199 protein-coding genes (1 of these 199 cut by a window edge) are annotated in these 228,322 nt (G+C 66.5%); 66 read left to right on the top strand and 133 right to left on the bottom strand.

Annotation, left to right across the window (positions count from 1 at the left end):
- Window positions 1-172: 172 nt before the first annotated feature.
- Window positions 173-421, bottom strand: coding sequence for a hypothetical protein (locus tag G5C50_RS09005; RefSeq protein ID WP_165068020.1), 249 nt, complete (start codon window positions 419-421; stop codon window positions 173-175).
- 232 nt (window positions 422-653) lie between these two features.
- Between G5C50_RS09005 and G5C50_RS09010 the strand changes: the two genes are divergently transcribed.
- The 3 genes from G5C50_RS09010 (at window position 654) to G5C50_RS09020 (ending at window position 4,986) form a co-directional block, all read left to right on the top strand.
- Window positions 654-1,058 (top strand): BlaI/MecI/CopY family transcriptional regulator, encoded by a 405-nt coding sequence (locus G5C50_RS09010; RefSeq protein ID WP_165068022.1) that lies wholly within the window; start codon window positions 654-656, stop codon window positions 1,056-1,058.
- A gap of 1 nt (window position 1,059) precedes the next feature.
- Complete coding sequence (locus tag G5C50_RS09015) at window positions 1,060-3,744, top strand: M56 family metallopeptidase (RefSeq protein ID WP_165068024.1); 2,685 nt, start codon at window positions 1,060-1,062, stop codon at window positions 3,742-3,744.
- Window positions 3,745-4,002: 258 nt separating this feature from the next.
- Entirely contained in the window at window positions 4,003-4,986 is a 984-nt protein-coding gene (locus G5C50_RS09020) for a Gfo/Idh/MocA family protein (RefSeq protein ID WP_165068025.1), read from the top strand.
- A gap of 8 nt (window positions 4,987-4,994) precedes the next feature.
- Here G5C50_RS09020 and G5C50_RS09025 read toward each other — a convergent pair whose 3' ends face one another.
- The 5 genes from G5C50_RS09025 to G5C50_RS09045 form a co-directional block, all read right to left on the bottom strand.
- Window positions 4,995-8,216, bottom strand: coding sequence for an efflux RND transporter permease subunit (locus tag G5C50_RS09025; RefSeq protein WP_165068028.1), 3,222 nt, complete (start codon window positions 8,214-8,216; stop codon window positions 4,995-4,997).
- The gene (locus tag G5C50_RS09030; protein WP_165068030.1) at window positions 8,213-9,655 is read right to left on the bottom strand and encodes an efflux RND transporter periplasmic adaptor subunit; all 1,443 of its coding nucleotides are present in this window, start codon (window positions 9,653-9,655) and stop codon (window positions 8,213-8,215) included. Before G5C50_RS09030 ends, G5C50_RS09025 begins: the two co-directional genes overlap by 4 nt.
- 108 nt (window positions 9,656-9,763) lie before the next feature.
- Entirely contained in the window at window positions 9,764-10,207 is a 444-nt protein-coding gene (locus tag G5C50_RS09035; RefSeq protein WP_206107625.1) for a MarR family winged helix-turn-helix transcriptional regulator, read from the bottom strand.
- 68 nt (window positions 10,208-10,275) lie between these two features.
- Window positions 10,276-10,674: a YraN family protein gene (locus G5C50_RS09040; RefSeq protein WP_165068033.1), complete on the bottom strand. Its 399-nt coding sequence runs from the start codon at window positions 10,672-10,674 to the stop codon at window positions 10,276-10,278.
- Between the two features lie 9 nt (window positions 10,675-10,683).
- Window positions 10,684-10,953 (bottom strand): hypothetical protein, encoded by a 270-nt coding sequence (locus tag G5C50_RS09045; protein WP_165068035.1) that lies wholly within the window; start codon window positions 10,951-10,953, stop codon window positions 10,684-10,686.
- A gap of 389 nt (window positions 10,954-11,342) precedes the next feature.
- Between G5C50_RS09045 and G5C50_RS09050 the strand changes: the two genes are divergently transcribed.
- From G5C50_RS09050 to G5C50_RS09070, 5 genes are all read left to right on the top strand, one after another.
- Window positions 11,343-12,302 (top strand): DUF1559 family PulG-like putative transporter, encoded by a 960-nt coding sequence (locus tag G5C50_RS09050; protein ID WP_165068037.1) that lies wholly within the window; start codon window positions 11,343-11,345, stop codon window positions 12,300-12,302.
- A gap of 5 nt (window positions 12,303-12,307) precedes the next feature.
- Window positions 12,308-12,796, top strand: a complete 489-nt coding sequence (locus G5C50_RS09055; RefSeq protein ID WP_165068039.1) for a hypothetical protein — start codon at window positions 12,308-12,310, stop codon at window positions 12,794-12,796.
- Window positions 12,797-12,842: 46 nt separating this feature from the next.
- A complete protein-coding gene (locus G5C50_RS09060) occupies window positions 12,843-14,951 on the top strand; it encodes a G8 domain-containing protein (protein ID WP_165068041.1) in 2,109 nt (702 codons plus the stop codon).
- Between the two features lie 101 nt (window positions 14,952-15,052).
- Complete coding sequence (locus G5C50_RS09065) at window positions 15,053-16,372, top strand: nucleotide sugar dehydrogenase (RefSeq protein WP_165068652.1); 1,320 nt, start codon at window positions 15,053-15,055, stop codon at window positions 16,370-16,372.
- Between the two features lie 28 nt (window positions 16,373-16,400).
- Complete coding sequence (locus G5C50_RS09070) at window positions 16,401-17,354, top strand: SDR family oxidoreductase (protein ID WP_165068043.1); 954 nt, start codon at window positions 16,401-16,403, stop codon at window positions 17,352-17,354.
- Window positions 17,355-17,555: 201 nt separating this feature from the next.
- Here G5C50_RS09070 and G5C50_RS09075 read toward each other — a convergent pair whose 3' ends face one another.
- Window positions 17,556-17,699, bottom strand: coding sequence for a hypothetical protein (locus G5C50_RS09075; RefSeq protein WP_165068045.1), 144 nt, complete (start codon window positions 17,697-17,699; stop codon window positions 17,556-17,558).
- A gap of 103 nt (window positions 17,700-17,802) precedes the next feature.
- Window positions 17,803-18,642, bottom strand: coding sequence for an Ig-like domain-containing protein (locus G5C50_RS09080; RefSeq protein WP_165068047.1), 840 nt, complete (start codon window positions 18,640-18,642; stop codon window positions 17,803-17,805).
- A 392-nt stretch (window positions 18,643-19,034) separates the two neighbouring features.
- Here G5C50_RS09080 and G5C50_RS09085 point away from each other — a divergent pair, with 392 nt between their 5' ends.
- Window positions 19,035-20,906: a M20/M25/M40 family metallo-hydrolase gene (locus tag G5C50_RS09085; protein ID WP_240907029.1), complete on the top strand. Its 1,872-nt coding sequence runs from the start codon at window positions 19,035-19,037 to the stop codon at window positions 20,904-20,906.
- Window positions 20,907-21,011: 105 nt separating this feature from the next.
- Here G5C50_RS09085 and G5C50_RS09090 read toward each other — a convergent pair whose 3' ends face one another.
- Both G5C50_RS09090 and G5C50_RS09095 read right to left on the bottom strand, forming a co-directional pair.
- On the bottom strand, window positions 21,012-21,524 hold the full coding sequence (locus G5C50_RS09090; protein WP_165068049.1) for a hypothetical protein: 513 nt from the start codon (window positions 21,522-21,524) through the stop codon (window positions 21,012-21,014).
- A gap of 165 nt (window positions 21,525-21,689) precedes the next feature.
- The gene (locus G5C50_RS09095; protein WP_165068051.1) at window positions 21,690-23,297 is read right to left on the bottom strand and encodes a 2-isopropylmalate synthase; all 1,608 of its coding nucleotides are present in this window, start codon (window positions 23,295-23,297) and stop codon (window positions 21,690-21,692) included.
- Between the two features lie 573 nt (window positions 23,298-23,870).
- On the opposite strand from G5C50_RS09095, the gene rpsR reads away from it, so the two are divergent.
- Window positions 23,871-24,113: a 30S ribosomal protein S18 gene (gene rpsR, locus G5C50_RS09100; RefSeq protein ID WP_165068053.1), complete on the top strand. Its 243-nt coding sequence runs from the start codon at window positions 23,871-23,873 to the stop codon at window positions 24,111-24,113.
- A 52-nt stretch (window positions 24,114-24,165) separates the two neighbouring features.
- Here rpsR and G5C50_RS09105 read toward each other — a convergent pair whose 3' ends face one another.
- Window positions 24,166-25,683: a DUF1570 domain-containing protein gene (locus G5C50_RS09105; protein WP_165068056.1), complete on the bottom strand. Its 1,518-nt coding sequence runs from the start codon at window positions 25,681-25,683 to the stop codon at window positions 24,166-24,168.
- Window positions 25,684-25,820: 137 nt separating this feature from the next.
- Between G5C50_RS09105 and G5C50_RS09110 the strand changes: the two genes are divergently transcribed.
- Complete coding sequence (locus G5C50_RS09110) at window positions 25,821-26,393, top strand: hypothetical protein (RefSeq protein WP_165068058.1); 573 nt, start codon at window positions 25,821-25,823, stop codon at window positions 26,391-26,393.
- Between the two features lie 20 nt (window positions 26,394-26,413).
- Here G5C50_RS09110 and G5C50_RS09115 read toward each other — a convergent pair whose 3' ends face one another.
- The 4 genes from G5C50_RS09115 to hisF all read right to left on the bottom strand — a co-directional run bounded on the left by G5C50_RS09115 (window position 26,414) and on the right by hisF (window position 31,243).
- Window positions 26,414-27,199: a CvpA family protein gene (locus tag G5C50_RS09115; protein WP_165068061.1), complete on the bottom strand. Its 786-nt coding sequence runs from the start codon at window positions 27,197-27,199 to the stop codon at window positions 26,414-26,416.
- 59 nt (window positions 27,200-27,258) lie between these two features.
- On the bottom strand, window positions 27,259-29,025 hold the full coding sequence (locus tag G5C50_RS09120) for a GspE/PulE family protein (RefSeq protein ID WP_165068063.1): 1,767 nt from the start codon (window positions 29,023-29,025) through the stop codon (window positions 27,259-27,261).
- Window positions 29,026-29,216: 191 nt separating this feature from the next.
- Window positions 29,217-30,368: a type IV pilus twitching motility protein PilT gene (locus G5C50_RS09125; RefSeq protein WP_165068066.1), complete on the bottom strand. Its 1,152-nt coding sequence runs from the start codon at window positions 30,366-30,368 to the stop codon at window positions 29,217-29,219.
- 83 nt (window positions 30,369-30,451) lie between these two features.
- On the bottom strand, window positions 30,452-31,243 hold the full coding sequence (gene hisF, locus G5C50_RS09130) for an imidazole glycerol phosphate synthase subunit HisF (RefSeq protein WP_165068068.1): 792 nt from the start codon (window positions 31,241-31,243) through the stop codon (window positions 30,452-30,454).
- A gap of 982 nt (window positions 31,244-32,225) precedes the next feature.
- Between hisF and G5C50_RS09135 the strand changes: the two genes are divergently transcribed.
- Complete coding sequence (locus G5C50_RS09135) at window positions 32,226-32,876, top strand: CAP domain-containing protein (protein WP_165068071.1); 651 nt, start codon at window positions 32,226-32,228, stop codon at window positions 32,874-32,876.
- A 138-nt stretch (window positions 32,877-33,014) separates the two neighbouring features.
- Here the strand turns inward: G5C50_RS09135 and G5C50_RS09140 are convergent, their stop codons facing one another.
- Window positions 33,015-33,641, bottom strand: coding sequence for a hypothetical protein (locus tag G5C50_RS09140; RefSeq protein WP_165068073.1), 627 nt, complete (start codon window positions 33,639-33,641; stop codon window positions 33,015-33,017).
- A 369-nt stretch (window positions 33,642-34,010) separates the two neighbouring features.
- On the opposite strand from G5C50_RS09140, the gene G5C50_RS09145 reads away from it, so the two are divergent.
- Window positions 34,011-34,979 carry a GGDEF domain-containing protein gene (locus tag G5C50_RS09145; RefSeq protein ID WP_165068076.1) on the top strand — a complete coding sequence of 323 codons (969 nt, stop codon included), beginning with the start codon at window positions 34,011-34,013 and terminating at the stop codon, window positions 34,977-34,979.
- Here G5C50_RS09145 and G5C50_RS32910 read toward each other — a convergent pair.
- Together G5C50_RS32910 and G5C50_RS09155 are read right to left on the bottom strand one after the other, a co-directional pair.
- Window positions 34,969-36,720: a tetratricopeptide repeat protein gene (locus G5C50_RS32910; protein WP_165068079.1), complete on the bottom strand. Its 1,752-nt coding sequence runs from the start codon at window positions 36,718-36,720 to the stop codon at window positions 34,969-34,971. The genes G5C50_RS09145 and G5C50_RS32910 overlap by 11 nt on opposite strands.
- Window positions 36,717-37,721, bottom strand: a complete 1,005-nt coding sequence (locus tag G5C50_RS09155; RefSeq protein WP_165068082.1) for a YybH family protein — start codon at window positions 37,719-37,721, stop codon at window positions 36,717-36,719. The genes G5C50_RS32910 and G5C50_RS09155 overlap by 4 nt, the downstream gene beginning before the upstream one ends.
- A 291-nt stretch (window positions 37,722-38,012) precedes the next feature.
- Between G5C50_RS09155 and G5C50_RS09160 the strand changes: the two genes are divergently transcribed.
- A complete protein-coding gene (locus G5C50_RS09160) occupies window positions 38,013-38,774 on the top strand; it encodes a YjbE family putative metal transport protein (protein ID WP_165068085.1) in 762 nt (253 codons plus the stop codon).
- Between the two features lie 77 nt (window positions 38,775-38,851).
- Here the strand turns inward: G5C50_RS09160 and G5C50_RS09165 are convergent, their stop codons facing one another.
- Window positions 38,852-40,105, bottom strand: coding sequence for a hypothetical protein (locus G5C50_RS09165; RefSeq protein WP_165068088.1), 1,254 nt, complete (start codon window positions 40,103-40,105; stop codon window positions 38,852-38,854).
- Between the two features lie 393 nt (window positions 40,106-40,498).
- On the opposite strand from G5C50_RS09165, the gene G5C50_RS09170 reads away from it, so the two are divergent.
- The 3 genes from G5C50_RS09170 (at window position 40,499) to recA (ending at window position 42,874) form a co-directional block, all read left to right on the top strand.
- A complete protein-coding gene (locus G5C50_RS09170) occupies window positions 40,499-41,065 on the top strand; it encodes a hypothetical protein (protein WP_165068090.1) in 567 nt (188 codons plus the stop codon).
- Window positions 41,066-41,095: 30 nt separating this feature from the next.
- Window positions 41,096-41,713 (top strand): RNA 2',3'-cyclic phosphodiesterase, encoded by a 618-nt coding sequence (gene thpR / locus G5C50_RS09175; protein ID WP_165068093.1) that lies wholly within the window; start codon window positions 41,096-41,098, stop codon window positions 41,711-41,713.
- 72 nt (window positions 41,714-41,785) lie between these two features.
- A complete protein-coding gene (recA, locus tag G5C50_RS09180; protein WP_165068096.1) occupies window positions 41,786-42,874 on the top strand; it encodes a recombinase RecA in 1,089 nt (362 codons plus the stop codon).
- 7 nt (window positions 42,875-42,881) lie between these two features.
- On the opposite strand, the gene G5C50_RS09185 is transcribed toward recA, so the two are convergent.
- From G5C50_RS09185 to egtB, 8 genes are all read right to left on the bottom strand, one after another.
- Window positions 42,882-44,210, bottom strand: a complete 1,329-nt coding sequence (locus G5C50_RS09185; protein ID WP_165068099.1) for a hypothetical protein — start codon at window positions 44,208-44,210, stop codon at window positions 42,882-42,884.
- A 154-nt stretch (window positions 44,211-44,364) separates the two neighbouring features.
- Window positions 44,365-45,519 (bottom strand): chorismate synthase, encoded by a 1,155-nt coding sequence (gene aroC, locus G5C50_RS09190; RefSeq protein WP_165068102.1) that lies wholly within the window; start codon window positions 45,517-45,519, stop codon window positions 44,365-44,367.
- Between the two features lie 363 nt (window positions 45,520-45,882).
- Window positions 45,883-46,770 (bottom strand): phosphoribosylaminoimidazolesuccinocarboxamide synthase, encoded by an 888-nt coding sequence (locus G5C50_RS09195; protein ID WP_165068104.1) that lies wholly within the window; start codon window positions 46,768-46,770, stop codon window positions 45,883-45,885.
- A gap of 1,060 nt (window positions 46,771-47,830) precedes the next feature.
- Complete coding sequence (locus G5C50_RS09200) at window positions 47,831-49,249, bottom strand: glycoside hydrolase family 88 protein (RefSeq protein ID WP_165068106.1); 1,419 nt, start codon at window positions 49,247-49,249, stop codon at window positions 47,831-47,833.
- A 573-nt stretch (window positions 49,250-49,822) separates the two neighbouring features.
- Window positions 49,823-51,328 (bottom strand): ABC transporter permease/substrate-binding protein, encoded by a 1,506-nt coding sequence (locus tag G5C50_RS09205; RefSeq protein WP_165068108.1) that lies wholly within the window; start codon window positions 51,326-51,328, stop codon window positions 49,823-49,825.
- Window positions 51,325-52,062 (bottom strand): ATP-binding cassette domain-containing protein, encoded by a 738-nt coding sequence (locus G5C50_RS09210; protein WP_165068110.1) that lies wholly within the window; start codon window positions 52,060-52,062, stop codon window positions 51,325-51,327. The genes G5C50_RS09205 and G5C50_RS09210 overlap by 4 nt, the downstream gene beginning before the upstream one ends.
- Window positions 52,063-52,102: 40 nt before the next feature.
- Window positions 52,103-53,059, bottom strand: coding sequence for an L-histidine N(alpha)-methyltransferase (gene egtD, locus G5C50_RS09215; RefSeq protein WP_165068112.1), 957 nt, complete (start codon window positions 53,057-53,059; stop codon window positions 52,103-52,105).
- Window positions 53,056-54,318, bottom strand: a complete 1,263-nt coding sequence (egtB, locus tag G5C50_RS09220; RefSeq protein WP_165068113.1) for an ergothioneine biosynthesis protein EgtB — start codon at window positions 54,316-54,318, stop codon at window positions 53,056-53,058. Before egtB ends, egtD begins: the two co-directional genes overlap by 4 nt.
- Before the next feature lie 514 nt (window positions 54,319-54,832).
- Between egtB and G5C50_RS32240 the strand changes: the two genes are divergently transcribed.
- On the top strand, window positions 54,833-56,017 hold the full coding sequence (locus G5C50_RS32240) for an SLOG cluster 4 domain-containing protein (RefSeq protein ID WP_206107626.1): 1,185 nt from the start codon (window positions 54,833-54,835) through the stop codon (window positions 56,015-56,017).
- Window positions 56,018-56,144: 127 nt separating this feature from the next.
- On the opposite strand, the gene G5C50_RS09230 is transcribed toward G5C50_RS32240, so the two are convergent.
- Entirely contained in the window at window positions 56,145-57,098 is a 954-nt protein-coding gene (locus G5C50_RS09230; RefSeq protein ID WP_165068115.1) for a carbon-nitrogen hydrolase family protein, read from the bottom strand.
- Between the two features lie 293 nt (window positions 57,099-57,391).
- Between G5C50_RS09230 and G5C50_RS09235 the strand changes: the two genes are divergently transcribed.
- Window positions 57,392-58,303 (top strand): phosphorothioated DNA-binding restriction endonuclease, encoded by a 912-nt coding sequence (locus tag G5C50_RS09235; RefSeq protein ID WP_165068117.1) that lies wholly within the window; start codon window positions 57,392-57,394, stop codon window positions 58,301-58,303.
- A 14-nt stretch (window positions 58,304-58,317) separates the two neighbouring features.
- Here G5C50_RS09235 and G5C50_RS09240 read toward each other — a convergent pair whose 3' ends face one another.
- Entirely contained in the window at window positions 58,318-58,608 is a 291-nt protein-coding gene (locus G5C50_RS09240) for a hypothetical protein (protein ID WP_165068119.1), read from the bottom strand.
- A gap of 159 nt (window positions 58,609-58,767) precedes the next feature.
- Here G5C50_RS09240 and G5C50_RS09245 point away from each other — a divergent pair, with 159 nt between their 5' ends.
- On the top strand, window positions 58,768-59,394 hold the full coding sequence (locus G5C50_RS09245) for a hypothetical protein (protein ID WP_165068121.1): 627 nt from the start codon (window positions 58,768-58,770) through the stop codon (window positions 59,392-59,394).
- Window positions 59,395-59,441: 47 nt separating this feature from the next.
- Here G5C50_RS09245 and G5C50_RS09250 read toward each other — a convergent pair whose 3' ends face one another.
- Window positions 59,442-59,744 (bottom strand): hypothetical protein, encoded by a 303-nt coding sequence (locus tag G5C50_RS09250; RefSeq protein WP_165068123.1) that lies wholly within the window; start codon window positions 59,742-59,744, stop codon window positions 59,442-59,444.
- Window positions 59,745-59,980: 236 nt separating this feature from the next.
- On the opposite strand from G5C50_RS09250, the gene G5C50_RS09255 reads away from it, so the two are divergent.
- Window positions 59,981-60,502 carry a hypothetical protein gene (locus G5C50_RS09255; RefSeq protein WP_165068126.1) on the top strand — a complete coding sequence of 174 codons (522 nt, stop codon included), beginning with the start codon at window positions 59,981-59,983 and terminating at the stop codon, window positions 60,500-60,502.
- 60 nt (window positions 60,503-60,562) lie between these two features.
- On the opposite strand, the gene G5C50_RS09260 is transcribed toward G5C50_RS09255, so the two are convergent.
- Window positions 60,563-61,966 carry a DUF1501 domain-containing protein gene (locus tag G5C50_RS09260; RefSeq protein ID WP_165068128.1) on the bottom strand — a complete coding sequence of 468 codons (1,404 nt, stop codon included), beginning with the start codon at window positions 61,964-61,966 and terminating at the stop codon, window positions 60,563-60,565.
- A 265-nt stretch (window positions 61,967-62,231) separates the two neighbouring features.
- On the opposite strand from G5C50_RS09260, the gene G5C50_RS09265 reads away from it, so the two are divergent.
- Window positions 62,232-63,656, top strand: coding sequence for a hypothetical protein (locus G5C50_RS09265; protein ID WP_165068130.1), 1,425 nt, complete (start codon window positions 62,232-62,234; stop codon window positions 63,654-63,656).
- A 263-nt stretch (window positions 63,657-63,919) separates the two neighbouring features.
- Here the strand turns inward: G5C50_RS09265 and G5C50_RS09270 are convergent, their stop codons facing one another.
- The gene (locus G5C50_RS09270) at window positions 63,920-66,364 is read right to left on the bottom strand and encodes a S1C family serine protease (RefSeq protein WP_165068133.1); all 2,445 of its coding nucleotides are present in this window, start codon (window positions 66,362-66,364) and stop codon (window positions 63,920-63,922) included.
- Window positions 66,365-66,571: 207 nt separating this feature from the next.
- A complete protein-coding gene (locus G5C50_RS09275; protein ID WP_165068135.1) occupies window positions 66,572-67,057 on the bottom strand; it encodes a VOC family protein in 486 nt (161 codons plus the stop codon).
- 279 nt (window positions 67,058-67,336) lie between these two features.
- Between G5C50_RS09275 and G5C50_RS09280 the strand changes: the two genes are divergently transcribed.
- The 3 genes from G5C50_RS09280 to G5C50_RS09290 all read left to right on the top strand — a co-directional run bounded on the left by G5C50_RS09280 (window position 67,337) and on the right by G5C50_RS09290 (window position 72,845).
- Window positions 67,337-68,680 (top strand): Gfo/Idh/MocA family protein, encoded by a 1,344-nt coding sequence (locus G5C50_RS09280; RefSeq protein WP_165068138.1) that lies wholly within the window; start codon window positions 67,337-67,339, stop codon window positions 68,678-68,680.
- 271 nt (window positions 68,681-68,951) lie between these two features.
- Complete coding sequence (locus G5C50_RS09285) at window positions 68,952-70,712, top strand: FAD-dependent oxidoreductase (protein ID WP_165068658.1); 1,761 nt, start codon at window positions 68,952-68,954, stop codon at window positions 70,710-70,712.
- A gap of 357 nt (window positions 70,713-71,069) precedes the next feature.
- The gene (locus G5C50_RS09290) at window positions 71,070-72,845 is read left to right on the top strand and encodes a WD40 repeat domain-containing protein (protein ID WP_165068140.1); all 1,776 of its coding nucleotides are present in this window, start codon (window positions 71,070-71,072) and stop codon (window positions 72,843-72,845) included.
- Between the two features lie 66 nt (window positions 72,846-72,911).
- On the opposite strand, the gene G5C50_RS09295 is transcribed toward G5C50_RS09290, so the two are convergent.
- Both G5C50_RS09295 and G5C50_RS09300 read right to left on the bottom strand, forming a co-directional pair.
- Window positions 72,912-74,162, bottom strand: a complete 1,251-nt coding sequence (locus G5C50_RS09295) for a metallophosphoesterase family protein (protein ID WP_165068143.1) — start codon at window positions 74,160-74,162, stop codon at window positions 72,912-72,914.
- Between the two features lie 34 nt (window positions 74,163-74,196).
- Window positions 74,197-75,402, bottom strand: a complete 1,206-nt coding sequence (locus G5C50_RS09300; RefSeq protein WP_165068145.1) for an AraC family transcriptional regulator — start codon at window positions 75,400-75,402, stop codon at window positions 74,197-74,199.
- Window positions 75,403-75,699: 297 nt separating this feature from the next.
- Here G5C50_RS09300 and G5C50_RS09305 point away from each other — a divergent pair, with 297 nt between their 5' ends.
- From G5C50_RS09305 to G5C50_RS09340, 8 genes are all read left to right on the top strand, one after another.
- Window positions 75,700-76,722 (top strand): DUF1559 family PulG-like putative transporter, encoded by a 1,023-nt coding sequence (locus tag G5C50_RS09305; protein WP_165068147.1) that lies wholly within the window; start codon window positions 75,700-75,702, stop codon window positions 76,720-76,722.
- Window positions 76,723-76,811: 89 nt separating this feature from the next.
- Window positions 76,812-77,336 (top strand): carboxypeptidase-like regulatory domain-containing protein, encoded by a 525-nt coding sequence (locus G5C50_RS09310; RefSeq protein WP_165068149.1) that lies wholly within the window; start codon window positions 76,812-76,814, stop codon window positions 77,334-77,336.
- 293 nt (window positions 77,337-77,629) lie between these two features.
- Entirely contained in the window at window positions 77,630-78,691 is a 1,062-nt protein-coding gene (locus tag G5C50_RS09315) for a DUF1559 family PulG-like putative transporter (RefSeq protein ID WP_165068151.1), read from the top strand.
- A gap of 88 nt (window positions 78,692-78,779) precedes the next feature.
- The gene (locus G5C50_RS09320) at window positions 78,780-79,295 is read left to right on the top strand and encodes a carboxypeptidase-like regulatory domain-containing protein (RefSeq protein WP_165068153.1); all 516 of its coding nucleotides are present in this window, start codon (window positions 78,780-78,782) and stop codon (window positions 79,293-79,295) included.
- Between the two features lie 26 nt (window positions 79,296-79,321).
- Window positions 79,322-79,876 carry a carboxypeptidase regulatory-like domain-containing protein gene (locus G5C50_RS09325; protein WP_165068155.1) on the top strand — a complete coding sequence of 185 codons (555 nt, stop codon included), beginning with the start codon at window positions 79,322-79,324 and terminating at the stop codon, window positions 79,874-79,876.
- Between the two features lie 97 nt (window positions 79,877-79,973).
- Complete coding sequence (gene fabF / locus G5C50_RS09330; protein ID WP_165068157.1) at window positions 79,974-81,257, top strand: beta-ketoacyl-ACP synthase II; 1,284 nt, start codon at window positions 79,974-79,976, stop codon at window positions 81,255-81,257.
- A 745-nt stretch (window positions 81,258-82,002) separates the two neighbouring features.
- A complete protein-coding gene (locus G5C50_RS09335; protein WP_165068159.1) occupies window positions 82,003-82,692 on the top strand; it encodes a PEP-CTERM sorting domain-containing protein in 690 nt (229 codons plus the stop codon).
- A 564-nt stretch (window positions 82,693-83,256) separates the two neighbouring features.
- The gene (locus tag G5C50_RS09340; protein ID WP_165068162.1) at window positions 83,257-83,646 is read left to right on the top strand and encodes a DoxX family protein; all 390 of its coding nucleotides are present in this window, start codon (window positions 83,257-83,259) and stop codon (window positions 83,644-83,646) included.
- Window positions 83,647-83,666: 20 nt separating this feature from the next.
- Here the strand turns inward: G5C50_RS09340 and G5C50_RS09345 are convergent, their stop codons facing one another.
- Window positions 83,667-85,013 carry a hypothetical protein gene (locus tag G5C50_RS09345; protein ID WP_165068165.1) on the bottom strand — a complete coding sequence of 449 codons (1,347 nt, stop codon included), beginning with the start codon at window positions 85,011-85,013 and terminating at the stop codon, window positions 83,667-83,669.
- Between the two features lie 231 nt (window positions 85,014-85,244).
- On the opposite strand from G5C50_RS09345, the gene G5C50_RS09350 reads away from it, so the two are divergent.
- Both G5C50_RS09350 and G5C50_RS09355 read left to right on the top strand, forming a co-directional pair.
- Window positions 85,245-86,066 carry a hypothetical protein gene (locus G5C50_RS09350; RefSeq protein ID WP_165068168.1) on the top strand — a complete coding sequence of 274 codons (822 nt, stop codon included), beginning with the start codon at window positions 85,245-85,247 and terminating at the stop codon, window positions 86,064-86,066.
- 180 nt (window positions 86,067-86,246) lie between these two features.
- Window positions 86,247-86,402, top strand: a complete 156-nt coding sequence (locus G5C50_RS09355; protein WP_165068171.1) for a hypothetical protein — start codon at window positions 86,247-86,249, stop codon at window positions 86,400-86,402.
- A 649-nt stretch (window positions 86,403-87,051) separates the two neighbouring features.
- Here G5C50_RS09355 and G5C50_RS09360 read toward each other — a convergent pair.
- The 4 genes from G5C50_RS09360 to G5C50_RS09375 all read right to left on the bottom strand — a co-directional run bounded on the left by G5C50_RS09360 (window position 87,052) and on the right by G5C50_RS09375 (window position 93,154).
- Complete coding sequence (locus G5C50_RS09360) at window positions 87,052-88,038, bottom strand: DUF1559 domain-containing protein (protein WP_165068174.1); 987 nt, start codon at window positions 88,036-88,038, stop codon at window positions 87,052-87,054.
- A gap of 213 nt (window positions 88,039-88,251) precedes the next feature.
- Window positions 88,252-88,788, bottom strand: coding sequence for a hypothetical protein (locus G5C50_RS09365; protein ID WP_165068177.1), 537 nt, complete (start codon window positions 88,786-88,788; stop codon window positions 88,252-88,254).
- A 192-nt stretch (window positions 88,789-88,980) separates the two neighbouring features.
- A complete protein-coding gene (locus tag G5C50_RS09370) occupies window positions 88,981-90,552 on the bottom strand; it encodes a galactose oxidase-like domain-containing protein (RefSeq protein ID WP_165068180.1) in 1,572 nt (523 codons plus the stop codon).
- Window positions 90,553-90,622: 70 nt separating this feature from the next.
- A complete protein-coding gene (locus tag G5C50_RS09375) occupies window positions 90,623-93,154 on the bottom strand; it encodes a glycoside hydrolase family 31 protein (RefSeq protein WP_165068183.1) in 2,532 nt (843 codons plus the stop codon).
- Between the two features lie 1,265 nt (window positions 93,155-94,419).
- On the opposite strand from G5C50_RS09375, the gene G5C50_RS32245 reads away from it, so the two are divergent.
- From G5C50_RS32245 to G5C50_RS09385, 3 genes are all read left to right on the top strand, one after another.
- Complete coding sequence (locus G5C50_RS32245) at window positions 94,420-94,653, top strand: hypothetical protein (RefSeq protein ID WP_206107627.1); 234 nt, start codon at window positions 94,420-94,422, stop codon at window positions 94,651-94,653.
- A gap of 210 nt (window positions 94,654-94,863) precedes the next feature.
- Window positions 94,864-96,636 carry a vanadium-dependent haloperoxidase gene (locus G5C50_RS09380; RefSeq protein WP_165068185.1) on the top strand — a complete coding sequence of 591 codons (1,773 nt, stop codon included), beginning with the start codon at window positions 94,864-94,866 and terminating at the stop codon, window positions 96,634-96,636.
- Window positions 96,637-98,296: 1,660 nt separating this feature from the next.
- Window positions 98,297-98,893, top strand: a complete 597-nt coding sequence (locus G5C50_RS09385; RefSeq protein WP_165068187.1) for a sulfotransferase family protein — start codon at window positions 98,297-98,299, stop codon at window positions 98,891-98,893.
- An 83-nt stretch (window positions 98,894-98,976) separates the two neighbouring features.
- Here G5C50_RS09385 and G5C50_RS09390 read toward each other — a convergent pair whose 3' ends face one another.
- Window positions 98,977-99,837 carry a hypothetical protein gene (locus G5C50_RS09390; protein WP_165068190.1) on the bottom strand — a complete coding sequence of 287 codons (861 nt, stop codon included), beginning with the start codon at window positions 99,835-99,837 and terminating at the stop codon, window positions 98,977-98,979.
- Between the two features lie 201 nt (window positions 99,838-100,038).
- Window positions 100,039-101,253: an acyltransferase family protein gene (locus tag G5C50_RS09395; protein ID WP_240907030.1), complete on the bottom strand. Its 1,215-nt coding sequence runs from the start codon at window positions 101,251-101,253 to the stop codon at window positions 100,039-100,041.
- 467 nt (window positions 101,254-101,720) lie between these two features.
- On the opposite strand from G5C50_RS09395, the gene G5C50_RS09400 reads away from it, so the two are divergent.
- Window positions 101,721-102,416, top strand: a complete 696-nt coding sequence (locus tag G5C50_RS09400; protein WP_165068193.1) for a PEP-CTERM sorting domain-containing protein — start codon at window positions 101,721-101,723, stop codon at window positions 102,414-102,416.
- 100 nt (window positions 102,417-102,516) lie between these two features.
- On the top strand, window positions 102,517-104,502 hold the full coding sequence (locus tag G5C50_RS09405; protein WP_165068196.1) for an alkaline phosphatase family protein: 1,986 nt from the start codon (window positions 102,517-102,519) through the stop codon (window positions 104,500-104,502).
- Window positions 104,503-104,644: 142 nt separating this feature from the next.
- Here the strand turns inward: G5C50_RS09405 and G5C50_RS09410 are convergent, their stop codons facing one another.
- Complete coding sequence (locus G5C50_RS09410) at window positions 104,645-105,454, bottom strand: carbon-nitrogen hydrolase family protein (protein ID WP_165068198.1); 810 nt, start codon at window positions 105,452-105,454, stop codon at window positions 104,645-104,647.
- A gap of 26 nt (window positions 105,455-105,480) precedes the next feature.
- Window positions 105,481-106,224, bottom strand: coding sequence for a lipoate--protein ligase family protein (locus G5C50_RS09415; protein ID WP_165068201.1), 744 nt, complete (start codon window positions 106,222-106,224; stop codon window positions 105,481-105,483).
- Window positions 106,225-106,321: 97 nt separating this feature from the next.
- Between G5C50_RS09415 and G5C50_RS09420 the strand changes: the two genes are divergently transcribed.
- The 3 genes from G5C50_RS09420 to G5C50_RS09430 all read left to right on the top strand — a co-directional run bounded on the left by G5C50_RS09420 (window position 106,322) and on the right by G5C50_RS09430 (window position 109,323).
- The gene (locus G5C50_RS09420) at window positions 106,322-107,314 is read left to right on the top strand and encodes an aldo/keto reductase (protein ID WP_206107628.1); all 993 of its coding nucleotides are present in this window, start codon (window positions 106,322-106,324) and stop codon (window positions 107,312-107,314) included.
- A gap of 76 nt (window positions 107,315-107,390) precedes the next feature.
- Window positions 107,391-108,713 carry an MFS transporter gene (locus G5C50_RS09425; protein ID WP_165068204.1) on the top strand — a complete coding sequence of 441 codons (1,323 nt, stop codon included), beginning with the start codon at window positions 107,391-107,393 and terminating at the stop codon, window positions 108,711-108,713.
- Complete coding sequence (locus G5C50_RS09430; protein WP_165068206.1) at window positions 108,706-109,323, top strand: hypothetical protein; 618 nt, start codon at window positions 108,706-108,708, stop codon at window positions 109,321-109,323. Before G5C50_RS09425 ends, G5C50_RS09430 begins: the two co-directional genes overlap by 8 nt.
- A gap of 80 nt (window positions 109,324-109,403) precedes the next feature.
- Here G5C50_RS09430 and G5C50_RS09435 read toward each other — a convergent pair whose 3' ends face one another.
- Both G5C50_RS09435 and G5C50_RS09440 read right to left on the bottom strand, forming a co-directional pair.
- Entirely contained in the window at window positions 109,404-110,402 is a 999-nt protein-coding gene (locus G5C50_RS09435; RefSeq protein WP_165068208.1) for an acyl-CoA desaturase, read from the bottom strand.
- Between the two features lie 279 nt (window positions 110,403-110,681).
- Window positions 110,682-112,247 carry a B12-binding domain-containing radical SAM protein gene (locus tag G5C50_RS09440; RefSeq protein WP_165068211.1) on the bottom strand — a complete coding sequence of 522 codons (1,566 nt, stop codon included), beginning with the start codon at window positions 112,245-112,247 and terminating at the stop codon, window positions 110,682-110,684.
- A gap of 153 nt (window positions 112,248-112,400) precedes the next feature.
- Here G5C50_RS09440 and G5C50_RS09445 point away from each other — a divergent pair, with 153 nt between their 5' ends.
- Both G5C50_RS09445 and G5C50_RS09450 read left to right on the top strand, forming a co-directional pair.
- Window positions 112,401-113,510 carry a YheT family hydrolase gene (locus tag G5C50_RS09445; RefSeq protein WP_240907031.1) on the top strand — a complete coding sequence of 370 codons (1,110 nt, stop codon included), beginning with the start codon at window positions 112,401-112,403 and terminating at the stop codon, window positions 113,508-113,510.
- A gap of 448 nt (window positions 113,511-113,958) precedes the next feature.
- Complete coding sequence (locus G5C50_RS09450) at window positions 113,959-114,456, top strand: nuclear transport factor 2 family protein (protein WP_206107629.1); 498 nt, start codon at window positions 113,959-113,961, stop codon at window positions 114,454-114,456.
- A gap of 10 nt (window positions 114,457-114,466) precedes the next feature.
- Here the strand turns inward: G5C50_RS09450 and G5C50_RS09455 are convergent, their stop codons facing one another.
- Together G5C50_RS09455 and G5C50_RS09460 are read right to left on the bottom strand one after the other, a co-directional pair.
- Window positions 114,467-121,582, bottom strand: a complete 7,116-nt coding sequence (locus G5C50_RS09455; protein ID WP_165068217.1) for a carboxypeptidase regulatory-like domain-containing protein — start codon at window positions 121,580-121,582, stop codon at window positions 114,467-114,469.
- Entirely contained in the window at window positions 121,579-122,007 is a 429-nt protein-coding gene (locus G5C50_RS09460) for a BlaI/MecI/CopY family transcriptional regulator (protein WP_165068220.1), read from the bottom strand. Before G5C50_RS09460 ends, G5C50_RS09455 begins: the two co-directional genes overlap by 4 nt.
- 242 nt (window positions 122,008-122,249) lie before the next feature.
- Between G5C50_RS09460 and G5C50_RS33180 the strand changes: the two genes are divergently transcribed.
- The 4 genes from G5C50_RS33180 to G5C50_RS09480 all read left to right on the top strand — a co-directional run bounded on the left by G5C50_RS33180 (window position 122,250) and on the right by G5C50_RS09480 (window position 127,707).
- Window positions 122,250-122,651, top strand: coding sequence for an endonuclease domain-containing protein (locus tag G5C50_RS33180; protein ID WP_165068222.1), 402 nt, complete (start codon window positions 122,250-122,252; stop codon window positions 122,649-122,651).
- Window positions 122,652-122,786: 135 nt separating this feature from the next.
- Window positions 122,787-124,793, top strand: coding sequence for a hypothetical protein (locus G5C50_RS09470; protein ID WP_165068225.1), 2,007 nt, complete (start codon window positions 122,787-122,789; stop codon window positions 124,791-124,793).
- Between the two features lie 35 nt (window positions 124,794-124,828).
- A complete protein-coding gene (locus G5C50_RS09475) occupies window positions 124,829-126,253 on the top strand; it encodes a glycosyltransferase family 87 protein (RefSeq protein ID WP_165068228.1) in 1,425 nt (474 codons plus the stop codon).
- Between the two features lie 452 nt (window positions 126,254-126,705).
- Window positions 126,706-127,707: an Ig-like domain-containing protein gene (locus G5C50_RS09480; RefSeq protein ID WP_165068231.1), complete on the top strand. Its 1,002-nt coding sequence runs from the start codon at window positions 126,706-126,708 to the stop codon at window positions 127,705-127,707.
- A gap of 27 nt (window positions 127,708-127,734) precedes the next feature.
- Here G5C50_RS09480 and queG read toward each other — a convergent pair whose 3' ends face one another.
- From queG to G5C50_RS09500, 4 genes are all read right to left on the bottom strand, one after another.
- On the bottom strand, window positions 127,735-128,820 hold the full coding sequence (gene queG / locus G5C50_RS09485) for a tRNA epoxyqueuosine(34) reductase QueG (protein ID WP_165068234.1): 1,086 nt from the start codon (window positions 128,818-128,820) through the stop codon (window positions 127,735-127,737).
- A gap of 59 nt (window positions 128,821-128,879) precedes the next feature.
- Window positions 128,880-129,239, bottom strand: a complete 360-nt coding sequence (locus G5C50_RS09490; protein WP_165068237.1) for a hypothetical protein — start codon at window positions 129,237-129,239, stop codon at window positions 128,880-128,882.
- A gap of 58 nt (window positions 129,240-129,297) precedes the next feature.
- Window positions 129,298-130,212, bottom strand: coding sequence for a methylenetetrahydrofolate reductase [NAD(P)H] (gene metF, locus G5C50_RS09495; protein WP_165068239.1), 915 nt, complete (start codon window positions 130,210-130,212; stop codon window positions 129,298-129,300).
- 101 nt (window positions 130,213-130,313) lie between these two features.
- On the bottom strand, window positions 130,314-131,651 hold the full coding sequence (locus tag G5C50_RS09500; protein ID WP_165068242.1) for a TAXI family TRAP transporter solute-binding subunit: 1,338 nt from the start codon (window positions 131,649-131,651) through the stop codon (window positions 130,314-130,316).
- 221 nt (window positions 131,652-131,872) lie between these two features.
- Between G5C50_RS09500 and G5C50_RS09505 the strand changes: the two genes are divergently transcribed.
- From G5C50_RS09505 to G5C50_RS09515, 3 genes are all read left to right on the top strand, one after another.
- A complete protein-coding gene (locus G5C50_RS09505) occupies window positions 131,873-132,724 on the top strand; it encodes a transglutaminase family protein (RefSeq protein ID WP_165068245.1) in 852 nt (283 codons plus the stop codon).
- A gap of 379 nt (window positions 132,725-133,103) precedes the next feature.
- Window positions 133,104-134,078 (top strand): hypothetical protein, encoded by a 975-nt coding sequence (locus tag G5C50_RS09510; RefSeq protein ID WP_165068248.1) that lies wholly within the window; start codon window positions 133,104-133,106, stop codon window positions 134,076-134,078.
- Window positions 134,079-134,217: 139 nt separating this feature from the next.
- The gene (locus G5C50_RS09515) at window positions 134,218-134,844 is read left to right on the top strand and encodes a restriction endonuclease (protein WP_165068250.1); all 627 of its coding nucleotides are present in this window, start codon (window positions 134,218-134,220) and stop codon (window positions 134,842-134,844) included.
- On the opposite strand, the gene G5C50_RS09520 is transcribed toward G5C50_RS09515, so the two are convergent.
- The 27 genes from G5C50_RS09520 to G5C50_RS09645 all read right to left on the bottom strand — a co-directional run bounded on the left by G5C50_RS09520 (window position 134,841) and on the right by G5C50_RS09645 (window position 153,053).
- Window positions 134,841-135,188, bottom strand: a complete 348-nt coding sequence (locus tag G5C50_RS09520) for a hypothetical protein (protein WP_165068252.1) — start codon at window positions 135,186-135,188, stop codon at window positions 134,841-134,843. The two genes, G5C50_RS09515 and G5C50_RS09520, sit on opposite strands and share 4 nt — an antisense overlap.
- Before the next feature lie 7 nt (window positions 135,189-135,195).
- Window positions 135,196-136,134: a carboxypeptidase-like regulatory domain-containing protein gene (locus G5C50_RS09525; protein ID WP_165068254.1), complete on the bottom strand. Its 939-nt coding sequence runs from the start codon at window positions 136,132-136,134 to the stop codon at window positions 135,196-135,198.
- A 10-nt stretch (window positions 136,135-136,144) separates the two neighbouring features.
- Window positions 136,145-136,516, bottom strand: coding sequence for a hypothetical protein (locus G5C50_RS09530; RefSeq protein ID WP_165068257.1), 372 nt, complete (start codon window positions 136,514-136,516; stop codon window positions 136,145-136,147).
- Window positions 136,516-137,472 carry a hypothetical protein gene (locus G5C50_RS09535; protein ID WP_165068259.1) on the bottom strand — a complete coding sequence of 319 codons (957 nt, stop codon included), beginning with the start codon at window positions 137,470-137,472 and terminating at the stop codon, window positions 136,516-136,518. The genes G5C50_RS09530 and G5C50_RS09535 overlap by 1 nt, the downstream gene beginning before the upstream one ends.
- Before the next feature lie 12 nt (window positions 137,473-137,484).
- The gene (locus G5C50_RS09540; RefSeq protein WP_165068261.1) at window positions 137,485-139,275 is read right to left on the bottom strand and encodes a hypothetical protein; all 1,791 of its coding nucleotides are present in this window, start codon (window positions 139,273-139,275) and stop codon (window positions 137,485-137,487) included.
- Between the two features lie 4 nt (window positions 139,276-139,279).
- Window positions 139,280-139,711: an HK97-gp10 family putative phage morphogenesis protein gene (locus tag G5C50_RS09545; RefSeq protein ID WP_165068264.1), complete on the bottom strand. Its 432-nt coding sequence runs from the start codon at window positions 139,709-139,711 to the stop codon at window positions 139,280-139,282.
- Window positions 139,712-139,714: 3 nt separating this feature from the next.
- Window positions 139,715-139,975 (bottom strand): hypothetical protein, encoded by a 261-nt coding sequence (locus G5C50_RS09550; protein WP_165068266.1) that lies wholly within the window; start codon window positions 139,973-139,975, stop codon window positions 139,715-139,717.
- Between the two features lie 68 nt (window positions 139,976-140,043).
- Entirely contained in the window at window positions 140,044-140,379 is a 336-nt protein-coding gene (locus tag G5C50_RS09555; protein ID WP_165068269.1) for a hypothetical protein, read from the bottom strand.
- Between the two features lie 2 nt (window positions 140,380-140,381).
- On the bottom strand, window positions 140,382-140,807 hold the full coding sequence (locus G5C50_RS09560) for a phage tail tube protein (protein ID WP_165068272.1): 426 nt from the start codon (window positions 140,805-140,807) through the stop codon (window positions 140,382-140,384).
- A gap of 1 nt (window position 140,808) precedes the next feature.
- On the bottom strand, window positions 140,809-142,104 hold the full coding sequence (locus G5C50_RS09565; RefSeq protein WP_165068274.1) for a hypothetical protein: 1,296 nt from the start codon (window positions 142,102-142,104) through the stop codon (window positions 140,809-140,811).
- A gap of 22 nt (window positions 142,105-142,126) precedes the next feature.
- The gene (locus G5C50_RS09570; RefSeq protein ID WP_165068276.1) at window positions 142,127-142,567 is read right to left on the bottom strand and encodes a hypothetical protein; all 441 of its coding nucleotides are present in this window, start codon (window positions 142,565-142,567) and stop codon (window positions 142,127-142,129) included.
- Window positions 142,568-142,629: 62 nt separating this feature from the next.
- The gene (locus tag G5C50_RS09575; RefSeq protein WP_165068279.1) at window positions 142,630-142,968 is read right to left on the bottom strand and encodes a phage head closure protein; all 339 of its coding nucleotides are present in this window, start codon (window positions 142,966-142,968) and stop codon (window positions 142,630-142,632) included.
- Entirely contained in the window at window positions 142,965-143,600 is a 636-nt protein-coding gene (locus G5C50_RS09580) for a phage head-tail connector protein (RefSeq protein WP_165068281.1), read from the bottom strand. The genes G5C50_RS09575 and G5C50_RS09580 overlap by 4 nt, the downstream gene beginning before the upstream one ends.
- Before the next feature lie 2 nt (window positions 143,601-143,602).
- Window positions 143,603-143,725 (bottom strand): hypothetical protein, encoded by a 123-nt coding sequence (locus tag G5C50_RS32915; protein ID WP_255487486.1) that lies wholly within the window; start codon window positions 143,723-143,725, stop codon window positions 143,603-143,605.
- Window positions 143,726-143,890: 165 nt separating this feature from the next.
- Window positions 143,891-145,144 (bottom strand): phage major capsid protein, encoded by a 1,254-nt coding sequence (locus tag G5C50_RS09585; protein WP_165068284.1) that lies wholly within the window; start codon window positions 145,142-145,144, stop codon window positions 143,891-143,893.
- A gap of 42 nt (window positions 145,145-145,186) precedes the next feature.
- Window positions 145,187-145,822 carry an HK97 family phage prohead protease gene (locus G5C50_RS09590; protein ID WP_165068285.1) on the bottom strand — a complete coding sequence of 212 codons (636 nt, stop codon included), beginning with the start codon at window positions 145,820-145,822 and terminating at the stop codon, window positions 145,187-145,189.
- Window positions 145,819-147,075 carry a phage portal protein gene (locus tag G5C50_RS09595; RefSeq protein WP_165068287.1) on the bottom strand — a complete coding sequence of 419 codons (1,257 nt, stop codon included), beginning with the start codon at window positions 147,073-147,075 and terminating at the stop codon, window positions 145,819-145,821. The genes G5C50_RS09590 and G5C50_RS09595 overlap by 4 nt, the downstream gene beginning before the upstream one ends.
- A gap of 91 nt (window positions 147,076-147,166) precedes the next feature.
- Entirely contained in the window at window positions 147,167-148,801 is a 1,635-nt protein-coding gene (locus G5C50_RS09600) for a terminase large subunit (protein ID WP_165068289.1), read from the bottom strand.
- 4 nt (window positions 148,802-148,805) lie between these two features.
- Window positions 148,806-149,255: a P27 family phage terminase small subunit gene (locus tag G5C50_RS09605; RefSeq protein WP_165068291.1), complete on the bottom strand. Its 450-nt coding sequence runs from the start codon at window positions 149,253-149,255 to the stop codon at window positions 148,806-148,808.
- 574 nt (window positions 149,256-149,829) lie between these two features.
- Window positions 149,830-150,162 carry an HNH endonuclease gene (locus G5C50_RS09610; RefSeq protein WP_165068293.1) on the bottom strand — a complete coding sequence of 111 codons (333 nt, stop codon included), beginning with the start codon at window positions 150,160-150,162 and terminating at the stop codon, window positions 149,830-149,832.
- Between the two features lie 5 nt (window positions 150,163-150,167).
- Window positions 150,168-150,482 (bottom strand): hypothetical protein, encoded by a 315-nt coding sequence (locus tag G5C50_RS09615; RefSeq protein ID WP_165068295.1) that lies wholly within the window; start codon window positions 150,480-150,482, stop codon window positions 150,168-150,170.
- 164 nt (window positions 150,483-150,646) lie between these two features.
- Window positions 150,647-150,943 carry a hypothetical protein gene (locus G5C50_RS09620; protein WP_165068297.1) on the bottom strand — a complete coding sequence of 99 codons (297 nt, stop codon included), beginning with the start codon at window positions 150,941-150,943 and terminating at the stop codon, window positions 150,647-150,649.
- A 2-nt stretch (window positions 150,944-150,945) separates the two neighbouring features.
- Window positions 150,946-151,254, bottom strand: a complete 309-nt coding sequence (locus G5C50_RS09625; RefSeq protein WP_165068299.1) for a hypothetical protein — start codon at window positions 151,252-151,254, stop codon at window positions 150,946-150,948.
- Between the two features lie 26 nt (window positions 151,255-151,280).
- Window positions 151,281-151,499, bottom strand: a complete 219-nt coding sequence (locus G5C50_RS09630; RefSeq protein WP_165068302.1) for a hypothetical protein — start codon at window positions 151,497-151,499, stop codon at window positions 151,281-151,283.
- 39 nt (window positions 151,500-151,538) lie between these two features.
- Window positions 151,539-151,751 carry a hypothetical protein gene (locus G5C50_RS09635; RefSeq protein ID WP_165068304.1) on the bottom strand — a complete coding sequence of 71 codons (213 nt, stop codon included), beginning with the start codon at window positions 151,749-151,751 and terminating at the stop codon, window positions 151,539-151,541.
- Window positions 151,752-151,880: 129 nt separating this feature from the next.
- Window positions 151,881-152,561 (bottom strand): hypothetical protein, encoded by a 681-nt coding sequence (locus G5C50_RS09640; protein ID WP_165068307.1) that lies wholly within the window; start codon window positions 152,559-152,561, stop codon window positions 151,881-151,883.
- A 120-nt stretch (window positions 152,562-152,681) separates the two neighbouring features.
- Window positions 152,682-153,053 (bottom strand): hypothetical protein, encoded by a 372-nt coding sequence (locus G5C50_RS09645; RefSeq protein ID WP_165068310.1) that lies wholly within the window; start codon window positions 153,051-153,053, stop codon window positions 152,682-152,684.
- A 967-nt stretch (window positions 153,054-154,020) separates the two neighbouring features.
- Here G5C50_RS09645 and G5C50_RS09650 point away from each other — a divergent pair.
- The 6 genes from G5C50_RS09650 to G5C50_RS09675 all read left to right on the top strand — a co-directional run bounded on the left by G5C50_RS09650 (window position 154,021) and on the right by G5C50_RS09675 (window position 158,709).
- On the top strand, window positions 154,021-154,200 hold the full coding sequence (locus G5C50_RS09650) for a hypothetical protein (protein ID WP_165068312.1): 180 nt from the start codon (window positions 154,021-154,023) through the stop codon (window positions 154,198-154,200).
- Window positions 154,190-155,395, top strand: a complete 1,206-nt coding sequence (locus G5C50_RS09655) for a bifunctional DNA primase/polymerase (RefSeq protein WP_165068315.1) — start codon at window positions 154,190-154,192, stop codon at window positions 155,393-155,395. The genes G5C50_RS09650 and G5C50_RS09655 overlap by 11 nt, the downstream gene beginning before the upstream one ends.
- Window positions 155,396-155,489: 94 nt before the next feature.
- Window positions 155,490-157,739: an AAA family ATPase gene (locus tag G5C50_RS09660; protein ID WP_165068318.1), complete on the top strand. Its 2,250-nt coding sequence runs from the start codon at window positions 155,490-155,492 to the stop codon at window positions 157,737-157,739.
- 31 nt (window positions 157,740-157,770) lie between these two features.
- The gene (locus G5C50_RS09665; protein ID WP_165068321.1) at window positions 157,771-158,052 is read left to right on the top strand and encodes a hypothetical protein; all 282 of its coding nucleotides are present in this window, start codon (window positions 157,771-157,773) and stop codon (window positions 158,050-158,052) included.
- Between the two features lie 63 nt (window positions 158,053-158,115).
- Window positions 158,116-158,403 carry a hypothetical protein gene (locus G5C50_RS09670; protein ID WP_165068324.1) on the top strand — a complete coding sequence of 96 codons (288 nt, stop codon included), beginning with the start codon at window positions 158,116-158,118 and terminating at the stop codon, window positions 158,401-158,403.
- An 18-nt stretch (window positions 158,404-158,421) separates the two neighbouring features.
- A complete protein-coding gene (locus G5C50_RS09675; protein ID WP_165068327.1) occupies window positions 158,422-158,709 on the top strand; it encodes a hypothetical protein in 288 nt (95 codons plus the stop codon).
- A gap of 616 nt (window positions 158,710-159,325) precedes the next feature.
- Here G5C50_RS09675 and G5C50_RS09680 read toward each other — a convergent pair.
- The 6 genes from G5C50_RS09680 to G5C50_RS09705 form a co-directional block, all read right to left on the bottom strand.
- Window positions 159,326-160,534 (bottom strand): tyrosine-type recombinase/integrase, encoded by a 1,209-nt coding sequence (locus G5C50_RS09680; RefSeq protein WP_165068330.1) that lies wholly within the window; start codon window positions 160,532-160,534, stop codon window positions 159,326-159,328.
- Between the two features lie 82 nt (window positions 160,535-160,616).
- On the bottom strand, window positions 160,617-163,646 hold the full coding sequence (locus G5C50_RS09685; protein WP_165068332.1) for a BamA/OMP85 family outer membrane protein: 3,030 nt from the start codon (window positions 163,644-163,646) through the stop codon (window positions 160,617-160,619).
- 345 nt (window positions 163,647-163,991) lie between these two features.
- Window positions 163,992-167,009: an FAD-binding and (Fe-S)-binding domain-containing protein gene (locus G5C50_RS09690; protein ID WP_165068335.1), complete on the bottom strand. Its 3,018-nt coding sequence runs from the start codon at window positions 167,007-167,009 to the stop codon at window positions 163,992-163,994.
- Between the two features lie 40 nt (window positions 167,010-167,049).
- On the bottom strand, window positions 167,050-167,586 hold the full coding sequence (locus tag G5C50_RS09695; RefSeq protein ID WP_165068338.1) for a hypothetical protein: 537 nt from the start codon (window positions 167,584-167,586) through the stop codon (window positions 167,050-167,052).
- A 120-nt stretch (window positions 167,587-167,706) separates the two neighbouring features.
- Entirely contained in the window at window positions 167,707-168,303 is a 597-nt protein-coding gene (gene folE / locus G5C50_RS09700; protein WP_165068340.1) for a GTP cyclohydrolase I FolE, read from the bottom strand.
- Between the two features lie 317 nt (window positions 168,304-168,620).
- Complete coding sequence (locus tag G5C50_RS09705; RefSeq protein WP_165068343.1) at window positions 168,621-169,256, bottom strand: LON peptidase substrate-binding domain-containing protein; 636 nt, start codon at window positions 169,254-169,256, stop codon at window positions 168,621-168,623.
- Window positions 169,257-169,343: 87 nt separating this feature from the next.
- Here G5C50_RS09705 and nth point away from each other — a divergent pair, with 87 nt between their 5' ends.
- Window positions 169,344-170,015, top strand: a complete 672-nt coding sequence (nth, locus tag G5C50_RS09710) for an endonuclease III (protein ID WP_165068346.1) — start codon at window positions 169,344-169,346, stop codon at window positions 170,013-170,015.
- Window positions 170,016-170,048: 33 nt separating this feature from the next.
- Here the strand turns inward: nth and G5C50_RS09715 are convergent, their stop codons facing one another.
- Both G5C50_RS09715 and G5C50_RS09720 read right to left on the bottom strand, forming a co-directional pair.
- A complete protein-coding gene (locus G5C50_RS09715) occupies window positions 170,049-172,502 on the bottom strand; it encodes a M48 family metalloprotease (RefSeq protein ID WP_165068668.1) in 2,454 nt (817 codons plus the stop codon).
- Window positions 172,503-172,672: 170 nt separating this feature from the next.
- Complete coding sequence (locus G5C50_RS09720; protein ID WP_165068348.1) at window positions 172,673-173,758, bottom strand: DNA topoisomerase IB; 1,086 nt, start codon at window positions 173,756-173,758, stop codon at window positions 172,673-172,675.
- 121 nt (window positions 173,759-173,879) lie between these two features.
- On the opposite strand from G5C50_RS09720, the gene G5C50_RS09725 reads away from it, so the two are divergent.
- Both G5C50_RS09725 and G5C50_RS09730 read left to right on the top strand, forming a co-directional pair.
- Entirely contained in the window at window positions 173,880-174,296 is a 417-nt protein-coding gene (locus tag G5C50_RS09725; protein ID WP_165068351.1) for an MFS transporter, read from the top strand.
- Window positions 174,293-175,567 carry an MFS transporter gene (locus tag G5C50_RS09730; RefSeq protein ID WP_165068354.1) on the top strand — a complete coding sequence of 425 codons (1,275 nt, stop codon included), beginning with the start codon at window positions 174,293-174,295 and terminating at the stop codon, window positions 175,565-175,567. The genes G5C50_RS09725 and G5C50_RS09730 overlap by 4 nt, the downstream gene beginning before the upstream one ends.
- Before the next feature lie 68 nt (window positions 175,568-175,635).
- On the opposite strand, the gene G5C50_RS09735 is transcribed toward G5C50_RS09730, so the two are convergent.
- The 40 genes from G5C50_RS09735 to G5C50_RS09930 all read right to left on the bottom strand — a co-directional run bounded on the left by G5C50_RS09735 (window position 175,636) and on the right by G5C50_RS09930 (window position 219,636).
- Window positions 175,636-177,195 (bottom strand): serine hydrolase, encoded by a 1,560-nt coding sequence (locus G5C50_RS09735; RefSeq protein WP_165068356.1) that lies wholly within the window; start codon window positions 177,193-177,195, stop codon window positions 175,636-175,638.
- Window positions 177,196-177,299: 104 nt separating this feature from the next.
- Entirely contained in the window at window positions 177,300-178,868 is a 1,569-nt protein-coding gene (locus tag G5C50_RS09740; protein WP_165068358.1) for a carboxypeptidase M32, read from the bottom strand.
- 110 nt (window positions 178,869-178,978) lie between these two features.
- Window positions 178,979-179,287: a PEP-CTERM sorting domain-containing protein gene (locus G5C50_RS09745; protein WP_165068360.1), complete on the bottom strand. Its 309-nt coding sequence runs from the start codon at window positions 179,285-179,287 to the stop codon at window positions 178,979-178,981.
- Between the two features lie 493 nt (window positions 179,288-179,780).
- On the bottom strand, window positions 179,781-181,838 hold the full coding sequence (locus G5C50_RS09750; protein WP_165068363.1) for a phage/plasmid primase, P4 family: 2,058 nt from the start codon (window positions 181,836-181,838) through the stop codon (window positions 179,781-179,783).
- A 69-nt stretch (window positions 181,839-181,907) separates the two neighbouring features.
- On the bottom strand, window positions 181,908-182,690 hold the full coding sequence (locus G5C50_RS09755) for a hypothetical protein (RefSeq protein ID WP_165068365.1): 783 nt from the start codon (window positions 182,688-182,690) through the stop codon (window positions 181,908-181,910).
- Between the two features lie 33 nt (window positions 182,691-182,723).
- Window positions 182,724-183,770 carry a sigma-70 family RNA polymerase sigma factor gene (locus G5C50_RS09760; RefSeq protein WP_165068367.1) on the bottom strand — a complete coding sequence of 349 codons (1,047 nt, stop codon included), beginning with the start codon at window positions 183,768-183,770 and terminating at the stop codon, window positions 182,724-182,726.
- A 51-nt stretch (window positions 183,771-183,821) separates the two neighbouring features.
- Window positions 183,822-184,250 carry a hypothetical protein gene (locus G5C50_RS09765; RefSeq protein WP_165068369.1) on the bottom strand — a complete coding sequence of 143 codons (429 nt, stop codon included), beginning with the start codon at window positions 184,248-184,250 and terminating at the stop codon, window positions 183,822-183,824.
- Between the two features lie 54 nt (window positions 184,251-184,304).
- Entirely contained in the window at window positions 184,305-184,961 is a 657-nt protein-coding gene (locus G5C50_RS09770) for a pentapeptide repeat-containing protein (protein ID WP_165068371.1), read from the bottom strand.
- A gap of 110 nt (window positions 184,962-185,071) precedes the next feature.
- Window positions 185,072-185,341, bottom strand: coding sequence for a hypothetical protein (locus tag G5C50_RS09775; protein WP_165068372.1), 270 nt, complete (start codon window positions 185,339-185,341; stop codon window positions 185,072-185,074).
- 278 nt (window positions 185,342-185,619) lie between these two features.
- Window positions 185,620-185,883 (bottom strand): hypothetical protein, encoded by a 264-nt coding sequence (locus G5C50_RS09780; protein ID WP_165068374.1) that lies wholly within the window; start codon window positions 185,881-185,883, stop codon window positions 185,620-185,622.
- A gap of 25 nt (window positions 185,884-185,908) precedes the next feature.
- The gene (locus G5C50_RS09785) at window positions 185,909-186,265 is read right to left on the bottom strand and encodes a hypothetical protein (RefSeq protein ID WP_165068376.1); all 357 of its coding nucleotides are present in this window, start codon (window positions 186,263-186,265) and stop codon (window positions 185,909-185,911) included.
- Between the two features lie 244 nt (window positions 186,266-186,509).
- On the bottom strand, window positions 186,510-187,520 hold the full coding sequence (locus G5C50_RS09790) for a glycosyltransferase family 2 protein (protein ID WP_165068378.1): 1,011 nt from the start codon (window positions 187,518-187,520) through the stop codon (window positions 186,510-186,512).
- Between the two features lie 52 nt (window positions 187,521-187,572).
- A complete protein-coding gene (locus G5C50_RS09795) occupies window positions 187,573-188,292 on the bottom strand; it encodes a hypothetical protein (protein ID WP_165068380.1) in 720 nt (239 codons plus the stop codon).
- 19 nt (window positions 188,293-188,311) lie between these two features.
- The gene (locus G5C50_RS09800; RefSeq protein WP_165068382.1) at window positions 188,312-188,638 is read right to left on the bottom strand and encodes a hypothetical protein; all 327 of its coding nucleotides are present in this window, start codon (window positions 188,636-188,638) and stop codon (window positions 188,312-188,314) included.
- Between the two features lie 114 nt (window positions 188,639-188,752).
- Entirely contained in the window at window positions 188,753-190,876 is a 2,124-nt protein-coding gene (locus tag G5C50_RS09805; RefSeq protein ID WP_165068385.1) for a hypothetical protein, read from the bottom strand.
- Between the two features lie 29 nt (window positions 190,877-190,905).
- On the bottom strand, window positions 190,906-191,697 hold the full coding sequence (locus G5C50_RS09810) for a hypothetical protein (protein WP_165068017.1): 792 nt from the start codon (window positions 191,695-191,697) through the stop codon (window positions 190,906-190,908).
- A 21-nt stretch (window positions 191,698-191,718) separates the two neighbouring features.
- Complete coding sequence (locus G5C50_RS09815) at window positions 191,719-192,417, bottom strand: hypothetical protein (RefSeq protein ID WP_165068387.1); 699 nt, start codon at window positions 192,415-192,417, stop codon at window positions 191,719-191,721.
- A 31-nt stretch (window positions 192,418-192,448) separates the two neighbouring features.
- Window positions 192,449-192,820: a hypothetical protein gene (locus tag G5C50_RS09820; RefSeq protein ID WP_165068389.1), complete on the bottom strand. Its 372-nt coding sequence runs from the start codon at window positions 192,818-192,820 to the stop codon at window positions 192,449-192,451.
- A 17-nt stretch (window positions 192,821-192,837) separates the two neighbouring features.
- The gene (locus G5C50_RS09825; protein WP_165068390.1) at window positions 192,838-193,581 is read right to left on the bottom strand and encodes a hypothetical protein; all 744 of its coding nucleotides are present in this window, start codon (window positions 193,579-193,581) and stop codon (window positions 192,838-192,840) included.
- A gap of 182 nt (window positions 193,582-193,763) precedes the next feature.
- Window positions 193,764-194,177 (bottom strand): hypothetical protein, encoded by a 414-nt coding sequence (locus tag G5C50_RS09830; protein WP_165068392.1) that lies wholly within the window; start codon window positions 194,175-194,177, stop codon window positions 193,764-193,766.
- Entirely contained in the window at window positions 194,170-194,472 is a 303-nt protein-coding gene (locus G5C50_RS09835; RefSeq protein WP_165068394.1) for a hypothetical protein, read from the bottom strand. The genes G5C50_RS09830 and G5C50_RS09835 overlap by 8 nt, the downstream gene beginning before the upstream one ends.
- Before the next feature lie 58 nt (window positions 194,473-194,530).
- Window positions 194,531-194,947 carry a hypothetical protein gene (locus G5C50_RS09840; RefSeq protein WP_165068396.1) on the bottom strand — a complete coding sequence of 139 codons (417 nt, stop codon included), beginning with the start codon at window positions 194,945-194,947 and terminating at the stop codon, window positions 194,531-194,533.
- A gap of 55 nt (window positions 194,948-195,002) precedes the next feature.
- Complete coding sequence (locus G5C50_RS09845) at window positions 195,003-195,458, bottom strand: hypothetical protein (RefSeq protein ID WP_165068398.1); 456 nt, start codon at window positions 195,456-195,458, stop codon at window positions 195,003-195,005.
- Between the two features lie 90 nt (window positions 195,459-195,548).
- Window positions 195,549-199,997 (bottom strand): hypothetical protein, encoded by a 4,449-nt coding sequence (locus G5C50_RS09850; RefSeq protein ID WP_165068400.1) that lies wholly within the window; start codon window positions 199,995-199,997, stop codon window positions 195,549-195,551.
- An 89-nt stretch (window positions 199,998-200,086) separates the two neighbouring features.
- Entirely contained in the window at window positions 200,087-200,725 is a 639-nt protein-coding gene (locus tag G5C50_RS09855) for a hypothetical protein (RefSeq protein ID WP_165068402.1), read from the bottom strand.
- Window positions 200,726-200,731: 6 nt separating this feature from the next.
- Window positions 200,732-201,412, bottom strand: a complete 681-nt coding sequence (locus G5C50_RS09860) for a hypothetical protein (protein WP_165068404.1) — start codon at window positions 201,410-201,412, stop codon at window positions 200,732-200,734.
- A 251-nt stretch (window positions 201,413-201,663) separates the two neighbouring features.
- Entirely contained in the window at window positions 201,664-201,990 is a 327-nt protein-coding gene (locus tag G5C50_RS09865) for a hypothetical protein (protein ID WP_165068407.1), read from the bottom strand.
- Window positions 201,991-202,099: 109 nt separating this feature from the next.
- A complete protein-coding gene (locus tag G5C50_RS09870; RefSeq protein ID WP_165068409.1) occupies window positions 202,100-203,242 on the bottom strand; it encodes an SU10 major capsid protein in 1,143 nt (380 codons plus the stop codon).
- A gap of 147 nt (window positions 203,243-203,389) precedes the next feature.
- Window positions 203,390-204,052 carry a hypothetical protein gene (locus G5C50_RS09875; protein WP_165068411.1) on the bottom strand — a complete coding sequence of 221 codons (663 nt, stop codon included), beginning with the start codon at window positions 204,050-204,052 and terminating at the stop codon, window positions 203,390-203,392.
- Between the two features lie 61 nt (window positions 204,053-204,113).
- The gene (locus G5C50_RS09880) at window positions 204,114-205,721 is read right to left on the bottom strand and encodes a hypothetical protein (RefSeq protein WP_165068413.1); all 1,608 of its coding nucleotides are present in this window, start codon (window positions 205,719-205,721) and stop codon (window positions 204,114-204,116) included.
- A 214-nt stretch (window positions 205,722-205,935) separates the two neighbouring features.
- The gene (locus G5C50_RS09885) at window positions 205,936-207,510 is read right to left on the bottom strand and encodes a hypothetical protein (RefSeq protein ID WP_165068415.1); all 1,575 of its coding nucleotides are present in this window, start codon (window positions 207,508-207,510) and stop codon (window positions 205,936-205,938) included.
- Window positions 207,479-207,799 carry a hypothetical protein gene (locus G5C50_RS09890; RefSeq protein ID WP_165068417.1) on the bottom strand — a complete coding sequence of 107 codons (321 nt, stop codon included), beginning with the start codon at window positions 207,797-207,799 and terminating at the stop codon, window positions 207,479-207,481. The genes G5C50_RS09885 and G5C50_RS09890 overlap by 32 nt, the downstream gene beginning before the upstream one ends.
- 33 nt (window positions 207,800-207,832) lie before the next feature.
- The gene (locus tag G5C50_RS09895) at window positions 207,833-208,114 is read right to left on the bottom strand and encodes a hypothetical protein (protein WP_165068419.1); all 282 of its coding nucleotides are present in this window, start codon (window positions 208,112-208,114) and stop codon (window positions 207,833-207,835) included.
- Window positions 208,104-208,463, bottom strand: a complete 360-nt coding sequence (locus G5C50_RS33020) for a hypothetical protein (RefSeq protein ID WP_165068421.1) — start codon at window positions 208,461-208,463, stop codon at window positions 208,104-208,106. Before G5C50_RS33020 ends, G5C50_RS09895 begins: the two co-directional genes overlap by 11 nt.
- Window positions 208,464-208,521: 58 nt before the next feature.
- Complete coding sequence (locus tag G5C50_RS09905; protein WP_165068423.1) at window positions 208,522-208,743, bottom strand: hypothetical protein; 222 nt, start codon at window positions 208,741-208,743, stop codon at window positions 208,522-208,524.
- Between the two features lie 481 nt (window positions 208,744-209,224).
- Complete coding sequence (locus G5C50_RS09910) at window positions 209,225-210,118, bottom strand: cysteine peptidase family C39 domain-containing protein (protein WP_165068425.1); 894 nt, start codon at window positions 210,116-210,118, stop codon at window positions 209,225-209,227.
- Window positions 210,119-210,167: 49 nt separating this feature from the next.
- A complete protein-coding gene (locus G5C50_RS09915) occupies window positions 210,168-210,614 on the bottom strand; it encodes a hypothetical protein (protein WP_165068428.1) in 447 nt (148 codons plus the stop codon).
- Between the two features lie 151 nt (window positions 210,615-210,765).
- On the bottom strand, window positions 210,766-211,368 hold the full coding sequence (locus G5C50_RS09920; protein ID WP_165068431.1) for a sigma-70 family RNA polymerase sigma factor: 603 nt from the start codon (window positions 211,366-211,368) through the stop codon (window positions 210,766-210,768).
- A 345-nt stretch (window positions 211,369-211,713) separates the two neighbouring features.
- On the bottom strand, window positions 211,714-218,250 hold the full coding sequence (uvrA, locus tag G5C50_RS09925) for an excinuclease ABC subunit UvrA (protein ID WP_165068434.1): 6,537 nt from the start codon (window positions 218,248-218,250) through the stop codon (window positions 211,714-211,716).
- Window positions 218,251-218,874: 624 nt separating this feature from the next.
- Window positions 218,875-219,636 carry a hypothetical protein gene (locus tag G5C50_RS09930; RefSeq protein WP_165068437.1) on the bottom strand — a complete coding sequence of 254 codons (762 nt, stop codon included), beginning with the start codon at window positions 219,634-219,636 and terminating at the stop codon, window positions 218,875-218,877.
- Window positions 219,637-220,165: 529 nt separating this feature from the next.
- Between G5C50_RS09930 and G5C50_RS09935 the strand changes: the two genes are divergently transcribed.
- Window positions 220,166-220,498: a PadR family transcriptional regulator gene (locus G5C50_RS09935; protein ID WP_165068439.1), complete on the top strand. Its 333-nt coding sequence runs from the start codon at window positions 220,166-220,168 to the stop codon at window positions 220,496-220,498.
- Window positions 220,495-221,124: a hypothetical protein gene (locus tag G5C50_RS09940; RefSeq protein WP_165068441.1), complete on the top strand. Its 630-nt coding sequence runs from the start codon at window positions 220,495-220,497 to the stop codon at window positions 221,122-221,124. Before G5C50_RS09935 ends, G5C50_RS09940 begins: the two co-directional genes overlap by 4 nt.
- Before the next feature lie 86 nt (window positions 221,125-221,210).
- Here the strand turns inward: G5C50_RS09940 and G5C50_RS09945 are convergent, their stop codons facing one another.
- The 3 genes from G5C50_RS09945 to G5C50_RS32920 form a co-directional block, all read right to left on the bottom strand.
- Window positions 221,211-221,855 (bottom strand): Uma2 family endonuclease, encoded by a 645-nt coding sequence (locus tag G5C50_RS09945; protein ID WP_165068444.1) that lies wholly within the window; start codon window positions 221,853-221,855, stop codon window positions 221,211-221,213.
- 182 nt (window positions 221,856-222,037) lie between these two features.
- Window positions 222,038-222,340, bottom strand: a complete 303-nt coding sequence (locus G5C50_RS09950) for a hypothetical protein (protein ID WP_165068447.1) — start codon at window positions 222,338-222,340, stop codon at window positions 222,038-222,040.
- A gap of 57 nt (window positions 222,341-222,397) precedes the next feature.
- Entirely contained in the window at window positions 222,398-222,529 is a 132-nt protein-coding gene (locus tag G5C50_RS32920; protein WP_255487487.1) for a hypothetical protein, read from the bottom strand.
- A 219-nt stretch (window positions 222,530-222,748) separates the two neighbouring features.
- Between G5C50_RS32920 and G5C50_RS09955 the strand changes: the two genes are divergently transcribed.
- On the top strand, window positions 222,749-224,287 hold the full coding sequence (locus G5C50_RS09955) for an FAD-dependent oxidoreductase (RefSeq protein ID WP_165068450.1): 1,539 nt from the start codon (window positions 222,749-222,751) through the stop codon (window positions 224,285-224,287).
- A 118-nt stretch (window positions 224,288-224,405) separates the two neighbouring features.
- Complete coding sequence (trhA, locus tag G5C50_RS09960) at window positions 224,406-225,173, top strand: PAQR family membrane homeostasis protein TrhA (protein WP_165068453.1); 768 nt, start codon at window positions 224,406-224,408, stop codon at window positions 225,171-225,173.
- Between the two features lie 60 nt (window positions 225,174-225,233).
- Here the strand turns inward: trhA and G5C50_RS09965 are convergent, their stop codons facing one another.
- A complete protein-coding gene (locus G5C50_RS09965; protein WP_165068457.1) occupies window positions 225,234-225,623 on the bottom strand; it encodes a response regulator transcription factor in 390 nt (129 codons plus the stop codon).
- A 306-nt stretch (window positions 225,624-225,929) separates the two neighbouring features.
- Between G5C50_RS09965 and G5C50_RS09970 the strand changes: the two genes are divergently transcribed.
- The gene (locus G5C50_RS09970) at window positions 225,930-226,751 is read left to right on the top strand and encodes a hypothetical protein (protein ID WP_165068460.1); all 822 of its coding nucleotides are present in this window, start codon (window positions 225,930-225,932) and stop codon (window positions 226,749-226,751) included.
- A 28-nt stretch (window positions 226,752-226,779) separates the two neighbouring features.
- Here the strand turns inward: G5C50_RS09970 and G5C50_RS09975 are convergent, their stop codons facing one another.
- Together G5C50_RS09975 and G5C50_RS09980 are read right to left on the bottom strand one after the other, a co-directional pair.
- Window positions 226,780-227,619, bottom strand: coding sequence for a Uma2 family endonuclease (locus G5C50_RS09975; RefSeq protein ID WP_165068463.1), 840 nt, complete (start codon window positions 227,617-227,619; stop codon window positions 226,780-226,782).
- Window positions 227,620-227,775: 156 nt separating this feature from the next.
- A protein-coding gene (locus G5C50_RS09980; RefSeq protein WP_165068465.1) for a DUF1559 family PulG-like putative transporter crosses the window boundary here: on the bottom strand, window positions 227,776-228,322 show its 3' portion. The gene runs 521 nt beyond the window's last position; only the last 547 of its 1,068 coding nucleotides appear in the window; the start codon falls outside the window, past its right edge; it ends in the stop codon at window positions 227,776-227,778.

The following is a 228,322-nucleotide window of genomic DNA, read 5'->3' on the forward strand; positions in this document are numbered from 1 at the left end:
CCCCCCTCGCGGGGGAAGGTGCCCGCGCAGCGGGCGGATGAGGGGGGATCGGTACGGCATTCGGAACGATCGATCGGACGCGCGTGCGGCGGCGGTCGTCCCCCTCATCTGATCGCTCCGCGATCTGTCTTCCCCCTCCAGGGGGGAAGACCGTCCGGCGGCAAGCGGTGCTTCAACTGCCCGCGTGGCCGACGGCCCCCGTGCTCCCGAACCCGCCTCGTGCCGAACCCCCGACCGTGGCGGTTCCGCCTCCACCGCCGCCTGTCCGGCCGCCGTGGCCGATGATTGGGTGGGTGACGTGCGCGCCGTGCGAACCGCCGCCGCCTCGCTCCTCGTCGTCTTCGTCGCGCGACGAGCACCCGTAAATCCCCACAACCGAGCCGATGAACACCAGCGAGATCGCCGCCGTGGACTTCTTCATCGAAATCGTCCAATCCGCCTCCCAGGCCCTTCGAGAGCAGCCCGCCCACGCGGACCCTTCGCGACTCTCGAGAATGATGTTCGACGGCCTCCGCCCGGCATTCGGCGAAATCGACCGAATCCACCCCGGATTTTTCACCTGGGTTTTTAGGTGAATTCTCTTGCCTCGGACAAATCTCCGAGTACGATTCACCTAACTTAATAAGTAAGGTTATTCCCGAAGGAGGTGGGGCGTGTCCGAGTCGGAATCGGATCCGAGTCCGAGGGAGTTGGACGTTCTCAAGGCGCTCTGGGAGCTGGGTTCCGGGAGCGTGCGCGAGGTGCACCGGCGGATGTGTCCCGGCGGGGAGCTGGCGTTCAACACGGTGCAGACGCTTTTGCGGATCATGGAAACGAAGGGCCTGGTGCGGCATCGTGCCGAGGGGCGGACGTTCGTCTACGAGCCGACCTACGAGCGGGATCGCGTCACGTCGCGGCTGCTGGATCGGGTGTTCGACGGGGCTCTCGATCAGGTCGTCCTCAGCCTCTTGCAGGTGAAGGACGCCAGCGAGGCCGAGCTGCGCGAGCTGGAAAAGCTCATCGCCGAGGCGAGGAAGCGGAAGGCGTCGGGAGGTGGTGCGAAGAAGGAGGGCCGTTGAGATGGACTGGTACAGCCTGGTCTCGGGAAGGCTCGTGGACGCGGCCGTCGGGGGGCTGATCGTCCTTGTGGTCGGGAGTCTGGCGGCGAGGCTCTCGCATCAGCCGGTCCGGCGCGTCCGGATCGTGCTGCTGACGCTGCTGGGAGCGGCCGTCGTGCCGTTCCTGGATCGGTTGCCGGTCGCGCCGCGATGGTCGGTCGGCGTCCTGCCCGCGCCGGCGATCGCGGAACCGAGAGCGACGCCCCCTGCCCCGCCGGCCCTGCCCTTGGTGGCGACCCGCGTGCCGATGGCGACGGCGGAGATTGGGAATCGCGTGGTCGCGACTCATCGGAACGAGGCGAAGCCCGAACCCGAGCGCCCGGCGGTCGAGGCTCGAGGCTGGGCAATGCCGTCGATCGGTTCGCTGATGGTCGCCGGGTATGCCGCGGCGGCGGCCGGATTGGCCGCGTGGTGGTTGTTGGGACAGGCCGCCTTCTGGCGAGTCGTCCGCGCGGCGAGGCCGGCGTCGGAGAAGGTTCGCGACGTCTTCCTGGAGATTGCGGGACCGGCGGGGCGTCGGGTTCGGCTGCTGGAGAGCGACCAGGTCGACCTGCCGTTCACGAACACCTGGATCCATCCGGTGATCCTGCTGCCGGCCGGCCTGTGCGACGGCCGCGAAGTCGAGACGCTCCGCTACGCCCTGGCGCACGAGTGGTCGCACGTGGAACGCAGGGATTCGTGGGCGTGGACGCTCGCGATGCTCTCGGGGATGGTTCTGTTCTACCAGCCCCTGTTCTGGTGGCTGCGGCGACAGCTTCGCCTCGGCCAGGATTTTCTCGCGGACGCCCGCGCCGCCGAGGTGGGCTCGGCGGAGGACTACGCGGCGTTCCTCGTCCGACTCGCGCGGTCGAAGCAGGCCGGGCCGACGTGGCCCGCGCTGGGGATCGGCGACCGCCGATCGAACCTCCACAGGAGGGTTCTCATGCTGGTGCAATCGCAACCGCTGGAGAAGCGCTGCCGGCCCGCCTGGAACGCGGCCGTCGCGCTGCCATCGATCGTCGTCGTCCTCATCGCGTCGGGCCTGCGCCTCGACGCCGCCCCACCCGCGAAGGAGGAGGCCGCCGTGCAAGACGCCGCCAAGCCGGCTGGCGAGACCCTGCACTACAAGGGAACCGTCAGAGACAAGGACACCGGCAAGCCGATCGCCGGGGCCGCGGTGACCGTCCGCCGATCGGACAGTTTGTACCTCGAGAACCGGGTGATTGAGGAATCTCGTCACACGACGGCGGCGGACGGGACTTATGAATTCACGATCCCTCCCGAGCAGACGGCCGTGCCCCGGCTCCGAATCGAGTTGGACGTCTCACACCCGGACTACGCAACCCGCGAGGGATTCGGTTACGCCCTGGGCGTGATCCGCAAGAACGAGAAACTCGGCGAGCAGCCCTTCTTTGAGTCATTCGAGCTGCGCCCGGCGAAGCCGATCATGGGGAAGGTCGAGACTCCCGAGGGAAAGCCCGCATCCGGTGTCGAGGTTCAGGCCTTCTCCAAGGTTGAGAACCTGCCGGGAGACGAGTATGAGTACGGTTCTTTCTCAAAGACGAAGACGGATGCGGACGGGTTGTTCCGCCTGCCGATCACAACGCCGGGCTCAGGGGTTTTCTGGATTTTGCCGACGACGTCCGCCCCGGAGACGCACGTCCTTGCGGATGGTCGGCGCGGCGATCTGGGAACGTTCCGCCTCAAGCCGGGCGTTCGATTGAGCGGGAAGTCGCTGGACGTCGAAGGCAAGCCAAAGCCCGGCGTGCTGGTGGAGATCCGCCGCATTTACAGCGACGAGCCCGGCGTTGACGTCCTCGGGCGACTCGGGGTCGGCGAATACATCCGCAAGATCGTGGAGACGGACGCCGAGGGGCGGTTTGTATCCGAGCCCTTGCCTCTCGGGGTGTACAGGGTGAGGCTCACGGACATGGACGATCGTGGGGGGCGTTCGGCGGGATCGAAGCGGAGGGAATCCCCGGGGCCGTATCCTCACTTGGTCGTGTACGTCAAGAAGGGAGAGACGCCGACGCCGGTCGAGCTCCGGGAGACGCCGTCCGTGATTCTCGAAGGGGGATGGTTCGACAGCAAGGGCCGGCCCAGAGCCGGATGGCCGAGCATGGTCGGCGGTTCGCTCGACGGCCTTCCCTGGTACGACGAGACGCAACCAGACGCCCAGGGCCGATTCTCGATGAGGCTTCCTCGCGGTCTGTTGGGAAGCACACTTTTTCTCACTCTGACGGAAGACGCCGCCGCGCGGCACCGGGCCGGCAAGGACGCTCCGCTGCTCGAAGGCGATGAGATCAGGATGGGGAGGCTCGATCGTGATGTGAAGGGTATTGAGATCATTCGCTACAAAGCGCCGGTGATCGTCATCCACGCCGTCACGAAGGATGGCAAGCAGATCAGCGGCTTTCAGGCCGACGTGGTGTATACAGGCGAGGCTGGGCTCGGAAGCCACATGGTCGGTCTCGCAGGACACGGCAAGACGTTCGAGAAGGGGATCGAGGACAAACGGAACGACGGTCGTTATCGCACCTTCCAACTGCTGCCCGATCGCGAGGTGAAAATCCGCGTGACAGCCGAGGGCTTCGCGCCGGCGGAGCGGACGATGAAGCTGGCCGAGGGTGTGACGGAGGAGGCGAACTTCGTGCTGGAGCCGAGGTGAGGCGACGGCCGCGCCGATCGGGTATCTTCGAACGGAACTTGTCTTCCCCCCTGGAGGGGGAAGACAGACCCCGCAGGGGTCAGATGAGGGGGACGACCGCGTCGGACGTGCATCCGACGTTCGCTGCGAGACGCATCGCCGATCTCCCCCTCATCCGGCCCTTCGGGCCACCTTCCCCCTCCAGGGGGGAAGGCCGTGGCGAGGACCTCTTCAGGACCTCTGACGGTCAGCGGCTTTCGAAATGGCGAGGCGACGAGCATGGGCCTGCGATGGGGTTTGTTGAGCTGCGCGAGGATCTGTCGGCGGGGGCTGATCCCGGGGATCCGAGCGTCGGAGACCGGCACGCTGGCGGCGCTGGCGAGTCGCGACGGCAGCCAGGCGAAGGCCTGGGCGGATGAGTTCGAGATTCCGAGGGCGTACGGCTCATACGATGCGCTGCTCGCCGACCCGGAGGTCGACGCCGTCTACGTCCCGCTCCCCAACGAGCTGCACAAACCCTGGGTCGAACGCGCGGCCGACGCCGGCAAGCACGTCCTCTGCGAGAAGCCCCTGGCGCTGAACGCCGACGAGGCGGCGGCGATGGTCGAGTACTGCCGATCGCGCAAGGTCCTGCTGATGGAAGCCTTCATGTGGCGGCATCATCCCCGGACGCTGGCCGTCAAGAAGCTCGTCGATGAGGGGAAGATCGGCGAGTTGCGCCTGATCCGCTCGTCGTTCTCGTTCCCGATCGACCCGGGGGACTGGCGGCTCGACTCCAATCGCGGCGGGGGCGCTTTGTGGGACGTCGGCTGCTACGGCGTGAACGCGGCGCGGCTGTTCGCGGGGGACGAACCGGAGCAGATCCAGGCGGCGGCTCATATGAAGGGGGGCGTCGACATGAGCCTCGCCGCCGTGATGGAATTCCCCAACGGCGTGTTGGCCTCGGTCGATTGCAGCTTCGAGCAGCCCTTCCGCTGCTGGTGCGAGATCGTCGGCACGCGCGGCGTGATCGAGATCCCCGACGCCTACCTGCCGCCCGCCTCCGGCCCGATCGCAACGCTTCGGACGATGGCCGAGCCCTCGGACGTCGGCGCGGGTGACGATCGCATCGAGACCCTCACCTTTACCGACGTCAACCAGTACGCCGCGATGGTCGACGCCTTCGGCAGGTCGGTCGCCGCCGGCCGGCTGGAAGCCCCCGCCGAGGATGGTCTCCTGCAGATGAAGACCCTCGACGCGATCCTCCGCTCGGCCGGCGGCTGACGAGGTCATCAGACTCCGACGGCTTCCAGGGCCGGGGGCGAGACGTGCTCGCCTTCGGCCTTTTCAACTTCATGATGCGGCCGGGACTTCCGCAGCCGGTTCGAGATCCCTCGGAGGATCACGTAGAAGGCCGGCGTAAGGAAGAGGCCGAAGAACGTCACGCCCAGCATGCCGCTGAAGACGGCCGTTCCCAGGACCTGTCGCATTTCGAAGCCCGGCCCGACCGCCCTGGCGAGCGGCACCACGCCCAGGATGAACGCGAACGAGGTCATGATGATCGGCCGCAAGCGCAGGCGGCAGGCCTCCACGGCGGCGGCGATCGGGCTCAGGTGCTCTTCTTCCTCCTGTTGCTTGGCGAACTCGACGATCAAGACGGCGTTCTTGGCCGCCAGGCCGATGAGGACGACGAAGCTGATCTGGGTGATGAGGTTGTCGTCCATGCCGCGGGCCCACACGCCGCCGAGGGCGAACGGCAGGCAGACCGGGGCGATGAGGATGATCGCCAGCGGGAGCGCCCAACTCTCGAACTCGGCCGCGTGGACGAGGAACACGAACAGCACGCAGAGCGGGAAGATGTAGAGCGCGGAATTCCCCGCGAGCTTCTCCTGGTAGGCGATGTCGGTCCACTCGATCCCCATGCCCTGCGGCAGCACCTCCTTCGCCAGCCGTTCGATCGTCTCGATCGCCTGGCCCGAGCTGTAGCCGGGGGCCGTGTCGCCCTGGACCTCGGACGAGGGGAACATGTTGTACCGGACCACGCGCTCCGGGCCGGTCTCCCACCGGACGTCCACGACCGAGCCCAGCGGGACCATCTCGCCGGCCGCGTTCCGCGTTTTGAGCTGGCCGATGTCCTCGTCGGCGTCTCGGAACGATTCCTCGGCCTGGGTCCGCACCTGGAACGTCCGGCCGAATCGGTTGAAGTCGTTGACGTACGACGAGCCGAGGTTCGACTGGAGCGCGTCGAAGATGTTCTGGATCGGCACGTCGAGCATCTGGGCCTTCACCCGGTCGACGTCGGCGAAGAGCTGCGGCGTGTTCGCGCCGTAGATCGAGAAGACGCCGGCCAGCGCGGGCTCCTTGCGAGCGGCCGCCAGGAATTCCTGGGTCGCGTCGTGGAGCGCCCTGGCGCCGTAGCCTTTGCGGTCCTGGATCAGGAACTTGTAGCCGCCGGACGTCCCCAGACCCTGCACCGGCGGCGCGGGGATGACGAAGACGTTGGCGTCCGGGATCTGCATCAGTTCGCGCTGGATGTTCGGCAGCTCGGCCAGGATGTTCGGCTGGTCGTGGGCGTGCTCGCGCTCGTGCGGCAGGCGAGGGCCGAAAAAGACGACCGCCGCGGCCGGGTTGTTCGACCGTGCCGCTCCCGAATAGCCGACGAACTCGACGGTGTGCCCCACGACCGGGTTCTTGCGGACGATCTCGCTCACGCGACGGACGACGGCGTCGGTCCGGGACAGCGACGCGCCGTCGGGCAACTGGACCACCGTGATCAGGTAACCCTTGTCCTGCCGGGGGATGAAGCCCGTCGGCACCGCCTTGAAGCCGTAGAACGTCATGGCGATCAGCGCCCCGTAGACGAGCACCGGGATCGCCAGCCGTCGCAGCAGCCAGCCGACCGTCGCGGCGTAGCGGCCGGCCACGCGCTCGAACGTCCGGTTGAACGCCCGGAAGAACCAGCCGAAGGCCAGATCCCAGAGGCGGCCGAGTCGTCCCTGCTTGGCCCCGTGCGGCGGCAAGAGGATCGCGCACAGGGCCGGGCTGAGCGTCAGCGAGACGAACGCCGAGATCAGGGTCGAGGTCGCGATCGTGAGCGCGAACTGGCGATAGAACTGGCCGCTGATCCCCGCGATGAACGCCGTGGGGACGAACACGGCCGAGAGCCCGAAGGCGATGGCGATGACCGCGGCGGTCGCCTCGTCCATCGCCTTGTGGGCGGCCTCGCGGGGCGAGAGCCCGGCGGCGATGTGCCGTTCGACGTTCTCCACCACCACGATGGCGTCGTCGACCACGATGCCGATGGCCAGCACCAGGCCGAACAGCGACAGCATGTTGAGCGAGAACCCGAACGCCGACATCGCCGCGAACGTCCCCACCAGCGAGACCGGGATCGCCAGCAGCGGAATCAAGGTCGCCCGCCAGTTCTGGAGGAAGACCAGCACCACGATCACGACCAGCACCGCCGCCTCGTAGAGCGTGTGGATCACGGAGTCGATCGACTCGCGGACGAACACGGTCGGGTTGTAGGCGATCTTGTAGCTCATCCCTTCGGGGAAGTCCCTGGAGAGCCGCTCGATGGTTTCTTGAAGCGTCTGGGCGGTCGCCAGCGCGTTCGAGCCGGGGAGCTGCGTGATTGCCATGCCGACGCCGACCTCGCCGTCGACGTAGCCGTTGATCGAGTAGTCGCGGGCCCCCAGCTCGATCCGGGCGACGTCTCCGACGCGGACGATCCGGCCTTCTTCGCCCGTCTTGACCACGATGTCGTTGAACTGCTCGGGCTCAAGCAGCCGCCCCAGCGTCTTCACCGTGAGCTGATATTCCCCCGTGGTCGATTGCGGCGCCTGACCGATCACGCCCGAAGCCGCCTGGATGTTCTGGTTCTGGATCGCGCGGATGACGTCGGACGGGATCAGCGAGAGGTGCGAGAGCCGCTCCGGGTCGAGCCAGATCCGCATGCTGTATTCACGCAGGCCCGGCATGTTGATCGAGCCCACGCCCTCGACCCGCGCCAGGGCGTCGCGCACCTGGATGACGGCGTAGTTGCTCAGGTAGAGCTGATCGAACCGGTTGTCGGGCGAGACCAGGTGGATGACCATCAGGATGTCCGGAGACGACTTGATCGTCGTGACGCCCTGGCGGCGGACCTCTTCAGGCAGGCGCGGCTCGGCGGTCGACACTCGGTTCTGGACGAGCACCTGGGCGTTGTCGAGGTCGGTCCCCAGCTTGAAGGTGACGGTCAGCTCCATCTGGCCGTCGACCGTGCACTGCGAGGACATGTAGAGCATGTCCTCCACGCCGTTGACCTCCTGCTCGATGGGCGTGGCGACGGTCTCGGCGATGACCTCCGGAGAGGCCCCCGGATAGCTCGCCCGGACGATGACCGTCGGCGGGACGACGTCCGGATACTGGGCCGCCGGCAGCGTCAGGTAGGAGATCGCCCCGAAGATCGTGATGACCAACGAGACGACCGCAGCGAATATCGGCCGGTCGATGAAGAAGTGGGCGATCCTCACGGCATTCCTCCCGCCGACGGCGCGGCCGGTTCGCGAAGTCCCAGATCAGCGACGCGCCCCGAGGCGGCGTCGGCTCGTCCCGTTTGCAGATGTGTGTAGGAAGGAGGTCGGCGGTCCTGCGAGAGAGGCCGGACCTCGTCGGGGAGGCCGTCGTCCAGGGCGACCGTCTCCTCACGCGTCGCCTCCACGACGACGCCCGGCCGGACCCGCTGCAGCCCCCGCAGGACGATCGACTCATCGCCCTGGAGCCCCTCGCGGACGATCCGGAGCCCCCGAGCCTTCCGGCCGACCTCGACCTTCCGGCGCTCGATCTTCGACCCCTCGCCGACGACCATGACGTACTTCTCGGACTGGTCGGAGCCGACCGCGGAGTCGGGGACGAGCACCGCGTCGTATCGGCCGCTCCCCGGGATCCTGACCCGGGCGAACAGCCCCGGCGTCAGCGTGAGGTCCGGGTTGGGCAGGATGGCCCGACCGCGCATGGTGGCCGTGCCGCGGTCCATCCGGTTGTCCAGGAAGTCGAGGCTCCCCTGGTGCGGGTAGCCGTTGGTCTCGTCGGCCAGGCGGACGAACACCGGCAGCTTCGTGTCGCGGATGTTGGAGAGCTTCCCGGCTTCGACGAGCCTCGTGTACTTCAGGAACGACCGCTCGTCGGCGTCGAAGTAGCAGTAGATCGGGTCCAGGGAGACGATGGTCGTCAGCAGCGTGGCCTGGTCGGTCCCGCCGCTGATGAGGTTGCCGACTGTCGCCAGCCGACGGCTGATCCGTCCCCCCACCGGCGCCCGGACTTCCGTGTAGCCCAGGTTCAACCGGGCCGTCTCCAGCTTGGCCTCGGCGGCCTGGACGTCGGCGGCCGCCGTGACGACGGCCGATTTCGCCAACTCCACGCGGGCCTTCTTGACGTCGCGATCGGCGACCGCCTGCTTGGAGTCGGTGTCGCGGATGTCCAGCTCCTCCTGCGAGGCCGCGTTCTGGACCACAAGCCGACGGGCCCTATTTAGAAGCAATGCGGCCAGCTCGCGGCGGGATTCGGCCGAGACGACCTCGGCCTCCGCCTGCATGAGCTGCGCGGCGGCTTCCTGAGCGCTGGCCTTCGCCCGGGCGAGGTCCGCCTCGGCCTGTGCCACGGCCAGCCGGAACGGCCGCTGGTCGAGGATGCCGAGCAAGTCCCCCTGGCGGACGATCTGGCCCTCGATGAAATGCGTCGATTCCAGGTGTCCTCCCACCCGCGCCCGGACTCCGACCTCCTCGATCGGCGCGAGACGCCCGACGTACTCGTCCCATTCCACGATGGGCGCCCGGACGGGAGTCGTCGCGACGACCTTGGGAGTGGGAGGCGCGGGCGGCGCCGGCTGGCGGCAGCCGACCATCGGCAGCGTGAGGAGCCACGCCGCCGCGGCCCCGACGAAGAACCGACGCTTGACGATGGACGCATTCATAGGGTCGCCTCGACTTGCCTGACGAGCCGGGATCGCCGGCACCCAATGGGTTTGTGTATATACAACTTGCGTCGTCCGCGGCATCGCTCGACGCGAACCGCGGACCGGTCAGGACTTCTCGACTCCGCGAAGGCGGAGTTGCTCGACCGTTTTGTAGACCTCACGGGCCAATGACTCGCCGAGGACCTGTTGCACTTCCGTCTGGGCTTCGTCCCAGGCGGGCTTGGCCTTGGAGAGCAAGGCGAGGCCGGCGTCGGTGATGCTCAGCCGTCGGCCACGACCGGGGCCCGGCGTCGACTCGATCCACCCCTGGGCGACCAGCCGTTCGAGATCCCGGCTGAGAGTCGACTTGTCCAGGTGCATGATGCGACAGACGTCGGTCGGCGCCAGCGGTCCGCGAGCGGCCACGACCGTGAGGATGCCGAACTGGCTGGAGCGAACCCCGATCGGCCGCAGGCGGGCGTCGAGGATCCCGCTGACGACGCGGTTCAGGATCCGGATACGCCCGGCAAGGCATTCTTCCGAGATCTGACGTTCGACGTTCGCCGCCATCGCTTGATCCTCCCTCTGCTAGTGTATTGTATATGCAACTCGGCGGGAGTCAAGCAACAGCCGAGGCCTCAGCGGAACATCTGTCCGCGGCCCGGGGGCTCGAAGGCGTTGCGGTAGTGCTCGATGACGGGCTCGCCCCGGTCGTCGGGCCAGAGGATAGTGACCACGTCGAACCGGCAGGGGTGTTCGAGCAGGCCGTGGCGCTTGAGGAAGTGGAGCGCGGCGAGGGTCAGCCGGCGTTGCTTTTCCGGCGTGACGGCCTCGGCAGGGTCGCCGCGACGGCGGGATTTGACCTCGACGAAGACGAGGACGTCCCCTTCGCGGGCGATGAGGTCGATCTCGCCGCAGAAGACCCGGTAGTTCCGGCGCAGGATGCGTAGGCCCCGTCGACGCAGGAAGGCGGCCGCGGCGCGTTCGCCGCGATCGCCGAAGACCCGGTTGAGCAGGGCTCGCAGGATCGGGGTCATCTCATCCCGTCACTTGACGCCCAGGCTGGCCTCGATGTCGCGGGCTTGATCGCTGAGCCCGCTGTGGAGGCGGTTGTTCTTGAAGAAGGGAGACGTTGAGGGGCGACCGTCGGAGGTGACGGCTGTGGCTTTGCCTTGCGCCTCGTCGGCTTCGCTGATGATTTCTTCCTTCAGCGGTTCGGTCTGCTTACGGGTCGAGGAGTGGAGGGGTTCGCAGCCCACGTGCAGGGCCGCGCAGATCGCGAGGAGACACGCCGGGCCGAGGATGCGTCGCCGCATGGCCGTTCCTTCCTTGGGTTCAAGCGTCGCGGGCGACTCGGGCGACCCGGTTGATCCCCAGGGGATCGTCGGGTGCGAGGGGCCGTGACGAAACGTTTCCACAGAAATGGCGGCGTACTCTGCCAGAAGCCTTTAAGGTCGTCCAGCCCAGAATCTCGGCCGATGAGCCGGCGGAAAAACCGCCGCTCGCGACGCGTTGTTGTTCAACTCCTGCCGTCGATCGCCTGAAATTCCCGGGAAACAAGCCATTTCCTTGGATCTCACCGATCGGGACGGGAATTGCACTAATGCTCGCCTCACAGGAATCAGTCTTCCCTCGCGACGCCGCTCAGCCTACGATCGGAGTTGTGAGATTGAGTCTCTGTGTCAGTTTTCTTGTGAGGATCTTCATGAGAAGGACGTCGAGCCGGGCCTTCACCCTGATCGAACTGCTGGTTGTGATCGCGATTATCGCCGTCTTGATCGCCCTGCTGCTGCCGGCGGTCCAGTCGGCGCGTGAGGCCGCTCGCCGCGCCCAGTGCAGCAACAATCTGAAGCAGATCGGGATCGCCTTTCACAACTACGCCGACGTCCACAACGGCTTTCCGCCGACGGCGTTCAGCATGGGAGGCGCGAATCTGGCGATGGGCGGGGGATGGTGCGTTCAGATCCTCGGCTTCATCGAACAGCCGGCGATTTATGCGGCTTACAACTCGAACCTCGCCTTCCACTGGGACCAGAACCAATCGGCCGTGCGGACGGTCATTCAGACGTACATCTGCCCGTCCTCGCCGCGAAGCATGAACCCGGTCAACAACGTGCCCCGGTTCTCGGGGTCGACCGGCACGCCGGATCCGAATCTCTACGCCGCGGCGGGCGACTACTTCACGGCGCGGTCGTATGTGGACCCGTTCAACGTGCCGTCGGCCTCGATGGTCGAATACACCGGGGCGCTCGACCAGGCGAAATACACGCCGTTGGCGGCCATCTCGGACGGCCTCTCGAACACGATGCTCACCTACGAGTGCGCTGGCAAGCCCGACTACTACGAGCGCGGCAAGTTCGTCCACGGCTTCCCGACGCCCAGTTCCTCCTACGCCATCGACAAGTGGTGGGCTCACGGAGCCTGGGCGGGTTATATGAACATGCGAATCGTCAGTTTCACGGGCGGCCAATACCTGTACGACGGCCCTTGCGTGATCAACTGCCACAACGGTTGGAACGGCGTCTACTCGTTCCACCCCGGCGGGATCGACGCGCTTTCGTGCGACGGGTCGGTCCGGTTCCTCAAGGAGTCGGTCGCGAAGTCGGTGATCAAGTCCTACGTGAGCCGCGCCGAGGGCGAGATCCTGGACGCATCGCAATGGTGAGCGGTATGGCGAGACGAATGTTCGCAGTCCTGACCTCGGCGGTTGCTTTGATCGGATGCGGGGAGTCCGGTACGCCCCGCGTGGCGTTGCAGCCGACCTCGGGCAAGGTGACGGTCGACGGCCAGCCGACGGCGGGTGTGGAGGTGCGTTTCCGTCCGGCCGACGCCCCCGGTTCCCTCGACGCCCTGGTCCCGTTCGCCACGACGGGCGACGACGGCGGCTTCAAGTTAGGGACATACGAGAAGGGCGACGGCGCGCCGGAGGGCCGCTACAAGGTCACCCTCTTCTGGCCCGATCGTCCCCCCGGGCCGCAGCCTGCCGAGGATCAACTCGGCGGGACCTACGCCCTGGCCGAGAAGACGCCTCTCGAAGCCACGGTCGCCAAGGGCGAGAACACGATTCCGACGATCGAGGTCCCGAAATCCGCCGTCAGGACGACCAAGCCCGGCAAGCCCAGGCGAGGGACGCGGGGCGACAGCGACGGGCTTGAGTGACGGACCACCGTCGCCATTCATCGAAGATTCGACAGGAAAAGCTCCCATGATTTCAACGTCCGCCTGCGTTCTGGTCCTGGCCCTTTCCGCGACGTCCGCCGCGCCCGAACCTCCACTTGTCCGATCGGCCGCGAGCGGCGCATGGTCGGACGCCAAGATCTGGGAGGGAGGCGCCGTCCCGGCGGCCGGCTCGCGGGTCCAGATTCGCGAGGGGCACGCCGTCGTCTACGACGTCTCGGACGACCGGGTGATCCGCTCGATCCACGTCGCGGGGACGCTCGATTTCGCGCGGGATCGCGATACGAAGCTGACGGTCGGCCTCATCAAGATCCAGGCGGGCGACGATCCTTCGGAGAACGGCTTCGACTGCGAGGCCCACCCCCCGGCCGCCGTCGAGCCCGGCGCTCCGCGGCCGACGCTCCGCGTGGGGACGGCCGAGGAACCCATCCCCGCCGGCAAGACGGCCCTGATCCGGCTGGCCTACGTCGAAGGGATGGACAAGGAGACCTGCCCGGCGATCGTCGATTGCGGCGGGCGGATGGAATTCCACGGCGCGGCGATCGCCAAGACCTGGACGAAGCTTGCCCGCGAGGCCTACCGCAACGAGCCGATCATCCTCGTGCCATACGCGGCCGTTGAGGGCTGGAAGCCCGGCGATCAGTTGGTGGTCACCGGGACGACCCACCAGTTCGGCTACAAGGACACGCGCACCCACAGCGTCGCCGAGCGTCCCGCCACCGAGACGCGGCGGATCGTGAAGATCAACAAGTACAACGAGCTGGAAACGCCGCTGGCTCGGATCATCCTCGACAAGCCCCTGGAAGGCGACCACCGCGCCCAGGACCAGTATCGGGCCGAGGTCGCGAACCTGTCGCGGAACGTCGTGATCGAGTCGGCCGACCCGGACGGCGTCCGCGGCCACACGATGTACCACCGGAATTCGACCGGGTCGGTCTCGTACACCGAGTTCCGCCATCTGGGGAAGGAAGGGGTGCTCGGCAAGTACAGCCTCCACTTCCACCTGGCCGGCGAGACGATGCGTGGGGCGTCCGTGGTGGGGGCGTCGTTCTGGGACAGCAAGAACCGCTGGATCACGATCCACGGCACGAGCTACCTGGTCGTCCGCGACTGCGTCGGCTACAAGTCGGTCGGCCACGGCTTCTTCCTGGAGGACGGGACCGAGACCCGCAACATCCTGGACGGCAACCTGGCGATCATGGCCCTCCGCGGCAAGCCCCTGCCCGACCAGATGCTCCCCTACGACCAGAACCTGGGATCGGGCTTCTGGTGGGCGAACAGCCTGAACGCCTTCACGAACAACGTGGCCGCCGAGTGCGATCAGGACGGCTATCGCTTCGAGGTCTTCGCCGGCGACGGCTTCGACCCGGTCCGGGCCGTTCTCCAGCCCGACGGCGGCCGCAAGCCGGTCGACATCCGCACGCTGCCGTTCATCCGGTTCGACGACAACGAGGCCCACTGCATGCGGTTCTTCGGTATGAACCTGGGCGGCTTCAACGACGGCGGCGTCCCCGCGTATCCGGGCGAGAAACAGGTCTCCAACGCCACCGGCAACTCGACGGCCAACTACGCCGGCACCGAGAAGAAGAAGAACGTGGACGTGGAAGGGATCGGTCCAGACTCGAAGCACCCGTTCCTGATCCGCCGCTTCCGGGCCTGGGACACCCACTGGGCCTTCCACGGCGGATCCCCTTCAGTCCGCGTCGACGGCATGGACCTTTACGACTCGCAGTACGGGATCTGGCGGACGGTGATCGACGGCCATGAGTACTCCGACCTGAAGATGGATCGGATCATCTCGCGGCAGATCTTCTTCCCCCGTCCGGGCAACGCCAAGACGGAGGGGATCGCCTTCCTCAACCCGGTCGACGACCTGCCGCCGTCCACGGTGATCACCGACGTTCGCCTGAAGGACAAGCTGGACCCCTCCGGCCCACTGATCGTCCGCGGCTCGACCTGCGACGACTACGGCGTACTTAAGGTCGTCGTCAACAACCGCCAGGCGAACGCCCTGCGGCCGAACTTCGCCGAGTGGGAGGTCGAACTCGTCGCGCCGGCGAACGGATGGATCGAGGCGTCGGCCCAGGACTCGACGGGGAACTTCGAGCGGACTCCGCACCGGGTCCACGTCCCTTGACGCTTTCGGGAGCCTTGCCGCGTTCGGTATGATCGTCGTCGAGGGGCCGCGCTCGCGACCCCTCGCGAGGAATCCCCGGCGCGGTGGAGAGGCTTAAGGCAATGGGCGAGGCGGCGGGGCTAGCGGCGAGAATCCGGCGCGGCGACGTGAAAGTCGGGGTGATCGGGCTGGGCTACGTTGGGCTCCCCCTGGCGCGGGCGTTCGTCGAGAAGGGCGTCCCCGTCCTGGGCTTCGACGTCGACCCGGCGAAGATCGCCAGGCTTCGCGAGGGCCAGAGCTACATCGGCCACATCGACGGCGAGGTTGTCCGCTCGATGCGCGCGAAGGGCTTCGACGCCACGGCCGATTTCGGCCGGCTGGACGAGCCCGACGCCATCCTGATCTGCGTCCCGACGCCGCTGACCGACAGCCGCGACCCGGACCTGAGCTACGTCGTCCAGTCCACCCGCGCCATCGCGGCGAAGCTCCGGCCCGGGCAGCTTGTGGTGCTGGAGAGCACGACCTACCCCGGCACCACCCGCGACGTCGTCCTGCCGATCCTGGCGGAGACCGGCCTGAAGCTGGGCGAGGACTTCCTGCTCGCCTTCAGCCCCGAGCGCGAGGACCCCGGCAATCCGGACTTCTCCGCCCCGACGATCCCCAAGGTCGTCGGCGGGGTCGACGCCGCCAGCGGCGAGGCCGCCGAGGCGCTCTATTCGCGGATCGTCGTCCGCGTCGTCCCGGTCTCCACGGCCGAGGTCGCCGAGGCCTGCAAGATCCTGGAGAACACGTATCGAGCCGTGAACATCGCCCTGGTCAATGAGCTGAAAGTGCTCTACGACCGGATGGGGATCGACGTCTGGGAGGTGATCGAGGCCGCCAAGTCGAAACCGTTCGGCTTCCAGGCGTTCTATCCGGGACCGGGGCTCGGGGGGCACTGCATCCCCATCGATCCGTTCTACCTGACGTGGGTCGCCCGCAAGCACGGCATGGCGACGCGGTTCATCGAGCTGGCCGGCGAGATCAATACGTCGATGCCGGGCTACGTCGTCGACCGGGTGGCCGACGTGCTCAACGACCTGGGGAAGCCGGTCCGCGGCAGCAAGATCCTGATCCTGGGGATGGCCTACAAGAAGGACGTGGACGATCCCCGCGAGTCCCCCGGCTTCGAGCTGATGGAGCTGCTCATCAAGAAAGGGGCGGAGGTCGAGTACAACGATCCTCACATCCCCAAACTTCCGCTGATGCGTAAGTATCCCGACCTGGGCATGTCCAGCCGCGAGCTGACGCCGGAATTCCTGCGCTCGCGCGACTGCGTCCTGATCGCCACCAACCATTCCGCCTACGACTGGCCGAGCATCGTCGCCGAGGCCCCGCTGATCGTCGACACCCGCAACGCTCTCAGGGGGATCGACGGCCCGGCGAAGATCGTCCGGGCCTGAACCGACTGACCGTCCGTCCGAGGAACGCATGAGCCGCAACGATCGCGAAAGGGTACTCGTCACCGGAGGCGCAGGGTTCATCGGCTCGCACCTCGTCGAGGCGCTCTTGGCTGATGGGCATCCCGTCCGCGTGCTCGACGACCTGTCGACCGGCCGAGCAGCGAACCTGGACGCCGTCCGCGACCGGATCGAGTTCATCGAGGCGAGCGCCTCGGATTTCTCGGCCTGCCAGCGCGCGACGAAGGACGTCGCCTACGTCTTCCACGAAGCGGCGATCCCGAGCGTCCCCCGGTCGGTGGCCGAGCCTCTCCCCTCGCACGAGAGCGGGCCGACGGCGACGCTCAACGTTCTGGAGGCGTCCCGTCTCGCCGGCGTTCGACGGGTGATGTTCGCCGCGTCCAGCAGCGCGTATGGGGAATCGCCGACGCTTCCCAAGGTCGAAACGATGCTGCCGGATCCGCTCAGCCCGTATGCGGCCGGGAAGCTCGCCGGCGAGCATTACGTGCGGGTCTACGCCCGGACGATGGGGCTCGACGGTGTGAGCCTGCGGTATTTCAACGTCTTCGGCCCGCGACAGGATCCGTCGAGCCCGTACTCAGGGGTGATCTCGCTGTTCATCAAGGCGATGGCGCGCGGCGATCGGCCGAAGATCTACGGCGACGGCCTCCAGACTCGCGACTTCACCTACGTCGCCGACGTCGTCCAGGCGAACCTGGCCGCGATGCGTCGGGAGGAACCCCTCGAAGGCCGGGCGCTGAACGTCGGCGGCGGCCGACGCGTCAGCCTGCTCGACCTCGTCGCGGCTCTGAACGCGATCCTGGGGACGGCCCTCCAGCCTGAACTCCTCCCGGCGCGCGCGGGGGACGTCCGCGATTCGCTCGCGGGGCTGGATCGGATCGCGGAGGAACTGGGCTACAAGCCCTCGGTCGATTTCGCCGAGGGCCTGCGGCGCACGGTCGCCTCGGTCGTCGAGGCGGGCTGAGACCGGCCGTGACCGATCTCAGAGGCCCTTGCCTCCGATGTCCCAGGGGTGCCACGGCCACGCTGACGTGGCCATGAACCGGTGCGGGACGGCGCTGAACGACCATCGCCGATCACATGGCCAGCCTTAAGCGTGGCCATGGCTGGCACCCGCCTTCGCGTCTCGCCGTTGAGGTTGAGCGAGGACGGGGCGAATTGGATCTCAGAGGCCCTTGCCGCCGAGGTGCTTGCGCTTGCGGGGGCTGCGGACGCCGTGGAACTTCGTGCGACGGCCCTTGGCTACCGGCGACGAGTTGGCCTTCTTGCGCCACTTGCTGCTCTTGCGGTTCTTCGTCTTGACCTTCATGACGGCCTGCTCGTTTCTGTCTGACTGTCCGGAACGTCGACGGGTCGACCCGTTCGAAAGAACGGCGATTATGCCATGACTCGCCCCCGCCGTGCAACCCGAGTCATGTTGTGTGGGGAGCGACGACCTTGACGATGAAGACGCCGCTGGATTTGCCGACGTGCCCAAGCTCGTCGACGGCCCGGATCCGCAGGCGGTGCGTGCCGAGATCCAGCGGCGTGCTGAGCGTGAGCGTGTAGTGGCCGTACTGGCCGGCGGGGGCCTGGCCGTACACCTCGTTGGTGTCGGCGTCGATGATCTGCATCGTGGCCTGGGCCTGGTAGGTGCCGAGGAACTCCGGCTGCGACTGGGTCGTGACGCTGTGCTGGGCGTCGACCTGATGGCCCGAGGCCCTTGCGATCGACGGCACGCTCGGCGCGGGCATCGGCCGACCGACGATCAGCGTCATCTGAAGGACCGTGGCGTAGTCGTTGGTTGTGAGGAAGACCGGCTCGGACTGGGTCGTGTTGACGGTCGTCGCCAGCGTCTTCAGGTTAGTCGAGAGCAGATCGATCTCGGAGGTCGTCGCCCCCGCGGAGACCAGAACCTGGGTCAATGCGTTGTTCAGCGCCTGTGCGTCCTGGGCCCGGAGCGAAGGGCGGCTGACGACGTCGCGGAGGACGTTGTTGAACATCTTGACCGCGGTCGGCGAGGCCGAGCCCAGGCTGCTGAGGGCCTGCGTCATCCCTTCCTGGATCCCGGTGATGAGCTCCTTGGGGAGCGGCCGGTTGGGATTCAGGGCCCGCAGGTTGGTGGGGAGGCGGTCGATCCGCTCCAGCTTCTGCTGGATCGTGTACGGCAGGTTGGTGGTGGTCGCGGTCGTCGTGAGGGCGGCGGTCGCCGTGGAGAGCATCATTCGGCCCTCCATGTTTTCCGGCCCGGGAATGAAACGGCGGCGATCCATCGCACCTGTCTCCTTGGCGGACGCGTCTCGCCTCTCCACGCGGCGGTTCGCGGGGAAGACGGCGGACGGGGCGCGAGGGCGACCGGAAGGACATGACGTCCGGCTCCTCTCCGCCCGGCTCTGATTCGATCGAAAGGCTGTCGTCGAGGTGTCGTCCGCGCCCCGCTCTGGGGGGCGGACCGGCCGGATCTCTACCAGAACCGCGCAATCCCGCCTAGAGCGTCTTGAGCGGAACTCGATGAAAGGAATCCCGGCGAACTCTGGGAATCCCCCGTGAAGGGCTGCTAAGATGAGCCGTCGCGGACCGTCCACCTCCCCCGTCGGCTCGCCTCGTCCCTCGGCGGCCCCCTCGGCCCTGCGTCACCGACCGAACCCACATCTGGAGGACGCTCATGCATCGCATTCGCGGAACGGTCCCGGCGCTCGCCGTCGCGGGCCTGCTCGGATTCAGCACCGGCGCGCGGGCTCAGGCCCCCGTTGCGCCGCAGACGGAAGCACCGAAGACGGAGGCCGCCGCTGCATCGTCGGCCGATCCGATCGATCGGATCAAGGAGGAGGGCGAGAAGCGGTCGCAGGTGATGGCGACCCTCAGCACGCTCACCGACGTCATCGGTCCCCGGCTCACCGGCTCTCCCGGACTGAAGCGGGCTAACGAGTGGACCCGCGACCAGATGGTGCGCTGGGGGATGGAGAACGGCCACCTGGAGGCCTGGGGCCCGTTCGGTCGGGGTTGGACGCTCAAGCGGTTCTCGGCGCAGGTGGTCTCGCCCCAGTGCATCCCGCTGATCGCCGTCCCCAAGGCGTGGTCCCCCTCGCTGGAGAACTTCACCGCCGAGGTGATCCACCTCGATGTGAAGACCGACGCCGATTTCGAGAAGTACAAAGGGAAGCTCAAGGGAGCCGTCGTCCTGACCGCCCCGGCCGTCGACGTCGCCGCCCGTTTCGAGCCCCTCGCGCGGCGCCAGACCGACAGCGAACTCCTCAACCTGGCCGATGCCGGCGAACCCGGAGCGGGCGGCCGCCGTCCTCGGACCGCGATGGCCGGCGCTCCCGGCGCTCCGGGTGCTCCTGGCGCTCCGGCTGCTCCCGGTACTCCCCCCGCACCCGGCGCTCCGCCGGCCCCGGGGCAACCCGGCTTCCCTGGTCGTCTGGCGATGGGCGACATGAGGGCCCAGATGGAATTGGCGGCGAAGAGGACGCGATTCCTGGCTGAGGAAGGCGTCGCGCTGCTGATCGATCCCAGCCGCAGCGGCGACGGCGGCACGCTGTTCGTGCAGTCGGCGTCGGTGGCCTCGCCGGCTCTCCCGCCGGGTTCGGGGCCGGGCCAGGGCGGCGGACCGGGCGCTCGTCGGGTCTCGGCCTGGGACAAGGAGGCCAAGGTCATCCCCCAGGTCACGATGGCCAAGGAACACTACAACCGCCTGGTCCGGATGCTCGCCGCCGGTGAGAAGATCAAGATGAACGTCGACCTCGCCGTCGAGTTCCAGGACGAGGACATGAACTCGTACAACACGGTCGCCGAGATCCCCGGCACCGACCTGAAGGACGAGATCGTGATGCTGGGCGGCCACCTCGACTCGTGGCACGGCGGCACCGGCACCACCGACAACGCCGCGGGCTGCTCCGTGGCGATGGAAGCGGCCCGGATCATCAAGGCGCTCGACCTCAAGCCCCGCCGGACGATCCGCGTCGCCCTCTGGACGGGTGAGGAACAGGGGATCTTCGGGTCCAAGGCGTACGTCGACGAGCACTTCCGCAAGGCCCCGGCCCGTGGCGGCTTCGGCGGGCCGGGCGGATCTCCTCCGCCGGCCTCCGAGGAGAAGGAAGAGACCAAGCCCGAGTACGAGAAGCTTTCCGGCTACTTCAACCTGGACAACGGCACCGGCAAGATCCGGGGCGTTTACCTCCAGGGGAATGAGGCTGTCCGGCCGATCTTCCGCAAGTGGCTCCAGCCCTTCCGCGAGATGGGCGCGAACACGCTCTCGCTGTCGAACACCGGCGGCACCGACCACCTGTCGTTCGACGCCGTCGGCCTCCCCGGCTTCCAGTTCATCCAGGATGAGATCGAGTACGACACTCGCACTCACCACTCGAACATGGACGTCTACGACCGCGCCCAGGCCGACGACCTGAAGCAGGCCTCCATCATCATGGCCGCCTTCGTCTACAACACCGCCATGATGGACGAGAAGCTCCCCCGCAAGCCGCAGGCCCGCCCGGCCCAGCGGCCGGAGACCCGCGCGGCGGGGGCTGCTGGAAATTAACACTGGGACAGCCGAACGTCTGCTGTTGATCGGCGACGTTCGGCTGGAGTTCCTCGCGGACGTGAATGATACAGGCCGAAGGCTGGCTCTACAGCAACCGTCTGGTCAGAGCCAGTCGTTGGTCACGGACATGACGCTGATCAATTGGCATCCGATCGAAAACCACGCTGCCGCGGTCGAGATCCCAAGGATGATGATCCACTCGGATGCCGAGCGGAAGCGATCCAGCAAGGTAAATCCGAGCGGAAGCAAGAGCCAGGGGATCAATCCGATCACCAAAGCTGGCCATTCTCGCGCGACGCCCGAATTGCGGAAGACGATCCCGAACGCGAGCAGGAGGATCGGTACCGCGAGAGGGGAAAGCATCCAGAGCGATCGTAAACGCCAGACCCGTCGATCGGCGACTGCCGCAATCAGGGCGACGATCGAGGCCGCGCCAGCCGCGCGGGCCAACCTCGGAAAGAAGTAGCAGCTCGCTTCGACCGCCTGCGAGGCCCACCACCAGATGCCGGCCCGTCCGGCCCATGTGAGGACGGCGAAGACAACGGCCATGCCCGCAACCCAAGCCATGAGTCGCTGTACGCTGGAAATCGGTCGTCTCGTCGTCGGGGTGGTCATCGGGAGAGCTCCCTCACTCGCGTGGAAGTCGCTGCGGACTTCTCCCGAGGTTTCGTCGGTAGGCGAGCCGTGAGGTGAGGTCTCGAAGATCGGTTGCAGCAGAACTCGTCGTGATGAGGCCGACGCCTCGGCCTTGTTGGCTCGGCCGAGGCGTCGCGAATCTCGTTACAGCCCCGCCCCCGGGCGGCCGGCGACCTCGCGGGTCTGGCCGCGTTCCTTGCGGGCGGCGATGGCGTTGACGGCGTTGACGTAGGCCAGGGCCGACGCCTCAATAATGTCGGTGGAGGCCGCGCGGCCGCGGAAGCTGGTCTCGTCGCTCTCGACTTCCAACTCCAGAGTCACCTCGCCCTGGGCGTCCTTCCCCTGGCTGACGCTTCGGACGACGAACTCGTGCAGGTTGGCGTGGACGCCGGTGACGCGCTCGACGGCCTTGAAGATGGCGTCGACCGGGCCGTCGCCGATGGCCGCGTCCTGGACGACCTCGCCGTCGGGACGGCGGATCGAGACGGTCGCCGTGGGCAGGACGCTGGTGCCGGCCGTGGTGTGCAGGCTCAGCAACTGCCAGGACGCCGGGACGTCGCCCTCGCCCAGGTGCCGCTCGACCAGGACGGCCAGGTCCTCGTCGTAGACTTCCTTCTTCTTGTCAGCCAGCGCCTTGAAGTCTTTGAAGACGGCCTCGACCTGCTCGTCGTTGAGCGTGTAGCCCATCTCGACGATCCGGTCGCGCAGGGCGTGGCGGCCGGAGTGCTTGCCCAGGACCAGGTCGGTCTGGGGGACGCCGACGTCCTCGGGCCGCATGATCTCGTAGGTCGACCGGTTCTTCAGCATCCCGTCCTGGTGGATGCCCGACTCGTGCGCGAACGCGTTGCGGCCGACGATCGCCTTGTTGCGCTGGACCGTCAGGCCGGTGATCGAGGAGAGCATCCGGCTGACCGGGTACAACCGCTCGGTCTTGATGCCCGTGTCGACGCCGAAGTACTCGCGATGGGTCTTGATCGCCATCACCAGTTCTTCCAGCGCCGCGTTGCCGGCTCGTTCGCCGATGCCGTTGATGGTGCATTCCATCTGCCGGGCGCCGGCCGCGACCCCCGCCAGGGTGTTGGCGACGGCCAGGCCCAGGTCGTCGTGGCAGTGGGTGCTGATGACGGCCTTGCCGATGTTGGGGACGTTCTTGACCAGGTCGGCGATCATCGCCCCGTACTGGGCGGGCATCAGGTAGCCGACGGTGTCCGGGATGTTCACGGTCGTCGCGCCGGCCTCGATGACGGCCTGGATCACCTCGCGCAGGAATTCGGGCTCGGTGCGGCCGGCGTCCTCGGGGCTGAACTCGACGTCCTTGCAGAGCCCGACGGCGCGGCGGACCCCGGCGACGGCCCGCTCAACGACCTGCTCGCGGCTCATCCGCAGCTTGTGCTCGCGGTGGATCGGCGAGGTCGCCAGGAAGACGTGGATCCGAGGGCTCTGGGCGTACTGGACGGCTTCCCAGGCGCGGTCGATGTCGCGGTCGTTGCAGCGGGCCAGGCCGCAGACGGTCGAGCCGGTGATCTCCGCGGCGATGGCGCGGACGGACTCGAAGTCGCCGACGGAGGCGATTGGGAACCCGGCCTCGATCACGTCCACCCCCAGGCCGGCGAGAGCCCGCGCGAACTCCAGCTTCTCGCCCAGGTTCATGCTCGCGCCCGGCGACTGCTCGCCGTCGCGGAGGGTCGTGTCGAAGATCCGAACGCGGTCGGCCGAGGTCTTCGAGGCGGTCGGGGACGAATCGGCGCTCATGGCTGGGCTCGTTCCTGAGGTTCGGGCTCGGGCGCTCCCGATTGGGGAGTCGCCGTCGCGCGGATTGGGGCGCTTTCGAGTGTACGACGCCGGGTGGCTGGGCCGCAAAGGCGAACGCGGAGGCGAGACGCCGGGCCGGGGGATCGTCGGGGCCGTCGACGAAAAAAAGCGAAGCCCCGAGACCCACCGTCTCGGGTGGGTCTCGGGGCTTCGCTTTTCGTCTCTTATCGAGAAGCTCGCAGCCCTAAGACGATCCACCCTGACGGCCGATAAGGCCCAGGAGAAGGATGTCAAGGCTGGCAAGCGACAGGATCATTTGCAGGCGGCTCCGGCGATCCATCGACCTGATGGATCTACCGCATCGTAGGCGAATCGACGGACGATGGTCAAGTCTGGGGATGGAAATCCTTGACCATTCCGCGAGACTCCGTCTTTCAATCGACTTGACGGGGCCTTCACAGGGCCTTAAGCTGTCAGCTTGCCAGACGTCGGCGCTCCATGCGCGGCGGGGCCGTCGCGGTGTCGCCGGCGCCTCCTCTTTGTTTTACGTAAGCGGCTGAGGACAGAAGGTTTATGCCCCGTAAGAAGTTCGGACGCAACCGCAAGAATCGCTGCCGGTTCTGCACGAAAGAGGGCTGCCCCCGCCCGGCCTATGTCGACTACAAGGACATCGGCCTGCTGAAGAAGCTCTGCACCAACCAGAGCAAGATGTTCTCCCGCAAGCGGAGCGGCAACTGCGCCGCCTTCCAGCGGGCTTCGAGCGCCGCCGTCAAGCGGGCTCGCTTCATGGCTCTGCTGCCGTACGTCGGCGAGTGAGTCGGTCCGGCCGGGGCGGCGCCGAGGGATCCGGGCCCCCCGCATGGACCTCTCAACGCCTGGGCTCGGGGGCGTAAGACGCCTTGAGCCGGCGTTCGATCTCGCTCACAGGGATGCCGAGGCGGTCCTCCAGTGATCGCCCCGAGCCTCTCTTGATGCGCCCGCCGTAAGCGTCGTGGACGTAGTCCAGGAACGGCTCACGGTACGCGCCTCGGTCGGCCTGCATCAGGAAGACCGCCAGGGCCATCGCCTGCTGATAGTTGACGTAAATCCGCTCCGTGCGGTTGAAAGCGGCCTGATCCTGGCGAAGGAAGTCGCCCAGGGACAGGAACTTGCGCGCGTCGAGCGAGTTCACGGCTTCCTGGAGCCGAGGGCCGACCAGGCCGCCGACCTCGATCGCGCCGTCCTCGGTCGGTGTCGTGGTCTCGAAGTAGGTGCCGAGCCCTTCGAACACCCAGTAGTCGCCGGTGTTCGCCAGGTAGGCGTTGCGCCCGGCCGACTCGAACAGGAGCTGGTGCGAGACCTCGTGATAGAGCGTGGCCTCGACGGGAAGCTCGCCGCCGGCGTCTCGGAAGAAGTAGGCTGGGCGACGGTTCCCCTTGCCGCCGGGGCCTTTGGGGTCGTAATAGCCAAGGCTTTCTGCCCCGACCCGGTCGCCCGCCACGGGCCGCAGGCGCTCGTGGTATTCATTCCGGTCGGTGTAGAAGATCACCGTGTGGGGACGGTAGCTGTCGTCAGGTACAAGTTCCGGCGACTTGAAGCGCCTGGCCAATGGCAGTTCGTCGCCGATCACGTCGGCCATCAGGGTGAAGAAAAGGTCGTGGAAGGCCTCCAGCCGGCGGCCGAATTTGATTGCCTCGGCGAGGGGGACGTCGGCGCGGATTTCGAAGTGCTCGGTGTTGATCTGCCAGGGGTTGCGCCAGTTCGACCGCAGCCCGTCCGCCTGGGCGGCGGGGAGCCATGTCGTTGGGCGGCCTCGAACGGCCGGCGCGGGGAGTTCGCCCAGTTCCAGGTGGCGGATCCAGTCCTCGGGGACCCAGCCATAGGTCGGGTGCAACAGGTTCCCCGCCTTGAGCCTCTCGACGGCGAACGGTCGGGCCCAGCCGCCTTCATGCGGGACGTAGCCCAGCAGCCGACGGACTTCGGCGTCGTCCGGAATTCGGGCGACCGCTTCGCGAAGCGCGAAGGCCGCACGAGCCATGTGGGGCGGATCCGCGGCGGCCGCTTTCCGGGCCAGGTCGAGGAACGCCTCGCCAGCCGGCTTGCGGATCGCTTCGACGTCTTTTCCCCAGTCAGCGGGAGTGGTGGATCGGGGGGGCGTGACCTCCGGCAGGACGACCAGCCGGACGGGGCCGCCGTCGTCCGGAGCGGGGATCAGCTTGCGGATTTCGGCTGCTCCACGGGCTTCGCCCTGCTTGGAGAGGCGATCGGCCAGGGAGCGGAGGGCCTCGGATTCGCGGTCGACGATCGCGCGAGCCTCGGCTTCGAGCGCCCGGGCGGAGTCCGTCCCCGACATGGGGGCGGGGACCTGAAACGCCAGGGCGGCCAGGGCGAGGAGCGTCGTGGTCATGGCGGCGGCTGGCTCCCGGGTCGGCGGTTGGTCTGGACGGCTTCGGCGACGGCCCGCACAATGCGGGCCCGGGAAGATCGACCCAGGCGACCGGACGTCGCGGCTGGGCCCGGCGACGAGACACGGAGGAGACGATGATGAACGCGACGCGCCCTCGGCTGGGTTCCGTGGTCTGGTTGGCCGTCGGTCTGATCCTGGGCGTGGGGCTTGCCGGCGGACGGCCGCAGGAGCTTCGCGCCGGAGGAGGCGACCGCTCGGGCGAGTCGATCGTGGCCACCGGGCCGATCGCCGTCCGCTTCGACGAGGGGAACAAGGTGCAGATCCCCGAAGACGCTCTCTATTATCTCGACTACCGGGCCGGGAAGCTGAAGGCGACGGTCCCCACCTATCGCATGATCGGGGGCACCACCAAGCACCTTGAGGCGTTCGCCGAGCGCGATCTCGTGGCCGATTTCGGGATCGACGTCGACAACGGGCTCAAGCCGCACTTCCTGATGACGACCGGGCAACTGGGAACTCTCGGGGCCGGCTGGGCGCCCCTCTTCGTGATCGAGACGAGTACCGGCAAGGCGGCCGTCTACCGGATTCAGCAGGCGTTCGGAATCAGGAACCAGCTCCGCATCGACCTGCTGGAAATCCGTTCGACCAACCCCGAGGATGCGACCGCCGCCGCATCCGCCGACCCGATCGCCTCCCCTGTCGTCCCCTGAATCGAACGCGCTATGCTCGCTTAATTCGGCGTTCCGAAGGGGGCGGCCGGAGCCACCGAGCCCCCGATCGGCCGCGAGTTGGTCGTCCCCGGGGCCGCGTCCACCGCCGGGGCCCCTTCTCCGCCGCCAGCGGGCAGACCGCCGCCGCCGCTACCGCCTTCTTCGAGGATCGCCCCTTCGCCGTAGGGGCGAAGCTCCTGCTTGTCGATCAGCCAGCGGCCCTTGGGGTCGAACAGGTGGACCTGCATGAACTGATTGCCGGTCTTGCCGTAGGTGCTGTACGGGTCGCGGACGCCGGAGCCGTAGCGAGCGAAGATGTCGCCGGTGGTGTACTGGAAGAATCCCAGCCAGCCGTGGTCGATCCCCATGCCGAACGGCGGCTTGGTGTTGTAGTTGATGTAGCCAAAGACGTTCTTGTGCACCGGCGCGGCGTGGAAGGCCAGCAGGATGATCGCGAAGGTCACGACCGTCGTGCCGAACGAGAAGACCAGCCGGGTGAGGTGATACACCGGGTTCGGGAACCGCACCATCGCCGGCGCCAGCGACTCCGTCGCCAGGCGGAGCAAGAGCACCGAGGCGCAGAAGATCAGCATCATCGCCAGGGTGTCGGAGAAGCTCCAGCCGATCCCGGTGGAGTCGATCAGTTCGGCCAACGGCTCATAGAAGTTGAACGCGATCAGGCCGCCGAACAGGACGTTGAAGAACATCAGGGCCGCGCCCCAGGCCCCCTCGCTCGTCAGGACGTACGTCATGAAGAGCATGAGGGCGACGAGGAGCGTGTCGAGCAGGGCTGGGGGCACGGACATGGGTGGTTTTCCCGTTCTGCTGGGCTGAGGTCGGCGGTCGGTTCCTGTTCCGGTTCGGGTTACTTGACGACGCGGAGCAATTCCTCGATCGAGGTCCGCCCCTGGATGACCTGGCGGAGACCGTCTTCCTGGAGGTAGATCATGCCGCCGCGGCGAGCCTCGGCCTTGATCTTGGTGAGCGACGGGTTTTCACGGAGCATCTCGCGGATCGGCTCGGTGAGGACCAGCAGCTCGAAGATGCCGGCGCGGCCGAAGTAGCCGGTGCCGCCGCACTGTGGGCAGACCTGCTCGGGGTTCTCGGGCCGTCGATAGAAGACGTCGACCTTGTCGACGGGGAGGTTGGCCTTCTTGAGGAACTCGGGCTTGGGCTTGTAGGGTTCCTTGCAGGATTCGCAGAGGAGCCGCACGAGCCGCTGGCCGAGCACCGCCGTGAGGGCCGAGGCGATCATGAACGGCTCGACGCCCAGGTCGAGGAGCCGGAAGAGCGCGGTCACGGCGTCGTTGGAGTGGACCGTGGAGAAGACCATGTGGCCCGTGTTGGCCGCCTGGCAGGCAATGTTCGCCGTCTCCTGGTCGCGGACCTCGCCGATCATGATGACGTCGGGGTCTTGCCGCAGGATCGACCGCAGGCTGGTGGCGAAGGTCTGGCCGGCCTTGGTGTTGACCTCCATCTGGGTCACGTTGTCGAGGTGGTACTCGATCGGGTCCTCGACCGTGATGATGTTCCGCTGATAGCGGTCGATCTCGCGGAGGGCCGCGTACAACGTGGTCGACTTACCCGAGCCGGTCGGACCGCAGGACAGGATCATGCCGTGCGGCTGGGTAACCAGGCTGCGGAGCTGTTCGACGAGCTTGGGCCGCATCCCCAGGTCTTCCAGCTTGGTGATCCCGGCCGAGTTGTCCAGGATTCGCATGACCAGCTTCTCGCCGGCCTTCGAGCCCGAGGTGGCGACGCGGAAGTCGAGGTCTCGGCCCTGGAGTTTAGCCGCGAACGAACCGTCCTGGGGCTTGCGCTTCTCGGAGATGTCCATCGCCGAGAGAACCTTGAAGACGTTGATGACGGCGTCGCCGGTGGCGCGGTCGAACGGCTCGGCGGAGTGCAGGATGCCGTCGATTCGGTAGCGGACCGAGAGCTGGTCGGAAGTCGGCTCCAGGTGGATGTCGGTCGCGCGGCGGAGAACGGCGTCGTAGACCAGTTCCTTGGCCGCCATGAACGACCGCGACTCCTCAGCCTGGCGGACCCGGCTGGGATCCTCCTTGGAGTTCACGCCCGTGGACTTGCCGATGAAGACGATCGGCGGCCCGGCGCGGTCGACCGACCCCCCGTCTCGATTGAACCAGGGCCGCATCCCCATCCGGGCCAGGATGTCGTTGGCGACTTCGCCCAGGTGGTAGGGGGTCAGCACCTTGCGGTCGTCGGAGACCGTCTGATTTCGAACGAAGATGTAAGTGAGGATCGGTACGAAGTACGACAACAGCAGAAGCGTCATCCCGACGGGGTAGATGGGGATCGAGAAGACCATCGCCAGGCCGAGAACCCCCGCGAAGAAGACCACGCTGTTCCAGGTCTCGGACTTGGGGTTGTTCAGCTCCTTGCCGTCGTGCTCGACCCAGTCGGTCGTCCAGGTCCAGAGGAGATAGATCAGGACGACCGGGACGAATTTGTAGAGGTTCAGATAGAACCCCGGGCCGCGCGGGATCACCGGCGCCGCGGTCTGGGCGAGCAGCGGTATGAAGCCCCCGACCGCTTCAGCCGCCTCGGACCCGGCGGCGACGCCGAGCGTCCCGAGCAGAAACGTCGCGAGCACCAGAGACGGACGACTCATTGCTGACCTTTCTTGGCTGCGTGATCGCGGGGAAGGCGGCGGTCGGCGCGCGACGATCGGGAACGTCGGCGCGAAGCCCAACCGAGGCGGCGGGCCCGGCCCTCGCCGGTCGGGCCCCTTTTGGCTTTCGTTGAGGCCGTCGGACGGACCCGACGCCCCCGGGCGAGGGCCGTCGGGACGTCGAGAAACCGTTATAGGATACCAGGCTGGTTGATGGTAATCCCCTTGAGGGCCATTTTCAAAGACTCGGGGCTGGGGGCGACTTCGAAGGCCACGGCCCGCTCGATCTTCTCGGCGACGACGAGCTGGCGGAGGCTCTCCGTGAAGTCCTGCATCCCTTCCGACATGCCGATCCGGATCGCGTCGCCGAGCTTCGTGTCTTCCTCGTTGAGGATCAGCTTCTTGACCGTCGGATTCATCCGCATGATTTCGTTGGTCGGGACGCGGGTCACCCCCTTCTCGGCCCACTCCTTCGTGGTCGGCAGGAGCTTCTGAGCGACGACCGCCTTGAGGTTGAACGCCAGCGACTGCCGCAGCGACGAGTGCATGTCGCGTGGGAAGAGGTCCAGAAGACGGCTGATCGTCGAGGGCGCCGTGCCGGCGTGGATCGTGCCGAACACGAGGTGGCCGGTCTCGGCCGCGTGCATGGCGGCGTTGAACGTGTCGCGGTCGCGAAGCTCGCCCACCAGGATGATGTCCGGATCTTGCCGCACCGCGTGCTTCAGCGCGATGTCCCAGTCGATGACGTCGATCCCGACCTCACGCTGGTTGATGACCGACTTGTCGTCCTTGTAGGTGTATTCGATCGGGTCCTCGATCGTCACGATGTGCATCCGCTCGCGCTCGTTGACGTACTGGAGCATCGAGGCGATCGAGGTCGACTTCCCGGAGCCGGTCACGCCGGCGAAGATGATGATCCCCTGGTCGTACTGGGTGATCTCGGCCAGGCTCGGCGGCAGGTGGAGCTGTTCGAAGGTCGGGATCTTGTTGCTCACGCGCCGGGCGACCAGGCTGAGCCGTCCCCGCGCCTTGAAGAGATTGACGCGGAATCGGGTCTCGACGTCGCCGTCGAGGATGATGTGGGCGAAGTCGACGCCCCCCTCCTCGTCCAGAATCCCTCGCTGACGAGGGTTGAGGAGCGGGTACATCAACCGCTCCATGTCGTGAGTCGTCAGAGGCGGCAGTTGCATCTGCCGGAGGACGCCGGCCAGGCGCATCGAGGGGGCCAGGCCGACCTTCAGGTGGAGGTCCGAGCCCTGATACTTGATGCACATGCGGAACAGTTTGTTCGCCTCGGGCTCGTTGGCCGGAGCGTCGGTCTTGGATTCGACGGCTGTGGACATGGGCTCTCCTCGGGTCGGTCGAGATCGAGTCGAATCGAGATGCGATCAGATCGGATCGGAGGGGACGGGCCGGGACGGACGTCTCAGGAGGCTCGGGCGGCGGCCTCGGGCCGGCGGACCGGCACGCCGTGCTCCGCCAGGTAGTCCTTGGTCTCCCGGATCGAATGCTCCTTGTAATGGAAGATGCTCGCGGCCAGAGCGGCGCTGGCGCCCGCCTCGGCCAAGACAGCCCGCAGATGTTCGGGAGAGCCGGCCCCGCCGGAGGCGACGACCGGGATCGACACGGCGTCGACCACCGCGTGGGTCATCGGCAGATCGTAACCGTTCTTGGTGCCGTCGGCGTCCATGCTGGTCAGGACGATCTCGCCGGCGCCCAGCCGCTCGACTTCCTGCGCCCAGGCGACGGCTTCCAGACCGGTCGAGACCCGGCCGCCGTTGATGTGGACTTCCCACACCTCCCGGCCGTCTCGTGAGACGCGTTTGGGGTCGATGTTGACCACGATGCACTGGCTGCCGAATTTTCGGGCCGCCTTGCGGATCAGCTCGGGATCGCGGACGGCGGCCGAGTTGATCGAGACCTTGTCGGCCCCCGCCTTCAATAGGGCGCGGACGTCTTCGAGGGTTCGGATCCCGCCGCCGACGGTCAACGGCATGAAGCAGACTTCAGACGTCCGCCGGACGACGTCCCAGAGGATCTCTCTCTGCTCATGGCTGGCCGTGATGTCGAGGAAGACCAGTTCGTCGGCCCCTTCCTCGTCGTAACGCCGCGCGACCTCGACCGGATCGCCGGCATCGCGAAGGTTGAGGAAGTTGGTCCCCTTGACCACGCGGCCTTGATTGACGTCCAGGCAGGGGATGATCCGCTTGGCCAGCATGGGCGACCCCGTCTCCAGCGAAGGGCCGGGCCTCGGCCGCCTCCCGGGCGTCCGAACCGATTTCGACGCGTACCGTTGCGCCCGAATCCCCGCAAAGTGCGACGGAGTATTCTATAACAGTCCCGGCACGGAAGCCTAGGGGGGCAACGAAAGTTCCCGGACTCCCGCCGGCGCCTTCGATCCGACTCGGCGCCTCCCCTCCTCCCTCCACGTCCCTCCATCGCGGAAACGAGCGAGCCCCACGAAGAAACCGCGAGGCGTCGATCGCTTGCGCGGCCTGGACCCGGGCGGCGTTGCCGACAGCCTCGATGGAGGCAAGATCGGGCCCGAGAATGAAGCGATGGATCCGACTGAAATGGGATGAGTCGGGGTTCATCGTCCCTGGTACGTCGGGCAGACGCGGCGAGTCTCCACCGTTTCGAGGCGGGCGGTGAAAGCTTTGTGTTGAATTTGCGGGTTGCAGAGGTTTGGTGGGCCGTGCGCAGGTTTTGTCGGGGCTGATCGAGCTCATCGCTCCGTCGTCAGGCTCCCGGTTATGCGGCGTTCGTGCTTCGAGTTGGAGATTTGAGCATGCGTATTCATGATGCTTTCAGGTCGAAAGTCAGGCGCAGTGAAGGGAACCAGTCGGGCTCGGAATTGGGCTCGGCCGCTACGGCGATTCATCGGTCGGAATGTTGCTTTTCTAGGCTGCAAAGGGACTTGCGCGTTGGAGTCCCTCGACGTCGAAAGAGCGGAATTGATGGGGCAGGACGTGATTTTGAAGTCAATGTATGTGGATGCAATAGATTTTGCGGTGGGTGCAGATTTTTTTCTCTGAGGGGAGAGGGTGGTTGCGTTTTGAGGATGAGAATCCCATTTTAGCATCCTGTGCGAGGCAAGCACGGGATGCCGAATGGGGTTGCTCCCGGATTCGGGTTTGGTTCCGGCGGTTACGGGCGCGGCGCGGTGCCGTGTCGCTCGCACGACACAAGGAGTTCAACCGTTGTCCATCTCCACCTTTGAGTTTCGCAGCGCTTTGCGGCTGATCCTATCCCTTGTTGCGGTGTTCTCGGCCGTCCTCAGCGCGGATGCTCAACAGTATCAGTATCAGACCGTCGCTCCGACGGTTCCCACCTACACCTACCAGACCACGCAGCCTACCGCGACTCAGCCGACCTACCAGGTCGCTCAGCCCACCCAATACGTTCAGCAGCCCGCGGCTCCCGTATATTACTACCAGAGCGCTTACGCCGGCATGGATGCGACGACGCAGCCCGCGCCGGTCGCTGCGGCACCTGAAGCCGCCGCTGCCGCTCCGGCCGCCGCGGAGGCTCCCGCCGCTGCCTACGGCGATCCCTACGGCTTCACCGCCTGGCTGAACGGCGTTCGCGCTTCGTACGGCCTGGGCCCTGTCGGCCATGATCCGAACCTGTCGAGCTGGGCGGCGATGAACAACGCCCAGCAGGCGGCCCGCGGTCTGGGCCACCACGTGATGGGCCCCGCGCGTCGCCAGAACTCGGCGATGGGCGGATTCCCGGGGATCGAGGCGATGTGGATGGCCTCCCCCGCTCACCGGGCGGCTCTGCTCGATCCGACGATCACCTGGATCGGGATCGCCGGCGCCGGCGCCTGGTGGACCTTCAACGCCAACTGACGTCCACGACGTCGATCGGACCCGGGAATGCATTCCCGGGTCGATCCGACCTTGGACGGAGCCTTTTCCGAAGCGTTGAAGGACCGCGACGGAAAAGACCGTTCGTGGTTGGATCGCCTGCTCTTCGCTCCTCTGATCTCAGAGGAAGAAGGCGCTGCGGATTCCGGAGAGGATCGCCTGTTCTAGGTTGGCGTCACGTCCTCTGGGGATCCATCCCACGGGAACCGGCACGGGGCCGACGGTCTCGCGCGTGCGGTTCACGGGGAAGTCGTTGTTGAACACGGCCCGGCCGGCCATCTGGCGGTCGGGTTTGACCAGATCTTCGAGTTCCTTGTGGACTTCTACTTTCACAAGGAATCCGCCGTTGGGGGCCGGTTCGATCTTGATGATCGCGCGTCGTCGGGTCGTCTGCAAGGTGGCCTCGAGCCGGTCTCCCAGCGTTCGGGTGTCTCCCAGCCAGGGCTCCAGCAGCGTGGCGCTGATTTTGGGCTCCGTGATGATCGTCCGCGAGAGCCGATTCTCCTCCGCCACGTCGAAGTAGGCTCCCACCTCGGCGACCGTCTTGTTCCAGACGGCCTCGAAGTCGTTGACGGGGACCCGCAGGGGATTCTCGGCGACGGGCTCGGGGGCGAAGATCCGCGTGACCCGCGAGGTCGGGATCCATCCCGAGGCGCACCCTGTCGGTGCGATCGCCAAGGCCGTCATTCCGACGAGCCCCGCCATCCTGGCGATGATCCGCGACTTGCGCATGGTTCTGGGCCTCATCCTGCCTGGCCTTCCCGGCTCGCCGGGATCCGCACGCCCGAAGGTCGTTCGATCCTTCCGGGTCGTCTCTCTTTCTATCGGCGTCCGGGCCCGGTCGAGGACATGAAAGCGGGCTGGACGAGACCGACCTGAGGCGTCGAGGCCACAGTCGGGGCGATAGGCCGCGGCATTCTGCCGGAACATTCCGAACTCGGCAAGGCCAATCCACGGCACATGGCGCAGTCGTAACCTAGGGTATTCATGGAGGATGCCGGACCCCCCTGGTCGGGAAGTGATCGAGCGAGGTGCGCCATAATGAAGTCGGAACGTGAATGGAGATGGGACGCGCCGAATCCGCCGAAGAGCTCCTGGGAGACTGGGACGCAGGACGTGGCAGGCCAGACATTGGCGGCGGCGACTGTGGCGGAGGCTTCGATCCATGACTTCACCGCCGTGGCCGCCGCCGCGGCCGACGTCGAAGTGCTGCGCGGGGCGCTGGTCGCAGCGGTGAAGTGGGTGTCGGACGGGGCCCCGGCGAGCCTGATCCTGGACTCGGTCGTCGAAGAGTGCGAGCCGCCGCGGTTCGGGTCTGGCCCGGGATCGTCGGCTGTTCTCCCCATCCGCACCCACGGCGGCAAGACCTGGGGAGCGATCCTGCTGGGGAAACAACCGGATGAGCCCGCCTGCGCGACCGGTCTGACGAGGCGCCGCCTGGAGACCCTGGCGGCGATCGCGGCCCTGGCCTTTGATCGCCTGGCGATGACTCCCCGACGGTCCGAGCCCGTCGAGGTCGCGGACACGCCGGCCGATACGGTTGAGGCCGTCCACGACGCCACGTTGCTGAGCGCAGTGCTCCCCTTCGCCCTGGGACAGGCGCGTCGGAACAAGGAGCCGCTGTCGATCCTTTGCGTCGCGATCAACCAGTTGCGGGGGATCCGGGAACTGTTCGGCAAGGATGAGGCCGACCGGATCGTCGCTGGCGTGGGGGCGCGGATCGCCGGCCTGCTCCGATCCAGCGATCTTGTCTGCCGCCTCGACGATGATCGAGTGATGGTCGTTCTGCCCCGCGTCGAACTGCGAGACGCGGTTCGGGTGGGAGAGAAGCTGGCCCGGAAGATCGCCGATTCCGGCGAGATCCTGGGTGTGCCCATCGCGATCACGCTGGCGGTGGGGGCCGCCTCGCTGCCGACGAGCGCGACGACGCTCGGGGGGCTGCTGGACGCCGTCGACCTCGCCCTCTGCGAGGCTCGGCGACGCCGTCCTGGAAGCGTCGCCGCCGCGCCGCTGGTTGTGTCGGCCCGCGGCGACGAGGAGCCGACGCGGCTCCTCGTCGCCGACCGGGACGAACTTACTTGCTGAAGCTCAGACCGGGATCGTTCGCCCCTCCTCCAAGGGCCTGGAAGACGAAGTGAGAGTCGTCTTTCCAGGTCACTCGGCCGACCATGGCGTCGTTATCACCGCCGTTCCGGGCCAGAGTTAGGACGCCCGAGCCGTAGGTGTAGGTGCCGGTGATCGGCTGAGTGCGGCCCTGCTGGGTGACGTTCCAGGTGAAGCCGCCGTCGCCGTTCAGCGTCAGCCCGATGGTCGTATTTCCGTCGGGCGCAGCCTTCCAGGCTCCCACCAGGCTGAACTCCTGGCCCGGAGGCTGAGCGGGAGCCCCGGGTTGTGCGGCGGCGTCGGGTTGAGGTTGCGCGGCCGCGGGCTGCTGCTGGTCGCCGGCGCTGGTCAGAGCGGCGACGATCTGCTTGGCCAGGGCGTCGTTGGGTTCCAGCTTCACGACCTCGTTGAATTCGCGGACGGCCGCGTCGGTGTGGCCCTGGGTCAGATAGTGATAGGCCAGGACGAAGCGAGCCTGGGGCGAATCCAGGTGGGCGGAGCGATAATCCTCCAGGGCCCGGAGTTGGGCCGTGTACGTGTCGACGTCGGGATACAGGCTGATCAGGGTCGTCCAGTCCCAGCCGGGGCCGACCGAGAGAACGGCGTAGAGTACTCCGGCGGACTGATCGTACTGCTTCAGGGCGAAGAGGCAGAGCGCGCGGAACTCATGGACGGCGGCGTCGTTGGGCATCGCCTTGAGCGCCTCGTCGGTCTGCTTGAGGGCCCCGGCATAGTCGCCGGCCTTGAACGAGGCGCGGGCGGCGTCGAAGGTCTGGAGAGCCGGGTCGTTCGCCGGGGCTTCGGCGTCTCCCCCGGCGGACTTCAGCGGCTGCGAGTAATCGTAGGCCGACTGATCCTCGATCACCTGCTGCTGGACCGGCTGGCCGACGACCACCGGCTGCTGGATCACCACCGGCTGAGTGGCCACCATGGCGTAGGGGTTGGAGTACGGCAGGTATCCCCAGTTGTAATAGGACGAGGTCAGCCCCCAGCCAGCGAGGCCGCCGAGAGCCATCCCGCCCCAGAAGGCGCCGCCGTTGTTCCAGAAGTTGTTGTTTTGGCCGTGCCAGTAGCCGTTGACCCAGGCCTGGTGGTTGTTCCACCCGGGCCGGCCGCCCCAGGCCGGCGGTGGGTTCCAGCCGGGCGGGCGTCCAGCGATGTTTCCGGGCGGGCGACCACCGGGATATCCAGGATAACCCGGGCCCCCGGGACCGCCGGGAGGACGAATGCCAGGGTTGCCAGGGCCTGCGATGGGAGGCCGTCCGCCGCCAGGCACTCCTCCGGGCTGATTGAGGCCCGGACCGAGATTGGGGCGATTTCCCGGCGTCTGCGGCCGCGCGACTCCCGGCTGATTCGCAGCGGGGAAGTTCGGCCGCTGGGCTGGCGTCGAGGGCCGCATCTGACCCTGCCACCCTCCGCCGCCCGCTCCGGGGTTGTATCCGCCGCCGTAGTTCGGGCGCTGGATGTTTCCCGGAGTGGTGAACGACGGGGTCCGGTTGAACGACGGCTGGCCCATGCCGCCCCCGTATCCGCCGCCCCCGTATCCGCCGCCGCCGCGCATGCCCCCCCCGCCGTAACCGCCGCCGCCGCCGCGCATGCCGCCGCCGCCGCCGCGCATGCTGCCTCCCCCACGTCCGCCGCGTTGGGCTGATGCGGGGACGGTCTGAAGACAGAGGCAACCGGCGACGAGGCCCGCGAGGGCCGTGCGAGTCCATTTGCTCATGGCTTGCTCCCGGGAAGCTTGGAAGTCGGAGAGGCGGGCGAGGTCGCGACGGCCCTTGGCGCGGGGGGCTGACGCACGAGCGTGATCGTCTCAGAGTCCGGCAGAGCGGCGCCGCCGAGCGTTCGGTCGACCGACGCCCAGCGAACGACGTCGCGACCGGAGCGGGTCAGGATGTTGGTCGCCGAAACGGTCCGACCGTCCTTGAGGACGCCCGTCGACTTGGCGATCCAGCGATCGCTCCCCGGATCTCGCGACCAGACGGCCTCGGAGAAGCCCCCTTCGGAGTCGAAGGTCCAGGAGCGGAACTGCTTCAGCCGGGGATCCCAGCCAATCCGCTGGACCCCCTTCATCACGACGTCGCTCCCGACTTTGACCTGAAACTTGCGGGTCAGGAACGCGCCGTCTTCGGCCCAGTCGCAGGAGGTCTCGACCCGGGCGGAGTCGTCCTCGTCGAGCCACTCGCCGATCAGCCAGGCCAGATCGGCGAGATGGTCGCGCGGCGATTTGTCGGCGTCGGGGCTGGAGGCGGGATAGTCGTGGATGCAGTCCTGAAGCCACTTGCCGTCCTTGCGGACGTAGGACGCTGAATACTGGTAGCGAACCGCGTCCTCGGGATTGTCGCCCGCGCCGGAGGTCGCCACGACCGCGGAGCCCTCCTCAAGTGCGGCGTCGGCCCCCAGAAGTCTGAGGTGCTCCGTCTTCACGACGATCGTCCGGCCGGGGTCGGCGGCGAAACGTTCGGCGAAGAGCTTCTGGATGGCGGCGCGACCTTCGATGGCTGGGGAGCCCTCGGTTTCGATCCGGGCCCCCTCGGTGAACAGGGCGGCGACCGCCGCAGCGTCCCCCGCGTTGAAGGCCCGGACGAATTCCGCGACCACGGCCTCGATCGCCCTGCGATCGGTTTCACCCTGAGCGGCGGGAGCTTCCTCCGCCGCGAGCGACCGAGCGATTCCCAGCGGGAAAACCCCCGCAAGCATCAGCGCCGTCGCGATCCTGAACATGGACGACCCCCTGACTCCGCCCCGGGGGGCGGTTCTCACATAGCCTTTCGCCGTCACTCCTGAACTCCATCAGGAAGCATAAGCGGCGCCGTCGTTCGGTGCGAGCGTCGGCGTCAGGGATCGGTTCGGATTCCTTCACGTCGGCCGATGAGGTTTCCAGGCCGCTCTGGCGGGGATATGATGGACCCCTCGAGATGCTCGACCGCAGCGCGCCGAGCGTCCGCAACCCCAACCCCGGACGACGATCCTCGCCGAACCGGCGCCGCCACCGCTTTAACCTCCGGACTTCGAATGGCTTTCGACTTCGCGGCCGTGATCGCGATCCTCAAGATCATCCTCTATGATCTGGCTCTCTCCGGGGACAACGCCGCCGTCATCGGTCTGGCCGCCCACCGGCTCCCGGCGAAGCAGCGCAGGCAGGCGATGATCTGGGGCTGCGGCCTCGCCATCATCATGCGGATCGCGTTCACGCTGGTGGTTTACAAGCTGCTGGACGTTCCCGGGCTCCGTTTCGTCGGAGCGATCCTCCTGGTCGTCATCGCTTGCAAGCTGATGCAGGAGGAGGTCCACGCCGCCTCCAACCCCGACGCCGCGCCGGCCTCGCTCTTCAAGGCCGTCCAGCGCATCGCCGCCGCCGACTTTATTATGAGCCTGGACAACGTCCTGGCCATCGCCAGCGCGGCGCGGACCTGGTCGGAGATTATCATCGGGCTGATCCTGTCGATCATCATGCTGCTGTTCCTCAGCGCGTTGATCACGGAGGTCATGCGCCGGTGGCGGTTCATCGCCTATCTGGCAGTGGCCCTGCTGGCCGCGGCGGCCGGGGAAATGATGGCTCACGACGTGCACGACTTCTTCCACTATCTCCAGAGCCATTACTCGCCGGGATGGCCGGAGTTCCCCAGGTGGGCGAAGTGGGCCCTTGAAGCGGGGCTCGTCGTTCTTTGCCTCACCGTCAACTGGTGGTGGCCCGCGGCTCCGCACGTCCCCGAAGGGACGGCGGCCGAGCCTGGGCTCGAAGCCGATCCCGTCGAGCACCCCGCCGAAGCCTGATCACAGCGCATGCGAACGCCCCCGGGGGACCAAGGTCGACCCGGGGGCGTTTTCGCGCGCGGCGAAGGACGTTGCCGTCAGGCTCGTCGCGGCGGCGATCGCGGATGGGGTCGACGGCCGGTCGGGTCCGAGCGGCGACGGCCGCGGTCGGAGGCCCGGGGACGAACGCTGACCGTCCGACTCGATCGAATCGGGCCGGACGAGGTCCTGCGCGTCCGTAGGCAGCGGAGGCGACCAGGTCGCTCCCGACGAAGGGACGGCCTTCGGCTCGCGTCGCGGTCGACTGGTCTTGCGGCCGCCCGCAGCGAGACGGTCGAGACCCCCAGGGGCGTGGAACGCCCCAGAGGCTTCGGCGCGATCGCGGTGGACGGACCCGCATGGGCGGCCGACGCCCCCGACCTTTCCTCGAAACCGACTTGCTCCTGAACGTCGTCCCGGCGATCGTCCTCGACGGCGGGCGCGGGCTCGTCGTCGGCGAAGGCTTCGGGAAGGGCCTCGGGCTCCCACGTCTCGGCGAGTGCAGAGGGCGCGTTGCCATACTCCTCGTCGAAGGGACCGGCGAGTGCAGAGGGCGCGTTGCCATACTCCTCGTCGGATTCCGTGGGGGCCGCTTCGAAGGCGTCGGTCGATTCGTCCGGCGATGACTCGTCGGACTCCTCGAGACACGGCTCCGCGGGCGTCGCTTCCGTGAGCGTCGGCGATTCGACGGTCTCACGCTCCGGCGTCGATTCGAGATCGGCCGGGGGGGCGTCTTCGGATTGGGTCGGGTTCTCGGTTTCGGCGGGGGGCTCGGCCTGAACGTCGGCCCGGACGAACTTGCCGGGACCGACGCGGATCCAGGTCGGTTGCGACGACGACGCCTCGGCCAGGGCCGCCGCCTTCGCCGCTCGCTTCCCCTTGCCCCGTTTTTTACGGGGCTTGGATGGCGACGGTTCGGCGGTGGGCTCAACCGGCGCTGAGGACTCGACGTTCTCGACGACCCCCGCCTCGTCCACGTCGACTCCTTCAGCGGTCCCGTGAGAGACCGTTGCAAGGGCGTCGTCGGAGGATGGAAGCGAGGGAGTCGGATCGACGGCCTTTCGCGGCCGGGGCGTGGCGAAGATCAGGACCATCGCGGCCATGTAGACGGGGACCAGCCAGACCGAGATCGTCGCCACCACCAGGCTCGTCGCACCCGTCAGGACCAACAGGCCGACCAGTCCCCAGACCCTTCCCGAACGCAGCCCTGTGTCGGCCGCTTCGGCAAGTTTCGGGGGAGATTGGAGGGCGTCTGCGGTCCGATCGTGTCGCGATCGGCGTCCGGCGCGGCGCTGGGTCGAAGTCTCGTTCAAGGCGGAACCATCCTGAATGGCACGAGGCCGCGCCGAGGCTTTGCGGTCGCCCAGGTTTCCCCAGGCGTCGCGAGCCTGCGAGCCGGCAAGGTTTGCTCGTCCCGATCCGTCGTCGGGGGTGGGTTCGGTTCGACGAGCGAGCCGTTCCTCCCCCCTACCGTTGATCGGCCCGGGCGCGGAGTCGATTGACGTTTTCGAAGCGCCCCGCCGCCCCCTCCCCTCACCGCGTCGCGCAGAACGCTTACCGCCGGATTACCCGTTCCCGACGGCCGTCGAATTGACGAAATCCCGTGGGTTTCGGCGCGGGCCGTGTGAGATTGCCCTTGCGGTCTCAACCTTCGCGCGCGATCCTCTGACACTCGTCGATCTTTCGTTTTTCCGCGAGTTCCCTTCATGAGCCCACGTCGCAAGCGATTGTTGGCGATCCTCCTGATCGTGCCGGCCTTGATCGGGCTGGAAGTGGGTGTGCGGCTGCTGCGACGACCGCGGGTGGCGATCGTGCTGGTCAATGAGACCGGATCGACGGCGCGGAACGTTCGGGCTGTCTACGGCCTGGTGAAGTCTCCTCTCGGCGATGTGAGTCCGGGCGGGTCGTCGCTCGTCCGGCTCGAGAACGGCCCTGAAGAAGACGTGACCCTGAGTTTCGAGCAGACGGCCAATCCGGTGCCCGGCATCGTGGTCGGCGGACCCGAGTTGGAACAGGCGCGTCGCGACGGCCTGCGGATGGTGTTGACCCTCAAGCCCAATGAGGTCATCCGCTATCTGGAGGAAGACCCCGACGCCGACGTCTCATTCCTCATGCGACTCTTCCGTCAGATCCGAGACGCCGTTATGCCCGAGGAACCGACGCCGGGCGTCAGTCCTCCCTCGCGATTGCCTCGCATCCTTCGCCAACTTCTCGGACAGACCTTGCCCGATGACGCCCGGCGTGGGATTCTGGCGAGTGGTGCGAGTGCATGAATAATCGTTAACTTTACGCGACGGCGCGAAATGGCTCAGACGACCCGGACCTTCCTGGCGATCGATGTTCCACCGACGATCGCCGATCGGCTGACCAAGCTTCAGCACAAACTCGCGCCGCTAGTTCCGGCGTTTCGGTGGGTCGATGCGACGCCGTTCCATCTGACGCTCGCCTTCCTGGGGGACGTACCGTTCGCCGACCTGAACGAGGTCTGCGCGGCGGCGACTCGCGCGGCGAGGGCCTCGAAGCGGTTCGAGATCCAGGTCGCCGGCCTGGGGTCGTTCCCGAAACCGGAGCGGCCCCGCGTCGCCTGGACGGGATTCGCCGGCCCCGGGCTGGAACCGCTCGCCGCGCTGCACCGGACGCTGATCTCCGAACTCCGGAAGATCGGCCAGCCGCCGGAGGATCCCCGGTTCACCCCCCACATCACCCTCGGCCGCCTGAAGGCCGGCGCGGGTCGAGGCAAGACGCCCGTCCCGCCGCCCGACCTCTCTGCTCTCGTCGAGGAATACCGCGAGTGGAGTCCGGGCTCCTTCGTCATCGGGGAGATCGTGGCCTACTCCTCCACTCTCACTCCGGAGGGTCCGACATACGCCGCTCTCGCCCGCGCCCCTCTGGCCTCCGCTCGCGCTCGAACGGATACTTGACCAATACGCCGCGGCGTGCTACAGTAGTGATCGGGCGTACAGAACTCAGGCGGTCATGAAGGAGCCGAGGTCGTGGCGAAGCGACAGGGTGCAACCGAGGCGAAGGCGGCGCCGATCTCCGCCGAAGCAAAGGCGCTGAACACCACGATCAGCCAGATCGAGAAGGCGTTCGGCGCGGGCTCGATCATGAAACTCGGCGAGGGGAGCCACCTGGAGGTCGAAGGGATCTCCACGGGGGCTCTGTCGCTCGACCTGGCGTTGGGGGGCAAGGGGCTGCCTCGGGGCCGGATCGTGGAGCTGTTCGGACCTGAGTCCAGCGGCAAGACGACGATCGCCCTGCAGACGATCGCCAACGCCCAACGCAACGGCGGCGTGGCGGCGTTCATCGACGCCGAGCACGCGCTTGATCCCTCGTGGTGCAAGCGGCTTGGGGTGGACATCGAGTCGCTGCTGGTCAGCCAGCCGGGGAGTGCCGAAGAGGCCCTGCAGATCGCCGAGATGCTGGTGATGTCCAATGCCGTGGACATCGTGGTCATCGACTCGGTGGCCGCCCTGGTGCCGAAGGCTGAGATGGAGGGCGAGATCGGCGACAGCCACGTCGGCCTCCAGGCCCGCTTGATGAGCCAGGCCTTGCGCAAGCTGACCGGCGGCGTGTCGCGGTCGAAGTGCGTGATGGTCTTCATCAACCAGATCCGCGAGAAGATCGGTGTGATGTTCGGCAGCCCGGAGACGACTCCCGGCGGCCGCGCCCTGAAGTTCTACAGCTCGTGCCGGGTGGACGTCCGCCGGATCGGCCCCGTGAAGGACGGCGAGGAAGTCGTCGGTTCGCGGGTGAAGGTCAAGATCGTCAAGAACAAGGTCGCGCCGCCGTTCCGGACGTGCGAGTTCGACATGATGTACACCAACGGCATCTCGCGCGAGGGCGACGTCCTCGACATGGCCCTGGCCGACAAGCTCGTCGAGAAGTCGGGCTCGTGGTTCAACTACGGCGACCTGCGACTTGGCCAGGGGCGCGAAAAGGCCAAGGACTACCTCCGCGAGAACCCCGCCGTCGCCGAGGAGATCGCCGCCAAGGTCATGGCCAACCGGGCCGGGCACCTCGCCGCCGTCACTCATGGGCCGGGCGTCGACGAGGACGATGACGAGTTCGAGGAGGAGTGACCCTCAGTCAGTTCGCCCCCATCGCCCGGGAAGGCCGCGGAGCGGCGTCCTGGGGGGTGGGGAGGCAGAGCAAGACCCGCGACTCGGAGGTCAGCGGCACGAGGACGCCGGGGCGGGCGTCGGACGCGACCAGGGCCTTGATCAGCCCGTGGACGCTCGAAGCGCCCTCGGGGGCGTGGATCAGGGCGTTCACCCCGGCGGCCAGGACGGCGTCGGGCGGGTGTTCGTGGCCGAGCGCTCCGGACAGGTGGATCTCGCCGTCGGGACGGACATCAAAGGCCAGGCCCAGCGAGCCGAACTCGACCTCCGTCTTTCGGGGGTCGATTCGGCCGTGACGGCTCGACGGACGGAACTTCATCTCCCGCGTCAGGGCTGAGATCAGGTCCACCCCCGCGCTCCCCGGCCCGGCGACGAGCCTGCCGCGGGCTTCAATCCAGCCGGCCCCCTGCCCCGGCCGGTCGCCCCATCGGGCGGCCTCGATCGCGACCCTCGCCTTGCCGGTGAGTCGACGGCCGGGGAATCGGCTGGCGACCATCGCCGCGAGGTCCACGTCGTGGAGATCCCCGACGAACTCTCCCTCCCAGGGGCTCACCCCAGATCGCCGCAGCGTTAATCGGCCGTCGACGCGAGCCGCCTCGCCGATCCAGTCGGTCGCGTCGAAGAAGACGTTGAGCACGCGGCCGGGGAGCGGCGAGCCTTCGAGCGTCTTGAGGGCGAGCGTCGTCTGCACTGGGTCGGTGCGGCGGTCGCGAGCCAGCGTCAACTCGCACCGCGTCTTCGAGCCCGGCTCGGCAAGCTTGTACGAGGCCCGCAGCGTCGGCCCGCCGGCCTCGGTCGTGAGCGTCGTGGCGAGGTCCTGCACCTGGAAGGCCAGGTTTGGGCCGAGTTCGACTCGGGCGGTCGGGGCGGTCAGCGCAACGCGGTCGTAGAGGACTTCGCCCGAGCGCTGGAGGAAGCCGCCGAGCTGGTTCACGCCCTGATCGGGGCTCTCTCCACGGAGGGCGAGTTCCTCGGCGTGGACGACCAACTCGCGGCCTGAGGGGACCAGGTGAAGGGACTTCGCGCGGGCGATCTCCGCCAACCCCTTGCCGCGCGGTTCCTCCTGGCGGAGGACGATCCCCCGGTAGAGGATCTCGCCGGGCTGAGGATACGTGACCGAGTCGAGCGTGACCTGGAGCCCCAGCCGCCGGCCCAGGGTGATCTCCACGTCGCGAACGTGGCCCGGGCGGTTGATCCGCCAGGCGTGGAACGCGGTGAAGCCGGTGGGCAGGACCGTGAGAACCGTCAGCGCGGCCGTCGCCAGCCCCTGACGGGCCGGGCGCGATAGGGGGAACATCCCTGCCTCCCTCGGGTCGATCGCGCCGGGGAGATCCATCGGGCCCCGACTCCTCCGGGCGGCCGACGGCGGGCGCGATACTCCCTTTGTATCGTTTCGGCCGATCCGGGGAATTCAGCGGTGTTCGGCTCCTCGAGGTGGACCAGTTCCGGTTTTACGGGCGGTCGGCCCAGTGGTCGAGCTTCTCGCGGTTCAGGGTGTGGACGGCGGCCATCGTCGCCTTGAGCGAATCGAGGCTGGAGCCGTCGTAACGCTCGAGCAAGGCGGCGGCGATCTCGAAGCCCACCACGTTCTCCACGATGACGCTCGCGGCGGGGACGGCGCAGACGTCCGAGCGTTCATAAGCGGCCGGTGATTCGTCCTTGGTCGCCATGTTGATGGACGGCCCGCGCTTGGCCAGGGTGCTGATCGGCTTCTTGGAGGCCCGCACGAGAATGGGCTCGCCGTTGGAGGTGCCCCCCTCGATGCCGCCGGCGTTGTTGCTGGGTCGTCGGAAGCCGTAGCGGCGGTCGTCGGCGTCGTGGTTCGCGTCGTATCGGATCGGGTCCATGACCTTGGAGCCCGGCCGGCGGGCGGCCTCGACGCCCAGGCCGATCTCGACGGCCTTGATCGCCTGGATCCCCATCACGGCGCAGGCGAGGCGGGCGTCCAGCCGGCGGTCGGGCTGGACGTGGCTCCCCAGGCCGATCGGGCAGTTGGTCACGATCGTCTCCACGACCCCTCCCAGCGTGTCGCCGGCCTCGCGAGCGGCGTCGATGGCCGCGACGATCGCCGCGTCGGCCTCGGGGTTGAGCGTGTAGACCGGGCTGGCGTCGCGGACGGCGATGTCATTCGAGGTCGGCGGCGCGGCGATCCCCCCCAGCTCGGCGACGTAGCCGAAGACGTGGATCCCCACCTCCCGCAGCACCAGCCGGGCGAGCGCACCGGCCGCCACCCGCACGGCCGTCTCGCGGGCGCTGGCGCGTTCGAGGACCTGCCGGATGCCGGTCTGATAGCTGATCGAGCCGGCCAGGTCGATGTGCCCCCCGCGCGGGGCTGCGGGCTCGGCCAGGCGCTCGAGCTTGTAGTCGTTGTTGATGAGCCGGAGCGTGATCGGGGCCCCGGTGCTGATCCCCTTGAACGTGCCGGACTCGATGAAGACGCGGTCGGTCTCCAGCTTCTGGCGCTTGCCTCGGCCGTAGCCCCCCTGCCGCCTCTCCAACTCGCGGTCGATGAACGTCTTGTCGAGCGTCACCCCGGCGGGGAAACCTTCGACGATCGCGGTCAGGGCGGCGCCGTGCGATTCACCGGCGGTCAGCATGCGGAGCATGGGCGGGGTCTTTCAGATCAGAGTCGGTTCCAAAAGGGCCGGGGACTGTCCCAATTTTGCGGAGTCCGCGGAGCAAAATGGGACTGTCCCGAATGCCACGAAGTTAAGCCGTAAGTCTTGCTGAATAAAAGCTTTGTGCATGGCGACTCGGAAGGCAAACTTTCTGTTTCCGAAAGGTGCTCTCTGAAAAACCCGGGGAATACACGACTTGCCAACCCCTGGCCACAGTCAGTTGCTCTGCCGCAACATATTGAATTTCAGCGATTTGCGTCTTAGCTTCGTGGCATTCGGGACTGTCCCCTTCTCCCGGAGCTCTTTTGGAACCGACTCGCAGCCTTCTCATGGGGGCGGGTGATGCGTCTGTCAGCGCCAGGGGAACGGGCGGCCGGTCAGCCGCTCGTAGGCCTCGATGTACTTGGAACGGGTGCCGGCGACGACCGATTCAGGAAGCTCCGGCGGCGGGCTGGCCTTGTCCCAGCCGGTCGTCTCCAGCCAGTCGCGGACGAACTGCTTGTCGAACGACGGCTGCGGCCCGCCGGGATGGTAGGCGTCGATCGCCCAGTATCGCGAGCTGTCCGGCGTCAGGGCTTCGTCGATCAGCAGCAGCTCGCCGTTCTGCTCGTCGAAGCCCCATTCGAACTTCGTGTCGGCCAGGATCAGGCCCCTGCTCCGAGCGTACTCGGCGGCCTGGGTGTAGACGTCCAGGCTCTTGTCGCGGAGCGTCGCGGCGACGTCATACCCCAGGGCGTTCGCCATCACGTCGAACGAGACGTTCTCGTCGTGGCCGGTCTCGGCCTTGGTGGCGGGGGTGAAGATCGGGTCGATGCGGTCGCTCTCAACGAGGCCCGACGGCAGCGAGACCCCGCAGACTGAGCCCGACTTGCGATACTCCTTCCAGCCCGAGCCGGAGAGGTATCCGCGAACGACGCACTCGAACGGGGCGACCTGCGCCTTGCGGACGAGCATCGCCCGGCCGCGGAGGTTCTTGCGGGTCGCGTCGTCGAGCGCCAGGGGGAAGTCGTCGACGTTCGAGGAGATCAGGTGGTTCGTCACGCCCAGGCGGTCGAACCAGAATTCGCTGAGGCTCGACAGCACGCGGCCCTTGTCGGGAATGGGCGTCGGCAGGACCCAGTCGAACGCGCTGATGCGGTCCGAGGCGACCAGCAAAAGCCGGTCGCCCAGGTCATAAACGTCGCGCACCTTGCCCTGTTTCCTGGGGAGCCCTTCAAGCCCCGTCTGCGAGATCGCCACGGCCGCCTCCGCCCAACATCCGTTCATCAACGCACCCCGATGAGTCTAGTCAATGCCGGCTGCCCCGGCAATGGCTGAACGTCATCCCTCGCCTCCCCACCTCCTCGCCCGGCTCCGATTGGGTCTGATCGCTCGTCGTGGATCGTCTGGGCTACACGTGAAAGTGTATTCCTCAAAGGCACTTGCGACGGTCCTGGCGATGCACAGAATTGGCTCCGGTCGCCCACTTTCCGGAGCATGCAGCTCTTCGTTCCCCCAGATGCGACTGTCGGCCCATGAATCCCGATACACCGATGCTCTGTCTGCTCACATACCCAGCCCACCCCACCATCGCCGCCCCGGCTTCGATTGGGTCCGATTGTGCTCCCGCCTGTTGTCGAGATCAGAGAGGAAAGGTTGTTCAGGTAAGGATTTAGGTGCGATGTGTGCCTTCGTGATTTGGGTTCGATCGGCCATTTTCGTCTACCTCTTTCCATCCTCGATCGCCCCCGAAGATCCATACCCGCCCGGCCGCCACATGCCGCTTGGCCGGGCCCTCCGTAAAGTATAGTGGGCTCCAATCGCCTTTGATTTCAAAGGAAAGACGGCAGTACGCCCCCTGCATAACCTGCCCGACACGCAAATCAGGCCCTTAAGGCACGAACTTGCCCCCGGTTCCGTGGAACCCAGCAGTACGCACCTCAGAACGATTCTGTTTCTCCCAGAATCTCCAGAATGGCCATATCGGGTGCATGGCCACTGACCAGCCTTTAACCCGCCCGACACAGATATCAGGTCCTTTAGGGACGACCTTCGCCCCGCCGGGGCCGGGAATCATGACGAATACGCGATTCAGGAGAGTCCTGCTTCGCCAAGGTTTCCTAAATAGACATGTTAGGCGTATGGCCGCTGGCCCGGACGAATCGAATCAGGCGGGAAATTGAACTGACGCCGAATTTCTCTGCGTCGAAGATCGACGGCACGGGACCGTCCGGCGAATTGTCGGTTCGTCTCAGCACCTCGCCCGGCTGTTGCTGTGGTTGTCGCCCTGACCGGCGGCGAACGAACCATCGCGCACGATTCAGCCACCGTGCAGATTGTCGGTTGTCAGGAGTTCGACAGAAAAGATCAGCCCCATCGCGCCGCCCCGGTCGTCACGGCCGTTGATGGCAGGGCGGGTAAGGTAGTCCTGGAGCGACTTTTGCTTACCGGTGCCTGTGCAGACGTTGACCAGTTTCCCATCGGGACCTGTCCGTTCCAGGATGGCCCGCCAGGCGCGGACGACGCACGGCCCGTACTCCTCCTTCGCCAGCCAACCGCGACGGATCCCACGCTGCATGGCGCAGCCGATCATGCAGGTGCAGGTGTATTCGTCGTAGCTCTCGGGATGGTCGACCACCTGGTGCCAGCACCCGGTCCTGGCGTCCTGGTGAGTCTTGAGCGCGGCCATGTGCTTCCGGAAATCGGCGAGGACGCCATTCCGAGCAGGGTGATCTTCGGGCCAGTCGCTCAGCGCGAACGCGAGGCCGAGCGCCGGGAAGCCGTTGCCGCGACCCCAGGCGGCTTCACAGAGCGGCGAGTGACGGTAGAGGCCGTCGGGACGGAGGCAGAACTCGCGCATCGAGGCGAAGTGCGCCGCGGCGGCGTTGAAGTACTTCCGCTCGCCCGTCAGCTTGCCGGTTGCGGCCAGGATCGGCCCGGCCATGAAGACCGCGTCACTCATCTCATTGTGGAAGGGCATAACCTGCAACGGCATGTCGTCCTTGCCGAAGATTTGATCCGCCGCGGACCGGCAAAGCCGGATCCAGTGCCTCCGATCCTCGCCCTGTGCTCGCGACGCCAGCTCCGCAAAGACCAGATGACCCGCCTGTTCGGATCCGGATTTCGGTACGGGAGACGCCTCTTCGCGACGAAATGGGGCGACGAGATCATCAACCCATTCAGAATACTTCATGTCGCCGGTCAACTCGCTCAATCGTAGCTTGGCAATGAGTGGCAGAGCGGGAATGTAGGCAACCTGCTCGAAACGCATTCCGTAGACGGCAGCGAGTTGCTCGGCAAGCTGGCGTGGCGTGCGCGTGAGTCGATCGCCCCGCGGCTTCACCGATTCCTTGATCGATGGGTCCTGGACGGTGGCACGAGCCTGCAGGGCAGAGTTCAGGCCGACGCCGAACACTCCCGAGCACCCAACAAAAATGGCCTCGCGACGAGTGATGCCGCTACCATCTTGGAGGCCGTGCCGGCCAGGAGAGTCGATCGCCGATGGAGTCGCCATGGTGGTTTCTCCCAGGTACACGTTCCGACACATCTTCATCGCGTGTTTTGGCGACGTTTTTCCGATCATTGAACTGCGAACTCCGGGGCGTGCCAACGTGGGCCGGACCAGGTGTTGCGTCCAGATCAGCACGTTCGGGACGAGTTGCTCGGCCGGAAGTTCGATGGCGCTCGGAAAGCCTACCCATGGAACAATACTGTTCGGCACGACTTGCATATAAGCCATCGGAGGCGATTGCCTCCCTTCTCCCCTGGTGGGAGAAGGTGCCCCGTAGGGGCGGATGAGGGGGGGCATAACCGTCGGCGGACGTTGGGATCCCCCTCATCCGGCCTTCGGCCACCTTCTCCCACCAGGGGAGAAGGGAGGTTACCATCGCTTCTTCTGAAGCTCAATTCCCGTGCCGAACAGTATTGACCCATGGAATTTCTCGTCTTCAAGGTCGCGGTGCTTTCCGAGCTGTCCTTCGTACCAGTTGCCTGCCTCCCAACTTTTCCTCGTGCGGGCCGTCGGGCCGGGTCGCCCGGGAGGATTGCTCCCGCCCAGCGGGCCGTCGGTGTCAAGCGGGCCGTCGGTGTCCGGGCCGTCGGTGTCGGCGTCCGGGCCGTCGGTGTCCGGGCCGTCGGTGTCAGTTCATTTTCCGCCTCGACACGGGCCGTCGGTGTCAGTTCATTTTCCGCCTCGACAGGCCGTCGACGTCGGGGGCGTCTATGCGGGATGGTCGGAAGGCAGTAGCCTCGCTTCCTAACCTTCGAAGATGAAGTCGATGTTCGCCCTGGACGGGAACCGGAGGAGCCCCGGCTAGCGTCTGAGGAAAGCCCGCTTCTCGATCATCCCGAACATGGCTTCGATGGCCAGGGCCAGCACGGCGGCTGGGATGGCGCCTTCGAGCATGAGGGGGACGTCGAACTTGTCGATCCCGCGCAGGATGGGACGGCCGTAGCCGCCGGCGCCGATGAAGCCGCCGAGCGTGGCCGTGCCCACGTTGATCACGGCGGCCGTCCGCACGCCGGCCAGGATGGTCGCGGCTGAGAGGGGGAGCTCGACGCGCCAGAGCACGGCCCTCGGCGGCAGCCCGAGCGCCTCGGCCGATTCGCGGAGTGATCGGGGGACGCTCGTCAGGCCGGCGTATGTGTTCCGCACGACGGGGAGCAGGCTGTAGAGGAACAGGGCGGCGATCGCCGGCGGTGCGCCGGTCCCCCGCCCCACCAGCCACATCATCACCGGGATCATGAAGAGCAAAAGCGCGAGCGAAGGGATCGTCTGGATCACCCCGGCCGAGGCCAGGACGAACCGCCCCAACGTCGGTCGGCGGGCGGCGATCACTCCCAGCGGGATTCCCACCAGCACCGCGGCCAGCAGTGACGGGACGACGAGGACCAGGTGCTCAAGGGTCGTGGCCGTCACGCGCCCGGCCAGCGTGTCCTCGCCCGATGAAGACCCGAGCCCCAACTCGGACCGGATGAACTCGGCCGCGACTTCGCGCTCGTCGCGCTTGTCCACCTGGACGGCGGCGTTCATCCGTTGCATCGCCTCCTCGGAGATGCGGCCTTCCAGCCGACGGAGCTGGTCCGCGACCGCGGGCCGCCGGACTTCGAGGTCCTCGCGATACAACCAGACCGCCTCGTAAGCCGGGAAGAAGTTCAGGTCGTCCGGCAGCACCAGGAGGTCGTACTGCGCGATCTCGCCGTCGGTGGTGTAAACCTCGGTCACGTCGAGCGCCTTCTCCACCACGGCGCGATACGCCAGGGTATGGTTCATCCCCTGGACGTTGGCCTGCGGCAGGCCGTAGCGACGCTTCAAACCCGGCCAGCCGTCGGGCCGATCGAGGAACTCGTGGATGAAGCCGCACCGCAGTTCTGGATGGTCGCGGAGGTCGGACGTCTTCGTGATGCCCAGGGAGGCGGCGACGTCCTTGCGCATGCCGAGCGCGTAGTTGTTGCGGAAGCCGAGCGGTCGGCCGAGGCGGACCCCGTGCTTCGCCAGCGCGGCGGCGAGGTCCGGCGGATCGTCCCTGAGGATCTGCCGAGTGATGGTGCCGGTGTACTCGGCATAGGCGTCGATGTCGCCCTGGGTCAGCGCCAGCCAGAGCGCGGGAGTCCCGCCGAGGTCGTCACGCCGCGCCGGCACCCCCGCGAGGCGGGCCATGAGGACGCCGATCTCGGAGAGGATCACCGACTCGGTGAACTTCTTCGCACCGATCACGGTCGGCTTCGGAGCCCGAGTGCAGCCGGACGCGACGAGACCCGCGACCAGGATGCAAGCGGAGAGCCTGGCGATGAGGAAGGGAAGCCGCCGGGGCCTCATGCGGGGATCTCCGGGGCCCTGTGGGCCTGGACGAAGCGGGTGACGAAGGCGTCCGCGGGGCGACGCCACAGGTCGGCCGGGCTCCCATCCTGCACGATCCGCCCGTCGCGGAGGAGGACGACCCGGTCGGCGAAGAACGTCGCCTCGCCCAGGTCGTGCGTCACGAGGACCACGGTCTTGCCCAGCTCGCGGAAGATGTCGCGGAGTTCGTCCTGGAGATCGGCGCGGACGAGCGGATCGAGCGCGCCGAGCGGCTCGTCGAGCAGCAGCGCGTCCGGTTCCAGCATCAGGGCTCGCATCAGCCCGACTCGCTGCCGTTGCCCGCCCGAGAGCTGATCCGGATACCGGTCGAGCCCCTCGGCGGGAAAGCGGGCCAGCGTCGCCAACTCGTCCACGCGATCCGCGATCCAACGGCGATCCCTCCCGAGATAACGCGCCATCAGCGTCACGTTTTCGCGCGCCGTCAGGTGGGGGAAGAGGCCTCCCTCCTGGATCACGTAGCCGACCCGGAGCCGCACCGAGCCGATCGTCTCGGGCGTGACGGGTTCGCCGTCGAAGCGGACTTCCCCGGCGTCCGGGACGACCAGGCCGATGAGGAGCCGCAGGAGAGTTGATTTCCCACAGCCGCTGGGCCCGATCAGCACGGTCGTCCGCCCGGCTGGCAGGTCCAGCGAGAGCGGGCCGAGGGCCGTCCGGTCCGCATAAGATTTCTCGACGCCTCGCAGCGTGAACATCGAATTATCACCGTGTTTTGACGTGATCGCCTCCGCGATCTCAGGCCGTGGGCGTCGCCGTGAAGTGGAGGACGGCGAAGTAGCCGCGAGCGTCGGTCCAGGTATCATCGAGGCGAAGCCCGCACGCTCCGGCCCGGACGGCGAGTTCGGCGACGTCGTACTTGTATGAGTTCTCGGTGTGGATCGACTCGCCGGCGCGGAAGTCGAACGTCGTGGAGCCGACGGTCGCCTGCTGCTCCGAATCGCTCACGAGGTGCATCTCGATCCTCGATTCCTCGCGGTTGTAGTAGGCGACGTGGCGGAAGGCCTGCACGTCGAAGTCGGCCCCCAACTCGCGGTTGATTCGGACGAGAAGGTTACGGTTGAATGCGGCGGTCACGCCGGCCGCATCGTTGTAGGCTCGCTCCAGGACTTCCGGGTCCTTTCGCAGGTCGACGCCCAGCAGCAGCCCTCCCCCTTCGCCGACGAGGTGGGCGATGCGTCGGAGGAGGGCGTCGGCCTCGGGCGGGTCGAAATTGCCGATCGTCGAGCCGGGGAAATAGACCACGCGCCTCCGCGAGGGCCGCTCGGGGACTGCGAACCGGGTCGTGAAGTCAGCGACGACGGGGACGATGTCCAGGTACGGATAGTCGGCGGCCAGGGTCGCGGCGGCCGCGCGGAGGTGTTCCCCCGAGACGTCCACCGGCACGTATCCGGCCGCCCGGTCGAGCCGATCCAGCAGGATCCGGACTTTCGTCGCGCTGCCGGCGCCGAGTTCGATCAGCAGGCAACGCGAGCCGCAACGCTCGGAGATCGCCCCGGCGTTTGCGTGCATGATGCCGATCTCGGTGCGCGTTGGGTAGTACTCGGGGAGGTCGGTGATGCGGTCGAACAAGCGAGACCCGACGGCGTCGTAGAAATACTTTGACGGCAGCCGCTTCCGCCGCAGGGAGAGCCCGGCGAGGACGTCGGATCGGAGGCATTTGTTGGCGCGCGTTGCGATCAGGGCGTTCATCATGCTGGGGCGTCCTTGGCGAGCCGAAGGCCGGTGAATTGCCAGCGGGCGTCCGGCGGGAAGAAGTTACGGTACGTCAGGCGGACGTGCGCCGCGGGCGTGGCGCACGAGCCGCCGCGGAGGACCATCTGGTTGCACATGAACTTGCCGTTGTATTCGCCCAGCGCGCCGGCGGCCGGCCGGTAGCCGGGATAGGCGACGTAAGGGCTGGCGGTCCAGACCCAGACGTCCCCGTAGCACGACCCTCCGGCCGCGCCCGGGTGGAAGCGTTCCGAATCGAGGAAGTTGCCGCGCACCTCGCGCGGCCCGACCGCGGCCTCCCATTCGAACTCGGTCGGCAAGCGAGCGCCCGCCCAGCGGGCGTAGGCGTCGGCCTCATAGTAGCTGATATGGCAGACCGGCTCGGCCGGGTCGAGCGGCCGCGTCCCGCGGAGCGTAAAGGAGACGCGTTCGGAGCCTTCGAGATGCCAGTACAACGGCGCGGACCAGCCGACGGCCTGCTTCGCCGCCCAACCGTCAGATAGCCAGAGATCCGGGCGGCTGTAGCCGTCGTCGGCGATGAAATCGAGATACTCGCCGTTGGTGACAGGCCGCGAGGCGAAGTCGAACGCCTCCAGGAACACGCGATGCCGCGGCCCCTCGTTGTCGAATGCGAACCCATCCCCGTCATGACCGATCCAGCGCACGTCCGCCGGGTGCGACTCCCACTCGAGGCGGGCGGCCTGCGCCGGCGGGGCCTCGCTCGGCGGGGCGTACCGCGGGCGGAGCGGATTCAGCCCGAAGGCGTGCTTCAGGTCGGTGAGCAGCAGCTCCTGGTGCTGCTCCTCGTGGTACATGCCGAGTTCGAGGATCGGGGAGATCTCGGCCAACTCGCGATCGTCGATCGACTCCAGCAGCGACAACATCCGTTCGTCGACCGACCGTCGATAGGCGTAAATCTCGGCGACGGTGGGACGCGACAGCAACCCCCGCGCGGGACGCGGCCAACGGTCGCCGACGGCGTTGTAGTAGGAGTTGAACAGGTAGCAAAACTGGGGATGAAACGGACGGAAGCCCGGTTCGCGCCGCTCCAGGATGAACGTCTCGAAGAACCAGGCGGTGTGGGCCAGGTGCCACTTGGGAGGACTGCAATCGGGCATCGACTGAAGCTGATAATCCTCCAACTCCAACGGCTTGCATAGCTTTTCGGTCCGGGCGCGGGTGTCGCGGAAACGCCGAGCCAGGACAGGTCGTGCGACGGTTTCGAGCAACTGTCCGGGCATGTCGTCTCCTGGGCGATCGAGATCGAATTGGGGAGCCAGCTCCAAAGGCGACCATGCCGAGGTGCATCGGGATGAGACCCCATCCCGCAACACGACGACTCCCCCGGGAGCTTCGGCCCGGGAGAGCGACACGTGATTCTGCGGGTGAGGACAAGTGCCACGCATGAGTGATGTTGGGCCTCGCACGGCTCTCGGTTGGCGGAAACCATTCAATCGGCGCGCCGTTGAGAGCTTACTCAGGTGGCTCTCGAGTGGTTCGGGTGGGGGCAGACAAGCCGTTCGGCAACGTTTGGCGAGATGCACGCGTTGACTGGCATCGCTGTCGGGATTGGCGATCTCGCTGGGATTCTCGCGGCTTTCTCATGTCGACTGGCCGACGCACCGCCCACGGAGCGAGTTTGGATGTTTCGCGACGTCGATCGGGGTTGAGAGAAAACAAAACTGTTAGGATCGAAGGCCGCTCGGGCGGGTGGGGCCGCCGAGTTTTCGTGGTCGGCGGCGGAGGCTTGGCGTCGTGCAGTCTCTGGGCATCGTGTTGATGTGCGTGGCCGCGGCGGTCTGCTACGGGATCGTTCACGATCAGGTGACGGCCCGGGTGTGCGTCGAGTATTTCACCGTTGGCCATCCGCCGGTGTTCGGCACCGACGACCCGACCCTGCTCGGCCTCGGCTGGGGCGTGATTGCGACGTGGTGGGCCGGCCTGCTGGTTGGGATCCCGTTGGCCCTGGTCGCCCGCGCCGGGTCGCGACCCAGGCGGACGGTCGGGTCGCTGGTTCGGCCGGTCGCCGGGCTGCTCGCCGTCATGGCGGTGTGCGCCTTCGCGGCCGGCGTGGTCGGTTGGCTGCTGGCGTCCGCCGGGCTGGTGGTTCTGGTCGGTCCGATCGCCCAGGAACTGCCGGCCGAAAGGCACGTGCCGTTCCTCGCGGACCTCTGGGCGCACTCGGCCAGCTATTTCTTCGGCTTCGCCGGCGGCGTCGTGGTCATGGTGATGGTGTGGCGCTCGCGGGGCCGAGCGGCCAGGGTTCAGAGCACCGGACTGGACGCGGCCGCCGACCATCGGAGCACGACGGGGAACGCGAGTCTTTCATCGGCGGCGACCGGCGGGGGCTTCGATCAGGAGGCGAGGCGCATTGAAGCGACGCTGCCGCCCGGACCGCGGGTCGCGATTCTGGGGAGCACCGATTTCTGGCATGCCGACAGCGAGCGGACCTGCGCCCGGATCGGCCAGTTGCTCGCAGGCATCCGCGGACTGGTACTGCTGACTGGCGGGGTCGAGGGGATCGGCGAAGCGGTCGGTCGCAGCTTCTTCCGGGCCCGTTGCGAATCCGGACAGGAGCCGCGCGTCTATCACGTACTCCCCGAGGGCGAGGAAGCGTGGGACTACGGTGAGACGCTCTTCGCCGGGGCCGACATGACCGAGCGGCGCGAAGTTCTGGGGCGGCTCTCGAAGGTCTTCTTGATGGTCGAAGGCGGGCCGCGAGCAGGACACGAGGCCGACGTCGCCGCCGCCCACGGCGCGGTCGTCATCCCGGTCGGCCGATCCGGCGGCCATGCCGCTGCCCTGTTCGGCAAAATGAGCCGGCCGCCCGCCATCGACTCCGACGCGTGGGCAACCCTGGGGTCGAATCAATCCACGCCCGAGGAGGCGGCGACGGCGGCGATCCGTGCCGTTCAGGCGTGCGTCGACTCAACAAGCTAACCCCACAACGCCGCAGCCTTGACGCACGGACCGCGTATTACGCCATTGGAGAGGCGCCGGCCCGTGGCCAACCACCGGCCCCCGTTGGGTGCGTGGCCACCGGCCGGGCCGGTGCGTGACAACGCCCTTACCTGGGACGCGAGTCGGCATGTAGGAGAGGGCGGAAGGTGGTCGCGTAGTAGGTTCGCCCGAGATCGTTGAAGGCGTCCCACCTCTCCAGCGTCTTCGAGGGGATCTCGACCGTCCAAAAGTCGTCGGGGATCGGCGCGAGATCGCCCTGGACGCGGCCGGGGGCGATCTCCGCGGTGACGATGCCCTCGCCATCCTCATCCGCCAGGCGGGCGAGGACGTTGCCGTGACCGTCGACGATCTGCGCCTCGCCGAGGAATCGGGAGTCGTAGGTGCGACCTTCGACGCCCGGAATCAGTCCGATGAACTCGCCCGCCTGGGCGGCGTGCACGACGGGGACGCCGAGCCTCCTCGCCAACTCGCCTGGAGCCTGCCGGAGCATGCCTCGGAGTCGCGCCTGGTCGTCCACCTGCTCAGGGGCTACGGGAAGAGGCACGTCCCACCAGCACGAGCCGCCGACGACGAGGTCCACTTTCCCCAGGAGCCTGCGCGCAGTTCGGGAACGGATCAGCTCCCAGCACAGGGCCGCGCCCACAGGCCCGGCCGGGGTCCTGAGGACGCCGTCGTCCGAGCCGCCGATGTAATAGCTGTTCTCCCACATCGTCGGCAGGTCTTTGTCGTGGCGATAGTACCGGCCGTCGGGGAAGACGAGCAGGAAGCTGTTGAAGCAGTCGTCACCTGACTTCGCCAGGAACGACCCGCCAATGACGCTGTCGTGCTTCCGCGAGAGCTTGCGCAGCATCTCCAGGGCGGGGCCTTCGAGCGGCAGCCACGCCGACAGCATCGCCGGGCTGAACGCTGCGGGAGAGGTGAAGAACTCGGGCAAGATCACCCATTGAGCCCCGTCGCGAAACGCCTGGCGCGCCAGCGACTCTGCGTGCGAAAGGTTGTCGGCCACGTCGCCAACCTTCGCCCGCAGCTGGATTGCTGCGATCCGGATTGCTTCCGCCATTGCCCTCCTCCCGCCCATCGCCGAAGAATCGAAGCCTCGGTCGTCAATTCGGCCAAGCCGACCGACCAATGAGTCGACTGCCCGGTCTGGGAAAGGCTGTGCTTCGCGTGCGTCAAATGACGGGGGAGCCCAGCGCTGATTTAACCACGGCGGAATCCGGCCGCAAGCAGAATCCAGGTGATCGACCCCAGGCCCCGCCTTTGGACACGCACCGAAAGGGCCGTATTGCGTGCCAGCCGGCACGGTGGCGATGGGCCGACGAGTGGGTTACGCTCTCCTCTACGGGGAGAGCCATGTCCGACGAAGCGGTGCTGAAACGGTTCGACGAGCTGGGCATCTGGAGGCAAGGCGGCCAGCGTGCGCCACACAAGCCGCTGCTCGTTCTCTACGCCCTGGGCCGGTGGCAGGCAGGTCAGAAGGATGTCGGCTTTCGGCAGGTTGAGACGGATCTGACCGCCCTGCTCCGCGAGTTCGGGCCGTCGAGGAAGCGAGATCTCCCCGAGCAGCCGTTCTGGCGACTCCAGCGCGACGGCGTCTGGGCGGTTCACGCTCCGTCTGGCATCGCCATGAAGACCGGCGACGATATTCCGCGGGCGACCGCCTTACGGTCGAACGACGTCCGCGCCGAGTTCACGGCAGACGTCCAGGCCGCATTATCGGCCGATTCCGGGCTCGCAGCCTCCATCGCGGTTCGGGTGCTTGAACAGCACTTTCCCGAATCGCTCCACCCCGACATTCTCAACGCGGTCGGCCTGTCGCTGGAAACCGCCGTCACGAAACGCAAACGCGATCCGGCTTTCCGGCAGAAGGTGCTGAAAGCCTACGAATACCGCTGCGCGGTCTGCGGCTTCGATCTGCGCATCGGCGCCACGTCCATCGCCCTGGACGCCGCCCACATCCGTTGGCATCAGGCGGGCGGCCCAGAGACGGAAGACAACGGCCTCGCCCTCTGCGTCCTGCATCACAAGACGTTCGACCTGGGAGCGTTCACGGTTCAGGACGGCCTGCTGCTGGTGTCGGACCAGGCCAACGGCTCGACGGGCTTTCAGGAGGCCTTGATGGCCTACCACGGCAAGCCGATCCGGACAGCCCAGCGCCCCGACTGGACGCCGCATCCGGAGCACCTTGGTTGGCACGGGCGCGAGGTCTTCAAGGGCGAGGCGAGGCACGTGCTCCGCGAGAAGAGAATGAATCGAATCTATTAAATTGATATCATATTTTATTCCTTAAATAGAACGGCCATCGCCTTTCGTCCCGAAAAGACGTTGTCCGGGTTGGCGGAGCTGAAGCAGTATCCGAATGGGTTGCCCGGGATGACAGCAATCTGTTCACCCTTGGACGATTCGAAATAGACGCCCTCGACGCGATCCCCCACCGCCATGAGCAAATCGACGACGAAGGAGGTCCAGGTCTGATAGACGCGGGGCTCGACGTACCAGTCGGGGGGCGAGTAGGGATAAGGACTTAAGGGTTCGCCGTCCAATCCCACGACGAGCTTCCAGGTGGACATGGTCGGGTCCTCCTGCCAATGTAAACCCGGTTGGCTCCCCTGCATTGTTCGTGCCAACGTCTGTATTTCTGTGGGCATTTTCATGTGGTCAGTCGCGAATTTCCTGAAACTTCGCAAACGCTCGCCGTACAGAACGACCCAGCGGAACGGGGACCGCTCATGACGACGCGACGGATCACCATTTTCGATGTGATGACGCTGGTCGCCGCGACCGCCTTCGGTCTCTGGCTGGCGCGGTTCAGCTTCGTGGACAGGCCCGCGGCCCCAGCGGGTTGGACGTTCACCTGGCCGCTTACCCCGAGTGCGGGCGGCTACGCCTCAAAGCGGTGGTTGATTCCGATCGCGGAGAAGCTGGTTCCAGTCCTGCCGTGTCTTTCGACGTGGAGCGGCGCGATCCTCGTGATCCGGCTGATTCCGCCGAGACCGAGGCGTAGGAGACTGGTCGGCCAACCGGGCTTCGTCGCGGCGGTCGTCGTGGTCGTCGTCGTTCTCGTCGAGTCGGCGCTGCTGGTGGGATCGGCGAAGCTGGATGGGAGATTCGGCTGGTCGAGCCCGTCCGACGCGGCCCGGTTCGCAGCCAACGGGTTCGTCATGCTCGCGCATCACGCGGGCTGGGCCGTCGCAGCGTCATGGCTGACGCTCGCCCTTGTCGGCCGCTGGCGTTCGGAGGCGGGATGGATCGACCGCCTGGGGCGAGTCCTCGGCGTCGTCTGGATCATGATCGGACCGCCGGCGAGCCTGCTGCTCGACCATGCGGCGTGGTGGGGGAACTTCCTGACGCCTTGAAACCCTGCGTGGTGAGCGCCGTCCAAGGTGGGGTGGCGAGCGAAGGCTCACCTGCGCCAGAGGGGGAACTTCTGGAAAGCCTTGTCGAGCGAGGCGAAAAGCGTCTGGGTCTCGTCGATCTTGGTATTGGTCCGGGCCAGGCTCAGGTTGGTCTGTTCCAGCTTGCGACTGGTCTCCGCCAACTTCTCCTGCATCTCGGCGATCTGGCGATTGGCGGCAAGGAGCTGGGTGTTCGCCTGCGAGATCCCGGCGTTCGTCTTCTCCACGCAGTCGATCACACGGTCGATGCGAGTCACGGTGAAATAGCCGGCGCCGAGCAGGGCGAAGGCGAGGATGATCTGGCGTCCCATATTCGGCTCCGTCGAGGGTGCGACTCCTAAAGACGTGAAAATTCTCGAATGCAACTGCGGTGCCAATCGAATGCGGAGAGGGCCCAGCCTCCGATCGAGAGAGGTTCATGGTGCGCCACGCATCACGCGATCCGTGACCGTCGGCATGCTCTCTTCTCGAACCATCTGGGTTCTGAAAGAATCTACATGGTGTTGTCGCTGGCCTCGTTGAGCCTCGGTGAAAGGGCAACCATCCCATGGGCCACTCTCGTCTCATCCCCCAGTTCACCGTGCTCCGGTTGATGGTCTCCATTGCGGTCGTCGCGGGGGGCCTGGCTTATCTCGTGAACACCAAGGGGGCCTACTGGGCTGCTCTCTCCAACGTCCCGCTTCGATTCACGATCCTTGACGACGCGAGCGGCCGGCCGATCCCGCACGCTTCCGTGAGGCTCCCTGGGACCCCCGTCTACGAGTCCCCTCCCACCGGCGACGACGGCCAGACGACGGTCGTCGTCAGCGTGATGTGCAGCGGCGAGACGGGCCTCCTGCGCAAGACCCGCCACGCGAACTTCGGCCCCTGGCGCATCCGGGTTGTGGCTCCCGGCTACAAGACGTTCGTGGAGAGCCTGGAGGATCACACGCAAGACGCCCGGTTCCACGAGGAGAACCCCAACCCGCCTCCCATCGTCATCCGAATGCAACGCGAGCCCGAGCGCCCGGCTTCGGGTGGCGACGGAGGAGCGACCGGGGCTGTGGGGACGCCCGGAACTCCTGGTTGATCAGGTTCAGGTTCGCGGCCGAGGCCGCTTCCGTCGGGCCTGGGCCCCGCGTGGCTCGGTTCAGGCAAACAGGCCGGGGATCGGTTCCCAGCCGATCATGGTCTGGGAGAATTCGCGCGGGAGGCTGGGGACGAGTCGAAGCTGGGAGACGTCGAACAGCGTGTGCATGATCGTGGCGATCAGGTGGCGGGGGGTGACGGCCTGAGACTGAGGCGCGGAGCCGTCGCGGTTGGAGAGGCCGATGACCTGGCCGGCGGGGAGGCCGCCGCCGGTCAGGAGCAAGGGGCCGAGGTTCCCCCAGTGGTCGCGTCCTCCCTGGCCGTTGATCCGGGGGGATCGACCCATCTCACCGCAGGCGACGAGCAGGATCTTTTCATCCAGGCCTCGCGCGTGCAGGTCGTCGATGAAGGCGGACAAGGCGTGGTCCAGCGGGGGGCCCATGTAGCGCATCCCCTCTTCCATCGTGGCGTTGTTCTGGTCGGCGTGCATGTCCCAGACGAAGTTGGTCGTCACCGTGACGAACCCGCAGCCGCGCTCGCAAAGGCGACGAGCCAGGAGCAGCAGCTTGCCCAGCGACTTGGCGTTGTCCGCGTAGTTCTTGTGGTTGTTCCACTTCTTGTCGATGGCGTCCGGTCGGACGAGGGGGGCGGTGTCGTAGCGGGCCACGAGCCGAGGGTCTTCCCGTTCCAGGTCGAACGCCTCGGCCAACCCGCCGCTGAGCAGCCGGCAGGCCTGGTCCCACATCCCGTCCACCCCTTCGAGCGTCCGATCGTGATCGAGCCGACGCGCGAGCCCGTCCAGCGAGGCGAGCAGGGCGCGGCGGTCGTCGAGCCGTTCGCGAGGAAAGGCCAGGCTCATCGAACCGGCCCCGTCCCCCTGACTGGGGTCGAACGGCGCGTGCGCCGCGGAGAGCGGGCCGGTCGCGTTGAAGCGGCCGAAGCTCGTCGTCACGGGCCGCGTGGAGGAGTCCACGGCGCGAGGGAATAGGACGACGTTCGTCGGCATTCCGGTCCGAGGGTCGTTGGCCCCAGCGACTCGCGAATACACCGAGCCGAGGTTCGAGCCGAAGCTGTCGCGACCCACCAGCGGCTTGAGGTCGTGGTTGGCGTCGCCCGGCACGAACGACCGGACGATGTTCAGCCGGTCGGCCCTCGCGGCCAGGCCGGGGAACGAACCGCCGAAGGTGACCCCCGGAATGCTCGTGGCGAGCTCGCCCGTGGCGCTCCGGATCCGGTCGGGCATCCCCATCTTCGGGTCGAAGGTCTCGAACTGGCTCGGCCCGCCGTGGAGGAAGAGGAAGATGACCGACTTCCCCGTGAGCACCCCCGGAATCGTCTCGGCCCGAGCCCGCAGCGCGGCCAGGTCCGACAGGCTCAGTCCCCCGGCGGCGATCGCGGCCGAGCCGCCGATCTTCAGGAAGCTCCGTCGATTCTGTCGGGCGTCCCGATCGAAGAGCGTCAACATGGCGAGCCTCGCACTCTCAGACGATCGAGGGCCATGGACGAAGCGCTCGCCGCCGCGTCTCATGGGCCGTCAGCCGAGGCGATTAGAACCGATCGCGCTCCCGGAAGCCACCGGATAATCACCCCCGAACCCGTGGCGTCGTGGGATCGGCGACGGACCATTCGCGGCCCAGCTTGCTCTGAGGCATGATGACGTCCTACTATTTTCTTAGTGGCGATTCCGACGCCAAGGCTTGCCAACGCTCTTCAGCACGGAGCCCCTCTCGATGCGACCGATGCTCGCCATCTGCTTGACCTTGCTGGCCTCGTACGCGGCGGCGCAAGATGACAGGCCGATCCCGCAAGACCACGCCAAGATGGAAGCGCTCGACCGCGAATGCCGGGAGTGGCACCTCCAGACGTTCCCGCAGGCGTACGATCGTGTCGGCAAAAAGAACCCCAAGTGGGACGACCTGGCCCGAGGCGCCCTGGATCTACTCGCTCGCAAGGCCTCGGATCAAATCGATCCGCCCATCACGGACGCTGATATTCGCGACGCGATGAAGAAGGCGGTCGACGCCGGCTGCGACGACCCGCTCGTCCGCTTTTATCTCGCCTTTCTCTCGCCGCCCGCGAAGGCGGAGATGGCGGAGTTCACGAAGAAACTACGGGCGATCTCTGACGCGATGAAGCAGAGTGCCTACCCGCCGATCCGTAAAGCGTTCGTCTTCCTCGCCGCCGCGGATTATGCGTCGTTGAAGGAGAACATCAGCGAGGACGAAAAGAAGCAGGTCGCGCGAGAACTCGACGGCGTCCTGGAATTACTGCCCAAGAGCATGGCCGAGGATCCGAGGGGCGAGCAATGGTATTACCGCTGGAATCAGATCATCCGGTCCGCCGTCGCCATCAACAAAGTGCTCTCCGGCGACCATAAGGCCGCCTTCGACCGCGTCGACTCCAAGCTCGCCAAGTTCGGGGGGGCCGAATACTCGCGACTGGCGGCCAAGGGGGCCTTCTACATCGATTGGGCGTGGGAAGCGCGGGGCGGCGGTTACGCCAACACGGTCACCGAGGAGGGATTTCGCCTCTTCGATTCGCGGCTCAACGCGGCCAGGGAGGCCCTGGAGCAGGCATGGAAACTGAACCCGGCCAGCACGATCGTGCCGAACCTGATGCTGACCGTCGAGACGGGGAACGGGGGCGGCGATCGCGAGGCGATGGAGACGTGGTTCGAGCGTGCGATGCGGAACAACGGGAACGATCACCGTTCATGCTCGGCGAAACTGAACTGGTTGGATCCCAAGTGGTACGGGGATGAGGAAGGCGAGGAGATGGTGGCTTTCGGCAGGGCTTGCGCCGCCACCAAGAACTGGGGCGTCGGCCTCCCGATCCTCGCCCTGGACGCTCATTACCGCCGTTTCACGAGGATGGAACCCGGCGAATGGAAGACTTACATCAGGAAGCCGGACGTGTGGGCGGATTTCTCGACGGTCTACCCCGAACACCTGAAGCGACACCCCGACGACCATATCGTGCGGAGCAAGTACGCCATGGCGTGTTTCACGAGCGAGCACTTCCAGGAAGCGAAGGAGCAGTTCGATATCCTGGGCGACAACCTCTGCGAGTGGATCACGGGGCCGAGATGGGATCTTGAGGAACTGAAGCGATGCCGCGAGGAGACCACGAAGTACCTCGCGTCCCAGAAGAAATAAGCCGACCTGCCAGGGCGGGGCGCCCGACACCGACCGCCTCGCCTCGCCCCGCCACGGCCTTGGCGACGACGATCAGGCGGTTGAATCGGCTTCGACGAAGCGCGTGGTGAGCGGGCTGGAACGGCCGTAAGTTCGATCGTCACTCCACCGTGAATACACCGACCCCAATGCCGGCCGCGGCGGAAAGCGTCAGGGTCGTCAGCCAGAACCGTCGGATGGAAGTCTCGCTGGGCAGCGGTCGCGTCCCGGATCGTTGAGGGCGGTCAATTCCTCTCGCGGACGTTCTCCTGGTTGAGCGAGAAATCCATGAAGCGAACGGTGAGCGGTTCCTTCGAGGCGTTGGAGCCGATGAGCCCGATTCTGACCTTGTCGGGGAACCTCATCGGGAGCTGCTGGAGGGTGAAGACGAACTGATTTGTGCCGAAGAAACAGCGTACGGCCCCATCCAGGCGGACGATCCGGACCTTCAGCGGACCTTCGGGGGCATGCTGGACGAAGGGGCCCTGGAGCCGGCCGTTGTCGCGGAACTCGACGACGACCTCGGTCTTGGTCGTGGTCCCTCGGCCGCCGTTGAAGCGGTCTCGTTCGACGGTGACGCCTCGCTCGATCCAGACGTAGTTGTTCTTGTCCTCGTAAACGACGAGGCCGGCCCCCTGGTAGGTGTTGGGCAGAGACTTCCCCTTGTGCTTGGCGGGCTCAAGGCCCGGCAGCAGCGAGCCGCCGACCTGCACGCTCATGTCGAAGTCCCCCTGGACTTCGGTGAGCGTCATCGGGGACGGCCGCGAGGCGAAGTCCGGTCCCAGCAGGAAGACGCCGGCGGGGACGTCCAGGACGACGCCGTCTTCGCGTTTGGTCAGCTTGCAGGCCTTTGATGGGTCGACGAGGTCGCCGGGGTTGATCGAGCTGGCTCCGTCGTCCCCCCCCTGCGCGGGGTTGCGCACCACGAGGGTCGAGGCGCCGGGGACGGAGGGGACGACATAGCGGAAGGGCTTCTCCCGGATCGTCGCCCCAGACTCGTCGCGGGCGCAGATCTGAAAACTCATCGCCCGTCCGTTCGTCGGCCGAACGCGGATCGTGCCCGAGAGCCGACCGGCTCGATTCTCGAGCGGCGCTCGGTCCGCGCCGGGGATCTCCGCCCAACCCGCGATTGGATCAGGGGATGCGGGCGACTCCGGTCCGGCGAGCAGTTCCACCGATCGGAGCTTGCTGAACGGGTCGATCGCCGCTCCGCGGACGTCGAGGACGGTCTCGCCGCCCTTCGTCGACATGACTCCCAGGCGGACGCGTCCGACGCGGCCGGCGATCATCCGCACCAACTCGGAGGCAGGGACCGCGAAGCCGATGTTGGTGTTCGCGATCTTCGCCACGGCCAGTCCGACCAGCCGGCCCTTCTCGTCGACCACCGGGCCGCCGCTGTTGCCCGGATTGATCGAGCCGTCGATCTGGACCACCGTCAGGCGGCCGGCCTCGTCGTACTGGAGCCGCGACACCGAGCCCCGCGCGGTCGAGGCCGAGGGATTGCGGTGGTCCCCCGGGTCGCTCGCGCCGGGGAGCATGCCGGGAAGATCGCCGAACGGGAAGCCGCAGATGAGGACCGGCGTCGTCTCGGTTGCGTCCGAGACGGAAGACGGCTCGATCGGGGCCGGCGGCGACGGGACGCCGTCGACTTGCAAGAGGGCCAGGTCCCGATTCCCCTCGCGATCGTAGGCGATCACCCGGGCCATCCTGCTGACCTCGCGGCCTCCCGGCATACCGCTGCGGAAGACCGCCGTGATCGAGGAACGGGAAGCGGCGGTCGTCTCGTCGCCCTCGGTCTCCTGGGCGTTGCGCATGCCCACGACGTGGTGGTTGGTGGCGATGTAGGCCGTGTTCCCGTCGACCCGGACGACGAATCCCGTTCCGCTCGACTGCTCTCGACCCTGGCCGACCTTCAGGTAGACGGTCGCCTCCTTGATCCGGGTCACCAGGTCCGTAAGGCTCGGCGCGGAGGCCGGCGGAGTCGCCGATGGAGCGGCCGGCGGGGCTGCCGGGGCAGCGGCCGGCGGGATCGCCGGAGGAGCGGTCGGTGGGATCGCCGGAGGAGCTGCTGGTTTCGAGGCGGCCTGGACCACGGCGGGATTTGCGGCCGGCGGTGCGATCGGGCCCGGAGAAGAAGGCGCCCCGGCAAGTCCCGGCTGCACCCCCAAATTCGGAGGCTGCGGGGGCAGGTTCAGTGGTTGCAGGGGAGTCGACAGACCCGTGAGCGGCGTGGCTGCCAAAGGGCCGTTCGTCGGCCGGATCCAGGTGCGAGGGTTGGAGGGGAACTTCGCGACGGGCGGCGGCGGACTGGGGGCGAGCAGCCTCGTCACGGCGATCCAGGCAAGCGCCGCGACCAGGAGCCCGGCGCTTCCAGCCCCCAGCCGTTTGGGCGTCCAGAACGGGGCTTCATACTCCTCATCGAGCCAGTCGTCGTCCTCTTCCGCCCCCGGATCCTCGGGCGGGGCTTCCGAGGGCGGAATCGGTTCGGAATCGACCTGGGGACGACTCTTCGTCATGGTCAGCGCGGTGGGTTCCTCTGGCTCGTCGTCGACGGCAGGAGCGGCTGCCGGGGCATGACGCGTTACGGTGACCAGATTCCGGCAGGAGACGCAGACGGCGCGGGGACCGACGAACCCCTCGGGGAGCGAATGCGTGGCGTTGCAATAAGGGCAGGTGAACTCGGTCGCCATGAGCGCCTCGCTCGACTGGAGTCGGGGTTCGGGATTCGCAATGTCGCCTGTGCGATGCGATGCATTTTGCGACTCCAGTCTAACCTGGCGCGAGTCATGGCGGAAAGAGTTTGGAATCGTCTCTCTGGAGCGAATCCCGTCGCCATGGACCGGGAATGAGAGAACACCTGGCCGTTGGGTAAGCGAGGCGTCTCTCCTTTCCTCAGCTCAGCCTTTGCCCCGGCGCGCGGCCTCAATCGCCGCGATGTCGATCTTCCCCATCGTCATCATGGCTTCCATGGCTCGCTTCGCGGCGGCTCGATCCGGGTCGGTCGTCGCTTCGAGCAGCACGCGCGGCGTGATCTGCCAGGAGAAGCCCCACTTGTCCTTGCACCAACCGCAGGCGCTCTCCTCGCCGCCGTGGTCGACGATCGCGTTCCAGTAGCGGTCGGTTTCTTCCTGGTTCTCGGTCAGCACCATGAAGCTGACTGACTCGTTCGGCTTGAAATTCGGCCCGCCGTTGAGGCCGATGTAATCCTGGCCCAGGACGGTGAACTCGACGATCAGTTCCTCGCCCTCCTTCATGGACGGATTGTCCGCGGCGGAGGCGTGCCCCTTCCCGACGTGGCTGTCGGGGAACACGCTGGCGTAGAACTCGGCCGCCTCGCGGGCCTTGCCATGATCGAACCACAGGCAGGTCTTCATTTTGTTCATATCTCGCTCTCCTCGCTTGGAGCCGACGAAACTGAAGGGATGACCCGGTCATCTCTCCTGGAGAGATCACGACGTCAGGGGATTGAAACCAGTTATCGACGATAAGTCAACATGCGTACAGTAAAAATCTGGCTTTCGCGGCAGTTGGTGGATTCGTCGCAAGGTTGCGTCGAGGCGGCCGGCGCTCCAGAATGGAGCGATTCGGTCCTCGGCGCGACATCTGCCGCCCCGGGACGTCGACCTTGTTTCGGAATACGACTCAGCCAGGGGGAAGACGAGATGAACGGCGAGACGAGGACTAGCCGGCGCGGGTTCCTGATGGGGGCCGGCGCGGGCGCGGCGGCGGGCCTGGCGTTCCCGACGATCCTGACGAGCAAGACGCGGGCCGGCCTGGTCGCTCCGTCCGAGCGGATCCGGCTCGGGTTCATCGGCGTCGGTCGGCAGGGGAACGACAACCTCAAGGGCTTCCTGGGCAAGAAGGAAGTCGAGGTCGTCGCCCTGGCGGACGTTGACAAGAAGCACCTGGCCTCCACGGCCGACGTCGTCCAGAAGGCTGGCGGCAAGCCGGCGACGTTCGGCGACTACCGCAAGCTGCTCGACGACGACTCGATCGACGCCGTCGTCGTCTGCACCCCCGACCACTGGCACGCCCTGGCGACGACCGACTCCTGCGCCGCCGGCAAGGACGTCTACTGCGAAAAGCCGCTCAGCCTGACCATCGCCGAGGGGCGACGGATGGTCGACGTGGCCCGCGCCTCCAAGCGGGTCGTGCAGACCGGCAGCCAGCAGCGCTCCGACGACCGCTTCCGCCTGGCCTGCGAGCAGGTCCGCAGCGGTCGGCTGGGGAAGATCAAGGAGGTCCACGTCCTGCTGCCGAAGGTCAACTTCGCCGGCCCGGCCGTCGCCGACTCCACCCCTCCCGCCGAGCTGGACTACCAGTTCTGGCTTGGCCCCGCCCCCGAGCGGCCCTACAACGAGAAGCACGTCCACTACCTCTTCCGCTTCTTCTGGGACTACTCCGGCGGCCAGATGACGAACTTCGGCGCCCACCACCTGGACATCGCCCAGTGGGCCCTCGGCCGCGACGAATCCGGCCCGTCGGAGATCGAGGCGACGGCCACCTTCAACAAGGACCACTGGTTCGAGGTCGCCGAGACCAGCAAGATCGTCTACACCTACGATGACGGCGTGAAGCTCCTCTGCCTGCAGGGCGAGGGCAAGGGCCACTCGGTCCAGTTCAAGGGCGAGAAGGGCGAAATCGGCGTCTCCCGCGGCAGCATCTCCGCCAGCAATCCGGATCTGCTCAAGCAGGAGGGCCACAGCGACACGGTCCACCTGTACGTCAGCAAGAACCACCACCAGAACTTCCTCGACTGCGTCAAGTCGCGCAAGAACCCGATCTGCGACGTCGAGATCGGCCACCGCTCGGCGACCGTCTGCCACCTGGGGAACATCGCCATCCGGGCCGGCCGGAAGATCAAGTGGGACCCCAAGGCCGAGACGATCGTCGGCGACGCCGAGGCCGCCTCGATGCTCTCCCGCCCGTATCGCTCCCCCTGGAAGCTCCCTGACCCGGCCGCCGTCAAGCCCAAGGCCGTCGCCGCGGCCGCCGCGGGCGCCTGAGGCGTCGACCGGATCGAGACGAATTTGTTAGGATTTAACGACGCACGCCGCGAAGCCGCGGCGTGCGTCGTTGTGTTTTGATGGATGACTTCCTGAGACTCTTCACGGATCCCCTCCCCCGGGCTTCGGTTTCGGCCGGGTGTCGGGTGCCATGCCCATGCTTGCGTAGCCATGGCAGCCGATTCGAAAGGCGGCGTCGACGATGAGTCGTCGTGGGCTGGACGGAGATGAGTGAGGAGTCTCGATGTTCTTGATCTGTCGAGGCGGACTGATGCGCAGGCGAGAGTTCCTCGGGGCTTGGGGTGCGGGTTTGGCGTTGGCGGCGACTGCGCGAGGGCCTCTCGCTCGGGGAGCGGCGGCGGCCGCCGGGACGGTTTACGCGGACTTCGACGTCGTGATCGCCGGCGGGACGACGGCGGCCTTCGCGGCGGCCGTGGCTGCGGCCGAGTCGGGCGCGCGGACCTGCCTCATCGAGCCGACCGACTGGGTCGGCGGCCAGATTACCTCGAGCGCCGTGCCGGCCATCGACGAGGCCTGGCACACGATCAAGGACAAGAAGACCGGCGAGTCCTACAAGGTCTTCTCCATCGCCCGCGACCGCGTCAACATGACGCCCAACTTCCGCGCGATGCTCGACGCCACCGGCAACCCCGGTCAGGGATGGGTCAGCAACTACTGCTTCGAGCCCAAGAACTTCCTCGACCAGCACCTGCTGCCGCTGGAGAAGAAGCTCGTCGAATCCGGCAAGCTGGTCGTCTTCCGCGACACCGTCATCAAGAAGGTTGACGCGGCCGGCGATCGCATCACGGCGATCACGGCGATCCGCCGCACGCCCAGGCCGGGCGTCGCCGCTGGGGGCTATGATCTTCTCCCCTCGAAGGACCTGGCCGACTGGTACAGCCCCGAGCCTTCCTCGCGGTTCGACAAGGAAGTGATCCGCTTTGAGGCCCCCGCCGGGCGTCCTGTCGTCTTCCTGGACGCCACCGAGTGGGGCGAGGTTCTCGTCCTGGCCGACGCTCCCTATCTCCAGGGCGTGGAGACCGAGGACGGCGGCCGCGTTGGCGACGACCGCTGCGGCCAGTCGACGGTCTACGACTTCGTCCAGCGCTTCGCCGCCGAGGGCGCCGACGAGCCCGCCGGTCCCGAGGGCGTCACCGGCTTCGGCTACGACGAGTTCCACGGCAAGGCTGAGGCCTGGAACAAGATCTGGACCTATCGCCGGATCAAGAGCGCCAAGGGGGGCGGCCCGGCGGCCGTCGGCGACCTCTGCCTCCAGAACTGGGGATACTCGCCCAAGCTCCAGGCCGGCGGCAACGACTATCCGTTCGGCTACCTCTTCATCTCGAAGACCGACGCCGAGGCCCAGAAGGCTGACTGGAAGGGGGGCGTCGACCTGGCCGTAATGGCCGAGGCCGAGCGCCGGGCGTTGGGCTGGCACCACTGGTTCAAGCAGCACGCTCCCGAGGGGATCGACCCCCGGCAAATCCTGCTCGACGGTTCGGTCCTGGGGACCTCGCACGGCCTGGCGAAGCTCCCCTACATCCGCGACACCCGGCGCTCGATCGGCGTCGACGGCTACGTCCTGAAGGGGAGCGACCTGACCGGCTCGGTCGCGAAGAAGACGGGCCGACGCTTCTTCGACCGGGTCGCGCTGGGGGCCTACCCGATGGACGTCCACCCGATGTCCACCTGCAAGATGCCCGCCTACATCACTTCGGCCCATGACACGCTGCCGTTCTACATCCCGTTCCGCGCCCTGACGAACGAGAAGTACGGCAACCTGCTCGTCGCCGGCAAGACGATGGCCCAGAGCTTCCTGGCCAACGCCGCGACCCGCCTGCACCCGATCGAGTGGTCCACCGGCACCGCCGCCGGCGTCGCCGCCGCCGACATGGCCAAGAACCGCCTCACCACCCGCGACGAACTGGAACGGATCGAGTCCCTCCAGGCCCTCGTCCGCCAGAAGACCCCGACCGAGTGGACCATCGACGGCAAGCTCTACCCCGGCGCGGACGTCGGCGTGGGAGAGTGAGGAAGGATTTGAGCGAAGGGATTCCATCCAGTCAGCCGAACTCGCGAACGACCTTATGCTCGACGAGGCTCTCGACCTGTGGGAAAGCGAAAATGCCCTTCCCGCAGGTCGAGAGCCGACGTTTCAGGCCATCCAGCGAAGCCTGGACGACATGAACAAGCGGCGGACGGTGGACGCCTACGAGTCGGCAGCGCGATTGTCATCACGCCCTGACGTGGGAGGCGAAAGGAAGTGCCGATGAATCTTCTGGATCGCGTTACGGAATACGGGAAGCCCATATCCAAGGTCGTCTTCCTCCCCGCCGGCGACGGGTTTCTGGCACTCTCCGGGGCCGACGATGAGATCACTCGCTGGGACGTGGCAGGCGACAAGATCGTCCGTGCCTGGTCGATCGGCGGCCGGCAGTCGGTTCAACAGAGGATCTTCGACGCCAGCGTCCACCCCGACGGCGACCGCTTCGCCTGCGTAGGCAGGGGCCGCGCGATCGATATCCGGTCCACGGCGGACGGATCGCTCCTCTCCACTCTGGGGCGACGCCCGAAAAGCAAGAAGAGCCTGGGATATGGCAGTTGTTCATTCTCCGTCGACGGACGGTTGATTCTGGCCTGGGCCGTGAACGACGACGGCGACACCCGTGCTTTCAACGTCGCGGACGGAGCCGAGTTTGCCTCGTTAGATGAAAATGTTTACGACTGCGTTGTTGCCATTGCCGCGCATCCTGAAGGTGAAATCTTCGCACTCGTGGGCGCCGGGGCGGACAGCTCATGTGTACGGTTCGCGAGGTTTGACTCCTCCAGTGTTTACAGCACCTCTCTAGATCTGGACCTGAAATACCTCGCTCAGCACATCCGATTTAGCCCGGCCGGCGATTACCTGGCCATCGTCGGCGATATCCCTCCAGTGACGTTCGACGTGGTCAAATTCCCCTCCCTCGAGCACGTCGTCCACTATCGCGTCAACGCCGACGTCGATCCCTACGACACCGACATCCCTCTCTTCATGAAATCCGCTGCCGACGACGATGAACGGGACGTTTACGACGAAGCCCCTATCGCCAACGGACTCGCCTTCACCGGCGACGGCGCCGGGGTGATCCTCCCGGATTTCTCGGGCGATCTCGTGGAGTTCTCGCTGGCGAAGGGCGAGGAAGTCGGGCGATGGCGGGGTCACGAAAACGTCGCCACCTCGGTGGACGTCAATCGCGACTTCACGCGCTACATCAGCTCGGGTCTCGACGGCTCGTTGGCCCTCTGGGGCCGATCGAAGGCAGGTCTGCGTTCGGCAGACTCCGCGAGCAAGCCCATGACGACGGAGTTCATCGGCCTCTATAAGCAGTACGCCCCCAAGGATCTTCCATTGGGACGAAAGAGCGTGTTCATCGATCGAGCAAAGCCGGCAAGTCAGGATTCCAGCGCTGAAGCCATGCAATCTGAATCGCGGAATTCAGGGGGCTCCCCAGAAGCGACGGGCCCGACCCAGACCACGCCTGATAGCGACGGTTCGACTTCGGGGCCTTCAGAGACTGGAGCGAAAATGCTTCAGTACAGTGTGCTGGTTCGGCGGATACGGTCCGTTTGGGACCTAGCTACGGTGATGGTCGAGGCTTCCTCCAGAGACGAAGCATCAGAGATTTGTGATGACTATTATAAGATCGCGAAGCTCGATCCCGAATGGAAGCTTGAGCGGGACTCTATTGAAGAGAGTCACGCGGTAAACATCGAACCGCTGTCGAACCGACTCGTGAAGAAATCAGATTCGGTGGATGTTCTCTTGAAGGATGCCTCAACCTACCTCAAGACACTCTACGACCGGCTTGTCGTCGAGCCCGCCATGTATAAGATCCTCGGCAAGATGGTCCGGCTTCTCGCCGAGGGCGGGTATGACCAACTCGGAGAAGTCGGTCAGGCGGTCGGGACCTATGAGGATCCCGAGTACCCCAAGGACTGGGACTGGAACGACTGCAACAACCTCAAGGAAGCGGTTCGGGAGCGGATCCAGGGGGCGGCGGGAGCGATCTCCGACTGGTTGAAGGCTCACCCGGAGATCACGGCGGCGAAGCGAAAGAAGTTGGAGAAGGCTCGCAAAGATCTCGGCAAGGAAGCGGACGTTCTGGCTTCCCTCGATCTGTCATAGCAGTGACTGCAAGCCCATCGCAAATCGTGTCATCTTCGTGATTCCGCGTGGAGGGCGGGCGGCTCGTCACGGCTTCGTCCAGGACTGCTCCGCGCCGACGGTCCCGTTCGACTGGAAGCGTCGAATGCGGAGGGTCTTCGGGGCGGCGTCGACGCGGAGGACGGTGGCCCTGGCGAGGGGGTGGGCGTCGCCGATGAAGACGGGGAACTGGAAGCCCTTGGACGGGTCGGGGTGGGGTGGGACGACGTCGGCGCGGTGGTTGTGGGCGCAGACGGCCAGGTCGATCTTGCCGGCGTCGAAGAGGGGGACGAACAGCTTCTCGACGCGCGTCGGGCCGTACCACTTCTTGTCGAGCGGCGTGCGGTAGTCGGGCGGGATGTGCTCGACGACGACGTGCCAGGTCGCCGCCTTGTAGACGTCGGAGGCGATCTCCTTCGCGAGCCAGTCGCGCTCCTCTTCCATGTACGTATCGAAATCGTTGAGGCCGCTGTATTCCTTGCTGGAATCGGGCTTGTCCTCGCCCGAGTCGAGCAGCAGGAGCCGGAGCGGGCCGAAGGTCATGGCGGCGTAATAGCGGTCTTCCGGCAGCAGCAGATATTCGTGCAGTCGGCGGGCCATCGCGCCTCGGGTCTCGTGGTTACCGCGGAGGAAGTAGCAGGGGATCCCCTTCGAGGCGAACCAGGCCATCGGCAGGAGGAGGCTTTCGACCACCTGCTGCTCGGTCATCGGGTCGGTGAGGACGTCGCCGTTGAAGACCATGAAGTCGACGCCCGGCCCTGGCAGCGGGGTGAGCAGCGGATAGAACTGGATCCGGTCGTGGACGTCGTTGAAGACCAGGAACGAGGCCGAGCCGTCGGCGTGGCGGATCGGCGGGATGCGGACCTCCTTCGACGTCGTCGGCTCGCCGTAGACCACCTGGTAGGGCTTGAACGTCGTGATCGGCCGCGAAACCGCCCGCAGGCGCAGGGGCTTCGACGGGTCGTAGCCCTTGAGGACGGCCTTCTGGACGGTCGAGTTCGCCTGCACCAGGCCATAGCGGGACGTGGAGGCGTTCTTCCAGGCGACCTGGGTGTCGGGCTCCGCGTCCTGGGTCCACTCGACGCGGCCGTCGCCGGGGCCGGAGGTCATCCAGCCGACGCCGACGGCGTCGCCGGCGAGGAGCTGGATCCAGGGCGGCACGGTGATGAAGCCCTCGCCGCGGAGGGCGAGGATCTCGTCGCGGGCGGTTTTCTCGGCCGGCGTGATCTCCGGGCGTTGCTGGGCGAGGGCCGTCGGTGCGATGGCGGCCAGGGCCGCGAGCGCGAGCAGGCGTTTCATGGGTCGTTTCTCCGAGAGTGAGCGCCGGGAGCGTTCAGAGGGTCGCTTCGCGGGCGCGGTCGCGGGCGTGCTGCTGGCGGTAGGCGGCGGGGGTGACGCCGGTGGCCTGGCGGAAAACGGTGCTCATGTAGCCCAGGTAGGTGAACCCGGCGCGTTCGGCGACGGCCTCGTAGCCCAGGTCGGTCTCGACGAGGAGTTGCTCGACGCGGCGGATCCGCTCGCGGGCGATGGTCTCGTGGATCGTCCGGCCGATCTCCTCGCGGAACAGGCGCTGGAGCTTGCTGCGCGAGACGGTGACGTGTCGCAGGACGTCGTCGACGCGGATGCCCTGGCAGGCGTGGTCGCGGATGTAGCGGACGGCCTCGGCGACGCAGGGGTCCTCGATGGCCGTGATCTCGGTCGAGCGTCGGACGGAGACACCCAGCGGGGGGATCGTCAACAACTCGCGTGGGGGGCGTTCGCCCTTCATCATGCGGTCGAGCAAGGCGGCCGCCTGGTAGCCGATGGCGGCGCAGTCGGGGATCACGCTGGAGAGGGGCGGGTTGGCCATCTCGCAGGCGAGCGTCTCGTCGTCGGCCCCCACGACGGCGACCTCCTCCGGGACCGAAACCCCGGCGCGGCGGCAAGCTTCCAGCGCCTGGATACCTCGGAAGTCGTTGCAGGTCATCAGACCCAGCGGCTTGGGGAGCGAGGCGATCCAGCGCGAGGCGGTCTCCATCTCCTCTTCCCAGGCGGGGAGCTGGTGGCCCCACGACGCCGTCTGGCCGCCGCGGTAAAGCCGGCACTCAAAGCCCTCGCGACGGACGCGCTCGGCGAAGCCCTCGTAGTTGGCCGAGGACCAGCGGAAGCCGGGGTAGCCGAAGAAGCCGAAGCGCTTGAACCCGCGTTCCAGCAGGTGTTCGGCCGCCAACGCGCCGATCGCCCTGTGATCGCTCTGAATGTGCGGGCGCCCCCCCTGGTCGTCGAGGTCGACGATCGGAACGCGACGCGTGGGGCGGACCCCCTTCAACCCGTGGGAGACGCCCAGGATGATCCCGTCGCCGTCCCACGAATTCAGCCAGGGCGGGAGCGGATCCTGTCGTGACCGAGGTTCGAAATAGAACGTCCAGGGCCCGTGCTCATGCGCGTAGCGGGCGATCCCCTGCAGGATCTTGCGGCCGTACGCCATCGAGGTCTGGACCACCAGGGCGACGTGCGGGGGCCCGTCGCGTCGGCAGGCGGGGGGCGGAGGTCCAGGCATGCGTACCGGCCTTGATCGAGGTTTGACGAGGAGAGGCGTCGCGTCGGATTTCTACTCTACATGTTTACGAACTCTCCTTTATGGTAGCCGGCAGGCCGTTCCGGGGCCAGGCGACGCAAACCGAAAGTTAGAAAACGAATATCGAATATTGAATTGCTCGTGTGTTCGGTCGGTTCTACCGTGGTCTCTCTCTCCCTTCTCCGGTCTGGATCGAATCCGGTCCAAACTTTTCGCTCAGGGCGTGCGGTTCAGCGCGCCGGTATCTCGCCTGGCTTAATCGCCGTGGAGTGTCTCCGTATGACCGCGATCCCATGCAAAGCTCGCCCTCGGGCTTTCACGCTGATCGAACTACTCGTCGTCATCGCCATTATCGCCGTTTTGATCGCCCTGCTGCTCCCAGCCGTGCAGGCCGCCCGCGAAGCGGCTCGCCGCGCCCAGTGCACCAACAACCTCAAGCAGATGGGTTTGGCTTTTCACAACTACATGAGTGCGGTCGGCGCCCTGCCGCCGCCGAAGATCTACTCGGGGAGCTGCAGCTACGGGCTCAACCCCAACGGCTTCGTCCTGAATACGACGGCGTTCTCCCTCATCCTGCCGTACTTCGAGCAGACCACGCTGTCGAACGCCTACAACTACATGCAGGCCTCAAACAACACGAATTTCGGCGGCGTGAACACGGTGGTGGTCGGCTCGGAAGTCGTGAACACGACGGTCGTCGGCGCGATGGTCAGCTCGTTCTGGTGCCCCAGCGACGTGGAGCCGGACGCGCCGAACGACGCCTCGACCGGGAGCTACCACCGCAACCTCACCCGGCGATCCAATTACCTTTTGAATTGTACCGTTTACACCGACTACTACTGCCCGGGCAGCGGCTCCAAGGTCTATGCCGCGAACTCCTCTCAGATGGGCCCCTTCTACAACGACACCTCGGCGTCGATCGCCGCGATGACTGACGGCACCAGCAACACGATGCTCGCCGGCGAGTCGGTCAACGGGTATTCGAAGTATTCCTCGGCGTACGGCCCGTACTGGGGGTCGGGCACGCACACGGCGGTCCACGGCCGCATCGATCCGCCCAGCAGCACGTCGGCGATCTCGTTCCTCCCCAACGCCGGCTCCGGCTACCTCTATCCCGCTGCGACCGAATTTCAGAAAAAGGCTCCGTACGCCTGGGTCTTCTCCAGCAAACACTCCGGCGGCGTGAACATGCTGATGGGCGACGGCAGCGTCCGGTTCATCAAGAACTCCATCAGCGTCTACACCTGGTGGAGCGTCGCGACCATGGCCGGCGGGGAAATCGTCAGCGCCGACGCTCTGTGAGTCTGGTCGGCCCATCGGACCCCCACTCCGCTTCGCGGCGGCGTCCCGATTGACCAGGACGCCGCTCGCTTTTTCCACGGGAGAGCCCCATGGTTTTCCAGAAGACGATGCGATTCATCATCCCTCTGGCCGTCCTGATCATGACAGTCGGCTGCGGCGATGAGGATTCCTCGATCTCCCTGGCGCCCGTCAAGGGAAAGATCACGATGAACGGCGAGGCTCTGGCGAACGCGCAGATCGCCTTCGTCCCCGATCCCTCCAACAAGGACCAGACGCCGGGGGGCGACGTCACCGGGCCCGCCGGCACCTATCTCGCCCGTTTCAAGACCCGCTCGGGCCTTGCTCCCGGCAAGTACAAGGTCAGCATCTCGCCGCCCGAAGATACGGGTGATCTGAAGATTGACGCCGCCCTGCAGGAGGACTTCAAGGACGATCCCTTCATGCTGGGCGAGATGAAGAAGGGCCTCGCCGCCACCGGCAAGGCCCGCGGCAAGCGTCCCCCTCAGCCGAAGGTGGAATTCGACGCCGAGGTGGAGGCCGACGGCTCGACGATCGATCACGACGTCAAGCGGGCGGGCCAGGACGCTGCAAAGACCGCGACCCTCGGTCGCTGACCGGGGCCTCTTGCGGGGGAGAGGATTCGCCGATGAGCCCTTCGGACGAGTCGAATCGTCGCCGGTCAGACTCTCGAACCTCGGCCGAACGCGCGCCGGGTGAGAGAGCGTTCAGGCCGAAAGTTAGAAATCGAATGCCGAAAATTGAATTGCCGGCCGCGGCTGACGAATCTACCTTGGGTTCCACTCTCCTTTCCCTTGTTCGGATTGATTCCGATCCTCGGCTCTTCCCGTGGCGTGCGATCCCGCGCGCCGATACCTCGCCCGCCCTTCTCGCCGTGGAGTTTTATCGAATGAGCGCGACCCCTCGCAGCGCCCCTCGTCGGGCGTTCACTCTGATCGAGCTGCTCGTCGTCATCGCGATCATCGCCGTGTTGATCGCCCTGCTCTTACCGGCCGTTCAGGCCGCCCGCGAGGCCGCGCGGCGCGCCCAGTGCACCAACAACTTGAAGCAGATGGGTCTGGCCTTCCACAACTACCTCAGCGCCGTCGGCGCCTTTCCTCCGGCTAAGATCTATTCGGGCAGCTGCCTCTACCTGAATCCTGGTGGGCAGGTCTTGAACACCACGGCCTTCGTGATGATCCTGCCGTACTTCGAGCAGACGGCGCTGGCCAACGCCTACAACTACATGCAGGCGGGGAACAACACGTACTTCGGCTCCAGCCCGAACACCATCGTCATCGGCTCGGACCTGGTCAACACGACGGTCTGCAGCACGATGGTCAGCTCGTTCTGGTGCCCCAGCGACGTCGAGCCCGACGCCCCGACCGACGCCAACACGGCGGCGAATTGGCCCTATCGCCGGATCCTCGCCCGGCGCGCCAACTACCAGCTCAACTGCACCAACCTGACCGACTACTACTGTCCGGGCAGCGGCACGAACGTCTATGCTGCGAATTCGGCGGCTCGCGGGGCCTTCTACAATGACATGGCCACGACCATCGCCGCGATGACCGACGGCACCAGCAACACGTTCCTCGCCGGCGAGTCGGTCAACGGCATCTCGAAGTACGACCAGGGATCGACCACCGCGCCGATTTCGCCGCCCCGTTTCGGCCCCTACTGGGGGTCGGGCACGCACACGGCGGTCCACGGCCGCATCGACCCGCCCAGCAGCACGTCGGCGATCTCGTTCTTGCCCAACGCCGGGTCGGGTTACCTCTACCCCGCTTCCTCGGAGTTCGGCAAGAAAGCTCCGTACGCCTGGACCTTCTCCAGCAAGCACTCCGGCGGGCTGAACATGCTGATGGGCGACGGCAGCGCCCGGTTCATCAAGAATTCCATCAGCGTCTACACCTGGTGGAGCGCCGCCACGATCGCCGGCGGCGAAATCATCAGCTCGGACGCCTTCTGATCGTCGTCGCGACGAAGACCAGACGCACCAGTCCGCCCCGCGGCGCTCTTGTCCTCAAGAGCGCCGCCCAGCTTTTCGCGAGGGCTCCATGGATTTCCTGAAGACGACGAAACGGCTCGTCCCCATCGCGGCGCTCCTGATTGTGACCGGTTGCGGCGACGAGGATTCCGCGATCTCTCTCGTCCCCGTGAAGGGGACGATCACGATGAACGGCGAACCTCTGGCGAACGCCCAGATCGCCTTCGTCCCTGATCCTTCCAACAAGGACCAGACGCCGGGGGGCGACGTCACCGGGCCCGCCGGCACCTATCTCGCCCGTTTCAAGTCGCGGTCGGGGTTGGCCCCCGGCAAGTACAAGGTCAAGGTCGCCCCGCCCGAAGTCAGCGATGTCAAGGCGGATTCCGTCGCCGCCGAGGCCTTCAAGGACGACCCCTTCATGCTGGGCGAGATGAGAAAAGCCGCGCCCAAACCCCGCAGTAAGCGAGCGCCCGAGCCCGAGGTCGAGTTCGACGCTCAGGTGGAGGCCGGCGGCTCGCCGATCGACTACGACGTCAAGCGTTCGGCTTCAGCGGCGACTGCCATCAAGCAGACCAACGCCAAGTAACAGGCCCACTGTCCGAGGGATCGTCCATGAACGCCCGCAACTCCTCCCGACTCGCCGCTCTCTGGCTGTTTGCCGCCCTGGCCGCCGGCTGCGGCGGCAATTCGGACGATTTCATGGACGAGCGTCTCGCCATGCTCGAGAAGCTCGTCCCCGCTTCCGGGACGGTCAAGGTCGGCGGTAAACCCCTCAAAGGCGTGGTCGTCACGTTCTTGCCGAAAGAATGGACCTCGTCCGTAGGCGAGACCGACGACGAGGGCCGCTTTGAGTTGATGACGGCCAGCCGACCAGGGGGCCTGCCGGGCGAATACAAGGTCGCCCTGAGCTATCTGGTCTCGGCCGACGGCCGGGTCCTCGGGGCCTCATCTCGAGGCGGCATGGTTCCCGACCCGGCCATCGCCACGGCCGTCGAGAACATCCCTCCCAACTTCTCCTCGCTCGATAAGACCACCCTGAGCGCCGTCATCCCTCCGGAAGGCTCCACGAACCTCACCTTCGAAGTCGACGTTCAGGTCGAGCCCGCCAAACCCAAGGCTGAGCCGAAGGAAGAGTCCGAGAAGCCCGCCGAGGCTCCTCAGAACTGATCGCGACTTCCCGCCCATCCCCCTCGTCTTGACGTTGAAGGACGGTCGTCCTATCATTCGTCGCGATCACGGGGGGAAGGGTGTGGAGGACTTCGCGATGCGGCGACGTGTAGTGGTCACGGGGATGGGGATGATCACGCCGGTCGGCAGGGACGTCGAGTCCTCTTGGGAGGCCCTGCGCGAGGGCCGGGGGGGCGTCGGGCCGATCACGCTCTTCGACGCCGGGACGTTTCCGACCCGGATTGCGGCCGAGGTCTCGGGCTTCGACCTGGGCGCTTACCGCGACGATTCGGCCCGCTGGACCGAGCACAGCCGAACGTCGCAGTTCGCGCTGGCGGCGGCGACCCAGGCGGTGGCGCACGCCGGGCTCGACGTGGCGAAGTTGGACTCCTCGCGGTTCGGCGTCTACCTGGGCTCGGGCGAGGGGCAGCAGGACTTCGGCCGGTTCGTGGAACTGGTTCACGGCTCCAATCAGGGCGGGAAGGTGGACACCGCCGCGTTCACCCGGATGGGCCTCCGCCGGTTGCACCCCACCCGCGAGGACGATCAGGAGCCGGGGAAGGCGGCCGGGCACCTGGCGTCGGTCTTCGGCGCTCGGGGGGCCAACATGACCTGCCAGACGGCCTGCGCCGCCAGCGCCCAGGCGATCGGCGGGGCCGTCGACCTGATCCGTCGCGGCGAGTTGGACGTCGTCCTGGCCGGCGGCGCGCACAGCATGATTCACCCGCTAGGCGTCACCGGCTTCATTCTATTGACCGCCATGTCCACCCGCAACGACGACCCCGCGCGGGCGAGTCGCCCCTTCGACCGCGACCGCGATGGCTTCGTGCTTGGCGAGGGGGGGGGCGTCCTTGTGCTGGAGGACCTGGAGCACGCCCGCGCCCGAGGCGCTCAGATCCTCGGCGAGATCGCCGGCCACGGCTCCACGGCCGACGCCTTCCGCCTGACCGACAGCCACGATCAAGGCCGCGGGGCCATCGCCGCCATGCGGATCGCGCTTGAGGATGCGGAGATGGACCCCTCCGAGGTCGGCTACATCAACGCCCACGGCACGAGCACCCCGTCGAACGACTCGATCGAGACGCTGGCGATTAAGAGGGTCTTCGGCGACCGGGCCTACACGATGCCGATCTCCAGCACCAAGAGCATGACCGGCCATCTGGTCTCCGCCGGCGGGGCCGTCGAGGCGATCGCTTCGCTCCTCGCCATTCGCGACGGCGTCCTGCCGCCGACGATCAACCTGGAAAGCCCCGATCCCGAGTGCGACCTCAACTATCTCCCCGGCGAAGCCCACGAGCGCCGGGTGGACGTCGTTCTGTCCAACAGCTTCGGCTTCGGCGGCCAGAACACGGCTCTGATCCTCCGCCGCTTCGCGGGGTGACGAGGCGCGCACGGAGAACGTCGCAGGTGCCCCGAGAGGCCGGGGCAGGCGGTCGTCCGCCTGCTCCGCCGTCGACGACTCAGCCCGCTTGCCCCAGAACCGGCCGGCGAAGTCCATGAATCGCTGCCAGGCGTAGGGGGCAGGTCGTGGACTCCGGGTCGGAAGGCCACCGGGAGGCCGATCGTCTGTTTTGGGCAAGGATGGCGGACCAGGGGCGGTCGAAGATCCCGTTGCCGGTCTGTCTGCTTCACCTGACCCCTCCCTGGGGGCGCGGCGCTCGCGTCTATGGCCAGGGTTTTCGTGCTGACGGGAGGGGCATGCCAATCTATGGCTTGTCTAGCCCCTCCACGCTCGCTGTTTTCAATGCGTCGGCAGAAAATCATGAGTCGGCTGGTCGTGAAGGCGTTATTGAAAGCGTCGGATCTGATCGCGTTGTCAAAGGGCTGGATGGCGAAGACATAAGGGCGTGATGATTTGCAATGAGATGATGGCCTGCTTTGGTTTGCGTGTGCGCTGTTTGAATAGACTTGTATGCACACATTGTGCAAAACAAGCTTGTCTTCGTTTGTCTGTTTGGATACGGTTCACTTGCATTTCGCGCGAGTTCGATGGTCGAACTCGGGGGAGGAAGTGATGGCAGTTCTCTTCGCCCCCATGGGGAAGTTCCCATGAGAGTCAGTCGGGGGGGTTCACCAGTGTGGCGACCAGAGTTGCTCGAACCATGGCTGGGGAGGGAGGACGGGAGATGAAGCGTTGGCTCAAGGCGATGCCGGCCGTACTTCTCGTGCTCGGAGCCATCGGCACTGAATCGGCCAGGGCGTCGTTGACTCAGTATTACACCCAATCCGTCAATTCGGGGCTGGCCGGCTATGACATCACGAAGCTGACCGGCAGCGCGGTCTTTACCGCGGACAATTCAACCCACACTCTTGACATCGTCATCAGTAACACGGCGGGCATCAACGCCGACATCGCAGTGATCTTCTTCAACTACAATGGAAATGTAGACCCGGCCACTCTCAGTACGACGGCCTCCGTCGTCTCAACGACCCAGTCGGGGCTCACCGTGAGCGGCCAGAACGGCGGCGGCAGCGCCGATGGTTTCGGCAAGTTCGACTACAACCTCAGTTTCAACGGAGGGCCGTCGACTTACCTGAAGCAGGGCCAGTCGATCGAGGTGAAGATCACCTATACGGGGACGATCACCGATCTCAACCTCATGGCCACGACGGTGGGCGGCAATCCCGGCGGCCCCTTCGTGGGTGCGATCGATTGGAAGCCTAACGGGGGCGACACCGGATATGGCTCGGCCAGCTTGAGGTCGGTCACGGCCAACCCCGAACCCTCGACGATCGTCTCGGCCTTCCTGGGCCTTGCGGCCACGGGGCTGACGGCCTTGCGACGCCGGAGCCGAGGCGACAAGACCAAGGTCTGAAAACGGAAAGCCGTGGTTCGCTCCAGGGCAACCACGGCATCGAAACATCCTCCGGTCTGAATCGTCGACCGAGAAACGGGCCCCGGGTGAGCCTGCTGAGCAGGTCCCTCGGGGCATTGTCGTTGGGGAACTCGCTCTAGCCCTTCTCCGCGACCATTAGACGATCCTGGTCGAGGGTGTCGGCGATGGCTTGCACCAGGGCTGGCGCCGTTCTGGCGCCGTCCAACGCAGGCGAGTCCCGCGCTTCGAAAGCACCAGCACCGCTTCGGTCGTGATGTCGCTGAGCCTGCACGGCGACAGTCAAGAACCATGGCCGATGACCATGGGGGCCGTCGAGACGCTCGCCTCGCCGCTGGTCCCCCGCGACAGTCCCCTGCCCCGACGATCGACCTTGATCCTCCGCCGCTTCGCCGGTTGAGGAAAGGGGCTTAGGCCGAAGGTCGGCAATGCGCCGGCTCGGGCGGCGCAGAGTCGCCCCGGAAGCGGCCTTGCCGCCAGCCGTACCGGACGTTAGAAGCTGCCATGTCGTTGTGGCAATCAACCGTCCCGGGGCGATCAATCAAGATGACGACGGACCCAATCCCGAAATGGCAGCGTGTGACCGGCTGGGTGCTCTCGGGCATCCTCGCCCTTGCGTTCCTGCCCAGCGCGTTCTTCAAGATCGCCCAGCCCGGGGACTTCGCCGAGAAGTGGTCCAAGGACTACCCGTCCAGCTCGGCCCTGCCGATCGGGGTCATCGAGCTGACGATCTTCGTCCTGTATCTCATCCCGAAGACCCGCTACCTCGGCGGCCTCCTCATGCTTGCCTACCTGGGCGGAGCGGTGGCGACCCACGTCCACATCAACGACGGGCGCTTCTTTTTTCCCGTCATCGTCGGCGTCATCGCCTGGCTTGGGCTCTATCTCCGGGACCGCAAGCTCCGCGCTCTTGTGCCGCTCGTGAGCGAGGGCTGACTGGTGTCGGGCCGATGTGCTCACCGCGACCCGGCTAACTCGATGTCCGAGCCGAAGGTCGAAATCCTGACCTCGGCGGCTCCGAAGCCCGTGTCGAAGTAGGCGATGACCAGGGTTGCCGCGGGCTTCTTGTCGAGCGAGGCGGAATCGGCCAGCGGCTCGAACTTCGGCGTCTTGCCCTTCCAGCCGTCCCTCACGAGGGCGGAGTGGATCGCCTTGACTGCGCCGGCGGCCTGACCAGCCGGAAGGCGGAACTCAAGCTCGTCGCGGGCGTGCTTCACGGAGTTCGCGCCGGCGGGCAGCTTGATGGCGACCTTCACCCGATTCTGGGCCTCCTTCTCGGCGGCCTTGCGAGCGTACTCCTCGGCGTCGGCTTTCCGCTTGGCTTCGGCCTCGCGGGCGAGTCGCATCGCCTCCTCAAGCTCGGCGGCGGTTCGCTGCTCAAGGTCCGCCCGCAGCTTGCCGTTCGATTCGTGTATCTTCAGGGTCAGGATGTCCTTCGCCTCGTTGCGGAAGATCAGCAGATCGCGGAAGTCGATCTTCGACGCCTGCTCCGTCGTGGGCTTCCACCCAGCTCTTCCGAGCCTGTCCTTGTAGAAGGCCACGAGCGCCTGGGGAGTCATGTCGACTTCCAGGGAGAGCGCCTTGGTGACGTCGGCGTAGGCGGCGTTGACGGCTTCCGCCGGCGCGGGCAGGTCGACCGACATCAACTCGCTCGACAACTGGATCACCGTCTTGCCCCCCTGGGCCGGGGCGGTCGACGGGAAGGCCGAGACCTTGACCGCGTTCTTCTTGAAGTAGAGGGAGTCGCCCGCCTGACCGTAGGGGGCCCATCCCTGCGCCGTCATCAGCGTCCGGATGGCGTCGGCAGTCTCCTTGACGGGCTTCTCCGTGACGTAGGCCGCGACTGTGGGGAATGAGTAGAGGGGCCTGGCGTCCGGCGGAACCGGCAGCTTGCCGACCTCGACGTTGCCATGATTCGTCAGGTGCACGTCCACCTTGCCCGCGGCGTTGGGCTCATAAGAGGGCGTGGTCGTCACCGAGATCGTGTACCCGCCCTTCACGAACGTGCCGCTCGACGACTGATCGCTCTGGTACCCGCCGGGGGCCTCCTTCCAGCCCCGCTCTTCGAGCATCTTCTTCTGGAAGGCGTACGCCCCGCGCACGTCGCCCTGGGCGGTGTAGTCGAGGCCAGCCAGACGTCGGGACGCCTTCGATTCGCCGCCGGGCATCAGGGGAAACGTCGCCAGGTTGAGCATCGCGGCCGCCTCCGCAACGGTGGCCGGTTCATCGGCCGAAGCCGGGGCCGCAGCGAGGGGGAGCAGCGAGGCAAAAAGTCCGAGGAAGAGACGGCGCGACGCTAGCATTGGCCTGTTTCCTGTGACGGGGCCGGACGGCTGATACCCATCTCTAACATAGGCGCTGGAAGAACTCGGGCGTGGAACTGCGCTCGGGCCCAATCCACCGGGAGGTTCTGAGAGGATCGATGTCTGGCTGTCGCGAAAGTGTCCTGAATTGTCTTGAGAATGGATCGGCGGCCGGCCGAAATGGACGGCCTGCATTGGAACCGGATTTCCTACTGCGAGGGGATTGAGCTCATGTTCCAGCTTCGCGCCCGGCCGATCGTCCAGGAGTATTATCCGGACGCCATCGAGTCCTCCCAGCTTGTCGAGGCGTTTCTGCGTTTTACGGAGTCCACGCTGGGGATCGGGGCCGAGGATATCGCGTTTCTCAGCAGCGTGTGCAGCGACGACCTGAACAGCGTGCAACTGCCGAGTCACGGCATGGTCGGACCGTTCACCCAGGGCGGCCTCGACGGCTACCCCTTCGTCGGCAAGACCGGGATCGGGGCGTTCTCGCACCACCTGCCCGACTGCGGCGCAGCCCTCATGTTCGTCGCCCCGCATGTCGGCATCACCCACGACGGCCAGGTCGGGATGATCTTCCGCCCCAGGCAATCCGAGGCGACCACTTGCTGCGGAGCTGGGGCGGCCGCTCTCAAGAAGCTCGAAGAGGGGAAGATCACGCCGAAGGACCCCAAGTGCTTTGCCTTCGACGACTACCAGCAGGAGACCCTCGAGCAGATCCTGCTCCGACATTCCAACGAGATCCTCCACCTGGGCAAGCCCGGGTACGCCTGGCGCTTCGTCCGGATGTCCGAAGTCGTCTACCGCGAGTCCATCGAGGCGTTCTTCAACCTGCTGAAGTCCGTGGAGTTCCACAACCCAGCCTTCGTTTTCGGCGGGATACTCATCAACAAGGACGGCGATGAAGGTGCAGACATCGCGCTCCGTCACGCGATCCGCGTGGACAACGGAGAGTTCATCGACATGACCGACGACTTCAGGGAATGGGCGGAAGAGAAGTTCCAGATGATCGAGAAGGGGGATAAGGACGCCCTCCGCCGGCGCGAGCCCTGACCCCGTCACGGGGCGAAGGGAGGCGATCACGAAGCTCTTAAGATCGATCGGCACGCATCGTGCAGGGAGGATAGGCAGACTGCCCATGCCGGGAGGACTTGATAATGTCCACCGGCGGCGAGTGACGGCGATGCGGTTTTTGCTCTCCGCGTCGTAAGCTTCAGCCAAGGAGGCTCTGCCATGATCATCCTCGCTTACCCATTGGCTGTCGTCTTCTTCCTGTGCCTTTTCAGGTCCGGCGCCGCGGCCGATCGCGTCTGGGAAGAGGGCCCCCAACCAGTCCGGCTCGACGAGCCTCATGAGGTCGGGAAACTCTACCTCAAGCCCGGTCTTTGACCGCGAGTCGATCCTTCCAGAGAGACCTCGATACGCTCGTTGGCCGGGCGTCCTCGACGCCCGGCCAACGTCCTTTCCCCCGAGCCTGGAGGTTCGACGCAGAGAAGCCCCTGCTCGTGTTTTCGGTGCGTTCGGACCGCTTCCCCGGCCCTCCTCGTCGACTTGCCGCATCCTGAAGCCGTCTCACCGGCCCTCGGCAGGCTCGCCGTTCACTCCTTCCCGATCTTCGACCCACCGCTCTGGGCTGCACAGGCCCTGGCCCGGGCCACACAGACGTTCTGTCACCCAATGCTGGCGTAAGTGTTGACCTGGCACCCAATCCGGGCAACCTCGGCCGTCTCTGAAGCCTGGCGGCCGTCGCGGTACTGCTATTTTGGGGATACGGTGGATAGGCGTCGATCAGTGTTTTGGGTTCGAATGCACAGGATTGGAGCGATGAGGAGAACGTCGATCCAGGGCCACACTGCGGTCCAAGCTCATCGACGCCTCGGGTTACGCCCGGGCATCCTGCGTCTCGCGGTGGGGCCGGCGGGTGAGGCTCGGCGGCGGCGGAGCCTCGCGTCGCAAGGATTGGATCGTCGAACAGTTGCTCACGAGGGCGACGAATTCCGATCCCCACTGAGCGAACGAAGCTCGTGTTGACCCTGCTTCAGTAGGCATCGCTCGAGACCACTTCGCCAAGATTTCGCGTGCAGATGGCCCACATCGTGGGGAGGCTCATGGTGGTCTTGACGAACCGCACCGAGCCGTCCATGAAGAGGAAATTGCCACCACTCGAGTGCTGCGACTGGAAGGCCCCTGGACTGGCGTCCGGGGCATTGACGGTAAACTGACGACCGTGGGCCAACACGGCGACCAATGGCGGCCGCCAGTTGTTGCAGCCCAGGCCTCGTTGCGGGTTGTAGATGGCCTCGGCCCCGGGGATCACGCCAACCCAGTTGGTGGTCACGAAGTAGTCGTCCCGCTCCCCGATACCGACGGTGTTCGAGGTCCCATCCGTGATCTCGGAGATTCGGACGCGGCTGTTCCTGTGGAACATGCCGTTGAACGGTTGATACTCGTAACAACCGACAAGGGACGTGGGGTAGCCGCCGTCGGCTCCTCCCAGGCAGCCGACGTAGCTATTAGGCCCGAGGTTGTCGACGACGGGGCGGGGAATATTGCCGGCGGTGGGCGGGTCGCCGCAATCGTACATCGAAACGTTGGTCGTTGCGGCATCGCTCGGACACATGTATGTCGCGATCCGCGTCTCTCGCGTAGTCCGGTTGGTCGGGTCGGCGATCAGCAGGCTGAAGTTGAGGGAGTTGGTCAAGACCTGCCGCTCCAGGTATGGGGATATCAGAGCAAACAGGCTCCAACCTGGCCCGAGGTCGGTGGGGAAGGCCGTGCACTGCCCGGGCGGCATCGTCCAGTTCGGATTCGCAAGGGCTGATATCACGCCGGAGGGGAAAGAACCGGTCCTGCCCTCGTAGTTGTGCAGCGCCAGGCCGATCTGTTTGAGGTTGTTGGTGCACTGCAACCGTCGAGCCGCCTCGCGGGCGGCCTGGACGGCTGGCAGCAGCATCCCAACCAGGACGGCGATGATTGCGATCACCACCAGCAACTCGATTAAGGTAAACCCTCGCATGCGAGGCATGAAGGTGCTCCCATCGATGAGGACTTCCGATCTCGGCGAGCGTCAAACGGTGCGTGGTCAAGCAATCAAATCGTGGCAGGCGTGGCATTCGTCGCTCGCCAATCGATTCAGACGCGAGCACGGTGGGCGAGTGGGACGAGCAACAAGCGGACGTGCTGGATCGATGACGCGGCTGGCAGGGTGGTGACGAGTCGAGGCTCTGTCGGATCGAGCTCACCTCTGCGGGGCTGCGTATGTGCTCTGGGTCTGCGGAAAGTACTCGCGGACCTCGAGCGTGTACCCCGTGTCGGACTTCGTAAGAGGACCCGTCACCTGCACCTTCAGCCCCTCGCCGTTCGGATTCTTCACCATGGAAGCCAGTTGCTCATAGGCGTTCAGCTCGTCGGGTTCGGGCTGCCGGGGGGCGTGCTTCTTTGAATTCCATTGGAGCTTGTGCTCGAAGCGTCGGAGGGCAATGGGGCGGTCGACGCCGGGGATGTGCAGGGTGAGGCCGCCGTCGGTGCTTGAGACAGCGCCGTCGGCAGTCAACTCGACGCCCCGGAAGATGTAAGCCTGGCCGACACACTCCTTGAACTTCGAAGCCCACGCCTCGGGGTCGGGAAAGGCATTGTCCTCGAGGTATACCCGGGCCGTACAAGTGTAACCGTTGCCGGCCTTGTCGACGGCTTTGACGCCGTCGAGCTGCATCAACGCCCAATAGGCGCCGCTCCAGCATCCGCCTTCGATGGCATTCTCATAGGGGCAAGTCATCGTGATCCCCACCACAGTCTGCCTTACCTGTGCGACTGCGGGCTCAGCCCACAGGGCGAGCGCCAAGAGCAAGCAGAGAAGGTATTGGCATCGAAGCATTCGTTGGGTGCGACGCATGGATGGGTTCCTTCGTTAAGGTTTCGTCCCGGTGCGAATCTGGCGTCCCTGAGATGGTCCTACGTGTGTTCGGGCTTACGGCAGGATCTGGATCGTCTGGGCGATGGAGGGGACGCCGTTGTTGTTCAAGAGGAACAGCATGTAATGGCCTGGGGGACAGCCGTTGGGATCGGCGGGGGCCGTCACCTTGAGCGAAGCCGCATCGGGGGTGAAGGTCAGAAAGTTGATCCGCTGGTTGGAGTTGAAGGAGTGGGTGACGGACGACAGACGGACCCAACTCACTTTGCCGATCGCGCCAGGAGTGGTCGTTCCCACCGTGAATGTTTCGCCGTACTTCACCTTGGTGGGCGCTGAGGTGATGTCGGGTCGAGGGGCCCGAGTCCCGTTAGCAAGAAACAGGTATGGGGGTGAAAAAATCTGGGCGTCGTGGTGCGTGTCGACTGGCGGGTTCGGGTGGCCGTCGTTGTTTGGGCTGTACTCGCCCCCCCCCGCGTTTAGCACGGTTGCGTCGGGCAAGAGGACGGCCGTGGAGTGATAGCAGCGGTCGACCGCGGCTTTTGCCAGCTTCTTCCATTTGCCGGTCTTCGGGTCCCAGAGTTCGGCTGATCGGAGCGGCTGGCCGATGACAAGATTGTTGAACCCGTTCCCCTTGGTCCCCCCCATGACGACGACCGTGCCGTCGGGGAGCAGAGTGGCGTTGTGCTGGCGGCGTGGGAAGTTCATCGGGTCGGTCTTCACCCACTCCCAGGCGGCCATCGGTTTGGTGAAGTCGATCGTCTCGGCGTCGGCGATCGGACCGTCGCCTCCGCCGGCGTAAAGCACCTTGCCCTCGTCGTACATGACCGAGGGCGCGTACTCCTGCAAGAAATGGCTCTTGCGGCTGGACAGGTCGATCGCGCGGTGGATGTCCGGGTCGGGACGAAGGAACATCCACTTCTTGGCGACCGTGTCGAGCAGTTGGGTCAGCGGCAGAGGACCGGTCATGAAGACCTGGCCGCTTGGGGCGACGTGCATTCGTGGGTAGAAGGGGAGGACGTCGGGCGGAAAGTCGAAGTTCTGGTTCGGCATCCAATGGCCGTCTTTCCAGATTTGCTGTGTTGGATTATGGGTCCCGTCCGTTCCGGTGCCGAACGAGACGAGGACGCCGCCGTCGGCCAAGGTAACGACCGTCGGGTACCACCTGCCGCCGGTCATCAACTCAGGGACGCGATCCCAGTGGTTCATCGCCGGGTCGTAGATCACCGCGAACGGCTCGCCTTTGCCGTCCGCGATGTGACCTCCGGCGACGAACAGGCGGCCGTCGGGTAGGAACGAGTGCCCGCTGCAGAACAGGTTGTGCCCCGGCATGTTGGTCGTGGAGAACGCGGCGGGTCCCGTCCCCTTCGAGGGATCCCAGATGCGGGGCTGGCAGTTGCGCGGCGCCGGCGGATTGAGGCCCTCGCCCGCCTCTCGGCGCCCCCAGAAGAGCACCTTGCCGTCGGGCAAGACGCTCACATGGATCATGACGTTGGGCGTATCGAAGAGCGGGGACCATTCCCCCTGATCCGCCGACTGAGCCGAGGCCGGAGTCGGGGCTGACGCTGCGAAGGACATCAGCACTACCAGCAGCGATACTAGCGGGCGGTGCGCGCGAACGTCGCGGGGCATGCTTAGGCCTTTCAGGAAAAGGGGAACGGGAGTCCGAGGCAGAGGGTCTGTCGACCCTTGGCGCCTGGGTTCAGAACGTGAGGGTTGTGGTCCCGCCGGCGTGGGGGAATTTGATGTGGAGGACGGCTGGGTCAGAACGCCATGCCGAAGATGCGGCGTCGAACGCCGTCTGGCTCGCGGCCTCGGGGAGGGCGCCTCCGTCGCGGCGTACGCCAGTGGCGGGGCGCGGAGCCAGTACACGGAACTCGACCGCGCGGGATGTCGCGGTCAGCGTCAGAGTCGTACCGGCCGCCGTGGAATCGCAACGGATGAAGGTGCCGTCGAACGCCGTGAACTGGGAGTCGCCTGAGGGATAAACGCGGATTTCCAGGCCGCCGTCCCAGGTCTTTACGTTGGCGTCGTTCACGTAGTCGGCGTCACAGAGAGTCTGGACGTCGTCCCCCAGGATGAGCGGGATGATGGCCCCGAGCTTGACGAAGACAGGGATCTTTGAGACGGGCCGGGATGGCTGCACGGGGTTCTTCCAGGTGATCAACCGCTTGCCCGCATGGGGCTCATCCGTCCAGAAGTCGATCCAGTCCCCTTCTGGAAGGTAGAGGTCGCGGCCGTCCGCTTTGGGCGCGATCACCGGCGCGACGAGGAGACTTTCACCGAAGTAGTAGACGTGTTGGACGGGGATTGTCCGTGGGTCGTCCGGATGGATCAGGACGAGCGGGCGGAGGATTGGAATGCCGGTCTCGGTCGAGTGTTTGGCCTGGGTGTACAGGTACGGGAAGAGCCTGGTGTGAAGCGTCGCATAGAACCGGTAGTTCTCCAACGCACGGTTCTTATCGGTCGTCTCCCCGGCCTCGGCGTAGCCCCAGGGGTATTGCCGAAGGTTGGACCCGTCGACCTGTCTGTGCATCTGCATGATGGGGGAGAAGCAGCCAAATTGGGTCCAGCGGATGAAAAGATCGGTGGGTGAGACCGTTGAGAAGTTGCGGTTGAGGTAGCCCCCAACGTCGTGGCCCCAGATCGAAAACCCACTCATCGCGGCGGAGAGGCCGGCGACGATCACGCTGGGCAGGCCGTTGGCATCGCCGAAGTTCGGTTCGTTGTCGCCGGCCCAGCAGCCGGGGAACGCCTGGGTGCCCGTGAATCCGCTGCGGGCGAACACAAGGGTTCCTTCCCCGCCGACCTCGCGGAGGATCTCGAAGACAGCCTTGTGGTATTCCAGGCAGTAGCCATTCTGCATCTCCACACCGGTAGTGCCGTTGTGGTAGCGGGCCTCGAGTGGGATGTACAACCCCTTGGCATTGCCGTTGGCCCCTGGCTTCGTTGCGGCTTCGCCGTCGTCGGTCTTGATGCCGCCGACGGCGGACTCCTTCGCGCCGGACTTCGTGACGACCTCGGTCTGTTTGAGCAGTCGGGTGAGTTGGTCCTTCATGAAGGCCCGGCCCTCGGGCGCCGTGAAGTCGACGGGGCTCCCCTGGCCCTTCCACCACTTCACTGGCAGCGGCTTGTGGTCGGCACCCTGCACGAATACTCCCTTGGCCGCGATCGCATCGAAGTCCTTGACCGAACGCTGCTGGCCGCGGACCTCCAGGGTATTGTTGAGAATGCTGGTGTTGACGAACGGGGTCATCCAGCAGACGACCTTGAGCCCCTGCTTCTGGAAGAACGCCATCATCTCGGCGAGGTTCTTGAAGCCGGGGTAACTGTGGGTGGCCGAGGCGGGAAGGTTCTCGAAATCGCCGCCGTGGCCGAACTGCGTGGCGGAGTCGGCCGTGGGGCCGGCGCCGATGTTGAAGTTGAAGTCGTTGTAAGCGATCTCCCAGGGGGAATCGAAGACGAACCCCGAGACGGGGATGCCACGCTCGCGAAACTTGGTCACGGCGTAGTTGACCTCGCCGCCGTCGCGCCAGATGTCGGAGGAGATCCATGGGCCGAAGGCGAAGGCGGGCGGCAGTGCAGGCCGGCCGGTGAGTCCGGTGTAGCGGGACACGACCTCGGTCAGGGCTGGGCCGTAAACGACGTGGTAGGCGAGCGAACCGGAGCGGTTGGTGACGGTGTAACGACCCGCCGCCGTTCGCATGTCGAAGGAGCTGCGCGAGGTCGAGTCGAGGTGAAAGCCGTAGCCCCGCGTACTGACGAACCAGGGAGCGACCTTGTAGGAGAGGTCTCCCTTCTCCAGGGGGCCGTCGAACGTCAGAACATCGATGATTTTCCCCGTCTGGTCGAGGGCGTTGAACTTCTCGCCGAAGCCGTAGAAGTGCTCGTCCCCGGCGGCGGCCACCGTGATCGAGGTCTGGTTGGGCTTCAGCCCGTTCCAGTCGGTCACCTCGTACCGCAGCACGCCGTCGACTGGGAACGAGAGCCGCGACTTGACGTCCGTCGCGCCGGCGTTTTGGACAAGGTCGAAGCCGTCCGAGCGGGGGATCGATGAGACGACGCGGCCGACCGTCCGCTTCGCGCCGCCCACGGTGACGACCGGAGGATCGAAGGCGATGACGGTTGCCAGAGGGGCGCCCAATCGGTCGGGGCCTGACAACTCGACCCCCCCGGTGGTTTCGGAGATCCGCGCCTGAAGCGGCCCTGAATTGAAAGTCAGAACATCCGCCATCGTTCGCCCTCGCTCGATCCTTCCCGACCTGATGAGGAGATCCGCGGTTGAGCCGCGGCAATGTGTGTGGAAGCCGCGAGTGCTTCACCACCGTTGAGATGATGGTGAGAAACCCCGGCGATTCGGCCTTGAAGGCGAATTCGCCTTCCCACGAATCGACGGTGGCGGAGGAGTCGCTTGCGACCTTTGAGTCGCAAGCGACGATTGACGCAACTCGATCGGGCGACCTAACGGCGTCAGCGGTCGGTTAGTCGCCGAGGTCGGCGGAAGACGCGGCGGAGCCTGTTGCCAGGCTGGCTGCTCCTGCCGTCAGGAGAGTGCGTCGGGATAGTACATCATGAGTCGCCATCTCTAATGGCCTTCCTGCCGGGGACAATTTCGGCCGAATGGGAGGTAGACGAAAAACGCACGCGAGAACCACATGCGCCTGCTGTCATGAGGGACGCTTCTCCCCCTTGCCGCGGTTCACGGTCTCTGGCTTATTTCGACCCGCCAGCCGCGGTTTGCTCGAATCAAGGTCGACCGCTCGTGATATGGAGCTGCGTGCCGAAACCTCTGCGGCCCTTCAAGCCGCGGGTGACCCGATTTTGACGCCGGAAGTGCTTGCTCGCCCGGCGAGGGAGGCGAGGTGGAGGCGTCGAGTCTATGGAAGTTAAGATAACGTTTTGAACATTGCAAGTCTTTTTTGAAAGTTTTCTTGGGGGGTAGGCGGAGTTGGTAGTCGGCTCATCGTCACGATGCGGCAAGAGCTCTTGGCGTCGAGAGACGAGCCGAAGTCGACGAAGCACTCGAGATAGGAGGGATCATGATCGGGCTTATCAATGCTCATGACTCATATCTTCGATAAAGCAAAGAATGTTCATGTGTATGTACCAAGATGCGAGTCGTCGCTTTAAGTCTTCCAGTCTCCTTCCGCGGTCGCAAATTTCCCTCGGTCGGAGTCAGCAAGGTATCACGGGGAAGCTTCCCAGGCCGGGACGGTCGAGTAACGCTGGGCAGCGGTCTTCATGGCGACTCTCGATGAGGAGGAACGACTCAAAGTCTGAGCGGATCAGTGTGCCCAAGTCTTGCCTTCAGGTCGAGAAGCGTCTGCGAGCGGCTAACGCGACTCACCATGCCGGACGACGCGATTCGTGCGACGGCACAATCGGGTTATTCAGCGTGCATGTGAGCATGTTTTCTGATTACAAGCATGATCGGAGGGGGCTCGCTCCACGGAAGCCGCCCACGCCGCCGTCCGTTGTTCCGGCGACGCTGTCTCGATTTTGATCGCCCTGTTCAACGTCGAAGGACTGGCGCTGGTGAAGTCTCGCCAGGGCGGCGGGCGACGCTCGACCTACGACGCCGCGGCTCGGGAACGCATTTCCCGCGAGGCCCGCAGGATGCCCCCCCTGAAGGCCGGCGGGTTCCCCGTGGTCTTAGTCGACACCTTCAGTCAAAAAAAACATCTGTTGAACGGTTGGCAAAATTTGTGGTTCGTATTATTTAGAAAAAATTGAGTTGATATGTGGGTCTTGGTTTTGGCATGATTTCGCTTAATCCACTTTTCGCCGCGATTGCTGGTCGAGTCGCATCAACTCCACGGCCGGCTTGTGTACGCAGCTTGAACAACCCGCTCCACGATCGTGATCGCGACGCCACTCGGTCTCGTGCCGCGAGGCTGGTACGCTTCCAGTCTTGCTTATTTCTTCGTGAGGGGGAGCTTCTCGATGAGCCAATCGCACGCCGCAAGTTGTACGGCAATCTTATGCTGCGCCTTCTCCGCGACGGTGTTTGTCGCAAGTTCGATCGCGCAGGAGCAGCCTCGCCAGGAGCAGACCAGGGCGGATTTCTCAAAGTACTTCGAACTCCAGAAGAAGGTCGCGGAAGCCCCTTCCGCGCCGCTGGGTGCTCGCAGGATGGCGGCGGCTGCCGCGGTCAAGGCGGCCCCTAGCAAGGACGCGGTGCGAAGCCGTCTGCTTAAGGCCCAAGAGGAACGAACTCCTCAGCCTAGCGCGATGGACTTCGTTGCGAACAACCCGGTCCTTGAGGAGGTCTCCGCCAGCGGCGATCCCGAGTTCGCCCAAGTCGTTTTCTGGAACGAAGTCGCTCTGAGGATTACGGCGAACGATCACACGGCGCCGCCGCCGGGCTCGAACCTGGATACCCACCCGTTCGAGCAGGTGGGTCCCGTGCGCACCAGCCGCGCTCTGGCCATCGTGCACATCGCGATGTTCGAGTCCATCAATGCCGTGCAGCGAAAGTTCGAAAGCTATAAGAATATTCAGCAAAAAATCTTCCAGACGACGTCGCTGCCGGCAGACATCGACGCCTCTCAGGTCTCGATCCGCCACGCGATCGCCCAAGCGGCGCATCGCGCGTTGACTGCGTTGTACCCGGGAAAGACGCCCGATCTGAATCTGACGCTGGCCGCTAACCTGACCGCCATTCAGGAGACCCCGGTCCGGGCGATCAACGGGCTGGCGATTGGCGACGCAGCCGCCAACGCCATCCTTGACCTCCGTAAGCTCGACGGATCGGAGATGCCCGACCCAGACGTCGCCGGCTTCCAGACCACTGACCCGCTCAAGTGGCAGCGCGATCCTCTGAGTCTGGACGTTGCCACTGCGCTGGGGGCGAACTGGCGGTACGTCAAACCGTTCGTGCTTGAGAAGGCTGACGTGTTCCGCCCCCCTCTGCCGCCCCCGGTGGGCGACTCGAGGTTTGTCGCCGCGTTTAAGGAGGTTTTGGAGAAGGGGGGCGACCCGGCCGCAGGCATGACCGATCCACCAGGCAACGCCGACCGTAGGCCAACCCCAACGACCCGGACCGACGATGAGACTTTCATTGGAAAGTTCTGGGCCTACGACGGAACGGCGCTGCTCTGCGCCCCGCCGCGGCTCTACAACATGATCGCGACGTCGCTGGCGCTCCGCGAGAAGAAGGACACAATCACTACGGCGCTTGATCTGGCCCGGTTCCTTGCGCTGGTCAACGTCGCCCTGGCCGATGCGGGGATCGCCGCCTGGGAAGCCAAATTCTGTTACATCTACCCTCGGCCGATTACGATGATCCGCGCGGCGAGCCCGGGCATGTTTCCAGTCGACGCCCCCCGCCCATTCTGGACACCGCTTGGGGCGCCGGTCAGCAACGGCCGTGCGGGGCGGCTCAATTTCTCGCCGCCATTTCCAGCTTACCCCTCGGGTCACGCCGTCTTCGGGGGGGCGCTGTTCCAGATGTTCCGAAAATACTGGGCGGACCCAGCCGGTCCCGCGTTCACGTTCGTTTCGGACGAGTTCAACGGGCACAACAGCGACCCCGGCGCCAGTCAGCCCCGCCCACTTCTCCCGGTGACATTTCCGGGATTCGCGAAGGCCGAAATGGACAACGCCGAGAGTCGGATCTTTCTGGGGATCCACTGGCGGCCCGACGCTGAGGAGGGCATCATCCAGGGCAATAAAGTCGCCGATTACGTATTTGATCACGTCTTCAAACCGCTGTGATCAACCTCCAGTTGGGGCTTCGTAGAGCCGCCTAACGCGGGGGCGGTCCATCAACGCCGGCGTCGCACATTCGGACGCGTCCCGAGCCGATTGAGAGACGCCGGCATGGGAGGCCCTCCGCCAAGGGTTTGAGGCTGGATAGCGACCGGTCGCTCCCAGTAGGGGGGCATCCTCCCAACAGCGATCGAGTTCCATGGACCTGGCCAGACGTCGGTCGGACCGGCCAAGGCTCAGACATTGGCCAGGCATCGGTGATGGACAACCTCATGCACCTGTTGATCCTCCCTGCATCGCCGTGGGGCCGGGGATGGTCGGACGTGGAGGTTGCCCACCACTGACTGACGCTCTTCCCGATTTGCAACCTCGCCTGGAGCGCTCTGCCAATCCTCGACGAGCGTGTCTACAAGTTCACCCCCCGCCTACGCCTGGATCGTCCGCATCCGGGCTTTATTGTCGGACCTGGGCTGGTTCCTGAATGCCTGAAGGTGCCGCTCGCCCACCGCGCCGACCGCGAGGACGACCGACGCGTTCTGGGAGGGGCGATTCCGCTGCGAACCAGTGCAGGGCGAGGAAGCCATTCCGGCCCTGGCCGCCTCCATCGACCTGAACTCGCACGAAGCCGCGAGGGTCGTTTCAACAGCCCTCTCCAGCAGGGGTTGTCGCTCATCCTTGTTTCTCGCGTCAGCACCGGCGGGGATCGATCCCCTCGGCCGTTGAATCAGGTTGAGGCCGGGAAATCGGTTTGATCGTCGTCGTTGGAGCCGCCTTTGTACGTCTTCGCGGCGGGGCGACGAATTCTCGTTTCGAAGTCGCGATCCGAGCCCACAGTCTTCGATAGAGGGCGCTTTTTGATAATTCGGAAGTTGGTTCGTCGGTGTGAGTCGGGCGATGGCCTACCCAACCCAAGGGGGTTCGGAGCGGTCCACACTTTCAGCCTCCGATCGGCTCACGCCTCGGTCATCGTGTGGACCCAAGGGTGGATGTGGAAATGCAGGTCGCAACCCGGCTGGGAATCGTCCTGATCGTCATCGGCGGAGTGGTTGCCGCGGGCGGTCGTGATGGGACGTGGAATTCTCATTCCCTGGTTGCGATCTGAACCCATGGTATTGGATAGAGAGCCTGCCCGGATTCGGTGGTCGGTTTGCGCGGAGCGATTCGCACGTGATGGCGACCAAGAGCACCGGAGTCGTAGGCGTAGCTTCTAGAAGTCGCCGAACGAACCCGACTGCAGCAGGGTTGAATCAGATGGCAATCTTTTATGGGAATGGGGGTTGCGTCGATCGGCCTGGCTCGTCGTCCGGGGCGAACGGAGCCAATCGCGGGCTGCCGCGTAACAACCGTCGACGGCATCAGCATGACGAGGATCTGCACGGCTGTCAGAGCGAGGTTGTCCGAGGTGAAACGCGTCAGGCTTCGGATCGAATTCTGGTCGATCGAAGCCAATTCGCGGGCGGCTTTATGGGCTGTAAATCGCTTGTTCGTAAAGGGTTGAGATTCGGGTCCGGCAGCCGTGCGGCGGGCGAACGAAGCCAGACGGACCCGCGAGGCCCAACGAGGGGGGCGGCGGCGGCGATCGCGAGATGTGGGTCGGTATGTCTCGGCTGCGGGAGAATCGCTAGAATTCAACCTTTCCGTAAACCCCATTGGGAGGCCGTTGGACATGAGCGCGCCGGTGATGGCGGATCAGGAGATCGTGATCGTCTCGGGCCTGCCGCGGTCCGGGACGTCGCTGATGATGCAGATGCTGGATCAGGGCGGCATCGAGGCCGTCACCGACCGCCAGCGCACGCCGGACGTCGACAATCCCCGGGGCTATTACGAGTTCGAGATCGTCAAGAAGATCAAGGAAGACGCCTCGTGGCTTCCGGAGACGCGCGGCAAGGTCTTCAAGATGGTCTCGCAACTGCTCTACGACCTGCCGGCCTCGGAGACGTACCGCATCGTCTTCATGAGGCGCGACTTCGACGAGATGCTGGCCTCGCAGGAGAAGATGCTCGCCCGCCTGGGCCGGCCTTCGGCTCCTCGCGACGAGATCAAGCGGGCCTTCACCCAGCATCTGCAGAGGCTCTTCGCCTGGCTGGAAAAGCAGCCGAACATGCACGTCCTGTTCGTCGACCACCACGACCTGGTCGCCGACCCTTCCCCGCAGGTCGCGCGGATCAACGCGTTCTTCGGCGGCCGGCTCGACGAGGCGAAGATGATCGAGGCCGTCGACCCGTCGCTCTACCGCAACCGCAAGGGCGAAACCGCCGGTTGAGTCGGCTTCGAAACGAGAACGGGGCCGGCGTGAAAGCCGGCCCCGCCTTGGGGACGCTGAGCGAGAATCCGTCGCGTGCGGGATCAGCCCTGCTTCGACGGAGCGGCCTGCATCGAGGGAGCCACGGCCTGAGGGGCCGGGGCGACGGCCGGGGCGGCGTACTCGACGGGCGCGGCGTAGGTCACCGGAACCATCTGGGTGACCTTCTTGTAGCAGGTGACCGGGACCACTTCGCAGACCTTGCGGGGGATCTGCTTGGTCACGACGCGGGGCTCACAGGTCCAGGTGGTGCAGGGAACGCGGTCGGTGACGACCTCCTGAACCATCCGGCACTGACGGACCTTGCGGACCTCGTTGACGACTTCCTGCACGTAACGGGTGCGGGTCACCGGCACCTGCCGGGTCTGGCACTCGCGGACGAACGTGGTGGTGACCACGTCCTTGACCGTCGGCACGGCCGTGTAGGTCGTCTGGGCGACGACCTTGCACTCGCCGCAGGCCGACTTGTGGTGCAGGAAGCACTTCTTCACCGGCACCGTGACGTACGAGGTCGAGGGGACGTACTCGCAAGACTGCACCTGCGTCGTCGTCTGGACCGGACGGCACACGGTGTAGTTCTGGGTGACGTACTCCGTCTCCTGGATCGGCTTGCATACGACCCGCTGAACCGGCACGTCGATCGTGTCGTACACCGGCTTGCAGACGACCCGCTGCCGCTCGACGTAGGTCGTGTGGGGGACCTTCTGCATCACGGTCTTCTGGACCGTGTCGTACTCGGTCCGCCAGACCTTCTTGTAGACCGTGTACGGGACCATCTCGGTCACGCACTGGTAGGCCGGCTGGGTGTAGGTGCAGGGGGTCTTGTGGCACGTGCCGCACGCCCAGGCCGTCTGACCGGCCGCCAGCAAGCACGCCGCCATCGCCAGGCTCATTCGAAACCGCATGTCTGTCATCCTCCGGGTGTCCATCACCGACTCGTCTCGCCCCAGGTCGCTCGCTCGAGGTCTCGGCATGAGACGTTCAAAGCAAGTGTACAACATGGGTGATTTAGGTGGTTCAGAAAATTTGTATCGGTAGCGGACTCTGGGTGTTTCTTCTGGCCGATCCAGAATAGCAAAACCAGGGCCGGAGCCAATTCATTTTCCCTAAACCTTCAGGAAGAGCTGGCGACGGTACATCCAGAATAGGATGAGCCATAGGATTGACAAGATCCCGACGCCCCGCACAAACGGTTCGTACGGAGCGCCGAAGGCCTGGAAGACGTCAGAGCCGAGGTGGGTGCGGAAGGCCTCGGTGATGAAGTTCTCCACGAGGTGAGCCAGCACGTAGGCGGCGATGGAGTTCATCCCGATGACTCGTAACGGGAAGGCCCAGCCCTTCCAGCCCAGGATATCCATCACGGTGTAGAAACCGGCGAGGATCAGGAAGCAGAGGCCTCCGGAATAGAGCGTCCAGGAGGGGGTCCAGATCCGTTTGACGACTGGACAGGCTCCGACGGCGCCGAGCCCCCAGCCGGCGGCCGTGGCGACGACCCCGGCGAGGACGAGCCGGCCGACGGTGTTCCACGAGGGGCGTTGTTCCCTAAGTGCTTGCCCAGCCAACAGTCCGAGGAGCATGGTGGCGAGGGTCGGGATGAAACTCAGCGTGGCGTAGCCGCCACGGTTGTACTCGAAGGCTTTCTCGCGAGGGAACAGGTTCAGGAACCAGTGGTCGAAGGCCCAGGCCGGGTTGCTGTTCTTGTCCCAGTGTGCTGCGAAACCGGTCGGGTGGTGAGGCCAGTCCGCCGCGACCCCGTGGGCGGGGAAGTCGAAGTCCGTCCCCGGCGCGGGATAGGCCGCGAACAGGAGCCAGTAGCCGAGCAGGATCGCCGCCAGGGCCCCCCCCTGCACTCTCCGCGACTGCCAGCCCAGCCAGAACAGGATCGGATAGCCGAGGCCGATCTGCGAGAGCGTGTCCTCGAAGGTCCAGTTCGTCTGGGGCTTGCCGACCGACCGCAGGAAGACGCCCAGCAGCACCAGCACCAGACCTCGCCAGAGGGCGTGGAGCGTCATCTGCCGCTTCGACTGTCCCTTTGCGGCGCGCGAGGCGATCGAGAACGGCAAGGCGACGCCGACCAGGAACGAGAAGGACGGCTGGATCATGTCGTGGACGACGCAGCCCACCCATTCGACGTGCGACTGCTGCTCGGCCAGGAATTTCCAGACCTTGCTCTCGGGGAAGTTCTTCGCCATCGCGCCGAGGCGCAGGGCCTCGGCCATCATCAGGAACATCACCAACCCGCGGTAGGCGTCGATGGAATCGAGCCGAGCCGTCTTCGGGGCCGGTTCGTCGGCGACGGGGGGAGTCGTCTCGCTGCTCATCGTGCTTCCTCGCGGCCGTTCCGGTCAGGGTGGGGTTCCCCAGCCACCATACCTCGTCCGGAGCCCTCTCGCGAGCGTCTCGACGTGCACAAGGCCACTCATCCGGGCTGTGCCGGGCATCAATGTCGGGCCTGGGTGTTTTAGGCGATAAGAGCGATTGGCTGAATCCTCTGTTCCACCCGTTCTCAGCGCGTAGCCAGCCGGCGTGGTCGGTGGCCAGCTAATGAGATCAGATCCCCCCATCTTGCCCAGGGGTTCGCATGGAGTGTGTGGACACAACGCCATGCAAGATCAACCTCTGTTGTGTTTGAGCAACGCGATCGCCATTTTTTTCGAGTGATCCACCACAATTCTTGATCGGCCTGTTCTGCCCGATTAGTTTCAATCGCCGCTGCGATGGAGACATGATATCTATCGTCATCGTCTGAGTTCGGATTATTGCAAATACGGATAGGTGGAGTCTTTCAATGACTGTGGCAACTCGCAAGGCAAGTCTCATCGGAAACGCCGATCGTATTCTGGCCAGGGCAGCCACGGTCGCGGCGGCTGCGACGGGGGCTGGGCTGGTGGGCCAGGCCGGGACGACCCACGCGGACGTCGTCTACAGTGGGCCGGTCAATATCAACATCCCGACCGCCACCGCCGGTATTTATCTGAACGTGGTGACCGGCGTCACCGGAACGAGCCCCGGCAGCGTTGCGGGCTGGGATCTCAATCTTTGGGGTTCGAGCGCGTTCTTTGCCTGGGCGAACAACTCCGCCTCGCCCAATGACGGTATTGTCAGCGGCTTGGGCACTTCGACGACGCTCGTGGACAACCTGGCGATCGGCACGATCGTGGACGGCGCAGCGACCTACAGCCGGACCGCCAGTATCGAGACGACTGGTTCCACCGCCTTCCAACTCAATAGCACCGGCAACTACATCGGCTTCCGGTTCCTCAACGAATCGACGGGGGCGATCAATTACGGCTGGTTGCAGATCAGCCTGTCCAGCACCTACAACAGCCAGCCGCGTTCGATCATTGGCTACGCCTACGAGGACACGGGCGCCAGCATCGCCGTCGGCCAGGTCTCCGCAGTCCCCGAGCCCGCGTCGCTCGCGATGCTGGCGACGGGCCTGGCCGGCCTGACCGCCTTCCGCCTTCGTCGCCGCGCCGTCTGAGCCCGGGCGAACGGTCGTTGCCGACGGAACTTGACCGAAACCGAAATGGTCCATGCCGACGCTGGCATGGGCCGTTTCTTTGGCGCTCGGAGGTGGCCCGTTGACTGGTCCGCGACTGGCCTCGAAGGTCCTGCTCATCGGCTGGGACGCGGCCGATTGGAAGTTCATCAACCCGCTGCTGGACGCCGGCCTGATGCCGAACCTGTCGCGGCTGGTGGAGGGGGGCGTGATCGGCAATCTCGCCAGTCTCCGACCTTGCCTGTCACCGATCCTCTGGACGTCGATCGCTACCGGCAAGACGGCGGACAAGCACGGCATCTCCGGCTTCGTGGAGCCGATCCCGGACGGGGCGGGCGTTCGGCCGTCCACGAGTACGTCAAGGACCACCAAGGCCCTCTGGAACATGCTTTCGCAGAGCGGCTTGGACTGCGTGGTGGTCAACTGGTACGCCAGCCATCCGGCCGAGCCGATCCGCGGGGTTTGCGTCTCCGACCGCTTCTTCGACGGGCTTCCCACGCGCCCTGGCGAGCTCTGGCCGGTGACGGCCGGCGCCGTCCATCCCGAGTCGCTCATCCCGAAGCTGGCGGATTGCCGGATGCACCCGGCCGAGTTGAGCCCACCCGACCTGAGCCGCCTGATCCCAGAGATCGACCGGATCGACCTCGCGGCCGACCCTCGCCCCTGGAGGCTGGCGGAGGTCGTGACCCGCACCGTGTCGATCCATAGCGTGGCGACCACACTGATGGAGGCCGAGCCGTGGGATTTCCTGGCGGTCTATTACGACGGTCTGGACGTCGCGGGGCATCGATTCATGCCCTACCACCCGCCTCGCATGGCGACGGTGGCCGAGAACGATTTCCGACGCTACCAGGGCGTCATGCGGGAGTTGTACCTGTTTCACGACGAGATGCTCGGCACATTGCTGGACCTCGCCGGCGATGAGGCGACGGTTCTGCTCGTCTCGGACCACGGGTTCCACTGCGACCACCTGCGGCCATCCGGGCCCGCCGGGTCGGTGGAGGAGGACGCGGCGGCGTGGCACCGACACTACGGCGTGCTGGCGATGCGAGGCCCGGGCATCCTGGCGGACGAACGGATTTACGGCGCCACCTTGCTGGACGTCGCGCCCACGGTGCTGCACCAGTTCGGTCTTCCCGTGGGTCGGGACATGGACGGCAGGCCGCTCTTGCAGGCGATGGAACGACCGTCTCCGTCGTTTCCCATGATTCCCAGTTGGGACCGATTGCCGGGGGATGACGGCAGACACCCGGCCGACGCCCGGCAGACCAAGCTCGAATCGCCGGCCGCCCTCAAGCAGTTGATCGCCCTGGGCTACCTCCCGGCCGCGACCGCGGAACAGCGGCAGGCCGTGGCCATCGCAGAGGCCGAATCCCGATTCAACCTGGCGGCCGTGCACTCCAGTCACGGAAGGACCGAGGAAGCCCTCGTATTGCTAGAGGCGCTGCACGACGATTACCCCGGCCACGACCGGTATGCGTTGGCGCTCGCTCGAGCGTACGCCGACCTCGGCCAGCATCGTCGGGTTTTGGCGATCGTCGAGGGCCTGGAAGCATCCGGTCGGCGGTCGCCCGACGGTGACCTGCTGCTCGCCGCCGCCTGGTTCCACGACGGACAGCCGGAACACGCCCTCGGCCGTCTCGCCGATTGTGAGCGACGTTATCCCCCGGACGCGGCGCTCTTCGGCCTGATCGGCAACTTGCACTTGGCTCGTCAGGGCTGGCAAGACGCGGCGCGAGCATTCGCCAAGGCGCTGGCGATGGACGACGACGACCCTCATTCGCACAACGGCCTGGCCCGGGCGGCCTGGATGCTGGGCGACCACGAACGCGCCGGCGAGCACGCTCTGCGGGCGGTCGGCCTGCTCTTCTTCTTTCCGCAGGCCCATTTCCACCTGGGAATGGCGTTCCTGGGAATGGGCGATCGGGAGCGAGCACGGCGATCTCTGAAGCTGGCGGTCACGCAGGCCCCTGGTTTCTTCGAGGCGCGACTCGAGTTGGAGAATCTCGGCGAACCGGCCCCCCCACTCCGGCCGTTGCTCGTCCAACTGGCTGTCGAGTCGTCGTAGCCTACCCAGCGTGATTGGGCGACCTGATCGTCCGTCGCTGACGGATGCAGTCGACGACGCGCCGCCAACAGGGCCGCAAGTGAGAGCCCAGACGGAAGCGAAGAGGAAGGATCGGAGAGATAACACAGCCGTCGCGAGGGCCTCATGTCGAGGCGTACTTCCCGACCGGGATCGCCCGGCGGATCTCGGCGACGCGCGACAGGTCGATCTCGGCCAGGGCGAGGCCTTCGGCGACGTCGGGGGCGGTGGCGAGGACGACGCCCCAGGGGTCGACGATCATCGCCCGGCCGTAGCTCTCGCGCAGCTCGGCCTCGCCGTGGCGGCCGTATTGCGCGGGGGCGATCACGAACGACTGGCACTCGATCGCCCGGGCGCGGAGGAGTTCCGACCAGTGGTCGCGACCGGTCCGAGCCGTGAAGGCGGCGGGGACGCAGATGACATCGGCCCCCATGCGGACGAGCCGGCGATACTGGTCGCCGAAGCGAAGGTCGTAGCAAACGCTCAGGCCGAAATTCCCCAGCGCGGTCTCGGCGACGACGTGCTCGTCTCCCGACTCGATCGTTCGCGACTCCATCGCCCGGACGGCCTCGGAGTGGTCGACGTCGAAGAGGTGGATCTTGCGGTAGACCGCCAGCCGAGAGCCGTCCGGGCCGAACAGGACGCTCGTGTTCCGACAGCGCTCCGGGGAAGTCCCTCGCTCGTTGAACGAGCCGAGCAACAGGTGGATTCCGTGCCGCTTCGCGAGGTCGGCGAATCGCCTGCAGGTCGGACCGTCGAAGGATTCCGCCAGCCTCACCTTCTCGTCGGCCTGTCCGAGGAAGTTGGAGTTCTCGGGCGTGGCGACGAACTTCGCCCCATAGCCGGCCGCGCGGTCGACGAGAGCCTCGATCGTCGCCAGGTTGCGTCCGACGTCGGTCGTCGAGGAGATCTGGATGGCGGCTGCCAGGAACATGCGTTTGCGCCTTTCTGGGTCGCGCATCAGCGCTTGTGGTTCCATCCCGGAGTGCGGTAGACATCCCGCTCGATTCGCAGGGCGTCGGTCAGCATGTCGTCGGGAGGGTCGGCGGGGATGGGATCCATTCCAAGGTCGCGGACAAGCCGGTCGGCGACGACGCCGGACCAGGCGCGGGGGTCGTCGGCCAGGTCGGCCAGGTCGGCCGCGCCGGGGAGTTCGGGGACGGCGGCGGCTCTTCGCAAGAGGAGCGAGCTGTGCTGGAGGACGGCCCCCGCCCTCCTCCGCTGGGCGCTGCCGACGAGCTTGACGCCGCCGGCGACCAGGTCCTCGCCGTCTCGGCCGGCGAAGCAGAGGAACGGGTGCGAGGCCTCGGCGGCGGGGTCGACGTCGCCGTGCCGGCGCGCGTCGAGGCCGTGCGCGGCGAGGATCTCGGCCGTCGCCCGGTGGACGGCCCGGTAGAGCGCCGTGTTCGGTCGGGCGAGTGGGTGCGTCGAAGGGATCACGATCGCGAATGTGAGTTCGTGCTCATGCCAGATCGCCCCGCCGCCGGTGGCGCGGCGCACCTTGGCGGCGTTTCGCCAGCGGGGCTCGGCCTCGACCTCCGCCCATGGCTGGAAGTAACCCAGGCTGAGGGTGGGGACCGACCAGCCGTAGGTGCGGAACCAGGCTTCGGACGGATCGCGGGCCACGTGTTCGAGCATGGCCTCGTCGAGGGCCATGTTGGTCGGTCCATCGGCGACGCGGTACGGCAGCACTCGGCAGATCATCGGTCCCCCCGGGCGGATCGGCCCGCGCGGGGCCCTTCCCTTGTCCTCGATTCTATACTGTCATCGGACATCCGACCAAGGACGAGGGTATCGACGCATGCCGCACGATTTGCCGATCCACAAGCTGGGGCCTCTCGAAGTTCGCGCTCCGGGCCTGGGCTGCATGGGGATGAGCGAGTTCTACGACCCCAAGGATCAGGACGACGCCGAGTCGATCCGCGTGATCCACCGGTTCCTCGACGAGGGGGGCGACTTCCTGGACACGGCCGACATGTACGGCTCGGGTCGGAATGAAGTGCTCGTCGGCAAGGCGATCGCCGACCGTCGCGACCGCGTCGTGCTGGCGACCAAGTTCGGCAACGTGCGCGGACCCGCCGGCGAGTTCCTCGGCGTCCGGGGGGACGCGGCCTACGTCAAGGAGTGCTGCGATGCCTCACTGAAGCGGCTGAAGGTCGACCATATCGACCTTTACTACCAGCACCGCGTCGACACCAAGGTCCCCATCGAGGAGACCGTCGGCGCGATGGCCGAACTGGTCCAGTCGGGGAAAGTCCGCTACCTGGGCCTCTCGGAAGCTGCGACCGAGACGATCAAGCGGGCGGCGGCCGTGCATCCGATCGCCGCTCTCCAGACCGAGTACTCGCTCTGGACGCGTGAGCCCGAGGTTGAGATCCTCCCCACCGTGCGAGCCCTGGGAATCGGCTTCGTCGCCTACAGTCCGCTCGGGCGAGGGTTCCTCACGGGCCGCTACAAGTCGCCCGAGGATCTGGCCCCGGACGACTACCGCCGCAACTCGCCGCGGTTCCAGGGCGACAATTTCCAGAAGAACCTCGACCTGGTGAAGGTCGTCGAGGAGATGGCCGAGGCCAAGGGCTGCACGCCGAGCCAGTTCGCCCTGGCCTGGACGCTGGCGCAGGACGTCGTGCCCATCCCGGGGACGAAGCGGGCGAAGTATCTCGACGAGAACCTGGGCGCGGCCGACGTCGTCATTACCGATGAGGACTTGAAGAAGATCGACTCCCTCTTGCCGGCGGGCTCGGCGACGGGCGACCGCTACCACGCCCAGGCGATGCAGGCCGTTAACAAGTGACCTGGGGGCTGCGGCCGGCGTCTGGTACAGTCGTTTTGACGCGATGGGAGGATGGAGGGCGCGGAACGGAGCGGCGATGAAGACGCGCGGGCGGTGGCGGCTCTCGGTGATGATGGGCCTCTTGTACGCGGTCCAGGGAGCGTTCTGGCCCCTGCTGGGGGTCCATCTGTCCGAGTTAGGGATCGACGGTCGCTGGCGGGGCCTGATCTTTGCCTCGCAGGCCCTCGCGGCCACGCTCATGCCCCTCGGCGCCGGTCAGCTCGTCGACCGGCTGATGCCCACGCAGAGCTTCCTCGTCGCGGCCTATTCGGCGGGGACGCTTCTGCTGGCGGCGCTGGCCAGCGGCGGGATCACAGGCGGTCCGGCGCTCTGCGCGACGTTCCTGCTCTACTTCGCGATCATCATGCCGACGCACAGCCTGAGCAGCTCGTTGGCGATGCGGAATCTGGACGATCCCCGCCGCGAGTTCGCCGCGGTTCGGCTCTGGGGGACCATCGGTTGGATGGCCGTCGGCTGGGCCGTGTCGGGCGTGATGCTCGCCCTGAACGGCGGGCGAGTCCCGTCGGTGAGTCCGGGAGGAATGCACGAGGTCTTCTGGATCGCCTCGGGGCTTTCAGCCGCGATGGCGGTCTATTGCTCGACGCTCCCCAACACGCCCCCCCTGGCGGGCGAGACGACCGGGCGAGCCAACCTCCGCAAAGGAGTTGAGCTGCTCCGGGAGCGGGACGTTCGGGTCTTCCTGATCACCACCTTCGGGGTTTTTCTGACGATCCCCCTGGCCTACCAGGTCGTCCCTGGCTACCTGGCCGCCCGAGGAATGCCGAGGCCCTGGATCGCGACGGCCGTTTCGATCAACCAGGTCCCGGAGATTATCGCCCTGGCGGCGATGCCCTGGCTGCTGACGCGACTCGGATACAAGGGGACGATGGCGCTGGGGCTGGGCGCGTGGACCCTTCGTTATCTCATCCTGTCGCTTCATCCTCCGCTCTGGCTGGCGGTCGGAGTGGGGGTCTTGCAGGGGGTGGGGATCGCCTGTTTCTCGATCGGCGGTCAGGTCTTTCTGGATGGCCGTGCGCCGGCGACCCACCGGGCGAGCGTCCAGGCCCTCTTCCTGGTGGCGTCGACGGGGCTCCCCTCGCTCCTGGGGAGTTTGGCGGCCGGCGAGTGGGTTCGGAGGGCCGGTCTGGGGGCCGACGCCTGGGTCTTCGTGGTCCCTTGCATCCTCAATGGGGCGCTGCTAGTTTATTTTCTGAGAGGATTTCGAGCGCAGCCCTCGATTTCGGGTCGTCCCGGCGCAGCGGTCTCTCAGATAGACGCCGACACCCCTCAACGACAACACACCAGGCGAGGCGCGATCGCTTGCGTAGGGGACTTGACGACGGAGTCGGCCGATGGGTGACTATCTCCGCCTGTTGACCGTCGACGACCGCAACATCCCCCTCGCCACCCTCCAGCGGGCCGTCCCGTTCGGGGCCGTCTGGTCGGTCGACCATCCCGGGATGCTGGGGAATTACCTGGCGATCGGCCCAGACGCCAATGACCTGCACCACGTCTGGGCGACGATCGAGCTGAACCCCGTCGGCCCGAACACACTGGGCGCCGAGGAGGTCGCCGAGTTCATCGACAGCCTGGAGAGCGGCGGTCCCCCTTCGGCGGCCCGTTGGCTGGGCGACTACCTGGAGAGCGTCCGGGCGATCTACGCCATCCGGGTCTATCCCGAGGCCATCGGCGAGCACCCCAAGGCGCTCGACGCCGTCTACGCCGTCCGCTCAGCCCTTCGTGCGGCGGTCGGCGGAGTCGGTCAGTGGGACAGCCAGGGATTCACCAATGAGGATGACCGCCTCGTCTGGACCAGGTCCGAGACCACCCTCCGCGGCAAGACGGATGCGGCCCTCCTCGACGAGTCCACCGGCCTGTGGATTCCGTTCGAGCTGGATCTGGACGATCCCCGCGCCGTCGCCGCCTTCATCCGCGGTGAGATGCCCGAGTCGCGACGTTCCCACCGCTAGGCGTGGAGTCGAGGCGGGTCGGCGTCGCGGACAATGAAGGAAGCCCCCCGGTGGACGGAGGGCCTCCTGAAAGACATCGATCAGACCCCGGTTTCCTGGGGCTTCGTCTCCTTCACGACCTGCTCGACGGCCGCGGGGACGGGGGCGGAGGCCGGCTCGGCGGCCGTGCGAGGGGGGACGGCCGGGCGGACGTCGGTCTCGATCAGGCTGCCGTCGGCGTTCTTGCGGATCTTGGGGAGCTTGATGTCACTGGCCAGGCCCAGGCCCTGCATCACCTTGATCGTCCAGTAGGTCGGGTCGACCTCCCACCAGTCCAGGCCGTGGCGGGCCGAGGTCTGGAAGGCGTGATGGTTGTTGTGCCAGCCTTCGCCGTAAGTCAGGGCGGCGCACCACCAAAGGTTGGTCGACTGGTCGCGGGTGGCGTGGCTGCGGTAGCCCCAAACGTGGCTCGCCGAGTTGACCAGCCAGGTCGTGTGCCAGACGAAGAGGGTCCGGACGAAGCCGCCCCAGACCAGCCAGCTCAGGCCCATCCCGCCGTACCACTGGCCGGCGGCGTAAAGCGCCGCGAACAGGCCCAGCGGGAAGAGGATGAAGGCGCTGTTCAGCCAACGCTGGACAGGGTCGCGGTAGAGGTCGGGAGCCCAACGCTTGTAGTACGCCTCAGTGGGGCGGGCGATCTCGTCGGTGACCATGAACCACCCCATGTGAGCCCAGAACAGCCCCCGGAGCGGCGAGTGGGTGTCCAACTCCTCGTCGGAATAGGCGTGGTGTCGACGGTGGTCGGCCACCCAGCCGATCGCCCCGCCCTCGGACGCCATCATGCCGATCATCGTCAGCGGATATTCCAGCCACTTCGGCCAGAGCTTGAAGCTGCGGTGGGTGAGGAGACGGTGGTAAACCAGGCAAATACCGACGCCGCCGGTCAGCCAGTGCAGAGCGAGGCCGATCAACAGGCCCGACCATGAGAAGAGGGAGGGGACGAGCGCCAGCAAGGCGAGGACGTGCATGCCTCCAATGTAGAAGATCGTCGGCCAGGCGAGGCGTTTGGTGGACGCCTGGGCGGTCGTCGTCATGCTCATGGTCAACCTTCTGCGCGTGGCTCTGTTGAGGAGGGCCGTCGCCGGCGATCGGCCGGGGCGGCTATGAATCGGGGGGGCGGGCCGGAACTCCTTCCGGCGCGCGGAAACCCGCCGTGAGAGGCGGGCGAAACGCCCCGGCCCTTCGTCTTGGGCATCTAGATCAAGAGGGTTCGCGAGGTATCGGACGTCGACTCGCCCGTTCCTCGCCCTTTTGTACCATTTTTCACGAATACGACGCGAGCCCGGGTCGCGGAATCGCGGCCGTCGCCTTCGCCCGCCTCAGTAAACGTTCACCAGTTCCCGGGCTCCGCTCTTGGCGTTCTGAGCCATCGTCCAGGAATGGTAGTGCATCGCCATGTGCAGGACGTAGAACATCACCAGTCCGGGGCGGCGGTGGACCTTGACGAAGTTCTTGAACCGCTGGCGGTATTCGCGCTTCAACTCGGGATCGGAGACGTTTCGGACCAGTCGGGCGTACAGCACCAGGCCTTCGACCGCGCTCTTGGCCTCGGAGATCGCCCAGCGTGGGGAGATCCGCCACCATTTCTTCTTCTTGGTGATCCCAATCTCGAAGTTCGGGTCCAGAAAAAGGGCGTCGGTCCGCTCGAAATAAGCCTTGGGATCGTAGAGCCGGCCGATGACGTCGAAGTATCCCGACAGGAGTTCCTCGCGGGACATCTTCAGGGGGATGACGTTGGTGCCGAACTCGGGACGGTCGGACAGGTCGAGGCGGCCTTCCTCGGCGAGCCGGGCGTGCAGCGGCGTCTTGGGGATGGCGGCGAGCATCCCGCTCATCGAGAACGAGATCCGGCTCTTCTGGATGAACTCCACCTGACGGTCGAAGATGGTGTGATCGTCGCTGTCGAACCCCATGATCATGCCGCACCAGACCGCCATGCCGGCGTCCTGGATGCGCCGGATTTTCTCCAGCAGCGTCCCCCCCTGGCGGACGTTCTGGAATTTCTTGGTCTCGCGGAGGGCTTCCTCGTTGGGGCTCTCGATGCCGATGAAGACGGCCACGAAGTTGGCCTCGGTCATGAGGTCCATCAGTTCGGGGTCGTCGGCCAAGTCGATGGACGCCTCGGTGAACAGGCTGAGCGGGTAGCCGTGCTTCTTTTGCCAGGCGATCACGTCCTTGAGGACCAGCTTGATCGCCTTCTTGTTGCCGATCAGGTTGTCGTCGACGACGAACGCGATCCGCATCCCCGTCTTCCAGATCGCCTCCAGCTCGGCGATCACCTGCTCATTCGTCTTGATTCGGGGGCGGCGTCCGAAGGTCACGATGATGTCGCAGAACTCGCACTGGAACGGGCATCCGCGCGAGAACTGGAGGCTGCCGAAGGCGTACCGCTTCATGTCGAGCATGTCGAAGCGGGGCGTCGTCACCTTGGACATATCGGTCTTCTGGAGCTGCTCGTAGCGATACTGGTTCAGCCCCTGCTTCCACTCGCGGAGGAACTGCGGCCAGGTCTCCTCGGCCTCTCCGATGAAGATCGCGTCGGCCGGCTCGTCGTCGAAGTAATCTTCCTGCACCGTGATCCACGGGCCGCCGAGGACGACGAAGCAGCCTCGCGCCTTCAGCTCCGTCATGATCTCCTTCATGCGGAACCGTTGAACGCTCATCCCCGTCATCGCCACGATGTCGGCCTTGGCGCAGCGGTCGAAGTCGATCTCCTGGACGCTCTCGTCGATCAGCGTGACCGTGTGTTCTTCGGGGGTCAGGGCCGCCAGCAACGGCAGCGAGGCGACCGGCAAGTTCGCAGCCTTCCCCATGAACGGAAGCAGGTGGTCCATCCCCCAGTACGACGGCTCGAATCTGGGATTGATGATGACGATGTCAGCCATGGGATGCCTTGATCCTTGGTGCCCGGGGATGGGTGGTTTCCGGGGTGTGCGCAGATTTCCGCGTGTGAACATCCTAGACAAGTGAGAGAACCCCGCCCAGGGGCTTTCTTCGATTTCGCTGGCCGGTCGTCGCGAGGACGCGGGTGGTCCCGGATGCGACGGGCCTCGTACAATGCTGAGGCGGCCCTTCAGGATGGGACGACGTCGTTCCCTCGGTCGACCGCACGGCCCATCTATCCAAGTTTCATGCCGGACTCTCTTGATCCGCCCAACGGCTTGCCGATTTCCTTCGACCCCCACCCCTGGTTCCGGGGCGGCCATGCCCAGACGATCGTCGGTCGCTACATCGGGCCGAACCGGATCGGAGTTCCTTCGCGGGCCGAGACGATCGACCTCCCCGACGGCGACCGCCTCTCCTTACTTGATTCAACTCCCGACGGCTGGCGTCCAGGCGCTCCGGCGGCCCTGCTGCTGCACGGCCTGGCGAGTTCGGCCGAGGCTCCGTACATCGTTCGTATGGCACGACGCCTGAACGATTTAGGCGTTCGAGCCGTCCGGATGAACCTGCGAGGAGCCGGGGCGGGGTTTGGGATGGCCCGGCGGATCTATCACGCCGGTCGGACGGAGGACGTTCAGGAGGCGCTGGCCTGGCTGGCGGCGAGTTCCCAGGGGTCGCCGATCGCCGTCGTGGGCTTCTCATTGGGGGCGAACCTGGCTCTGAAGCTGGCGGCGGAGGCGTCGCGGTCGTCGTATGAGGGGGCCCCGATCGACTCCGTCGTCGCGGCCAATCCGCCGATCGATCTCTCAGCCTGTTGCCAGGCGATGCTCCGCCGCGAGAACCGAGTCTACGACTGGAGCTTCGTCCGTTGGCTGCGCAGCGAGGTGCGCAGGTTGCACGCACGCTTTCCCGACCTGGGGCCGGCGGGGATCGAGGGCGTCCGTTCGGTCTATGAGTTCGACGACCGTTACACGGCCCCCCGCAACGGGTTCGACGGGGCCGAGGACTACTACCGCAAGAGCAGCGCCGGGCCGCTGGCGCCGGAGATCGCGATCCCCGGCCTGGTCGTCCACGCCGCCGACGACCCGTTCATCCCGGGCTCGGTCTTTGACGGCGTCCAGTTCCCGCCCAACGTGCGGTTTGAACTCCTCCCGGCCGGCGGCCACCTGGGCTACATCGCCCGCCGCCCCTGGCGTGGAGACCGCCGTTGGCTGGAGACACGTCTGGCCGACTGGCTGGCCCAAAGGTGGGGAATGAATCGGTAACGAACCCTAGCACTCCCGGCCTTGTCTTTCACATCGCGACCGGCGATGATATGTCCCGTTCGTCGGGCCGTCTCTCTCCCAAACGGTCTTGGTTCTTGCGGCCCTAGCTCAACGGCAGAGCAGGGGACTCATCAGTACAAGGTGGCGCCGGGGGGCGACCCTCGAACGCGAACCGGGTGAATTGCGGGAAACCTAAACCTCCGAGAGGGGGCAAGGCAATCCGCAGCCGAGCCTGGCCGGGCGAAAGGTGGCCAGGAAGGTTCAGAGACTAGCGGGGTGAGACCCAACGATAATCCCCGCCGCGAGCGCCCGGCCTCCCCCGCCCTCCCCTGCCTCTCCCGGTCGGCGGAGCGAGGATGAGATAGTCCAAGCCCCGTGGAAACGCGGGGGCCCTTGAATCCCTTGGTTGCAGGTTCGAATCCTGCGGGCCGCACTACCCCCCTCTCCCATGCCGACTCCTTCCGAACCACTGAAGCCCCAGATCGCCCAGGAGCAGCTCGAGCGCCTCCTGGACGGCATCGACCCCGCTCTTCGGGCAAGGTCGCGGGGCCCGTTCGAAGAGGCCGACGCGCGCGGCCTCGCCGTGGTCCACGGCCTCTTCCGGGCGGTCGGCGAAGGAGACTTCTCCGCCATGGCCGCGATGTTCCACGAGGAGATCGAACTCGAGATCACCGGTCCGCCGAGCGTCCCGTTCCTCGGCGCGTGGAGCGGCCGGGAGACCGTCGCCGAGACGGTCCGGCGCAACTTTGAGATGCTCGACGCCCAGGCCCCCGAGGTCGTCTCAATGAGCGTCCAGGGGGACCACGTCGTCGTGATCCTTCGCGAACGGGGTCGCTACATCGCCACCGACCTCGAATACTCCGTTCGATGCGCCCAGGTCTTCACCCTGTCCGACGGCCTCGTCCGCCGCGTCCGGGAGATCATCGTCGACGAACCGGCGGACTAACGGCCAACGATCAGCGAAGGTCTGTCAGCTTCGCGGTAACGATTCGCGGAGCTTCGAACCGCTCGACGCCCCAGGGGACGATGATCTTGTGCTCCGCACCCACAGCCGGAATCGATTCGAAGCCGGCAGGCAGGGCGCGGACGATGATGCGAGCCTCCCCCTCCGGCAGGCGCAGATGATAAAGTCCGTCCAGGTCGGTGGTCGCCGTCCGACCCCCGGGGCGGGCTTCCACCACGGCGCCGGGGAGTCCGCGGCCCTGCATTGAGTCGATGACCTTTCCCACGACCTCGACGCCTTCGATCGCTTCCAAGTCGACGTGAAGCGTGCCGTCGACCGGCGGCTTGAGGTCATCCTTCGCGCGATAGGTCCACAGCTTGCATTCGTCCGGCCCGTGGAGCACGAGGTCGACCGCGGCAGGCACAATGGGACCGATCCTGTAACGGCCGTCCGCCCGCACCGAGACCCGGTTCAGGCCGCGGGGATGAACCGAGAAAGCGTCGCTCTTCGGTTCTCGGCCGACGGCCTCGACCGACAATTGCGAGAGATCGAGTCCGGGGATCTCCGTCGAGACTCGGCCTTCGATCCAGGAAGCCGGCACGGCCGCCAGCGTCGGCCGGTCGCCGGGGCGAAATTCGGCCGCGTTCAACGGAGCCGGGTCACCTTGCGAGTTGATACGCGCCGGACGGACTGTCACCGGTCGGCCCTGGCCGTCCGTGATCTCCAACCATAGAGTCGTCTCCGTGTTCGGCAGCGATTCCGAGAACTGGAACGAACCATCGACGGCCGTCGTCGCGACGACTGGGAGCCGTCCCGGGGCGTGAAGCCCCTGCGGGTCATCGGGGATGGGCAGGCGAATGCGGTGGATCATTCGATTGTCACCCGTGCCCTGATAAAATTGGGCCCGAGTCGCCTGGATGCGTGCGCCGGCCATGGGATGACCGTCTCGATCGACGAGGACGCCGCCGAATTCTCCGGGCCGATCGAGCTTGACGTTGAAGTCGCGGCCCGTCTCGGCATTGAACCTCGGATTGGTCGCCCACAAATCAGATCCGACCGCGGAAACAAAACCCGGCGCGCGTGCCAGCACGCAAACCAGGCTGACCGACGGGTCGACTTTCCAGGAGTATCGCCCACGATCATCGCTCGTGAGCGAGGCTCGAAGACGCCCCGGCAAGGGCCCGTTTCCCGCGTCCTCGATGACCACTGTGGCACCCGGAACGGGTCTACCCTCCGGGTCGAGGACGACGCCCTTGAGTTCCATGGCGGGTTCCTCGCGAGGGGGCAGGACGACCTCGACGAGCCCGTCGGCCGTGGGTTGGATCTCGAATGGCTGTTCCTGGCCGCCGGGCGAGGCGATCTTCAGTGCGAAGGGGGCGTCCGAGGGGATCTTGATTCGGGAGGCCATTATGGGGTCGAGCGTCAGGCGCCCGTCGGCGTTCGTCGTGCCGTTCCGAAGACCCATCAAGCCGTCTCGGCCGGGCCAGGAGATCCTCGCCCCGGCGACGGGCCGGTGGTCGGCGTCGACGACGCGGAACCGAGCGACGACGTAAGGCGGCACCTCGATCGTCGGGACCTCGAACCGCTCAACGCCCTCCGGGACTTGCACGCCGCGCTTGGACTCCAGTCGCAGGATGGGTGAGTCTCCTCGGACGTCGACGCCGACCATCTGGCGGATCATCGACTCGCCCCGGATACGGTAGCGGCCTTCGGCGTCGGTGCGGGTTCGAGCCATGCGGTTGAGCAAATGGATCTCGGGCATGTAAAGGCCGACCGTCGCCCCGGCCATGGGCCGGTTCGTCCCCCGCTCCACCACCTTCCCGATCATCTCAACGCCCCGCCGCAGGGTGACGGACGCCTCGGTCGTGGCACCTAACGTCGGGGAGACGCTCAAGGCATCATTGGTGATCCAGTCCTGATCACGGCCCGGTCCTTCGACGAGGAGGTCGACCTTCTCCGCGTCCAGGTAGTCCAGCGTGAACTTGCCGTCTGCGGCGACGGGAACTGCGCAGGAGCGGTTAAGGTCGAGGTTGTCCATTCGGCCTCGCGTGAGCCGGACGCGGATCCACAACCTGGAAAGGTCTACGTCAGGAACCTCGGATCGGACCTTCCCTTCGACCCGGGCCGACGGAACCGCCGTGATCTGGGTTTGGGCCTTGGTCGAGACGGCGACAAGCTTCTCCAGCCAGGCATTGTGAAGCCAGCGGCGATCCGAGGCGGGTTGAGGGATCATGGGCCGGCCGTCGGCGGTCCGGATTTCAAGCCGGACCTCGGTGCCCCAATCCTTGCAACCGTGGGGGAACGAGAACGAGCCATCGGCGGCCGTCGTCGTGGTCGTATTGGGGACGAGGGAGTCGATATCCAGCGCCACGGGCCCGCTCCGACCTGTACTATCGCCCTCGGTTCGAACCAGGGCGATCTGGGCCAGTCGCACCGTCGCTCCGGCGACCGGCTTCCCACGCTCATCGACCAGTCGACAGGAGAACGGCGCGGCCGCCGGGAACTTCAAGAGCCACTCCAGGCCGCCGGGCCGATAGTCCGGAGACATGCCACCGTACGACGGCACGCATCCCGGGGCCCAGAACAGGAAGCGGCTGCGGTCCTTCAGGTCGACCCCCTTGAGGGCGAACCGCCCACCAGCGTCGGTGCGGACGGTGAGTCGCCCTCCGACTCGCGGGTTCGCCTCGACGCCGACGACGCCGGCAAGCGGCTGCCCTTGCGGGTCGACAACCATCCCGCGGAACTCGTCGGCGCCACCCTCGCGACGAGGCAGCGTTATCTTGACGACTTCCTCGCCTGCGGCGTGGACCTGGAGTTTGTGCGTCTGCCCTCCGGGCGCGACGACCTCCACCATTGCCGGCTCGTCGCCGGGGATTGTGTTCCACGGGGAGGCGGCGACGAGGAGGCCGTCGGCACCGGTCTTCCCGAAGACGGGCCAGTATTCGACGCCCTTGAGAAGCAGGTCATCGACCTGCGGTTTCGCGCCGGGCACCGATGGGATGAACGAGATCGCGAACTTGACGCTTGAATAGATCTTGTCTCCCGAAGCGATGGTCGTCGTCCAGGAGCCGGCGGGAGCGTCGGCGGGAACGAAGAGAGTGGGCTTCCCGGCGCTGACCGTGACACTCGCGTCGGCAACCGGTCGGCGGTCAGCGTCGATGACGCGAATGCGCGGCACGATGTGGGGCGGGGCCTCGATCGTCGGGGGCTCGAAGGCGGCGACGCCATCGGGGATCGTCACAAATCGCTTGGATTCCACTTGCGGTACGAGCGCGTGGGACCGGGGATCGACGCCGAAGACGTACCGACGAGGTGAAAGGCGCAGTCGGTAACGGCCATCGACGTCGGTGCGGACCTGGACGGTCTGATCGAAAAACTGCATGTCCGCCACCTGCGCGACGAACGCCACCCCCGCCAGGGGGCGGCCCGTTTTCCGCTCGACGACCTTGCCGATCACTTCCACACCCGGGCGGAGCGACAACGACGCTTCGGTCGTCGCGCCGAGAGTGGGTTGAATGTCCCTCGCGTCGTCGACGATCCAGTCCTGGTGGCGGCCAGGGCCTTCGACTCTAAGATCGACCTTCGTGTTGCTCAGACAGTCGAATGCGAACCAGCCGTCGGCGGTGACGGGGACGCTCGGGAGGACGTCCTCCAGCGATGCAAACCGCGCCAGCGACGACCGGACCTTCACTCGCAACTGGGAAAGGTCGACTCCCGGGACCTGGGAGGTGATCTTGCCCGAAAGCCGCGCGGCGGGGACGACTGTGATTTGGGTCTTCTCCGTGGTCGAGACGGCGACCGACTCGATCGTCCAGGGGAATCCTGGCCTGGGAGTGATTGGCTTCGCGAAGGGTTGGGGGACCATCATCCGGCCGTCTCGCGTGCGGATCGTTAGATTCACCTCCGTCGCCGCCGACTTCGACGCATACGGAAAGGTGAACGATCCGTCGTCGTTCGTCGTCGTGGTCGTCTCGGGAAAGGGCGAATCGCTCTGGAGAGGGACAAGGTCGCATGAGCCGCTTTGGCCGTCCTTCGAATCGATGACAGCGACTTGTGTCAAGCGTACCGTCGCGCCGGTGATCGGCTTCCCGACCGCGTCGACGATCCGCCCGGAGAACGGCGCGGCCTCCTGAAGTTTGCAGACCCACTTCGTGTCTTGGGGGCGATCGACGAACGGAATGGTCGGGGACGCCGGGAAGTAACCCGGGGCGGAGAAGACGAAGCGGACGGGCTTGTTCCGGTCGACATTATCCAGCGTGAACCGGCCGTCGGCATCGGTGACGACTCGTCGGGCATTGCGGCCGAGGGGCGCTTCCACCCCGACAGCACCGGCGATGGGACGGTTTTGGGGATCGACGACCATCCCGTGGAACACATCAGCTGCGCCCTGTCTCGGCGGCAGCACGACCTCGACGCCGCCGGTCGCGGAGGCGAACCTGGATTCATGCTTCGTGCCATCGGGAAGATCGACCCACACCTTGACGGGTTCATCGCCGGGCACAAGGTCCGAGGACTCAGTGACGGCAAGTCGCCCGTCCGCGTCCGTCTCGCCAAAGACGGTCCAAAACTCCGCACTCTTGAGACGTTGAGCATCAGAAAACGACTTCGCATCAGCGTCTGAAACGACGCTAACCGTGAAGTTGTCCTCTCCTCCGCCGGTCAATGGAAGTGCAGGGACGGGAGTCGGGAAGTAACTCCCGACGCACGCCGTGACCTTCATCCCCGCGAGTGGCCGATGGTCGGCATCGACCACGCGGACGCGGGCGGCGACGTAAGGCGGCATCTCGATCGTCGGCGCCTCGAATCTGGCGACTCCCTCGGGGACCGTCACGAATCGCTTGGATTCCATCTCTTGCCACTGATCCCATCCTGCGTGGACGCTGACGCCGAAGATGCGTCGGCCATGCTCCATTCGAAGCTTATAACGTCCCTGGGCGTCTGTGGTGACCCGGGCGGCATGGTGGCCAAACATGAGCTTCGGATCGCTCGCCCCCAAGGTGACTCCCGAGGCCGGGCGACCCGTGCCCCTCTCGACGACCTTGCCGACGACTTCGACGCCGGTCCTCAGTGTCAGGGTGGCCTTTGTAGTTGCACCCAGGATCGGCTGGATATTCCTGGCGTCAGAGGCAATCCAGTCCTGGTCACGCCCCGGCCCTTCGACACGGAGATCGATGCTGCCGGCGTTCAGGCCGTCGATCGTGAATCGGCCGTCGGCGGCGACGGGGACGCTGGGAGTTTCGTCGAGAGGGAATGGCCCCGGCGACCGTCCGATCGACGGCCAGGTCCGAACTCTGAGCTGGGAGAGATCCACTCCCTGGACCTGTGAAGCAACACTGCCCTCCAGCCGCGCCGCTGGGACAACCGTAATCCGAGTATTCTCCACGGTCGAGACGGCGACCAGTCCGATCGTGAACGGATTACGGGGATTGAACGGAGAGTCTTTCCACTCGACACGAGGCACCATCAGGCGGCCGTTGCCCGTTCTGATCTCCAGGTCCACGTCTGTCGACACAGTGCTGGAAGCGTAGGGGAAGGTGAATGAGCCGTCGGCGGCCGTCGTCCCCGAGAGGCCGGGTGCGGGCCAGTCGGCGCCGATGGGGAAGGTGCTGGTTTTGAAACCATTGTCACCCTGCTTCTCGCTGGCGACGATCCGCTTCAGACGCACTGTCGCGCCGGCGATAGGCTCGCCGTGATCGTCGACGACCTGGCCTGAAAATGGCGAGGCCTCTCGGAGAGGGAATCTCCACTTCGTGGCTTGCGGACGAGAGATGAACTTGACCAGCCCACGCGCAGGGATGTACCCGGGGGCCCAGAAGACGAAAGGAGTGTGTTTCGTCAGGTTCGCCCCTTCGAGCGTGAATCGACCTTCGGCGTCCGTGACGACGCGTCGGGATGACGGTCCAATGGGTATCTCGACGCCGGTCACACCGGCGATCGGACGCCCTTGCGAGTCGATGATCTCCCCGCTGAAGACGTCGAACTTGGGGGCGGGGCGTCCTGCTGCGGGGGGCGGTTCCTGGCGCGGTGGTTCACTCGCCTCGGAGAGGCGGACGCGCAGGCCGCCGATGCCCAGTGCGGCGACAAGCGCAAGAGGGCCGATGGTCAGGGTGCGGAACAGCGAAGGGCGTGAGAGCGAACGCGTCATGTCATCCTCCAGGAGGCGTTCGATGCGGATCGCCGTGGTTCGGCGGTCCAGGAAGGGGAGCGAGGTCGACGGGACGGAGCGGCCGGTCGGCCGGCGGGACAGCTCCAGGAGCAGTCGGGCCAGGCCTTTCGGGTCGTCGCCCAGGGATACGGCCGCCTCGTCGCAGAGCAACTCCCGCTCGCGGTCAAGGCGGCTCAGAAGCCAGTGGACCAAAGGGTGATGCCACGACGGGACGCGGATCAGCTCCTGCAAGAGCTTCCACGCGTCGTCATATCGTCGGACGTGCGCGAGTTCATGCCAGAGCGCCGCCCGACGCTGGTCGGTGGATCGCTCGTCCCAGGCTTCGGCTCCAGGAAGGAGGATCAGCGGCCGGAAGCCGCCGACGACCACCGGCGACGTCGTTCCTGAATGCCTGGCGAGTCGGACGGGCCGCGATGTCGGCAACTCGGCGCGGCATTCGTCGAACAGGGATAAGTCGTCGGCCGACGCCGAGACGGCCCGTCGCGACCACCTGGCGAGCGAGCCGGCCCCTAGCAGGAGTCTCGCGAGCATCATGATCGTTCCGGCGGCCCAGACGCCGGCCGCTGAACGCCAGGCGACCTTCGGCCAATCGATCGGCTCCGGCGGGGGCGCCGCGGGGATCTCGACGGCGACGATGGGTTCGATCTCGGCGATCGTCTCCACGATCGGTTCGCGGGGCATGACGAGCGGCGGCGGGGGCTCGTGGAGGGGCACGCTCGGTGGTGCCGGCGCAGGTGTTGCAACGGCCGGCGCCGGCCAGGGGATGGCGGCGTCTCCCCAGCGCGGGGAGACGGCCAAGAGCGGGCCAGCCAGCAGGACGGCGGTGCAAAGTGCGTGTCGGGTGGCCGCACGCCTCGGCGGGCGGATCGCCAGCCAGACGGCCAGCGCGGCGATCAGGAAGCCCCATCGGATCGATGTGTCGACGAGTCGATAAACGAGGATGGCGGCGGGGTCGTCGCTCATGGCTTCTTCCTCCGCCTGGTCGCCTTCTTCGGTTCGGCCTCGCCCCCCTGCTCCGCCTCGGCGAGCTTCGATTCGATGGCCCGGAGGTCGTCGGGGGCGATCTGCTCGGAGTCGACGAGTCCGAGGATCAGCTTCTCCGCCGATCCGTGGAAGAACCGCGCGAGGAAGTCCGAAAGCAGGCTGCCGGTCGCCTCGCGACTCGACACCGCAGGCCGGTAAACGTGCGTCTGGCCGTCCTTGTCGTGCTCCACGAGCCCGGCCTTCTCCATCTGCTGGAGCAGCCCGAGGACCGTCGTGTAAGGCTGCCGATCCCCGCGCGGGAGGTGCTCCATCAGCCCCCGCACCGTCAGCGGCCCGTGTTCCCAGAGGACCCGGAGGACCGCGAACTGTCGCTCCGTCATCGCCAGCACCTTACGCCCCGCCATTGCGATCCTCCTCGTGCGAACTTCGGCCTACGCGGCTGAACGTACGGATTGTTGCGTAGGTTGTGCGGCGGGTCAAGGGGGGATCGCGGGTGGGAGATCCTGGTGATACGATGAGCCTTTCTCGCCTTCTCCCCCCGGGAGAAGGTGGCCGGTACGGCCGGATGAGGGTTGTAGCGTTTCAAGGCAGCCGATGATTTCGAGGATCCTTCCCGTCTACTTCGACCGGATGAGCAGGCGATCGCATGAACGATGACGGCCCTTCGAGGAATGGGAAAAAGCCGCGGCTTGATCCCGAACTGAAGCGGCGGGCGAAGATGAATCGCAGGGAGCCGACAGCGCCCGAGCGGCTGCTTTGGCAAGTCTTGCGCGGGGGGCGTCTCCGTGGGACGAAGTTCCGCCGTCAGGTCGTAATCGAGCCTTATGTAGTCGACTTTTTCTGTCACGAATCAAGGTTGGCTGTGGAGGTTGACGGCGAGAGCCACGCTGATCGAGGCGAGGCCGATTTGACCCGTCAGCGGTGGCTGGAAGCCCAGGGGATTCGCGTGCTTCGAGTCGGGAACGACGACGTGTTGAAGGATATGGAAACTGTGGTTGAAGCGATCCTTCTCGCTTTGGATCGAGCAAAGGCGCTAGGGAGCGGTTGAGTCTCCAGTGAGCCAGGGAGGCTTTTGCGAGCCCCTCATGCCCTCCGAACTCCGACGACCCTCATCCGGCCGTACCGGCCACCTTCTCCCGGGGGGAGAAGGCGAGGAGGGTGTCTCCGATGTGAGAATATGGCGATGAGCGACGATGATTCCATACCCTTCGCCGACGAGCCGCGCGAGGAGATCCCACGAGGCGCGGCGACGATGGATGCGGAGAAACCGCCGGCGCGTTGGTGTCGCTTCATCCCGTTCGTGCTGATCCTGGCGGCGGGGTTGGGACACGGGTGGGCGATCTGGCGGGGGATGGGGGGCGCGGCAGGGATCGGCGACGAGTGGGTTCCGTGGCGGGACGACCACCCGCTGTATTTCCACTCGGCGCTGGTGACGCGGGCGTTCCTGTCGCAGTCGTGGACCACTGCGGGGTACGACCCGTCGTTCATGGCGGGATATCCCAAGAGCGTCGTCTTCCCAGCGTCGTCGACGCTCCCCGAGGTCTTCGTCTGGGCGTTCGGCAGCGATCGGCCGGAGCGGGCGTTCAAGATCTACATCCTGCTCGCGGCGGCTGCTGCGCCTTGGCTCGTGGCGATCGCGGCGTGGGTCTTCGGAATGAGTCGCGTCGGTGTGGCGGCGGCCGTGCTGCTGTTCGTGGGGTACGTCTGGACCGACTGGCCGATCAACTACGTCGGCTACGGGATGCTCCCGTATTTCGTCGCCGCGCCGATGTGCCTGATCGCCGCGGGGTTGTTCGGTCGGTTCGTGGACGAGGGGGGCTTCGGCCGATGGCTGGCGGCGGCCCTGACGTGCTCGGCGGCCTTCCTCATGCACCTGACCGCCGGCATGGTCGTCGCGCCGGCGGGGGTGGCGGCTTATCTGGGCGTCTGGTGGTCGCGTCGGCGTCGCGGCGAGAGCCTCCCCGCGACGCGTCATCTGGGCGTCTGGGCGGTGCCGGTGGTCGTTCTGGCGCTCAACGCCTTTTGGTGGTCCCCTGCCCTGTGGCTGTCATCGACCAAGGGGGAGAGCGCCTTCGCGTTCGTCCATCCGGAGGGGTCGCTGGCGAGGATCACACAACTCTTCACCAGCGAGGCCCCGGCCGAGTTGATCCTGATCGGCCTGGGACTGCCGGGGTTGGTTCTGCTTGCGAAGAAAGGCCTGGGCCGAGGGCTCGCGCTGGCGGGGCTCGCGGCGGCCGGATGGTTCTGGGCGTACACGGCGGCCGACGTCCGGGCGCTCGACTTCCTCCAACCGGGCCGGCACACGTTTGCGCTGTACTCCGCGCTGGCCGTTGCGTCGGGCGCGGCGATCGCGGCCGGGCTGGCGCGGCTTCGGCCTAAGCCCGGCGCAAAGGGCTCCGAGGCCGTCCGGCTCGACCGCTGGGCCCTGGTCGCCGCGATCCTGATCGGGATGCGGATTCTCGGGACGCCGACGTGGGCGTCGATCCGGGCTCGCGCCCTGAGTGCGCCGGCGACCTTCCTATCCAGCCGGCCGCCGCCTCGGTTTTTCTGGATCCTCCAGCACTTTCGCGACTTCGTGAAGCCCGGCGATCGGGTTTTCTACGAGGAAGGCGGCGAGGAGGTGCCAGGCGTCCCCGACCCCTTCGCCGGCGGTCGGTTCAGCGGGCTGCTGGCCTGGAAGTCGGGGGCCGAGTTGATCGGCGGGCCTTACCTCAAGTCGGCGGTGAAGACCAACTTCACCCAGTTCGGCGCTGGCAAGTTGTTCGGCAAAACGGACTGGGACCGGGCCTTCTTCGAGAAGTACGCCCGACTGTATCGGCCGTCGTTCATCGTCTGCTGGAGCCCGCACGCCCGGCGGTTCTGTCGCGATAATCCCGAGTTGATCTCGGTTCTAGACGACGACGGCACCGTGTTGTTCGGGCGAGTGGCGGGGTTTGGGGGAGATGCGATCCGGGGGGCGGCGGAGGTCGAGGCGACGCCAGGCAGGCTAGTGGTTCGGGAGTTGACCCCCGATCTTGACGGTTCCGTCGTCCTGCGGTATCACTCCGTCCCGAGCCTTCGGGCCCAGCCGGCCGCGTCGGTCGACGAGGAAATGGTGGAGGGTGATCCGGTTCCATTCATCCGGATCAAGCCCGCCGCGGGTGTATCCGAGGTGACGCTGGAGATGGCGTCGCCCTGGCGAAACCGCTAGCCTCGGGCCGACGAGAGGGAAGAATCCAGACCGAGATGAAGCGCACGTCGCTTGCGGATACGTCCCGCGCGGCCTTCTCCAGGGAGGGAGTAGCTGTGCCTGAGATCGACGCCCCACCCGAGGGCCGCGCCGTCGGACGATACCAGCAGCCTTTCTTCTGGGGCCTCTGGGCGGCCGTCATCTTAACGGCGGCGGCCTTCTACTATCCCAAGGCGGCCGACTCTCGCAGCGCCTTTGTGCGCTGGCAGCCCCAGGTGCTGCAATTCTGGACCGGGACGAACATCTACGACCGGATGTACTTCCCGAACCCGCCGATCATGCCCATTACGCTCTATCCGCTGATGACCCTTCCCCCGGTCGCGGCGGCGATGAGCTGGTTCCTCATCAAGGCGGCCCTGACGTCGGTCGCGCTTTTGATTCTCTTCAACGCCGTCCGCGTGCGGGGCAAGCCGCTGCCGCCGTTCTTTCAGACGGCCGTGCTGGTGCTCTCGCTGCGCCCGATCCTGGGCGACCTCCACCACGGCAACATCAACCTGCTGATTCTCTTCTTCCTGGCGGTGATGTTCTACGCCTGGCGGACGGGTCGGGATCGCTTGACGGGGCTGATGCTGGGGTTGGCGATCTCGTTCAAGGTGACCCCCGCGCTGTTCTTGCCGTACTTCGTCTACAAACGGTCCTGGCGGGCCGTGGGGTGGACGTTCGCAGGGCTCGTGTTGTTCCTGCTGGTCGTCCCCAGCGTCGTCGTCGGCCCCCAGTTCAACAAGCTCTGCCTGACGACGTGGTGCCAGCGGATCGTCACGCCGTTCATCGTCGAGGGGAACGCCAGTCCGCAGGAACAGAACCAGTCGATGGTCGGGGTTTTGACTCGGCTGCTGACCGAGATTCCGCCGGGGACGAACCGCTACGACGTCCAGAACGACCTCAACATTGCGTCGCTGCCGCCGGGACTGGTGGGGATCCTTGTGAAGGCGGTGAGCGTCGGCTGCGTCGCCTTGCTGGCGTTCTTCTGCCGATCGAAGAATCCCGATCGCAAGACCCTCGCGTACCTCGGCGAGGTCTCGCTGGTGGTCCTGACGATGTTGTTCCTGTCGGAGCGGAGCTGGAAGCACCACTTCGTCACGCTCGTCTTCCCGTTCACCTATCTAATGTCCGAGCTGTTCTCCCCGCGAACTTCCCCGAAGGCCCGCTGGGGCGTCTTCATGGCGCTGGCGGCCTCCTTCTTCTTGATGGCCAGCACGTCCCCCGAATTCGGCGGCCTGTTCGCGCACGGCAAGGGACACGAGATCGCCCAGGGCTACGGCATGTTCCTGTGGGCGGCCGTCGTGCTGTTCATCGCCGTCGCCTGGAGGCTGCGCGTCGGCGAGGGCGTGCCGATCGACACAGAACCGGCGGCGGAAAGCCCCTCTTCCGCGGTCCCCGCTCCGAAATTCGCCGCGCATCGGGATCTTGCGGCACGCTGATTCGGTTTGACGAATCGCTAACCCCGACAACATCGACTCCGCGTCCCCCGCTGGACAAGTGGCGTGGGACGCTTTGTCGCGACCGCTCGCATTTCGCAGACTTCGGCACATCATTGCCAAGCTTCGTTATTCATGTCGTCGCCTTGCGCCCGGCTTTTTCGATTGAAGATATAACCGCCCCTCATGGATGAGCGGGCGTGACTTCGTTGACTGGGTTGGATTTAACGATTTTCACGAATTTCTCGATTCCGCTGAAGATTCGGGTCGAGGCGTGCCGATCTAAGCAGACATCAACGGCCGTGTCGTGCGCCCTGTTCTGGGCCGCGGCGGGGCTGTGCGACCGACCGAGTCAGATGCGAACTCGAACGACCGCCGGCGCGAGGCGGGGCGGAACGACCCTGGATGCGAAGGGGCGGCCGTCGAACGCGACGCCGGGCAAGGAGGCCCTCGGGATGAACGATTCACGGGAACGGCATCAGAACCGTCGCAAGCCCGCTCTGGGCGTGGACTCGCTGGAAGACCGCCGCCTCATGAGCGCGGACATGGGGAGCACCTTCGCCATCGTCCCCGGCGAGGTGACGACCGCCGGCGCCAAGTCGACGGTCGAGGTGAAGATCGACCCTGCCTACTTCACGGGGGCGAAGCGGACCGGTCGGATCGTCATGGGCATCGACGTGGCCGCCGACCCTAACGCGACCGTCAAGCCGCAGATCGTCTCGATCGAGTCTGGCAACGGCCGCAAGGTGTCGGTGCAGCATGCGAAGTACGCGAATACGCTGGTCAAGTCGCAGGGGCTGCTGTCGGCCCAGAGCACGGCCGTGACGTTCACCGCCCAGGTGCCGAAGGCCGGCCAGGCCCCCATGACGTACAAGGTCGACGTCAAGGGGCTCACCGACGCGACCGGCAAGTACTTGCTGGGCTTCTATCTCCCCGGCGACGTCGACGGAGACGGCAAGGTCACGAGCACCGACATCAAGTCGATCGCTTCAGAACTCGGTCTGAAATCGACCGACAAAGGTTACTCGTTCGACGCCGACGCCAATCGCGACGGCAAGATCGACGTCAAGGACCTTCGCATCGCCAGCCAGAACCTCGACACGTCGACGATCGTCAGCCCGGTCGCGAGCGTCAACCTCGACCCGGCCAGCGACGTGGGCATCTCCGACCGCATCACCAACCTGCGGACCGTCAAGTTCAACGGGACGGCCACCCCCAACGCCACGGTCACCTTCACCGAGGCCAACGGCAATTCGCCGGGCGGCACGACCACCGTCGGCGCCGACGGAAATTACAGCATCAACGTCCCTCTCGGCGACGGCTCGAACACCTTCAAGGTGAGCACGGCCGACGCCTTCGGCCAGACGATCTCGGGCACGATTTCGCCCGTAACCTACAGCGTCAACCCGCCGACGGTCACCAACACGGTTCCGTCCGCCTCCGACGCCAAGGCCTGATTTTCTCGGCCGTCCTCGGTTCGCGATTCAGCCGGCCGCCCCATCATTCGGGGCGGCCGGTTCGCGTTTTTCCGCGTCTCCGGTCAACTTCCGCAGCGCCCACGCGGCGGCCTCGCGGACCGTGGGATGTTCGTCGGGATCGTCGCGTTGGGCCATCAGCGCGGGGATCGCATCGACCCTGCCCGAAGACCCCAGCAACAGCGCCGCGTTCCTGAGCAGCCCGACCCTCCCGGCCCGTGACATGGCCGAGCCGCGAAGAGCGCGTTTCCAGTCCCCCTTCGATCGGGTAAGCCACTCGATCAGGTCGGGCGATTCCCACTCCGGGCGCGGGGCGAGTTCAGGGAGAAGCCCCGGCGGGGCCTTACGGTTCCACGGGCAGACGTCCTGGCAGACGTCGCAGCCAAAGGCCCAGCCGTCGAGGTTTTCGGCTGGCTCGTCGGGGATTGGCCCCTTGTGCTCGATGGTCCAGTAGCTGATGCACTTGCGGGCGTCCAACCGGAAGGGCCCGTCGAACGCGTCCGTCGGGCAGGCTTCGAGGCATCGCGTGCAGGTGCCGCAGTGGGACGTCGCGTGGGGCGGGTCGGGCTCCAGTTCGAGGTCCGTCAGCACGGCCCCAAGGAACGTAAAGCTCCCCAGCCGGCGGTCGATCAGCATCGTGTTCTTGCCGATCCAGCCCAGCCCGGCGAGCCTGGCGAAACCACGCTCCAGCAGCGGCGCCGTGTCCACCACCGCCCGCGCCGAGGCTTCGGGAGCCTCGGCCTTGAGCCATTCAATCAGCGTCTCCAACCGCCCGCGGACGACCTGGTGATAGTCGGTCCCGCGCGCGTACCTCGCGATTTTGCCGACCGCCGGGTACGTGGTCTTCGCACCGTAGACGACGCTGACCATCACGACCGACCGGACCCCTTCCAGGATCGAATCCGGGTGGGCGCGGGCCTGGGCGTACCGCCCCATGTACTCCATGCTGGCCGCATCCCCAGCGTCGAGCCATTCCCGGAACCGGTCATAATCCGGCGCATCCTGCGCACGAGCGATCCCAACGCGGTCAAACCCCAGGGCCCGCGCCCGTTCCTTCAGCCGGTGCGAGCAAGGGGCGGATGGGGAGGAACTCATAAAGCCCAGGTAGTCGATGATCTTCGTAGATCGGGGACATTGAGCGTCGGATTGCTGGGCTATGGAATCGCCCCATCCCGTCCGGAGGCGCCTTGGCTTTGCCAGACAGGTGAACGGGCGACGTCGCCTACCCAATCGCTCGCGGCGGCGAACGACATGAAGCCAAGGACGGCCAGCCAGAGTAAGGGGACAAGCCACCAGCCCGAGAGTCTGCGAGTCAGCACACCGAAGAGAACGACCAGGGCGATTTCCGCCAGCACGACGATCAAAGCCGAGCTGAAGCCGAGATAGAGGACGGCGTCCTTGATCCGGAAGACGTTGAACGGCTCGTCCTCGATGCTCTGGAGGATGAGAAGCCATGGAAGCGGCGAGACGGCCAGGATCAAGGCCGCCAGGCCCATGCGGAACCGCAAGGTCATCTGCGCCTCTCGATCGGGCGTTGGGCGGCTTGGAATACTCGGCGTGATGACGTGCGGTTCACGCCGGCCGGCGGGCGACCAGGGCCAGGGAGTCCTTGGCGCCGAGGTTCTCGTAGATCCGGCGAGTGGCGTCGGAGCGGTTGAGGGTGTAGAAGTGCAGGCCGCGCACCTGATTGTCCAGGAGGTCGCGGCATTGCTCGGTAGCCCAGTGGACGCCCACCTTGGAGACGGCCTCGTTGTCGGCGCAACGGTCGATGGCCCGCAGCAGCTTGGCGGGGACGCGGGCACCGAGGGCCAACTCGAACATCCGCATCATCGTCTCGCGCGAGGTGATCGGCATGATCCCGGCCAGGATCGGCACGCGGATCCCGGCCAGGTCGCAGCGCTCGCGGAAGTCGTAGAAATCGTCGTTGCAGAAGAAGAGCTGGGTGCAGATGTAATCCGCCCCGGCGTCGACCTTGCGCTTGAGGTTGTCCATCTCCTCGCGACGGTTGGGCGTGCCGGGATGCCCCTCGGGGAAGCCGGCGACCCCCACGCCGAAGCCCCGCGTATCGGACGCGGGACGCGAGCGGACGAAGCGGACGAGTTGCTCGGCGAACTGGAAGGCGTCGGCCTTGGGGTCGTAGTTTTCGAGCGTCCGGGGCGGGTCGCCACGGAGGGCCAGGATATTCTCGATGCCGGAGGAGGCGTAGCGCTCGAGGATGCCGGTGAGTTCGGGCTCGGAGTGGCAGACGCAGGTCAGGTGCGAGACGGCCGTCAGGTTCGTCTGCTGCTGGATCCGGACGATCAGGTCGTGAGTGCGCTCGCGGGTCGAGCCGCCGGCACCGTAGGTCACGGAGACGAACGACGGCTGCAGCTCCTGGAGCCGGGCGATGTTCTCGAACAGGTCGGCCGACGCCTTGTCGGTCTTCGGCGGGAAGAACTCGAAGCTGAAGGTCGTGGGGTTGGCGTCGAAGATGTCGAGAATGTGCATGGTCGCTCCGTGTCGATGCCCGCGCCGTCGTCCGAAGCCTCGGCGGAAACCCAGGATAACGCCGTGGTGAGGCTCGCGGCAAGGTCGGCCGTCGTCGAGCCTCAGTCGACGGTCGCCTCGGGGTCGCCGCCGCCGCCCTCCCGCAACTCGGCGAGGCGTCGCTGCAACATCCCCAGGTGCATCCGGAGGTGATAAAACTCCTCCATGTAGCTGAGCGGCACGTCCAACCAGACTACCTGATGCTCGATTCCTCGCAGCCGTTCGATCTGACGGTCGAGATCGTCGCCCGAGATCCCCGCCGCCAGCCGCTGGTCGACGTCGCGAAGGGCGGCGTACCAACGGTAGATCTTGCGGCGGGTCCGCCATCGGATCAGAGGCGGCGCCGCGCGGAAGAGGGGCATCGCCAGCATGACCAGCGGGATCAGCATCAACTTGGCGCGGTCGGCCATCGAGGCCACCCAGAACGGCAGCATTCTCTGGAGGACCGGCTGGCCCGACGTATAGAACCGCTGGGCGTCCTCGCCGACGGGGAGGTCGCAGTACGACGCGGAGGGGAATTCGCGCGGCTCGTTGAGGACGTCTCCCCCGCCGTGGATGCGCCGGGCGGCCGTCAGAAGAACTGGTACGAGTGCAGGGTGGAAGTCGGCGCGGACTGCCAGCATAGCCGTGGGGGCCAGCAGGGCGACGTCCTTCGCCGGCACGTCCTGGGCCAGGTCGACAATCCCCGCCGGCAGAGTCACCGGCGCAAGGAACCGGAACCGACGGCGATACGCCTCCTGGCGTTCGAAAGAGAAGAGCCGGACCCCGTCGTTGTCCAGCAGGGAACGGATTGAGTCGGCCTCGAAGGCGGCGACGAAGAAAGCGGCGTCAAGCTCGCCTTTGCGGAGGGCTTCGGCCGCATTGGCAGCGTCGTGGCGGAAGAGTTTGACTGTTGGGCCTGTTCCGGGCGAGTCCTCTCCTTCGACCAGTCCGTTGGCGGCGAGCATCTTCAGGGCCACGGCCTGCGTCCCACTGCCGTCCGCGCCGACGCCGATCCGAGCCCCCTTCAGGTCGCCCAGCCGTCCGACGGGTTTCTCGACGCGGTGGAAGAGCCAAAGGGGCTCACGGTACAGGCTCCCCAGGGCGAGTACCTTCTCTCCCTGCGCTCCGCCAGCAACTCCGCTCTGGACGATCGCCAACGAGACGCCGGACTTGTCGTCGCCGAGAAGCTTCAGGTTCTCGACCGAGCCGGCGGTGTCGCGGATTTCCAGCGTCAGGCCATCTCTGCGCAACTCCTCGGCGTATCGCTCGGCGAAGCGGTGGTACGCGCCGCCGCGACCGCCGCCGGCCATCACGAGCCGTCGCGGCGGCGGGGGCTCGACGAACATGACGTAGGTCGCGACCATCGCCGCCAGGCAGACGCCGACGACCCACAGCCACACTCCGAACCCTCGGGTCATGCGCCCTCGTCGCCGCTGCGACCCGCCCGGGCGGGTCGATTCCGCGTCAACCATCCGGAAGCACTCGATCAGGTGAGGAGGATTCTTCCCAGGCCCGCCCACCCAATCTTAACTGGGAACCCCCAGGACGGCACGAGGGCGCCGGGTATGATGATTGCGGGATCATCTGGCCCGACGTTCCTCTTCGCAGCCGCACGGACCAGTCCCAAGGCGAGCCCGTCATGAAGCGTATTCGAATCTCTCACCGCACTGAGTACCACTACCACGAGCCCGTGCGGTTCGGCCCCCATCGGGCCCTGCTCCGCCCTCGCGAGGGCCACGACCTCCACATCGCCCGCTCCACGCTGGCCGTCGAGCCCAACGCCGACGTCCGCTGGTATCGCGACGTCTACGGCAACTCGATCGCCATCCTCAACTTCCTCGAAACTGGAGAGACGCTCCGTCTGGTCAGCGAGGTCGACGTCGACCTGTACGAAAACCAGCCCATCGACTGCGTCGTCGATCCCGTCGCCCAGTGGTACCCCTTTCAGTACGACGCGGCCGAGCAGGTTGAGATCGTCCCCTATCGCCTGCCGACGTATCCCCACGACGGCCCGGCAGTGCAGCAGTGGCTTGGGGATCTCTACACGCCGGGGCGGTTGACCCTCACGGCCGACCTTCTTAACGGGCTCAACAACCTCGTTTACAGGTCGTTCCAGTACAACCGTCGCGAGGAGCCAGGCGTGCAGATCCCCTGTGAGACCCTTCGGCTGGGGACCGGATCGTGCCGTGACTACGCCGTCTTCATGATGGAGGCCGCCCGGCACCTGGGCTTCGCCGCGCGGTTCGTCACAGGTTACATCCAGATGGGCGAGGGCCAGCACGGAGCGACCCACGCCTGGACCGAGATCTACATCCCCGGCGCCGGCTGGCGCGGATTCGACCCGACCAACGATAAGCCCGCCGGCTCCGAGCATGTCTCCGTCGCCGTCTCACGCGATCACGAGAAGGCCTCACCCCTCTCTGGCTCGTGGTTCGGCCCCGCCGGCGCGTTCAATCGTTTGGACGTCTCCGTCCAGGTCTTCGAACTGTAGTGCTCTCGGTAAGTGAGCCTCATCATTGCCTCGATCGCGGTCATCGGATTCGAGTGATGGAGGCTGTGCGTCAGTAGTTCGCGCTCGTCCCGTCGATCCCTCTCGTGTGGAGTCGGTTCGGGCGCAAGTTGTTTCTGGTATTGGTCTTATGGGATTTTGCGTTGGTCGGTGGTTCTCCCGATTTTCTTCGATTTTGACACTAAACCCGAGCCTCGAACAGGGGTTTAGTACCACGAATAGTGCCAAGCTCGAGGGCGGTCGAACTACTCCCCCTGCCCCATCCGGCTCTCGATCTAGGCGCATCCCCCCATCCGCCCGCCCAACGTGGTATACCTCCTACAGTCCGAGCCCGCAGGCTACGCGATTCGAGGGGGTCGTCATGTTTCAGTGGATGTACAAGCACGCGCCCAACGGGTTTTGGTACAAGGTACGTCGGAGGTGGGACCTGTCCCGGCTCTGGCTACGCAACCGAAGGACCGGAATCTCGATCATCGCGGCGTTCCTCTTGATCGCCGGCCTTTGGGCGACTTCCCTTTATCTCTCGTTCCTTTCGTCGACGCACAGCTGGCCCCAGAAGCTCGAAGGAATGGGCCAGGTCGGCGACTCCTTCGGCGCGGTCAACTCCCTCTTTACGGGACTGACGCTCTTCTTCCTGGTATTCACGATCCACCTCCAACGCAAAGAGATCGTGGAGAACCGGAGGGCGCTGGCCGAGGCGAACCGCGATCAATACCTGGCTGCGAGACTAAATGCGTCTGCCGCCCTGCTTGAGGCTTACGATCGCGATGGCAGTCGCTCAGCTTCCGAGGATGGGGTCTCGGGTCGCTACGCTAAGTGGGAGCGGGCCAGGCTTCGTCAGACGATCCGGTTGCTCGAGTGCGAGGCCAAGATCCACGTCTCGGGACGCTGGACGCAAGACCACGAAGTCGCATCGCTACTAATGCTTATTCGGGACATGTATCTTATGTGCTCGCATGAACGCCATGAGATAATATCGGACTTGAAAAAGTCGCCTGGGCCGAAAGACGCGACCTCCCTGGGACTTCTGCGGGATCGGCTATTGAAGCTCTACAGAGAATGGTACAAAGCCGTCAACAACGAATTGCTTCTCTTGTCGCACCGGGACAGCATTCCTATGAGACAAACGGTCGTCCAGTTGATCGAGTATCAGAAGGAGTTCATCTCGGCCATAGAGGCCTTCGCTTCGCAGGCACCCTTGACGAGTCTGGAGGCCTTCGACGATGAGCCGGCCCATCGAGGCTTGAACAAGACCGTGAACGCGCTCCTGAGCGGGCCCTCATTTCTCCTGATCACCATGAGGGAGCGTGCGGAGGAAGCGATCAGGAACGGGTGATATCGACCAAGGCCCCGCCGAGTAGGTCTTCTTCCTCTCATCGTGTGATATGAGCGAAGGATTGTCGCCGTTCAATACAAGGCATGGTTAGCGTCTCCATCCAAGAGTTGGACCATTTTCCCCCATAGAGGCTTCGCAGATGACCCCCGAAGATCCCCAACAACACTCGCCTGTATTCACCGGCCGTCTCTCATATGGGCGCCGGTGGACAACCGTAGAAACGAACGCAATCTTTGACCCGGCAAGCATTTGGGTGATGCAGAGCATCATCGTACCCGGCGAACAGACAAACGAAGGGGTCCTGATTGAATCGGTTACTCTTGTGTGGCGGGAGCTTGCTCGGCAACTGGCGGCCGACCCGTCGTTGGCTTTCCGAATTGATGCCCATGTTTGGGAAGGAATCGTGGCCGCAGCGTATAAGGCCGAGGGCTTCGACGAGGTGATCCTGACGCCAAGAAGCGGAGATTACGGCCGGGACGTCATCGCCATTAAAAAGGACTTCGGATCCATTCGTTTTATCGATCAGGTGAAGCGTTACAATCCCGAGAAGGTCATAGTCACCGCCGACGATGTCAGAGCGCTCGTGGGAGTGTTGCTGTCGGACTCGAAGGCCACGAAGGCCTTTGTCACCACCACCTCGGATTTTGCTCCGGGGATTATGACAGATCCTTTCATCTCGCAGCACATACCTTATCGCCTGGTTCTGCAGAACGGTTCTGCGCTGCGCGAGCGAATCAATAGACTCGCGGTGAGCGAACAGGCTTAACCGCCGACCTCCGCCTCCCCCCTCTCCAGACAGCCCAAGCACTCCCCGACCGTAACGTCCATCCCGAACTTGTTGCACCGCACCATCGACGAGCAACCGCAAGCCGGGTCTCCTGTGCGGGCCCTGCAGGACTGGACCTCGAGGAGTTGGTCGAGGGTCGGAGGCGAGTCCTCGACGCGGGCCGGCGCGGGCTCAAGCGGAGCCGGAGGCGGGGCCGCGCCCGAGGCGTGGCGGATCCAGTTGACGTCGGACGACAGGCCGCGAGCCGCCATCGTGCAGGCGAAGGCCGTCCCGGGCCGCTCGCCCACACACTGACCAGCAATCGGGCAATGCTCGCATTTCATCGCGTCGTCACCCCGAGATCGTTACGTCCATCGAGTAGGGGTTGCCGGTAAGCGGCGTCGGCGTCGGCGTGCAGACTCCGCCGGGAAGGGCGTCGGACGGCCCGAAGCCGGTCCCGCCGGCGAAGTGGAACGTCACGTTGAACGGCTCCAGCGAGTTGACCGTGAACCCGGTCGAGACGTCCGTTTTGAGGCCGGCTCCGCCCAGGCCGGTCCCCGAGCAGTTGCCCGGCACCCGCCAGTACCGGACCTTGTCCCGTGTGTAGTTGCCGGCGTACACGTCGGGCGGGCACGTCGCCCCGTTCCAGTAGCAGTAGCCGACGCACCAGTAGTAGCCCTGGGAGAGTTGCCAGCCGCCCGACGTCGACGACAGCGTGTACCATACGTAGATCGACCCGGTCCCGACCGTCTTCGGGCCGGCGATAGGAATGAACAGCCCGGTGTACGCGTCATAGCAGGTCATGCTCGCGACGCTGCTGCAGTCCGCCGCGTAGTTGTCGGCGTTGGGACGCAGCGAGCAGACGGTGAAGTCGCAGAGGGTCGACAGCGCGACCGACTGCGAGCCGCCGACGTCGGTCAGGGTCAGGCTTGTGGAGACCGGATAAGGCGTCGGCGTCGACGGCCCGAGCAGCGAACCGCAGCAGCGATAGCCGCTTGCGGCGAACAGTTGGACGCCTTGCGTGGTCGCCCCGGTGCAGCTTGAGAACGACCCAGAGGCCCCGTTGAACCTCCCGGATGGGTGGGTGACGGTATAGGTCCCCGAGGTCGCCCCATGGCCCAGCGTGACTTTCCCATCGGAGCCCGTCGTCCCGCTCGTGATGATGCCGCCGGTGCTGGTCATCGTGACCACGGCCCCGGGGAGCGGGTAATTGGAGCAACCAGTGATCGTCCACGTCCTCGAGCAGACGGGAGAGCATCCGCAGCAGTCGCCCGGGACGAGACCGATCATTGATACGACCTCATGAGCATGAGATGATGTTCAGCCACCACTGCCCGCAGATCCAGGCGAGGTTCACGGCTCTGCCAACTGGTATCGAGGACGCAAGGGTCTTGTCGTTCCAGACTTCGACAGGGTCGGTTTCGAGAGTCCACACCCCAGCGATCAAATAGGCGATCTTGGCCCGGCCGCTCGATGAAGGGCTTGCAAAGCTACCCGTTGGAATGGCCGTCGTCACCTGGGCCCGCACGATTGACGGAGTCCAGCCGGCCCCTCGACCCAGCGCAGAGTCGCCGGGGGGGCCCTTGCCGTCGAACCGGTCGACCAGCCGCTTGAGCTTGCGGGCCGACCCCTTGGTAAGGTTGACCGGCGTCGAATCGTCGTCCTTGGCCATCACGGGGTCCCCGCGCTGAAGAGGTCCGAGGGGAAGTCGAGGACGGAGAAATCGGCCTCAGGGTAGACGTCGAAGGACTTGTATACGGGATCGGCACCGACGGCTAACTTAGCGCCGGAGCCGTCGAGCGGAACCGGCGAGGAAACCGGGGCTCCCGTCTTATCGAGGATCTGCTTGTTGGGATTGCTCCCGTCCAACTCGCGGAACCCGCAGTCGAGGAGCCGAAGCGTCCAGCCAGGGAGCACGGTCACGTCGTCGCCGCCGTCGACAATGACGATCGGCTTTCGGATCGCGAAGACGTACGACGTATCCCACGCCCAGGAACTGGTGTCGGAGTTCCAGGTCCGGTCCGCCGTGATCGACCGGCAGAGCACGGAGCCCGCAGGCCACCCCAACCACTCGGCGTCGTTGACGTGCCACTCGAGGGCCTCGGCGATCGAGTCGTCGAAGGTCTTCTGGAGCCGGCCGATCTCGTACACGCGGACGGATGCCGGGATCGTCGGCGAGTCCTCGAAGGGATCGTCGGCGGAGTTGAGGACGGGATCCCCGTTACGATCATAGGCGACGGCGACCTCTTGCTCCTCGCCTCGGTTACGGAGAGAAGGGGGCTCGGCGAACGGGTCGCGGACGCCGGTGTCGGGGTCGACCGCTTCCTGGTTGCTCGAATAGCGGCCGAATCGGATCGTGGCCTTATACGTCCGCCCGTCCTCGGCCGTCGGCTGGACGTCGACGGCGAGGAGCTTGGCCCGGACGTCGGTCTCGAGGGCCGTCCCGGTGAGCGGGTAGCGGTAGGTCGCATTCCAGGCCAGGCCGGTCGCCTGCATGATCGCGAGCGGGCCCGGAGGCGGGTCGTCGACCTCAGCCTCGACCTGAACCTCGACCGTGTAGCTGAACCCGTCCTGCAGCGTCCAGCCGCCGGATGCGCCTCCGTAGATATCGGCAATCGTCAATGCCACGGCTCAGCCTCCTTACAGGTTGACGACCTCGACGACTACCGCCGCCGACTGCTTGGTCAGCCACTCGCCGAATTTCCGGCCGAGGTCGACCTGCGCCGCGACCATCTTGCCCGTGTTGTCCGCCGTGGCCTTGGCCGCTTTGGCCGAGTCGTCCTTGCCGACCCCGTACCGCGACTTGAGGACTATATCGGCCGCCTCCTTGGAGCCCGCGGCGTAGGCGCCGGCGAACCGGTCGCGGTCCTCCTTGGGCTTGTCCTCGACGGCCTTCTCCGCGGCCTTCTCGGCCGTCTTCTGCTCTTGCTGCCGTTGCGGTCCGGCGACCGCGAGGGGGGCCGTCCGCTGGGCCTCGAGCTTGGCTTTGGCCTCCTCGATCTCCTTGCGGGCTCTGGCCAGGTAGCCCTCCTCAGCCTTCCCGGAGGGCGAGAACATCGCGCTGAAAGCCTCCTGGGCCTTGGCCGCCGAACCCTTGGAGATCTGCTCGGCCTGCGAGGCGAACTCTCGGAGGTTGCCCGCGGCGGTCCTGGCCCACTGGCCGGCTCCAATCCGAGCCATCGCCTCGAGGACCGAGGCCAGCCCTGAGGCGACCTTGCCAACCCCCGACTGGATATAGCTGAACACCTCGAGGGCCGCCCCCTTGAGCGCGTACCAGGACTTGGTGACCAGGCCGACGGCTCCATTCCAGGCCGACGTCGCGACCCCGGCGACGTCGAGGCCGCCGAGGGCCTCGGCCATCGTCGACGAGATCCAGGTCGTGAGATCCTGCCAGGCCAGCGAGCCCGCCAGGAGGGCCGTGTTGACGGCCTGCAGGCCCAGGCCAAGGGCCGGAGCGACCGTCGAGCCGAGCGTCTCCCACAAGGTCTCGAGCCGCCCCCAGAGTTCGGCCATCTGGGCCGCGGTCCCGGTCGACTCCCGGTTGAGGGCCCCGGAATCTTTGGCCAGACCCTTTTGGATCAACGACATTCGCGCCTGGACCTTGGCCGCGTTGTCGAGGGCCTCGCCCTGCTTGACCAGGCCCAGCGTGAGAGCCTCGTTTTCGACGGACGCCTCGTCGATCAGGATGCCCCACTCCTTGAGGGGCTCGGCCTCGCCGGAGAGGCCGCTGCGGATCTTTTGCAAGGCCTGGTCCAGGGGGACGTCGCGGAACGCCGCGGCGTCGGCCGCCAACTGTGAGAGGCTGGTCGAGAGGGTCGCCGCGTCGGTCTGAGCGTAGCCCATACCCTGCAACATTCCGCCGAGGGCCGAGGCCCCGTCCAGAAACTCCTTGCGTGAGACTCCGAAGGCCTTATTCATATTTTCGGCCGTCGCAATCACTCCCGCGCCCGACTCGCCGAAGACCTGGTTGGTCTTGTTGTAGGTCTCCGTCAGGTGCGCGGCCTCGCCGGCCGCCTTGACGCCGAGAATGCCCCCGGCGACGACGGCCGCCGCCCCGACCTTGGCCAGCGACGAACCGACCGAAACGAGCGAGGTCTGGAGCTTGGAGGCGCCGACTTTCGCCACCCCCCATCCGATCCGGGCCAGCCCGCCCCCGGCCTGTCCCGCGCCGGAGCCGACCCTGGTCAACTGGATCGCGAGGGGGCCGAGGTTGCCCGTCCCTCCCTTGAAGGAGTCCCGAAGCAGGTATCCCATCGACTCGCCGGCGTCGGCGACCTTGGCCAACCCCTTCGCGATCGAGCGAGAGCCCGCGCCGAAGTCCTTGGAGACCGCCGACGACCAGGACTGGACCATTGTCGAGGCCTTGGCCAGGCCCTTGGCCAACTCGCCTGTGGAGGCTTTGAGATTGATAGCGATCGATCCGATCAGCATCTGATCACTCCTTGCCCAGGAGGCGGACCTGGTGCATGACCCCGGCGAGGATCAGCCGCTGGGCGATCTCTCGAGCTTTCGGGCCCTGGGCCGCGTAGGCCGGTGCCATGAACGGGTGACCGACGTGCGTCGAGTCGCCCAACTCGACGCGCGGCGCGTACCAGGCGCCCCCCTCGGCGGAGTCCTTGTCGACGCGCACGTCGAGCCCTACGACGCCCTTGCGCCTCACCTTGGGTTTGACCGCTCGCAGCTTGATCGACCGCTTGAGGGCCCCGGATTCCACGGGGGCGTTGGCCTTGGCCGCGGCGAGGACCGGCTTGAGGGCTTGGCGGATCGCCTGGCGGACGACTTTCTTGCCGATCGCCGGCTCCAGTTGCCGGAGCCGCCGGTCGATTTCCTCGATCCCCGTGACAATCGTCGCCTTGGACTTGGCCATCGGTCAGACCCTCCGATCCGAGACCCGGCCGCCCATCAGCCGAGCGAGGTAGTCGACCCCGTCCTCGGCGGAGAGGGGAGGTCCGACCGGCTTGGGTTGGGGCTTGGCCGGTCGCAAAATGAAGTCCTCGAGGGCGAGCTTGCGCTTGCCGTCGGAGTGGACCAGGGCCGTGATCCAGGATAGGTGGCCGAACAGCAGTTGCAGGTCGGGCAGGCCCTCGGCCTGGTGGTACTTGCACCAGGTCCGCCATTCATCGGCGGGCATCTGATCCAACTCCCACAGGCACTTGCCGAGGGCCAGGCCGAGGCGACATTTGAGCACCTCCTCGGCCGTCAGGCTTTTTTTTCGAGCGCCTCGACCTCGTCCTTGGTGAGGCGGTTGACCCGGGCCACGGCCTCCTGGACGCGCTGTAAGAACACGACGTCAAGCTCCTTGAGCTTGTCGAGGTCGGCGAGACCGAAAGCCAGCTTGCCGTTCTCGTCGCAGACCCCGGCGACGGCGAACCGCGCCAGGAAGTCCTCGAGGGCCGGCTTGTCGGCCATCCAAGCCTCGAAACGACCCAACTCGCCGGCGCTCATGGCGCGAACGTGGAGCGGACCGAAATCCTCGATCTCGACCCGCTCGACCTTGGGCTTGGGGCCCGCCAGGAAGGATTCGCGAATGCTCATGATTAGCTCCCGCTGACGGTCGTGATCACCACGGCGCCCGTGCATTTGATCGTGACGGAGACCTCGGTCACGTCCTCGACGCCGCCCGCCGACGGCGAAAAATCGGTCAAAAAGCCGTCGACCGTGAACAGGGTCGCCGGAGTCGTCGGAAAGCTGACCTGCCAGGACTTGACCACGGGGGCGTCGGCCAGGCCGGCGAGGTAGACCTGGTTCGCGTCGGCCGGATCCATCTGGATCGTGGCCGAGATCTCGCCGCCGTCGGGGATTCCGGGGCGGTAGGTCTTGCGGGTGCTCGAGAGATTCGTGGTCTCGATCGAGCCGACCGACGAGGACGGGCCGTCGATCGAGGTGATCTGGCCGAGAGCGGTGTAAGTGCCCGCCACCTTGGCCACAGAGAGCGTGGTCCCCTGTCCAATGTAGATCGACATTTCAGGCCTCCAATTCGGCGGGGATCGAGACCCGCACGACGCATGATAGGGTGATCATAACTCTGTAAACGGGCAGGTCCTGAGCGAAGGTAGGGTCCTCGTTGAGGTCGTCCATCGATTCAACCCAAGCGCCGAGGAACACGACCTGTCCGATCAGGCCGGAGAAGCCGTCCCAGCGCTGGCGGACCGCCTCGGTCGTCTGGTCGACGGCCGCTTGAGACCTGGCCCAGCAGTTGATCCGGACGGTCGCCCTCGCGGAGCCGTCGGAGCCTCGGAGGTTGCGGCCCGGTACGACCGAGACGATCGTCGCGGTGACTGCCGGGAGACTCGAAGTCTGGGGGATCGCCGCCGAGGAGATCCGGTTGCGGGCCGCGATTACCGGGGTGGCCGGAGCAAACTGATCCAGTACGGCGAGGAGACCCGTAGAGTCTCGCAGTCGCTTGAGGACCGCTTGTCGGATCGTCCGGGGATCGTTGGCCGGACTGTAGGCGACGACCGCCGACCCGCCGACCCCGACCCCTCCCCTTGAAAACCAACGGAGGACCGCCTGGACCAGCGCCCGGCCGCCCGCGGCGATGCCTCCGGAAACCCTGGCGACGAGGCTTGTGGTCGTCGTCGAGGAGCCCCCCAGAGCAACGCCGCCGGTCGCACTCGCGGCGAACGAGGCGGAGACCGTCGAGACGCCTCCGAGGGCGACCCCGCCCGTCGCTGGAGGCGACGTCGAGGCCGAGACTCCGGCCGCGCCGCCGACCCCTGCGCCACCCGTGCCGGTCTCCCCGTAGGAGGCCGAGGAGGGGCTGAAGAAAAGGCCGCTCGCGTTGGTAGTTGAGCCTGCCGTCCGACTGATCTCGACTCGGTAGGAGCCTGCGGAGAGGTCCCATACCAGCCAGCAGCCATCGGTAAACGATGAGATGGTGCGAGAGTCCAGGGTGGTCGAGGTGGCCGTGTCGATGATGTCCGTGGTCTGGACGCGTACAGGTCCGTCGTCGTACTGGTAGAGGGCCAGTCGGCAGGCCCGCGAAACCTCGAACTCAAATGCGAGCGGATTGGTCGGCGAGGTCCAGGAGACCAGATAGCCGTCGGGGCCGCCCGGTCGGACCAAAGCGGTCGCGGAGGCCGAGTTGTTGTCCTGGATCCAGTCGACCTCACCGGAGGAGATCGACCAGCCCGACAGATACGACGGAGCCGAGATCCCCGGGGAGGTTGCAGACGCTGGCACAACGCCGCCGTCGGCCCCGTAGACTCCGGGCCAGTTGCCGCGGGTCGTGCGGTCCTCGGCGATGAAAGTTGCGCCCATGGCCCGGCCTCCCTACCTCGAATCAGGCCAGCTGGATCTGCGGGGTGATCGCCAGGGAGTCGCCGTCGGCCAGGGTCCTGGCTGAGGCGAACGGCTCGAACAGGATCAGCTTGCCAGAGGTCGCGCCGAGGAGGAAATAGCCGTAGACCGTCACACTCGAGCCGCTCGTGTTGGTCCAGGACTGCGCGGCGTAGGTCGCGGTCGCAACCTGGGTCCTCGTGGACCAGGCCGAGGACGGCGCGGACAACGAGGGGGTCGCCCAGTTGCCAGCGCCTACGGCTCGGGTCAGGGTCTTGCGGGAGTAGCCCGTGAACGAGGCCTCCGCCGCCGTGTAGGTCGCCGCGGCCGACGACTCGGTCCCGGAGATCGCCGAGATGTAGAGGCAGAGCGACCAGTCCTCGCCGGAATCGAGGGCTTCGGCCAGGAATTGGAGGCCACCCTCATGAGGCATCATCAGTGACATATCAGGGGACTCCAATCCGAAGGTCAACGGGCGGGGGAGCAGCGAAAGAAGATTGAAGAGGGTCACGCGACAGCTCCGAATCGCTCGACCGCGGCGATCGTCAACTCCTGGCGACGCATTTCCCAGTCGACGACCCCCTCGATGTTGAGGACCCGACCGGAAATATCGACGACGAACCGGCCCGTCGGGTCGATCCCATCGCGGTATCGACAGACGATTTCGTATCGGATTCCCGCAACGACCTGGTCGTTGCGGACGACCTCGTCGCCCTTGACGGGCCGGACCCGAGCCCAGACGGCGAAGGCGTCGGACCAGGTCTCGATCTTGCCGCCGTCGGCGTCGATCGAGTCGGCCACGGTCTGGTAACGGAGTTTGGTCCGCATCTGGCCTGGGTCGATCACCCTGAAACCCTCCATGAGCAGGACTCGAGGAGGGTCTCGACGGCCCATGGAAGGTCGGCAACGATCGAGCCCGTGAGGATCGGTTCGCGGCGGTCGTACCACTGGGCAATCAGCATGAGCATGGCGAGGCGGGCCGACTCCGGGATGTCGATGTCGGCGAACCCAACCCTGTATCGCACCTTGACCGTCGACTCGCCTACGAGCGTCGCGGGCCAGGACTGCGAGTTCACCGGCAGCACGAGGCCAGGTGTACCGGTCGCCAATCGATAGGTCGAGGGCTCGAGCGTCTGCTCCATACCAGCGCCGTCGAGGTACGTAATCGACTCCACCTCGACCAACGGAGGCCGAGGCAGGTCAATCGCTCGCATGGTCGCCGAGCAATAGGGCCCATACCATCCGTAGGGAGCACCGTGCCAGGGGACGGAAGCCGGTCCCGGAAAACCGTCGCGCGTGTAATCGAGGGTCTGCGGAGCGAAGGCCCGATTGCACCGGACCTCGGCCAGTTGCCGGGCCGCCGTGATGAGGGTCCCGACGTACGAATCGTCGTCGTCGACCAGGATCCTGGCGTGCTGCTTGGCCAACGCCAGACTGATCGGCTCCGTAGTCGGAGGTGCGACGATCGACAGGCCCATGGTCAGCCTCCCCGTCGGGTTCGCTTGGTCGCCGTCCGGACCCCGGAGAGGTCGGCGACCGCCTCGCGGACGAATGGCTCGACGACGCGCTCGGCGATCAGTTGCTGCGCGAGCCGGTCGTCCATGACCTCGATCGCGCTCGCGGGGTACACCCTCGAGCCGATCAGCTTTTGGCACAAGAATCGAACGACCATATGAGCGCGCCTGGATGAATAACGGGAATCAGTTATATAATTCGGCCCGGCGGAGCACGGAGGCACCCCGCCGGGCCAGGCCGTCCGTCAGGCGGATCAAGCCGTGGAGACGTCGACCGAGATCGCGAAGGCCGCCGGGTGCAGCAACTGCACGTCGCAGTCCAAGAAGGCGGAGAGGGTCACGCCGCCGTCGTTGGAATACGGATTCGCGAACACATCAACAGCCGAGAACATGCCGATGGCCATCTGATCCCAGGCGCCCATGGCGATGGCCGACAGACCGGTCCCGCTGCCCTTGGTGAGGGCGTTGGAGACGCTCGAGGTCGAGAAGTAGGGCCGACCGGCGATCGTCTGGGACTCGGAGTTGACGGTGTAGACCGGGTATCCGCTCTCCCGGGGGGTGACCTCGAGCTTGGCGATCACGGTCGGGTTGGTAATCGCCGCAACGTTGTCGCCCGCGTTGGCGGTCGCGACCGCGCCGAACATCGACACCACCTCGGCGTAGCTCAGGGCGCCGCCGTCCGTGCCGTTGGCCAGGACCGTAACCCCGTCGCCGGACGTGTACGTGAAAAGTCCCTTGGGCTGACCGGCGGAATTCGAGCCGTGAAACGCGCCGACCTGCAGGCCGACAGCGATGTCCTTGAGCAACTGATTCCAGACGCCCTGCTGGATGTTCACATTTGCAGTCACCAATGACTGCCGGTCGATGAACGTCTTGCCCGCCAGGGTATGCGCGGTGAACGCCGCCTGGGCGATCGAGCGGTCCGCGGCCGTCGGGCTGGTGCCGGAGACCCAGTAGGTAGCACCGGAGGTCGCGAGCGGCAACTTGAAGAGGCCCTCGGAAACGATCGTCTGGACGCCAGCCTGGGCGAGGACCAGCTTGGCCATGAGCGCGTCGAGGATCGGGCCCCGGACGGTCGTGCCGACGGCTCCGGTCGCCGAGAAGGAGCGGTACTCGATTTCCGTTGAAAGCGGAATCAGCACGCCGCGCGTGTTGGGCCGGAACCGGACCAGGTCCTGGTGAACCTCGCCCTCGAGCCCGTCGGGATTGAGGCCGCGGGCCTGGGCCGCCATGGCGCGAGCGGCGCAATACTGGTGCCGGCCGTTGCGGGTGTTGGCCGCGTCGGTATGGGCCGCCTGAGTCGGAGCCATCCGAGCCGCCAGAGCCGCCCGACGCTGGGCGCGGACGTCCATCTCGTCGGCCTGCGCGGCCAGGCCCTCGGCCTGGGCAACGAGACCGTCGTGCTGCTCCGAGACCTCGGTCGAGGGGGCGTCCTCGAGGCCGTCGATCAACTCCTCGGCCTGGCGCATGAGGGCCGCGGCCCGACGACGCAGTTCATTCGCATCCATCAGCGATCACTCCTTGATCTAGGGCCGACAAGGCCCGTACACTCACCGACCCTTGCCGACCCGGACCGCCAAGGCCTCGAGCCGTTGCCGCCTGGCCTGGACCCAGAGGTCGCGGGCCTTGCGGCGGTGTTCCTGGATGAGATCCTCGGCTCGAGAGCGGGCCGATACGTCCGTTTGTGGGTAGGCCGGATGGACCACGGGGGACACGTCCACGAGCAATTCGACCTCGAGGATCTCCGTCGAAACCAGGTCACGGCCGTTGATGGTCGTGATGGTCGTCCGCTCGCCGCCGTTGCGCGCCGGCATGAACGCAAAACTCATCCCGTTGATGTCCGCCCTTCGGACCAGCGTAAGCAGGTCGCGGCCCAGAACCGTGTCCGGGAGGTCGATCTCGCAAGCCAGGCCGACCGAGTCCTCGACGATCCGGACCGTCCCGGAGGCCGTCCGGCCGAGGAGGTGGTCGTCGTCGTGGTTGAACAGGGCGACGACGTCGGGGTTGGTCGCGAGGACCCGAGTAAAGGCCCCGGGCCGTATGACCTCGCGGACCTCGTATGACTGCGACGACCACAGGACCGTTTCCTGGTCGAACACGGCCGCATGCCCAACCAGGATCGGGGAGGCCGAGTCCTCTCGGAGGGAGGGAGCGCCGGATCGATAGTGGATTCGTCGAGCGCTCACTTGGGAGCCTCCTTGGGGTGGTCCAGGACCTGGTCGAGGGGGGCCGTATTGAGCGGGATCATGAGCTTGTCGCCCTCGCCGTTGGGGAGGGGAGGCAGGCCCTCGACGGCGCGGCCCTCGTCGATCTTGATCAATCCAGACGCGCTCATATTGCGAAGCCAGGCCGAACGGGTCGCGGTGTCGGCTCGCAAAAGCGCGGTGAAATCGAACTCCCAGTACAGGCCGGACTCGACCTCGACGTCCGTCAGGAGCCTGAGATCCAGAACCGCCTCGATCGATTCGCAGATCGGCCGGAGAGTCTCGTTGAGGTACTGCAGATTGCTTTGCTCGACGCTGGCGTACGAGGCTTTGGAGTAATCGGCCAGTTTGTTCGGAGGGAGTCGATAGACTCGGGCCATCTCGACGACCTGAAACGCACGCAATTCCAGCAACTGGGACTTCGCTGGGTCAGTTGCGGTCGGGGTCCATGCCGTTCCAGGAGGCGCGACGTGAAGGCCATAACGGCCCGAGCCAGTGAATGCCTCTTGTAGTTGCTTGCGGAGGGCCTCGTTTTTCTCCTGGCTGCCAGCGCTGGGGGCCGTCACGATGCCGGAGGGGATCGCCGAATTTCCCAAGTACGACGACGCGTGGCTCTCCGCCGCTCGGGTCAGGGCGATCGTCTGCCGACAGAGGTCGGTCGGGGAGAGGCCCGAAACCCCGTCCTCGCCCAGGCCGACTAGGTGGAGGATCTCCTCGCGGGGGACCTCCTTGCCCTTGACCAAGTAATCGACTTCGCCGGTCTCGTCGTTTCGTAGGACCTGCACCGTCGTCGGGTCGAGGACCCGCAACCGGACGGGATAGCCGCTCGCCCAGGCCACACGAGCGTAACCGTTGCCACCCTTGAGGCGATGTCCGATCCAGGCCGCCAAAAATGCTTGCGGGGTCGTCGAACCACCGTCCGGGGACCGTGAAAACAACTTGGCCGCGGGGTGGCTAGTCACGACCTCGGCCGCGCCGTTGTCGAGTCGTCTCTTGAGGCGGAGGGGGAGGCTCGCAATGTCACCGGAGACCGCATTGATCGCGGCCCAGACCGAGGCGACGGTCAGGACGTTGGACTCGGAAATCCACTCGCCCGACAAATTGGGGCCGATAGGCGACAGTTGCGAGACCAGTTGACCGGCGGAGGCGCGGGGATTCAGCCGGTCGCCGAGCCCCTGCAGGAGGGAGCCGACGCCGCCGGCCGCGCGCTGAAAGATCCCGGGTCGTTGGTCCAAGGTGCGCCTCCCTGCGCGAGGATCGTTCCGTCTCCTCTATTATACACCTACGTCGTATCAGGGCATAACAGTGTGAGCACGATTTTGGGGTTTAGCCAAGAACTCCGATGAGGGGGACGTCATCGGGTTGGGCTTGCTCGTCCATCCAGCCGAGGAACCCGTTGAGAACGGCGTCGACGGCGTCGATCTTGTCGCTGGACCGCTCCTTGTCGAGTGTCACGTTGCCGCGGGCCTCCCCCTTGCTGGGGACCGCGTTGCCCATGCACCAGGTCAAGACGGGGTCCTCCTCCCGGCCGTGGCGGATCTTGCCCAGGGTGACCCGCCGCTCGTACTCTTTGGTCGGCTGCGACATGGTCCGCCAGCCCTTGCGGACTTCCTGGTGAGGGACGCCCAGGCCGCCCAGGAAGGTCCCCATCGTCATTACGTTATATGAGTCGAGATTCAAGACCTTGAACTTGGTCCGCTCATACACTTCGGCCACGACCTGGGCGATCCTGGCGTAGTCGATCCGGGGCCCGTCGGTAAGCTCGAGCCGGCCCTCGTCGGCCCATCGCTGGTAGAGGGGCCATCCCGCGGCCGCCCGACGATCGGCCTCGCCCTGCGGGCACCAGCACCATGTGAAAACGTGGTGCTCGTCGGCGACGGGGTCGTAAAAGACCACGGCCAGAGCCGTCAGGTCGGACGTCGAGGAGACGTCCAGGCCGGCCCAGCACGGCATTCCGGCGAGGAGACAAGACCCGATCTCGTGCCGCTTCGCGGAGGAATTCCAGGACGCGAGGTTGAAGAACTTGCCGGACTCCGAGACCCAGGCATTGAGCCTGTACCGTTTGAATCGGGCCAACGCCGCGGGGGTCCGTTTGGCCTCCTCGAGTTGGGAGCGGAAGTCCTCGAGAGAGGTCGTGACGCCCAAGGAGGGGTTGGCCAGTCGCCAGACTTCGGGGTCGTCGACGTCGACGTCTACACCCGGCCGGGGGCCGTAGACAACCGGGAGGAAATGGAGGTCGACCACCTCGCCGTCGAGGACTCGCCACGCGTGTTGATTGCGGTCCCAGCAAGGCCCGTCGCGGTTGATCCCGGCGGTCGTGATCGATAGGGTCAGGGGGTTGCGGCGAGAAATGCCCGCGTACCGAAAGACGTCCCAGAGCTTCCAGGAATTTTGGAGGTGCAGTTCATCGAAGCATGTAAATGAGCTTGACGCTCCGTCCTTGGAGTCGACGTCGGCCGAGTTGGTCCGAATGACGCCGTTCATGCGCTGGAATTCGATCCTCTTGACCCCGTCCGCGAGCTTGAGCCTCGACGACAGCGCCGGCGAGGCCGCGATCATCTTGCGAGCCTCGTCGTACAGCCGGCCGGCCTGGGACCGGTCCACAGCGTTGAGGTGGATCTCCGGGCTTTCTTCCCCGTCGGCCATCAGCGCATAAAGTATCAATGCGCTAACGTATAAGCTCTTGCCGGATTTCTTCGCCAGCGTGACGTACGCCTCGCGGTATCGGCGTCGGCCGGTGTCCGTGTGAACCCATCCGTAGAGATCCCAGGTGAGTCGCCGTTGCCAGTCCAACAAAACGAACGGTTCGCCGGCCGCGAGGCCGGTCGGGATCCCGCAAAACGTCTCAATAAACGAGCATGGGAGCGCCGCCGCCTCCCGGTCGAAGTAGTAGCCCTGCCTGAGGGCCGCCTCGTCGGATTTGGTGCGAACCGGGTCGTAGGTGGCGAGGTCCAGGGCCACGGAATCAGCCCCTCTTGTTGGCCTTGAGCCAGGCGTCGAACGCGTCCTCCGCCGGCGCTGCCATCGCGCCGACCCGGGCGCGGGCCGTGGGCGTCAAGCCGAGCGCGTCGGCGAACTTGGCCAGGTCGCGAGTCGCACAGGTCAGGACCGTGACCAGGGGATTGGTTCGGGGGTTGCCCTTGCCGTCGACGGTCGTCATTTGCCAGGGAGCCTCGGCCTCCGCGGCCTGGGCCTTGGCCAACGCCTTGCCGCTGAGCTTGCGGCCCAGCTTGTCGACTTTCGGGGCGGGGGGCGGCGCCAGGGCCCGCCTCGTGTGATAGACCAGTGAAAACGAGAGGCAGTAGCTCACGAGGACCCCGACGTCGGCCGAGGTCAGGGAGCCGCCCAGGAGGCCGACGACGCGGTCCCACTCCCGAGAGGCGGGACCGTCCATCTCGACCGTCAGGGGCTTCACAGGGGGCTCCTGGGAGCCCGTAACGACGCCCAGGGTCGGATTCTTCCGGGGTCTTCCTCGACGGGCCATTGCGTCACTCCATTGTCACTGGATTAGGGGCCGTCCGATGGGTCCGACTTACCCCGAAAAACGAGGAAAGCCCCGCCGCGGGCAGGGATGGACGCATCCATACATTAGATACCCCCTACCCGTTGCGGCCGAGCGGGTTGTGGTTTTTCCGCCGGCCGCCGGCCGCCGACCGGGGTCGCCAGGGCCTCTCGATCCGTCCATCCTCGTCGTATGCGCATGTATGCAACAAAGTAGTCGATCCCGGCCGCCTCGGCCGCCGTAATCAACGGGACTGGAGCCGCCTGACCATCGATGGCGACGTGTACCCTGCAGCACTTCGAGCGATCGATCTTGTCCGGCCTCCGCCGGCGACCGCCTACCGGGATCTCCAAGGCGTCCGCCCGGGACCAACCGGCCTGGATCCTGGAGGCGACCGTACTATGGGTCAGGCCGCGCTCCCTGCAGACTTGGTGGAGCGGAGGCAGTCCAGCCTCGACCGTCGACAGGTAGGTCCGCTTGGCGTTGCTCACGATCGACCTCCTCGCTCCGCCTGCAGGGCCGTCTCGCGGATCCGGTGGTGGGCCAGGCAGAGCGACCTGAGGTTATCCCGGTCGTACGCTTTGGCGGGGTCGACCTCGCGAGAGATCAGGTGGTGGACCTGCTGGGCGGGGACCAACTCGCCGGCCTCCTTACAGTCCTCGCAGAGAGGATCCAGCGAGAGCTTGTAATCGCGGCAACGGATCCAGGCCGCGCGCTGCAGCCACCGATGCCGCTCGGTCTTGGCCCGGTCACGGGGAGGCTTGCGCTCGAGCCTGCGCTGCCAAGGCAGCCGGTCCGGCCTGGCGGGAATGCGATCCATTGCGCTCAATGCTCCTGGATCGGTCGGACTGCCACGATCGACGCCGCCTCGCCGTAGCGATGACCGAGGGCGTTGATCTCGGCGCTGAGGGCCGCCGCCGGCTGGGCCCGCAACGCCTTGACCTCGGCCTCGAGGGTCGCGACCCTCTCTGAGAGGGCGCGGACCTGATCCTCGACCGGGATCGACTGGGCCAGGGCCAGGGGTTGCGAGTCGTGCGAGCGGGCCGGGCCAGCGTAGGAGATCAGGCCGAGGCCGACGGTCGCCGTCGCGATCCATGCAGCCGTGAACCAAGGGATCGGGGATATTTGACGCATGCGCATGTGCGTATCCTCCTCGACGATGCGAGGGGAGTGGGAACCGTAGCAGTTAGTCAGGTCGCACGGGAATTTGATCTTGCGACCCATGCAGGTCGTGACCCGACCGACAACCGGCTCGTTGTGATGACGAAGCCCGCATACTGGACAATCCCAGGATCTTGATCGGCTCATTGTCGGGCTCCATTGGCACGGGCCTTGATTCCCGCGACGACCAGCGCCGAAAGGACGGTCCCGAGGATCTCCGACCGCGGGCTCCCTGGGTGGACCTCGACGGCAACCCCGCCCACAAGGTCCGCGACCGAAAGGCCGATCAGTACGTGCGGCCGGTCGTCGACGTCGATGGGCCGGATCGAAACACCCTCGACCCATGCGATTGTGTAAATCTGCTCCGCCACGTCGCGGCAGTCGTCAAGGAGCCGCTCGAGGAGTAGCCGGTTGAGGTGGGAGGTTGCGGCCGAGGCCATGGTCAGCGACCCTCCTCGACGGCGATCTGGTTGCGCTGGATCTGGAGACCGGACAACTCGCTCCGGAGGCCTCCTATACGAGCCTCCAAGGCCTCCGCCTCGCTCTGGAGGCCGGAGAGCCTGGCCTCGAGGTCGGCCCTGGCATTGGCCCGCCTGGAGGCTTGTAGGCGATCGTAGGCTGCGAGCACGGCGGACCAGGCCAGGAGAGCGATCCCCAGCCAGGTTGCGGCCGCCTCTTGTGAGATCTGACCGGCAGCGATCGTAGCGGCGCCTAGGAGGCCGGTGGGGAGCGATGGGTAGCGGTGGATCACGGTCGGCCCTCCTTGGCCAGTCGGGGTCAGTCCTTGACGACCAGGCCCAGCCGCTTGGCCTCGCTCCGGACCGCCAGACGGGCCGTGTAGTGGCCCACGGCCCCGGCGCCGAGGATGACGGCAATCGCGTTGAGAACCACCTTGATCGCCTCGGTTTGCGCGGGCCAGGCCGCGGACAGGGCCGCGAGGAGCACCGCGGAGATCGTCGCCCAGTTGGATTTGAGCCAGGTCAGGATCGAGGCCATGGGATTCCCTTCCCGATGAGGTGAAAACCGATAATCAAATCAACGCGCGTTGTTGTCGACGGCGAGCACGGCCTCCGCCTCGTCGACGGCCCGCTTGGCCTCGAGCCAGGTCGCGACCAGCCTGCGGATCGCGCCCGAACGACCGCCCGGTCCGGGGTTGCTGGCCTGGTAGAGGTCGAGGCCCTCGAGGGTCGCAGCGTCCAGATTGGCGCAGATTTGCTTGCCGCCGGGGACTTTGTGTGATGAGGCCATTGCGGGGGTCTCTTGCTAGCGCTTGCAGGTGATCACGCGATGTTTAATTATATGGCCGACCCGGGAAGGGCGCAATGAAAAAGAGCCGCACATGGCGGCCCTGGGCGGAATCTCAAATGGTGGGAGGAGTCAGTCGACCGAGACCAACTCTCGGCGGACCTCCCTCGCCTTGCGGGAGGTGGCCGTCCAATCGATCGTCTGGAGGTCGGCCAGGATCGCATGACGGGCCTCGGCCAAGGCGCCGCCGGTGAACAGCGACGACATCGCGTCAAGCAGGTCACGGGCATGGTCGGCCCAGGCTGTCACCTCGTATTGGTTGGACTGGCATGATCGCCAGTACTTGCCCCCGAGCCAGGAGGGCTCGTCCCGAAACCGCTCACAGACCTGCTCTGCGATCAGCCCGACCTCGGCCAGCTTGACCACCTTGGCCAGGTCCGAGGCCTTGATGACCCGCTGCGCCAGGTCCCGCCTTCGCCGCGACATTGAGAGCCGGGGGTCGGGTGTAACTTCGGCGACCAGGTCGGCGACCTCCTTGCCCACCTCCCCGGCGAGACTTTCGTAGTCGTGGTCTCCATGCTCGATCGCGTAGACCTCTCCGGCCGCCAGAGCGACGGACAGGGCCTCCCTGGGGAGGATCGGCCGTCGCGACTCCGGATCACAGAGGCGAGCCTCCCGAAGGGCCGTGACGAACCGCCAAGCCCGCTCCCGGCGGGCCAAGCTGAAATGGGCGACGAGCGGGTCGGTAACTGAGGGCAAGAGCCGTCGGCCGGACGAAGGAGCAAAGGTGACCGCGTCGGGGATCTCGTTCATCGTGGCGCCTCCAAAGGTGATTGGTTGCAAACGGGCGCCAGGTTGTATAGCCCGAGCCAGGGCGGTCAATGGGTCGGTGAATTTCGCGCATGCGTGCGCACTTGCGCCAGCAGGCGAGAACTACTCTCTGATTAGCTCCCAGTTCGGCATGTCATCCGGCTTCGCCGCGAAATCCCCATCCGAGGGCAATCGCTTGTGCGCCAGAAGTTCGGATATCGCGTTGACGATCAACACAACCGACCATCGCATGTCGATGAGCGTTTCGGGCTCGGAAGCCGACTCAACCGCGGACGTGGCGAACACCTCGACCACTATCCTCCGATAGGTGAGTCGATGCCCGATCGCCCAACCAGCAACAGCATTTCGTGGCGTGGCCTTATACCCCTGGAACACACGCTCCACCCAATCAACGGGGATGCTGTCCTCACGCCCCCTGACGGTGTACTCCCACCCGGACCACCGCTGATCGCTGATCGACCCACCACTCGACACGATTCACCTCCTCCACGATTGCTGGGACCCAGGTCCAAGCCTACCGCGCGCCGGGAGGGGGTGGGAGTAGCTCGACCGGGTCCAGGTCTAGGATTCCTCCGTCCTCGCGCGCGATGACCCTTTGTGAACATGACCCAGAGGACGGAAGTCGTTGCAGCAAATAGACATTGGATGGGCCACAACATTTGTGAACTCATGACCCAGTCGATTATGGCGCATAACAGCTTGGCATGGCGTGAACAAGTCTATCGGCCGGGGGGATCGACCTGGTCCAAGTGGTGGGAGTGGTTCCGGGAGAGGACTGGTCCAGCTAGATCAGGTGTTCCAAAAAGTATTGGGTCATGAGTTCATAAATGTTGTGGCCCATCCAATGTGCTTAAGAAATATAGACTTACAATCTCTGGGTCATCACTCTCTAGTGTCACTAGAGGAGAAGAGCAGGCAAGGAGATTTTGGCCTTAAAAAATTACTCACTGCCTGGACTCGGACCATCCCCACCAACTGTGGTCCAGGCTTCTCCCGGGTCGCGTGATCGTTCCCGGGGCCCCCCAACCGGCCTCTCCCGGTCGATCCGACCCCATCGGCCGATGAACGGGCCAACCCTCTTCCCCAGCGCCGCCGAGCCGTTGGTCCGGGCCCCACCTCCACCCCCGCCCGGCGACGACCCATCCCCATCAAAATCTTTGGTTCACAAAAGATGTACGGAACCGCTCTGTCTTCGACCCTCCGCGAGTCACACGATTCTCGGCAACCTATTGCGGTATAGACGGTTCCGTCAAACGGAAACCGTATTACATGTGGCACAGGTTCCGAAAGCCCAGGATTCGGATCCGATCGGAACGAGGAGCCGTCGCATCGGGAGTTAACGGCGCAAGAATTTGTGCGTCATTCCCGCAAAGTGGCGCTACTGTGTCGATGACGGGCCGTGAGGTCAGTCGCAACACCCACAAAATACAGGAGCGAAGCAATGGCCCGATTGGAAGAGGAGAAGGTGGTCGCCGTCAGGCTCAACGTCGAGGAGGTCGCCGCGCTGGACAGCATCAAAGCCCGCCGATATCCGAATCGGTGTAACTCGAGCCAGGTCGTGCGGGATTTGATCCTAGGCGCCGCCCGTGAGATTGCCCGGGAGGTTGCCGATGGTCGCTGAAATGGCCGCCGCGGCCGCCGCCGAACTCCCGCCGACCCCTCGGGGTCGGCTGGTGGAGTGGCGGTCTCAGCCCAGATCGGAGTACGACCCCGTCTGGTTGTACGCGAGGGCCGCCCGCTACTGCGAACGCCTCCCGAGGCTCGAGGAGACCGCCCTCGACCTGGTCCGGGCCGGCTATCAGTTGGCGACGACCTCGGCGTTTCGGAATGACGGCCGGAAGCCGACCCGTAAGGATTGGCACCTCGACACGATTCGGACCGAGGAGCAGGTCGTCGCCGAGTTGGTCGACGACCCCCGCAATCTAATGGTTGTGACGGGGCCAGGAATGGCCCCTGACGGCTCCTGGTTAGTCCACCTCGAGGCCGACGCGGACAAGGTCGACCCTTGGGGTTCAACCCGCGCTGAGGCTCTGGCCAGCCTCGCACGGCTCACGGCGGGAATGGGCCCGACCCCGACCTGGGAATCCAGGCGTGGGGTCCACCTCCTGGCTACGGTCCCCCAGGAGTTTGGAGAGACGTTCGGACCCTATCTCGCCAAGCACGAGTTGGAGGATTTCCCACGGGTCGACCTGATTTTCGGTGGGTATCTCCGCGGCCGCCGCAAAGCCTCCTCGGCGATGATCCCCCCCTCCGAAACCGACGGCGTTGAGCGGGTCTGGGTCGACAGGACCCTGGTCCCGGCCCCACTGCCGGAGGCGACCCTGGCGATCCTTGCAAGAGTCGGCCGGATCCGCGTCGAGGAAGCCGCGGAGCGGGCCGCGGAAGCCAGGGCCATGCGCGGTTCGGTGCTGGCCGACCTCGCCGACCTGGACGACGCCGAAGCCGCGGAATGGGAGGCTTACCGCCTCGAGCGGGTCCTGGCCGACCTCGAGGCGATCGGACCGGCGATCGAGGGCTCCGGGGGCCACCGTACGACCCTGAGGGCCGCGATCTCAATCATCTCGGCAGGCTACGACGGCGATGAGGCCGAGGCCCTCTTGGCCGCTTACAACACAGATCATTGCGACCCGGAGTGGTCGGAGCGGGAGTTGGCTCACAAGCTCGCATCGGCGAGGGATCACGTCGGCGCGGACAAGCGCAAGGAGGCCCGCCTCTGGGAGGCCTGGACCAGGTCGCGAGACCGCGCAGCCCGCTACGGCGTGCCGGCCGGGGTTTGGGTCCAGCCGGGTCCTCTCGGAGGTGGTTGGTGCGGTTGAGCGAGGTCGGGGTCCCGTCGACCCCGGCGCAGGATGCGCGAAAAAGAACCCCGACCGGGTGGGCAGCCCGTCGGGGTTAAAAGGATGATTCGCTATGGATGATTATATCGTAACCCCCATCGGGGGCCAATCCGAACACGCCTACATTCCGGCCCCGGGCGCGGACTACGCCACGGGCTGGGCCCTGCCCGTCAACGGCGAGGCCCCCCGCCAGTCGTTCCCGCCGCCGCCCATGAACGAGGGCCCCCCGCCGTCCGATTGGAGGGCCGAGGCCGCCGCCGCCCATGAAGCCCAGGCCAAGGCCCAGGCGAAGGCCGATTTCAGCGAGCGAATCGCCGGGGTCAGGGCCAAGGCCGCCGACATTCAAAACCCCGACAAGTTCCGCGCACGCCTCGCGGCCGTCGGCTACAAGGGCTTCAAACCTTCCCAGGTTGCGGCCGCCCTCGGCAAGCTCACCCACCTCTGGTCCGATTGGTTGATTGTCGGCGAACCGGCGATGCTGAAATCGCCGCCGAAATACGGCAAGACGCGGACTTATCTGTCGATCATCAAAGCGCTACATTGCTCCCACGAATGGCCGGACGGGTCAATCAATAAGCACGTCGGGTCCAAGGCGCTGATTCTCCCTTACGACAAGAACACTCTCGAAATCCAGGAGGAGTTGGAGCGGCTGGGAATCGAGGACGCCGTTACTATCCCGGCCGACCCCGATGATCCCACCGGGACCACCATTTACAACCTCGACGACCCTCGACTTGTCGAGATGGTCGACTACCTGGTTGACGATGACCCGACGTATAAGCTGCTAGTTGTCGATACGTTGACCTATGCCTCGACTCTCAGCCTGAATAAGCCCGACGAGATGAAGAGGATGTTGGACCCCATTATGAACGTCGCCGCTCGCCGCGGCCTTGCCCTCCTTGTCCTTATACACCAAAACGCCCAGGGTGGAGCCCTCGGCCGTCGCATCACGGAGCGGGCGCGTATACTCTGGGCCCTCGACCGGCTCGACGAGAACGACCCCTCCCGGCTCCGCCTGTCCGTCGAGGAGACCAACCTCCCTCGTCGTCCGTCGTTGTTGGTGACTCACGCAGAGGCCGGGGTCGAATTCGGCGTTTGTCAGGACGACGGGAGCCGGCCCGCGCCCACCGAGGACGCCTTCGCAGAGTGGCTCGTCGAGTGGTTGCGATCCCGTGGCAGGGAGGCCAGCTGGCACGACGTTATGAGGGAGGCCGGTCCGGAGAGAGTCGGAGCGCTGGGCGACGACGGCCGGCCGACCGGTCGCAAGATCCTCGACCGCGCCGTCAAGAGGATCAATGCCGGAGCCCCCAGCCTGTCCAAGCTGGGCCGGGTCCGGATCGAGGCCACCCCCCGCAAGGTGTCCGGCTCCAATCGCGAGGTCTCCCATTATTCGGTGCGATCCCTCGACGAGGACGCGATCGTCGATTTTTTGGAAGCTCAAACGCAGCCCGGCGGCTATACCCCCTGGGACGCCCTCGCCGCAGCCTACGCCGCCTGGGCCGAGGCCAACAACCGTCCTGAGATCGGTCCGGCGGAAATCCGCTTTGGGTTGACCGCCCTACGGCCCGCCGCCGCCAGCTACGCCGCTAAGGTGACTCTGACCGCCCCCCAAACGACCGAACCTTCGTCGCCGCCGCCCCCTCCGTCGCCCGCCCCGGCCGTGGCCAAGGCGATCGAGGAGCTAGCCCGAATCCGCGCCGCCAAGACCGCTGAGAGCCTCCAAGAGCCCGCCCCGGCCGTCCTCGAGGTCGTCGTCGAGCCGACCGTCGAGGAGGCCTCTGAGCCCGCCCAGGAGCCCGTCCACGAGGTGCAAGCCGACACCGCTCCTGCGCAGGATCCGAGGCCCCTGGCGGGCCTCCTCGAGCGGGCCAGCAAGCGACACCCGGGGTGGATCTTTGGAGCCGAACTCGACTCCGCCGACCCGGTCTGGTGCTGGGTCCAGGTCCAGAGTCCAGCCGGTGGGTCGATGGCCCTTCCTGCCCCCGCCCAGACCCATAAGAGCCGCACCTCACAGCAACTTGATACGGTCGTCCAGGTCCTCAGCGACGAGGCCGCGACCACGGAGATCGCCACGCGCATCGACCTGATCAACGACGATCAGCGCTACCACTTAGCGCTGACCCGCACGCGCCGGGCTCACAAGGGTTGGAGCTTTGAGGTCCGGCCCACGGATGACGGGGATAAGGGTTACCTCGAGATTATCGCGACCGCCCCGGCGGGGGCATGGGACCGCAAGACGCTGCCCTCCGATCTCTCCGACCGCCTGCTCAACTCCAAGCTCCGGGACCTGGTCCGTGACCTCAAGGATCGTGACAAGTCCTGACCCCTACCCAAGCAACCCAAGGAGCCCCACCATGCGCCCCGCCGCCCCCACCGGACTCGCCGCCGCCCAACTCGTCGCCGCCCTGCTTCGATCCCGACCCGACAGGTACGCTGGCGTGAGGGTCGAACGACTGAGCCCTTACGACTCCTGGCTCGGGGTCGCCACGCTTTCGGCCACGGTCCTGGTCGACGATTACAGCTTGAAGACGTGCGTTGCTGTCGGCACCGAGGACGAGGCCAGAGCGATCAGCGACCACCTCCATCGATGCGCGATGGAGATCCATCAAGCCTGGCAGGCGCCCGATCGCAACTGATTCCTGTTCTTCCGCCGCCGCCCCCAAGACGGGGGCGGGCCACTCATCAAGGAGGATGACCCAATGTCCGCTGTAACCAGCTACCGCAACGCCGCCGCCCGCTCATGGAGAGCCGCTGTCGATTCGGTGTCATCTAAATGCATCTACGTCTCGATTACTTCCCGAGTCGAACCCGGCGAGGACGGCCTGGCCGTCGCGACGATCCGCCTCCGCGACCCCCGCCACCTCTCCCCGGAGGAGGCAGTCGTCCGCGTCGAGGTCGACCTGGCGGAGGCCAAGGCCACGATGATCTCGACCCTCGCCCAGGCCGTCGCCAGGCTGAGAGGCCGCGACCAGGACGCCTCCCGTTAATCCCCAGAGGAGCCACCCATGAGCATTGCAGCCCCAGCCCCAGCCCCCATCGGTCACGACTTGCAGGCCGTCCTCGTCGACTTGCTGGACACGCTCTCGCCGGGCCTGGCGATCAGTTATGACCTGTTGATCGACCCCGCCGGTCGCCTCGAGCGTGTTGACCTCTCAGCCGGGATCGCCGGCCGGGAGCCTCACCGGACGACGCTGCGGCCGGCCTCGAGCGTCGAGGAGGTCGTAGCCCGGGTGTTCACGGTCTGCGACCTGGCCAGGGCTGAGATCCCGGTTCCGGAAGGTTGCCCGTTCTGACCTCATCGCATTAAAGTAGCAACACATGGTCGCGCAACCCGAATGTCCTCGATGCGGCGGCCTCCTCGCTACGAGGGCCGCGAGACCGGGCGACTTCCCGCGAGGGATCGTCCCTGCCCCTTGGGTTTTTGTGATCGCATGCGGGCGTTGTGAAAACGCAGCGAGAGAGCACGCCGAAGATACCGCCTTCCTCGACCCCGACGGAGTCGAGGAGCCGCCCCGTTGCGGCTGGTGCGGCATGGCTCGTTATTGGGCCTTGCCGGGGATCGCCGTCTGTCCTTGCGATTGTGATCCCCGATTGCATTAATCCGCTTCGCGCAATCGGCGACAACGGAGATACCTTGGATCGGGAGAGTTCACAACGAGGAGGAGGAGCAAGAGGTGGGGAACGACTTACTACGGATCGAGGACTTGGCCAAACGTTGGGGGGTAACTATCCGGCAGGCCAAGACGGCCGCCCTCGAGGGCGATCTGCGCAGGATCGCCCTGCGTCCGAGGCGCAAGTACGTGAGTTGGGCGACGACCCGATTCGATGTCGCGGACGTCCTCGCGTGGGAGGCTGAGCGCAAGGAGGCCTCGACGATCCCCGCCGAGGCCTCCCCCGCCCCGCCCACCGTCAAGCCCTTGGGAGGCCGCCCGCGCGTCCCGAACCACCTCGGCCGTTGGTGAGGACTTCGGCCGCCGCGACGATATGGTCGTCTTTCAAATGCGCATACGTTCGCGCAATCATCGCCGGGCTGGTCCCGAGCAAGTCGCCGGCCGTGACGAGGTCGACTCCCGACATGACGAGATTCGAGGCGGCGAGATGCCGCCACAAGTACCCCCTGATCCTACCTTCGTCCGCCGGCAACTCGACCCCGGCCGCCTTGGCAGCCAACCGATGTCGCTTGGTCTGATGTGCGAGGAGGGTGGCATTCCAGGCCCTCCCCCAGGACGACCGGTAGATCAACTCCCCGGCTTCCGGCTTGAGTCGAGCGTATAGACGTCGGAGGGGCCGGAGAATCGACGGCAGTAGGATAATCCGCCGAGGCTTGCCGGACTTCCTGGCGTTTTTCCAGTCGGCCCTGATCAGCAGGCCGTAGGTTGCCCCCGACGACGTCCGGCCGGCCTCCCATCGGATCTCTCCCCAAGTCGCCCGGTAAAACTCACTGGGCCTGGCCCCGGTCGCGATGAGGCAACGCTGCAGCAGCGCGAAATTCTTGAGGGTCTCGGTCTGGGGTTGGGACCGCAGCCACCGCAGCCACCGGGCCGCGTCCTTGCGCTCGCAGATGCGGACGTCGGCCGGTTTCCCCCGGGGGGTCTTGTAGCGGGCGAAGGGGTCGGCCGGTAGCAGGGGCTCGAGGCCGCCGCCGGGATGGACGCCCCACCGAAAGGCCGTCCTTACGATCCCCGTAGCCGTTCGCAAGTAGGCCGGCGAGATCGTCTTGTGCTTACCGATCCCAGGCCGCGCAGCCCATTGGACGGTGATCGACTCGAGGTGCGAGAGCTTCACCTCGCGGACCGGTGTCGAGCCGAATTTCCGGCCGTTGACCACGAAGCCACAAGCCGTGGTTAGGACGCGAGCGTTGAGGTCCATCGTGTCGCCGTTGAGATCGTCGCGGGCCACCCTCGCCCTGCACGCCTCGAGGTACAGGTTGCAGAGATCGGCGACGGTCGTGGTCGGGGTCGGCCTCGCGGCCTCCTTGACCAAGGCTCCGTACCAGGACCAGGCCTCCGACCTGTCCCGCTCGCCGATGTCCTTGGGAGCGGCGTGACGTCTCCCCTGGACCGTCGCCGCCCACCTCGACCGCTCTCGCCACCACCAGGGTCCGCCAGGCCTTGCCATCGGTCGACTCCTATCCGTTGCGGGGGTTTAGTACCGCTGAATAGTGTCGATTATACGCTATTCCCTGAGAAATCGGAGGTACTCAGTAGTTCGCGCTCATGGAGAAGTTGAAGTACCGCAGGGCGTCGCCTTCGGCGTACATGACGGGGAAGGCGAGGTCGAAGCCCAGCGGAATTGGGCCCATGGCGGGGATCATCAGGCGGAGGCCCGTGCCGACGGAGACCCGCAGCTTGCTGAAGCTGTAGTCGTTTTCCACGGTGCCGAAGTCGGTGAAGACGACCTGCTGCACGGTGTCGGAGGCCGTCCAGGGGAACTGGTACTCCAGCGATCCCAGGGCCATCATCACGCCGCCGACGGGGACTCCCAGGGCCTTCGGGCTGACGGTGCGGTACTGGAAGCCGCGAAGGCTGCCGAAGTTACCGGCGAAGAACCGCTCGTAGACCGGCGTCGACTGAGTGGCGACTCCGAAGTGGCCGCGGAGGGTGACGAACCGCTTGCCGGTGCCGTCGGGGCGGCTTCCCGTCGTGTAGTGCATCCGGCCCTCAGCGTCGAACTTGGACCAGGTGTAGGTTCCCCAGCCCTGTTCGAAGGAGAATTCAGCGTACTGGCCTTTGGTGGCCATGAACGGGCTGTTGCGGTTGTCGAATCGGAGGCTCGGCCGCAGCGAGAACAGCGTCGAGTGACCGCTGGCGGCAAGATACTGGGCCGGCGCCGGGCTGCGGTAGCCGTAGAAGTTCACGTCCTCGATCCGCGCCGCGACGTCGGCGTAGGTGCTGGTGCCGAATTGGCGGCCCAGCGAGAACCGACCGCCGCCGCGAGCTTCGCTCCAGTTGGGGTAGAGACGATTGAAGAGGTAGCCGGCCGCGGCGCCGCCGATCGGCAGGCCGAACATGTACGGCTCGCGCAGGCTCATCTGGAAGCGGTTGATCAATGTACCCGGCTGGATGTCCAACCGGAACTCCTGCCCGCCGCCTCGGAACGCGGTGCCGTTGAAGATGTCGCTGAAGTTGCGCGGGACGTTGAAGATGTCGAAGTTCTTCTCATAGACCGTGACGTTGCCGAAGAGGCCCTGGAAGCTGCTAGCCGCCACGCCGACCATGAATCGGCCGGTGGGGGCTTCTTCAAGCGTCGTGACGATGTCCGCGTACGACCGATTCGGGAACGGGTCGTTGCGGTCGGGGCCGACGTCGGTCATGTTCAGGCCGGGGATGCTGGGGAACGACCCCGCGGGCTCGCCCGAACCGACCGGCGGCTGGTCTCGTCCCGGCGCGTTGGGGTCGACCGGCCTGCGGCCGAGCACACCGGGAGGGGCCGGAGCGGGAGCGGCGGACGGCGGCACCGTGTTCGCGGGAGGGGCGAAATAGCCCCCGGATCCCGAGCCGAACGGCTGCAGCGGCGAGAGGGCGTCCTCATCCCCCAGCGTCGAGCCCGGCGGCGCGGGGACGACCTCGTCATCCTGCATCCGGACCTTCGGCGCAGCGGCCGCGGCGACGACCGTGGCGACGGGCTGCGACCGCCTCGCCGGAGCTTTCACCGTTGGCGGAGCGGGGGCGGTCGCCGGCGCAGGGGCGTCGTCGTCCGATGTCTCGGCCCCGGCAGGGACGACCTCGGAATCGAGGACGGGGCGATTGACGGTCCGGGCAGGTGTCGCGGCGGCTCGCGAGGGGGCGGGGCCTTCGTTTTCGGCCAGGGCGCGAGCGAGGAAGTCAGGCGCGTCGTCGCCGTTCTGCATGCGGGCACCGGCCATCTCGCTGAGCAGCGGCATCATCAGGTCGCTGTACGGCTTGTCGCCGGGGCGTTCGTTGACGATCTTGATGTCGATCGTCTTGCCCATCTCGGGGTTCGTGTTGAAGTAGCTGAGGTTGGCCAGGCGCTTCTGGGCCATCTCCATCCGGTTCTTGTCCAGGACCTCGCCCGGGACGAGCCCCGCCTGCCAGAACTCGCGGAGGATGACGTCGCTGCGGGTCCGCGAGTTGCCGCGGATCTTGATCTCGCCCAGGTTGAACGCCGTGCTTTCCTCGATCTTGTAGACGAGGTCGACGATCCCCGGCTCGTTGGTGAAGCGGGGCTCGGCGTTGATCTGGGTCTTGATGCAGCCCAGCTCATAGTATTGCTTGAGCATGGTGTTGCGATCGTTGTCGCGGACGGCGTCCAGGAACGGTTGGCCGGAGTGCAGCGCCAGACCCTGGCGGAGCTGCTCCTCCTGGATCTGCTTGTTCCCCTCGAAGATCAGGTTGCGGACGTGGTAGCGGATCCCCTCGGAGACGACGAAGGTCAGGTTGACGTCGCCCAGCCCGTCGCCGGGCTGGGTCACGGGCGTGACCCGGACCTCGAAGAAACCCTGCGACTGGTAATACTCGACGAGCTTGCGGACGTCGTCGTCGAGCAACTCGCGGCTGTAGCGGCCGCCGAGGCCGACGAGGATCGGCTTGCGGCTGGTGATCTTGGTCCGAAGCTGAGCGTCGGTGGCGAAGACGTTCCCCTTGAAATCGATCGAGGCCAGGTGGAACTTGTCCCCCTCGAAGATCTCGATGACGACGTCGAGGTCGCCGGGGTCGCCCCCCTTGACCAGCTTGACCTGGGCCAGCTCATAGCCCTTCTCGGTGTAGAGCCGCTCGATCTGCTGGACGGCCAGGCGGGTTCGCATGGGGTCTGCGCGGTTGCCGGCCTTGAGCGAGGTGGCCTCCTCGATCTCCTTCAGCCGGATCTTGCGCAGGCCGCGGAACTCGACCGAGCGAAGGATGGGCATCTCCTGGACCCGGAAGATCAGAATGATGTTCCCGGAGCCCGGCGGCTTCTCCTCGTAGAACGGCTGGACGTCGGTGAACCACTTGGAGGCGATCAGCTCCTTGAGGTCGGTGTCCACCCGCTGCTGGTCGTACTCCATGCCGGCCTTGCTCAGCAGCTTGGCGCGGATCTTCTCCGCAGTGATGCCTGAGTTCCCCTCGATGCGGACCTCGACGATCTTTCCCTTGGGAGGCGCCTGAGCCAGGGCCGGGATCGTTGAGGCGAGGGCGGTCGTCAGCAACGCAAGGGCGATCGCGAGGGCCCCGGCGCGGGGCCGGCGGGGCGTCGCGGGAATGACTTCGGCTTCGATGAGATTTCGCTCCACCGGATCCGTCCCTGGCGCCGGAAGGCGTCTGGTTTTTGATACGTCTTGAGCGATCGCGCCACGGCCTCCGGAACCTCGGCGCGGCACCGGCCCGCGAGGGCTCGGCGGACGTCGAAAGTCCGGCCCGGTCGATCATCCCAGTCGAAGTCGGGGAAGCGACGATCGCTCCCCCATCCCATGCCAAATCTGGATATCAGTCGACGTGTGCGCTCTGAGACGGCCGCGTCCTTCCTGGTCGCGAACCCCGCCTCTGCGCGTCGCCTGCGGACGAAAAGACGTGACAGGCGGGGGCTTTTTACTCAAGTTCCCCGGCTGACGCAAGCCCGGATGGAGCGATCCGAAAGATCACGACATCGCGTGGCGGGGCTTGGGGTCCTTGAGATGCAGGCGAAGCGACGGATTGAGGCCGTAGGATAGGGCCAGGAGCTTCACTGGGTGGACGGTCCGCTTGGTGGTCCCCTGCTCCATCTGGATCCGGCAGGCTCCGCATTCGGTGGCGCCGATCTCGATGTCCTCGTCCATCATTCGGCGGTGGAGTCCCCTTCCGGCGCGGAGGCTGGCGCGGAACTGGTGCGTCCGCAGGCCGAACGTCCCCCCCATGCCCGAGCACCCACGGTCGATGTATTCCAGGTCCAACTCAGGGATGCGTCCCAGGAGGTCTAGCCCCGGCTGGCCGACGTCGAGCGCCCGCAGGTGGCACGGCTGATGGTAGCCGACCTTCGCTCGCACCGGCTCGGTCGACGGCGGTAGTTGGCCTCGGGCGTCCAAACCCCGGAGGTACTGTCCCAGGTCCATCGTCGCGCGGGCCACGAGGTCGGCGTCCAGGTCGTCGGTCAGCTTGATGTATTCCTGCCGGAGCATTAGTGCTGCGGTCGGGTCGGAGCAAACGACGGTGTAGCCGTCGCGGACGGCGTCTCCCAGGGCTCGGAGGTTCCGCAGAGCCAACTCGCGGGCGTGGTCGACGTCGCCGACGACCAGGGGGGCGATCCCCGAGCTGCGCTGGGAGGGCGGGATGTAGACGTTTACACCCGCCTGCTGAAGCACTCCGACGGCCGATTCGGCCAGCTCGTGGTCATAGTAGTTGGCGTAGAGGTCGACGAAGTAGGCGACCCGCGGGCCTGGTCGAGAGGGTCTCGGTTTGTGGAGGCCGAGCCTCGCCGCCCGGACGGTGAACGGCGTGCGGCGAACCGGCGGCAGGACCCGTCTCCGTGAGACGCCGAAGGTCCGCTCCAGCAGCCAGCGAGCGCCGCGACGGGACATCAGATAGTTGGAGATCAGCGGAAAACGGCTGGCGAGTCGGGCCCACATCTCCACCCGGGCGAAGACCCAGTCGCCGGGGGCCAGACCGTGTTCCTCGACATACGCCGCCTTGGCCTCCATCACCAGGCTGGAGACGTCCACGCCGGCCGGGCACTCGCTCTGACAGAGCTTGCAGTGGATGCAGTAGGCGGCCTTCGCCAGGAACTCCTCCGAGCCCCAGGACCGCGGGTCGAGCCGGCCCGCCGCCGCCTGTCGGACGAGGTTCGCCTGGCCTCGGGGGGCGGCGGCCTCCTCGCCAAAGGCCCGGAAGCTCGGGCACATTCGCAGGGAAGGCTCCTCGCTGCGGCAAATGCCGCAGCCGTTGCACGCCGAGGCGACCGTCGCGAGATCATCCCCCGGCCATCGCAGCACTGGGAGGATGACCCCTTCCGCGGGCACCGTCGTCGAATCGGGCTGAACGGCGAATCCACCGCTGCCGACGTCCGACGGCGGCGCGTCGGCGACGGACGGCGACGACGGATACACCTTGAGCGGGCGGGCGACCGAGGAGTCGTCGACGACGTTGCCGGGGTTCAGCAGGCGAGCGGGGTCGAACGCGTCCTTGACGTCTCGAGAAATCCGCGACGGCTCGCCCAGGCGGCGGGCCGAAAGATGCGTCCGGGCGAGCCCCAGTCCCCTCCCCGAGGCGATCGAGCCGCCGGCGGCCAGCACGACGTCGAAGAATTCGGCCGCCAGGTCGTCGAGCCCCGCGCGAGCGGCGGCGTCGCTCGGATCGAGGAACGGCCGCATGCGGATCCGCCCCTCGGCCGCGAACACGTCGAGCGACCAGGTCAGGTCGCGACTTCGCAGAACCTCCTGCAAGCTCCGGATCGCCGGCGCAAGTCGCTCGACGGGCACCGAAACCCCCTCCACGACGGGCGAAGGCGCCGACCGTCCCCGCCCGCGCTGGAAGAGCGGCTCGATCCGCTTCCGCAGCCTCACCATCTGCTCGCAGTCGCCTCGGCGATGGATCGTCGCCGGGTCGGCCGAGAGCAGCCCGGTCCGCCTTGCCTTCTCGATCAGCAGCCGGGCTTTCGCCGTGACGTCGGCCGACGAATCCGCCTCGAACTCCACCACCATCAGCGATTCGACCGATTCGCCGACGTGTTCTCGGATCAGGGGTTCGACGTCGCGCGCCAGGCTGACGGACCGCCAGTCGTAGAGGTCGCAGGCGGAGGGGGAAGTGTCGCCGCCGATCAGGAACGGGACGCAGCCGGCGGCGTCGGCCAGGCGAACGAACGGCAGCAGGACCACGATCGTCGCCGTCGGCAGCGGGACGGTCCGCAGGGTCGCCCGAACGATCATCGCCAGCGACCCTTCCGACCCACAGAGGAGCCGGGCCAGGTCGACCCCGTCGTCGGACATGGCGGCCAGGTCATAGCCGACCCGTTCCCGATCACGCAGGTCCGGAGGGTGAGCGTCGGGCCGAAGTTCCCACACGGCCCGACGTCGTTTGTGGATTCGGTGGAGCTTCTGGACGACCAGTTCCTTGAAGTCGGCCGGCTCGTCCTCGAAATCCGGCCAGGGCTCGCGGCCGACATCGGCCGTCTCGCCCTGGGCGAAGACGACTCCCAACCGCTCCACCTGGCGGCCGAACGTCCCGAACTTACATGACCGCGAGCCTGCGGCGTCGACCGCGATCGTCCCCCCTAGTGTGGCGGCCTCGGAGGCGGCCGGAGTCGGCTCCAGGCGCCGTCCCAGGGGGGCCAGGCGAGTGTTCAGGTCGTCCACCACGACCCCGGCCTCGGCCTCGACCCAATCCTCGTTGATCGTCAAAACGCGCCTTAGGTGGCGGCTGAAGTCGACGATCAAACCCTCCCCCAGCGCTCCGCCGCCGGTGTCGGTGGCCGCTCCCCTCGGGTGGAGGGTCAGATTGTTCTCGGTCGCGTATCGGGCGAGAGTCGCCGCGTCTTCGACCGTCAACGGAGCGACGGCCCCCAGCGGGTCGATCTCGAACGGCCCGGCCCCTATGGAGTAGGCGGCCCGGTCCAAGGGCTCGAAGTAAAGCCCCCCGGCGATGAGCCCGCGGAGGTCGTCGTAGATCCGGGCTCGGCGTTCGTCCACGTCCGTTCCATGGGGTCGAGTCGAGAGGATGCGGTGACGTTCAGGTCGCGTCGGGCATCGGCCCGCCTGCGGGGTCGGTACCGCCAGGCTCGACTGAGGCTTCGCGCGACTTCGATTCCTCGGCCCGGCTCGGCTCTCGACGATACCGGTTGGCGACGGCCGGGTCGAACCAACGGAACCGCCGGCCGCGATTGACTCCCGGCCCGCGGAGCTGGCTTCCGCAGCGATAGCAGACGACCGCGTCTGGCATCAGGCGATAAAACACCAGGTCTAGGAGCACGGACGCCCCCAATGCCAGATAGGCCGACTGCCGACTCCCATAATACCAGACAACGAGGCTCACCGCGAAACCCGCCAGCACGATCGCCAGACCGATCTCCTGGGGGAAGTCCTTGAGGACGTACAGGTCGGCCGAGGCGCAGAGGGGACAGGCCGTCGGCCTGCCGACGGCGTCGAACGAACCGGGAGCCAGGTCCCGGCCGGTCCGACAATGACTGCAGAACGCCTGAGGGGCCGATTCCACCCCGTCGACGTGGTCGATCATCCGACACTGCGAACACTCGAACGTCAAATCCATCGGCCGATCGGCCCCCAATTGACGCCGCGTCCTGACTCCAGCTTCATATCAATCTTCGCACGGCGGGGCCCGATTCGCGAGCGAAAGACGCTTGATCGGGCGTTTTGGCCTGGGGGCGTCTCAACGCCGCGAGCCGAAGATCAACGACATGACCTCCGAGCGCGTGGCCGGGTTGTCCTTGAATCCTCCCCGTACGGCGCTGGTGACGAACGAACTGTCCGGCTTTTCCACGCCTCGAATGGTCATGCAGCTATGGCTGGCTTCGATCACAACGGCGACGCCCCGGGCCCCCAACTCTTTCATAAGGAGGTCGGCGACTTCCTGGGTCAAACGCTCCTGAAGCTGAGGCCGCTTGGAGAGGACGTCGATCACGCGGGGGATCTTCGAGAGCCCGACGACCTTGCCGTTGGGGATGTACGCCACGTGCGCCTGGCCGATCACCGGCAGCAGATGGTGCTCGCAGAAGCTGACCAGGCGGATGTCCCGGACCAGCACCATCTCATCGCAGCGCTGGGTGAACAGCTTCGTAAGGTGGACGCGAGGATCTTGATGCAGGCCCTGGAAGACCTCGGCGTACATCCGGGCCACGCGGTCGGGCGTTTCCAGCAACCCTTCGCGGTCGGGATCTTCACCCACAGCCAGCAGAATCTCGCGGACGGCCCGCTGAATGCGGTCCATGTCGATCGGGTGGGACGGAGCGGGAGAGGGCTCGGGCATGGGCTTGAAGGGCTTTCTGGGGAGGGAGACGGAATGCCGGCGGCGATTGAATTTCCCTCTCCCGTCGGGAGAGGGTGGCCCGCAGGGCGGGGTGAGGGTCGTTGGATGGTAAGCATAGCCTGGGCTTCTGGCATGCTCGACCGATGTGCCCCCCCGCGATCCGACGACCCTCACCTGCCGCTGCGCGGCAGCCCTCTCCCGGTGGGAGAGGGAACCGGCACCGCCTTCGGCTTTGAGGTGCGTGCGTCGGATGTCACGAGATCCGCAAACCTTCTTTCTAGGTCCCGCACTGACGGAAATCAAGTTCAACCGTTGGTTCAATTCGCGCTGAACGGCGGCGGGAACGGGCGGTTGGAGGGGATGTCCAGGAGGCGGCGGCGGATGGCGGCGACGCGGGCCTCGACGGACGCCTCGGCAAGCATCCGCTGCTTCCAGTCGGCGGGAGCGGAGAGGGCGTGGGCGATCACGTCGGCCATTGCGCCCAGGGTGTCGGCCCGCAGCAGCAGCTCCATCAACTCTGCGTCGACGCCCGTCGCCTGCCGAAGCAGTTCGACGAGTTCGGTGCGCGGGATCATCTCGTCGCCAGGGGCTGGGACGTCCTCGATCAGTTCGACCTCGGCGATGCGGTACGGCTGGTCGTCGTCGGTCTCCCGGAGCAAGCGGACCCGTTTACGGCCCAGCAGCAGGATGTTGAACCGGCCGTCGGCGAGGCGCTCATCGTGGATAATCCGGCCGAGGCAGCCGACCTGTTCGATCGGAGGCCGGGGGCCGCCGTCTCCCAGGAGGCGGACCATGGCGATCAGCCGGTCTCCCGCCAGCGCGTGTTCGGTCATCGCCCGATAGCGCGGCTCGAAGATGTGCAGCGGCGCCACCGTATGCGGGAACATCACGAACCCCGGCAGCGGGAAGAGCCTCGCCCGCCCGGAGAAGCCTTTCAGGTCCAGGTCGTCCATCCCTCCATCTTGACATCCGCCCCGTTTCGACGCCACATTCAACGCCCCGGATCGCCCGGACCGGCGGATCGACCGAACGGAGGCCCGATGGCTCGCAAGAAGGATGCTGCGGCGGTCGACCCCACGACCCAGGCCCGTCGCGTCGTCAAGTCTCTGAAGCTCGCCTACCCCGAGGCCACCTGCGCTCTGGTCCACGACGGGCCGTTCCAACTGCTGGTCGCCACGATTCTCTCCGCCCAGTGCACCGACGCCCGGGTGAACATGGTTACCCCTGAGCTCTTCCGCCGCTTCCCCGACGCCCGCTCGCTGGCGGCCGCCGAGCGAGGCGAGGTTGAGGAGGTCATTCGTTCCACCGGATTCTTCCGGGCCAAGGCGAAGAACCTGCAAGGGATGGCTGCAGCGCTCGACGAGAAATACGGCGGCGAGGTCCCCCGCAACCTGGACGCACTCACCGCCCTTCCCGGCGTCGGCCGCAAGACGGCCAACGTGGTGCTGGGAACGGCCTTCGGCCTGGCGACCGGCGTGGTCGTCGACACCCACGTCAAACGCCTCGCCTACCGACTCGGCCTGACGACCCGCCGCGACCCCGTGCAGGTCGAACGCGACCTGATGGCCGAGGTCCCCCGCAAGGAATGGGTCGACCTCAGCCACCGCCTGATCCAACTCGGCCGCCGCTCCTGCCTGGCCCGCAAGCCCCGATGCTCCACCTGCCCCATGATCGAGATCTGCCCGAGGCTGGGCGTGACCTCCAGCGCCTAGCTGGGGATCGATCGGCGAGGACGACTTCACCAGTCACCGGCCGACCGCGTTCGCCTCGGCCTCCGGCCGTTCGAGGGGCGGGAGCTTCAACGCCTTCTCAACCTCCAGGACCGCGACCGCCAGCATGCCAAGACAGCGCTTCTGAAGGTCGAAGAGCCGGTCGCTCGCGCCCGAGATCGCGTCCATGAGTTCTCCGATCTCCTTGGAGTCGGGGACGCGTTCCAGGATGAATTTCCCGATCGTCATGCCTTCGCGGGCGTGTTCGAACGGGTAGTCGATTCCGATCGGCAGCCGGCTCCGGAATCGCGTGAGGTCGTCGTTCAGCGTCTGCCCTGCGCGGAGGATCGCGTTGATCAGGGGCTCGTTCTTTTCGTTGTTCCCGGAATGGAACTTCTGGAGCAGGCGGGCAAGGGCCGATGCGGACCTCTGGGCGGGGGGGATCTCCTGGACGGCTTTCGCCAGGAGGGACGCGCAGGGATAGGCCCGCCGGGCGTCGTCGCGGATTGCGGCTCCATCCGGGATCCGTTCCTGGACCGCCGGGAGTTCCAGGAGCGAGAGGCCCAACTCGATCCGCCGGGCCGCCGCGTTGGAGAACGGTTCGAGGCTTGAGTGGAGGGCCTGGATCGAGGCGTCACAGCGGGCGATGGTCGCTTCGGCCTCGGCACGATCCCTGCCGTGGGAATCGAAGTCCCCCGGACGCGGGCGGCCGTTCGCCCTCCACATGGCGAGCGCCGCGGCGGCCGTTGAGGCCTTCGTCGTCATCTCGTTCCATCGCCCCAGAGCGGCGAGGTTATCCTCGGCCGCCGCGGCGAGCGTCCTCCGCGCATCGATCAGGCCGGTCTTGGCCGCCTTCGGGTCGGCCGGTGGGCGGGGAAGCTCTCCGTTCAGGGGGAGCGGCTGGACCAGGCTGAAGGCATCCAGGAAGAGCCGGTCGAAGGCCTCGCTCCCCTGGTGCGCCTCGGCCTGGGTGTCGATGAGGTCGGAGACGGGGACGAGTTGTTCCTTGCTGATCGCGTTGCCCAAAACGCTGCGATAGTGCTGGTAGGTCGTCGCCCGGGACAGGCTGTCGAACTCGCGGAAGAGGTCGGTCGCGGGCCCTTGGAGGTGGAAGATTCCGGCCGCGTTATCCCGCTTCGCCTTCGCGATCCGGTCCTTATCGCAGGGGTGCGAGTCGAACAGTCCGGTCTTCGAATTCAGAGCCGCTTCGCGCACCATCGCCAGCATGGGCGGGGGGATCTGGGGGATGTTGGCGACGATCAGTCGGGGATAGTCGTCCGGCAGGCGACGTTCCTGCCAGCAGCGGCCGAGATCGGCCTGGGCGCCCTGATTGGCCAGGCCCAACTCGCGGAGGCGGAGCGAGGTCGCGGCGAACGTCTCCGCCCCCACCATCCTCGCCTCGTACCGATCGGCGTCGAATTCCTGCTGCCGGGACAGGAAGGAACTGACGATCGCGCCGACGTACATGAGGACCCAGAGGATCCGGCGGGTCAGCCAGACCATGAGCTTCGTCATCACCGCGATGACGAACATGTATCCCCCCTCCTCGATCCAGGCGTCGAGCGTTTCGTCCCAGGAGTCGCGCTCGTAGACCACGCGAGCGAACCAGACGTTGATCGACCGGATCAGGGTGTTCAGCCGCATCCCCGCCCCCTGCGAGAAGTGGCCGAACTCGTGGGCGAGCACGCCGGCGAACTGCGGCAGCGTGAGCCCGGCGACAAGCGGCAGCCCGATCGTCAGCTCCAGCCGTTTCCTCGGTGAGAGGGCCCCGCTCGCCAGGGCCGCCGAGGCGTTCACAGCGCAATCGACGTAGATGCACGTCGGCACGGGCGCTCGGACCGACTGGCAGATCCCGTCGACGAACGCGAACAGGAGGGGTTCCTTGGAGGGGTCCAGTTCCCGTCGCTTCGTCCGTTTCGCGGGGCTGGCGAACAGGGGCTTGAACATGAACGCGACGAGGAAGCTTCCGGCCACGAGCGGAGCCGCATAGAGGAACAGGGCCGCCCTGGCGTTCCTCACGTTCTGAAAGATGACGAGGTTGTGGGTGGCGTGCCAGAGGACGGCCAGGGCCGCCGCCACGGCGAGGCCGACGTAGATCATCGGCAGGATCACCATCACCACGGCCACGATCAGGATCCAGAGTCGATACGTCCAGGTCGACCGGATGGGAGGTATCTCGCCTCGGAACGCGGCCAGGATCTCGTGGGGCGTCCGGGTTTTCTGGGTCTTGAGCGACTCCTTGGCCGATTGGAGCGGTTCCGGCGCGGTGACGGTCCTGCGGACCCTGGCCTTGTTCACGGCCCCGGCTAGCTCATACGTCCCGGTCTCATCGTCCTCAACGGCCGAGGCGGCGACCTTTTCGACCTTCGCGGCAGATCCAGGGACGAGGATCGTCGCCTTGCACCGCGGGCATCTCCCTCGCCTCCCGGCGACCTCATCAGCCACCCGAAACGACGAGCCGCACTCGTCGCAATGGACCTCGATCGGCATCGAACGCCTCCTCGCATCCCGACCCGTCGACTGTGGCACTCGCCGGTGCAAAATCGACGATGTAGTATCATCGATGTTGCACGGCATGGCCAGGGGCTGGCGTCTTCGGACTGCGGAAGGGGTCGGGATACGATCGGAGCCGGAGAGGAGAAACCTGCGCCCGGCGGCCGTCACGCCCGCTTGCGGCCGGCGTCTTCGCGAGCGAGGCGATTCTGGAGGAGGGCCAAGACGGCGGCTTCCTCGGGCTTGAGGTCGCCGATCGACTTCTTCATCTCGCGATCAGTCCGGGTGCGGAGGGCGTCGAGCATGGAGCCTTCCAGGTAGGCATCGAGCACCGCTGGGTGGACGTAGCACTTGCGGCAGACGCTGGGCGTGTTGCCGAGCCTCTCGGCCACGCGTTCCACGGCCTGGACGACGTTCCGCTTGGCCTGGGCGTCGCTGTCGAAAGCCTCGAACTCCTGGAGGGCCAGCGAGGCCAGCACGGTCCCCGCCCAGGTGCGGAAGTCCTTGGCGGTGAAGTCGGCGCCGGAGACTTCGCGGAGGTAGTCGTTCACGTCGGCCGAGCCGACGTGTTGCGGTTCGCCGTCGTCGTCGAGGTAGGTGAACAGCTCCTGCCCCGGCAGGTCCTGGCAGCGGGCGACGACCCGGGCGAGGCGACGGTCGCGGATCGAAATCCGATGCTTAACCCCGCTCTTTCCCTTGAACTGGAACTCGATCGTCGCACCTTCGACTTCGACGTGGCGGTTCCGCATGGTGGTCAGGCCGAACGACTTGTTGGTCCTGGCGTATTCCTCGTTGCCCACACGGATCAATGACCGCTCCAGGAGTTGCACGACGGCCGCCAGCACCTTGCGCCGGGGCATGCCGTCGAGCTTCAAGTCGGCGTCCGTCGCCTTGCGGATCTGTGGCAAGGCCAGCCCGAAGGCCGTCATCCGGCCGTACTTGGCGTCGTCGCGGACCTCTCGCCAGCGCGGGTGGTAACGGTACTGCTTCCTCCCTTTCTCGTCGCGGCCCGTGGCCTGAATGTGTCCCCGATCGGACGAGCAGATCCAGACGTCGACCCACGCGGGGGGGATCGCCAGCGACTTGATCCGCGCCAGCGTCTCATCGTCACGGACGGGCTTCCCCTCGGCGTCGAAATATCGGAACGCCTTGCCGGATCGCTTGCGAGCGATCCCCGGCTTCTCGTCGCTGACGTACAGCAGCCCCGCCGCCTTCGCGGCCTGGGCCGGCTCTTCCAGGAGGTTCGTGCTCATGAGAGAAGCCCCAGGCAAACCGGGCGCCGGAGCCACGTCGATTCCGGCGTAGGTTGCACCCTGGGGCCGGCTTGACTTACTCTGGACGCAGACGATTCCACGCGGGGCGAAATGAGGTCGGATGGCTCGGTCGTATGTGATGCTGGCGGTGGTGGCAGGGGTGGTGGTCGCGATCCATGCGATCGTCTACGGCCGTTTCCTGGCCGCCGTGAGGCAAGCCTGCAGGGCCGCCCAAAACCACGGCCTCCCCGACTGGCTCCCCGCCCAGGTGGAACGCGTCCGGGGACGGGCCTCGCGGTTCATCCTCGGCGGGGCGGTCGTCGCGATCGTCGCGGCGTTTCTGAGGATCGCGACGGACTCTCCCTGGAGCCTGGCGGCGGCGAGCTTCGCGGCTGGGTTCAACGCCGTCGCCTTCTTCGTCGAGTACGCCGGCTTCGTCGCCCTCCGCCGCCTCCGCGCCGAAATCCAGGCCCGCGCCTCCCGCCCCGCTGAGGCCCCCGCCCCATCTCCGCACGACCCGGAACCGATGTCGATATGAGCGAAGCAACGACCGTGGAAGCGAACCCCTCGCAGACACCCTCCTCCGCCCCGTCTTCGTCCCGCTCGCCGCTGGGTCTGGTGGTTTTGATCGTCCTGATCGACCTGCTGGGCTTCTCGCTGGTGATGCCGCTGCTGGGGCCGTTGGGCGAGCGCTTCGGCCTGGGGGGCTGGCGGACGGGCCTGTTGTTCGCCGCTTTCCCCATCTGCCAGCTCATCGCAGGGCCGATTCTGGGGCGACTCAGCGACCGTCACGGCCGACGGCCTGTGCTCGTCTTCAGCCAGCTCGGGACGGCGATCTCGTTCGTGATCCTCGGCCTGGCTCGAGACTTCCCGACGCTCCTGATCGGTCGGATGCTCGACGGCCTTTCCGGCGGCAACATCATGGTCGCGCAGGCGTACGTCGCCGACGTGACACGCCCCGAGGACCGCGCCCGCGGGATGGGGATGATCGGCATGGCCTTCGGCCTGGGGTTCGTGCTGGGGCCGTTGATCGGCGGGCTCCTGCTAGAGTTGCCGGTCGGGCCTGAGTGGTCGCATCGCGTGCCGTTCCTGGCGGCAGCGGTTTTCTCGTTCCTCGCCCTGGGGCTGGTGATCGCCAAACTCCCCGAGAGCCTCCCCTCCGGCTCCGCGCCCCGGCAGCAGGCTCGGGTGCTCTCCTGGCGAGGGCTGGCGGACGTCGTCCGGCTGGAAGGGGTCGCCCCGCTGGCGGTTTTGGCGTTCCTGTCGATCCTGGCCTGGGCGACGCTGGAGGGGACGTTCGCCGTCTTCCTGCAGCGTCGGATGAACTGGACCACGCGATCAGCGGCCTATGCGTTTGCGGCGGCCGGCTTTGTCTCGGCGCTCGTTCAGGGGGGCCTGATCCGGACATTGGTCACGAAGTTCGGCGAAATCCGCCTGATCCTGGCCGGCGGCGTGCTGGGGGCCCTGGGGTTCGCCCTGGCTGCTTCAATCTCCGGCGCGAGCGTCTTGCCGCTGGCCGCGGCGATCGTCCTGATGGCCGTCGGTTCAGGCTTGCTCGCACCTTCGATCACCGGCCTGCTCTCGCGGATCACCCCGGCGAGCGAGCAAGGGGCGGTTTTCGGAGCCCTGACCTCGATCCAGACCGTCGCCCGGATCGCCAGCTACCTGACGGCCAACGTTCTGCTGGAACGGGTTTCGCTCTCCACGCCCTATGCCATCGCGGCCGGCGTTTATGCGATTGTGGTTCTGCTGGCCGTTGCAGCAGCCCCCCGGCTGGCCGACGCCCTCAGGCGATCAGCCCTCCAATGATCCCTTCTTCTGGAGGGGGATGACCGCCGTCGGCTTCGATCGATGAGGCCGACGGCGCTCGGTTGGGGTTATCGCGCCCGAGTGAACACATAAATCTCCGGGTCGACGAAATCTGGTCGGACGGCGAACCGCAGTTCGACGGGCGATCCGGCGGCGTCGAGGCGGAACGGGACGGGGCTGGTCTTGAAGAAGACGTCCGACCAGTGGGCCTCGAAGAGGTCGCCGTCCTTCGGCTTCAGTTCGCCGCGCAGCGCGGTGTTCCGCTCGACCTCAATGTGCAGCTTGCCGTCTTTCAGGGCGACGGTCGCAACGCCCAGGGCCGGGCTGCGGTATGTTCCGCAGTATCGCGAAAGTTCCAGCGGCGGCCGGGGCGTCGTGGAGGTCTCGGCCGTCTTCTTGGCCTCAGCCTCTTTCTCCTTCGCCTCGTTGTCGCGGTGACGCTTCATCAGCTCCGCGCTCCAGTCCCGGCGAGGCTCCGCCTTCAGGAAGGCGTCGACCACCCGGAACGGCAGGGCGCGGTAGAACTGCTGCTCGTCGTAGTTGGACAGGACCACGACCCCCAGCTTCTCCTCGGGCACGAGGACCGTCAGCGAGAGCATGCCGTCCATCCCGCCGCCGTGCGAGAGGACCATGCGGCCCAGGTAATCCTGCATGAACCACCCCAGCCCGTACGCGAAGAAGTGCGACGAGGGGAACAGTTCCCGCTGCACCGGGGACGTCGGTCGGACGAGGTTCTGGGGAGCATGGGTCTCGCGGATCACGGAGGCCGGCACGACCCGGGACCCTTCGATCTCGCCATCGTCGAGCTGCATCATCATCCATCGCGCCCAGTCGCGAACGCAGGAGTTGATCCCGCCGGCGGGTCCGCAGTTGTCCAGGTTGCGGTACGGGATCGCCGCGACCTTGCCGTCGACCAGCGTATGGGGCCGAGCGACGTCCTCCTGGCCCTCGAGCGCCCGGATCGACGTACTGCTGCGATTCATTCCGATCGGCCCGAAGAGCCGGCGCTCCACGAACGTATTCCACGAATCGCCCGAGACCCGCTTGAGCAATTCGCCGGCTGCGAGGAACGTTAAGTTGCAATACGCGTAGCGGTCGCGGAATTCATAATCGGGTTTGAGAAACTTGACGCGTTCCAGCACCTCGGGGATCGACCGGTCCGAGCCGTACCAGATCAGGTCCCCCTGCCACGTCCCCAGCCCAACCCGGTGGCACAGCAGGTCGCGGACGGTGAGGGCCCGCGTCGCGGCGGCGTCGGCGAGCTGGAATTCTGGCAGCTTGTCGCAGACCTTGTCGTCCCACCGCAGCCGCTTCTCGTCGACCAGCATCCCGAGCGCCGTGGCTGTGAACGCCTTGGAATTCGACGCCATCGCGAAGAGCGTCCGCTCGGTGACCGGCTCGCTCTTGCCGGTCTCGCGGACGCCGAAACCTCGCGAGTAGACCACCTTGCCGTCCTTCACCACGGCGATCGCCAGGCCGGGGAGTTGCCACTCTTTCATCCCGGCTTCGACGTAAGCGTCCAGCCCCGCCAGCGCCTCGGGCGTCGCCTGCTGAGCGCTCGCCGGAAGTACAAGCAGATAGGAACACGTGATCGCCGCCAGCACGAAAAGCCGTGTTGAGCGCAGCATGTGATTCAATCCCCCGAGGTGGTCCATCGTCTTCGATTGCGACCGGACCATCATCGCGGCCTCGCCCGTGCGGGTCCACGACTTCCTCGGGGAATCCCGTCCTTTCAGACGCCGTAGAGTCCGCCGTACCGCCTCTGCAGGTGGGTCAGCAACGGCTTGGCGTCGATCGGGCCGCCGACGGCGCGCTCGATCAGTTCGGTCGGCTCATAACGGCGGCCGTGGCGGTGGATTTTGTCGCGGAGCCAGGCCAGCAGCGCGGAGGCGTCGCCCTTCGCGAGTTCGTCTTCCAGGCCCGGCAGGTCGGCGGTCGCCTTCGCGAACAACTGCGCGGCGTAGACGTTCCCCAGCGAGTAGGTCGGGAAATACCCGAACAAACCGGCCGACCAGTGGACGTCCTGCAGGCAGCCCTCGGCGACGTTCGACGGCCTCACGCCCAGCGTCTCGGCGTACTTGTCGGCCCACGCTGCGGGGAGGTCGGCGGTGTTCAACTCGCCGCTGATCAGGGCCAGCTCAAGTTCAAAGCGAATGATGATGTGGAGGTTGTACGTCACCTCGTCGGCCTGGATCCGGATGAGCGAGGGCTCCACCCGATTGACCGCGGCGAGGAATCCGTCGAGCGAGGCGCCCTGGAGCGAGTCGTGGAAGGTGCGACGGGCGATCGGGAACCAGTACGTCCAGAAAGGACGACCGCGGCCGACAAAGTTCTCCCAGAGCCGCGACTGCGATTCATGCACGCCTAACGATACCGCCTCGCCGAGCGGCGAGCCCCAGGCGGCGTCGGGGAGGCCCTGCTCATAAAGGCCATGGCCGACCTCGTGGAGCACGCTGAAGAAGGCGTCGTCGAACTTCCTCTCGTCGTACTTCGTCGTGATCCGGACGTCCCCGGGACCGATCCCCGTGCAGAATGGGTGGGCCGTCACATCGAGCCGGCCGCGTTCAAAATCGAACCCCACGGCGGCGGCCGCCGATTCGGCGAGCATCCGCTGGCGCTCGACCGGGAACGATCGCCGCAGCAACGCCCCGTCGCTTCCGACCCCGCGCTTTCGCGCCTCCGCGATGGCGGCGACGAGCGGTGTCAGGCCTTCGCGAATTTCGCCAAAAACAACACGAAGCTCGGCCGTCCTCGCACCAGGCTCATAATCGTCGAGCAGAGGGTCGTAAATTGTTGCTGCAGCGTCGGAGGGTTGCTCGTTTGTTGAACAAGCATGCCTGCCCACAAGGCATACTCGCCTGCACGCCGATTCCTGACGTTTGAGCTCCAAAATGCGATCGAGCCATGGTCGAAACCGCTCGAAGTCAACATCACGGCGGGCGATCACCCATTCATGCTGGGCGGTTGAGGTGGTTCGAGCCAACTCCTCGACGAGCGATTTGGGGAGGGCCTTTCGACGTTCGTAATCGCGGCGGATCTGGCGAAGGTTGGCAGCTTCGGCGGAGTCGCCCTGGGCGATCGGCGCATCCTGAAGGGAGTCCAGGACTTCGCCGATGCGGGGGGCGGTCGCCCGATCGTGCTGGATGCCAGCCAGAAGAGCCGCCTGCTCTCCCCGAAGACCGACGCCGCCGGTGGGCATGTAAGTCTGTTCGTCCCAGCCCAGAACGGCTGCGCACGAGCCAAGCAAGGCGGCCTCGCGGATTCTGGACGTCACCTCCTCGTAAAGCCGTCGCTCGTCCATCGGTCCGTTCCTCAGCCCTGGTCCGGATTGCTCCGGATCGACGGCCTTCGAAATGCGGAAGGCCCGGACGCAACGCCCGGGCCTGACCTCGATTGCGAACATAAAGCCGTTCAGAAGAACAGCTTGCGGAGCCTTCGCAGGGCGACGACTCCACTGATGCCGAGTCCCAAAAGACCCATGGCGGCCGGCTCGGGGGCGCGGTCGGATTCGCCCGTTACGGGCGTCGGAATCGAACCGGGAGCGATGTTCGCGGCGGCGAGGTCGACCCTTACAGGCGACGACGCCAGGATACGCTCCAGGTCGGCCGGGAGGGAAGCCGAGAGGGAGGGGGAATTCGAGATTGGGCCGCCCTGAGCGGCTCCCGTGGCCAGAATCGTGGCGATCAACGCGGCCGAGAACGGGGCCTTGCGGACCTTCATCGTTTTCGGGGCCTCCTGATGCTGGATTCGTGCTGTAACCTTCATGGTTCCTCGGGTTTGGGGCTGGTCGCAGCGGTCGCTGGGCGAACACCCAGTTCTCTTCGCCGTCCCCTTGGCTTTGTTTGAGGCGCCCTCCTGGCCTGCCTTATCATTCTTGACTCGTCCCTGGTTGCCCACCGGCGTAAAAAGCGGAAATCGAGGAGAAGATCTGATGAACGAGAGGGATCGATTGCCCTCGCTCGGTTCTTGATAATTCATTCAGTCTGACGTCTATGGCAAGCAGCGTGCCGAAATCCCGCCGCGCCTTCCGCCTATCTGAACAGAACATCCAAGATTGAAGGGCCGGCGCTCGGATTCGCGCTCCCCTTCTCTCCTGTCAAGTAAACGAAGGCGGACGGAAATCGCCGTCGTGCTCCTCCACGGTCGCTGCCAGGCTTGGGTGAATATACCCAATTCCTTAAGAGCCGGCCAGGGGGATGTAGGCTGCCCCTAATCAGGCGGGAGTCGGATTGCCGGTGCCAGAGGCAGCAGTGCCCAGCCGAACCCCGTAATAGTAAACGGACCGAGTCCCGCCGACGCGACGCCGGTCCTTGGTGAGGCCGGGGATCACGGCGAGGAGGTCGCGGCCCAGCGCCTGCTCGTCGCCGACCGCTTCCCGGCCGTGTCGCCGGCACCAGGTCCGCCACTCCTCGTAGAGTTCGCCCGCCGAGACCGTCGCGCCGGGTTCGACGACGCAGCAGTCGGCCAGGAAGACGGCCACGGGGCTCGCCAACTCGTCCATCGATTCCAGCAGCGGCCGGCCCGATTCCGGCTGCAAGAAACGGCCCCGCAGCTGAAGCCGCCGCCAGCCTTCAAAGGCCCAGAGCAAAATTCCCGGCAACTCAGCCTTCAAGCGTGGGTACAGGCCGAGATCCTCGGCACCATAAAAAGAGCGTGTGAAGCGCAGCATGATCAGGCGGCTTGAGAGGGCTCGGCTGGAATCGCGGAGTCGCGGAAGTTCGTTGGAGATCAGCACGAACCTCGTCGGCAGTTTCCCCGTCCAGGCCGACTGGTGCTTGCGGTCGATCGCCTGGTCGTCCTCGCCGCTGATCGAGAGGAGCGATTCCACGATCGCCGCGTTGTCCGGCCGGTTGGAGAGCCGCGCGTCCGGGAACACGGCCACCGGCTTGTCGATGAGCACCGACAACCCGAACGGTCGCCCCAGCGTTGAGAGCGTTGGGCTGACGACGTTCTCCGATCCCGCCAGCGCCTTCAGCACCCGCGCGATCGTGCCGCGGCCCGACCGCTTCGGTCCGATCATCATCAGGATCTTCTGAAACCGCGTCTCCGACGTTAGCAAGTAGCCAAACCACTCCTGCAAGGCCGCGATCGAATCCGGGTCGTTCGGCCAGACCTGTTGCAGAAATGCAATCCAGGCTCGCGGCGCGGGGGCTTCGGGATCGAAGTCGTAGTCGAGGGCGAAGGCGTTGAAGTACCTCGGCGACGGCCTGGCCATGCACGCGGCCCCGGTGACGAACGACGGCGGATGCACCAGCGCGTTCCGGGCCGCGATCAACTCGCCCGCCGGCCACGCCGAGAGATCGCACCACCAACGCGCGCTCGGGCCCTCTTCCGAATCCTCCCCTGCGGACTGGTCGACGCCTGCGTCGATCCAGGAGGGCCGCGACGGTGTTTCGGCGAGTGGAACCAGCGTCAGGCCGGCCAGGGCCTGGATAACGTCGCTCACCATCCGGGTCGTCACCGGCGAGGCGACGGGGGGGCGGGCCGTCCGATTCGACCGTCCGGAGCGAGCCTCCTCCTCGGCGTGCTCGCGGTCGGCGGTTTCGATTCGGCGAAACTCCTCGGCCAGTTCCTGGGCGAGCACGGCCCGCAACTCGCCGGTGGGAAAGTACCGATAACACGACCCGTCCCAGCGGTGGAACGAGTCTCCCCAGTATCGCAGACCGATTCCTCCCGAATGTGTGAACCGTCGCGATAGGAACAGCCGCGCCAGGCGATGTGGGTTGGTCCGCGAGCCTCCCTCTTCTTCGGCTATCCCGTTTGTGCAAGTCGGCGGCGATGGGGGGTATTCCGAACCAATATTGACGTCTCTGTTTGCAACGGTGGGATGAGAGCGGTCCTTCCGACCGATGCTGGAACTTTGCGTCGAAGTTGAACCTTCGGTGAGCAGCCAGCCGCGGGGGCGGTCGTCGGGGGCCTTGTCGGCTTCCTTGAGCTTGTGCTCCAACTCACGGTCCGACCAGGGAGGATCGCAGGCGCGGTTCCAGTCCTCCAGGATGGACCGGGCCTCAGCGCTGGAGAGGTCGAAGCCCTTGATCAGGATGCAGGCGGCTCGGAAGGTTCGGCAATGTCCCTTCTGGCCGGAGACGGCCGGCGGAAGCGTCTTCAGGTAGGCGGCCGCTCGACGAGTCCGGTCCGTGTTCGGCGGCGACGGCCGAGGTGCGGAGAGGGGCGCAGGCCGAAGGGGCTGGCCTTTGCGAGAAAGCCAACTGGCCAGGTCGACCGATCGAGGGTGAGGGCCGTTCAGCGGTGTATCGGCTGGGGTCGTCATACGGCGATCGCGGATATTGCGTTGACGGGATATTCGGCCGCTGGTCGGAGAATACGGGAATGACGAGAGTCATCCCACCGCATTCGGTCCAGCGCCGTCGAAGGTCACGCGTCGCCAGGGGCGCTCCGGCCGCGACGAACCCTTCGTCTTGATCGTTCCCGGCAGCCCGATCAGGCGGGCCGGATTGATGGTGGCGGAATCCACGATCACCTGGTCGTCGTCGTACGTTCGGGCGATCGAGCGGACGGCCTCGGCGATGATCCGCCGATGCTCGGCGTCGTTGGGATAGTCGGGCAGGCGGACGAGGATCCAGGTCCCGTTGCCAGACTTGCCCCACAAAGCGGAGGCCGCCAGCTCGGGCTCGGCGGCGAGGATGTCGTCGCGGCGGCGGACGGCGGCGGCCAGTTCCTCATCGGTGCTGCTCACGTCGGCCGGCCGAAGCGGATCGATGTCCAGGTACATCCAGCGCAGGGCCAGCACGTCCTCGTCCTTGGTGGTGTGGCGGGCCCGGTCGAGGTGGTTGTCGCACCTCGCGAGCAAATCGCGGCGGACGGGGTTGATCGTGACGTAGCCCGATACGGAGGTCAGCCGCGACGCGTCGCGCGTCAGGCGGGCGAGGTCGTCGTACCAGCCGGCGAAGGTGGAGCCCAGGTGAGTGCGGCTGATCTGGTCGGCTCGATGCAGGTTGCCGAACCGGTCCCAGGACGCCCGCATGACGCGAAGTTCCACGCAGCCGAGGGGCGGGGCCGTCAGGCAGTCCAGAAAACGCCGGGCGACCGCGGGAAGCACCTGCGGAATCACGACCTTGCCCGTCTGTCGGCTCGCGAGTTCCCGATATTGCAGCATCGTCATGATCGTGTCCCGTAAGTGCAGGGCTGGGCAGGCTCAGGCGGTGCGGCGCTTCTTGATGATCGAACCACGGGCGGTGGGTTCGACGCGGTCCAGGGCGGTCTCGATTCCCTCGGGGTCGATCATCTGGAGGAGCTTGGCCAGTGCTGAGGCTTCGGCCGCGCGGACCTGGCAGCGAGGGCGGCCGATCTCGCGGGCGAGTTCGCAGAAGGTCCGCCGACCGGCAGGATCGAGGGCGTTCGTCCTCCGACCGGGGGGTCCATTGCCGCTGTCGCTCCGCCGGCGCCCCTCGGCTTCGGCGAGGAACTCTTCGATCGTCTCGTCCAGGCGGTAGCGGCGACGGACGACCCAGGATTCCAGGAGGCTCAGCTTTCGGATGGCGGCGTGCAGCCGTTGCATCGTCTCGGCCACTTCCAGGGGGCGTTCGGGGGGCATATCGATGGCCAGCGACTCGTCCTGGGAGGCGTCGTCCTCGGGCGTGGCCGGGGAGCAAGAACGAAGCTCGATCTGCGCATTGTGCAGGTACTTCAGCCGCTTCATCTCCACGCCCATCTCTTCGGCGACCTCTTCCAGGGTCGGCTCGATGGAGCCGCTCGCCGCGCGGTCGGCGATGCGCCTTTCCAGGATCCGTTCGCGGGCCTTCTCGTGGCGGCGGCGGAGGAGGACGAGGTAATAGGGGAACTTGACGACCGACCCCTGCTCTGCGAGCGCGCGCTGAATGTGATGGTGGATCCAGTAAGAGGCGTAGGTCGCGAACCGGGCGTCATGGGTTTCCGGGTCGAAGTCCTGGGCGGCCCGCATCAGGCCGAGGTTCCCTTCCTGGACGAGGTCGTCGTGTTCGAGGCCCGGGCAATCAGCGCCGCGGTACCCGTTGGCGATGCTCATCACGAGGCGAAGGTTCGCCATGATCAGGCGGTCGCGGGCCGTGGAGTCGCCCTGTTTGATCCGGGCGGCCAGTTCGACTTCTTCCGCCGCCGTCAACAATGAGGCTTCCTGATGGAGCGGGCCTCGTGCGTCGGGCCGGCGCTGTTTCCGGGGACGAACGGCGCGGGCTTGGGTGCGGTGGGCGTACTCGCGATTCATGATGACGGCGTCCTGTGATGAAAGTCGGAATCCGGCGAGGTGCGGTGGAAATCAGGCGCGAAGCTCGGTGGGCTTCCAGTAGACGCGGAGCTTGGGGCGGCGGCCCGAAGCGAGTGGGGCCCGAAGCGCGTCCGGGGCGAAGACGCGGAGCCGCCAGGCGTCGGCCGAAACGGCGTCGATCGCCTCGCGGGCCGTGGCGAAGGCGACGCTGCAGGGGGCCCCGCCGACGACGTTCGCCGGTCGGACGTACCAGCGCCCGGAGCGGTGGCCGGAGTCGAACTGGGTCTTGAACGTCGGCGTGTAGACGAGCACCTCGCCGCCCATCGAGCGGTCGAACACCCGCAGCGTACCGGCCGTCTGCCGGGGGCCGACGTGGACCCGAGGCAGCGGCGCGGCGTCGATTGGGGCGATCTGGAGCATGGCGAGGTCTCGGGCCGACGAGGGGACGGCGGGGCGGCGGGGGCGACGAGCGGCCGACATGGTGGAGTTCCTGTTTCTGATGGTTGAGGAGTCGCGAAGAAACATGCAGGGCGATCAGCGGCGGCGGGTCCAGTAGAGCGAGCCTGTGGGCTGGACGGAGGGGGGCGAGGTCGTCTCGGGTTCGACGTCAGCGGCAAGCTTGCGGAGGATCTCCGGAGCGTCGTCGCCGGGAACGATGGCGCGACCCAGGACCGAGGCGGCCCAGTCGACGAGGCCGCGGCGGGCGACGATCGCGCGGAGCCACGCGTAGGGGCGGTCGTCGGCTTCCAGGGCCAGCTCGAAGGCGAGCGTCAGGGCCTCCCCTCGGCAGCCGGGGTCGCGGCGAAGCAGTTCGACGGCGAAGGCGGCGGAACGCCAGTCGAGGACGGCGCCGTCGAGGCGGGCTCCGGTCAGTCGGACGCCCCGGAGGTCGGCCTTCGGGAAGCGGGCGTTGCGGAGGTCGGCCCCGCGAAGGTCAGCGTTGCGGAGGTCGGCGCCGCGGAGGTCGGCGGCCTTGAGATCCGCCTCGCGGAGGTCAGCTCCGGTCAGGTCGGCGCCGCGGAGGTCGACTCCCGTGAGCGAGGCTCGCGGCGCCTGGATGCCGGGGAGGTCGGCGTAGGCCAGCGGGACGCCGGCGCCCGCCGTCAGCTCGACGGCCCGGCTCAGGCTCTCGGCCTGGACCACGGCGAGCGGGCCGGTCCGCCAGCGTCGCGACAAGGTATGGATGGCCATGGATTCGTCTCGCGGTCGAGGGTCGGCTTGAGAAACGGTCAGGAGGCCCGGGAAACACCGCGAGGGCGTCCCGCCGTGAAGCGAGACGCCCAGGGATTGCAAGGCGAGGATCAGGCAGGGCCGATGGGGCCGCCGATCGGAGGTTCCGGGAAGACCGGCGGCGGGGGGCTGCCGGGGAACGGGCCCGGGTCTTCCTCGGGCGGCGGCGTGGGGTAGCTCGGATCGGTCGGATCGGGATCCGGAACGTCCGGGTCGTCGGTGGCGTCGTCGTCGATGCTGGCCGTTGAGACCGAGGCGAACAGGGAGAGCGTGCTCAGGCTGAGCCGCGACTCCAGGCCGTCGAGTCCGCCCGCAATTGAGAATTCGGAGAATCGCTTCATGGTCAGCTCCTTCATTCCCTCCCGAGACGATCGTCGTCGCGGGACGGGCCGGGGAAGCCGCGCCGGTCGTCGGTCGGCGGCCCTCCCGCCGTCCGTCCTGCTCGGCTTCCTCGTTTGCTCATGGGGGATAGTCAGCACGGCCGGTTGCGGGATTTCAGGAATCCGGGAAGAATTTCCGGTTTCCGAAAAATCGTCCGCGAGGGCGAAGTCGGCCGATCAGGCAGCCTCGTCCGGGGAGGGGCGCGACGGGCGGCGAGGCGGCGTCCCGTCGCGGTTCGTCACGCCGGCGTTTCGACGTCGGACGCGAGGATTCGGGCCGCACGTTCGCATGCGGCGATTCGCATGCGATCGAAGGCGAACTGGACGCGGGGGTTGGGGTCGGGTTCGATGGGGGGCTGCTGCAGGAGCGGCAGGATGGCCCGAAGCCAGAGGCGGTTCCGCGCCTCGATCGCCTCGACGATGGCAAGGCGCTCGACCTCGAGCGAGACTTCCAGCTCGTCGAGTTCTTCGGGTTCGGGCTCGTCGTGGTGATGGTGAGACATGTCGGGCTCCTCGCCGCGAGGGCGATCAGCAGGGGGATTGGGCCAGGCAGTCGAAGCAGTCGGCGATGCGGACCAGACCGTCGCGGCCGAGACCGCGCGAGCACGAGGCCGCGCCGTCGCAGCCGCAGTCGGACCGTTCCGATCGGTGGGGGCAGGAACGCATTGCACGGAGCAGCCGCAGCGACTCGGCCACGGGGCGTCGCGGCGCGGCGGGCTCGGCGAGGGGGGGAGGTTCAAGAGCCGCCAGGTAGGAAGGCTCATAGTCCGGGCTCGTCGGGTCGACGAGCCGGCAGAGCCGCGGCGTGAGGGCCCCGGCGCACCGGAGGCCCGGCGCGCGGGGGCAGCCGGCGCAGCGGCCGGCGGGGTCGCGGAATTCGATCATGTGTTCAGATCAAGCTAAAGCGCCAGCCGATTGGGTTGCGCGAGGAGCGGAGGAGGAATCGGGGACTGGCTCCGCAGCGCAGCGGAGGTGCCTGTCCCCGTTTCCTCCGGAGCGGCCCTGGGACGCCCGGAGAATGGGGACGGGCACCCGGCGCCAGGTCGGTTCGAGAGGCCAGATTCCAGGTGCCGGGAGCCAGTCCCCATTCTCCTCGGCCGGGCGCGATCCAGGCGATCGTCGCTCTCGTTCAATCGACGCGGCTGTCGGCGTCCGATTGGGGAGGGGTCTTGCGGTCGTCCTCGCGGACGATGTAGGTCGGTCGGCCCTTGGTTTCCAGGAAGATCAGGCGGATGTATTCGCCGATGATCCCCAGGCAGAGGAGTTGGGCCGAGCCCATGAAGAGGACGATCACAGCGGTGCTGGCCCAGCCCTTGGGGGCGGAGCGCTCGGGGGAGCCCAGGTGGATGAAGGCGTCGTAGAGGATCCAGGCCAGCAGACCGAGGGCGACGGCCACGGCCGAGAGGCCCAGGTAGGTCGCCAGCCGGAGCGGCCGGCCGCTGAAGCTGACAAGGCCGTCGACGGCCAGGGCGACCAGCCGGCGGAATGAGTACTTGGACGAACCCGCGACCCGCGAGGGTCGGTCGTATTCCAGGCCCGTTTGACGGAACCCGACGAACGACCGCAGGCCCCGGATGAAACGCATGCGTTCCGGAAGATGTGTTAGCACGTCGACGACGCGGCGGTCCATCAGGCAGAAGTCGCCGCTGTCCAGGGGGATCTCCAGGTCGCTGAGGGCGGCCATCAGGCGGTAGAAGGCGAAATAGCCCAGCCTGCGATGCCACGGCTCGTCGCGGCGGCGGCGAACGGCGTAGACCACGTCAAAGCCTTCTCGCCACTTCACAACAAGGTCGGGGATCAACTCTGGAGGGTCTTGCAGATCTCCGTCCAGGACGATCACGGCGTCGCCGCGGGCCCGGTCGAGGCCGGCGGAGACGGCCGGCTGGTGGCCGAAGTTGCGGCTGAGGTGGACGGCGATGACGTGCGAGTCGCGGGCGGCGAGTTCGTCGATCTGTTCTGGTGTTCGGTCGCGGGCGCCGTCGTCGACGAAGATGATCTCGTAGCTGAGCCCCGTCGAGGCGAGGGCGTCCGTCAGGCGGCGGTGCAGCTCGGCGACGCTCTCCTGCTCGTCGAACAGCGGCGCGACGGCGCTGAGCGTCGGCGGGTTGGTGCGGGGCGTCGAGTCGGTGCGGCCGGTCATGGGAAGCCAGGCTACAGGGCGCGCGGGGCGTCGGCAATCCCAATCGCGAGGCCTACTGCGTGATCGTCATGGTGGCGATCCCCTGCGCCGACAACGCCGGGCAGCCCGCCGAGGAGTAGACGCGAATGAACGGCGAGCACGACTGGCTGGTCAACGTCAGGCCGGTCCCCGGCGAGGTGCAGGCGACCCCCGTGCCGCCGGGGCAGACGCCGCCGACGTGGTACGTTGCGGAAAAGACCGGCGCACCGGATCCGCATTGAAGTTTGTACTCGACCTCGCCGATGCAGCCGGTGGTCCACGAGTCGACGCCGTTGAAGGTCATCGTCGCGGAGTACGTCCCTGTCGCGCCGTCGGAGAGCGTGAGCGTCAGGTCTTGCCGTGGGATGGTGCACGATCCGCAGGCGATGGTGGGCGTTCCGCCCGCCGTCATGGCGACCCAGCGGCCGGCGACGGCGAATGCGACCAGGAAGTCGCCCGCGTTGGGGGCCGTCGAGCCGATAACCACGACGGGGATCGTACGCGTCGCGTCGACGGCGACCGTCGCGGAGGCGCCTTCGGCCTCGGCCCCGGACAACTGGATCGGGTTGACGAGAAAGACGCGGTCGGTCGCCGTGGGAAGGGCGCCGCCGTTGACCACCCGACCGACGAACCGCGGGGTCGCGGCCGTCGTTTGGGCGTCGAGGGCCGGCGTGCGAAGGCGTCCGGTCGTCGCGCCGGGGCCGCGAAGATCGTCCCAGCGGAGACGGAGGGGGCGGAAGCGGTCGTTCGGCATCATCCACCGTGGAAACAGGTCAGCCGTCGTACCGGAAGGTCCAGCGCCCGCCGCAGGAGTGGACGAGCAGCTTTGTTCCCACGGGCGGCGTCTTGGCGCCGAGATTGAACGCGAAGACGGTCCGCGAGGCGTCCGCCGAGAAGCTCGCCGAGGAGCCCTCGACTTCGGGCCCGTCGACTCGCAGCGGCGAGCAGGCGAAGAACGCCGAGGCCGACGTGGGGTACGTCGCGACGGCCTTCGTCTGCACGAGCATCGCCGTTGAGCCGTCGTCGCCCGATGCCGCGAGCCGTCGGAACGCGGCCTCGGCCTCTTCCTGGCGATCGCGGAGGATTCGAGATTCGGACATGATGTGTTATGAGTTCCTAATAACACTCAGGGAATCCAGGACAAGACCCCCCTTCTCCCACCAGGGGAGAAGGGACGAAGGCGACGGCTTACTGGGGGCTCGAGACGGCGGTGATCACCCGCCCCGCTCGACGTCCGCGTCAGATATCTCAATCACGGTCGCCTGACCATCGCCGGAGAACTCCCAGGAAACGGCGGTGACGACGGGGTACGCGAGGGACTCGCCCTGGGCGTCGCCGACGTTTGTTTGCAGGCCGACGTTGCGGCCATTGATCCGGACGATGCGGTCGCCGACGCAATAGGCGGTCACCAGGCCGGGGATCGTCGCGGCTCCGACTGTCGGCGGGGTCTCGTGCGAGGCCCGTAGCTGCCGGGCCCAGGCGACGGCCCGGTCGGTGTCGTCGCGGACGGCGATTGGTTCCGAGCCCGAGTTGTACAGCGATCCCGCCGCCACGGTCTCCATCGTGAAGTGATCGCGGGCGTCGACGCGGCGTCGGCGCTCAAAGCTCGTGGGCGAGGCCGGCCGGGAGTCGGTCTGGGCGGAGAGCATCAGGTCGTCCTCGACGACCGTCGTCAACCGCAGCGTGAACCGGGTGTTCGGCGCTGAGGGATTCGCCTGGCTGGTGACGCCGCGAAGCGTCCGGCTGGGCTCTTGCGGGTTGCTCCCGGTGTAATCGCCGATCGCCCATGACTCCGGGTCCTCGGCCACGACGACGATCCCCAGGCGGTCCTCCAGCAGTTGCCAGCCGCCGGCGATCGGCTGCCAGTGGCCGCTGCCGTCCCAGACCCCCGGCGCGGGTCCTGTGTAGTCTCGCGAGAGCGCCAGTTGCGCCCGGAGCGGCCGGCCCTCGTCGTCGCGGGTGATGAGCGAGGTCGAACCCGGCCGCAGCCGCTTGACGTAGGTGGGGTTGCCGTCGTCGTCTTCCGGGAAGATCTCGGAAAGGTCCAGCGCGCCGGTCGACCAGGTCGAGGCCGAGCCGTCCCAGTGACCATCCCCTGCTTCATCAGCGACGTAGAATCGATACTTGCGGCGATCTTCACCCGTCGCCGAGCCGAGGTTGGCCCGGAGGAATCGGACCCGCTGCGACGCCGACTCGTCGCCCGCCGCAGGGTGAAAGCCGGGGGCCAGCACGAACGACGCCTCGACGCGTCGCTGGGCCGTCTCAACCGTCACCGCATTGACGATCGACCGCGAATCGCGCTTGAGGTTCAAGCCGGCGAGGTTGCAACGCGCGGGGTTGAGGATGGAGCCACTCTTGGAGAGCAGCAGGTCGCGGGCCGGCCCGGCGGCGTCGGCGTCCTTGCGGTAGACGACCACCTCCGTTCGAGGCGAACCGTCGCCGGCGTCGCCCGTGACGAACCGCAGGCCGAAGCCGGCCAGATCGAGTTGAGAGGCCAGCGCTTCCGGCCAGGGGGCGTTCGTCGCGTCGTAGTCGCGGACGACCACGTCGGCGGCCGTTCCCGAGGACCCCAGCGGCGCGCCTCCCGGCGCGGGTCCTCGCGACTGGAGCAAGGCGTCCAGGCGGTCGAAGTCCGGGTTGAAGACGTAGCTCTGATCGTTGTGCACGCTCAGTACGTAGCGGACGAACTTGCCGAGCGTCCAGTACGATCGCGGGTCGGGGTCGCGGTCGATATCCGCGTCGATGAAGACGGGATATCGCTCGGCGGCCTGCGATTGCTCCAGGTCGTAGCCGTCGGGCGTGCAGTTGGGCTTGCCGTCGGGGTTGAACCGAGTGGGCAGGTCGACGGCGACGACGGCCCCGGCTAAGGGGTCGTCGGCGTTGCGCTGGAGTCGGCCGCCGATGGGCTGGTCCCAGCAACGGACGGCCACGCCCTGGGCGAGGAAGCCGACCCGCTGCGAGTGGGCCGAAAGGTCGACCTCCGGCGATGTGGCGAAGCCGTCGAACAGGACGCGTGAAGCTCCGTCGGGGGTGGTCGCCAGCACGACGAGGCGGTCGTCGTCGCGGACGACGTACGACCCGGCGGAGGCCAGCGGCCAGAGGCCGGCGAAGTCCGAGGGGGCCTTGACGATCGGGTCGGAATCGTCGAGGACGTAGCGGAACCAGGCCGTCGGCGGCTGGGGGCCCTCGGCGTGGCGGATCCGCTCGCAAACCACGTTGGGGACGACGGCGTGCTGCGCGCCGGCCGCCGCCTGAGGGTTGTAGCGATAGACGCGGACCGTCGCCGCGGGGGCGGACGATGGGACGTCGTAAGGGTCGAAATCGAAGCTCCCGGGCATTCCGGCCATCCTCCCCGACGGTCGATCGATCAGCCAAGCAGTCCCATCGCCCGCAGGTCGTTGATCAGGGCGTTGAGGAGTTGGGTGGTGTTCTCGGAAAAAACGCGCAGATTTTCATACGCCGATCGCAGGCTGTTGAGGTCGGCGGCCTGCGCGTAGGGCGTCCCTGCCTGGCCGGTGGCGAGGCCCGTGTACGCGGTGGAGGCCGGCGCCGAGGTGTACGCGGCCAGGGTCCGCGTGTTTGCGGCGTAAGTCTGGGTGTACGTCCCGGGGCGGACGACGGGCGTGGCGTTCCAGAAGCCGAGCTTCTGCGTCGTCGCGGTGCCGATCTTCAGGCCGGTCGTCGTCCCGGCGGCGATCGTCGCGCCGTCGGCCATCGCTCCGCCGGCGGTGGGGAGGAACGGCCGGGCGTCGCTGCCGACCGTGCCGCAGACGACCCGGAGGTCGGTCACGGAGGTCACGGCTGACGCACCCGTGACGACGACCGCCAGCGGCACGTGGGAGGTCGCCGGCAGGCTGCTCGTCGAGGTCGTCAGCACGCCGGCGTCCGTCAGATAGACGTAGGTCGTCGTACTGGCGGCGAGAGCCAGCGTCGGGGCGCCGGCGAATGTGCCGACGGTCCCGTCGCGCCGCTGGTAGCGGCCGACGGCGGCCTGAACGTTGAGCGAGGCGCTGGGGACCTCGGTCGTCGCCACGCAGAGGCCGCCGACCGGCGCCAGGGCGTCGATGGCGTCGGCGTTGGCGTTGAGCGGGACGTTCCAGTCGCGGTCGGCCGGGCCCGGCTTGGCGAGCCGCGTTTGTTGCGTGTAGGTCGTCGCCATGTGCGGATGAAGTCCTGTATCTCAGGCGCTGGGGCTGGGGTTCCAGGTGAGCGTGACCTGGCGAGTGGCGGGGTCGTACAGGTATTGCAGTCGCGAGCCGTCGGCCGAGGCGGCGGGGGGACGCGGAGGCGCGGCGATCGTCGTCGTCGACGTCGTCGGCGTTCCGAGGTTTCCGGCCGCGTCGAACGAGGCGACCGCGAAGGTCCAGACGCCTCCTTCCAGGGCCGAACTCGTCCAAGAGTAGGACGATACGGCCCTTCCGAAGCCCCCCTGGCCGAACCCGCCGATTCCATAACCGTCGATGGGTGTGCCGCCCGGGTAGGCGGGGATCTCGGCCAGGGAGGTCGTGTAATCGACGCCGGCGCCGGGGGCGGGCGGGCCGAAGACGCGGAAGCCCTGGACGTCGTCACCGCCGGTCGGGTCGAGGTACGAGCCGCCGAGCCAGGCGAGCGTCACGCGGTCGGCCGTCGCGCCGGGGAGCGAGGACGAGAAATCGAGGTCCCCCTCCCCTGCCCCGACGGCGCCGACGTCGACCCGAACCCGCGAGTCGGGCATCGTCAGCGAGACCCAGCGGGCCGTCCCGCTCCAGGCCAGCCGCCTGGCGACGTACACCTGGAACGTCGTCCCCGCCGGCGCAGTGGACGTCCAGGAAAGCTGCAGCGTCGAGCCGTCCCAGACCGGCGGGGCGACGTCGACGATCGTTGACTGATCGAAGGGCATTTGTCTTTGGCCTCGGTCGCGGCGAAAGCTGTCAGGTGAGCCCGTAAAACACGGCCCGATACGGCAGGGCCCAACCGCTGCCGCCGGCGGTGACGCCGCGGGCGTCGGCGACGAACTCGCCCTTGAAGACGACGTTCGACCAGGTCCGGCCGCGGTTGTCGACCAGCGTGCGGGCGACGCCGTCGGCGCAGGCGAGGAAGGTGTTCTCGGCTGCGTCTAGCTCGGCGAGGGACGCCGCGGTGAGCACGCCTCGGATCGAGAAGACCCGGCCGCGAGAGCCGCCGTCGAGGAACTGCGTCCCGCTCACGCCGAAGTACGAGGCCGTCTGCGCGGCCCTGGGTCGCGGGACGTGCTGGACCTGAACGGCCGACCCGAAAATATTGACTCCGCCATACGTAACCATGTGCACAAACCTCCGGGTCAGCCGTCGATCCGCCCACGGAACGCCCGGGGCCGCGCGCCGCCGGCGGACGACGTCGAGGCCGCCGCCGCGAGTCGCTCCGCCGCCTGTTCCAACCGCCCGGCGATCTGGGCGAGCCGATCCTCGATCGCGCCGAACACCTCACCCGAATCCCCGCCGAACGACCCGCCCGCCGAGACGAGAGGCGACGGCGTGGCCGAGATCGTTCCCAAGGCCCTCGGCGGGGGGGCGTCGAACGCGCTCGCGGTGGACGTGGAGGCTGCCGGTGGGATGAGCGCCGTTGGCGCGAGGAGCGAATCGTCATTCAACGGCACCGAGGACGCCACGGCCGGCGAGGACTCATCGATCGTCGAGGCGGCGAGGAACCCGTCGAGCCGGGCGGCGTCGAATGAGGGGGGCTCGCTCGGCCTTGAGGCGGGTGAGGCCGAAGCCTCGGCCGCGTCGAGCGGCCTGGTTGCGACAGCCGCGGCCTGGACGACGTCGGGCGGTAAGGCCAACGGCAGGCCGGCGGCAACCACCGGCCGAGCTTCGCTGGGCGAGGAAGCCGACGCGGCGGGTGCCGCAACCGGGGCCGGGCTTGGCTCGGACCGCGACGGCGGGGCCGGCACCTCGTCGGCTTCGGGCGCCGGGGACGTCGCCGAGGGTTCGGCGAGGGCCGGCGGTGAGACGAGCACGTCGTCCAGCCCGGTCAGGCGCGGCGTCGTTGGCCTTTGCAAGGGGATCAGGAACGCTTCGAGGCCCATGAGGGTTCCTCATATAACGATGATACGCGGTCAGAAGAGGGCTTCGAGCGCGGCGTCCTGCGATCGAGCCTGGCAGTCGTCCACCCATCGCGACGGAGGGACGGCGCGGCCGAGGGCCACGAGCATCTCGGAGACGCCGATGGCGTCCTCCCAGGGGAGGTCCTGGGCGACCCCGTTCGCGATCAGGGTCCAGCGGAGCCACCGGCCGAAGGTTTTGGGACGCGGCCCGTCATCGCCTGGTTGATGGCCCCCCAGCGCTCGCGGCACTCGGGGTCGTCGGCGTCCACAACTAGCAGCTCGCGGAGGTCGCGGTCGGTCAGGTCGTAGTTGCGGGTCAGCAGCAGGACGGCCATGCGGAACTGGATGGTCAGCCGGGCGGAGGCGTCCTCGGGGTCGCAGCCGGCTAGCTCGTCCATCAGGGTTTCGTACTCGGCGCCGAAGCTGGGGCCGCCGCCGACGACGATGCGGCCCTCGGCGTCGCGCGTCGGATAGAGGCGGAGGGTCGGCCGGGGGAGCGTCCAGGTCCGGCCGTCGCCCAGGACGACCTCCGGCCCGACGCTGAACTCCGGCCGCCGCGATGATCGCTCGTCAGGCATGGCCGGCCTCCGCGACGAGGACGCCGCGATCGGTGCCGTCGGCCTGGCTCGTCCAGGCGTATCGAGGGCGGCCTTCGCGAGGATGGCCGATGGGGAAGACCAGGGTGTCGGCGGGGTCGGCCGTGATGAAGAGCTTGCCCCCTGGCTGGCGACGGATGAACGCCCGCCCCCCGCGCGACCTGTCGACCCCCAGCAGGGGCTCGGCCACGCGGAGGATGGAGTCGATCCGATCGAGCTGGGTGCCGCCGCTCTTCCACGATTCGGGGACGATCAGGGCGTCGCAGGTCGGTTCCATGAGGCTCGCTTTGCGAATGTGCAAGACGTTTGACGAACCTTGCGGATTTGGGAATCCGTCAGGCGCGGGTGAAGCTCAGGGGGTTGGTGATCCCGTCGCTGGAGTAGGCCATGACGCTGAGCGTGGCCGTGCCGAACTGGCCGTGGGCGCCGGAGGTCTCCGCGTTCTCGGCCACGGCGTTCGCCAGGACGTAGAGGATGTCGCCGCCGACCTCCCCCTTGGCGTCCTTGTGGGTGGCGCTCAGGGTGGCGGTGGTCCCCGGGGCGATCGCCATCAGGGCGGCCGCGTCGCCGCTGGTGACCGTCGCCTTGGGCTTGCTCAGGGTGTTGACGACGACCGTCGGGAAGCGGTCGCCGTCTGCGGCGTAGGAGGTCAACGAGCCCCCCTGGGTGAACGTCACCTGGGAGACTCGGGTGATCGGGGCCGAGCCGAACGAGACGGCGGTCCAATTCGCTTGCAGCTTCGTCGCGGCCATGGGGGCGGCTCTCCTGGAGTGCGGTGGGGATGGAAACGAGGGTCGGGGTGTGGAGTTATTCAGAGGCGTCGAAGCCGTTCCAGCCCTCGACGAGATACTGGAACGTCAGCACGGCCTCGATCCGGCGCTCGGGGGCGACGGCCTTCTTCCAGGTCCAGGACTGGATGCGGGTGGACCCAGGGAGGGTGACGTCGGCCAGGGAGACGCCGTTGAGGGCGTCGGCCGCGGCGTAGAGGAGGCGTTCGGCGGCGGCGTCCCGGGTTTCGGGGTCGTCGTCGCGGGCGGTCAGAGTAAGGGACAGGGTTGCGGCGGCCGTGAGCGCGCCGCCGACGTCGTCCCCCTGGGCGGATATCGTGGTGGCGACGGGCTCGATCGCCGCGGCGCGAAGGTCGCCCGAGCGTTCGCCGCGGTCTTCGGGGAGGCCCGCCGGATAGACGCCGTCGAACGCGCCGGTGGCGTCCAGCAGGTCGCGGATCGCGCCGCGGACGTCGCGTTCGCGAGGGCTCGGCATGGTCGTTGGCCCTTTGGCATGAAGGTGGTTGCGAATGCGGGGCGTCCGTGAGGAACGTCCCGCATCAGAAATCCAGGGTCGGAGGGAGGATCAGCGGAAGCCTCGATAGGCTCGGGAGTACGATCCGCCGAACGGCCAGCGGCGGGCTGGGGCGATCGTTCCGATTCCCGTTCCGGTCCCCGGATCGGGGGGAGTCTGCTGGCTGTGGTTCACGGCGGTCGTGAAGAAGGACGTGCTGGGGCGGCCGTCGACGTTCACCACGCTGCCGGTCGTCCCGGAGACCAGGACGGTTTGGCCGGAGAGGATCACGTCGCCGAGGTTGAGGACGATGACGTTCGCGGCCGGCTGGGCAAGGCCGACGACCGCGACGCTGGTGAGGTTGACCGTCACGGAGAAGGCGGCTGGGCCGCCGGCCGCCGCGACCGACTGGTCGAACGTCAGCAGGATGGACCCGCCCGAATCGCTCACCACGGCCGACGTCAGAGAGGGCGCTCCGAAGTACTCGTTGTTGTACTCCTGAAACGCCAGGAGGCCGGGACTCACGTTGTACATGCCGGCCGATTCGTAGTCGCCGTTGACGGAGTTCGGCTTGCCTTGCTGCCAGAGGTGCAGCCGGTTGTCGTTCAGCCCGTCCGTTCCGTCGCCTCTCCCCGCCTTGTGGCGGTCGTGCCAGATGATGCCCCACAACAACTGGAAGAGGTAGTTGTTGTTCTGCCCGGGGGGCCGTCCGAAGCAGAAGATCGAGATGGCCTCCGCGTCGGAGCGCCGGCGGATCACGTCATAGAACGACCTCATCCAGTGGCGGAAGTTGGGGTGGCTGATGAGGTCCAGGGTCCGCAGGAAGTCGTCCTGGCGGACGTTCATGTAGTTGGGGTAGCTCTCGGGCACCGCCGGGGCCATGTTGCCCGGCCCGCCTTCGTAGCAGACGTGGGCCGGCCGCCATCCGAAGTGAGCCTCGATGGCGTCGCGAGCGTCCTTGGCGGTCCCCTGATACTCCGAGTAGTCCGGCCCGAACTCAAAGTCGAACTGCATCAGGTCGACGGCCTGTTCGTTCGTGGACAGGTCGAAGGTGGCCTTGTAGGCTTCGGCCGTGGTGGACGCGATCACGGTGTACGGGGCGTCCGCAACGGCGTCGACCTGGGGGATGGTGAAGCCCAGACTTTGCAGCTGGATCAGCGAATCGGAGATGCCCGTCATGCCGCCGATCTGCCAGGCGATCGTCCCCTGGAAATCGGGCGCCCGTCCCACCTCGGCGAAGCAGGCCCGGCCGATCTCGATCATCTTGCAGGATCGGAGGAAGTGGTAGTAGGCCGTGATGGCGCCGTCGACGATCCCCGTCGCCCAGGCGTTGGCGTTGGCGTAGGTCTTGAGGCCGTTGATGTAAAAATTCCAGACCTCGTTGCCGTACTCCATGTACAGCTTGCAGCCCGCCGGCAGGATGTCGCGGTAGATCTTGGCGATCTCGTACATCATGTCGTCGGACGCGCCGTAGGAGACGCAGATCCAGGCGTCGCCGGAGCCCTGGCCCGCCGCGTTGCGGGCCGCAAGGCACATGTGGGCGTGGAAGTCATAGGGGATTGAGTTCCAGGGGGAATACTCCTGGAGGTGGTCGTCGGTTCGCGGCTTGTAGGCGACGTCCTTGTTGAAGTACTGGGTCGTCTTGACTCGCATTGGCACGTCAGCGCCCAGCGAGAGAGCCCCCGTGATCATGTAGACGGCCGACGCCGCACCCGTCTGCATCAGCGGCGGGCCGTAGTTGTAGAGGCCCTGGTAGTACTGGATCGAGTCGTCCTCGCTGCTCCAGAGCGGGCCGGGGGCCGTGAAACGTCCGGTGTCCCCGATCGATCCCGTGGCAGGGGTGTCGCTGCGACGACTCTCCAGCGTGATGACGCCCGTCGAGCTGTCGACGGCGGTGACCGTCATCGCCTCGCTGGAGCTATCCAGCCAGATGTAGCCGTAGGGCTTGATCCAGGCCCAATCGCCGGGGTCGGCCGGCGTGATCGTCATCGTCAGGTCGGTCCCGCTGAGCGCCGCCGCGAGGGTGAACGTCCGCCGAGCGGTCAGCATCATATCGGCGTTGTTGACGTTCGGCCCGCCCTGCATGAACAGGCCGTTCCGCATCGGCGTCAACGAGAGGGACTCGTCGACGAGGATCTCAGCGTACTTGTAGTAGTGGCCGTTGTTCGACGCCGGGTTGGGGCCGTACTGCGAGACGTCGGTGATCGCCTTGCGCCAGCCGACCGTGGCCGTGGAGCCGGCGGCGTGGCTTGCCGCCGTCGTCCCCATCCGTCCGCGCCAGACCGTGTAGTGGTCGTCGCCGACCGCCGGCAAGCCGACGACCTGCATCCGCTCCGAACCGATGAACACGGCCTGGCCGTAAGGGATGCGGCTGTCCGGCTCGCTCGTGGTGCGGGTCAGGCGGACCGTCGTCGTGGTCGCGTCGATGGCGTCCACCAGCGTCGCCGAGTACGTCTCCAGGTGCGAGGCTTCGCCGTTGAAGTAGAAGTAGCGGTTGGCCGGGTTGAACGCGACGACGTGGTCGAAGACCAGCTTCTGGTGCTTCTCGTTGAAGTTCCACATCGGAGCGGAGGCCGTCGCGACGTCGTCCATTTCGCTCCGGTCGTCGAACATGCCACCGGCGCATTCCATCACGCGATGCGGCCCCATCCCCTGGGAGATGAAGTTGTCGTAGAAATACTTGTCAATCTTGTAGTGGTCTTCCGGCGTGTACGAAACAGAGCCGGCTTCGGCTGGCTCGTCCCAGTTGCCGGGGGCGTAGAGCTGAAGGTTCTTGTAGCGGTGCGTCTCGTCGTGGTCGGTCCAGATCCAGAGGCCGAACGTGTTGTTGGTGTGGAAGGCGGTGAGGGAATTGCCGTTGGCGTGAGCGGCCGCCGTGGTGCCGTCCCAGCCGCGCTGGCAGCCGGTGAAGGTCATGGTGCTCGAGTCGTACCCGGTCGCCTTGATCTTCTCCGTACCGATCGTCAGGACGATGAAGTAGGGGGCGTCGGGGAATCCCTGCCAGGCGTAGCCGGGGGCGGCGACCAGCGGGATGGAGGTCGTCGAGGCGTCGATCGAGGCCGCCAGCGTGAGATTCCAGACGTTCTTGGAGACCTCCAGCACGCGGACGTGCTTGCCGTCCACGTCGCTCGAGTAGTCGTCAAGCTGATCCACGTAGACCGTGGGGAGCTCGCTCTTGACGTACATGTCGACGAACGGGGAATACCCGTTGCCGTAGTCTTCCCACATCAGGAGCCACTTGCCGTAATACGGCGTGGGGTCCCATCCGTAGCTGTCGAAGTAGGTCTCGCCGGGGTACCAGAAGACCCGCTGGCCGAAGGCCCCCTTCATCGTCCCGTCTTCCCACTTGTCGCCACGGTTCTCGATCAACTTGGCGACGTTGGCCATCACCTTGTTGCCGGACCAGATGGAGCTGGCGTAAGTGGTGCACTGGCCGCCGACCTTCATCAGCCCGTCCGAGGGCTTGGACGAAGGTTTGCCGACGCGCATGTCGACCACGCGGTTGGTCATTCCGTCTGTGCCGCCGACCTCTGAGCCGACCCAGTCGCGGGGGGCGTTGATGTGGACGACGTCCGAATTCGTGAGCGGTCCGACCCCCACCGGCAAGAGCCAGAAGAACGCCCCGTGCGGGCCGTAATGGTACGTGCGGGGAGAGTCCGGGCCGTCCAGGACGATCGACGGTCCTCCGTTGATGGAAATCGTCGGACAGATCATCTGCGCGAGGTGCGAGGCGTCGACGACGGCCAGATCGTCGATGCTCCCCGGCTTGACCAGCGAGATGATGAGGGCGTCGCCGCTGGTGGTGATGTAGGCCTGGTCCACGCTCGCCCGTCGGGCCTGGATCGGCTCGACGTACTGCATGGTCGAGCCGACGGCCGGCACGGCGATGAAGCTGTGGTCAGGGTCGCCGTCGATCGAGATGCCGGCGTCGCCGGTGGCCACGGCCGTGCCGACGGTTCCGTCGAATGAGTAGAACCGCTTGACGGTCGCCGTGAGCGCGGCGAGGGTCCCCTCAGGGTCTGAGCGGTAGCCCTCGATCTCCTCGTCCGTCATCGCCTTGTTGATGAAGAGGAGATTCTGGATGGAGACCTTGGACGATCCGGAGCCGTCCGTGCCGATCGTCCAGCCCTGGTCCAGACGCACGAAGCCGGCGAGCGTGGTCGCCCAGTCGCCGTGGTCGCGATGGCCGTTGATGTCCAGAAAGCGGCGAGTCGGGTCGGTCGCCGAGTAGGTGAGCGTGACCTGGACGGGGACGCCCTGGGGGAACCCCTGCACCTCGGCCTGGGTCCACGCGCCGGCCTCCACGTCCGTCTGGTTGCAGATCATGTCCAGCACGCCGCCGGACGAGTAGTTGTTGAGCGAGAACCGGTAGTGGTAGTTGAAAACGGGATACTGGGCCCCCAGCGGCCGGGTCTGGCCGTTGAACGCCAGGACGAACGAGGTCGTGAACTCGGCGTAGGATTCGGCGCCCCATGCTTCGGGGGACCGGAGATACGCGGAGCCGTCGAATAGAATGGCCATGTTGTATCCTACGGTATCCTGCCGAGGCTTCGGCTTTGATTCAAGTGATACGAGGAGTCGCGGCGGCCCTGCGGACGCGGCGACGCGCGTCAGACGCCCGATCGCGAGGTCGCCGCGGAGATCAGGGCGTCGATGGGGGCGGGAGCCGTGGAGTCGGCGGTGAACTGGACCGCCGCGGTGTTGGGCTCCTCGCCGGAGCTGTTCGCGGCTCGGACCACCGCTGCGTACGCGACGCCGTCGGCCAGTCCGGTCAGCTCGATCGAGTAGACGCCGTTTCGTGAATTCGAGGCCGGCGTCGTCGCGGTCGGCGATGCGTAGGACGCGATCGCGCCGGGGTTCATGTAGACGTTGAACTGGCTGGGGCTGCGAGCGGCTGAGGCTGCCGGGCACGACCACTCCAGCCGGACGGCCCCGCCGGCCAGGGGGACGGCTCGGAGGCCGACCGGCGCGGGGGGCGTTCGCGTGGCGTCTCGAGCGAGGGCGTCAAGCACCAGCGCCGTGGACGCGTCGATGTTGGACTCCTCCAGCCCGGACCGAGAGTCGTAGACCCGAACGCCGAACCGATACGAGCTGGCGGCGTCGAGCGGGCCGCTGGTCCAGGTCGCGTCGGAGACCTCGGCGACGGGCGTCGCGTAGTCGATCGGGCCGCCGTGGCCGTCGTTCGAGTAGACCCGATAGAAGATCGGGCCGGCGGGCTCTCCCTCTTCGGGGTCGACCAACGGGGGCATGGATTTTTACCTCTCGATGCGAGTGCGGAAGACGTCGGCCGGCTGGCGGTCGGAGCCCTGGGGGCCCCAGCGGACGTCCAGGCGGGAGAGGGCCTCGGACAGCTCGGCCTCGGTCTGGCGGAGCTTCAGGGCGAAGTCCCCTTCATCGGAGCGGGTCTCCGCGGCGTAGCGAAGGGCCAGGACGATCAGCACGCAGGCCCGGCGGAGGTCGCGGGCGTCCCGCAGGTCGGCGGGCGTCCGGCCGGGGAAGTTGGGGTCGATGTTGAAGCGACGATTCAACTCGAACGACGCCTCTTCAATCTGGGGCCCGAGCGTGGCGATGAGGAACTCGACGGCCGTCAGCCCTCCGGACGGCGACGCCGGAGCGCCCAGGCCGGCGTCCATGCCGATCCGGCGGAGCGTGACCGACCCGCCCGAGACCGAGGCGATGGCGAACAGCTCCCCCGAGCCCTTGAAGGCCGTCGACGGCTTGCGGAGCAGCACGACGTGCCCCGGGCGAACCCCCGCCGCCTGGAAGTCGGCCGAGGGGGAGGATAGCGTCCAGAGGTCCCCCGCGGCGAAGGCGCCGTCGGTCCCCTGGGCGAGCTTCTGCCAGGCGGGCGCCAGCACGACGAAATCGCCCGCCGCGCGGACGGCCACGTCCTCGTCGGAGGCGTAGACGGTCGAGAGTCGATCGGACTGGCTCATGGAGGGCTCGCAGAGGGATGTGCTGGAGGGACAGATCATGTCGGTTAGCGTCGAGAGTCTTTCGGCTCACGACGGCCTTCCCCCCTCGCGGGGGAAGGTGGCCCGAAGGGCCGGATGAGGGGGCGACCGGCGTTGCTTCGAAGGCAATGCTTCGGATGTGAATCCGACGGCGGTCGTCCCCCTCATCTGATCGCTTCGCGATCTGTCTTCCCCCGCGAGGGGGGAAGACCGTCATGAGCGACGTCGTCGCCTCACCCCCGCTTCCGCTTCGGCGACGAAGCCGGCGGCGGTTCGGCGATGAGATTCGGCGTGGCGTCGAGGGCTTCGGTCGTCTCGCGGACGGCCAGGTCGATCCCCTCGAGCGTGGCGGCGAGGCTGTCTCGGACCTCGGCGACGTGCTCCAGCAGGCTGGCGCGCGAATCGGCGTCGAGCCCCGGAAGCTGCCCGAGCGCGTCCTGCACCTGCTTGCAGTGCCAGAGCCCCACGGCCCGGCCCAGGAACGGCAGGTCGCGGCCCTCGCCGGCGCGGGCGATGTACGGCCAGAGGCCGGGGAACGTGAAACTCGGTCGCGTGTTCATGTCGGCTCGCGATGATGACGGAAGAAGGCGGGGAGGGCCGCCCACGCTCGGCCGAAACCGGGCGTGGCGGCCCTCTGCAAGGGGCGGGACAGACAGAGAAAACCTGGGATCAGGAGGCGCTGAAGGCCGTGATCCCGGAGACCCAGGCGTGATGGGCCTCGTTGTCGATCTCGATGGCGCCTTCCATGATGATGTCGCCCTCGAAGGCGTCGCCGCGGCTGCCGCGGGGCTTGTCGATCATCGACCGCTTCAGCCGGACGCGGGCCTCGTTGGCCGACAGGCAGACGGCCGTGCCGGGACGGAGCAGCGGGGCGGGGACGATCGAAATGCCGCTGAGGAACGGCGCCTCGAAGAGGTCGATCGGGGTGCCGAAGACGTTCGACCCGGCGTTGACCCGCATCGCGGCGTGACCCCACACGGCGAAGGCCGAGAGGAAGTCCGTGCTGACCAGCAGCAGGCTGGGATTGCCGCCGCCGTTGAAGCAGGCCTGGATGGTGTCGCGGATCAGGTCGCTGGGCTTGTACGCGGCGGCGTTGGTGGGCGCCGTCACGACGTTCGTCGCCAGGATCGACTGGATGCCCTTCATCAAGGGGCGGCTGGCCGGAGAGGTCAGACCGACGCCCTTGCCGTAATACACGGCGCTCTCAAAGTCGTCCATCACGTGCTGCATGGCCAGCATGCGATCGCGGTCGAGCGGCGTGGCGAAGGACGAGGCGTAGCCCGAGTCCGCCTGGAGGGCGCCGCCGACCTGGTAGGCGTGCTGCACCGTCTGGCAGTACTGGGTGGTCGCCTGGGGGATCCGGCTGAGGCCGGAGACGTTGGTCTCGGCGCCGGTGCGGGTGTTGCTGACCAGCAGGATCGGCAGGGCGTCCGCGTGGGCGGCGGCCGTGGTGCCGGCGTAGCCGCGGACGACCGTCAACGCGTTGGCGACCGGATCGACGGCCGTCACAAGCAGGTACTCCTGCTCGATCGAGATCACGTCGCCCGAGTCGAAGACCGAGGCGTCGGCGGCGGCGATCGTCGTGGCCACGGGGTTCAACGGACCGCCGTTGTTCAGGGCCACCGACCGCGGCCGGTAGTTGTCGTTGACGATCAGAAACTGCGGCGAGGCCACCGGCAGCTTCGGCAGTCGGGACGTCAGCGGCGTCCGGTTGACGAACCAGTTGATCGCCACGCCGAAGACGTCCGAAGGAAGGACGCCGGCGTTGAAAGCGTTGAACTGCGTCAGCGGGCTGTTGTCGTACGAAGGCATGTACAGGCTCTCCGATGTGGATTCAAGGCGCACGGGGGACGACGGCCGACGAAGCCGGCCGGAGACGAGGCGGGACGAGGCGACGAACCGAGCGGTGGGATTTCCGACGTCTTCCCCCTCCAGGGGGGAAGGCGTCAAAAAACCGCGTCACGACAACGGATGCAGACCGAACGACTGATACTGGTTCTGCCGGTCTTTCCACTGGCCGACGATGGCCTCCAGCGAGCCCGGCTGGGCGCCGCGAGGGGCGACGTACGGGCGGCTGGCGTCGCCGCCGGCTCCGCCGCGGGACGTCGGGGCGAAGAAGATCGCGAAGCTCGGCGACTCCAGCCGCTCCCGGAGCGCCTCAACGGCCGGGCGGCCGGTGGATCGCTCGCGGACGGTCAGGGCGCCGCTGGCTTCGCGGACGGTCTCGAACTCGTCCTGCAGCAGCCGGCGGACCATCGCCGCCGCGGCCGACTTCTGCTCGGGAGACTCGCCGACGAACGCCCGGCCCTGCAGGGCCTCAGCGATCGCCGCCGATTTCCGCTCGCCGAAGATCTGCTGCTCCAGCAGCGTGTAGCGGCTGACGGCCTCCGCGTGCTTCTGCTCCCAGGTCCGACGCTGCTGGTCCAGGGCCTCCTCAATCTGCCCCTTCTCCGCCAGCGCCCGCAGCCGCTCGTTCTCCTTCAACTCCAGCGTCGCCTCCTGCTGACGCTGAAACTCCTGCAAGCGGGCCTCCAGCGCCCGCAGGCGCTGGCGGTCCTCGGACGCCGGGTTCGCCGGGGTCTCGGCGGCGGCGTTCACATCGATGTTCGCTTGGTCGTTCACGGATGGTCCTCGATCAAGGGCGGGGTGGTCGACGGCAGGTCGGGTGGCATCGGGCGGCCCCTCAGGGCTCTTCCCGGACCGCCCCGGCGTCGAGCCCCAAGTACGCGTCGATTTCCGCGTCGAACGCGGCGTAATCCTGATCTTCAAGTCCCGGCAGCATCACCCGGACCAGCTTGCCGAGCATCTCGCTCTCCGTCTTGGGAGCGTGCCCCGCCGCGGCCAGGATCGTCTGGAACTGGCCGACCGTCCGGGCCAATTCTTCACCGGTGAAGAGGTCGAAGCTTGTGGGGTACTGGATGCGAACGGCGGCTCGGTCGTCGGCCGTCGATCCGCCGGACGTCACCGTCATGGCCAGCTCGGCCAGCCGGCGTTCCGCCTGGGCGAGCGTCGCGGCGACCTTCGACAGCAGGTCGTTCCCCGCCGCCTGGTCGATCCGCTTGGAGACGCCGCTCTGGGCGACCGTCGACCCGCCAGTCCCCGCCGCGCCGGCCGGCTTCAGCAAGAGAGCGGCCCGGTCGGCGGCGTCGCGGAGGTCGGCCTTGTTCAGCCGCAGCGACTCGGCCCCGGCCTTGGGGAATTCGACCACGTCGAACCCCTCATACGTCGCCGAACCCCCCTGGCTGTTCTTCTTCTTGGGGAGCAGCCAGTTGGGCCCGATCGGAACGGCGCCGTCCGCCTTGACGTAGTCTTCCGGCCCTTGCAGCAGAGGGTGGGCCTGGGTGGTGTCGCTGAGGATCAGCTCGGAGTCGCGGTTGTAGAACTCGCGCTGAATTTCAGCAATGCTTTCATAACGAGGAAAGCCGATGTTGGTGCATCGCGGCCGGCGACGGTCGAACACCCGGACGATGGGGACCTGGCCGTAGCCGTGCTCGACGGGCCCCTCGACGATCTCGCCTCGGGCGTCGTACAGCGTCCACTCGGTCTCGTCCCAGTGGCGATAGGCGACGCCGCCGTCGTGGACCTCGCGGATCAGGCACTCGTCATACCGCCCGGCGCGGTCGAGCCGCCACCAGAGCATGTTCTCGGGCAGGATGTAGGAGGCGACGGCCTGGTCCAGCCCCAGCCGGATCTCGTCGGCCCGGGTGCGGACGGTCTCGCCTTCGGGGGCTGCGGGGCGGTCGACCATCAGGTCGAGCTGGCCCAGCACGAGCAACAGCGGGGCGACCGAGTTGGACATGAACTCGTCGATGGTGGTGCCGCGGCCGTCGACGTCGCGCCACCAGCCCTCCAGCCGATCGGAGCCGTGCCGCTTGACCTCGCGGCTGAAGATGCGGGCGAGGTGGGCCTCGACGGCCTCGGCCACGAACGTGGGGACCGGCGTGCGGGCCCGTCGCAGCTCATAGTCGTCGTCGGTGGCCTGGTGGGCGGGGTCGGTGCCGAACGGCCGGCCGCTGGGCGGATAGGCGCCGGCGTCCAGCGAGGACGGATACTCCCGCTTGTGGCGGACGAGGTTCCGCACGGGCATTCCGTGGGGATCGTAGCCGTAGACGGCCGTCCGATACGCTTCGCCCCCTTCCCAGGAATCGAGCAGCCAGCGCCAGCGGAGCTGGTGAGCCTGCCACTCCGGGTGAGGGGCGTCAATCCGACGACCGTCCGGCAGCACGATCCGCGGCATGGCCGCCCCGGGCATCGGGACGATCGACGCGCCGATGGTGTTCGATGTCAGCATGAGGATGTCGTCTTCCGATGTTATGAAAAACCGTGCAACCGATGACGTTGGACGAATTAACCCCAGGTTGTAGGGGCGCCCCTTGTGGGCGCCCAATCACCGTCGACGAGTCTTGGCGACTGGGCGTGCGAGAGCGGTGGGACGTCCGAAGGCGGTCGGGCGCCCACAAGGGGCGCCCCTACAAATCGGGGCGATCCGAACGTGAATCGTTCCGTCAGAACACCCGGTTCGCATGGGCCCGCCGCATCGGCATCGACTCCCTCCCCCCGTCCGGCAGGGCTGTGGCCAGACCGCCTCGAAGGGCGTCGACCAGATCTTCCCACGGGTGTTGCGGGTCGGCCGGGTAGTCCATCCACTGGCCTGCCCGCCTCGCCCGGGCGTAGTTTTGCATGGCCGCGATCAACCGCGTGCAGCGCGGGTGGATCAACAGCCGGGCCGATCCGTCGGCCGATCGCACCAGGCCCTCCACCAGGTTCAGCCCCTCCTGAACGCAGCCGGCGTACTTCGGCCAGGCCTGAATCCCCGACGACCCCACCAGCCCGCAGCGCTCGTATTCCGAGATCACCGTCGGCCCGACTGGGTTCCTCGCCCCGCCGGCCGAGTCCGTCGACACGAACCGCGGGGCCGACCCGCAATGGCGGTCGAGCAGCTCCCGGAGGTCCATCGCACAGGCCTCGGCCGTGCGACCTTCCGACAGGTAGTCGGCCAGGATGTGCACGCGAGTCGGTTCAGGCGGATCGGCCCACTGCCAGCCCCGAACGATCTGAAAGACCACCGCGCCGGTGAAGACGCCCGAGTCGACCGCGACGTACACCGGCAGGCTGGGGTCGAATTCGGCCGTCTCGGAGACGTTCGCCTCGTCGAACTCCTTGAACCAGAGCCCGTCGATTTTGGGGCCCCGACAGAGGTAGTCGCTGGCGAAGGTCCGCGGCGAGACGCCCCGCACCTTCTGGATCAGAGCGTCGATCCCGTAATGCCCGCTGCTCCGCTTGGCCTTGGGACGGCCCCAGGGGTCCTGGTCGCGGTCCTCATGACACCACGGCATCAGCGGGCAACTGGGGCACTTCTCCAGCTTCTTGCCGCTCCGCGAGGTCGGGCAACGTTCAAGGACTTCAAAGATGCAGTACGTGTGGATGGGGAAGGCGCCCTCGTGGGCCTGCTCGACGAGCGATGCCATCGGGCCCGACGGCCGATGCCACGTCGACGTCATCAGGACGCTCGCCTTGACGCCTCGCAGATCCATCGCCATGCCCAGGGCCGACTCCCGGATGTCCGGGTCGATCTCGTCGACCTCGTCCAGCTTCAGCGACGCGACGTGCGGGCCGCGAACGCTGGTGGGGCTGGCCGCGAGGATCGACACCCCGGAGCCGTTGACGTAGGTCGCCTCCGTCTTGAGCAGGCTGCGGACCGCGTCGCGATCGCTCCCCAGCGGCCCGCCGGCGTCGTGGACGACCGTCCGAAGCGCTCGGTAGATCTGTTCCGACTGGGCCCGCGAGCCCCCCAGGATGTTCGTGTCGTGCCGGACGTTGAACCGGCTCGCCAGGTGGGTGTCGAGCGCGGAGAGGAAGGACTTGCCGCTCCCTCGGGGACCGTGCCAGAGGGCCAGCGGCGGCCGCTTGAGAACCTGCTCCGCGAACATCGTGAACGGCGCTGAATGCCCCCGGCAGACGGGACGTTGGGGGATGCTCAGCCCGGTGAAGGCGTGGACCCAGTCGCTCAGCTCGGCGTTCGTCCTGGGCCGGCGATCGCGCACGGCTTTAATCAGATGATCGAGCTTTGACCGGTCCACGGGCGGCCTCCAGGATCCTGCGGGCGGTCTCGTCGTCGATGGCCAGGATCGGCGTAACGACGCTCTCCGGTGCACTCCCGACGCGTCGGCTCAGGGCATCCAGCGACTTCAGGTCCCCGCCGACGGCCGCCTTGATGAGGGCGTCAGCCAGGGCCTCCGCCCAGGTCCGCGTGCCGTCGGTGCTGAACATCGTCAACCGCTGGCGGATCACGTCGTCCAGCCCCAGCGGCGGTTCGTCCTCGATCGGATCGGGCCGCCGCGATTCGACCTTGTTCGTGGTTCGACCCATCGTCGATCTCCTCCTATCTCCTTTGCGAACCTCTCAGCGATTCGCCGAGAGGCCGTCCAGCATCCGCTCGAATCTGTCGATCAAGTCCGCCTGGCGGCGGTCCATCGCCTCCCGACGACGCTCGCTCTCCGCGTGGTCGCAGGGGGGCGGCGGAGTTTGCAAGACGGCCGGCCGCGGCGTCTGGCGACGAGCCGCCGAGGCCAGCGCCAGCAGGCCCGCCGCTGTCAGGCAAAGCGTCGCGATGAGGCCCGGCAGCCGGCTCTTGCGACCCTCGAGCCAGACCCGAAATGCGCTGAGGATATGGTTACTCGTCATTGCGATGGTCCGGGATAGGGCCGACGTCGGGCGCTGGTGGGAGCCCGGCGTCGGCCTGGTGCGCGGCCCGGATCCAGGCGAGCACGGCGGCCAGAGCTGCGTCGGCCTGGTCGTTCTTCGCTCGGATCTTCAGCCTCGCCAATTCGTGCTCGCGCTGCTTCTGGCGGTCTTGCCAGAAGTCCTTCGTGAAGGCTGACACCGCGGCGATCAACCCGGCGCCCCCCAGCAAGAACGAGCCCGCGCCCACCGCCGGATCCGACGACACCGCCTGCGCCACCAGGGCGCCCGTCGTCGCCGCCAGCCCGCCGGTGTAGGCGAGGCTCTGGTATAGGTCCGGGTAGTAACTCATGGTTCGACCGATCCTGATACGAGTCGACGACGATTACCGACGCAGCCCGTCCCGCGCCTCAGGCGCTGGGGGCCTTGGCCGCGTTCACGGCCGCCGCATGCACGCCGGCCGCGCTGGCGCCGGTAAAGACGATGGTGAGGGCCTGAAGGATTGTCTCGATCCCGCCGTCGTAGTTCTTCGCCAGGATCATCCCGACCCCGGAGCTGACCGCCGCGATCAACGCCGCGTAGGTCTTGTAGTTCTTCAACACGTAAAGCGCAATCTGCAGCGCGGTGCCCATGGACAGGGGTCCTTTCGTTTGACGAGGCGTGTAGTTCAATCACAAAAGCGTGACGCGATGGGAGTGAGACAGGTCCCCTCTCCCCCCGGGAGAGGGACGTCAAATCATCGGGCGAATCAGAACCATAACGGCCTTCCCCCCTCGCGGGGGAAGGTGGCCCGAAGGGCCGGATGAGGGGGGATCGGCCTTGCGTTCGAGGCAAACCGGAGGACATTCGTCCGACGCCGGTCGTCCCCCTCATCTGATCGCTCCGCGATCTGTCTTCCCCCGCGAGGGGGGAAGACCGTCTCGGTCGGTCTCCGCCGCCTAATAACCCGACACCACCCCCCAGTAAAACTCCGACCCCACCAGCAGCAGGGCCGTGGCGACCAGGGCGGCCAGCAGGATTCGGTCCTCTCGGCTGATCTCCGGCGGAGGCTTGGGGACTACGCGAGACGGGTGAGGAGGGTCGCGACGGATGGACCGTCGGCGGTCGTCGCGGTCAGGCGGCCTGATGGTAGCTCCAGTGCTCCGGGAGCGCTCGAGCCGCGAATTCGGGCGCTTTGGCCAACGCCCAGGAATCTCCTTGCGCCAGCATTCCTTCAATCGTCGCCCGATCGGCCCAGAAGCTGAACGAGGGCTGGTCCAGGGCCAACGGCCCGGCCGGCTGGTCGGGTCCCCAGCTTTGCAAGATGCACGCGCCGGGGCGGTCGAACCGCACCCCGCCGATCACCATGCAGTGCCCCCACACGCCCCGAGCCGAGCAGAATCCCGCCGCGTCGCGGGTCATCGTGAACCCCTGCCCCGAGCTGACCGTCACCGGGTAGCCGTTCTTGAGCGCGGCTACCAGCTCAGCCCACGTCGTCACCTGGGCGGTCGAGCCCAGCTTGAATTCGGCGGCCTTCTGCTTCAGGTCGGCCGGCGCACCGTAGCGGCCCCAGCTTTTGGCCCGGGTGCCGCTGTAGGCTCCGTCCGGCACCATCTCGCGGCTCACGACGCCGATCTTCGTCATCGCCTCAACGGCCGCCGATCCGTACGATCCATCGCCTCGACCCAGAATGCCGGCCACCTCGCGAGACGTCCCGTAGATGAACTCCGTGCTCGTCTCGCGGAAGTCCATGGGCGCCCCCAGCGCGATCTCGATGCACTGGAGCATGTCCAGCCCGTGACCGTGGCCGAAGCTCACGCAATCGCCGATCTGCTGCGCGGGGTACGACGGATACGCCCCCAGCACGTCCTTGAGCGCCTTGTAGACCAAAATCGGCTTGCCGTCGGCCTCGTCGCCGATCAGGTCCGGAGCCGTCTGCGCCAGCGTCGGCCTTTTGGCCGCGAAACCCCGCTGGACGTCGTCGACGCCCAGCCAACCGCCAATGTAAGGATAAGTCGAATCGCTCATCGGTCGCCTCGGATGATGGTGTGCGGAAGCCGCCCAGGAAGTTGGGTTTTCACTTCGATCCCGAGAGCCCCGCCGCGAAGGCTCGCCAAAGCGCCGCCAGCGCGGCCCGATCCGCCGCCGAGACCTCCGCATCGGCCTTCCCTTCCGGGACGACCGCCGCGAAGGCCGGCGCCACCGCCTTGTCGAACAGCGCGACCCGCCCGGCCGTCCAGGCCTCGGTCACCACCCCCAGCGCGTCGACTGGGCCCTTTCCTGCCTCGAGGGCCTCGGCCCCCTTGATCCACGCGGCCGCATAAGCGGTCGCCAGCGTCTTGGGATAAGTCCGCCCCGTCGCCCTGATGCTGACGACCGCCGCCGGCTCCGCCGGTTTGGACCGATACTCCGATAGCCCGAACCCCACGGAGATCAACGCCGCGGCGGCGGCCAACTTCGGCCCCCAACTCCGCGCGGCCCCACCGACGACGCCCAGCGTGGAGAGAATTTGCGTGAACGTCATGACGAGGAACTCCTGTTGCGAATACGGGATGACACGGCGGACGGACATCCTCCTCATGGGCTGGGGCGAGACCCAGCCCAGAGGAACCGTCGCTAGCATCATGCTGGGGCTCGGCCCAGCCATTCTTGAATGCGATATCCCGAATCAGGGATTATCGCGGCGTGTGCGGGGTTGCGTTGGAGGGACCGTCGTCTCGAATGCGGCGGTCCGCGAACTTCCGGGCCCGGCGTTGGCGGCGGGTTTCGACCGCGGGACCGGCGTCCGTCGTCTGCGTGACGATCGGGTCGGCGGGTCGGCTGGGCTCGGGTTGAGGGTCGGTCTCGGGGTCGCGTTTCATGGAGGCGTGGCTGTCCATCCCCGACGCCGAGCAGACCATGCAGCAGAGGAGCGAGCCTGTTTCGAGCGGCCCGCGATGCGGGCATTCCGAGGTCGGCGTGAGCGGGCCGATCGGGAAGAGCGGGACCAGTTCCAGCCACCAGGGCGTCCGCGGCGCAGCGGTCCTGGAAGGCGAGCCTTCCTCACTCGCCTCGGATTCCCGTGGCTGCAAAGTTGTTAGGGCGGCGACATCCTGTTCGCGGGATGCGTCCAGCTCGCGGGCACGGGCCAGAGCCCGCCGCACGAGTTGAACGCTCACGCCGGCAGCCTCGGCGATCGCCGAGGTCGACTTCCCCTCCTGGTGAAGCCGAAGCCACTCCTGGTCGCGAAACTCACGGGCCTCGCCGGTCGCCCGCCGTCGCTTCATCGTCTTGCCCATCGGACGTCTCCCCCTCGGCCCGCCCGGCCCTCGGTCGACGTCTATCTCCATTAGGGCCTACGATTTCGATTGCGGTTTTGCAACTCCCTCCGCAAAATTCGCAAATTTTCTCAACTTCAATCAGGGCAAGGAGTAATGATTTCAAAAAATGAGCCGACAGGGAAACTTGATCGGCCTGCGGTGAGTTTATGGGGCACAATCCAGGTGTGTCGCGAGGACCCAGGACGGCCTGGGCCTGCCGCCGACGACGAGAGCGCAACAGCAGATAATGCAGGCCCGCCCGGCCCTCGCTCGATGTCGTCGGAACGTGAGATGAGATTGAGCTTTAGAGACGCCCGAGGTGGGTCAGAGTTCCGCCGCCGTCCTGAGCCGGGAACGCCCAGCCCGACGGCTCAGCGACTCCACGGCCTTCACAAGGAAGGCGTCGAACGCGGGCGTCTGGAAGTCGTCCAGCGCGTGCCCGGTGATGATGATCTCCTGGCCGCCGGCGTCGTTGCCGACCTTCAGCCGGGGAGCGTCTGAGAGCACCGGGGTCGGTCCGTCGTGGAACGGGATGAGCTTCAGGGACGCGGCCAACGTCTTTTCCTGAAAGGTGTTGCGCGGGAGGCGGAACCGCATCGTCAACACCCATTCGCCGGCCGTATTCGCCTGGAAGAAGGTCCTGGCCGACTCATCCTCCGGCCCCTTGAAGGGGATCTTCACCATCGACCGTTCGTTCCACTGGGTCGACATAAAGCCTTCGCCGGCCAGCTCTTCAATCCGGTCAACGACCTTCGCGAGGATCTGCCCGTCCCACCGAACGGGCTTGCCGTTGCGGGAAGTCCGCTCCTCGACGTGCCACTTCCGGCCGTCGCGTTCCCAGGGGGCGAGAGCCGTCTCAGGCGCGATCGAGACCGCCTCGGCGGCGACTTTCCCCCTCTTTTTCGAGCCCGTTTTCTTGGGCTCGGTCTGGGCTTTAAGCCCTTCGGCTTCAGCCTTTGCGGCGAGCCGGGCGGCCTTGGCCTCGGCGGCCGCCTTCTTGGCGGCCTCCTTGGGGTCGAACCGCTCACGCTCGGCGAACGGGCCGGCCTTCAGCAACGGGCCGAGGAACTTCCAGGTGTACCCCTTCCCGCACGCGGCGATGACCTCCGGCGGGCCCTCCGCGACGATCTCGCCGCCCCCCCGGCCGGCCTCGGGCCCGAGGTCGATGACCCAGTCGGAAGTCTTGATGACGTCAAGGTTATGCTCGATCACGACGACCGTGTTGCCCAGGTCCGCCAGGCGGTGAATCACGTCCAGCAGCTTGCGGACGTCGTCCACGTGCAGACCCGTCGTCGGCTCATCGAGGACGTAGAGGGTCCGACCAGTGTCAGGCCGGGACAACTCGGAGGCCAACTTCACGCGCTGGGCTTCGCCCCCGGAGAGGGTCGGGGCGGACTGACCGAGGGGCAGGTAGCCGAGCCCAACATCGTGCAGCGTCTGGAGGATGCGGCGAATTCGAGGCACCTTCTCGAAGAGGGAGAGCGCCTCGTCGACGGACATGTCGAGTACGTCTGAAATGGCTTTGCCGCGGAAGGTTACGGCGAGAACCTCGGCCGTGAACCGCCTCCCCTTGCAGGAGTCGCACGGCACCCAGACATCGGGCAAGAAGTGCATCTCAATGCGCTTTTGCCCGGCGCCTTCGCAGGCCTCGCAGCGACCGCCGGGCATGTTGAAGCTGAACCGGCGGGCGGTGTAGCCCCGGACCTTGGCCTCGGGGAGCTTGGCGTAGAGTTCGCGGATCAGGTCGAAGGCACCCGAATATGTTGCGGCCGTTGAGTTTGGGGTTCCGCCGAGGGGCGACTGATCGACGCGGATCACCTTGTCGACCTGGCCCAGTCCGGCTACCTCTTCGACGGCCCCGGGGCACACCTGGGCCCGGTGGAGCGTCTTGGCGGCGGTCTTCCAGAGGACGTCCTCAACGAGCGTGCTCTTGCCCGATCCCGAGACGCCGGTGACGACCGTCACAACTCCAAGCGGGATACGGACATCCAGATCCTTCAGGTTGTTGTGGCGGGCTCCCTTGATCTCGATCGCCTCGACCCCGGAATCGGGTCCGGCCGGCCGACGGTTGGTCGTCACGGGGATCGCCTTCGATCCGCTCAAGTACTCACCCGTCAACGACTTGGGATCTTTGGCGACCTTGTTGGGCGGGCCTGCCGCGGTCACCTCGCCGCCGAACCGACCCGAGCCGGGGCCGAAGTCGACCAGGGCGTCGGCGGCCTCGATCACCTCGCGGTCGTGTTCGACCATGACCACGGTATTGCCGAGGTCCCGCAGTCGCTTTAAAGCCCCTAGCAGCCTGCCGTTATCGCGAGGGTGCAGGCCGATCGTCGGCTCGTCCAGGACGTACAGGACGCCCGTCAGGCCGCTGCCGATCTGGCTGGCCAGCCGGATGCGCTGGGATTCGCCGCCGGATAAAGTAGGCGTGCTTCGGGCCAGCGAGAGATAGTCCAGGCCGACCTCGTTGAGGAATGACAGCCGCTCGCGGACTTCGCGGATCAGGTCTCCGGCTATATGTTTATGTTGATCGGTCAGGTTCAGGCCATCGAAGAAGGCGAGCGCCTGGCCCAGCGGCAGGCGGCTTATTTGATCCAGGGTGAGGCCCTCGAAGCGGACGGCCGCGGCGTCGTCGCGGAGGCGGGCGCCCATGCACGAGGCGCACGGGACGTCGTCGACGAGGCCCTGGAGCCGCCAGCGGTACTGGAAGGAGACCCTCCCTGCTTCCTCGATGGCTGGGAAGAGCCCCTTGTACTGGAACTTGAAGCCGGGCAAGTCTTTAGCGTCGGGGATCTCGTACCAGACGTCGGGTCGGCCGTGGAGGATCGTTCGGCGGTGTCGGCCTTCCAGGTCGTCGAAGGGAGTGTCCAGGTCGATTCCCTCGGCGGCGGCGAGAGTCTCGATCATTCGCCCGAAAGTCCGGTTCTCATGGAACTTGGGCCAAACCATCACGGCCCCGTCGCGGAGCGACCGCGAGGGATCGGGGATGAGGACGGCGGGATTCGCCCCCTGCTGGACGCCGAGCCCCTCGCAGACGGGGCACCAGCCCAGCGGATTGTTAAAGGAGAAGTGGTGCGGGGAGAGTTCCTCGAAGCTCCGGCCGCAGCCGTCGCAGGCGCGGTGCTGGCTGTAACGATCGACGGGCCATTTGGTTTCGTCGACGTCGTCGGCCACCCGGGCGACCAGGACGACCCCCTTGCCCAGGTCGAGCGCGGCCTCCACCGCATCGGCCAGCCGCGAGCGCGTGGCCCGGCGGACGACGGCCCGGTCGACGACCACCTCCACCTGGTGCTTGCGGCGTCGGCTTAATTTAGGAGGCGAGTCGAGATCGATGGTCTGGCCGTCGACCCGGGCGCGGGCGAACCCCGAACCTTTGAGAACAGCCCAGAGGTCGTCGTAACTCTCATTGTCACGCCGATCTACGGGGGCCATGACGTGGATCCGCGAGCCCTCGGGGAGCTGCAAAATCTTCTCGATGATCTCGTCGGCAGTCTGCGAGCCGATCTCCAGGCCGCAGGTCGGGCAGTAGGGCTTTCCTAATCTGGCGACGAGGATACGGAGATAGTCGTGGATCTCGGTGACGGTGCCGACGGTCGAGCGGGGGCTCTTGCTGGTGGTCTTCTGTTCGATGCTGACGGCCGGCGAGAGGCCGGTGATCTTCTCCACGCGGGGCTTGGGGAGCGGGGCGAGAAACTGGCGGGCGTAGCTGGAAAGGCTTTCGACGTAACGCCTTTGGCCTTCGGCGTAGAGGGTGTCGATGGCCATGGAGCTTTTGCCGGAGCCGCTGGGGCCGCTGCAGACGGTCATCTTGTTGCGGGGGATGTCCAGGTCCACCCCCTTGAGGTTGTGCTGGCGGGCGCCCCGGACGGAGATCTGGTCGAAGCCCGACTCGGCTGTCTTCGCCCCCCTGCCCTTGCCTTTCTTGACCGTCGCCGCATGTCCCACGCGGCGTTTGGGATCGGGATTGAGGACCCGCGCCAGGGCGGCTCCCGTATGGCTTTCCTTGACCTTCGCCACGACCTCGGGAGGGCCCTGGGCGATGACCCGGCCGCCGCCGGCGCCCCCTTCGGGGCCCATGTCGATGAGCCAGTCGGCCGTCTTGACGACGTCCAGGTTGTGCTCGACGACCACCACCGTATTGCCCCGCGTGGTGAAGCCGTGGAGCACGTTGAGGAGCTTGCGCACGTCCTCGAAGTGGAGCCCCGTCGTCGGCTCGTCGAGGATGTAAAGCGTTTTTCCGGTGCCCTTTCGGACAAGCTCGCGGGCCAGCTTGATGCGCTGGGCTTCGCCCCCGGAGAGGGTCGGCGAGGGCTGGCCGAGCTTGAGGTAATCCAGCCCGACGTCGTGCAGGGTCTGGAGCATCCCGGCGATCTTGGGGACGTTGGCGAAGTGCTCGAGCGCCTCCTGCACGTCCATGTCCAGCACGTCGCTGATGGACTTCCCTTTGTAGCGGACGTGCAGGGTTTCCCTTGTAAACCGACGGCCCTCGCAGACCGGACAAACCACCCAGACGTCCGCGAGGAAATCCATCTCAAGCTTATTTGAGCCGTTCCCCTCGCAGGCCTCGCAGCGCCCGCCGGCGACGTTGAAGCTGAACCGGCCGGGCTGGTAACCGCGGGCCCGGGAGTCCGGCAGCTTGGTGTAGAGGTCGCGGATCAGGTCCCACAACTTGATATAGGTTGCGGGGTTGGAGCGAGGCGTCCGGCCGATGGGGGACTGATCGATGTCGATGACCTTGTCGAGCTGATCGATCCCGTCGATCCCGTCGTGCTCGCCGGGGGTCGATTGAGCCCCATTCAGTTGGCGGGACAAAGCATCCCGCAAAATGTCCGAAACTAATGAACTTTTGCCAGAACCGGACACGCCCGTTACGCAAATGAACACGCCCAGGGGGAAGGAAACGTCAATTCCCTTGAGGTTGTTCTGCCGGGCGCCTCGAATCACCAACTCTCGACCGTCCGGGAGGCGTCGCTGGGGGGGAATTTCGATCTTCGAGCGGCCGGCGAGGTAGGCCCCGGTCAGGCTTTCGCGGGCCTTCTCGATGGTCTTCAAGTCCCCCTGGGCGACGACCTCGCCCCCCTTCACGCCGGGGCCGGGGCCGAAGTCGACGAGCCAGTCGGCGGCGCGCATGGTGTCCTCGTCGTGCTCGACGACGATGACGGTGTTGCCGACGTCCCGCAATCGCTGTAAAGCCCCAATCAACCTGTCGTTATCGCGAGCATGCAGGCCGATGGAGGGCTCGTCCAGGATGTACAGGACCCCCACCAGGCCGGCGCCAACCTGGCTGGCCAGCCGGATGCGCTGGGCTTCACCGCCGGAGAGGGTGGGGGCTGCGCGGTCGAGGGTCAAGTAGTGGAGGCCGACGTCGTTGAGGAAGCCCAGCCGGCCGCGGATCTCCTTGAGCAACTCCTCGGCGATGGTGGCCGAGACGGGGTCCAGGGGCGTCGCCGCAAGGTCGGTTTCCACGGCCAGTTGCGACGAGGGGTCGGCGAGTCCGTCGAAGAAGGTCTTGGCCTGGCCGATGGGCCTGGCGGAAAGCTCGACGATGGTCTTGCCGCCGACGCGGACGGCCCGGGCGCGGGGGTTGAGGCGGGCGCCTTGGCATTCGGGGCAGACCATCGTCCGCATGTAAGGTTCGAGCTGGAGCCGGGTTGGGCCGCCGCCGGAGGTCTTGTAGCGGTCGAGGAGGTCGTTGGCGACGCCCGTCCATTTCTCGGGGTGGGCCCAGACCTTCCCCTTGGTCTTCCAGTGGCAGACGACGACGCGGTCGCCGGTGCCGTAAAGCCAGATCCGCTTGTGCTTTTCGTCGAGCTTACTCCAGGGGCCCTTGAGCATGGCGCCGGCGGGGGGGCCGTCGGGGTCGGACTCAATATTGCGGGCCACAGCCTCGAAGATGTGCTTGCGCCATTTGCCGATCCCCTTCACCGCGCCGAGTGGTGCGATGGCCCCGTCCCAGACGGAGAGCGATGTATCGGGGACGAGGAGGTCGGGGTCGAAGTCGTGGCGGACGCCCAGGCCGTCGCAGGCGGGGCACATCCCCTGGGGGTTGTTGAAGCTGAAGAGCTGGGGGCTGGGCGGGTCGAAGCCGATGCCGCAGTAAGTGCAGGCGTAGTGGGCGGATAGGACGAGGTCCGGCTGGCCCTCAACGGCGATGACGAGGGTCCCTTCACCCAGTTTGAGGGCCTGTTCCACGGCCTCGGCCAGCCGGCCGCGGGCGTTCTCAGCGGTCGTGGCCTTGAGGCGGTCGACGACGACCTCGATGTCGTGCTTGATCTGCCGGTCGAGGCGGAGGTCGTCGGAGAGGCTGTGGATCTGGCCGTCCACCCGGGCGCGGACGTAGCCGGCCTTGGCCAGGTCGACGAACAGGTCCTTGTACTCCCCCTTCTGGCCGCGAATGACGGGAGCCAATACGCTGAAAGGAGTTCCGGCGGGGAGGTCCAGGATCCGGGCGACGATCTGCTCGCGGGTCTGGGCGGCGACGGGGCGGTCGCAGTTGGGGCAATGGCCGATCCCCACGCGGGCGAAGAGGACGCGGAGGTAGTCGTTGATCTCCGTGATCGTCCCCACGGTGGAGCGTGGGTTGCGCCCGCCGGTCTTCTGCTGGATCGAGATGGAGGGAGACAACCCCTCGATCCGGTCCACGTCGGGTTTGGGCATCTGGCCCAAAAATTGGCGGGCGTAGCTGGAAAGGCTCTCGACGTATCGTCTTTGGCCTTCAGCATATAAGGTGTCAAACGCGAGCGAGCTTTTGCCCGACCCGGACACCCCCGTCAAGCAGATCAGCCGCCCTCGCGGCAAGGTCAGCGACACGTCGCGGAGGTTGTGCTCCCGCGCTCCACGGACCACCACGTCGGATGCCGCCATCCCTGGAACGCCCTCCCTCACTCCTGGGCGCAGCGAGGGGGACAGTCCCCATTTCGCTCCGCGGACTCCGCCAAATGGGGACAGTCCCCGGCTCTGTACCCTGCGACCTGAACGGATCTCAAGGAGGGTTACTATACAACCGTCTTCCTGAACTTGTCCAGTGAGTGGTGTCGATTTTGGGGGATTCGCGGGGTGTGAGGATAGGGCCGTCGGAGGGACTGGCGATCCCCGATTCGTAGGGGCACCCCTCGTGGGTGCCCTGATCGCCGTGGACGTCCGATGGCGATCGGGCACCCAGGAGGGGTGCCCCTACCCCGATGGGTGCAGCCTCAAGGTGAAACACACTCTATAGAGAGAGTGATTACTCCGTGAGCGGCCACGATGGCCACGATGGGGCCTGGAGGTTGTGGCCGGCGCAAGGTGTGATGGATGAAGGAGATAGTTAAGGTTTTTTGTTTCTGGCCACGATCTGGGGGATGTTGAGAGAGCGTAGGAAGAAGAGAGAAGGCTCGCCGATCGACGAGCCTTCAGGGATGGAATGTGGCGGTGGTCGTGGCCGGCGGGGACGTCCCGGATGCGGGATGAGTCCTGACTGGGGTTTCGGTCGGGAAGACCCGTCGAGGCTTAGTAGTATTCGCCGATCTCGTAGAACCGCCGGCCGAGGGTCTTCTCGACCAGGATCAGGAACGCGTCGATGGCCCTGATTGGAGCGTCGATACCTCGGGCGAAATCCTTGCTGCAGTCGACCACCACGGCGAACAGATAGGTGGCTCCCCCGGCCCGCTCGCCGGCATCGCCTGCGTGTCCGACTCGGATCCGGGCAATGAGTCGCTGCGGCAGGAACGGTTCGCCGCACGCGGGGCACTCCCGGTGGATGCGCTGGCTGTAGTAGACGGGGCGAATCGCCCGGTCGCCGTCTCGCTCCCAGTATTCAAGGACCTGGCCGCAACTGCATTTCACCTCGCCGAAGGGATCGATGCACTCCGCGGTTTGGTAGACGAAGTCCCTCGCCATGTGGAGTTCGATGTCGTAGTAGGCGTCCTCACCTTCTTCGGGGAAGGGGTCGAGCGGATACTTTAGACCCGCCTCGTTGATGCTGTCCACCTCCCAACGGATTATGAAATCCCGGCCGACCAGGTCGGCGAAGTTCCCCGCTGAGCAGGGGCAGGGGAATGGGGCGTATTCCTGGTCCCCGATCTGGACGTAGCAGTCCGCATCCGGAGGTAGGATCGAGATCGCCGCCGCCATGATGTCGAAATCGCCCGAGCCCCCCCGGGCGACGAAGCCGGCTTCGAGCAGCGCGTTCACGAGGCGGGCCAACTCCTCGGGGCCGGGCCTGTATGTGTTGTCCTCGGCGATCAGGAAATGCCGGTATTCGACGCCCATCGGATGGCCCCCACCGCCCTGCTCTGATGTTGGACCGACCTCATCGCCGAGGTCGGGCGGTTGGGGAGTCTAAACGAATCCCCCAAGAGGGACCAGGGCGTCGACCGATCGCGGGGATCGATTCGTAGGGGCTCCCAACAACGGTGGGGGGGGGCCATCCCAGAGCAAATCCGCTCAGGGCCAGACCCAGCCCGATGGGAGGCGTCTCGACCCTTGATGTGAGGTTGACTCATACGCATCGAATTGCCGGGTGCCATGGCCACGCTTGTGTGGCCATGCGATCGGCGACGGTCGCGGAGTCGTCCCACACCGGTTCATGGCCACGCAAGCGTGGCCATGGCACCCAGGCGACTGGCTCTCGGTGCACCGCCGATTCCCCCCTCATCCGGCCCTTCGGGCCACCTTCCCCCGCGAGGGGGGAAGGCCGTTGGGGTTTCGGATTCGGATCAGCCGACGTCTTGACATCTCCGTACGGGTCGGTACTGTGTGATGCGAGGTAGCGAGGCCGAGGCGGGGGGGGCGGAATGCGATGGGGCCCTGGGAGACGCAGTTGCGCAAGGGGTTGGTGGAGCTGGCGGTGATGGCGACGATCGCCGGGGAGGAGGCGTACGGGTATGCGATCGTGGAACGGTTGCACGGGTTGAAGGGGTTGGAGTTCACGGAGAGCACGGTGTACCCGGTGCTGGCTCGGCTGGCGCGAGAGGGGTTTCTGGCGATCCGCGCGGAGCGGTCGCCGGCGGGGCCGACGCGGCGGTATTACCGGCTGACCGATCAGGGGAAGCGACGGTTAGAGGAGATGGAGCGAAGCTGGAGGACGGTGGCCGGGAGCCTCTCGGCCTTACTCGAAGGAGTGCGGAAATGAGCATTGCGGAGACGGTTATGACGGCGAATGGTGCTCGGACGTTGATCGACGCGCGGCTGGATGCGATCGACCGGGCCCTGCTCGGCCGCGTCTCCCGCGCCGAGCGGCTGGACGTCGTCGGCGAGGTGGAGTCGCGGATCGGCGAGCTGCTCCACGCCCGCTGCGGCTCGTCGGAGCCCTCCCGCGAGGATGTGCTGGCCGTGCTGGCGCAGCTCGACCCGCCCGAAGCTTATCTCGGCGACGATGAGGAAGGCTTTGAGCGGCCGAGGGGGGTCGTCGGCGGCCGGCCGGGGGGCCTGGGCGTCGGCCTCAGCCGTGAGGGAAGTTCCCCGGGGCATGGCCGCGAGTGGTACGGCTGGGTGAGCGGGATCACCGGTGGGATTTCGCTGCTGCTGGCGTTCATGATGCCGGTGGTCTACCTCCTCGCCGTGGCCGCGGAATCAGAGCTGGTCCTCTTCGGCGGCTGGGCGATGGTCGGATTGATGTGGTTGGCGGCGGCCACGACGACCGTCGTCCTGGCGGCCGTGAGCCGGATGACCGGAGGCTGGTCGGTCGTCGGCCTGACCCTGGCGATCGTGTCCGGCATCCCCGTGCTGTCGACCCCGTTCCTTCTGTTCATGGGCTAAGCCACGCCACCCGAGCGGGCGGACGCTCCCGGCGCGTTCAGGCCGGTAGGGGGCGCCGCCCACCTCCCCTGGACGCGAAGGGACGATCAATCGAAGAGGATCCCCTTGAGGTCCAGGACGAGGCCCGGCAGGACGTCCTCGCCGGAGAGGGTCGCGGGCCTCGTCAGGGTCTCGGGCTCGCGGCCGGGGCGGTAGATCTCGACGGTCTGGGTCGTCGGGTCGATGAGCCAACCCAGGCGGACGCCCTGGGCGATGTATTCGGCCATCTTGGCGCGAGCCTTTGTTAATGAGTCGCTGGGGGAGTGCAGCTCGGCGACGAAGTCGGGGACGAGCCGAGCGAACCGAGCGCGTTCGTCCTCGGGGACGGCCTCCCAGCGCTCGCGGGTGATCCAGGTGGCGTCGGGGGCGCGGACGGCCGTGTTGGGGAAGGTCATGCCGCTGGAGGAGTCGAACGCCACGCCCAGGCCCGTCGCGTCGTTCCAGTTCCAGAGGCGGGCAGCCAATGTGAGGTTCCGCCGACCGCCGTCCATCCCCGCTGGCGCCATGACGATGAGTCCCCCGTCCGATTCGCGTTCCAGTCGCAGGTCTCGATTGGCCGGGACGCGGCAAAGGCGCTCAAAGTCTTCCGGGTCGACGATCAGCCGCACCCCCTCGGGGACGATCAGCGACGTCTCGGTCGGGCGATCGGTCGTCGGCTGCGCGGCGGTCGGTTCCAGGGTCGACGGACTCATGGCGGCTCCTCCTCAACCTCATGCTCGATCCGGCCCCGACGCCCCGTCCGGACCTGAATCTCGGAACGCCGACCTCGCCATCATACCCGATCGCCCCCCCTCAGTTCCCGAGCGAGACCCGGCGGCTCGTTCTCTGCTGAGAGCGTCCCGGGTTTCGACGGCGTCTCGGGCTCCTGCGGCTTCTATCGGGGTTGATAGAATTCCGAACTTCGAAGGCCGTAGAAATACAGGACGAGCGTCGTCAGCGACGTTAGAAGCCATCCGACGTCCGAGAATGGCGCTTGACCCTTACGTCCCCAGGCGTGCGATATCCCGAGAAGCACCAGCATTGCCATGATAATGCAGGTTTGTATGGCCGCCCTCCTGGGGAAGACGTTCGGAACCACCCAGCAATGCGTCCCGGCGATCGCGTAATAATCGCGAAGCCACAACCAGATCCACACGTGGAAGTTGATGATCGCCACGATGTCCATCAGGGTTAGCATGTCGTGATCCAGGGCGGGCCCGGGCCTGGGTTGCGATCCAGCCTGCGAGCGGGAGATTCACGGCCAATCGAACGAAATCCCCTTCAGGCTCTGCATGCGGCCCGGCAGGACGCCCTCGCCGGAGAGGGTCCCGGGCTTCGTCAGCATCTCAGGCTCGCGGCCGGGGCGGTCGACTTCCACCGTCTGCATCGTCGGGTCGATCAGCGTCCGCTTTGGTCCGGCCGGTTCCGGCGTCGTCGGGCTCGCAGCGGTTCTTCTTCGGACTCGCTCCGGTTTCAACGCGCTTCCGGCCTGGGACCGCTGAGCGCCTTCCCCCCGATTATACCCGGCCGGCGTCTCCGTTCGGCCTGCGAGGTGCATACGATCCTGGAGAGACGACTCAGTCCCGAGACGCTCCGGGAGGCGACGATGAAGCGCGACGAGGAGGGACGCAACCTTTCAAGCTGGACGACCGACGAGGCCATTGCCGTGCGCAGGCCGCTCAAAGCCGATGCGGAGGCCGACGTCTGCATTGTCGGGGCGGGGATCGCCGGGCTGTCGACGGCCTATCTGCTCGCCCGCGAGGGGAAGTCCGTGATCGTGCTGGACGATGGGCCGATCGGCGGCGGCGAGACCGAACGGACCACGGCGCACCTTTCCAACGCCATCGACGACCGCTACATCGAGATCGAGCGCATCCACGGCGTCGAGGGCGCGAGGCTCGCCGCCGAGAGCCACACCGCGGCGATCGAGAAGATCGCCCAGGTCATCCGCGATGAGGCGATCGACTGCGAGTTCGCCCGGCTCGACGGCTATCTGATGCTCGGTCCCGACGACCCCGACGACCTCCTCACGCACGAGAGGGACGCCGCCCATCGCGCGGGGCTGGATCGCGTCCAGCGGCTGCCGGGGGTCTCCTCCGCCCCGTTCGACAGCGGGCCCTGTCTGCGGTTCCCCGACCAGGGGCAATTCCACCCGCTCAAGTATCTCGACGGTCTGGCGAAGGCGATCGAGAAGCGGCGGGGGAAGATCCACAACCGAACGCACGTGAAGTCCGTGGAAGGGGGCGAGCCGGCCGTCGTTGAGACCGAGGCCGGCCCGATCGTCCGCGCCCGCGCGGTGGTCGTCGCGACCAATTCGCCGATCAACGATATGTATGCGATCCACACGAAACAGGCGCCCTATTTGTCGTACGTCGTCGCCGGCAAGGTCCCCCGCGGGGTGATCCCCAAGGCGCTTTACTGGGACACGATGGACCCCTACCACTACGTCCGCATCCAGGACCTCTCCGAGGATCCCAACCATCCGGAGCACGACCTCCTGATCGTCGGCGGCGAGGACCACAAGACGGGCCAGGCGACCGACCACGAGGACCGCTACCGGGCGCTCGAATCCTGGGCTCGGGAGAGATTCCCGATGATGCAAGCGGTCGAATTCCGATGGATGGGACAGGTTCAGGAGACGATCGACGGCCTGGCCTTCCTGGGGAAGAACCCGCTCGACGAGGGGAACGTCTACATCGCCACGGGCGATTCCGGCATGGGGATGACGCATGGGACGATCGCCGCGATGATCATCGCCGACGCGATCGCCGGTCGGGAGAATCCCTGGGCGAAGCTGTACGACCCCTCGCGCAGGCCGTTGAAGGCGATCGGCCGCTTCCTCCGCGAGAATGCGAACGTCGCGAGTCGGTTCGCCGCCTGGCTGACCCCGGGGGACGTGTCCGACGCGGGCGATCTCGCCCCCGGCTGCGGGGCGGTTGTTCGCAGGGGGCTGTCCAAGGTCGCCGCTTATCGCGATGATCAGGGGACGCTGCACCAGATGTCGGCCGTCTGCCCTCACCTGGGCTGCATCGTCGCCTGGAACGCCGACGACCAGACCTGGGACTGCCCCTGCCACGGCTCGCGTTTCGATCGCCTCGGCGAGGTCGTGGATGGGCCGGCGGGGTCGGGGCTGGATAAGTTGTAGGGAGCGTCGGCCGCCGACGTTGCGGAACGATTGAAGCCCGGGGCGTCCGGCGGTCGAAAACGGGAGGGCGCGGCTCCGCGCGGTCTTCCCCTTTCCGAACCTCCACCGGGAGGCGCTCATGTCGCCGATCTCTCTGCGGGAGCCCGTCAGCGCCTGGACGCATGCGTTGGGCTTGTTCGCCGCCTTTCCCGTGACGTGGTTGCTGGTACGGGAGGCCGTTCGCGGGCGCTCGGCCGGCGACGATTTCGATGGCGGGAAGGTCGCCGCCCTGGGTGTTTTCGGATTCGGGATGGCCGCCTGCTACGGGGCCAGCACGGTCTATCACGCCCTGCCCGCCGACGCGGCGACGATCGCCCTGCTCCGTCGGCTGGACATGGTGGGGATCTTCCTGCTGATCGCGGGGACCTTCACCCCCTGCGCCTGGACGCTCATGCGTCCTCGCCCCCGTCGCACGGCGATGGCCGTGGTCTGGGGCGTCTCGCTTGTTTGCGGCTCGGCGGTCGGATTGGGGAGGTCGTTCCCAACCTGGCTGGCGACGCTGGTCTACGTCTCGCTGGGCTGGGGGATGCTGGCCTGCTACCTGGAGGTCCGCCGCCATCACGACCCGCGCCGGCTCCGTCTGCTGCCGGCCGGCGGCGTCGTCTACACGGCGGGAGCGGCCGTCAACCTCTTCCACTTCCCCGAGTTTTTGCCAGGCGTCGGTCCGCACGAGGTCTTCCACGTCCTCGTTCTGGCGGGGACGGCGACGCACGTCGCGTTCCTGTCGCGAGTCGTCGCGCCGGCGATGTCCCCCTCCGCCCCGGCGCAGCCGCTGCATGTCGAGAGCGCCGTCCGAGCGACTCGCCTTCCCCGCCTGAGGAGGAAGGTCGCCCGAAGGGCCGGGTGAAGGGGGATCGGCGCCGCATCGAAAGGCAACCGACGCCCCCACCGGGACCAACCGCTGAGATCAGGCCAGGATCGACCCGACCCTGCGGACGACTTCGGGGTCTTCAAGCTGGGCCTTGCCGAAACCGGGCTCAGCACCGGCGTCGACGGCTTCTTGCTGGGCCTCGGGGTAGTTGCTCACCAGCATGATCGTCGCGTTGGACAGGTCCGGGTTGACGTCGGCTTTGAGGGCCTTGATCACGTTGAGCCCCGGCGTGTAGTCCATGTCGAGCATCCGGTTGACCAGCACCAGGCGATAGTGAGTCTCTTCCATCAGCCCTCGGGCGTCGTCCAGCCCGTGCGCGCGGTCGACGTCCGCCCCGAACTGGCGCGAGAGGAATCCAGCGATTCGCCGGTGGTCGGGATCGCACTGACCCACGTCCAGAACTCTCGGCCGCCCGCCGTTCGTCATCGTCGTCTCCGTCATCGTGATCGTGAAAAAATGTAAAGTCAGCCCGGGGAACGTCCTCCGTTCGGCCGACCGGCATCAATTGTTCGCAACGGCGGGGCCTGGGACAAGGGGGTCTGAAGGGGATGCAGCGCGCCCGCATGGTCGGTTTTCGGGTTGCGGGACTTGAGCCTATCGTGATAAAAGCCCGCCGACGCATCCAACACGTCGGCGCTCACGTCTTCACTCGCTCTGATCCATCAACCCGGCCGACCCGATCCGCCAATGGAATGGATTCCTCGTTTTGCGACGGGGGGAAGGACGGAGCCTTTGAGCATCTCATGTGAAGGCCGACGCGCGGCCCGGACGATCTCGACCTCGAAGACGGCGAAGGCGGCCCTGCTGGGGCTCGGCCTGGCGATGGGGATGGTCGCGCCGACGGAGGGGGCGGTGATCCGGGGGGCGTCGAGCCGGGCTCTGGTGCTCGATGCGACCGGCAAGCAGATCAAAATGCCCAGGGCGGGCGACGCCTTCCCCGCCGGGACCTCGCCGACCTACGTGGCCTATCGCATGGGGCCGAAGCAGGCGGTCCCCGACGGCACGCCCACGGTTTCAGTCACGCCGGCGCGGGGAGGAGTGGGACCGCTCCGCCTGGACTCGGTCGCGCTCCAGTCGATCGACGCCGGTCTAGCCGCGTCGACGTCCGTCGCCGTGGCGGAGCCTCGCCAGAAGTTCCTGGTCGAGCGGGCGACGACCGTCACGCTGGCCGACGCCTCCACCCAGTACTGGCGTGCCGCCGTCTCCGCCGCCAAGGACACCGGCGACGAGGTCGGCAAGGCCGTCAAGTCGGTGTACAACAGCGGCAAGTCGGCCGTCGAAAACATCGACGATCAGATCGTCAAGCTGCTCAAAACCACGCTGATCGCCCCCGAGGCCCCCAAGGTGGTCATCGCCGGCGGCCTGGCGCCCTCCTCGCGCAAGGTCAAGGCCGCCGCCCAGGTGATGGAGAAGGCCCAAACCGAGGCCCAGGTCCACGCCGCCGCCGAGGTGCTGGCCAGCGACGTTCAGGCCGCCCCCGTCCCCGAGCCCTCCTCCTGGCTCGTCTTCGCCGCCGTCAGCCTGCTGGGCGTCCGGCTGCGTTCCCGCGCCTAAGTTCCAACCGAGACGGGGCTGGCGGCTCTCAAGGTTCCTCCAGCCCCAACTCTCGAAGCCTCGCCGCCAACCGCTCTGCCCGGGCAAGGGCCTCGTCGCGGTCGTGTTCGGCCTGGGCGCGGTCGTGTTCGGCCTGCTTGGCGCGGAGGCGGTCGGCCTTGGACCTTCGGCGGGCTCTGCGGGCGCGATCGGCCTCCAACTCGGCGATCCGCAGCGCCGCCTTGCGGTCCTGGGCGAGCTGGCCGAACGTCTTGAAGGGCTCGCCGTCGGGGCCCCTCAGAATCAGCCCCTCCTTGATCTGCGAGTTCTCGAAGGTCACGTCGAGTCGGGGGCTTCGCCAGCCGTTGAGCCTCCCCTCGGGGATCGGCTCCAGGCCCTTCTCGCCCCGGAGCCAGCCCTTCAGCCAGCCTCCTTCGGGGTCGTAGTAGTAATACTCCTCGACGCCGTAACGGTCGTAGAAGTCGAGCTTCGCACGCATCCGTTTGGGGGTGTTGGTGTGGGAGTGGACCTCGAAGACGACGTGGGGGGGCGTTCCCTCGAACCACTGTCGGTACGAGCGGCGATCGCCCCGAGGGCGGCCGAAGGCCACCAGGACGTCGGGGGCCGTGCAGAGTTTGGGGTCGGCTTCGTCGACGTACCAGAGGAGGTCGCCGGCGACGAAGACGTCGTCGCGATCGGCGAAGAGGGCGTCGAGACCTTCCTTGATGATGACGATCCAGCGGAACTGGGTTGTGTTGTCGGCCATCGGCTTGCCGTCGCTGGAGGGGAAGCGCGGGTCGTATGGATCGACGAACCCCGTCCCGACCGCCCTGGGAGCGGGCGTGAGTGGGACGTCTTTGGGACGCCTTCCCGGCCTGGCCGTGCTCATGGCGACTTCCCCGAGTCCTCTTCGGTTCAAGCGTTCACTAGAGGTATAGCACGGAACGGTCGGATCGTCCAGCCGCGGAACGCAGAAGGGCCCGGGCGACGCGAAGGTCGACCGGGCCCTTGAGGTTTCTGCTTCGCCTGGGGCGAAGGGGTCGGATTAGAGGCTGTCCGACGAGATGACCTCGCCGCTGTTGACGGTGCCGATCGACATCCAGGTGGTCGGGCTGATCGAGTCCTTGATGAACCGGACGGAGCCGTCGGCCAGGCCGACGTTGATGCCGCCGGAGTGGTTGCTGGAGTTGACGAAGAGGTTGGAGAAGTCCGCCGAGCAGCCGCTGCAGGTGGTCGACCAACCGCCGCAGAACGAGAACGTGGCCTGACCGCCGCCGTTGGGGCTGACGATGGTGTTGGTCAGGCTCTGGCCGGGAGCGCCCACCGCCCAGTACTGGCCGCGGGTGGAGGCGGTCGCCGGGGTCGAGATGAACTGCTGCTGGCAGGTCTGGACGGCCGTGTTGACGGCGGCCTGGGAATTGGCCGGCGAGTAGCTGCGGATGTCCGTCAGGACGTAGGCCGAGTTTCCGCTCGCGCTGACGGTCCCCTTGCGGCCGCGAAGGTTCGAGCTGACGTTGCCGATCAGGGCCTCGGCGTGCGAGACGGTGTTCGACGAGCCGTCGGTGATCGAGCCCAGCGAGACCGCGGGGCCC

Source organism: Paludisphaera rhizosphaerae (assembly GCF_011065895.1).
Classification (GTDB): domain Bacteria; phylum Planctomycetota; class Planctomycetia; order Isosphaerales; family Isosphaeraceae; genus Paludisphaera; species Paludisphaera rhizosphaerae.

Coding starts and splice junctions, on each gene's coding strand:
- G5C50_RS09735 (WP_165068356.1), bottom strand. CDS start 177,195: ATGCTGCGCTCAACACGGCTTTTCGTGCTGGCGGCGATCACGTGTTCC.
- G5C50_RS09755 (WP_165068365.1), bottom strand. CDS start 182,690: ATGACGATGCTGCAATATCGGGAACTCGCGAGCCGACAGACGGGCAAG.
- G5C50_RS32910 (WP_165068079.1), bottom strand. CDS start 36,720: ATGAGCAAATGGACTCGCACGGCCCTCGCGGGCCTCGTCGCCGGTTGC.
- G5C50_RS33020 (WP_165068421.1), bottom strand. CDS start 208,463: ATGAGTTACTACCCGGACCTATACCAGAGCCTCGCCTACACCGGCGGG.
- G5C50_RS09745 (WP_165068360.1), bottom strand. CDS start 179,287: ATGAAGGTCCGCAAGGCCCCGTTCTCGGCCGCGTTGATCGCCACGATT.
- G5C50_RS09275 (WP_165068135.1), bottom strand. CDS start 67,057: ATGAACAAAATGAAGACCTGCCTGTGGTTCGATCATGGCAAGGCCCGC.
- G5C50_RS09490 (WP_165068237.1), bottom strand. CDS start 129,239: ATGACCTTGCGGTTCCGCATGGGCCTGGCGGCCTTGATCCTGGCCGTC.
- G5C50_RS09785 (WP_165068376.1), bottom strand. CDS start 186,265: ATGATCGAATTCCGCGACCCCGCCGGCCGCTGCGCCGGCTGCCCCCGC.
- G5C50_RS09060 (WP_165068041.1), top strand. CDS start 12,843: ATGATTTCAACGTCCGCCTGCGTTCTGGTCCTGGCCCTTTCCGCGACG.
- G5C50_RS09055 (WP_165068039.1), top strand. CDS start 12,308: ATGGCGAGACGAATGTTCGCAGTCCTGACCTCGGCGGTTGCTTTGATC.
- G5C50_RS09830 (WP_165068392.1), bottom strand. CDS start 194,177: ATGCCTGACGAGCGATCATCGCGGCGGCCGGAGTTCAGCGTCGGGCCG.
- G5C50_RS09805 (WP_165068385.1), bottom strand. CDS start 190,876: ATGCCCGGGAGCTTCGATTTCGACCCTTACGACGTCCCATCGTCCGCC.
- G5C50_RS09715 (WP_165068668.1), bottom strand. CDS start 172,502: ATGCCGATCGAGGTCCATTGCGACGAGTGCGGCTCGTCGTTTCGGGTG.
- G5C50_RS09085 (WP_240907029.1), top strand. CDS start 19,035: ATGCATCGCATTCGCGGAACGGTCCCGGCGCTCGCCGTCGCGGGCCTG.
- G5C50_RS09380 (WP_165068185.1), top strand. CDS start 94,864: ATGAGCCAATCGCACGCCGCAAGTTGTACGGCAATCTTATGCTGCGCC.
- G5C50_RS09860 (WP_165068404.1), bottom strand. CDS start 201,412: ATGAGCCAGTCCGATCGACTCTCGACCGTCTACGCCTCCGACGAGGAC.
- G5C50_RS09635 (WP_165068304.1), bottom strand. CDS start 151,751: ATGGCCTCATCACACAAAGTCCCCGGCGGCAAGCAAATCTGCGCCAAT.
- G5C50_RS09250 (WP_165068123.1), bottom strand. CDS start 59,744: ATGGGACGCCAGATCATCCTCGCCTTCGCCCTGCTCGGCGCCGGCTAT.
- G5C50_RS09385 (WP_165068187.1), top strand. CDS start 98,297: ATGAGCGCGCCGGTGATGGCGGATCAGGAGATCGTGATCGTCTCGGGC.
- G5C50_RS09170 (WP_165068090.1), top strand. CDS start 40,499: ATGAGCCCACGTCGCAAGCGATTGTTGGCGATCCTCCTGATCGTGCCG.
- G5C50_RS09815 (WP_165068387.1), bottom strand. CDS start 192,417: ATGCCCTTCGATCAGTCAACGATCGTCGACGTCGCCCCGCCGGTCTGG.
- G5C50_RS09200 (WP_165068106.1), bottom strand. CDS start 49,249: ATGGCTTATATGCAAGTCGTGCCGAACAGTATTGTTCCATGGGTAGGC.
- G5C50_RS09070 (WP_165068043.1), top strand. CDS start 16,401: ATGAGCCGCAACGATCGCGAAAGGGTACTCGTCACCGGAGGCGCAGGG.
- G5C50_RS32915 (WP_255487486.1), bottom strand. CDS start 143,725: ATGGACGACCGGCTCGCGCAGCAACTGATCGCCGAGCGCGTCGTCGAG.
- G5C50_RS09725 (WP_165068351.1), top strand. CDS start 173,880: ATGGCTCGGTCGTATGTGATGCTGGCGGTGGTGGCAGGGGTGGTGGTC.
- G5C50_RS09235 (WP_165068117.1), top strand. CDS start 57,392: ATGTCCGACGAAGCGGTGCTGAAACGGTTCGACGAGCTGGGCATCTGG.
- G5C50_RS09035 (WP_206107625.1), bottom strand. CDS start 10,207: ATGGCGGCGAACGTCGAACGTCAGATCTCGGAAGAATGCCTTGCCGGG.
- G5C50_RS09910 (WP_165068425.1), bottom strand. CDS start 210,118: ATGAGCGATTCGACTTATCCTTACATTGGCGGTTGGCTGGGCGTCGAC.
- G5C50_RS09315 (WP_165068151.1), top strand. CDS start 77,630: ATGAGCGCGACCCCTCGCAGCGCCCCTCGTCGGGCGTTCACTCTGATC.
- G5C50_RS09305 (WP_165068147.1), top strand. CDS start 75,700: ATGACCGCGATCCCATGCAAAGCTCGCCCTCGGGCTTTCACGCTGATC.
- G5C50_RS09265 (WP_165068130.1), top strand. CDS start 62,232: ATGCGACCGATGCTCGCCATCTGCTTGACCTTGCTGGCCTCGTACGCG.
- G5C50_RS09410 (WP_165068198.1), bottom strand. CDS start 105,454: ATGTTCCTGGCAGCCGCCATCCAGATCTCCTCGACGACCGACGTCGGA.
- G5C50_RS09455 (WP_165068217.1), bottom strand. CDS start 121,582: ATGAGCGACGACCCCGCCGCCATCCTCGTTTATCGACTCGTCGACACA.
- G5C50_RS09675 (WP_165068327.1), top strand. CDS start 158,422: ATGAGCATTGCAGCCCCAGCCCCAGCCCCCATCGGTCACGACTTGCAG.
- G5C50_RS09620 (WP_165068297.1), bottom strand. CDS start 150,943: ATGGCCTCGGCCGCAACCTCCCACCTCAACCGGCTACTCCTCGAGCGG.
- G5C50_RS09350 (WP_165068168.1), top strand. CDS start 85,245: ATGTTCCAGCTTCGCGCCCGGCCGATCGTCCAGGAGTATTATCCGGAC.
- queG (WP_165068234.1), bottom strand. CDS start 128,820: ATGAGTTCCTCCCCATCCGCCCCTTGCTCGCACCGGCTGAAGGAACGG.
- G5C50_RS09760 (WP_165068367.1), bottom strand. CDS start 183,770: ATGAATCGCGAGTACGCCCACCGCACCCAAGCCCGCGCCGTTCGTCCC.
- G5C50_RS09300 (WP_165068145.1), bottom strand. CDS start 75,402: ATGCCTGGACCTCCGCCCCCCGCCTGCCGACGCGACGGGCCCCCGCAC.
- G5C50_RS09895 (WP_165068419.1), bottom strand. CDS start 208,114: ATGACGAGTAACCATATCCTCAGCGCATTTCGGGTCTGGCTCGAGGGT.
- G5C50_RS09630 (WP_165068302.1), bottom strand. CDS start 151,499: ATGGCCTCGATCCTGACCTGGCTCAAATCCAACTGGGCGACGATCTCC.
- G5C50_RS09530 (WP_165068257.1), bottom strand. CDS start 136,516: ATGGCCAAGGACGACGATTCGACGCCGGTCAACCTTACCAAGGGGTCG.
- G5C50_RS09270 (WP_165068133.1), bottom strand. CDS start 66,364: ATGGCGACCGAGTTCACCTGCCCTTATTGCAACGCCACGCATTCGCTC.
- G5C50_RS09565 (WP_165068274.1), bottom strand. CDS start 142,104: ATGGGCGCAACTTTCATCGCCGAGGACCGCACGACCCGCGGCAACTGG.
- G5C50_RS33180 (WP_165068222.1), top strand. CDS start 122,250: ATGAACGATGACGGCCCTTCGAGGAATGGGAAAAAGCCGCGGCTTGAT.
- G5C50_RS09345 (WP_165068165.1), bottom strand. CDS start 85,013: ATGCTAGCGTCGCGCCGTCTCTTCCTCGGACTTTTTGCCTCGCTGCTC.
- G5C50_RS09615 (WP_165068295.1), bottom strand. CDS start 150,482: ATGCGCATGCGTCAAATATCCCCGATCCCTTGGTTCACGGCTGCATGG.
- G5C50_RS09340 (WP_165068162.1), top strand. CDS start 83,257: ATGACGACGGACCCAATCCCGAAATGGCAGCGTGTGACCGGCTGGGTG.
- G5C50_RS09080 (WP_165068047.1), bottom strand. CDS start 18,642: ATGGATCGCCGCCGTTTCATTCCCGGGCCGGAAAACATGGAGGGCCGA.
- G5C50_RS09030 (WP_165068030.1), bottom strand. CDS start 9,655: ATGAATGCGTCCATCGTCAAGCGTCGGTTCTTCGTCGGGGCCGCGGCG.
- hisF (WP_165068068.1), bottom strand. CDS start 31,243: ATGCTGGCCAAGCGGATCATCCCCTGCCTGGACGTCAATCAAGGCCGC.
- G5C50_RS09975 (WP_165068463.1), bottom strand. CDS start 227,619: ATGAGCACGGCCAGGCCGGGAAGGCGTCCCAAAGACGTCCCACTCACG.
- G5C50_RS09540 (WP_165068261.1), bottom strand. CDS start 139,275: ATGCTGATCGGATCGATCGCTATCAATCTCAAAGCCTCCACAGGCGAG.
- G5C50_RS09610 (WP_165068293.1), bottom strand. CDS start 150,162: ATGGATCGCATTCCCGCCAGGCCGGACCGGCTGCCTTGGCAGCGCAGG.
- G5C50_RS09945 (WP_165068444.1), bottom strand. CDS start 221,855: ATGAGTCCGTCGACCCTGGAACCGACCGCCGCGCAGCCGACGACCGAT.
- G5C50_RS09665 (WP_165068321.1), top strand. CDS start 157,771: ATGCGCCCCGCCGCCCCCACCGGACTCGCCGCCGCCCAACTCGTCGCC.
- G5C50_RS09460 (WP_165068220.1), bottom strand. CDS start 122,007: ATGGCGGGGCGTAAGGTGCTGGCGATGACGGAGCGACAGTTCGCGGTC.
- G5C50_RS09510 (WP_165068248.1), top strand. CDS start 133,104: ATGTTTCAGTGGATGTACAAGCACGCGCCCAACGGGTTTTGGTACAAG.
- G5C50_RS09040 (WP_165068033.1), bottom strand. CDS start 10,674: ATGACCCCGATCCTGCGAGCCCTGCTCAACCGGGTCTTCGGCGATCGC.
- G5C50_RS09845 (WP_165068398.1), bottom strand. CDS start 195,458: ATGCCGAGCCCTCGCGAACGCGACGTCCGCGGCGCGATCCGCGACCTG.
- G5C50_RS09800 (WP_165068382.1), bottom strand. CDS start 188,638: ATGTCCGAATCTCGAATCCTCCGCGATCGCCAGGAAGAGGCCGAGGCC.
- G5C50_RS09415 (WP_165068201.1), bottom strand. CDS start 106,224: ATGATCTGCCGAGTGCTGCCGTACCGCGTCGCCGATGGACCGACCAAC.
- folE (WP_165068340.1), bottom strand. CDS start 168,303: ATGCCCGAGCCCTCTCCCGCTCCGTCCCACCCGATCGACATGGACCGC.
- G5C50_RS09740 (WP_165068358.1), bottom strand. CDS start 178,868: ATGGACGAGCGACGGCTTTACGAGGAGGTGACGTCCAGAATCCGCGAG.
- nth (WP_165068346.1), top strand. CDS start 169,344: ATGGCTCGCAAGAAGGATGCTGCGGCGGTCGACCCCACGACCCAGGCC.
- G5C50_RS09505 (WP_165068245.1), top strand. CDS start 131,873: ATGAAGCGTATTCGAATCTCTCACCGCACTGAGTACCACTACCACGAG.
- G5C50_RS09320 (WP_165068153.1), top strand. CDS start 78,780: ATGGATTTCCTGAAGACGACGAAACGGCTCGTCCCCATCGCGGCGCTC.
- G5C50_RS09670 (WP_165068324.1), top strand. CDS start 158,116: ATGTCCGCTGTAACCAGCTACCGCAACGCCGCCGCCCGCTCATGGAGA.
- G5C50_RS09650 (WP_165068312.1), top strand. CDS start 154,021: ATGGCCCGATTGGAAGAGGAGAAGGTGGTCGCCGTCAGGCTCAACGTC.
- G5C50_RS09155 (WP_165068082.1), bottom strand. CDS start 37,721: ATGTTCAGGATCGCGACGGCGCTGATGCTTGCGGGGGTTTTCCCGCTG.
- trhA (WP_165068453.1), top strand. CDS start 224,406: ATGTCGCCGATCTCTCTGCGGGAGCCCGTCAGCGCCTGGACGCATGCG.
- G5C50_RS09090 (WP_165068049.1), bottom strand. CDS start 21,524: ATGACCACCCCGACGACGAGACGACCGATTTCCAGCGTACAGCGACTC.
- G5C50_RS09230 (WP_165068115.1), bottom strand. CDS start 57,098: ATGGCGGAAGCAATCCGGATCGCAGCAATCCAGCTGCGGGCGAAGGTT.
- G5C50_RS09855 (WP_165068402.1), bottom strand. CDS start 200,725: ATGCCCCCGTTGGTCGACCCCGAAGAGGGAGAGCCCGCCGGCCCGATC.
- G5C50_RS09160 (WP_165068085.1), top strand. CDS start 38,013: ATGGCTTTCGACTTCGCGGCCGTGATCGCGATCCTCAAGATCATCCTC.
- G5C50_RS09395 (WP_240907030.1), bottom strand. CDS start 101,253: ATGAGCAGCGAGACGACTCCCCCCGTCGCCGACGAACCGGCCCCGAAG.
- G5C50_RS09585 (WP_165068284.1), bottom strand. CDS start 145,144: ATGGATGCGAATGAACTGCGTCGTCGGGCCGCGGCCCTCATGCGCCAG.
- G5C50_RS09435 (WP_165068208.1), bottom strand. CDS start 110,402: ATGAGCATGACGACGACCGCCCAGGCGTCCACCAAACGCCTCGCCTGG.
- G5C50_RS09440 (WP_165068211.1), bottom strand. CDS start 112,247: ATGGCTGACATCGTCATCATCAATCCCAGATTCGAGCCGTCGTACTGG.
- G5C50_RS09095 (WP_165068051.1), bottom strand. CDS start 23,297: ATGAGCGCCGATTCGTCCCCGACCGCCTCGAAGACCTCGGCCGACCGC.
- G5C50_RS09335 (WP_165068159.1), top strand. CDS start 82,003: ATGAAGCGTTGGCTCAAGGCGATGCCGGCCGTACTTCTCGTGCTCGGA.
- G5C50_RS09185 (WP_165068099.1), bottom strand. CDS start 44,210: ATGTTCCCCCTATCGCGCCCGGCCCGTCAGGGGCTGGCGACGGCCGCG.
- G5C50_RS09705 (WP_165068343.1), bottom strand. CDS start 169,256: ATGGACGACCTGGACCTGAAAGGCTTCTCCGGGCGGGCGAGGCTCTTC.
- G5C50_RS09390 (WP_165068190.1), bottom strand. CDS start 99,837: ATGCGGTTTCGAATGAGCCTGGCGATGGCGGCGTGCTTGCTGGCGGCC.
- G5C50_RS09555 (WP_165068269.1), bottom strand. CDS start 140,379: ATGAGCATTCGCGAATCCTTCCTGGCGGGCCCCAAGCCCAAGGTCGAG.
- G5C50_RS09680 (WP_165068330.1), bottom strand. CDS start 160,534: ATGGCAAGGCCTGGCGGACCCTGGTGGTGGCGAGAGCGGTCGAGGTGG.
- G5C50_RS09500 (WP_165068242.1), bottom strand. CDS start 131,651: ATGACCCGAGGGTTCGGAGTGTGGCTGTGGGTCGTCGGCGTCTGCCTG.
- G5C50_RS09205 (WP_165068108.1), bottom strand. CDS start 51,328: ATGAGGCCCCGGCGGCTTCCCTTCCTCATCGCCAGGCTCTCCGCTTGC.
- G5C50_RS09370 (WP_165068180.1), bottom strand. CDS start 90,552: ATGCCCCGCGACGTTCGCGCGCACCGCCCGCTAGTATCGCTGCTGGTA.
- G5C50_RS09120 (WP_165068063.1), bottom strand. CDS start 29,025: ATGAGTCGTCCGTCTCTGGTGCTCGCGACGTTTCTGCTCGGGACGCTC.
- G5C50_RS09470 (WP_165068225.1), top strand. CDS start 122,787: ATGAGCGACGATGATTCCATACCCTTCGCCGACGAGCCGCGCGAGGAG.
- G5C50_RS09560 (WP_165068272.1), bottom strand. CDS start 140,807: ATGTCGATCTACATTGGACAGGGGACCACGCTCTCTGTGGCCAAGGTG.
- G5C50_RS09965 (WP_165068457.1), bottom strand. CDS start 225,623: ATGACGAACGGCGGGCGGCCGAGAGTTCTGGACGTGGGTCAGTGCGAT.
- fabF (WP_165068157.1), top strand. CDS start 79,974: ATGCGGCGACGTGTAGTGGTCACGGGGATGGGGATGATCACGCCGGTC.
- G5C50_RS09325 (WP_165068155.1), top strand. CDS start 79,322: ATGAACGCCCGCAACTCCTCCCGACTCGCCGCTCTCTGGCTGTTTGCC.
- G5C50_RS09545 (WP_165068264.1), bottom strand. CDS start 139,711: ATGGCCAAGTCCAAGGCGACGATTGTCACGGGGATCGAGGAAATCGAC.
- G5C50_RS09365 (WP_165068177.1), bottom strand. CDS start 88,788: ATGACTTGCCCCTATGAGAATGCCATCGAAGGCGGATGCTGGAGCGGC.
- G5C50_RS09450 (WP_206107629.1), top strand. CDS start 113,959: ATGCCGACTCCTTCCGAACCACTGAAGCCCCAGATCGCCCAGGAGCAG.
- metF (WP_165068239.1), bottom strand. CDS start 130,212: ATGCACATTCTCGACATCTTCGACGCCAACCCCACGACCTTCAGCTTC.
- G5C50_RS09280 (WP_165068138.1), top strand. CDS start 67,337: ATGAACGGCGAGACGAGGACTAGCCGGCGCGGGTTCCTGATGGGGGCC.
- G5C50_RS09360 (WP_165068174.1), bottom strand. CDS start 88,038: ATGCCTCGCATGCGAGGGTTTACCTTAATCGAGTTGCTGGTGGTGATC.
- G5C50_RS09570 (WP_165068276.1), bottom strand. CDS start 142,567: ATGTCACTGATGATGCCTCATGAGGGTGGCCTCCAATTCCTGGCCGAA.
- G5C50_RS09820 (WP_165068389.1), bottom strand. CDS start 192,820: ATGGTTACGTATGGCGGAGTCAATATTTTCGGGTCGGCCGTTCAGGTC.
- G5C50_RS09115 (WP_165068061.1), bottom strand. CDS start 27,199: ATGTCCGTGCCCCCAGCCCTGCTCGACACGCTCCTCGTCGCCCTCATG.
- G5C50_RS09865 (WP_165068407.1), bottom strand. CDS start 201,990: ATGAACACGCGACCGAGTTTCACGTTCCCCGGCCTCTGGCCGTACATC.
- G5C50_RS09920 (WP_165068431.1), bottom strand. CDS start 211,368: ATGGGCAAGACGATGAAGCGACGGCGGGCGACCGGCGAGGCCCGTGAG.
- G5C50_RS09905 (WP_165068423.1), bottom strand. CDS start 208,743: ATGGGCACCGCGCTGCAGATTGCGCTTTACGTGTTGAAGAACTACAAG.
- G5C50_RS09240 (WP_165068119.1), bottom strand. CDS start 58,608: ATGTCCACCTGGAAGCTCGTCGTGGGATTGGACGGCGAACCCTTAAGT.
- G5C50_RS09140 (WP_165068073.1), bottom strand. CDS start 33,641: ATGAGGCCCAGAACCATGCGCAAGTCGCGGATCATCGCCAGGATGGCG.
- G5C50_RS09105 (WP_165068056.1), bottom strand. CDS start 25,683: ATGACCACGACGCTCCTCGCCCTGGCCGCCCTGGCGTTTCAGGTCCCC.
- G5C50_RS09765 (WP_165068369.1), bottom strand. CDS start 184,250: ATGTCGGCCGCTCGTCGCCCCCGCCGCCCCGCCGTCCCCTCGTCGGCC.
- G5C50_RS09110 (WP_165068058.1), top strand. CDS start 25,821: ATGAACGCGACGCGCCCTCGGCTGGGTTCCGTGGTCTGGTTGGCCGTC.
- G5C50_RS09420 (WP_206107628.1), top strand. CDS start 106,322: ATGCCGCACGATTTGCCGATCCACAAGCTGGGGCCTCTCGAAGTTCGC.
- G5C50_RS09660 (WP_165068318.1), top strand. CDS start 155,490: ATGGATGATTATATCGTAACCCCCATCGGGGGCCAATCCGAACACGCC.
- G5C50_RS09750 (WP_165068363.1), bottom strand. CDS start 181,838: ATGACGACCCCAGCCGATACACCGCTGAACGGCCCTCACCCTCGATCG.
- G5C50_RS09255 (WP_165068126.1), top strand. CDS start 59,981: ATGGGCCACTCTCGTCTCATCCCCCAGTTCACCGTGCTCCGGTTGATG.
- G5C50_RS09005 (WP_165068020.1), bottom strand. CDS start 421: ATGAAGAAGTCCACGGCGGCGATCTCGCTGGTGTTCATCGGCTCGGTT.
- G5C50_RS09640 (WP_165068307.1), bottom strand. CDS start 152,561: ATGAACGAGATCCCCGACGCGGTCACCTTTGCTCCTTCGTCCGGCCGA.
- thpR (WP_165068093.1), top strand. CDS start 41,096: ATGGCTCAGACGACCCGGACCTTCCTGGCGATCGATGTTCCACCGACG.
- G5C50_RS09210 (WP_165068110.1), bottom strand. CDS start 52,062: ATGTTCACGCTGCGAGGCGTCGAGAAATCTTATGCGGACCGGACGGCC.
- G5C50_RS09015 (WP_165068024.1), top strand. CDS start 1,060: ATGGACTGGTACAGCCTGGTCTCGGGAAGGCTCGTGGACGCGGCCGTC.
- G5C50_RS09930 (WP_165068437.1), bottom strand. CDS start 219,636: ATGGGCGTCGAATACCGGCATTTCCTGATCGCCGAGGACAACACATAC.
- G5C50_RS09075 (WP_165068045.1), bottom strand. CDS start 17,699: ATGAAGGTCAAGACGAAGAACCGCAAGAGCAGCAAGTGGCGCAAGAAG.
- G5C50_RS09770 (WP_165068371.1), bottom strand. CDS start 184,961: ATGGCCATCCATACCTTGTCGCGACGCTGGCGGACCGGCCCGCTCGCC.
- G5C50_RS09045 (WP_165068035.1), bottom strand. CDS start 10,953: ATGCGGCGACGCATCCTCGGCCCGGCGTGTCTCCTCGCGATCTGCGCG.
- G5C50_RS09890 (WP_165068417.1), bottom strand. CDS start 207,799: ATGGGTCGAACCACGAACAAGGTCGAATCGCGGCGGCCCGATCCGATC.
- G5C50_RS09430 (WP_165068206.1), top strand. CDS start 108,706: ATGGGTGACTATCTCCGCCTGTTGACCGTCGACGACCGCAACATCCCC.
- G5C50_RS09780 (WP_165068374.1), bottom strand. CDS start 185,883: ATGTCTCACCATCACCACGACGAGCCCGAACCCGAAGAACTCGACGAG.
- G5C50_RS09940 (WP_165068441.1), top strand. CDS start 220,495: ATGAGCATTGCGGAGACGGTTATGACGGCGAATGGTGCTCGGACGTTG.
- G5C50_RS09935 (WP_165068439.1), top strand. CDS start 220,166: ATGGGGCCCTGGGAGACGCAGTTGCGCAAGGGGTTGGTGGAGCTGGCG.
- G5C50_RS09655 (WP_165068315.1), top strand. CDS start 154,190: ATGGTCGCTGAAATGGCCGCCGCGGCCGCCGCCGAACTCCCGCCGACC.
- G5C50_RS09520 (WP_165068252.1), bottom strand. CDS start 135,188: ATGAAATGCGAGCATTGCCCGATTGCTGGTCAGTGTGTGGGCGAGCGG.
- G5C50_RS09050 (WP_165068037.1), top strand. CDS start 11,343: ATGAGAAGGACGTCGAGCCGGGCCTTCACCCTGATCGAACTGCTGGTT.
- G5C50_RS09355 (WP_165068171.1), top strand. CDS start 86,247: ATGATCATCCTCGCTTACCCATTGGCTGTCGTCTTCTTCCTGTGCCTT.
- G5C50_RS09870 (WP_165068409.1), bottom strand. CDS start 203,242: ATGCCTTCGTACGACAACAGCCCGCTGACGCAGTTCAACGCTTTCAAC.
- G5C50_RS09775 (WP_165068372.1), bottom strand. CDS start 185,341: ATGAAGCGATTCTCCGAATTCTCAATTGCGGGCGGACTCGACGGCCTG.
- G5C50_RS09375 (WP_165068183.1), bottom strand. CDS start 93,154: ATGGCGGATGTTCTGACTTTCAATTCAGGGCCGCTTCAGGCGCGGATC.
- G5C50_RS09550 (WP_165068266.1), bottom strand. CDS start 139,975: ATGCCCGCCGATGAATGGCGGACCTGGTGCAAGTACCACCAGGCCGAG.
- G5C50_RS09425 (WP_165068204.1), top strand. CDS start 107,391: ATGAAGACGCGCGGGCGGTGGCGGCTCTCGGTGATGATGGGCCTCTTG.
- G5C50_RS09795 (WP_165068380.1), bottom strand. CDS start 188,292: ATGCCGAACGACCGCTTCCGCCCCCTCCGTCTCCGCTGGGACGATCTT.
- egtB (WP_165068113.1), bottom strand. CDS start 54,318: ATGCCCGGACAGTTGCTCGAAACCGTCGCACGACCTGTCCTGGCTCGG.
- G5C50_RS09580 (WP_165068281.1), bottom strand. CDS start 143,600: ATGGGCCTGTCGATCGTCGCACCTCCGACTACGGAGCCGATCAGTCTG.
- G5C50_RS09955 (WP_165068450.1), top strand. CDS start 222,749: ATGAAGCGCGACGAGGAGGGACGCAACCTTTCAAGCTGGACGACCGAC.
- G5C50_RS09790 (WP_165068378.1), bottom strand. CDS start 187,520: ATGACCGGCCGCACCGACTCGACGCCCCGCACCAACCCGCCGACGCTC.
- G5C50_RS09850 (WP_165068400.1), bottom strand. CDS start 199,997: ATGGCCATTCTATTCGACGGCTCCGCGTATCTCCGGTCCCCCGAAGCA.
- G5C50_RS09400 (WP_165068193.1), top strand. CDS start 101,721: ATGACTGTGGCAACTCGCAAGGCAAGTCTCATCGGAAACGCCGATCGT.
- G5C50_RS09480 (WP_165068231.1), top strand. CDS start 126,706: ATGAACGATTCACGGGAACGGCATCAGAACCGTCGCAAGCCCGCTCTG.
- G5C50_RS09720 (WP_165068348.1), bottom strand. CDS start 173,758: ATGAGCACGAACCTCCTGGAAGAGCCGGCCCAGGCCGCGAAGGCGGCG.
- uvrA (WP_165068434.1), bottom strand. CDS start 218,250: ATGGCGGCATCCGACGTGGTGGTCCGTGGAGCGCGGGAGCACAACCTC.
- G5C50_RS09445 (WP_240907031.1), top strand. CDS start 112,401: ATGCGACGGGCCTCGTACAATGCTGAGGCGGCCCTTCAGGATGGGACG.
- G5C50_RS09285 (WP_165068658.1), top strand. CDS start 68,952: ATGCGCAGGCGAGAGTTCCTCGGGGCTTGGGGTGCGGGTTTGGCGTTG.
- G5C50_RS09125 (WP_165068066.1), bottom strand. CDS start 30,368: ATGTCCACAGCCGTCGAATCCAAGACCGACGCTCCGGCCAACGAGCCC.
- G5C50_RS09310 (WP_165068149.1), top strand. CDS start 76,812: ATGGTTTTCCAGAAGACGATGCGATTCATCATCCCTCTGGCCGTCCTG.
- G5C50_RS09020 (WP_165068025.1), top strand. CDS start 4,003: ATGGGCCTGCGATGGGGTTTGTTGAGCTGCGCGAGGATCTGTCGGCGG.
- G5C50_RS09525 (WP_165068254.1), bottom strand. CDS start 136,134: ATGATCGGTCTCGTCCCGGGCGACTGCTGCGGATGCTCTCCCGTCTGC.
- rpsR (WP_165068053.1), top strand. CDS start 23,871: ATGCCCCGTAAGAAGTTCGGACGCAACCGCAAGAATCGCTGCCGGTTC.
- G5C50_RS09810 (WP_165068017.1), bottom strand. CDS start 191,697: ATGGCGACGACCTACACGCAACAAACGCGGCTCGCCAAGCCGGGCCCG.
- G5C50_RS09065 (WP_165068652.1), top strand. CDS start 15,053: ATGGGCGAGGCGGCGGGGCTAGCGGCGAGAATCCGGCGCGGCGACGTG.
- G5C50_RS09950 (WP_165068447.1), bottom strand. CDS start 222,340: ATGCTAACCCTGATGGACATCGTGGCGATCATCAACTTCCACGTGTGG.
- egtD (WP_165068112.1), bottom strand. CDS start 53,059: ATGATGAACGCCCTGATCGCAACGCGCGCCAACAAATGCCTCCGATCC.
- G5C50_RS09825 (WP_165068390.1), bottom strand. CDS start 193,581: ATGGGCCTCGAAGCGTTCCTGATCCCCTTGCAAAGGCCAACGACGCCG.
- G5C50_RS09915 (WP_165068428.1), bottom strand. CDS start 210,614: ATGACGTTCACGCAAATTCTCTCCACGCTGGGCGTCGTCGGTGGGGCC.
- G5C50_RS09515 (WP_165068250.1), top strand. CDS start 134,218: ATGACCCCCGAAGATCCCCAACAACACTCGCCTGTATTCACCGGCCGT.
- G5C50_RS09260 (WP_165068128.1), bottom strand. CDS start 61,966: ATGTTGACGCTCTTCGATCGGGACGCCCGACAGAATCGACGGAGCTTC.
- G5C50_RS09475 (WP_165068228.1), top strand. CDS start 124,829: ATGAAGCGCACGTCGCTTGCGGATACGTCCCGCGCGGCCTTCTCCAGG.
- G5C50_RS09835 (WP_165068394.1), bottom strand. CDS start 194,472: ATGGAACCGACCTGCGACGCCCTGATCGTCCCCGAATCGTGGAAGAGC.
- G5C50_RS09880 (WP_165068413.1), bottom strand. CDS start 205,721: ATGCTGACATCGAACACCATCGGCGCGTCGATCGTCCCGATGCCCGGG.
- G5C50_RS32920 (WP_255487487.1), bottom strand. CDS start 222,529: ATGCAGACGGTGGAAGTCGACCGCCCCGGCCGCGAGCCTGAGATGCTG.
- G5C50_RS09730 (WP_165068354.1), top strand. CDS start 174,293: ATGAGCGAAGCAACGACCGTGGAAGCGAACCCCTCGCAGACACCCTCC.
- G5C50_RS09840 (WP_165068396.1), bottom strand. CDS start 194,947: ATGGCCGCGACGAAGCTGCAAGCGAATTGGACCGCCGTCTCGTTCGGC.
- G5C50_RS09245 (WP_165068121.1), top strand. CDS start 58,768: ATGACGACGCGACGGATCACCATTTTCGATGTGATGACGCTGGTCGCC.
- G5C50_RS09695 (WP_165068338.1), bottom strand. CDS start 167,586: ATGGATTTGACGTTCGAGTGTTCGCAGTGTCGGATGATCGACCACGTC.
- G5C50_RS09295 (WP_165068143.1), bottom strand. CDS start 74,162: ATGAAACGCCTGCTCGCGCTCGCGGCCCTGGCCGCCATCGCACCGACG.
- aroC (WP_165068102.1), bottom strand. CDS start 45,519: ATGCTCCGCATGCTGACCGCCGGTGAATCGCACGGCGCCGCCCTGACC.